Genomic DNA, 230686 nt, shown 5'->3' with positions numbered 1-230686 from the left:
GCCTTCAACTGGTAGCTGTAAAAGCTTTTCAAAGCTGACGTCAAATTCAGCAAATAATGCAGTAATCGCTGAAAATGTCCCCGTCTGATCCAATACCCTTAATCGGATAAAGTACTGGGAAGAGATCTCCTGCGCTTCTTTTAATGTCTTTTCATTCATTGGAGCGAGAACACTCTTTCCGTTCACGCCAAGTCTCATGTTTTTCATTACGGTCACAAGATCGGAGACAACGGCTGTTGCAGTTGGCAAGGAGCCGGCACCTGGTCCATAAAACATCGTTTCTCCTACCGCTTCACCATGAATATAAACGGCGTTGTACTCATTGTGTACAGATGAAAGCGGATGTTCATTTGGTAAAAGCGTTGGACGGACGCTGACATCAATTTTCCCGTCCGTGCGGTCAGCAATCCCAATCAATTTCATTGTATAGCCAAGGCGTTCTGCATAGTGAAGGTCAGCATCAGAGATACTGCTAATTCCCTCAACGGACACATCCGTTAAACTGATTGGGGCAGAAAAACCAAGCGTAGCGAGGATGGCCATTTTACGAGCTGCATCTAGACCTTCAACATCTGATGTTGGATCACTCTCTGCAAATCCTAGATCCTGCGCTTGTTTTAGAACTTCTTCATAAGAACTACCTTCTGTACTCATTTTCGTTAATATATAGTTTGTTGTTCCATTTACGATTCCCATTATTTTTTTAATTCGGTCAGCAGACAATCCATCTGATAAACTACGTAAAATTGGAATTCCACCAGCTACACTGGCTTCATAATATAAGTCACACTGATTTTCAACCGCTGACTTTAGTAGCTGCGCACCATGAATAGCCATTAAATCCTTATTAGCAGTGACTACATGTTTTTTTTGATTAAGAGCAGCCAATAACCAATCCTTTGTTTGCTCGACTCCTCCAATCACTTCAACGATAATATCAATCTCTTGATCTTGGATCACTTCGTAAGGATCTTCTGTTAACAGCGCGTCTTGAATTAAACTCTCACGTAATTTTTGTTTGTCTCGTACTAGAACCTTTTTTATCTCTACAGGACAGCCTACTTGATGCTGTAATTCCTTTTGGTGGCGAGTAATAATGGACGCCACCCCTGTTCCTACTGTTCCTAGACCAAGAAGTCCTACTTTTACTGACTCTGCCACATCTCCCACTCCCAACTGTCTCCTTAAAAATACAAATGTTTATCTATAAAGGACATTATAGACCTGATTGTCGCTTAAAACAAGAACCTTCTGAAAGTTTACAAGAGATTAAAATCCTTCAAAAAAAAATAAAAACCGTTCCTAACGTAATGGAAGCGGTTTTGAATCTTTACAACCAGTCAACTCTCGGAAAACCAGTTGGCGTATTGGGCATCGGACGTACATCTGCAAATCGATGCAGAAAAATCTCATTCTCTTTTTCCTGTTCAACTAGCTGTAAAAAGGTTTGACCAAGCTTTTGTTGATCGATTGGTATTTGACAACGGTAATAGTCCTCTACAAGTTCAAAATAATGAACAGGATATAACAACCGGGCAAACATAAGTCGCCAGCTTGTAGAAGAAAGTGGCTGGTACCTTTGATATCCCTCTAAAAAGTCTGTTGCTTGTGACCACTGAGTCGAGCGCGACAGCTGACTTCGTCGGCCCCTTAGCCATTCAGCTAGATCTCTTGCAGGATGATCAAATACAAACGCTGTTGGAGGTTTAATCATGGATCCGTTTCCTGATAGTTGAATCCACGCACGCTCAGAAAATCTCCGGTGGCAAAGGGTTCCTTCTATCGATTCACTTCCAGCACCGTCCAATGTGGTATCCGTCACGTATTGAATAGCATTTTCTGATAGACCCATGAAGTATGGATAGGTTGTTAAAAATGTTTCATCTACAGCGGTTCTTGGTCCTTGCATGTACAGTTCTTCATACCAGTTCTCAAGTTGTTCAAGTCTTGTTGTCCATATTGGCCCCCACTGTCCAAACAATTCCTGCTGTCTCACTCTGGGCTGAATCTGTCTTCCAAAATGGTGCCATGATGCCAAGAGTTCCCCTATACCTCTTTCGTCAATTGGCATAGGTTGGGCACGTGTTTGATTTGGCAATGGTAATTGACAAAGATACATTTCTGACCCTTCAATCAAGCTCGTATTTGTTCCTTGAGCAGTTTGAATCAATTCCGGTACGGAAACATCTCCTGCCTCTCTAAGAAAAGAGATAAATGTAAGCATATCTGCTTCATTTGAAGCACTCTCATCCTTTGGGAACAATATATATGGAACGCCTCCAGCTTCAAAACATTCATACCCGTCTAGCTTAAACCGCTTTTCACTATATAACCGATAACTATCATAAATGTTCCGTTCAAACATTGTTTCCCTCCTCCTGAGATTTTTCATTATAGATAGTCTATGACCCAGTTGTATAAAATGTGTGCAGGAATCAAACACTATGGCATCCAATGATCCATTCATAAGGAGAGGCATTTATGAGAAACGTTTGCTCACAAAAAGAGCTATCAGATAAAGCAAGAGAATGGCTTATATTTAGAGGCGTTACTATTGATGATATGGCTGAGCTAGTTCACTTTTTACAAAAAGCATATCATCCGAACCTCTCAATGGAGTTGTGCAAGGAAAATGTGGAACGAGTCCTCTCTAAGCGAGAGGTACAAAATGCAATCATTACAGGCATTCAGTTGGACATTTTAACAGAGAAAAACATGCTCGAGGCTCCTTTGCAAGGCATTCTAGAGCGTGATGAAGGTCTATACGGAATTGATGAAGTCATCGCACTTTCCATTGTTAATGTGTACGGCTCCATTGGCTTTACAAACTACGGATATGTTGACAAACTAAAGCCCGGCATTTTAAAGAAGTTAAACGAGAAAAAAGAAGGTGTTTGTCACACCTTCCTGGATGATATTGTAGGAGCCATTGCAGCAGCTGCATCCAGCCGTTTGGCACATCGAATGGAAGCCGATCTTACTGATCAAACGTCCACTGTGAAAGAGCTTGAAGTGTAACTGTTGGTTTTACTGGCAATTGAGGCAAATCAGCTTCTGTTGTGACACCTGAGAGTACAAGCATTGTATCTATTCCAGCGTTTAGTCCGGCCATTATGTCTGTTCGATAGTTATCGCCAACCATAATCGTTTCACTCGCGCCTAACCCTAATTTGCGAAGAGCCTGGGTCATGATCAGTGCTTCTGGCTTTCCAACAAACATGGGCTTTATCCCTGAAGCTGATGCAATGGCAGCAACGATTGATCCGTTTCCGGGGACAAGCCCTTCTTCGGTGGGCAACGCATGATCTTGATTTGTTGCAATAAATGTAGCACCTTGCTGGATAAGAAGAGAAGCTTGTTTGATTTTCTGATAGGTTAATTTTCTGTCTAACCCAACGACCACAAAATCAACATTCTCTGTTGCTTCAACAAGCCCGGCATGACGGCATGCTTCTCTTATCCCCGCTTCCCCAATTACATAAATACGAGCCTCTGATTTTTGGTTTCGGATGTACGAAGCCGTTGCCATAGCAGAGGTATAAACATGTTCCGGTGTAGCGGGAATAGATAATTTACGCAAGTGAGCAGCTGCTATTTCCGGGGTCTTTGTTGAATTATTTGTAACAAATAAGTAAGGAAGCTCTCTGCGTTTCAGTTCGTTCACAAACTCTATCGCTTCAGGTATTACCTCTCCGCCTCGATACATCGTCCCATCTAAATCAATCAAGTATCCTTTGTATGTCATGGTTACATTCCTTTCATGAGAAAAACCGTCCAGTGGACGGCTTACTTTAGTGTTGATTGCTTATTAATTTTATAAACACAGTGTGCATCTCCGTTTTCAGCCATACACGCTGTACGTTCTACATTTTCAGTGTAGAGTAATTCCTTGAACAACTTCTTTTCACATGTACAGGCAATAGGATACGCTTTAGCCACATGTGCAATCGGACAATTATATTCAATAAATTCGTAAGAACCATCCTCGTTCTCCGTCCACTGAACCATATATCCCTGTTCATTTTGAATATCAGCTAATGCTCGAATTCGTTCTTTTAACGTCCCTGTTACACTTGGTTCATATGATTCATGTAAACGATTGTGTCGCTTCTCAAATAACTGATTCACAGCATTTGCACCATATAAATCCCGCAGATCATCTAAGAAACCGAGTGACAGCTGGCTATAATTTCGTGGGAAATTCTCGTTTCCTTTTTCAGTTAAATAGTATTTATGAACGGGCCGTCCCATGGTTTGACGAACCAATCGGGAGGTAATTAATTGCTCAACTTCTAACCCTCGCAAATGACGTCTTACGGCCATCTCCGTTATTTTAAGCATTTCAGAGAGCTCAGCTGTTGTCAGCTCATGCTTTCGTTTTAATAGGGTTAACACAACTGAACGAGTTGACATTGATTGGTCTCTCATTCTGTCCACCACCTTACGTTTATTGTAAGCGATGGGCATTCTTTTTGTAAACGAACAGGACTTGCCTACTCTTTAGGTAAAAAAGCAGACACTGGTCCTAACTCATTTTCCAAATAGCTGCGAACATTCTCCGGAAATGCTTTTAGCGAACCACTTTGCGCATGGAGAAGTTGATAAAGACCGTTATGATTAATCGTTCCCGAAGTTTGAATGATCTCTTTTCTGACTTGAAGGATCTCCTTTAAGGATTCTCCTTGCGTATGCTCAATGACTCGTTCATCGACTAAGATATCTACAATATCTGCATAGCTTCCTGGGTCGCGCATAATAAACCCATCAATCATACTATTTCCTACGTCAATAATTGCTTCAATCATGAGGTAGCAAACACGCTCTAAAGCTAAATCCTCTATAATTGAATCACGTTCCTTTAGCGAATCGAATGTTGGAAAAAGTGACTCCATATAGGTTAAAGTCGTTTCAATCTTTGTACGGTCTACAAAATACATCCTATATCCCAATCCTTTCTTGTAAGCGCAGTCAACCAATCATAAAATAAAGCATTTTGGATACCCTATGGCTTAAGGGAGGGCTTCCATTGAAAAAGCAAACAGATACAGAATATCATGACTTTAAAAACGTTGAAGCCATGCATAATTACGTGACTGCCGAGGCCACTCCTGAAGGTCCTTACGGGTCTCCGATAGGAAAAGATACACCTGTGGAAGGTAAAAGTACGCCTTGGAGAGAAGACCAACGTACCTATAGCGCATTTAATTATGTAAATAAAGATGCCCACCAGCATACGCCAAGGAAGTATCCTGGACATCATCCACCACATGATTCATAAAGAGGGTTATTTACCCTCTTTTTGTTTATGTTTATTCCCTTTATCTGAACGTTTTTTAATACGCTTCACAACAAAATACGCGCATCCAAAATTACAATACTCGTAAAGATAATCAGGCAACGTACTGATTTTGGAATCGTACGTTGATTTCTTATGCTTGTCTTCGAAAAACCCTCTCAGGCGTAACTGATTGTAGCCCCAATCTCCTACAATATAGTCGTATTTATTTAATATATCGCTATATCGCGACTTAAAGGCTTCTTCATCCCAGCCATCTTTAATATCTTCAACGACTTCAAATTGAAGTTCCTGAATCGTAACCAACGCGTATACACCTCACGTTTCATTTTTTCCATTGTATCATAAGCATTAGGAAGCAGGAAATGTCGGGTTTTGTAAAAGTAGAACAACGTTTTAACCATTAAAAAGACGGACACATTGTATAAATGAATGTCCGCCTTCTATTAATTATGAATTCACGGTTGTTCCATCTTGAACTTTTCTAGCTTCTTCGTTTACTTGTGCCTGATTCACTTGTTCGTCAGCGTGATAAGATGAACGAACGAGTGGTCCTGCTTCACAATGACTAAATCCTTTACTCATTGCGATCTCACGAAGCTCTGCAAATTCATCTGGGTGATAATATTTTTGTACTTTAAGATGCTTTTTAGTCGGTTGTAAGTATTGGCCAATGGTCATAATATTTACATTGTTTGCTCTAAGATCATCCATTGTCTCAATAATTTCTTCTTTCGTTTCCCCCAGCCCAATCATTAAACTCGATTTTGTTGGAATATCATCATGCATTTCTTTTGCACGACGCAGGAATTCCAATGTACGATCATATGTCGCACGAGCTCGAACTCTTGGAGATAATCGGCGAACCGTTTCAATGTTGTGGTTCATAATATTTGGTCTGGCATCCATCAGCGTCTTCAGACTGTTTTCATTTCCAAGCATGTCTGAAGGAAGCACTTCTATGGTACAGAACGGATTTTTGCGACGAATAGCTCGTACCGTTTCTGCAAAAACCTCGGCTCCCCCGTCTTTCAAGTCATCTCTAGCTACTGCGGTGATTACGACATGCTTAAGACCCATATCACTAACCGAGTCTGCCACACGTTCTGGCTCTTGTAGATCTAATTCTGTAGGGAGGCCTGTCTTCACGGCACAAAATCGACAGGCACGCGTACAGATGTCACCTAAAATCATAAATGTAGCTGTTTTTCGAACTGCCCAACATTCATGAATATTAGGACATCTTGCTTCCTCACATACCGTATGTAATTTTTTCTCTCTCATCATTTTCTTTAAGTTTGTATAAGATTCATTGGTATTAAGCTTAATTTTAAGCCATTCTGGTTTTCGGACATGCTCTTCTTTCTTTGCCACTCTATCCACCATCCTTACTAATCATATCAACTTTAAGTCTATTCCCTTCTTACTTTATCATGAGTAAACCATTTAGCCAAACCCCTCTTATTAAAAATTCCCAATCATTCACTAATATATTTTTTACGTTGAAGCTTACACTACCCGTATAACGCTTGATTGAAAGGAGCAGCCAAACGTGTCTCCAAAACGATTTTTTTTATTATGTCTTCTTCTTTTTATATGTGTACAAGCGCTGCTTCCTCACTCAGGACTTGCAGCAGAACAATCCGATACTACGTATGAAGATCGGATGAATTTGTACAAAAAAACAGAAACGTTAACAAACGTCCCTTGGTACTATCTTGCAGCTGTAGATACGTATGAAAGAGGATTACGTAAAGCCTTGAGAGATCGGGATGAGGAAAAGGGATTAATCTCTATTTTTTATTCGCCCTCACAGTGGGCTGGTGCAACAAACCCTGACTTGGATGATTCAAACCCACTTTCCATTAGTATATTTGGTGGAGTGGGAATGGATGGGGATGGAGACGGGATTGCAGATCGTTTTAACGATGCAGACCTCCTCTTTACCTTCGCTCATTTCTTAGAGAAGTACGGCTTTAAGGAAGAAGATATGCGTATTGCATTATGGGAATATTACAAACGTGAACAATCTGTTAATATAGTCCAATCTCATGCAAAAACGTATAAAGCGTTTGGTACACTTGATCTTCATGAACACAGCTTTGTAATGCCACTCCACGCCAATTATAGCTACCGCAGTACATGGGGGGCGAAGCGAGGCTGGGGCGGGCGAAGAATTCATGAGGGAACCGATTTGTTTGCCGGATACGGAGTACCTATCCAGTCTACCTCTTATGGTACAGTTGAATTAATTGGCTGGAATAATTACGGTGGCTGGCGTGTAGGTATACGTGATTTAGATAACATCTATCATTATTACGCTCATCTCAGTGGGTTTGAAAAAGGAATTAAAAAAGGAGATGTAGTGAAGCCTGGTCAAGTTGTAGGCTATTGTGGTAGCTCCGGCTATGGAAAACCAGGAACTCAAGGAAAGTTCCCTCCTCACCTCCATTATGGAATGTATCGGGACAATGGGGTTACAGAGTGGTCATTTGACCCTTATCCATTACTTAAAAGCTGGGAAAGACAGGCTTATAAGAACAAAAAGAAATCTTGAAAAAAGCCTCTAGGAATCGCTTTTCCTAGAGGCTTTTTGTTATTTATTTTGAGCTTCTTTCCGTTTGGTTGCTTTTTTAGCATTCACAATACTGAATACTAAACCGCCCCAAATAATGGTTGTACTTAGTATAAGCATGACAATTGCACTGGTACTCATTCGTCATCCTTCCCTTCTTGAATCTCTTTTACAGTTAGTTGGTTCTTTCCTGTTTGCCATTTTAATGCTGAGATGACAAATCCAAAGACGATCGCAAGTACCGCAACACTCCAGCCAAATGTAAGTAAGAAGCTTGTTTCAAGTTCACCATAATTACTTGTAAGGTTTGTATATAGGTTCTGAACAAACATAATTCCCAAGATAATTGGTGTAACAACCATTAAGCAGAATGTCCACCAGCTACCGATTTTAAAGTCTGATACACGGTTTGTATGATCTTTAATTTCAGGAAGCTTGCGGAATACCCAACCCATAGCAACAACAGTAACTAAACCTGATACCGCAATACCAAAGTTATTAATAAAGTAATCAACCGCATCAAGAATATTCACACCATTTTGAGTAGCAAATACTAGTGAAATTAATGCAGATAATCCACCACCAACGATAACCGCTTTTGTACGAGTCACGTTGAATTTATCTTGAATCCCTGCTACATAGGTTTCTACGATCGAGATAAGTGATGTAATCCCAGCCAGTACTAAACATCCAAAAAATAAGAAACCAAAGAATTCATTAAATCCTGGGAATGTATTAATAATCTGTGGAAATACAACAAAGGCAAGTCCAACTCCGCCTGCTGCCACTTCATCAATTCCTACCCCACTTGATACCGCCATGAATCCAAGTACCGCAAAAACCCCAATACCCGCGAGAATCTCAAAACCGGAGTTACTAAATGCCGTAATAAATGCATTATTATTAATATCCGCTTTCTTCGGTAAATAACTTGAGTACGTGATCATAATCGCAAAAGCAACAGATAAACTAAAGAAGATGTGTCCGTAAGCCGCTACCCAGACACTCGGGTTTTTTAACCCTTCCCAATCAGGTCTGAAAAATGCATCTAATCCAACACTAGCTCCTTCAAGCGTTAATGCACGAATAACGATACATAAAAACATAAGAATCAAGGTAGGAATTAGAATGCGGTTTGCTAGTTCAATTCCTTTTTTAACACCTTTAAACAAAATGGCTAATGTAGTAGCCCAAACGATAATCAAGGGAATCAATACTCCAGGAACAAGCGAACCGAAATAACCGACTCCTTCTTCAACCTTTAGAAAATCGTTAAATAAAAATCCTTCTGGGTTGTCTCCCCAGCTTAAGCTGAACGAAAAATACGTATAAGAAATGGCCCAGGCAATGATGACGGAATAATAAGTAGATATAACAAATGCGATAGCAATCTGCCACCAGCCCATCCATTCAGCTTTCCTATTAATACGAGCATATGTTAATGGAGATGATCCACGGAACCTTTGACCCATTGTGAATTCCATAATTAAAATTGGAATACCCGCAGTTAATAATGCAAAGAGATACGGAATTAAAAAAGCGCCTCCTCCATTCTCATATGCAACATACGGGAATCTCCAAATATTCCCTAATCCTACTGCAGAACCAATTGCAGCTAATACGAATCCGGCTCTGGACCCCCATTGTTCTCTTTCTGCCATACTGTTTGAACTCCCTTCAACTTGTTCACAGATCAGGTCACTTTAGTCAAAATGATCTGACAATTCAAATTAGACATATTGTAGGAAAAATCGTCATTTTCTTAACACAATGTCAATTATTCATTATAGGCATGCGTCTTACAGTTGTCAAAGTAAGTTATACCCAAATAAAAGATTTGTCGAGTTATGTTTAAAAATAATTAAGTTAGGGAAAAGGGTCTATTTCTCATAATCTTTTGTATACTTCGCTAGATTAGTGTGAGAGAATGAACTAACAGCTTCACGATGGGCTGAATCGGTATCGAGGAGTGTGCCCCATGTACAAAGTTATTCGTACTGTAAAAGGGGTAACAGAGACTCTGAAGGATTCAAACAGCCATTTGGATAAAACCTTTACGGATTCTGTTGCCGCAGAATTGTTGGCAAAGAAACTGAACGCAAATTCGTTGTTGAGGGCTGATCAATGGAGAGTACAACAGGTTAGATAATCTAGTAAATGAGTGGCTGCTTATTTATTCGATCATTTAACTAGACTATCATAAAAAGCGCGCATGCTACTTGCATGCGCGCTTTATTTGTTTGTCAGTCAACTATTTTTTGCTTGTACCTTTTTGATCACAACCGCAACTAGAATTAGAACTACAATTGTTATAACTAAAGTGATAACCGTTCCAAGTAGTGGCAAGAGGAAAAATCCAAACGCTGCAACAACTGCAGCTATAATCGCATATGGAAGCTGAGTCATTACGTGGTCGATGTGATGACTTCCAGAACCCGCAGCAGATAAAATGGTGGTATCTGAGATTGGAGATACATGATCTCCAAAAATGGATCCAGCCATAACAGCAGCTAGCATTGGTAGAAGCAATGAACTGTCCACAGTTGCTCCCATATCTCCAGCGATCGGGAGAAGAATGGCAAAGGTTCCCCATGATGTTCCAGTTGAAACTGCAGAGATACCTGCAATAGCAAATAACATAAGCGGAAGTAAAAATGGTGGAATTCCGTTGCTTACAAGAGATGCAAGATAAGCACCTGTTCCGAGATCACCAATGATTGAACTAATCGTCCATGCTAAAAGCAAGATACAAACAGCAGGGAGCATCGATTTAAATCCAGCTTTTGCCACAACAAATACGTCTTTTGAAGCAGGTTTTGTAAAAATTGTACAAATTAATGTAGTCAAAAATCCAACAATGGCTCCATATAATAAGGAACGGGAGATGTCTGTGAACTCAAAAATACTCATCATGTTCACAGCAACGCCTTCATCTCTGGCTCCTGATATACCAGTCGTAATCATGAACCCTACAGTTACGATGACAAGAGTAACAATCGGGAGAATAAGGTAGCTAATCTTCCCTTGTTGTTCACCAGCTCCTGTCTCTGCAGATCCCTCTGGCTCCCCTTTAGATAAATCATAGAGGACGCCTTCACGAATGGCTAAATCTTCGTGCTTTTTCATAAGACCAATATCAAACTTGTACAAGGCAACGACAAATACCATGGCTAACGCAGTCATTGCATATAGGTTCATAGGAATCATTGAAAGAAAGGCTTGAAATGCACTATAATCGGTTACTTCGTTTTTCTCCAACACTCCAGCGATGATCGTGATAATATATGCACCCCAGCTAGATAATGGTGCAATCACACAAATCGGCGCTGCTGTGGAATCCACATAGTAAGCAAGCTTTGCACGTGAGATACGATGACGGTCCGTAACCGGGCGACTGACATTTCCAACGGTTAAACTATTAAAATAATCATCAATAAAAATGATAAACCCTAACACGATTGGAAGAAGCTGAGCTCCCTTACGTGTCTTAATCCGTTTTACAGCCCACTCTCCAAAAGCAGTACTTCCTCCTGAAAAAGAAATAAAGGAAGCGACCATGCCAAGTAAAATAAGAAAGAGTAATATGAAAAACTCCCAGTCGTTAATCGCAAAACCGCTTTCTACGATTCCATTTGCGATTCCTCCAAAAGTAACGGGTTCTGCGATCTCATAACTAAAAAATAATGAACTAACAATGTGAACAATCTCTGTCGCTGCTTTAGGGATTGAGAAATCATAAAGCATGAGCGCTCCAAGTATAATGCTCACTCCTAGTGATAATAGAACCTTTCTCGTTAGGATAACGAGTATAAGTGCAAGAAGTGGGGGTATAATCGAGTAAACATCCATATAACCAATTTTCCTCTCTATCGTTTAAATAAAAATAAGAGCCATCATGGATATCCCATGATGGCTCTCTATATGCACAAACGCCCATTCCATGTTGATAGTCCTCCACAGTTTATATACTGTGACAGTCCAGTAGTTGTTCACCACTGACCCAACAAAAAGAATTTGCCACCCTTCCTGTTTCGGCGAAGCTTCCTTTCCATTTGCATCATCGTTGCCACTCCACAAATGTACTTTTAAGATTCGCGCCTCTACCTCACTCGACATGAGGTTTATACTATTTAGTTTAGTCAACTTGTATACCTTAACACACACAAATCATTCTATCAACAGGCTTTAGAATTGATCTAATCTACTGATTCTTCCGTTTCTTCAATTTCTTCAGGAGTAACAACTGGTGCTGGCATAATTGCGCCTCCCCCACCTTGCATGTAGTAATTAGGAACTGGTCCATTAATGACTGAAAAGCCAACAGGTAAAGTAACGCTAATGGCTTCTGTGGTCACAGCAAATGGAATCACTACTTCAACTTCGATGTCTACATCTATATTTAAGGAGATTCTTGTACTATTTATATTCACTGGTTCTACTTTATCACTCATATTCACCTTTACATGGCTAATCGTTTGCAGTCTAACAGGGATAGATGGACCAAGCTCAGCGAGTAGCGAGTTATTTAAGGCTCGACCTAGTGGAATTTCATAGAGAATGACGCGATCCTCGCCAATGACTTCGCCTTCTGGTCCTGTTTTTAACTCGTTAAGCTGATGGTGGACCTCCGTTAGCGTTTCTCCTAAGATTCGATTATATTCCCCTGCATCAAAGCTAAGCATCGTTACATAGCCACTATCATCTTTATCTATAATTAATAGCTCATCCATGTTTATGGTCTGCCCTAACTTTTGATTTAGCGCACCTTCGAGTGAATGAGTCGCAATGTTTTTCAACTCCATTTCGGCAATCTGCACAATGACTGGTCGAATCTTTTTATCAATTAACCAGATTCCCTGATAAGTCATTAAACTAAAGATGAGTATGGATAATAGAAGTACATATCGAAAAGGCAGCGGCCCTTTTTGTCTCGTTCGTCGTATGGGTCGTCGATTGAACATGCCAAAAACCCCCTCCTACTAAACTGTATGCAAGAAGATGGGGGTTTTGACCTTTTACTTTATACAACCTTAGACTCGTTCGTATACTTCATACTGATGCTTGTGCTTATTCTTTTCATCCACAACGCCCTCACGACTCGAAACAAGCTTCCACTCTTCCTCTGGTACTTCAGGGAAAAAGGTATCTCCATTAAACACACCTTCAATTCGAGTAATATACATTCGATCAGCATCGTCCATAAAAAGTTTAAAAAGCTCTGTCCCTCCAATAACAAACGTTTCTTCATCTGGATGAAATAACGCTTTTGCCTCATCAATGGTATGTACCACTTCACAGCCATCTGCAACGTAGTCTTTATTACGGGTCACTATAATATTGCGTCGATGAGGCAAAGGCCTCTTATCAAGAGAATCAAAGGTTTTACGTCCCATTACGATGGTGTGATGTTTTGTTGTATCTTTAAAGAATTGAAAATCAGCAGGCAAGTGCCATGGCAAATCGTTATTTTTTCCAATTGCTCGTTCTTCATCCATTGCAAAAATATAAGAAATCATCTTTGGTTCCCCCTGTCATATGGCTTGTCCATTACCTGATGAGTAAGGAAAAATCCTTACTCATCAGGTGTTATTCCATGTAGCAAAAGCATGGCATCTTTACCGATCGTTCCTTTTTTTACCCCTTTTTCTTCAGCTGCTAAGGTTACAGATTCAAGAGGTGCCGCAAGCAACTGATCAATCGTACGGACACCTACTGCACGCCCAGCTAAGATACCTCGATCTTTTAACTTTTCATTTAATAAAGCAACATCTAATGCTCCACACATAATGTAGCCATCCTCACCGGTTACGGCCATAAAGTTTGTTTTAGGTAACTTAACAGTAATAGCTGTAAACCCTATACCCTCAATGGTTATTGGTTGAACCTCTATCATCCAGAACACCCCTTTCTCCACATTCTATGGAGAGAGGGCGCCGACGGTTCCTTAATTATTGTTGGTTTAACTTCCAGGCGAGGATATCTCTTAAGAATTCAGGCATCAGATAATTTTTGTCTTCTGAATCTGTTAATTCAGGATATAAGAATCCAAATGTATACATATCAAGTGTAGCTAGGCTGTACGTTGCTTTAGGATCAATTGGTTTACCTAGCACTGATATACTTACGACCTTCTCCTCATCGTCTGGATCTAATATGACAGAAATACCGGTATAAATCATTTTCCCTAACACCTGACCACGAAAGCCAAATCCTTTTAACTCTAAATTTATTAATTTTAAGCTCGAGGCTCGTTCAATTGTTGTCCAAAGTTCACTTCCTGAAAGCTGAATGACACAAGGGTTGATTGGGTGAGGACATATTCGATGAATAGCTCCACGGGTCAGTTGTCCCTTAGGTAAATCACTCAATAACACACCAGCATTCATCATCCCAATGGACTCACCACACCATTCCGTGACCCCATCACATAAGAGTCTCGTAGCCGTCGTCTCTCTATACCAGTCAACTGGCAGTGGCTCAGGTAACGTTGCCAATGGTTGCTTTAGAATGTCTTCAGATCGCTTACGAGCATGTTCTAAGTATTGAATGGTATCAGGATCTGCAACCATTTCCTTCGTTTCATGTAAGATCGCTTGTGATGATGTTAGTCGATGATCTAGATTAAAGGTTAACGTCACTTCACCAAGATAATGACCGTGCTTACCCGCTTGAACGATAAGCGTGTTACCGACACGCTTGCCCTGATCTATCACATGATGAGTATGAGCGCCAATGATTACATCAATTCCATCAATCTCTTCAGCAATTTGTTCATCTTTAAACAATCCAAGATGAGAAAGTAAAATGATCGCATCTACCTGAGGTTGGAGCTTTTCAATTTCTTTTTTAATACAAGTTGTTAGGTCAACAACGGTCCAGCCAAGCTTCTCGTAAAAGTGTGAAAGCGGCGCAGTGACACCGAATAGGCCAATTCGTAATCCACCTTCCATTACCTTTATGGACGATGGTATCGACCATGAAGGCTGAGTGCCATCCTCATTTAATAAGTTTGCAAGTAGGATTGGAAACGACGCTTTTTCGTAAAGTGTATCTAATTGATGTTTAGAAAATGTAACGCCCTCGTTGTTACCAATTGTCGCAAAGTCAACACCAGCTATGTTTAGTAGCTCCATGTTGGCCATTCCTTCTGTAGCCTCAGTAATCGGATTACTTCGATCTGCATGATCTCCTAAATCCAAAAATAAAGAATCCTTCGTACGATGTTCCTTTACATAGCGAACAATTCCTGGCCACTGATTAAAATCACTGTGTATATCATTCGTATGAAAAAGAGTGAGAACCTTTTCTCTCATGTTGATCCCCCTCCTACTCTAACCATTCAGCCCTTGAATAATAAGACGAATAGCAATGATCACCATAAAAATTCGTAAAATAAAGATCAAGCGATCACTTGAGATTCGACGATTAATGGCTGCACCTAGCTGTCCACCAAACCATGCTCCCGGCACTAGTGCAAGAGCATAGAGCCAGTTCACATGACCCGCAGCCATGTGTGAAATGGAACCGATAAATGCAGATACTAAAATGACAAACATCGATGTCGCAACAGCAAAATGCGCTGGAAAGCCAAATAAAATAATCATGATAGGCACCATCAGCGCGCCTCCACCTACACCAAATAAGCTTGAGATAATGCCTACAAAAAAACTAAGGACGATTGCGAAAACAGGCTGATAGCCGTATGTAAATTCGTTTCCGCTTGGATCCAGGACTGTTCGCTTAAATCCTTTTGGACGTAGCTTCATTGGTTTTAAATACTTGCGCACAAAAAAAGTAAAAGCAACTACTAGCATAAAAATGCCGAAGTATAAAAGAAAATCATCCGTGTTGACGGTTCGGTTAATAATAACCCCACAGATGGCTCCAGGAATAATGCCAATAGAGAAGATGGCTCCACTTTTAAAATCAATCGTTTTTTGTTTCGCGTAAGCAACCGTTGATGAAATTCCAGTGAAGATCATGATTAATAAAGAGGTACCGGCAGCAACTTGAGGTGTCACATCATTTAAAATGGATAACACACCATTTAGAGACAAGAGTGCTGGTACAACAATAATTCCACCACCAAGACCCATTAAGCTACCGACCGTACCTGCTGCCAATCCAATGACAACTAACAAAAACCAGCTCATGTAACAACCCTTCTTACTTTTTCATATCGTTTTACACTCAAAATAAATCCAATTGTCGTGGGGCTAACCCTTCGTACGTAATCCCAAGCATATCAATCAATTGCCTAGCATTATCCGCTGCGTCCCCACCAGAATTGTTGTTAAAAATGACGTAAATATCCTTACTTTGCGTGTGTAATGTTAACACATGCTTGCGCCATTCTTCTAACTCTTCTTTATTATAACGATATAAGTACCGAACTTCACGCCATTTTCCGTCTTTTGTATCATTCCAACCATATGTATTTCTTCCGTGGAGACGTACTAATGTTTTGAGTTCATTTGTTGGATGGAGCACAGTTGGAATCGAACCTACTCCAGCCTGCGGTTCATCACAAATTGAATGAATGAAATCCTCCTGCTCCATGAATTCAAGAGTACGCTCCCTCATAGTCCCACTAAACCAGCTTTGGTGTCTAAACTCAAGTGCGACAGGATAACCTGCGAGCTTTTCCTTTACATAGCGTACCCACTGAACGTTCTCTTTACGACAATCAAACCAAGGTGGAAATTGACATAGCACCATAGCAAGCTTTGAACCAATCGGCTGCAAAGACTCGATATATGCCGCAAACATTGATTCCTTATCATCAAAAGGAGCAAAGCCTGTCTGATGCCCAGTCATCCCTTGATAGGCTTTCACAATAAATGAAAACGAATCAGGTGTCTCATGCGCCCACTTCTCCATCGACCGTTTCGGCTGAACCGCATAAAAAGAAGAATCCAACTCTACAATTGGAAAGTAGCCTGCATAGGTGGAAAGCTTATCAGCTGCCCTCGTTCCTTCATATAAAGAATCGTGATCTCCCCAGCCTGTTAATCCGATGTAGATCATGTTGGTAGCTCCTTAACTCTTTTTTAGATTGAACTAGAAGAAGCGAATCCTTAAGGACTCGCTCATTTTTCACTTATGGTATGTATTATATTTTATGATAATACTCTTTTTTAAGTGAAGCAAGCTTGAAGCAATTAAGAAGTTTAATCCCCTTCTATGCATCTCATGTTAAATGTAATTCAACTTGTTTAGTAACAGCAGTGAAGGGTAACATGGTTACTAGTCAGGGTTAATGTTAGGAGGTACATATGAAGGACTATAGTTTAATGATCCTTGGAACCTTTTTCTTTGCGTTTTCTGTTTCTATTTTTGCCATGCCCAATTCCCTTGCTGAGGGAGGCGTAGCAGGGCTAGCGCTTTTATTTTATTTTGGGTTAGGTTGGTCGCCCGCATTAGTGACTCTACTTACAAACGGAATTATTTTACTTATAGGTTATCGTTACCTTCCACGGTCAATGATTGTGAAATCAATCGTAACTGTACCCTTGTTTTCTTTATTTCTGTTCCTTCTTGAGGATTTAGCAAATCCAATTAATGATCCTCTATTAGCCGCTCTTTATTCAGGCGTCTTTACCGGCATTGGGTTTGGGTTTATCTTTCGTTCAGGAAGCACAATGAGTGGGTCGTCAACCATTGCTAAGATGCTAAATTATAAGTTTGGTTGGGACTTAACCGGCACGAACTTTGTTCTTGATACGCTAGTTGTTTTAGCTGGAATCTTTGTGATTGGACCCCTCTTAACCATGTACACGGTCGTCGCACTGTTTATTGGAAAGCGAGTAACAGACTATGTATTAGAAGGCTTTGAATCAAAGAAGATCGTACATATTTTCTCAAAAAATCATGAATCCATCGCCCGCTCAATCCAAAAGAATTTAGGGGCACATGCAACAATCCTACAAGGCAAAAATTACGATGTGAATGAAGAAGAAAACTTAATTTATGTTGTCGTTAAAAAGCAACAGCTGTTTTTCTTAAAAAAGCTGATTCGTGAATTGGATCTTGATGCTTTCACAGTTGTACATACGGTTAAAGATGTCAGTGGCGGTTCCTTTAATAAAGCCCACCACCCAACTCAAGTGACATTTAGTTCAGATAAAAAGGAAAAAGAGTTTTATAAGGAACAGGCAGAAGAATAAGCAATGACAAGAGGACCGTGAGAAATGAATTCTCACGGTCCTCTTTTTCACAAAATAAATTTAATGAAACTCCCCAAATCAACCAATAATTTGGATATAATGGAAGCGGAAAACTTGTTTTAAAGGAGCATTTGTATGAAAAAGATTGCTATTGGATTATCCATTATCATGATTTCTAGTTTAACTGCAGGATTGTTTATGCAGCAGAAAGTTATGACTTCATTACCTGAGCAAACTCAAACTGAAAAACTAGAAGAGCAGGTTCAACTGACAGAGGACCAAGAACCCACTCTCTCAGTTACAAATCAAAAAGTAGATTATTCAATTAACCAAGATGAATTATCAGTAACATTTGATCAAGGTGAAAATTGGATAGTCGTTCCTATTGAACCACAATCCCTTTTTGTTGGAGAGTATAGTGGGAGTCAAGAGGAATTAATACACAAAAGTTACATGTTAACAAATCAAAGATCCATTTTTATGTACGCTGTTCATGAGGACAATGGTCTATCTGTTCGAACCGTATCAACAACTGATCAAGGTCAATCGTGGCAGGATTCACTCGTTACTGACTCAATACCGTATCTTCGGTATCGAAAAATGGAGTTAGTAAATGATACATTTGGATATCTCATCTTTACCGGGGACAAAACGATGTCGAGTGAAATGACATATATCTATCTAACTTATGATGGAGGCGTTAGCTGGACATCAGTTGATATTCCAGACACGCTCCGTCTTGTAGCTGATGGTGGCTTTGTGGACGAGTCTACAGGATTCGTATCTTACGGAATCATTAATCCTGATGCTCCAGACTTTTATGTAACCAACGATGCCGGAAGCAGTTGGATCGAGGCAGATATTCGTGTTCCAGAAGAGTATGAAGCGATTTTTGTTCAAGCAGAAATGCCCTTTTTAAAAAACGATCAATTGCTTCTCCATTTAAATCAAGGACCAAACGGTGATTATTTAGGCGGCCTTGTAAAGGGAGAGTTTTCTTCTAACGATAACGGATTGACGTGGGAATTTAATAGGGAGGTCGATCCTGATGAAAACGAATAAACCATGGCGTACCATTTTAGCCCTATGTTTCTTACTCTTCTCTCTCGGACTATTTTTCCTGCAGATTGGCTATCTATTTGTGCCTCGCTTATTAAGCAGAGAAGTAGAATATATTCACACTCTCCTTTTTTATTGGATAAATTGTGTATGCATAATCAGTTTAGCCGTCTCTTTTCTATTTTATTTTAATCGATCAAAAAAATGGCTGCTTACTGGTGGAACAGCTGTGACTCTGTTCCTCGCTTTAAATGGCTATTTCATTTATTCTACCAGTCAAAACGTTCATAGCACTTTAAGCTTCTCACCAGATGGTTCGAACACCCTTGTACTGAAGCAGGATATTCAAAAGGGAGAAATGATCTATTACCGAGATTACTATTATATCTTAGCAAGACCACTTCAACGACTTTCTACAAATAACGAAAAGATAAATGTTAAGTGGCTTGCAAACGATATCGCTGCAGTCACATACCAGGACTCAGATCAAAACACACAGCAGCATATCGCTACATATGGAGATCGAGGGGACGGAATCTCTTATTATGATGTCGGAGCTCAAATTCACGGGGAATGGCAAAGTGGAGATACGAGGGTGACTAGTGGTCCTGAAGGCATTTATCTTGAAGAAGATGGTCAGACACACCATTTTGATTGGGAACACACCCAACAGTATGGTACTTTAGCACTTGTTTTAAAAGATAATGAACAGGCAGCATGGGTCATTGCCTTAGCTGATGATTTTGTCGCTCAATTAGAAGCACCAGCTTCTCAGCCTGGTCATATCGTACTTTATCCAAGTTCACTGAATGAACGTGAGGCTAAAAGCCTTGAAAAGACAAGTGATTAAAGAATTAAAAAAGCGAGCCCAAGAAGGACTCGCTTTTTCTATTTCCTAATTATCCGATTGAACCTTCCATTTCAAAGCTGATCAGACGGTTCATCTCAACTGCATATTCCATTGGAAGTTCTTTAGTGAATGGCTCGATGAAGCCCATAACGATCATCTCTGTTGCTTCTTGCTCAGAGATACCACGGCTCATTAGGTAGAAGAGTTGATCTTCTGATACTTTTGATACCGTTGCTTCGTGCTCAAGCGTAATGTTGTTATTTAGGATTTCATTGTAAGGAATCGTATCGGATGTGGATTGGTTATCCATGATTAGTGTATCACACTCAATCTTGGATTTTGATCCTTCCGAGCGACGCCCAAAGTGGCAAATTCCACGATATGTTACTTTACCACCATGCTTAGAAATCGACTTAGATACGATCGTAGAAGAACAGTTTGGTGCAAGGTGAGTGACTTTCGCTCCTGCATCCTGGTGCTGTCCTTTACCAGCGATAGCGATAGAAAGGATTGTTCCTTTTGCTCCTTCTCCACGCATAATAACAGCTGGATACTTCATTGTTAATTTAGATCCGATGTTTCCATCAACCCATTCCATAGTTGCTCCAGCATCTGCAACCGCACGTTTTGTAACGAGGTTAAAGATGTTTGGTGCCCAGTTCTGGATGGTTGTGTAACGACAATATGCATTGTCCTTAACAATGATCTCAACAACGGCACTGTGAAGTGAGTTTGTTGTATAAACAGGCGCTGTACAGCCCTCAACGTAGTGAACAGAGCTATCTTCATCAGCGATGATTAACGTACGCTCGAACTGACCCATGTTCTCAGAGTTAATACGGAAGTAAGCTTGTAGAGGCGTTTCCGTTTTAACACCTTTAGGTACATAGATGAATGATCCACCAGACCATACAGCTGAGTTTAGTGCAGCAAACTTGTTATCCGCTGGAGGAATAATCGTTCCAAAATGCTTTTTGAAGATGTCTTCATTTTCACGAAGAGCCGAATCTGTATCCTTGAAAATGATTCCAAGATCCGTAAGCTCTTGCTTCATGTTGTGATAAACAACCTCAGATTCATACTGTGCAGATACACCAGCAAGATACTTTTGCTCTGCTTCAGGAATTCCAAGCTTATCAAACGTGTTTTTAATTTCCTCTGGTACTTCATCCCAAGAACGCTCTGTCTGCTCAGACGCTTTTACGTAATACGTAATGTCATCAAAGTCTAGCTCTGAAAGATCGCCACCCCACTGAGGCATAGGCATTTTGTAGAAAAGCTCAAGAGATTTCAGACGGAAGTCTAGCATCCACTGCGGCTCTTCCTTCATACGTGAAATTTCTTCAACGATTTCTTTTGTTAGGCCACGTCCAGAGCGGAAGATCGATACATCACGGTCTGAAAATCCATATTTATATTCACCAATATCAGGCATTTTCTTTGCCATTGTGAATCCCTCCTAATGAGAATCAACTTGCTTATTTGTCTTTCTCGTTCAGCCCTTGTTCCATTGCCTTCCAGGCAAGAGTAGCACACTTAATGCGAGCAGGGAATTTAGTAACCCCCTGTAATGCTTCAATGTCACCCAAATCAAACAAGTCTTCATCATAGTCCTTACCAAGCATCATGTTAGAGAAGATCTCAGACATCTTTAATGCATCTTCGACTTTCATGCCTTTAATGGCTTGAGTCATCATCGATGCAGATGCCATACTGATTGAACAGCCTTCTCCTTCAAATTTAGCGGCTTCAACCTGTCCATCTTCCACTTTCATTTGAATTTGAACACGATCTCCACAAGTAGGATTATTTAAGTTCACGGTTAATGTATCATCAGAGAACACACCCTGGTTACGAGGGTTCTTATAGTGATCCATAATCACCTGACGATAGAGCGTGTCGAGATTATTAGAAGCCATCACCGAAATACTCCTTTGTTTGAACTAATCCATCTTTTAAAGCGTCAATGTCTTCCTTTGTATTGTACACGTAGTAGCTGGCACGTGCAGTTGCAGAAACCTTAAGCCACTTCATTAAAAGCTGTGCACAATGATGTCCGGCCCGAACCGCAATGCCTTCAGCATCAAGTACTGTTGCAATATCATGCGGGTGGATATCATCTAATTGGAAAGTCACTACACCGGCCCGTTCTTTTGGACCAAAGATCGTTAATCCGTCAATTTCTGATAAGCGCTCAAATGAATAAGAGACAAGCTCTTGCTCGTGAGCCTTAATCGTATCAAGCCCTAAATCCCCTATAAAATCAATGGCTGCACCAAGTCCAATTGCTCCAGCGATAATTGGTGTACCACCTTCGAACTTCCACGGAAGCTCTTTCCATGTGGATTCATATAACCCAACAAAGTCAATCATTTCGCCACCGAACTCATACGGTTCCATGTTCTGAAGCAATTGCTTCTTCCCATATAATACACCGATTCCGGTAGGTCCACCAAGCTTATGTCCTGAAAAAGCATAGAAATCGCAATCCAATTCCTGGACATTTACTTTCATGTGCGGCGCACCTTGTGCCCCGTCCACTACCATGACAGCTCCGTGTTTATGAGCTAACTGCGTTAATTCTTTAATTGGGTTAATCGTTCCAAGTACGTTCGACACCTGCATGACAGATACAATCTTTGTATTTGACGTAATCGTCGTCTGTGCCTCGTTCATATCAATTGTGCCATCCTCAAGTAGTGTTAAATACTTTAGGGTTGCACCTGTCGCTTTAGCTACTTGCTGCCAAGGAATGATATTACTATGATGCTCCATCGGAGTGATTACAATCTCATCACCTTCCGTTAGATTCGCTGTTCCGTAACATCTAGCAACAAGGTTAAGCGCCGTTGTGGTCCCACGAGTAAAGATGATTTCTTCAGTAGAAGCCGCACCAAGAAAAGCGCGAACCTTTTCTCTTGCTCCCTCATACTCATCCGTTGCGATGGTACCAAGTGTATGAACGCCTCTGTGTACATTTGAATTATAGCGACGATAATAATCATCCAGCTTCTCAATCACGGTATAAGGCTTTTGAGAAGTGGCTGCACTGTCAAGGTAAACGAGTGGCTTACCATTGACATGTTGATCAAGAAGCGGGAAAAGCTTCTTGATTTCAGCCGCATGCATTACTTCACTTTCCTTTCAATCGCTTCACGTAGACGTTCTTTTACGGAATCGATTGGCAGTTCGTTTACAACAGGGGCAAGGAACCCGTGAATAACCAAGCGCTCTGCTTCTTTACGAGGAATTCCACGACTCATCAAGTAGAACATTTGAAGTGGATCAATACGTCCAACCGATGCAGCGTGACCTGCCGTTACATCATCTTCGTCAATTAGAAGGATTGGATTAGCGTCCCCTCTTGCCTTCTCACTAAGCATTAGAATACGTTCTGTTTGCTCACCGTTTGATTTAGATGCGCCATGCTCGATTTTAGAAATACCATTAAAAATAGTAGAAGCAGATTCTTTCATTACACCATGCTTTAAAATTTGTCCGTCAGAGTTTTTACCGTGATGGAAAATCGTTGTTGTGATGTTCTGTTTTTGAGAACCTGTTCCGACTGTTACAGATTTCGTATCAGCTGTAGAACCATCACCAATCAGGTGAGTTGTATTCTCAGCCACCGTATTTCCGTTGTTCATTAGACCAAGAGCCCATTCTAGACGGCCATCTCGAGCTACATGTCCGCGACGTACAATATACGAAGTGACTTGATCATCCAAGTTATCTACTGCACCAAAGGATACACGTGCGTTCGCACCAACGTGTACTTCAGCAATAATGTTTGCAAGAGAAGCTTTATCCCCTGTAGATGAATAGTTCTCAACGTAAGTCACAGAGCTGTTATCTTCAGCCACAATCACCACGTGGTTAAACAACCCACCATCTGCTTGGTTTTGCGCATAAACAGCTTGTAATGGAAGCTCTACTTCTACGTTTCTTGGAACGTAGACAAATACTCCACCAGCCATAAGGGCTGCATTAATAGCTGTTAAGCGGTTTTCCGTAGAATCAACCACTTCAGTAAAGAGGTATTTCTTTAATAGATCTGAGTGTTCTTGTACTGCTGTGCGTAGATCTGTGAAGATAACACCCTGCTTAGCAAGTTCATCCGATACTTTACTGAATGTTGTATCTCCATTTTCTTGTACGATGACGTTTTGTACATCTTTCTCAATGAGAGCCTGGATGCTCTCAGGAAGAGCGTCAAGAGATGTCACTACTTTATTCTCAACTAGTTCATGTGTAAAAGAAGTGAAGTTCCACTTTTCGATCTTTGTTTTATCTGGTTTAGGCAATTCAAGCGATTCCACTTGAGAAACGGCGTTTATACGCAGTTCATTCAGCCATTTTGGTTCGTTCAGTTCATTAGATAATGTTTGGACAGCATCCTGCCAAACTTGTACGTTTGTCTCAACTGGCATATATACCCACCCTTTATTGTTGATCTACTTTTATTATGCTTCCTGATTTACGCGCTCGTCTTCAATACCAAGCTCTGCTTTGATCCAGTCATAACCTTCTGCTTCAAGACGCTCTGCAAGCTCTGGACCACCAGATTTAACAATACGTCCTTGCATCATAACGTGGACTTTATCAGGAGTAATGTAGTCCAACAGACGTTGGTAGTGAGTAATAATTAAGCAACCGAAATCTTCTCCGCGCATTTCGTTTACACCTTTAGATACAACTTTAAGTGCATCAATATCAAGACCAGAGTCAATTTCATCTAAAATCGCAATTTTAGGCTCAAGCATAAGAAGTTGAAGAATTTCGTTACGTTTTTTCTCTCCACCTGAGAATCCTTCGTTAAGGTAACGTTGAGAGAAAGACTGATCCATATCTAGTACGTCCATTTTTGAATCCATTTTACGGATGAATTTCATAAGAGAAATTTCTTCGCCTTCTTCTTTTCCAGCATTAATTGCTGAACGAAGGAAGTCTGCATTTGTAATCCCACTGATTTCACTTGGGTACTGCATTGCAAGGAAAAGACCAGCTTGTGCACGCTCGTCCACTTCCATTTCACGCACATCTTCACCATCTAAGTGGATGGATCCACTTGTGATTTCATACTTAGGATGACCCATGATTGCAGAAGCTAACGTTGATTTACCTGTACCGTTTGGCCCCATGATTGCATGGATTTCTCCACCTTTTACGTCTAAGCTAAAGTCTCTTAGAATGTGCTTTCCTTCTATTGAAACGTTCAAATTCTCAATTTTTAAATGTGATGCTGCCATTTTCACTACCTCCAATGTATGTGCTGTACAAACAAAATTCACACAGCCGTTCAATTTACTTATTATCATTCTATTCTCATTCTAATCTTATAACAAATCCAACTTGAGTTCAAGGCGTCAAGCCTACTTGCGAAACTTCATTATAACAAAAAAAGTAGCAACACCAAAGGGTGCTGCTAGATCTAACTCTTATTATTGAAACGCTTGTTTCGATGAATTGTTTCCAAGCTTCTGAATGGCCTCTTGCACAAGGGTTACGCCTTGACTCATTGCAGCTCCGCCACCAAATGCTGCAGCTACTCCGACTGATTCAAGAATTTCATCTTCACTGCATCCTTGATCCAGGCATCCTTTTGTGTGATAGATAATGCAATACTCATCCTGAGAATAGACACTAATTCCAAGGGCTATTAATTGCTTACCCTTTTTCGTTAACGTACCTTCTTCAAAACAAGACTCTGTAAACTTATTATAGCTTTTTGCGATGTGAGGGAGCTTCTGTGTAAATGAATGGAGCCCTTCTTTATAAGTGTGAAGTGCCTCTTGAATCGTATTATTCTGGTTAGATTGTTGCTGTTCCATGAGCCTCAAACTCCTTCTACTTTTAAATTCGTATGTCAGTAGTATGAGCGGGAGGATGAGAAGTTATGCGATGAAAAAAGAGAGTTGGACATAGCAGTAAAGCGGATGGCAAAACACGAACAAAGCAATGCATCCGCTTCAGGAGAATCCCTCGCACCCACAAGAACGGCCTCAGCTCCTTTCGCGGAAAAAGCACCGCTACAGTGTCTTCGCCTCGCACTATTTCCGCAGGAGTCTACGTTTACACTTTCGCTAAATAACAGTAAAAAGACTAATGATCCCTAAAGAATCATTAGTCTAGTCATTTCAAAATAACTTACTGAACCGGCAATACAGCACCTTCGTACTTTTCTTCAATGAAGTCTTGAATTTCTTGTGAGTGAAGCACTTCTACTAATTTTTGAATGTCTTCACGTTCTTCATCACCAGCACGAACAACAATTAAGTTACCAAATGGATTGTCTGTGCCGCTTGACTCCGTGATCAATCCGTCCTCTGAAGGGTTAAGATCAATCTCAAGTGCATAGTTCGCATTGATGATTAGCGCATCACCTTCATTGTTTTGATATAACTGTGGTAATAGCGATGCATCTACATCATTTCTAAATTCAAGGTTTTTAGGGTTCTCTTCAATATCGTCCAATGTTGCATCATAGCCAACACCTTCAGTTAATGTAATTAATCCTTCTTGTGCAAGTAATTGAAGAGAACGCCCTTCTTCTGCAGGGTTATTACTAAAAATAATAAGTCCACCTTCTGGAATATCATCCACACTATCATATTCCGAAGAATATAATGCGTAAGGCTCAATATGAATCGCATCTCCAGCTACTGCAAAATCATATCCAAACTCTTCCGTTTGCTTATCTAGGTAAGGCTGATGCTGAAAATAGTTTGCATCAATATCTCCATCTTCAAGTGCGATGTTAGGAATGTTATAATCTTCCGCAACAATAATATCTAAAGCAATTCCATCGTCCTCAAGGATCGTTGCAGCTTCTTCAAGAATTTCAGTGTGTGGAATGTTTGAAGCTGTAATACGAATTGTGTCTTCATCACCTGAACCACAAGCTGCAAGTGCAAGAATAATACTAGATGTTCCAACCGTACCTAAGATTTTTTTCATTTCCTATTCCCCCGTCCATTCGTTTAGCGTTTATCTGTTTTATATGTGAGAAAGTCGCCGATCCACTGTACAACAAACACTACCAGTAGAATGACAACCGTAGCCACCAATGTTACATCACCATTATTACGTTGGAACCCTTCTTGATAAGCGAGTGTTCCAAGTCCTCCACCACCAACAATTCCGGCCATTGCCGTATAACCAATCATTGCGATCGTTGTTACTGTAATACCTGAAATAAGTGCGGGTGTTGACTCTGGTAGTAGTACCTTGAAAATAATGGTTGAAGAGGTCGCTCCCATAGATTGGGCTGCTTCAATTACACCTCGATCGATTTCTCTTAGAGCAATCTCAACCATACGAGCATAGAACGGAGCCGCTCCAATAATAAGTGCAGGTAGTGCAGCGGTTGGGCCAAGAATGGTTCCAACGATTAACTTTGTAAATGGGATAATTAAAATTAACAAGATAACAAATGGTATGGATCGAGTAATGTTCACGTAGGCACCAATCACCGTGTTTATCGGTTTATTGGCCCATAAATTACCCTTACCAGTTAAATATAACAGTAATCCGAGCAGAATACCAAGAATAAATGTAGCGATTAAAGAAATTCCTGTCATATAGATGGTTTCAAGGGTTGCATCCCAGATGCGATCCCAACGAACATTTGGAAATAATGCCTCAGTCACGGCGTAACACCTCCGCTTCAACCTCTTTGGTCATGATATAGTCTAATGCTTTTTTCTTTTCTACTTCATCACCGGTAATTTGAATAAAAAGAGTTCCATAAGATCCACCTTGAACCTTTGTAATTTTACCGTGAAGAATGGATACATCAATTTTAAATGTACGAATCAGTTCTGAGATTAATGGTCGCTCTGCGCTTGTTCCTGAGAAGGTAAGCTGAACAATATCTCCAGATCCTGCATCACTTAACAGCTCTTGAATTGTTTCTTCTGTATCATCCTGTTCCGTAATTTGTTTTAGGAACTCTTTTGTCATTTCTTCCTTAGGGTGACGGAACACATCAAGTACAGGTCCCTTTTCAACAATTTGTCCATTTTCCATTACAGCTACTTCTGAACAAATCTTACGAATAACATGCATTTCGTGGGTAATCAATACAATCGTCAGCTTAAGCTTTTGATTAATATCAACTAACAAATCTAAGATCGATTCAGTTGTCTTTGGATCAAGTGCTGAAGTGGCTTCATCACATAAGAGCACTTTCGGGTTATTTGCGAGTGCTCTTGCGATCCCCACACGTTGCTTTTGCCCTCCACTCAGCTGTGAGGGATAACTTGTATCTCTTCCTTCTAGCCCAACAAGCTTAATTAATTCCTTGACTCGTTGATCTTTTTCAGTCCCTTTTACTCCTGCAATCTCAAGAGGAAATGCGATGTTATCATATACCGTGCGAGACCATAGTAGGTTAAAATGTTGAAAAATCATTCCCATTTCTTGTCGCGATTTACGAAGCTCTTTTTTTGATAGCTTCGAAATGTCTTCCCCATCTATGTTTACTTCACCACTTGTAGGACGCTCTAACATGTTCAACATACGAATGAGTGTACTCTTTCCTGCACCACTATAACCAATGATGCCAAAGATACCGCCTTTTTCAATCGTTAAGTCGACACCATCTACAGCGGTGACGGCTCCACTTTTTAATTCAAAGACTTTCTTTAATCCTTTAAGTGTTATCACAAGCGAAATCCTCACTTTCTAATCGTATAAACAAAAAAACCTCATGCAGATAAGCAGAAGGTTTTCATTTATCCCTCTCTCATCTATCAAAGTAACACTTGTTACTTTGCTGGAATTAGCACCTGCAGAATCTTTGAGATTCCGTGGTTGCCGGGCATCATAGGGCCAGTCCCTCCGCCACTCTTGATAAGAGTTTATTTAATTTGTACTAAGTTGGGAAAATCATAGCATGCAATCATAAACTGGTCAACTTTTTTCAACAACTAAAGGGGCTGGAATATCTTTCTGCTTTCGTCCGAAGACAAAATAGAAGTAAACAGAGCCAATTAAATAGAGACACGCCGTAATCGTAAAGACAATCGCGTAGCCTGTATACGAACCATACATAAGCACAATACCCATCGATACCGGCCCCATGATGGCCCATCCTAATTGAAAGACCATTTGGCCTAATGAATTGGCAAGACCACGCATAGAGGGGTCAACCAATCGCATCATGAGTGCTGAGTGAATCGGGTTTCCTGCATTCATTAAGGCCTGCCTGAACAGAAATCCAATTACAGCAAGCCAGAGAATTTCCGTATAGGCACTTAACAAAAGAAAAGGGAGTGAGCCAATTTGGAGTAAGACAACCGCTTTAACCTCTCCAAACCGCTTTACAACACTCGGTCCAATCATCATGGCGACAGCTGTCATCCCTTGTCCGAGCGCCAATATTATGCCAACAAGTGAATAGCTTACATCAAAGCGATCCGTAAAATAAAGATTTAAATAAGGGATGACGAGTCCTGAACCAAAGCCAATTAACAGACTCGCTAGCGCAAACAAGACAATTAACTTTAATGAGTCTTTTTTTTCGGCTAACTGCTTAAATCCAGACAAGCGTCCGGCTGAAAATGTAGTAACTTTTCGTTTTTCTTTTATTTTAAAGAGTGGAATTAACCCAAAACAAACGATTGTCACTCCAATTAAAAGTGTAATTCTTACGCTCTCAAGCATCGATATCCCGAACCACGTATGTAATGAATCTGTTAAGACTCCACCAAGCAAGTTCCCAATAACGTTTGCCGCCATCATCATTGCTGCATTTAAACTGAACAAATGAACCCGTTCCGACTCCTTTGAGTTTTCTGCAAGAAGCGGAATAGACGTTACTTGGACAAATGCCATAAAAAATCCTGTAATAAAGGCTCCAAGAATTAATAAATCCTCTGCCACACCGATACTGCGCAGAACCAAACTTGCTGCAACCACCACAGAACCAATTAAAATTAAACGCTTTCGTCCAAGCCGATCGCTAAGTAACCCCACCGGTAACAAAGCAATTGCTGTAGCCGTTGCCTGCATGGCAATCACTCGACCGTTTACATCATCAGCGTATCCAAGCTCTCGTATATAATAATTATAAATAACCATAAAAATGCCCATTCCTACATTTAGCATAAAAGACGCCAAGAGAAATAGACGAATGTTCAGATTGTATCCTTTCATTTTTGTTGACCAATCCTTTGTAAATTGAGCCATTTGCTCTCTCCTATACCTTCTATTTCGTTTCCCTAAGTAATCATATACGAACTTCCATAGAAAGAGAAGGGATAACGAACAAAAAAACCCTTCAACATTGAAGGGTTTTTCGTTACCTATTAGTCTTCGCTAATCATAGTATTGTACTCGTCAGCAGACATTAGCTTGTCTACTTCGCCTGCATCCTTAGGTTCAACAACAATCATCCATGCTTTTTCGTAAGGTGACTCATTTACAAACTCTGGAGAGTCATCTAAGTTCTCATTGATCTCAACAACTTTACCGCTTATCGGAGCGTATAATTCAGATACAGTTTTCACTGACTCAACACTACCAAATGGCTCGTCCGCTTCGATTTCGTCGCCAACCTCTGGAAGTTCAACGAATACGATATCTCCAAGCTCTGATTGAGCAAAGTCTGTGATTCCAATACGGACTTTGTCTCCTTCTGTTTTAACCCACTCATGTTCCTCTGAATACTTAAGTTCTGCTGGTAAATTGTTCGTCATGTCATAACCCCTCCATCAACTTGTTCCAATCTGCATTTATTATAACTGAACTTCCTTATAAAAAAAATGAGTTAGTTCCAGATTTGTTCAAATTGTTCTTCTTTAAATCCAAGTGTCACTTTCTCACCATCTGTTGTAATCGGTCGTTTAATCAGCATTCCATCAGAAGAAAGCACATCTAACATTTCGTCTTCATTCATTGATGCAAGCTTATCTTTTAGTCCTAATTCCCTATACTTTTGACCACTCGTATTAAAAAATTTCTTTAGCTCAAGTCCACTCTTGCTATGCAAATCCTTTAATGTTTCTTTTGAAGGCGGATTTTCAACAATATGTATTGAATTCACATCAACCTTATGATCCTCTAACCATTTTTTTGCTTTGCGACAGGTTCCACATTTCGGATACTGATAAAATGTCACACTCATGTTTGTTCCCTCCCAAAATGATTCTTACTGCTATTATGTCCGATTTACGATACCTCTACAATCGATACGCATTTTGATGGATAAAAACCGTCAACATTTTTCAAACTAAAGACGTATGGCCAGTTTGATAAAAGAAGGAGGCTACATCATGCAACAGCAACAACAAGGAACTCAATCGAATCAGCAGCAAGGGTTTATGCAGGAACCACCACAGGTTATCTCTGTGAAGGATCATCTTTACCTTAATGACATGCTCTCATGGAACCTGCTTGCGATGAAGAAAGCGAATTTCTATGCTTCTTATTGTCAGGACACAGAAATTAAAGAAGCGATCACGCAAGCGGGACAGATGCATCAGCGCCATTATGAGCGTTTGTTAAATCACTTGAAACCAACAACTGAACAACCAACTGTACAATAATTTGAAGGGAGAATTCAGATGAAAATCCAAAATCAAGAAACATCATTTCCTAAGGATACACAAATGACGGATCGTGAATTTATAACGGATATGCTGACAACTGAGAAGTACATCACACATTCGTATGATGTTGCTGAAAATGAAGTCAGTCATTCAGAGCTTTATCAGGACGTGAACTCAATTTATCAAGAGTCTCAGGATTGTCAACGCAAGCTGTATGATGTCATGTTTAGAAAAGGGTTGTATGCGATTGATAGTGAATCGCCACAGAAATTACAACAAAGCTACCAGCAATTTTCTGGGTACTCCAACCAGTTCCCTTACTCTGGCACACATTAAGTAAACAAAGGACAAGTCGGGGCATAACTCAAAGGTGAACGATAATATGGCGAATGATTCCACGAGCGAATCATTCGCCATTCGTATTTTCGCCAAAAGAGCGTAAGGAGAACCCGACACTCCTACGGGATAGTACGTGGTGAAGACACTGTAGCGGCGCCTTTCCGCGAAAGGGGCTGAGGCCGTACCCGTGGAAAGGGAGAGATTCTCGTGGAGCGGAATTGTTGCTATGGTCGTGACTTTATGAGTGGTTCACTGTTATGTCCACTCTAATTCGTTTAATTCCTAAATAATCTAATTATTTTTATTGACACCATTTAACATACGTCCTATAGTTAGTTACATGAGTAATGAACCAAGGAGGTTACGATGTCTCATTCGATCGATGACAGTCAGCCGATCTTCCAACAAATTGCAAGACGGATCTCAGACGATATTATTAACGGCACTACTAAAGAGGGCGAACAAGTCCCTTCAACGAACCAATTCGCCAAACATTATCAGATTAACCCAGCCACTGCAGCTAAAGGAATTAACCTTCTTGTAGAGCAGGAGATTTTATTTAAAAAAAGAGGTGTCGGAATGTTTGTTGCAGAGGGAGCCAAAGAGATTTTACTGAAAGAGCGTAAAGTAGAGTTTTACAAGCGATATATTGTTCCATTGCTACAGGAAGCTGAGTATCTTCAGCTTAGCAAAGCCCAGATTAAGCAGTTAATTGATGAAGGGGGAAATGAGAAATGACGAATCAAGTGAACGTCAATCAAGTCTCAAAAAAAATCGAGAAAAACCAGATTCTTTCAGACATTCATTGTTCGTTTAAAGAGGATGTCATCTACGGATTGTTAGGAAGAAATGGAGCAGGTAAAACCACCTTGTTGAACATTATTTCAGGAAAAACCCTTCCGGATTCTGGAGAGGTCACCGTTAATGGTCATCAGCCTTTTAACCACTTTGATACGCTAAATCAGATTTGTTTTATTCGTGAAAGTAAGAACTTTAAACCAAGCCTTTCAATCAAAACCATTCTAAAGACAATGCCTGCCTTTTACCCAAACTGGAATGCTGAAAAAGCTCTTGAGCTACTTGAGATCTTTCATCTGCCTCATCATAAAAAAGTGTCCCAGCTTTCAAAAGGAATGGAGTCAGCTCTTGGCATTACTGTTGGTATTGCTAGCAGATCACCATTAACCATTTTTGATGAACCATACATCGGCATGGATGCTCATGCACGCCAGCAATTTTATGAGGTATTACTTGAGGATTATTCGGAATATCCTCGAACGATCATCCTATCCACTCACCTTATTGATGAAGTTAGTGATTTGTTCCAAGAAATCTATTTCATGAAAAAAGGACAGATTTCTATGCATCAAACAGTCGATCAGCTTCAAGAACGGTCGTTCCTCATTAATGGGCCAAAGGAAGCAATTGAAGCTCTTGCGACAAAAGGGAAAGTCCTGGATCGTTCAAGTTTCATGGGAGATTACAGCATCACTCTATATATCGAAGACGCGGAAGAGTTAGCAAATCTTCATATCCCTGCTAGTTGCTCCAGACAAAAGCTATCTTTACAGCAATTAATGGTTTATTTAACAAATCATAAGGAGGAATCATTCACATGAACCAATTGATTGCACAACTACGTATATTTACCTCCGAGCTAGTAAAAGGAGCAATGATCTTCTGGACCATTTTACTTGCTATCATCATTGGTGCATACCTCATCGCTTTTTTGGGAGGAGTTCCCAACATGCTTGTTGTAACGAATGTACCGATCGTAGTCTTTGTCGCCATTACAGCTTTTCGTCTCATAAAGGATGATCTAGATTACTCAATACATCTTGGAATAACACGAAACCTATTTTCATTTGCAAGCATCCTTTACATTGTTGCTGTATCCATTCTCTTTAATCTTTTCCACCAATTCATTATCTTAATATCTTCCTTACTTCAAGGATCTATTTTGAAAGATACCTTAACCTTTTTCTCTTGGTCTAACATTTTAAGTAACGACTCTGGATATGTATTTAATTTTGGTCTAGATCTTTTATTAACAGTACTAGTAGGTTTTCTACTCTTTTTTATGGCTAGCTTATTAACTAGATTTGGGCAATTAGCTGTTTATATCTTTTTACTCGCTATCATCCTTGCACTGTTTAGCCCTTCTGTCCATCAAACCTTATTTGATGTAATTCTTGCTTTTTATCAAGGCTCAGACCCTTTTCTAATATGGGGAATGATAAGTGCTATCATATTGTTGCCACTACTCAGCTTCTTTACTTTACAGAAGGCTTCTGCATGAAAAAAAGAAACTGGTTTTCTCCTATAGGAGGAGCCAGTTTCTTTTTTCATTATAAATTGCCTTCCACTACACCACAAGCTACTCGGTCACCCGCATCTCCTGTTGACAATGATTCTTCGTCTGGCCCGCTCTCGTCTTGCTCACTAGACTGATATCGATCAGGGATATGGCCGAAGTTATCAGGACCTTCATGAATCATCACTGATGTTTCACCTGCTATATCTTCTACATTTAATCGGTCGTAGCTAAAGGTCACTTGTGCAGTTCCGTCCTCATTCACATAAAGTGGAGGGAAGTCTCCCGCGTGCTCACCATGATCTAACCCTTCAGGATTATAGTGTCCTTCAGCCGATGTAAAGGCCCCCTCACTGTGATCATGCTCACAGCTTGGTGCTTCGTGTAAATGAAATCCGTGATACCCAGGCTCCATTCCATTCACCGTAGCCTCTACAAATAATTTTCCATCTGGTGAAAGGATGAAGTCAACTATACCAACTGAATCCCCTTCATCACTCATCAATTCGGCCGAGGCTTCCGGTTCATTTCCTTCCGACACCTCAATATCTGATTCAGGTTCAAATGCATCCGATGCCGGCTCTTCTTCCCCGCAAGCGACTAAACCAAGACTGACTGTCACTCCAACTAAGATCGTTGCTATTCGTTTCATTAAACCCTCTCCCCCATTTATGTATAGTTTTCTATAACCGTTATGAGGGGATCGTAAAACATTTACTTCTTGGGAAAATCTAAAAAAGGACTCGGTCCGATGCACCGAGTCCTTAGTTGGCTTGTTATTGAAGAATTTCTGATAATGGCGGAACCACTTGTTTTTTTCTAGAAACAACACCAGGAAGGCTTGCAACATGATTCTCTAATGTTACATTAAATGCCTTTTCAACCGCATCTGTAGAGGTTCCAAGGGCAAGAATCACTGAATCATTTGCAAGGATGTCTGTAATGACTAGAACAAACAAGTCTAATCCTTTTTCAGAAATCACTTGATCAAGCGTTGCTTCAATCTCAGATTGACGAGCCAAAACATCTTTCACATCAACCGTATTAACTTGGGCAATCTCAACCTTTTTCTCTCCCATTGCAAATTCCTTTGCATCTAAAGAAATTAGTTCTTTCACTGTTTTTTGGCTTAAGTCTGCTCCTGCTTTAAGCATGTCCAAGCCGTACACTTGGCTATCTACTTCTGCAATGGCTTCAAGTTCTTTTGCCGCAGCCACATCTTGATCCGTGCATGTTGGCGATTTGAATAGAAGAGAATCAGAAATAATCGCTGAAAGCATCAATCCAGCAAGTTCCTTTGTTACTTCTACTTTGTTTTCTTTAAACAATTTCAATAGAATGGTTGCTGTACATCCAACTGGCTCTGCACGATAATAGAGCGCTTCATTTGTTTCAAAGTTTGCAATTCGGTGGTGGTCAATGACTTCAACCACACGTACATCTTCAATGTCATTCGCACTTTGTTGCTTTTCATTATGATCAACAAGAATCACGTCTGATACTTCATTTGCTACCGTATCAACTAGGCGTGGGGCTTCTGTGTTAAAGTAATCTAGCGCAAACGCTGTTTCTCCGTTCACTTCACCTAAACGAACCGCTTCTACATCTACTCCTAACTTCTTTTTAAGCTCTGCATATACAATGGCAGAAGTAATTGTGTCTGTATCTGGATTTTTATGACCAAAAACCAATTGTTTACTCATAACTCTCTCCCTTTTTATCCAACTTGATAAATGTTAATGTCCATATGATCATACCAAATCTTTTCCTTTAGGGAAACCAGTTGAGAAAGGGAAAATGAAAAAATCTGTCGGAATACTTTGATTTTAATTAGTTAAAAGAAATTCTTCGCGTAGAATGGCATAATAATATTCGTCCCACCAATCATTCTGATGAGGAATACACTTTTTAAAGTGCCCTTCTCTTCTCATCCCTATCTTCTCCATGACATTATAAGATGCTGGGTTTTCAGGCTGACATGTAGCAATGATTCGATGTACATTCATATGTTTGAAGGCATGTGTGACTAAGGCAAGGGCCGCTTCCGTTGCAAACCCTTGATTGTAATAGGTAGGGTTAAAGATCCATCCGATCTCATACGTGAAATCACCAAAACACGGAGCAAAGGTAAGATGTCCGATTAACGTATCCGTGCGATTTAAAACAACAGCAACATGACTAGCACCTTTCGAAGAATGCTTATTGACAAACTCCTTTGCCTGATCCTCAGATAGAGGATCCTCCGGTATAAAATGCATGACATTTGCATCCTTTGTATATGCAAAGAGATCCTTCCAATCACTCTCCTGGAATGTTCGAATTATTAACCTTTTCGATTTTATATTCATATCATTTTCTCTCTTTCCTAGAAAATATAACAAAAAAAGAAATAGTCGAATCTTGACGAATGTGATATGATAGCTTGTATTATTTAGAACTATTTATTTAATCGCACAATTTAAATAGTCTGAATTTACACATTAGTAAATGTACACATTTTATTTAGAATGTTGGGGGAAATCATTATGAATCCAGTTGTTGTCACCATGATCTTGCTTCTAGTCCTTGCTTTAGGAGAGCTTATTTCCATTTTAACTAAAGCTCGCGTTCCTATGCTGCTGGCTTCGCTAATGATTTATTTAGTTCTTTTATGGACAGGTATTGTTCCAGCCGGTTTAATGTCAGATTCTTTGTTAAAAACATTTGGCTCTCTTGCTATCGCACCATTAATTGTACATCTAGGGACACTCATTCCTTTTTCACAAATTAAAGGTCAAGTGAAACCAATCGTCATTGCAGTGACTAGTTCCCTATTTGCAGTTGGGCTTGTTCTATTAATTGTTACAGCACTCTTCGATTATACAACGGCCGTATCTGGAGCTGGACCAGTTGTTGGTGGGATTGTAGCATTTTTATTAACAAGTGAAAAACTAACTCAAATTGGTCTAGGTGCTCTTGCCGTCCTACCTGCACTTATTTTAGCCATTCATAAATTAGCTGGCATTCCATTTGCCTCGTATTTTTTGAAAAAACATGCATTATCTATTAAGGCTTCAATTAGGAACGGATCGTATAAAGGGTCAGCATCCGAGTCAGCGAATCCACATGCAGAAGAAACGAGAAAATCACTACTACCTGCTAAGTTCCAAACACCGGTTGTTCTACTTGCACAATTATTTATCGCAGGTTCCATTGCCATTGGACTTGATGCATTAACAGGGATTAACTACTCTATTTTCTGTTTAATTATTGGTATTGTGGGAACCTATTTCGGCGTGTTGCAACCACAGATGCTGAACAAGGCCAATTCAACAGGTATTTTTATGGCAAGCTTAATGCTTGTTGTGATCGCGTCAATGGACCAAGTCACACCTGATGTATTCTTTAGTTACCTTCCACAAGTCTTTACCATTTGTCTAATTGGTACAGTAGGTGTCATTATTGGCGGGTTCATCATGTCAAAGCTATTCAAATATGAAAAGAACCTTGGGATCCCTGTTGCACTCACTGCATTGTTTGGTTTTCCTGCAGACTACATCCTTTGCGAGGAAGTCGCAAGAGAAGTCGGCGAAAACGAAGAAGAGCGTGCAGCCATTATGAACGGAATGGTAACCCCTATGTTAATGGGTGGTTTCGCAACCGTTACAACCGGTTCCATAGTGATTGCGAGTATTTTGGTAGAGACGTTATAAAAGATTGAAGTTGCCGGATGAATCAATGATTCATCCGGTTTTTATATTGGTGAAGCTAAGTATTCGTTGGAACTGCGCGAGCTTTAGGCTTATGTGCGCGGGACCCTTTAGGTTTGCGCGTCTTCCCTCCTCTTGTGTGCAACCTTCCTCTGTTCCGCGCGACTCTACTTGACTTCTGATTAATTTCATAGTTGGGAAAATTACTTAAAAACCCTTTTTCTAGCATTTTGACGATATAATAGAGACTATTACAAATAGTTGGAGGGAATTCTTTGAAACGATCAAATCTACTTATTAAAACGACAGTAGCCGCTACCATTCTATTAACTAGTACATCCTTTTTGACAGAAGCAATGCTTGCACATGGAAATCACGTAAGTTCCTCTTCTTTAATTCATTCACCCTATGATCGTTTGACTGCGAACGCGTCCCATGATTGGTCATATTCTGGTCCAACAGGTCCTGAGTTTTGGGGAGAGCTTGACTCTGAATTTAAAGCCTGCTCTAATGGCACGCAGCAATCCCCAATTGCACTAGACCCAACCGATGTTGGCGATGAAAAATGGAGCTTGGACCTAGATTATGCCAAAACAGAGTTTTCCATTGAAAACAATGGTCATACCATTCAAGCCAATGTGGTTGAAAAAAAAGGACAGCCTTCCAATCAATTAACACTTGGCGACTCCACATATGAACTGGTTCAATTTCATTTTCACTCACCGAGTGAGCATACGCTAGCAGGAGAGTCTTATGAAATGGAAGTACACCTTGTTCATAAAGATGAGCAAGACAATCTTGCTGTGTTAGGCGTATTAATGGAAGAAGGAGAAAAAAACAAAGCTTTAAAAGATATGTGGAAGAAGATGCCGACTAGTGTCGGAACTTCAACTAAAACCATTAAGTTAAATCCTAGTGAGCTGGTTCCTACTGATCTATCAACTTTTCAATATGACGGTTCGCTTACTACCCCGCCTTGCTCTGAAGGTGTGAAGTGGAGTGTGAGTGACTCTTCAATTACACTCTCTTCGGAACAGCTTCAAGCTTTTCAAGATTTGTACCCGAATAACTATCGCCCAATTCAAGATTTAGGGGATCGTGAAGTTGGTTTTCATTATTAAAATTAAATAGCTCATCGCTTTGTGCTGCGATGAGCTTTTTTGTATGTTCATACCCAATGAGAAGGTTGTTGAAGATGTTTTGGTAATATAGTTGCCTCATTACCGATAGCAGCATTCATTTGAGCCTGAGTTAAAAAAAGAGCACCTGTAAAATCTGCTCCGCACACGTCTGCATCTCGGAAGTCAGCTCCTAACAACTCTGCACTGGTGAAATTAGCTCCACGTAGATCAGCAGCAATAAAAAAGACACCTCTTAATTTAGCACCTTTAAAGTTATGCCTTTTTAACTGAGCTCCCATAAATTCAAATGCCGCTCTCTGAATTCTTGGTTCATTTGCTTTTGCATATGCAACAAGCTCTCCAGCTTCTGAGAGATAATCACTGATCTCCGAGCGAATAACAGTAAGATCAAGTGTAAGAATTGTCTCTGGATCTTTGTAAGTATAGGCATCTATTTTATTGAATGCCTTCATAAGCTGCGTATGGATCGGCTTTGTTTCCTCTCTTTTGAGAGCTTCATCTAAATAGGCAAGCATCTCTTGGAGTTGTTGAATAATCGGGAACACTTCAAACATTTCTTCCGATGATTTTTCGTGCCAGCTAACATTCTTATAAATCGTTTGTGACACCTTCTGACCCGCTCCAAAACATTCATATACGGTGCAGCCCTTGTACCCTTCTTCTCTGAGATTAGAATGAATGGTACACATATAATGTTCATTCAAGTTGTGGCAGGGAACTCCTCCCGCTTTGTCTTTAGCAAAATCAGTCGATTTTAAGTAAGGAAGTGCCACACAACATAAGCCAAAGCACTGTGAACAATCTGATTTTAGTTCGGTTATTGTCATCATTTGGATCACCATCTTTCTAACTCTCACTCTTGAATAGTATACCAAATTCATCCAATAATCTATAAGAAACACAGTTTGATCTAGGGAAGATTATTAATGGTCTTCCTTATTTATTGACAATTGGATGAATCCATACTATATTTCTTGATACATCAACTATTGATGGGTCAATTATTAAAACACAGCTGTTCATTTATCCACCTTCAATTGTTAAAAACAAAAATGAGAATTCGCTAAAACCTAAGGAGAGTTAAAATGCAAAATTTAAATAGATATTTCGATCTTTTTGACGAATCAAGAACGAGTGAAAAATCGTTTGATGAGTTAAATCTTTTGTTTACGGATGATCTTACATTTGTTCTAAATGGCTTTGAAAAACATGGAATTGATCAATGGAAACAGTTTGTAATAATGATCTTCCAAGAAAACGTTGACTTAAAGCATATGTTTGAAGGATGGGTTTTCGATGAAAAGGAAGGCATGTATGTTACACAATGGGCAGTATGCGGTAAACGAAAAACAGGTGAAGTGTACACTCAAACAGGTAAAGATTTTGCGAAATTAGACAGCAAAGGTCGAATTTGTTACCTCGCTAACGTTCCTGACAACGTAGATATGTTTTCTAATTTTGAAAAATAAGACAAACTCTCTTAGCTTGAAAAAACCCCTAACATCTCAAATGAGATCTTAGGGGTTTTCCAGGTGATTCAAATGGAGACGGTGGGAATCGAACCCACGTCCAGAAACAACGACACTTACGCTTCTACGAGCGTAGTTACTGTATTAGCATTTCGCCGTCATCTCAGCCCAGCAACAGGCTTTGATACGGCTAGTCCGATTATTCTCTTCCTCCCCCTTCAGACTGCAGGGGAAAAGGCGTAGCCCACTTAGAGTGAGTCCCAGGTCCTACCACATGGGCGATGGAGGGTGGAACCGCAAAAGAGCTGTTACGCTGCTACTGCGAAGTTGTTGTTTTCTTTGCCAGTTAATTGGCTTTGGCGTTTTAACGTGGCCGACCCCCACGACTCGCAACGCAAGCACGACCTGTTCCTGTCGAATCCAAAACGTCCCCGTGTCAGAAAAAGTTCCGAGTTCTAGTGCCTCGGAACTCTAATAGTAACATAATTAACGTACAAAATCCACAAGTGTACTATCCGTTAAATCTTTCCTTCAGTGCTCGATCAACTTCGCGTTTAGCGTCCTGACGACGAAGGGTATCGCGCTTATCGTAGTTCTTTTTCCCTTTTGCTACTCCTAGTAATACTTTTGCAAAGCCATTTTTGATGTAGACTTTAAGAGGTACTAGTGAATAGCCTTGCTGCTGTGTTTGACCAATCAGCTGACTGATCTCTTTTTTCTTCAGCAACAGCTTACGAGCGCGTGTTGGCTCGTGATTAAATCGGTTTCCCTGCTCATATTCAGCAATGTGTGCATTATGGAGGTATACCTCTCCATTACGGATGCGGGCAAATGAATCTTTAAGGTTCATTCGTCCTGCACGCATGGATTTGATTTCTGTTCCTTGAAGAACCATTCCAGCTTCAAATGTTTCTTCAATAAAATAATCATGTCTAGCTTTTTTATTTTGAGCGATTACATTGTCATCTGTTTTTGGTTTTGCCATTGTCCGCACCTCAAATTCTCTTCGTTCATCTATCTTAGCAAAGGCTTTAAGTGAACGTCAATTGGGGCTACTAGCTATGAACGCTTTTTCCGTTTCCCTTTTTTGCGCTTTGCTCCTGGAGCATTTTCATAAAATGGCTTTTTCTTTTTACGATTGCCTGTTGAAGACGAACCCTCACCAGGTTTTCTGTCTCTCGATCCAGCTGTTTTAAGAGGTTTACGTGCATTCTTTCCAGGACGTTGCTTCCGTTTTCCACCGTCAATCACTTTCGGACGACTTTTTGGAGCACGTGGCGCTCGTGCTTTCATACCTGTCAGTTCAAAGTCTATGGATGCTTCCTCCACATTCACTTGGACCACACGAATTTCTACCTCATCACCAATACGGAACATCTTGCCTGTCCGTTCTCCGATCATAGCAAATTGCTTTTCATCGTAATGGTAGTAGTCATCTGTTAAATAGCTAACGTGAACAAGTCCTTCAATTGTGTTTTCAAGCTCTACAAATAGTCCGAAGTTCGTGACACCACTAACAATTCCCTCAAACACTTCACCGATCTTATCTTCCATGTACTGAGCCTTTTTCGCGCTGTCCGTATCACGCTCGGCTTCTACAGCACGGCGCTCCATTTCAGAAGAGTGCTTTGTAATTTCAGGTAGCTTTTCTCTCCAGTATTCTTGAGTAGCCGTATCAATTTTTCCTTTAATTAAATACGTACGAATCAAGCGGTGTACGATTAAGTCAGGATAACGACGAATTGGCGAGGTGAAGTGAGTATAGAATTCTGTTGATAAACCAAAGTGACCAACACTGTTCGGATCATATTTCGCCTGCTGCATAGAACGAAGCATTAACGTATTGATGACTGCTTCCTCCGGCTCACCTTTTACTTCAGCTAAAAGCTTTTGCAATGCGCGTGGGTGTACAGTATTAGCTGTTCCGCGTACGACATATCCGAAAGTCGTGATAAACTCCATGAACTTTTCAAGCTTCTCTGTTTTAGGATCCTCGTGAATACGGTACACGAATGGTAGGTCCAGACGGTGGAAATGCTCAGCTATCGTTTCGTTTGCTGCAAGCATAAATTCTTCTATTAGCTTTTCAGCCACAGAACGCTCACGGATGGCTACATCAACTGGCTTACTTTCTTCATCCACAATCACCTTTGCTTCTTTAAAATCGAAGTCAATGGCACCACGCTCTGTACGCTTGTTACGCAAGATAGCCGCAAGCTTTTCCATGCGTTCAAAAAATGGAATCAGTTCTTTATACTTTTCACGAACCTCATCATCAGTGTTTAACAGAATTGAATTAACATCTTTATAGGTCATACGCTCAGTTGTGCGAATCACACTTTCAAATATATCATGATTTACGACTTTCCCTTGAGAATCAAATTCCATTTCACAAGATAGAGTTAACCGGTCCACCTGAGGATTTAACGAGCAAATCCCATTTGAAAGACGGTGCGGAATCATTGGAATGACTCGGTCAACTAAATACACACTTGTTCCACGCTCAGCTGCTTCCACATCAATTGGAGAGCCTTCTGTTACATAATGAGTGACATCCGCAATGTGAACGCCTAGAACATAGTTCCCATTATCGAGCTGCTTTACTTGAACGGCATCATCTAAGTCTTTCGCATCTGCGCCATCGATGGTTACAATTGTCTCTCCGCGCAAATCACGTCGACCCTCAATTGCAGCAGGATCAATGGTCTCGCCAACATCTTCTGCTTGCTTTAATGCTTCATCCGGGAAGGCTAAAGGAATGCCATGCTTATAAATGATACTTAGAATATCCATTCCAGGATCATTTTTGTGACCGAGTACTTGCTTTACTTCCCCTTCAGCACCGGCGCGGCCTTTTGGATACTTTGTGATCTCGATGACTACTTTGTGACCAGCGACTGCTCCTTTTTCTTTTCCTTTAGGAATCAAAATGTCATCTGGAATTCGCTTGTCATCAGCTTTCACCATGCCATAGGCTTCGTAATCAATATATTCACCGACAATATCGGTAGACCCGCGCTCAACGATCCGGATGATTTTTCCTTCTTGCCTTGAACCAGAGGATTTCGAGTGCAAACGAACAAGAACGGTATCACCATTCATTGCACCTTCCATGTCTTCTGCGCTGACGTAGATATCGGTTTCCCCTTGTTCCTCAGGAATAACAAATCCAAAACCTTTTGCATGCGCTTGAAGTCTACCGCGAGTCAGGTTCATTTTCTCAGGAACACCATATCGATTTGTCCTTGTCTGCACAAGAATCCCTCTGCGTTCCATTTCGTTTAATACTTTAACAAGCTCTTTAAATTCATCACTATCTCTAGTGGGAAACGCCACTTCTAATTCTGAGACAGATAGCGGCTTTTCTGCTACATCTTTAAAATAGTGAGTGAGTTTAACGATTAATTCTTCATTCATTTTTTCTTGCTCCTTTCGTTTCTTCCATTTGCCATTTCTATCTGTCCCTGTCCCAAGCTATTGATTCCAATCACATGATTCAAGAAAGTCCAGAACATCCTGATGGAGTTGCTCCTTCTCTTCACCAAGTGTAATGACGTGACCTGAATGCTCATACCACTTCAATTGTTTTTTAACTGACTCAGCTTCATCATGAATAATGTTTGCGCTATTTGTGTCAATCATGCCATCGTTTCTTGCTTGTACAACAAATAATGGCGAATATATAAAGTCTAACTGACTTCTTACATCGTCCATTAACTCTTTTAATTTAAATAGTGTATTCATTGGAAGCTGTTTGAAGGCGTTCATTTCCTCTTGGATTTCAGTTTCGGATTTTTGTTCGCGTTTTTTGTACGCTTCTGCGTACTCAAGCATACCATTATAAATGGCATCCTCTGTTTTGGCTCTTACCGGTGCACACATTGATACGATACCCTTTACAGGTAAAGTGTAACCGATTTTTAAGGAGAATACCCCTCCGAGTGATAAACCGCAAACAGCAATCTCGTCATAGCCTTTATCTTTTAAAAATTGATATCCAGCTTCAACGTCACTCCACCAGTTTTCAGGGCCTGTTTGAACCAGCTCTTCGGGTGGAACTCCGTGCCCCTTATAAAGCGGAGCATACGAGGTGTAACCTTCCTTTTGTAGATAACGGCCAATCATACGTACATCTGCTGTTGTACCAGTAAAGCCATGCAGGAGTAAGACTGCTCGCTTACCCCCTTCAAAGAAAAATGGCTTAGGTGCTACTAATTTCATGTTGTTCATCCTTTCGATCGATCTGACCCAATAAGAAATCATGGATAAGAATCATCAATTGATCCTTTTCAAATCCATGACAAATCATATGACGTCCATCTTTTAAATAATGAATGTGTTTCTCCTCGGATGCAATGGTTCGAAATAAAAATTCTGAGCTTTTTCTGGGAACTAAAGCATCCCTTTCACCCTGAATGATGAGAACGGGCGTATGCACATGACGAATATATGGTCGAATCTTTTTTACGGCTGTCATAAACTGACGAACGGCATTCATTGGTGTATGCGTCATCTTGTGTGTGTACAGGTCAACAAGCTGATCCGGTTCTGCCTGCCCTGTTAACCTGGTATGAACAGCCGCTCTCACACTTTCAAACAGCATAGGAGGATTCAAATAATAGGCTGCCGCACTTAAAAGAACCAGTTTCTTTATCTCATATTTGGCCGCAAGATAACAAGCCAAAAGACCGCCCATTGAAAATCCTATGACATATACTTCTTCACACCGTTTGATGAGTTCAAGCGCTGCAACCTCCACCATATAAAGCCACTCTTGATAGGTTACCTCCCGTAAGTCCTCGTCTGGACCATGCCCCGGTAACGTAGGAGCGTATACAAGCCAACCTTTTTGTTTTCTTAAGGATTCAGCAATCGGTTCGATTTCCCACGGTTCCCCCGTAAAGCCATGAATACAAAGACAACCGATCATGATTTCTCCACTCCTTTTTCATAAAATCACTATTTTATGTTTAGAGCCTCTGATACGAGTTGATATGAACGGAGGCGATCCGAAAATGAATGGATATTACATAGAATCAAAAATTCATCCATTCCATAACGGTCAGCAAGTGTACGTAACTGATTACTTACCGTTTCTGGTGAACCAATGATCGTTCGCGTCCGGTTATGTATCATACGCTTATGGTCTTCATCTGTATACTGATACTCGCTTGCTTCTTTAATAGAAGGTATACGGCTATCCAGCCCTTTTTCTACACGAAGCAGCCAAAGATCCTGACTGCTCGCTAAGCGCTCGGCCTCTTCATCAGTATCGGCACAAACCACAAATACAGCAGCAAGCATTTGTGGAGTTTTGGACCACTCATTTGGTGTGAAATGGTCTCGATACGTTTGCATCGCCTGCTCTCCACGTGCTGACTTAATAAAATGTCCAAATACATAGCCAAGCCCACGTTTAGCCGCTTGCTTCGCACTATTTTCGCCTAACCCTAATATCCAAAGTGGTGGTGTACTTTCTATAATCGGAGCTGCTTTAACCCCTGCATTCGGATGGGTACGTGGTAGGGTGTCTCTGACATAATGAATGAGGTCATCCATCTGTCTCCAAAATTCATCTAAGCTTCGAGGTGTGCCATCCACCAGTGCACGGCGCAACGCCGGGGTCCCACCTGGGGATCGCCCAAGGCCAACATCAACCCGGCCTGGAAAAATCGATTCAAGCTGTTTTGTTACTTCAGCTACTTTAAAAGGGCTATATTGAGGAAGCAATATGCCCCCAGATCCGACTCGAATATTCTCTGTATGAGCAGCAATGGCAGCGATTAAAATTTCAGGCGCCGTACTTTGCATGCCTTTTGTTCCGTGATGTTCAGCAAACCAATATCTAGTATACCCCAGCTCCTCAGCCAGCGTAGCCATCTTTATTGTTTCCTGCATTTTTTCCGTTACAGTCTGACCTTTAGACAGAGGGACTTGATCTAACACACCAAGTTTAATCATTCTACATTCGCCTCCCTCCATCTATTGTATCCTTTTAAATTTATTTTCCCTATTTTTCTGCTTTCCACACCTCGCGCGCAGGAGTTATTGTTTCACTTCACGCTCTAACGTTTCACTTTTGCCCTCTATCGTTTCACCTCATGCCCCAACGTTTCGCTTATCTCCCCATCTACAAAAAAAGCAGTGAGCATCCACCGACGCTCACTGCTCTTACCACTTATACAGTTAACCCTTCCAACTGCACAGATACTTCCTTAGGTCGATAGGTCGCAACCACTTCACCCTTCGCGTCTGTAAAGAACATGACGGAACGCTCTTGTTCTATCGTGACAGAATACGTACGACCGAGAACTGGACTCGTTACTTCAACGTCTACATCCCCGGCACACTCGGATACAAAGATATATAAGTCACCATGTTCAAATGACAGCCTGCGTCCATAGATACCTGGATGATCGCCACCTTTTTCCCATATCAGCTCTTCTCCTATAGATGCTTGTTGAAGTGCATATCTGTATAAAGCTTTCACCGTTTCAACTCGGTCATTCAGCTCTACAGGTAAAGGACTCCAAATGAATGTTCCTTGCCCGATTGTTAGTGTTTTTACAGAAGCAGATTTTGTATCATTAAGCTGCTCCTTAGACAATTCAGCAATCTTTCGTTCACCAAAGCTGACTGGAAGTGTCTTTTCCCCTAGAATTAACGACTCTTCACGCAACACGTTTAAGAGAGTTGACTTACCTAGCTCGTCTTTCAGTCTTTCAGTCGTTTTCCAGCCTTCATTTAATCGAAGTGGTCCTGTGTATAGAACCGTACCTCCTTGATCCACGTACTCGAGGAGCTGATTAAATGCTTCCTCGCTAAAATTATGCGCGCTTGGAACAATAACAAGCTTCGGCTTATCCTTATTCAAGTCGTGTAAATGATACTCACTAAATCCTCGCGCATGAACATTACATTCATACGATAGCGTACGCACTGCTTTTGTTGTTGCTTCAAACGCAAGCTTACGAGTTGAGAAATCATTTGAATAAGGATATACGACAGCCACTTCTTCAAGTTTGCGATTAATGAAGAGCTCTTTTGCCTCATTTATAAAAGCGCCAAAATCATAGGATACATCAGCTTCAGGCTTCTCAGTTCCATCCGCGCGAAGTGCTCCAATATTAGACTCATTCACATTATCCATATAGAAGTTTGTATTCCAAAGCCACTGTACTGCACCGGCTCCGCCTGTTGAAAATGCATACGCATATTTACGCTCTAAAATATTTCTCAGCTCTTCCTCAGAGCGTTTTGCACGGCCATCCGGTTGCTCTAGATACATAATGCCTGTTTCCTGTACTAGGTTCGGTTTGGAAGGTGTTTTTGTAAACACCCCATCCCACACAAGATGATCCATTTGCCACCACGTGTGATTCGTCGTGTAATCAACAACGGACTCATAGAAGAAAGGAGTTGGACGTTGAGAACGTAATGCCTCGTCTTGACCAACCGTGATTAAGCGATCGCTATTAATTGCTTGAATCGTTTTTGATAAATCCTGTGCCCATTGGTTATGCATAGCCATTGTAAATAAAGTGTAGTCTCGCCAAATTAAATTCTTAGCCGGCGTTCTCATATCTTGTACATCAAAGTTCATGTCTTCAGGTTCGGGAGGAGTGATCTCTTCAAAGCTTGGCAACTCAACAGATGAGTAGTTCCATGCTTCTTGAACCTTACGAATTGTACCGTACTTCTCTTTGGTCCACTGCTGAAATGCTTTTATTTCGAACGAATCTCTAGCTGAACGTGGTCCAGAGAAAATTCGTTTAGGATCAAACATTGACGGCTCGTTAATTAAGTCCCAATGTAAGTGCGTAGCCTTTTTGTATCTAGAAACAATCGCTGCAATAAATCGTTTTTGTGCGTCCAAACTTCTAGGATCGAGATAAGGATTTTTCCCTTCCCACATCTCTGGTGTAAACGCAAAGAATGTGAAGCACAGGTCGAGGTCGTTCTTTTTAGCAGTTAACACAAACGCATCGATTGCACGAAGCACTTCTTCATACGGATGACCATCAACATACATAATTTGTCTCCACGCAGTCCAAATACCTGATCGGATATGATTAATGCCCGCCTGCCTCATCTGGTCCATGTCTTGGTCCCACACAAGTGCATTCGGCATAAAGAGGAATTTCCTCGCCACATCCGATGTCATGTAGGTCATACCAACAATCGGAAATGGTTTGCCATCCTTCTCAAAATAATCTCGACCCGCAACTAGCGGAGCACCTTCTTGCAGTAAGGTTTCCGAGAATCCCCAAAATCCTTGGTTAAAATGGATAACCTCTCCCGTTGATGAAATGGCTTTAACATGGATGGTGTAGAAGCCCTCCTCCACCTGAAACGGCATCGTTCTTCTGAGACTTGACCATTCTCTCGACTCATCAAACGTAACTACCTCCTGAAAACGAATTTCATCTGATCCATCTTTTAAGACATGCAGCTGCATTGTCCATTGCTTCCCTTTCAAATGAGCCAGGCTTTGTAATTGTATCGTTAGTGTTGGCGTTTCCCCTGGATAATAACTGGCATACCCAGGCTTCACCCAAATTTCTGTTACACCTTCAGACGTATAGCTAGCAACCTCATTAAGCAGCTCTACTCCGTGCTCCCAAAACAGATCATCCGTCCGTTGATTGATGAAGATCCAACGGCTACCAGCAAATAAACCCTTTGTATTTTCAATTAACACAACGGGTGCAGAGATCTCTCTACCTTCCTCTGAGATCCCTTTAAGCATCGGGTAGATGTGAGCATCCATCGGTCCACTTGAACCATTTTCATGTGGCTGGTCATCCTGTTTTGTTGGATGTAAGACAAACCCATATGTCGGTTGAATAGAGAATGCTTTCTCATAGCCATCAAGTAGAGGTCGATCAGATGAACTAACCAATTCCCGTACCTTAGTGCTATTAACCTGCAGAGCTTCATGAATATTGAGATGCTGGTGGTAGGATGTTTGCTCTACTTCAATCTTCCACTCATCATTTTCTTTATAGACAGGGAAGCGAAAAGGAATCTCTCCTAGATGGACGAGCCCTCCTCCTCCTTTAAGAAAACGCAGGATTGTATGCCAATGCTCTTTCGGAAAATAGGAACCGTGTAAATGCACAAGGGTCTGATAGTTGCCACTCGCAAGCGCCTTCTCCAACTGATCTGTGTTTGCAATGTCTTGTAGGCTAGCAAGTTGGCTGTCAGATGGGCGCACGCCATCAAATGGAAACGTAGAATCATAGAAAAACAAAGTACTCATGATAGAACCCCTTTACGACTAGTTTTTCACAGCACCTTCAGTAAGACCTGCGATAAAGTAACGACTGAATAAAATAAATACGATTAAGATAGGAAGTGTTGCCATAAATGTTCCTGCTAGAATCATTGAGTAGTCGGTATAAAATACGTCGTTTAACGTACGTAAGGCAATTTGAATGGTGTGTACACTGCGATCTTTTAATACAACCAACGGCCAGAGGAAATCGTTCCACGTATTCATAAATGTCACGATTCCAAGTGTGGCAAGTCCAGGTTTTACAGTAGGAAGCACAATATTCCAGTACGTTCTGAATGTACTGCAACCATCCATTCTTGCCGCTTCTAGTAGCTCATCAGGAATAGCAGATGAAATGTACTGCCGCATCCAAAAGACTCCAAAGGCACTAACCATCGCTGGCACAATGACCGCTTGTAGCGTATCAATCCATCCAAGACTACTAATGATCATAAAGGATGGAATCAACCCTAGTTGAGGTGGAATCATCATCGTTGCTAGTAGGAAAACAAACAAGAGATTCTTACCTTCAAACTGAAGCTTTGAAAAAGCAAATCCAGCAAGGGAACAAAAGAATAAAACAGATAGTGTGACGGCTGATGAAATAAAAAACGAATTAAACATTGCTCCAAAAAAATCGATACGGTCAAACACATTCATTGCGTTCTCGATAAAATGAGTTCCCGGTAACATTGCCGGTGGGAACTGATTAACAGAAGAGGTCGTGTTTGAACCGATTACAAACATCCAGTAAAAAGGGAACAGCGATAATAAGGAACTGATGACCAAAAAGGTATACAACAACACTTTAGGCCCTTTTCTTTGTCCAACTTCTTTCATAGTCATGCCACTCCTTTTATGCAGACTTTATCCGTTTGGTTAAGAACATATTTAAAAGCGAAACAAGGATGATGATGAGGAACAGAACCCATGCTATAGCGGCTGCATATCCAAATGAAAATCGCTCAAATGCTTCTTGATATAAGTAAAGTGTCATCGTTAGACCTTGAGACTCTGAGCCAGCACCAAAGATTAATGGCTCTGTGAATACTTGCATTCCACCGATGGATGATAATAGAACGGTAAAGATGATAATTGGTCGTACCATTGGAATGGTGATATAAAAGAACTGCTGTACTTTTGTAGCCCCATCAATAGTCGCTGCTTCATATAAGTCTTTTGGAATACTTTGTAGACCTGCTAGATAAATAATCGTGTTATAACCGACCCATCTCCACATGACCATTAGAGAGATCGCAACATGCGTTCCAAAATAGGAACCTTTCCAGTTAACCGGATCGATCCCAATCAGACTAAACACATAGTTAATAATTCCATATTGAGTACCAAAAATAGCTGAGAATACGATCGTTACCGCAACAATTGACGTAACGTTTGGCATAAACACAGCCAATCTGAACAAACTTTTTCCTTTTAAGAAGGCTTGGTTTAAAATAAACGCCAAAATCAATGCGACAAACAGCTGCGGAATCGTTGAAAGTGCCCATATACTAAACGTGTTTCCGACCGATTTCCAAAAGAGCGGATCGTTTGTAAATAATCCTACATAGTTTGCAAATCCAATAAATTCTCGTTCGCCGAGAATGTTCCATTTATGAAAAGATAGATATGCTGTGAAAATAAGAGGAAACATCCCAAATACACCAAACAGTATAAAGAACGGAGAAATATATAGATAACCCGAGATTCGGTCACGAACACGCTGGTTGTATTTTCTCTTTGGTGCGCGGGGTGCAGGTGGCGTTGCTTGTTGCACGTTTGTTGGTGTGCCCATCATCTTCATCCTTTCTAATTTTCATAAGAAACAGCGTAAGATCTCTCCTACGCTGTTATCCATCCTGTTAACGAGAAACCTGTCTATCTACCTCTTCTAAGGCTTTATCCCAGGCTGCTTCAGGAGTAGAAACCCCATCTGCAATGGAACCAAGTGCATCCTGCATAATAGTATTAATAGGTGCTGTCATTGGAGCACGGTACACATCTTGAACTAAAGTGGCTGCTTCAGCATAGATCGCACCAATATCTTTACGGATAAAGAACTCATCATCTAGCTCCTGAATGGCAGGATCATCATAAATACCCGGTGTAGATGGGAAATTTCCATTTTCTTTGAAAATATCAAGCTGGTTCTCTGGTGACATTAACCACGTAATAAATGCGTACGCTTCCTCTGGATGATCACTCTGCTTTGGTACAGTAAGGAATGAACCTCCCCAGTTCCCCGAACCCTCAGGCATTAAAGCGATATCCCAAAGACCTGATGTGTCTGGAGCATCATTTTTAATATTTTGAAGCATCCAAGGTGGTAAGAAAACTGACGCGAAATCTCCATTTGCAAGAGCCGCTCCCCACTCTGGTGTACCTCGTTCAATATTTGCTTGAATATCCATGGCTTCAACAGATTTGTCCCAAGCCTTTTGAATTTGAGGACTGTCTTCAAGGATTAGTGTTCCATCTGTCTCAAAGTATTGCTTATCTCCTTGTTCTCTAATTGCAGAGTACATATCTGCTACATCACTGAACATAAAGGAACCTGTTTCTTCTTTTAATTGTTTGCCTGCCTCAATATATTGATCCCACGTTCCAAGTACTTGATTCACTTCTTCAGGGTCAGTTGGCAAGCCTGCTTCTTCAAACAAATCAACTCGGTAAGCCATTGCCATCGGTCCAATGTCCGTTGGAATTCCAATAACCGATCCATCATCAGAGGAAGCTCGCTTCCACTTCCAGTCAAGGTAATCTCCCTCTAAATCACTCGCACCATATTCTGATAAGTCATAAAATAAATCGCTACTTTCTTTAATTCTTTCTAAGTATCCTTCATCCACCCCTGAGATGTCAGGAGCTCCCGAACCTGCTGCAAGTGCTGTAATTAAGTTTTGGTGAGCATCTGCATATTCTGCTTCTTGAATATCAATCTTAATTCCTGGGTTTTCTTCTTCATATTGTTTAGCTTTTTCTGCAAAGCCCATTCCTGGCCATAGCCACATGGTTAAAGTGACATCTCCACCACTGTCACTTCCACCTCCACCAGAACTTGATCCTGATGAACACGCTGCCAAACTAACTGCGAGTCCTGCACTGCCTAAGACTAATAACGATTTTTGAGTAAGCTTTTTCATAATGACTCCCCCTATTTGTTATTTTTGTTATCTTAAGTTGTTATTTATAACTAAAACATATCACTACTAACGATTAATGTAAACGCTTAATTTTATGAGAATAAAAAATCGATGAGCGTATGCTCATCGATTCCTTGGTACATCAACGGATTCTCTTAACAACATGTCACCCGCAATCAATATTTTCTCAGAAGGATATTCAGAGTGCTGTAATCTCCAAACCAACCGTTCCACCGCACGCTGTCCAATCATCTGTTTTAAAACCCGAACAGTAGTGAGTAAAGGCTTTCTACTTTCTTCTTCATCCAATAGATCAAACCCAGTAACCGATACGTCTTTTGGACACGCATAGCCGTTTTTATTGAGTAAATTGATTACACGCCGAGCGATGTGATCATTTGCACACACAAATGCAGTGGGAAATTCCACTCTGTGTCGCTTCCATGAATCTATTTCACCTTGAATCGCTATCTCCATATCATCATCATACTTAACATCCAGTAATGTCGAAGACCGATCTAGTCCAGCTTGTTCAACAGATGTTCGATATCCTAACCATCGATCAAAAAAACTAGTTGAATACTTTACTTCCCCGACAAAAGCCAAGCGCTTATGCCCTAAACCAATCAAATGATCAGTGACCCGTTCAACGCCATTTCGATTGTTCATAAACAAACTGTCCGCGCGCATCAACTTATCCTCGTGATCGATCATAACTATCGGTAATCCGTAATCAGATAAAGACACAAGTGTTTGTTCATCAAGTGTCCCTAACGTAATAATCCCAATTAAATTCGTTAGATCGACTTTTTTTGTTAAGTCCATTTCGTTAGAGATAACGATCATCCCGGCTTTTTTAGACTGAATACTAGCAGACACACCTTGAAACACCGCTCCCCAATACGTATAGGTGATGTTTTGGTAATGCTGGTTCGGCAAGAACACAAGGATATAGCCGTTTTCAACTTCTACTTTTTCATTATTTAAACCCTGGTTAGAATTCGCTCCTTCTTTTAAATAACCTAATTGCTTCGCTGCAAATAATATTTTCTTTCTTGTTGCTTCACTTACACCCGGTTTACTGTTTAACGTTTTTGAAACCACATACTTTGATACTCCTACCGTATCAGCAATAACTTGCATGGTTATCTTTCTATGGCCCATTCTTCCACCCCGTCGACATTCACTTTTGTTATCTTTGTTAGCATTATAACAGAAAAATTAGCACAAACGTTTAAATTAATGGAATAACGATATAAAGCAATGGAATAAATACAACCAAAAGGCCTGTACTCACCAACCAGTTTGAATTTGCCAAATCAACATCAAGTTGATAAAGCTGAGGAGGTACTAAAGCAGAAACAGCTGTAGGCATCATACATAAGATAAGGATAACGTGAATGATGTATCCGTCCTTTAAACTTCCTAGTCCAAATAATAGCGCCGTGCTCACTACAAGAAAAGGAACAATTAATCCTTTAACAAGTGATAGTGTGAGACTTAATTTAAGATGCTCCCGTACCGATTGAATTCTCATTGAAAAACCTACGGGAATGAGTAGGAGAATTGCGGTAATCGGAACTAGAACCTGAATGAATAGACCATAACCATCGATTCGTTCCAGTCCAGAGACATTTAACATACCTCCTATAACAATGGAGAAGAATGTAACCATAATAAATGGATCACGAATAATGGAGCGCCATCCTTTATGTACACCTTCATCTTGAGAAACTCCGTATCTTTTAGCTATTGGGTAACAAACCGTATAATAAAATAATTCCTCAAAAAGTCTAAACAGCGCAACATAAGCCAAGCTTTCTTCACCCAGAAGCAGCACACAAAATAGCGAGCCAAATGTCCCTAAATTTATAAAGGATCCTGTCACAAACATCGCGCCTGTTTGTGATCGACTAAGTGAAAAAACTCTTGATAATAAAACGCCTAAAAGGCCGCCCAGCGCAATTGTCAGCACACCAAGAAGTGGTAGAAAAAGAAGAAGTCCATCTGTTAGTTCAGCATACCAAAAAGCACCTATTAGAATGATGGGGTTCATCCCTAATAAAACCACTCGTATACAGTAAAATAAGACACGCGATAAAGGAAACCAGCTTGGCGTATATTGATGATCAGCCATCATGCGGAGCAATCTACCAATCACCAAACCTAAAACAATCACACTTATCGCAAATAATAGTTGATTGATTCCTATCCCCTCCTAATTATATAATAGTTGGAAGAAAAGATCTAAAAAAGAGAAAATTGGGGGTGGGATGTTGAAATCAGCATTACTTATGCTTGATATTCAAAACGGTTTTGCAAAAGCAGGAGAATTCAGTGATGTTATAACCCGTAATCAACTACTTGCTAATCACTTTCAAGAGCAACAACAAATTGTCGTTATGACAAGGCATGTAGATCAGCATATAAAGAGTCTAATAAAGGACCAAACACCTAATGGCGAATTAGATGCTTCGCTTCATCCATTCGCTCATAAAGTGATTGAGAAACAGCAGCCTAGCGCTTTTTTACAAACAGAACTTGATGAATATTTAAAAACAAATCAAATTACACATCTTGTTGTTACTGGTTTTAATGTAGAATTCTGTTGTTTGTTTAATAGTATCATTGCCCATGAAAAGGGGTATCATGTGACTTTTATTGAAGATGCCTCTGCTACGGTTAACACCGATCACACCTATGACATGCCTGGATTGGATATCCGTGACTTCATTGCAACGATACTCGATTGGTCTGGGACCATTCAAGTGATGGATACAGATGAATACATAGGTTAAATACAAAGAACCACTCCCATTATCGCAATTGAAATGGAGTGGTTCAGTTTAGATCTATTACAAGAAGTAACCAAGAGCAACAGCCAAAATAAAGAATAGAACGGCTAGAACGATCGTTGCTCTATGAAGAACTAAGTCTACTCCTCTGGCTTTTTGTTTACCTAGTAGCTGCTCAGCTCCACCGGAGATTGCTCCAGACAAACCAGCACTCTTACCTGATTGAAGTACAACAACGGTAATTAAAGCGATTGAAACAATCACTAATAAAACCATAAGTGTTAATTGCAAAAAATCCACCTCCAAGCACATTTTACGCTAATTTTAATCTACCATAACCACGTAATCAATTCAATCTACTTTAGTAAAAATTGTTTATAAGTCATATAGTAGCTAATTTCCACGACATTCTACAGCAAATCATCTATTTCCCGAGCAATAGTTACATTTCCCCTATCATTCATTAGAAAAAAGCTTGAGCTATAACTATAAAATACGAAAATGGCAAATAGTTCGATTACATAATCATTCGCCATTTGTGATTTTATTTGCACAAGCGGAGGGAGAACCCGAGACTCCTACGGAACAGAACGCGGTGAAGACACTGTAGCGGCGTTTTTCCCGCGAAAGAGGCTGAGGCCGTTCCCGTGGAAAGCGAGGGATTCTCCTGTAGCGGATTTATTGCTATGTACGTGTTTTGCTAACTATATTAACGTTATGTCCCTGCTTCATTAGAAAAACCCACTCACCGCTGTGAGTGGGTTTCACTTGAAATTACTTAGAAAGATTGTAGAAAGACTTACGTCCGCCGTATACAGATACGTCAGCAAGCTCGTCTTCGATACGAATCAATTGGTTGTATTTCGCTACGCGGTCTGTACGAGACGGTGCACCCGTTTTAATTTGACCAGCGTTTGTAGCAACTGCGATATCAGCAATTGTTGCATCTTCTGTTTCACCAGAACGGTGAGAGATAACCGCTGTGTAACCAGCACGTTTAGCCATTTCGATCGCTTCAAATGTTTCAGTAAGCGTACCAATTTGGTTAACTTTGATAAGGATTGAGTTAGAGATTCCTTTTTCAATCCCTTCAGCAAGCTTTTCAGTGTTCGTAACAAACAAGTCATCACCAACAAGCTGTACTTTGTCTCCAAGCTTTTCAGTTAGAAGCTTGTGACCTTCCCAGTCGTTTTCGTCTAGGCCATCTTCAATTGAGATGATTGGGTATTTAGAAACAAGATCTTCGTAGAAAGTAACAAGCTCTTCAGAAGATAATACTTTACCTTCACCAGAAAGATGGTATTTACCGTCTTCTTTGTTGAATAGCTCAGAAGAAGCAACGTCCATTGCAAGTTGCACTTCTTCGCCTGGCTTATAACCAGCTTTTTCGATTGCTTCAATAATCGTCTGAAGCGCTTCTTCGTTTGAAGATAGGTTAGGAGCGAATCCACCCTCATCTCCTACTGCAGTGTTGTAGCCTTTAGATTTAAGAACTGATTTAAGGTTGTGGAAGATTTCCGCACCAATTTGAACAGCGTGCTTGAAGCTATCAGCTCCAACAGGCATGATCATGAATTCTTGAATATCTACGTTGTTATCAGCGTGCTCTCCACCATTGATGATGTTCATCATTGGTACTGGAAGAGTTTTCGCGCTGAATCCACCAAGGTATACGTATAAAGGAATACCAAGTGCTTTAGCAGCTGCATGAGCAACAGCCATAGATACACCAAGGATTGCGTTAGCACCTAATTTAGCTTTGTTTTTTGTACCGTCAAGCTCAAGAAGAAGCTTATCGATTCCTAGTTGGTCCATTGCGTCAACACCAATTAATTTTGGTGCAATTACATCGTTTACGTTAGCAACAGCTGTTAAAACACCTTTACCCATGAAGCGGTCTCCGCCATCACGAAGTTCTACTGCTTCGTATTCTCCTGTTGATGCGCCACTTGGTACAAGGGCACGTCCCATTGCTCCAGATTCTACATATACTTCTACTTCTACTGTTGGGTTACCACGTGAATCAAGAACTTCACGAGCATGAATATCAGTAATCATAGTCAAGCTAATCATCTCCCTTAATGGTTTGTTTATTTTATTAACGTCTTTCCAGTCATTTCTTCTGGTTGTTTTGCATCGAGTAGTTGAAGAACAGTTGGTGCAAGGTCAGCTAAAATACCGTCCTCACGTAGTGTAACGCCCTTTTCAGTTACAATGACTGGCACACGGTTTGTTGTGTGAGCTGTCATTGGATTCCCTTCAAGTGTAACGACTTCGTCAGCATTCCCGTGATCAGCGGTAATGATGGCCGCGCCACCTTTTTCAAGGATTGCGTCTACTACTTTTCCAAGACATTCATCTACTGCCTCAATGGCTTTAATCGTCGGTTCAAGCTTTCCTGAATGGCCGACCATGTCAGGATTTGCGAAGTTTAAGATAATCGCGTCATGCTTGTCCGCTTCGATTTCAGAAACCAATGCATCGGTTACTTCATATGCACTCATTTCAGGTTGTAAATCATAGGTTGCTACTTTTGGTGAGTCGATTAAAATACGAGATTCACCAGGGAATTCCTGCTCACGGCCACCGCTAAAGAAAAACGTAACGTGAGGGTATTTTTCTGTTTCAGCAATCCGAAGCTGACGAAGATTTTGTTGAGAAAGAACTTCTCCAAGAGTGTTATCAAGATTTGTTGGTTTGAAGGCTACAAATCCATCAACGGACTCACTAAACTTTGTTAAGCACACAAAGTGTAGGTTCTTTGGAAATTTCTCTCCACGGTCAAATCCTCTAAAGTCTTCGTTTGTGAATACTTGAGATAATTGAATGGCACGGTCTGGTCGGAAGTTAAAGAAAATGACAGCATCGTTATCCTGAACAGTAGCTACTGGTTTACCTTCTTTGTCCGTCAACACAGAAGGAATCACAAACTCATCATGGATTTCGTTTTTGTAATTATCTTCAAGTACGTCTAGAGCATTCTCATATGAAGGTCCTTCACCATATACCATGGCGCGGTATGATTTCTCTAAACGGTCCCAACGCTTGTCGCGGTCCATTGCATAATAACGGCCATGAACTGTAGCAAGCTCGCCAATGCCTACCTCATTAAGCTTTTCTTGGAGCGAACGCAGATAGGTTTCCGCACTTGTCGGTGCTACATCGCGTCCATCGAGAAAGCCGTGAATGTACACTTTTTTCACATTCTTACGCTTCGCTAATTCCAGTAGTGCGAATAAGTGCTCAATGTGACTGTGAATGCCTCCGTCAGACAACAAGCCATATAAATGAAGAGCGGTTCCCTTTTCATTTACATGATCAATAGCATCAAGGAAAGTTTGATTTTCAAAAAACTCACCTTCACGGATAGCAAGATTCACTCTTGTTAAACTTTGATAAACGATACGGCCAGCACCAATATTTAAGTGTCCAACCTCAGAGTTACCCATTTGACCATCAGGTAAGCCAACCGCTTCCCCATCTGCTTTAAGAGTGGCATGAGGGAATTCGTTGTAATACCGGTCAAAATTAGGTTTTTTCGCCTGCTCTACCGCGTTGCCTTTGGTTTCGTCCCTTAAACCAAAGCCATCTAGGATAATCAGAGCAACGGGTTTCTTACTCATTTTACCGCCTCCAGAAGCTCAAGGAATGAAGCTGGCTCAAGGCTCGCTCCTCCAACTAAAGCTCCATCAATATCAGTTTGTGCCATGTATTCAGCAATGTTAGCAGGTTTTACGCTACCTCCATACTGGATACGAACAGCGTCAGATACTTCATGTGTGAACGCTTCTGCAACAACGGTACGGATGTATCCGCAGCCTTCGTTTGCATCTTCAGAAGATGAAGATTTCCCAGTTCCAATTGCCCAAACTGGCTCATAAGCGATAACCGTGTTTTTCACTTGCTCTTCAGAAAGTCCCTCAAGACCTTTTGTGATTTGCTCGTGAAGAACATCATTTGTACGGTTTGCTTCTTTCTCTTCTAATGTTTCACCGCAGCAAAGAATTGGAGTGACTCCTTGCTCGTGTGCAGCATGAACTTTTTTGTTGATAAGTTCATCTGTTTCTCCAAACAATTCTCTACGTTCAGAGTGGCCTAAAACCACATAGTGAACACCTAGATCAGCAAGTGCTGATGGGCTAATTTCACCAGTGAATGCTCCACTTGTTTCAAAGTAAGCATTTTGAGCTCCTACTTTTAATTCTGTACCTTCTGCTGCTTCTACTAAGCTTTGTAGGAATAGAGCAGGTGCACAAACAACTGAATCAACTGACTCAGAGCTAGGTAGCTTTGCTTTTACTTCTTCGGCAAAAGATTTTGCTTCAGAAAGTGTTTTGTTCATTTTCCAGTTACCTGCAATAATTGGTTTACGCATGGTTCATCACCTCTCGTAATTAATTACTCTTTATCTGAAAGAGCGACAACGCCTGGAAGGTCTTTCCCTTCCATAAACTCTAATGACGCGCCTCCACCAGTAGAGATATGGCTCATCTTATCTGCCAGTCCAAACATTTCAACAGCAGCAGCTGAATCTCCTCCACCAATGACGGAATACGTTTCAGAGCTATCTGCAAGAGCTGTAGCTACAGCCTTTGTCCCTTTAGCGAATGCTTCAATTTCAAACACACCCATAGGTCCATTCCAGATTACAAGCGCAGATTCAGAAACCACACTCTTGTATGTATCTTGAGTTTTTGGACCAATATCTAATGCTTCCCAATCAGATGGAATTTCACTAATTGGCACAATTTTTGTATTAGCATCATTTGAGAAATCATCAGCTACTAGTACATCTTGTGGCATATAGAAGTTCACGCCATTTTTCTTCGCTTTTTCCATGAAGGTTTTAGCAAGATCGATTTTGTCTTCTTCAAGTAGAGATAATCCAACTTCATGACCTAATGCTTTTACGAATGTATAAGCAAGTCCGCCACCAATAATTAAATTGTCTACTTTATCAAGAAGATGGTCAATAACACCAATCTTGTCTTTTACTTTAGCTCCACCGATAATGGCTGTGAATGGGCGCTTAGGCTCAGTTAAAGCTTGTCCAAGCACTTCAAGTTCTTTTTCCATTAAGAAACCAGCTGCGGAAGGAAGGTGTTTTGCAATTCCTTCAGTAGAAGCATGAGCACGGTGAGCTGCACCAAATGCATCATTTACATAAAAATCAGCTAGAGAAGCAAATTCTTTTGCAAGCTCAGCATCATTTTTCTCTTCACCAGCATAGAAACGTACGTTTTCAAGCAATAGAATGTCACCATTCTCAAGCTTATTAACAGCTGCTTCAGCTACTTCGCCACGAGCTTCAGTACTCGCTGCTACTGGCTTACCTAAAAGCTCAGATAAACGATCTGCAACTGGCTTAAGACGAAGTTCTTCAACTACTTCACCTTTAGGACGTCCTAAGTGACTAGCAAGAATCACTTTTGCCCCTTGGTCTACTAAGTGCTTAATTGTTGGAAGAGCCGCTTTAATACGAGTTTCATCCGTGATCGCCCCGTCTTTCATTGGAACATTAAAATCTACACGCACAAATACGCGCTTCCCAGTTAGTGTTACGTCTTGAAGGGTTTGTTTATTCATAACGAACCTCCTCCTATTCATATATTGTGACAAGCGGAAAGGGGAGTCAGATTCTGGACCCTCCTCCCCTTCTATTCCGCTCGCTTAATTATAGCCCTTTGCTAGCGATGTATTCAACTAAGTCAACGACACGGTTTGAGAAACCAGTTTCGTTATCATACCAAGAGATAACTTTAACCATGTTACCTTCCATAACCATTGTAGAAAGTGCGTCGATTGTAGAAGAATGAGTGTTACCATTGTAATCTTGAGATACTAATGGATCTTCAGAGTATCCAAGGATTCCTTTTAGGTTACCTTCAGCAGCTTCTTTAAGAGCAGCGTTTACTTCTTCAGCTGTTACTTCTTTATCAAGTTCAACCACAAGGTCTACTAGAGATACGTTTGGTGTAGGAACACGCATTGCAGCTCCGTTAAGTTTACCTTTAAGTTCAGGAAGAACTAATGCTACTGCTTTAGCAGCTCCAGTTGAAGTTGGGATGATGTTTTCAGCTGCAGCACGCGCACGACGGTAGTCTTTGTGCGGAAGATCAAGGATTTGTTGGTCATTCGTGTAAGAGTGAACAGTGTTCATAAGTCCACGACGGATACCAAATTGATCATTTAATACTTTCGCGAATGGTGCTAAGCAGTTTGTTGTGCAAGATGCGTTAGAGATAACGTCATGGCTTGCTGGATCGTATTTGTCTTCGTTAACACCTACAACAACTGTGATATCCTCATCAGATGCTGGTGCAGAGATGATTACTTTTTTAGCTCCTGCTTCGATGTGCTTCGCAGCGTCAGCACGCTTCGTGAAGAAACCAGTAGACTCGATTACAACTTCTACTCCGTGCTTATCCCATCCGATTTCAGCTGGGTTACGCTCAGCCGAAACTTTGATTTCTTGACCATTAACAACTAAAGAGTTGTCTTTTACTTGAATGTCAGCATCAAGGATACCGTGAACCGTGTCATGCTTAAGTAAATGTGCAAGCATGTTTGCATCCGTTAAATCGTTGATTGCTACTACCTCTACGTTAGGGTTGTTAAGAGCCGTGCGGAATACGTTACGTCCAATACGACCAAAACCGTTAATACCAATTTTTGTTGCCATGTTAAATTCCTCCTGACTTCTATTAAAAAGCTTAATCTATCAAAAAGGGCAAAACCCTTTTCTTCCTATTCATCGTGAAGCAACCCTCTAGCGGCAGCTTCATCTGTAATGAGAACATCACTTGGTCGATGCTTCATGTAAGCTGCAATGGCGTTTGCCTTAGAAGCGCCTCCTGCAACAGAAATCACATGCTTTCCTGCATCTAGCTCATCCAATTGAAGACCAATCGTTCGCTGTTTGTGAATGATCTCTCCTGTTTGGTTAAAATAATAACCAAAGGCCTCTGCTACTGCGTGTTCCCGTTTTAGTTTGTTCATAAACGGTTCTTCTGAGCTTCGCCTCGCCGCCATTCTAGTAGCATCACCAATTCCGTGAAGCAAAATTCGAGATGTTTTAATTAAATCCAGAATTTCCTTAACAGAAGGCTCAAGTACTAATGAAGAATATGCTTCCTCACTTAACTGATCTGGAACATGCATGAGCCTGTATTCAGCTCCCGCTCGATCAGCAAATTCCGCGCTAATGGTGTTGGCTTGATTTTCAACTCGTTCTCCGAGTCCACCTCTAGCTGGAACAAAAATCGATTGACTCACCTTTGGATCAGGTGTCATCATTTGTGCCACAGCAGCAAGCGTCGTTCCACCCATTACTGCAACAACTGAGCTTGGAATAATGATTGATTTAAGTTCACGGACACAAGCCTGCCCCATTTCTTGCTTAACCCAATCTTCTTCGTCACTATTTCCTGGCACAATAACAACCTTTGTCACGCCAAGCTTTTGTTCAAGCTCCGTTTCAAGGGCACGTAACCCGAGAATTTCTTTCATCATTTCCTCAAGCTGAACAAGAACAGTTTCTCCTTCTCTTGTTAAACTCATTCCCGCCGTATTAAATGAAATAAGGCGTTGGTCCTTCAGAAAGGTGACTTCACCTCGAACCACTCGTTCGGAAAGCTGAAGGTTTACTGCTAGCGACCTTCGTCCAATCGGTTGTTTAAGATGAACAAACTGTAGCATTCTGTATCGCTTCTGCATGGTTTCTACTAAATCAGGTACTAACTGTTTTTGGATATTGACCAGCTTTCTCAACATTTAGCAACACCTCTTCCTCGGATAGGGACCGATAACGTCCCGCGATGACATTTTATGTCCCGACTTAAGCATACGAAACGTTTGCTACAAGGTCATCATACCAATCGTTCACGAATATGACAAGTTTTTTACCCTAGTTTTTTTCATTTGATAAATTGTGAGCTCGATTAGTAGACTGGATTGCATCGTTTAACTTATCGTATGAAAGGATTCCTTCATCGGCAACTTGTCCATTAATCGTCACCACAGGAATTCGAAACATATACGTTTCTAGTAATTCATCGTCCTGATAAATATCGAGGGTACGATAGGTAAGACCTAATTGATCTAACACCTTCTTTCCTTTCTCACATAATGAACAATGATCTTTTGAGTAGTAAATAATCTCCATGACCATGCCTCCCATCTGTTTGCTCCTATTTACAGTATACCAAACAAAGTTTTCATATTTAAGCGGTTTAACTTCTTTTAGAAACGGAAATGATGAATAGAGGATTTACGCAATGAATAGGGAATGTATATGTGTAGAGTGGTTTTTATTTGACCTTCTCTGACCTAATAGGTATGATGTACATAACAGCAATGCAAGAGCTGACAAACAGTAAAATGAATCTAAATTACATTTCACAGGAGGAATGATCCATGAATCTCATCCCTACAGTTATTGAACAAACAAACCGCGGCGAGCGCGCGTATGATATCTACTCTCGTCTTTTAAAAGATCGTATCATCATGCTAGGAAGTGCAATTGACGACAACGTAGCAAACTCAATCGTTGCACAGCTTTTATTCCTACAAGCGGAGGATCCAGATAAAGATATCTCCCTTTACATTAACAGCCCAGGTGGTTCCATCACAGCTGGAATGGCAATCTACGACACAATGAACTTTATCAAACCAGATGTATCAACAATCTGCATCGGTATGGCTGCATCAATGGGTTCATTCCTACTCGCAGCCGGAGCAAAAGGAAAACGACTTGCTCTTCCTAACAGTGAAGTTATGATTCACCAGCCGTTAGGTGGAACACAAGGTCAAGCATCTGATATTGAAATCCACGCTCGTCGTATCATCGAAATGCGTGAGAAGCTAAACGAAATTCTATCAGAGCGCACTGGTCAATCCATTGACATCATCTCTCGTGATACTGATCGTGATAACTTCATGACTGCTGAACGTGCGAAAGAATACGGTCTAATTGACCAAGTCATCTCTTCTCCAGCTGATCAGAAATAAGAATGATGAAAAAGCAGCCTTTGAGGCTGCTTTTTTGTGTGGGCAGGTCGTATGTTGGTGCTGGGATTAGTTATGTGATCTTGTGTTTACTCCCTACAACCCGCTACCAGGATGGCTGACACGCTTTCCTGGGGGACAAGGTCAGCCATCCTGTCCGCTAGATGAAAGGACCTAGAGTTTTAGGTGAGCTAACATCGTATCAGATGGTTCTATCGTTGCGCATTCCACAGCTTTTTGAGCACGCACCCTGCTTTTTTGCGCATTTTACCGTTTTTTGAGCACGTACACCGTTTTTTTGCGCATTCTATCGTTTTTTGAGCACGTATACCGATTTTCTGCACATCCAGTTATCTCAGAACCTCCATACCAAGCGGACGGGATGGCCGACCGACTCCTTAGGGATAAAAAGGCAGGGTTGAAATGATTCTGGCGCTAGCCGGAATTAGTTCGACGCCTTCCCTAGGAAAGCGTGTCGGCCAGCTCGGGAGCGAATTCATTGCACAGCATCAAAATCCCCAGCTCTATCACTCATTAACAGCAGCACAAAAAAAGCAGCCCACACGGCTGCTTTTCCCTTAAGCGTTCTGAATATAATCAACTAGCGTATCTAATGCTTCTTGTTCGTCGTGTCCATCTGTACTAATCACAACTGTTGCGTTGTGCCTAATGGCTAAGCTCATAATACCCATGATGCTTTTTGCATTTGCTACCTTTCCATCCTTCTCAATATTGACAACGGATGTAAAACGATTCGCTTCCTGTACAAACATGGCTGCTGGTCTTGCTTGCAAGCCTCCTTTAATGGCAACCTTCACTTCCGACTTAAGCATAACGAGTCCCCCTTTGATTAAAGTATATTCAGCTATTTATCATGTCTCCTGATCGTATCTTCTCGGCAATCTCATCAATCTTCTTTAATCTGTGATTAATACCAGATTTGCTTACTTTTCCGCCCTCAAGCATGTCCCCAAGTTCTTTGAGCGTCACATCCTGATGAGTCAATCGCAATGTAGCAATGTCCCTTAATTTCGGTGGCAATTGGTCCAAGCCAATCGTCCGCTGAATCAAACGGATATTCTCTACTTGCCTAAGAGCTGCACCAACCGTTTTATTAAGGTTAGCTGTTTCACAATTGACAAGTCGATTCACAGAGTTTCTCATATCCTTAAGTATTCGGACGTCTTCAAAGTAAAGTAACGCCTGATGCGCACCGATAATACTTAAAAACTCTGTAATCTTTTCACTTTCTTTAATGTAAACAATAAATCCTTTTTTCCGCTCAAGTGGCTTAGCTCGTAATCCATATTCGTTCATTAATTCACATAACGATTGATTATGTTCTTCTGATGAAGAGAAAATTTCTAAATGGTAAGACGAGGTTTCCGGATGATTCACCGAACCACCCGCTAAAAAAGCTCCCCTCATATATGCTCGCTTTCGCTGCTCCGTATGAAGAAATTCAGGCGCGACTGAACGAATCAGTGTGAACCCCTCGCCAATAATACCTAACTTTTCCATTAAAGGCTTTGCCCCTCGTGATACTCTTACCAAATAGACATTGTTCTTTTTCAACCTCATTTTTTTCCGAACGAGTAATTCAATAAAAATTTCCGGAAACAATTGTTTTAAAAGCGTATAAATTCGCCTAGCAATTGCAGCATTCTCGGTGGTAATATCCAATCCAACCTGCTGCCTTGCAAACGAGAGTGAACCATTCATACGAACGAGTGCAGCCAGCTCAGCTGAAGCTTGTGGAGTAGCGGGATCAAGCTGAGTTAATTCTTTTTTTACTTTAGCTGCAAAAGACATTTTGTCCCCCCCTTTCAGATGAATCTTAGTTAAGTCAGGGGCACATCCAAGCTCCCTGATCGAAGAATGGCCTCTGATACCATTTGCGCATTATGTCTTAATTGGCCATCCTGCTCTAATACAAAATCATCACAGATAATATTGACACCCATGTCTTGAAGGCGTTCATGATCTACCGTAACCGGAAATGCAATCTCCTCTTCATATCGTGCTCGCACGTTTTGAGAAATGATTGAACCATTTATCAAAATGTCATCAACTAAATGTGGACCACAATGAGAGATCAACCCGTTTAAGTGGTCAGAAGCGGAATATCCATCTGTTTCACCCAATTGAGTCATCGCATTGCAGATGTACATTTTCCGTGCCTGAGATGCTCGAATCGCTTCAACAATGCCAGGTACGAGTAGATTCGGTAGAACACTTGTATATAAGCTGCCAGGACCTAGCACAATAAGGTCTGCATTCTTAATTGCTTCAAGACTTTCAGGTAAAGGCTCAATGACTTCAGGTGTTAAAAAGACTCGCTTTATCGGCTTACGGGCCTTAGGAATTTTTGATTCGCCCGTTACAATTGAACCATCTTCCATCTCTGCATGAAGGACGATACTTTGATTCGCAGCTGGAAGAACCGTTCCGCGTACATTTAGTACTCGACTCACAGCAACAATGCCTTGATGAAAATCTCCAGTAATGGATGTCATTCCAGCAAGAAGCAAGTTTCCTAATGAATGTCCTGATAACCCACTTCCGTTTTCAAACCGATGCTGAAACAGCTCTTCAACCAATGGTTCCACTTCAGCTAAAGCAGTTAATACGTTTCGCACGTCTCCTGGTGGTGGAATATCTAGTTCTTTGCGTAAAATCCCTGAACTCCCTCCATCATCAGCTACGGTTACAATGGCTGTGATATTAACTGGGAATGTTTTGAGACCACGTAATAGAACCGATAAACCAGTACCTCCCCCTATGACAACCACATTCTTACTCACAGGTTAAGGACCTTTCGCTTAGCGATATCACGGTGGCTTGCATGAACCTCATAATCCGCCTCAAATTGTTTAGCGAAATGCTCTACTAGTGTGACGGAACGGTGCTGACCACCTGTACAGCCGATGCCAATCACAACTTGGCTTTTGCCCTCTCTTTTGTATTGAGGAAGCATAAAATCAAGCAGATCAGTTAATTTATCCACAAACTGTTGGGTTTCAGACCACTTGAGTACATAGGATGAAACTTCTTCATCTAAACCTGTTTGCGGACGCATATGCTCAATATAGTGTGGGTTTGGCAGGAATCGAACATCAAATACGAGGTCTGCGTCAATCGGGATCCCATACTTAAAACCAAACGATAAAAGCTGAATGGAAAATGATTGCCTAGCATTAGAAGAGAAACGCTGAATAAGGCGATCACGTAATTCTACTGGCTTTAAATCTGTCGTATCAATAATCAATTGAGCACGACCTTTTAACTCTTCAAGCATCTCTCTTTCAAGACGGATGCCTTCAAGAGGCAAGCCATTTTTAGCTAAAGGATGGGTTCTTCTCGATTCCTTATATCGCTGTACCAGCTTGTTATCTTTTGATTCAAGAAACAAAATTTGAACGGCTGGTTTCATATGGCTGTTACTTAACTGATCAACCGCTTCAAATAAATGATCAAAGAAACGCTGCCCACGTAAGTCCATGACAAGCGCTACTTTGTTCATCTTTCCACTAGCTCCTTCTACTAGATCCATGAACTTCGGGAGCAATGCAGGAGGAAGATTATCTACACAGAAATAACCTAAATCCTCAAAGCTCTGAACAGCAACGGTTTTCCCCGCTCCTGACATTCCCGTAATTATGACAATCTCAATGGTTTGTTCTGTCTCTCCCATTCATTAACACCCTTTTCTATTCTGGCTTCGGTTGTGCAGAAGGGTCTAGGCGCGACCGTAATAGCTTATAATCCGGTGTATAGTAAAACGTGCCATATTGAACGCCTTGACCGTTTAAGGCATGTTCAATGATGAACTTGTCTCCCTCTGCCATTGGCAAATGAGCCACCTCTTCGCAAGGCCACCATTTTAATTCCCCTTCAGGAGATTGCTCGAGCAAGGTTCCTGAATAGGCTTCTGCTTTAAATGTAAACAACATCCACTCTGAGAGTGTTTCATTGTTTTCTTCTATTACAATGGTGTATACACCATTTAATTCTGGATGACTGACGGATAAGCCTGTTTCTTCCCTAATTTCTCTTGTGGACGATTCTTTAATGGATTCTCCAGATTCCATTTTCCCTCCTGGAGCGACCCACCAGCCTCGACTTGGCTTTTGGAGAAGAAGTACTTGATCATTTGTTACAAGTACGCAATTTGTAACCCTTTGCAATTCGATCACCTCATTGTCTATACATCATAAGTATACATTTATTTTAGGACTGCTACAATTATTCAAGGGACGAATTAAAGGATTTGACAAAAAAAAGGGCACGAGCTTTGAAAGCTCGTGCTAAAGATATATAAAAAGGGGGTCAATTACTTAAACATATTGTAACAGTAATATATTTCATGACTGTTACAGAATGATTAAGAAGGAATTACGAAACCCTTGGCGCGCAAGGGTTTCAGGGTTAGTCCTTTTTTAAAAATTGACTAATCCATACCGTCTTTTTGACTACTTTTTATACAACAGTTTGGCAATTCGTCACGGATTGACTTTTTCAGCAAGACTTTCGATGTAATGTTGCACATTTTGCGCTGCAACACTTCCATCACCAGTTGCCGTTACAATTTGACGAAGAGATTTCTCACGTACATCTCCAGCTGCAAAAATACCAGGGATTTTTGTTTCCATCTCTTCATTAGTTACAATGTATCCTTCTTCATTCAAGATACCTAAGTTCTTCACACTTTCATTAAGTGGAAGCAAGCCAATGTAAATGAATACGCCATCTGTTTTGAACTCAGAGACTTCATCTGTTTTTGTATTTTTCAGTTTGACACTTCCAACTTTGCCGCCTTCTTCATCGATCTCAGTGACTACATGGTTCCAGATGAATTCGACTTTATCATTATCAAATGCACGTTGTTGTAAGATCTTTTGAGCGCGTAACTCATCACGACGGTGAATCACGGTTACCTTTGAAGCGAATCGCGTTAAATAAACCGCTTCTTCCACAGCAGAGTCTCCACCACCTACTACAACAAGTTCGCGATTTTTGAAGAATGCTCCATCACAAACTGCACAGTAGGATACACCGCGTCCTCCAAGCTCTTTTTCACCAGGCACGCCAATTTTCTTGTATTCCGCACCTGTGGTAACGATCACAGCACGAGCGTGGTATTCTTTTGATCCCGCAATCACTCGTTTAGTGTCGCCTTCATCTATAATTTCCTTAATATCTCCATATGCATATTCAGCACCGAATTTCTTTGCATGCTCGAACATTTTTGTTGAAAGATCTGGTCCTAAAATATGATCAAAACCAGGATAGTTTTCAACTTCTTCTGTATTAGCCATTTGCCCACCTGGAACACCTCGTTCAAGCATTAATGTGCTTAATTGTGCACGAGATGTATATACAGCTGCAGTCATTCCTGCAGGACCTGCTCCGGCAATAATGACATCATAAATGGTTTCTTCACTCATGGTCCGTACCCTCCTAAAATACACGTTAGAACGTATGTGTGTCTATCGTATCCAAATCACTGTAAACTGTCTATTGATCTGCTCATATACTCTGTGGCCATAGACGGAAGCTTACTTCGCTTGTATCTGAACGAGCGAGATCTGCTAATCTTTCCTCTGTTTCAGTATGTCCCTTTTTGATTGCCTTTTTCCATAAAGTAATCGCTCGTTCCTGTTTTCCGAGTTGGAATTGGGCAACACCAAGGCAATCGTACAGCTCTGGATCAAGATCGAAGGTTAATGTATCCACTTCTGCTAATCGTCTCTCTGCTTCCTGATACTCACCCAACGCACACAGAACTCGCGCTAATTTTAAGTAATGATCTGTATCCATCGGGTAAACCTGAGAAAGAACTTTCGCGTAGGATTTAGCTTCATTTATTTCACCGAGCTCCTGATTAAATAGAGCAAGATTACATAAGGCAAATAAGTTGCCTTTGTCCTCAGTAAGCACATGCTTAGAGATCGAAAAAGCTTTACCAATTTGACCTGATCTGAAGTACGCTTCGGCTAAATGATTAAAGGCTGCCCAACAGCTTGGATAATCCTCTACCATTTCTTTTAATACAGGAATGGCCTGTTCGGGCTTGTTTTGCTTTAGAAAAGATCCAGCAGTAGTATGGCCAGAAATCAGACTTTCAATCTCTTCTGACTCATCCTCCATTGCGAGTTCCTCTTCCTTAAGCATTTCCAGTAACTCCTCAGCACCTTCAAGGCGAGATTCAGCTGTAGTCTCCTTTAGATAGGTTTTCACCGATTGCTCCGCTAACAAAAATTGACCTAAATAAGCATAGTTATTGGCCATAAAAAAGTAGCATTCAGGATAATCCTTCGTCACAGCTAACACATCACGAAGAATATCATTTGAACGCTCATATTCACTAAGCTCTGATAATACAGCAGCTAATTGAATTTGAAAAACAGGTTCTTTATCTGTCAGCTTAACCGCGCGTTCAAACAATGTCACGGCACGCTTTAGATTCTTTTTTTTATAGGCATCGATGCCTCTATGAAAGAAGTAATCTCCATTTTGTAGGAATGGGATTACATTGGTATGTTTTTTTCGATAAACCGATACATCCATATAGACTGCTTTCCCTCCAGATGTCTTCTATGTGCTTTCCCAGTATACATCATCTGTATGAAAAATGGGAGAGAAGCGCACGGATTGCATGACAATTAAACGAAGATTCTTTCCAGAGTCTATAATTGTTTGAAGCTTGCCCTTTATTCCCACAATAATTTCCATGTTTCGGTTTTTTAAAGTGGTGGAATATAAAGGTCAGAGATGGTGCACCCTCTCAAGATTCGACACAAATAAATAAAGCTATCCTGCTATCCTTGAGATGTGATTTGCTTTATACAGAAAGGATGCGAACGTGTGAATCTGTTCATTCGATTTGTTTTAGGCATTTATGCTTTTCTCACACTTCTTTTAACAGCAAGTGTCTTGTTAACTGTAACAGACACGTACAATCCTATTGATGCTTGGCTAACTGCTCAACAAGCGAATGAAGGGTTTTGGATTATTATTGGGATTTTGAGCTTCATCGGATTGTTATCCCTAATCTTTTTAATTCAAGCATTTTCAATGAAACGTTCATCGCATTCTAAGTATGTTGCACCTACAGATATCGGAGTCATCGGCATATCTAAAGCATCGATTGAATCTACAGTGCTAACAATTATTAGAAGATTTGATGGGCTACGATCTGTTAAAGTTGATGCGAATATTTTATCAAAGTCTCAACAGGTTTTGGTCAATGTCCGTTATACTCCGTTTGGGACAAGTCCAGTACAAGAAAATGCAAAAAAACTTCAAGAAACAATAAAAACAGAACTTGAGAAGTGGCTAGAGATTCCTGTAAAAGAAGTAAAAATTGCGATTGAAAATGAACCCTATACTTCAAAAAAACAGGAACGCGTCATATAAGGAGGAAGCGTAATGAATCCGGAAACTTTCATGCGCTATCGTGGGCGCATTCTAGGATTACTTATCGCCATCGTCTTTAGTATATTATATTTGACGATTGGCTTTGGCTATACAGTAGCCGTTGCTATTTTTGTTTTGATTGGTTACTTAATAGGTAAGTGGATTGATGGGGACTTAGATGTAAGTACCTACATCCAAGCATTATTCAGTCGAAGAGATTAATAAAAAGGGAGATGCGAGATATGGAAACGAACGTAAAATCAACTGAAAAAACAGCAGCACAATTACAGAAAGAACAAGAACAACAATCATCAGAACAAACAAATCGTGAAAAATTAACGTATGATGATGAAGTCATCAAAAAAATCACTGCACTTGCTACAAATGAAGTATCGGGGATTCTAGGAATGAGCGGGAACCTTTTCCAAGGAGTGAGAGAAACATTTGGAGGGGATGAAAAGATTACAAAAGGAATTCATGCTGATGTTGGCGAAAAACAAGTTGCAATCGACATTGAAGTCTATGTGGAATACGGTAAAAATATCCCTAGTATCTACCGCGAAGTAAAAGAAAGTGTAAGCAAAAACATTCATAACATGACAGGACTTGAGCTTGTTGAGTTTAATATGAATGTAGACGATGTCTACACTCGTGAAGAATTTGAAAGCAAAAAATCAAATTCAAGCTCTTCTAACTCTGGAAGAGTTGAATAATAACTAGAGAGCGTACACTCCTTATGGGGCGTACGCTCTCTTATCTTATTTATGATCGAGCCTTTAAGATATCGGTGACTTCACTAAACGACACCTTCTGTTCTCTGAGTAACACAAAAAGGTGATACAAAAGATCGGCGGCTTCGTTTGTAAGCTCTTCGCGGTCACGATTCTTTGCTGCAATAATCACTTCCGCTGATTCCTCGCCTACTTTTTTAAGGATCTTGTCGACGCCCTTTTCAAATAAATACGTGGTATAGGCACCCTCTGGTCGTTCTACTTCTCTTTGGGCAATGATTCGTTCAAGTTCGGAAAGAATGGCAACTGAATCCGTTTCATTAACAGCTACTTCTTGATTCTCTAAAGAAGACGAGAAGCAAGTATACGTACCTTTATGACATGCAGGGCCCTCAGGTGTCACGAGCACTAGTAATGCATCTTGATCACAATCGTACCGAATATCTTGGATTTTTTGCGTGTTTCCAGAGGTTTCTCCTTTATGCCATAGTTCTTGTCTAGAACGGCTGAAAAACCAGGTTTCTTTTGTTTCAAGTGACTTTGTTAGTGATTCTTGATTCATGTAAGCAAGAGTTAATACTTCTTTGCTTGCTGCATCTTGAACAATGGCTGGCACAAGACCTTTTTCATCAAATTGAATCGTTTCTATGTTCATCGAATGGACAGCCCTTCCTCTTTAAGATAGCTTTTCACTTCTGCTACAGATGTTTCCTTATAATGAAAAATTGACGCTGCAAGAGCGGCATCAGCCTGTCCTTCCTTAAAAGCATCTAAAAAGTGTTCCTTCCCCCCTGCCCCGCCTGATGCAATGACAGGTACAGTTACCGCTTCATTCACTTTCTGAAGAAGTGGAAGGTCAAACCCTGTTTTCGCTCCGTCTTGATCCATACTCGTGAGTAATATCTCACCTGCACCAAGTGTGACCGCATGCTTAGCCCACTTAGATACTTCCCACTCGGTTGCTTTTCGACCTCCATGTGTGTATACACGCCAGGATTTGAGTTCTGGATCGTATTTTGCATCAATCGCAACGACAATACATTGAGCACCAAAGAAGTCAGCACCTTCTTTAATTAACTCCGGTCTTAAAACAGCTGCTGTATTAAGGGAAACCTTATCCGCTCCCGCACGGAGCACTCGCTTCATATCAGCAAGTGTACGAATCCCTCCTCCAACTGTGAAAGGAATGGCTAGTTTCCCGGCTACTTCTTCAACCACTTCAATCATCGTCTCGTGACCTTCATGAGAAGCAGAAATATCAAGGAAAACAAGCTCGTCTGCCCCTTGCTCGTCGTAAAAAGCAGCAAGCTCAACCGGATCTCCAGCATCTCTCAAGCCAACAAATTGTATGCCTTTTACAACTCGTCCTTCCTTCACGTCTAAGCATGGAATAATTCGTTTTGTCAGCATCTCATTACCCCTTTCTTTCCAGGGCTTCTTCAAGCGTAAAACGGTTCGTATATAAGGCTTTTCCGACAATTGCTCCGTCAATGCCTGATGATTGTTTCACTGCCAGCTTATCCAGATCTTCTAGTGTACTGACTCCACCAGATGCAATGACAGCTGCACCACTTGCTATGGCTAAAGCTTCAATGGCTTCTGTATTTGGTCCTGACAACATCCCATCACGAGCAATGTCAGTAAAAATAAAAGTCTGTGCACCAAAGCGAACCATTTCACGAGCCAAGTCCTCTGCTTTTACTTCCGATGTTTCAAGCCATCCTTCTGTTGCTACGTACCCATCTCTTGCATCAATTCCAATGACAATTCGATCCCCACCATATGTAGCAAGCATCTCTTTCGTAAAATCAGGATTTTGAACAGCAACACTTCCAAGAATGACTCGATCTACACCGCGCTCCAAATAATAAGCAACATCCTCTGCCGAGCGAATCCCACCACCAATTTGCACACGCGCATCTAATTCTTTTGCCACACGCACAACATATTCATGATTGACTCGTTGTTTGGCCTTTGCACCATCAAGATCGACCATATGGATCCATTTGGCCCCAGCTTCGGCAAAAGATTTCGCCATCTCAAATGGAGAATCCCCGTACACTGTCTCTTGGTCGTAATCTCCTTGGACCAAGCGAACACATTTCCCATCCCTCATATCAATCGCAGGATAAATAATGAATTCAGTCAAATTGTTTCACCCCTTTTTCAACCAAGAGTCCAAAATTCTTTAATAATTCCATTCCGACCTGGCTACTTTTCTCTGGATGGAATTGCGTACCGACAACAGAACCTCGACCAACGATGGCAGGAACGTCCTGATGGTAGTCAGAGGTCGCAAGCAGGATGTCCTGATCTTCTGTTTGAACCGCGTACGAATGAACAAAGTAAACATAACCCGGTTCGACTTCATGAAGAATCGCATGATCCTGATGAAATTGGAGCTGATTCCATCCCATATGTGGAATCTTATAAGGCTCACCCTCACTCGTCACACCTGAGAATTTCATAACCTTACCAGGTAATAAACCCAAGCCTAGTGTTTGTCGATGTTCTTCGCTTTCGTCAAACAACAGCTGCATGCCAAGACAGATGCCCATTAAAGGTTTTTCGTCTGCTGCCCATTGTTTAAGGAATTCGCTCTTACCTGTTTCATTTAAAATCTCCATTGCATCGGGAAACGCACCGACACCAGGTAAAAGTAATCCATCCGTTTTGCTAAGCTCTTCTATATCCTCTGAGATGAGGTAAGGCAGGCCAATTCGCTCCAATGCCTTACTGACACTATGCAAATTACCCATGCCATAATCAACAATTCCTATCATCTACAACATTCCTTTCGACGAAGGGACTCCTTTTACACGCGGATCAATCATTGTTGCATCATCTAACGCACGTGCTAATGCTTTAAACACAGCCTCAATCATGTGGTGTGTGTTATGACCATAGTGCACAATCACATGTAGATTCATTCGTGCCTCTAACGCAAATTTCCACAGAAACTCATGAACAAGCTCTGTATCAAATGTTCCTACTTTTTGAGAAGGAAACTCTGCTCTAAACTCTAAATGCGGACGATTACTTAAATCGACAACAACTTGTGCCAACGTTTCATCCATAGGAATAAATGCATTTCCGTAACGCTTAATTCCTTTTTTCGTTCCGAGTGCTTCCTTTACAACCTGCCCGAGACAGATCCCAATATCCTCTGTTGTATGATGGTCATCCACATCTGTATCACCATTTGCTTGCACAGACAAATTAAATTGACCATGCTTCGCAAAAAGATCCAGCATATGGTTCATAAAAGGAACACCTGTATCTAGTGTAGTTGTTCCTTCTCCGTCGATATCAAGAGCTAATTTAATTTGAGTTTCTCCCGTGTTACGCTCAATTGAAGCGTTGCGTTTTTCTTCAGTCATTCTGCTCATCTCCTAAACGAATCTCTACTGCGCGTGCGTGTGCTTCTAAACCTTCTAATCTGGCAAGTGTTGTGATGGCATCTGCCTGAGCTAATAATGCTTCTTTTGAATAGGAGAGCACGCTAGACTTTTTCACAAAATCATCTACACTTAATGGGCTTGAAAAACGCGCAGTGCCTTCTGTTGGTAATACGTGGTTTGGTCCAGCAAAATAATCACCAATTGGTTCTGTTGTATATGGGCCTAAGAAAATGGCTCCAGCATGGCGAATCTTGCCTAGCTGTTCCATTGGATTCTGAACAATGATTTCTAGGTGCTCAGGAGCAATTCGATTGACGGTATCAATTGATTCTTCTAAGTCTTTCGTGACATAGATCTTACCTTGCCCCTCAATTGATGCACGTGCGATCGCTTCTTTCGGTAATGAGCTGAGCTGTAGCTCAACTTGATTTGACACTTCTTCAGCCAGCTCTTCTGAATCTGTCACTAATATAGCCGTGGCTAACTCATCATGTTCTGCTTGTGAAAGAAGATCAGCTGCCACATGAGACGGAATCGCTGTTTCATCCGCTAGTACAGTAATATCACTTGGTCCAGCGATCATATCAATGTCCACAACGCCGTACACTGCACGCTTGGCAAGCGCAACATAGATATTACCTGGGCCCGTAATTTTATCAACAGGTGCAATCGTTTCTGTTCCGTAGGCAAGCGCTGCAACCGCTTGGGCGCCACCAATTTTATAGATTTCTTTTACACCTAATTCATTCGCTGTAACTAGTACCCCAGCTGGGAGCTTACCGTCTTTTTGTACGGGAGAGACCATTGCGATCTCCCCTACTCCTGCCACCTGAGCCGGAATGATATTCATCATAATGCTTGAAGGATAAGCGGCCTTTCCACCCGGTACATACACTCCTACTCGATCAAGCGGTGTGACTTTTTGTCCAAGCATGACGCCATCTGCTTTCGTTGTCATCCAAGACTGCGTCACTTGTCTTTGATGGAAATCACGAATTCGATGAATCGCTTCACGAATCGCTTCGATTACGTTTGGCTCAATGTGTTGATAGGCTTCCTCAAGTTCAGTGGGCTCAACCTTTAACTGCGTGAGTTCAGCTCCGTCAAGCTCTCGGGTATAGCGAAACAATGCATCATCACCATTATCTCGGACTTCCTTAATAATGGAGTCAACAATTTTTTGTTCCTTTTCTCTCCCGACCTCTACCGTTCGCTTAAACGTTGTAGATTGATCAACTCTTTGAATCTTCATCCGTTGTCCCCCTCCACCACATCAAACAATCGCTCTACCATTCGATCAATTTGCTCCGCTTTCATCCGATAGCTTACAGGGTTCACAATAAATCTCGACGTAATTGGTTCAATGGTTTCAAGCTCGACCAGTCCGTTATCACGTAACGTTTGACCCGATGAAACGATATCTACAATTCGATCAGCTAATCCGATTAGAGGTGCCAGTTCAATTGATCCATTTAGCTTAATGATCTCAACCTGTTCACCTTGTTTCTTAAAATAATGAGCAGCTAGATTCGGATATTTTGAAGCAACCTTTGGATTGATCTCCTGCTTTTGATAACCCGGCAAGCCCGCCACGGCCATATAACACTCGCTAATTTTTAAATCAAGTACCTCATACACATCACGTTCTTCTTCAATCATGACATCTTTCCCTGCCACACCTACATCCGCCACGCCATGCTCTACATAGGTTGGCACATCCATTGGCTTCGCTAAGATGAATCTTAGATTCTCTTCTGGAACTTCAATAATTAATTTTCTTGAATCATCAAATTCTTCGGGAAGCTGATATCCTGCTTTGCGCAGAAGGTCTAAGGCTTCTTCAAAAATACGGCCCTTTGGCATCGCAATGGTTAATGAATCACTCATCAGCTTGACCTCCCTGCTTTGATTTTCCAATGACATAGAGAATGTCATCGTAATCCTCACTCATTTGATCCACATTTGCAATCCCATTTAAATCTTGAAGAACAACAATCTGTCCCTCTTCTCTTAATTGACGCGCTTGGCCAATCGCTTCCGCTCGTCTTTCTCGACTAAAGATGACACATGTCCGATTTTCAGTTGGGGCGATTTGTCCAACTGCTTCTGCTAACAGATCCAAGCGAATCCCAAACCCTATTGCTTGAGCAGGACGATTGAATTGCTGTAGCAACTCATCATAGCGCCCTCCACTCCCAAGTGGAACACCGAGCTCCTGACTATAGACTTCAAATACCGTACCAGTATAGTAGCTCATATGAAGGACAAGATTTAAATCCATCGTTATAAACGAGTCGAGTCCATATTCCTTTAACACAGTCCAAAGTTCCTGTAATTCCTCAAGTGCTGCTTTGCCTTGTTCGGATTCAACAAGCTTCCAGGCTTGTTCAAATAACTCATTTCCACCACGCAGCTTAAGTAAACCGAACAGCCTCTTCTTATCAATAGAAGAAAGCTGAAGTCCTTTAACATGCGACCTGAATCCAACGTAATTTTTTTCATATAGGAAACGACGAAGTACCTCTGCACGTTCCGTATTCCCTACAATCTCAAGAAGAAGTGCGTCAACAAAGCCAACATGTCCTATGGCCAGTTTAAACTGCTGTAATCCAGTTCTTTTTAATGATTCAATTAAGAGAGCAATCGTTTCAGCATCCGCACTCACTGAGCCATCACCGATTAACTCCGCACCTACTTGCTCAAACTCAGCCGGACGACCGCCATCATATTGCTGTGCTCTAAATAAGTTGGAGTGATAGCCTAAACGAATGGGATAAGCCGTTTGTTTTAAGCTTGAAGAAACAAGTCGTGCAATCGGTGCTGTCATATCTGGACGAAGCACCAATGAATAACCTTGTTTATCCATCAGCTTAAACAGTTGTTGATCCAAAATAGCCGATTTTGCTCCAATTGTATCGTAATATTCAACGGTTGGCGTCTCAACCATTTGATAGCCCCAACCCTTCATCTCATTCACAATCTCAGTTCGTAAATACGTTTTTGTTTCGTACAGCTCTGGCAACGTGTCTCTCATGCCAAGAGGTTTCTCAAACATGAATAACTTTGACAATATTCGCACCCCACTATGTATCAATTCATCTAATTTTCAGTATATCATACGGTTTTGCTTTAGTTCGCTAAATCAATAGCGAAGTAAAGGATTTATTGATAGTTTACATCGCTCTTCCTTGTGCGTCAACCAATTCGTGTCATTGCGAGTGCGCAAATGTAGAAATAATAGTCAATTCACTCACAATAAAAAAGGAAGGGACTGGGACATAACAGTAAATCGCTCACGAAAACACGAAAATAGCAAGATATCCGCTACAGGAGAATCCTTCGCTTTCCACGGGAACAACCTCAGCCCCTTTCGCGGAAAAGCGCCGCTACAGTGTCTTCACCGCGTTCTGTTCCGTAGGAGTCTCAGGTTCTCCTTCCGCTTGTTTCGCAAAAACACGAATGGCGAATGATTCGCTCATTGAATCATTCGCCATTTTCTCGTTTATTTTGAGTTATGTCTCAGGCTCATCCTCTTATAATCTATGTTCATTCAGTTCGTTGAAATCGTAGCATCAACAGATTCTAACGCTTGTTTAAAATCAGCCAAGATATCTTCCGGATCTTCAATTCCACATGAAACGCGGATTAGTCCTTCTGAGATTCCCATAGCCGCACGTTCTTCTGGAGTACATTCCACATGACTAGTTGTTCGTGCTGGACCGACGGTTGTTTCGACTGATCCTAGATTTGCCGCTCGATTGGCAAATTCAAGCCTCGGCAATAACTCTCGCACTGTGTCGATTCCACCTTTAACAGCAAAACTCAGCATGCCTCCATATCCCTTCATCTGACTTTTCGCAATCTCATGATTGGGGTGAGTCTCGAGCCCTGGATAAAAGACAGACTCAACCAAATCACTTTGTTCAAGGAATGTTGCTAGTTTCATCGCATTTTCCGCTTGGCGTTTTACACGCAAATCCAAAGTTTTCATTCCTCTGAGTAATAAGTAGGCAGCCCATGGATCCATGGTGGCGCCATTAATCTCACGGTAATGATAGATTGCCTCTACCAATTCTTCATCATTACCAACCACTACTCCCCCAAGTGCATCTGCATGTCCTCCAAGAAACTTAGTGGCGCTATGAATGACTATATCTGCTCCGAGCGTCAGTGGGTTTTGATTAATAGGTGTCGCAAACGTATTATCCACAACGACAAGTGCCCCTGAGGCTTTTGCACATTGAGCTGTACGCTTGATATCTGTAATCTTTACGGTTGGATTTGTAGGGGTTTCAAGGTATAGAAGAGTACACCCTTTTGCAATTTCCTTTTCAATTTGTTCATGATTTCCCGTTTCACAAAAGGCAACCTCAATTTGCAGCCTTGGAAGAAACTCAGTGAATAGCTTGTTTGTTCCACCATACGTATCTTTAATGGTTACTACACGATCTCCTGGTACTAAAAAGGTATAAAGCGTATTACTAACAGCCGCCATTCCAGTGGAGAAGCTAGTTCCAGCCTTTGCCCCTTCAAGCAGCTTCACCTTATCTTCAAATGCTTGTACGGTAGGATTTGTATTTCGTCCGTAGATATGCCCTTTTTTCTTTCCAATGGCTACGTCATACCACTCGTCCATATCGTCATACCCAAAAGCCACACTTGGAATCACTGGAACTTGAGTTGCTCCATGTACTAAGTAGTCCTTCTCTCCACCCCAAACAGCTTTTGTACCAATTCGTGCCTCATCAAAACGACTCATTTAACCTCTCCCTTCTTTATCATTCCATATGATTGAGGGTGGGACATAACATTAAATCAATCACTTAAATACGAACATCGCAACAAATCCGCTACAGGAGAATCCCTCGCTTTCCACGGGTACGGCCTCAGCCCCTTCCGCGGAAAAATCGCCGCTACAGGGTCTTCACCACGTACTATTCCGTAGGAGTCTCAGGTTCTCCCTACGCTCGTATTGCAAAAACACCAATCGCGAATAATTTGCTCGTTAAATCATTCGCCATTTTCTAATTGATTTTGAGTTATGTCCCAAGCTCTTTATTTTACGATGCGGTGTGGATATCTGGTTGCTTACAAACAAGTTCTCTTGGGAACTCCGCAAAGGTTTCACATCCACTTTTCGTCAGTCGAATCGATTCACTAATCTCAACTCCAAAATGATCAAACCACATGCCTGGAATGACATGAAAGGTCATGTTCTCTTGGAGTACCGTTGTATCTCCCCTTCGAAGGCTTGCTGTATGCTCGCCCCAATCAGGAGGATAGTTCAGCCCCATTGCGTAACCGAGTCTCGATTCTTTATCCAATCCATGCCGAGCTATACTTTTTCGCCAAACCGCTTCTACTTCTCCACAGGTCATACCTGGTTTTGTAGCCTCTAAGGTTTCATTTAGTCCTTCAATCACAATCTTTGAAAGCTCAGAAATGTGTGGATCTGGTTGACCAACAACAAGTGTGCGAGCAAGCGGAGAATGATACCGCTTATAACACCCTGCAATTTCTAAAATAACGGTTTCACCTTGCTTATATGTTCCATCTGTCCAGGTTAAATGAGGTGAGGATGTTTTAATTCCTGATGGAAGCAGTGGAACGATGGCAGGATAATCTCCCCCATACTCTTCTGTTCCTGATATTTGAGTTTGATAGATCGTTGCTGCGACATCACATTCACGTACACCGACTTGAATGGCGTCCATTCCTGCCTGCATAGAGCGCTCAACAATACGCGCTGCCCGCCTCATGTACTCAATTTCTTGATCAGACTTTATGAGTCGTACCCAGTTGACTAGGTTCGTTGCATCCTTTAAATGTCCAAGTGGCAGATGCTGCTTTAGATGCTGATAACAGGAGGCTGTGAAGTAGTACTGATCCATCTCTACTCCAACAACTCGGTTTCCTTGGCCAATCTCTGTTAAGAATTGTGCAACAAAGTCCATTGGATGCTTACTTAAAGACTGAACATATTCTTCTGGATACGAAATAATGTGGTCATGATGTAACCAAGCCGTTTGTTTAGCACCATTTGCATCCTGTGAACGTCCAATCCAAAGGGGCTGTGCTTCATCTATAATCACCACAACCAGCTGATGTACGTAAAAGGACCAGCCATCGTACCCAGTTAGATAATTCATATTGGCAGGATCGGTTAATAGGAGAACCTCAATTCCTGATGCCTCCATCCTTTGTTTTGTTTTTCTTAATCGATCCTGATATTCTTCCATCGTGAATGAAAGCATCCTCATTCCTCCTTTAAAGTAACAAGCGCATCAAATAATAGACTTAATCATCTGAATACTTAAATTATATGCAAGGAGTTCATCTATGAACAATCACCAAAATGTAAGAAGTTCTAAACCAACTTGTAGTCAAACGAACAAAAAAGCATGAATTCCATCTGTCTTTATGAAAGATAATCTTTCATCGAGCTTAGATCTTTTTTTGCATTCTCCAAATTCGAATACTAAGCTCGAGTAAAAAAACATCATCTGGGTTTGCTAGAGACAGCTGTGTTAGCGATTCAATTTTTCGTAACCGATACAACAAGGATTGTCTGTGCAAATGGAGAACTCGAGCTGTTTGACTAATTTTACTTTGATTACGGTGATAGGTTGTAAAGGTACCTATCAGATCCATATTTCGCTTAAGATCGTACTGATATAAAGGCTTAATGACTTCTAGTACAACGTCATATAGCTCCGCATCATCTCCCATTGCTTGTAATACTCGATCGACACGAGTATCTGAATAAAACACTCGACGTGATCGATCATTTCGTCGTTTGCCAATTTGTAGAGCTTGGAATGCTTGTTCATAGCTTTGCGAAAATGTGGATAACGTGCCTCCACCATCACCAATTCCCCAATCCATATTCACACTTGGAAAGAGATTGATGAATCGACGGTTCATTAAGTCTAAAAAACTGTGGACTGTCTCGCGTTCAGCATCTTCAGTTACTTCTAAAAAAATAATCAGTTGATTATTTTGGAAGGTAGACATGGCTTGATGATGAATTGATTTGGCTACATGATTCACTTCTTTTTCAACGTAATGCTCCAGACTAACAGACCACGCCTCCTGTGAGGTATTTCCGAAAAACGAATGAGTAACGTCAGGATAACCAACAATCGCCACGTATGGCAAATCCAAATGATACCCTAACGTTTTTGCTCGAGTCTGCATTTCTTCTTCTGAGCGAAAAAGATCCTTTGCAAGCTCCCATACAAAGTGGTTCTTTACCTTTGCTTGAGTCTCCAGCACTGCATTCTCACGTAAAAACCAAAAGGCTGCAGCTGTACCAATATGCTCTAGAACGATAAAAAATGTATCTGGAACAGATGTTGGATTGTGATCAAGGATCATATAGACATAACCTTGTGCCGTTTGTTTTGCTTGTGAGATGGGCAAGCGTAAAAATGCACCTAAAGAGGTTGACCCAGATTGAACTTTTGTTAAAAGAGGATGGTCATGACCTCCAGGGATAGGCTGTGCAAGTGTATCCGCTTGTTCTTTCATTAGAGTAATCCAACTCGATTGGTCTTTTATGATTAACGTACTTGCTCCCATTAGTTCCCCGTTAGCATCTGTAATGTAAGTAGGCAAGTGTAACTCATCGCTTATATATTGAGTTAATTGTGAGAGCGTGCCGCCCCCTAGAACAATTGATAATAGCTCTTGTCCAATCGTTTGTAATTCTTCGATATATCCTTTTTTTACATCCATAATTTTTGTTGTGATCGATTGGGTCACATCAGCAAATCGCACTTCCCATGGCAAACATACAATCGGGAAACCGTGCTTTTCAGCCAAGTCCATACAAGGCTGATCAATGTCCATTATATATCTACCTGTTGCGACTCCAAGCCCTGATGCACCTGATTGAATGACATCTTCTACAAACTCATGAAACCGCTCTGGTTCCTGCGCGTATCCAATTCCCGTCGTTAACACCATTTCATTTTTACGCACAAAGTTTTCAACAGGTGCCTCCGTTATCGATACCCATTCAACGACACGCTCTTGTAGACTTGGATATGCTGTTTTTACAGCAGATGTTTTTAAAATGTCTAATTCAATGATTTCTTTCATTGTAAGCAACGATTTCACCCCCCTGAAACAAAACTAAGGTTCATCACTAGTTCTTGATTTTGTAGGGGAATTCCTTTATTACAAACTACTTTTTGACAAAATTGATACAAAAAAAGGCATAGCCATTGACTGCTATGCCTTTTCAGGACGAGGAAGCTGTTTAATCACTTGCATAGGGTTTCCACCTACAAATGTATAGGGCTCAACATCGCGATGAACGAGAGTACACGCTGAAACAATGGCACCGTCGCCAATAGTCACTCCAGGTAAAATGGTACTGTTTGCACCAATCATTACTTCATCGCCAATCTTAACCTCACCTAAGCGATATTCCTTAATTAAATATTCATGAGCAAGCAATGTTGTATTGTAACCAATCACCGAATTACGTCCGATCGAGATCTTTTCAGGGAACATAACGTCCATCATCACCATTAAAGCAACAGCCGTTTCCTCCCCCACCTTCATCCGTAAGCCATGGCGGTAAAGCCAATTTTTCATACCAAGCCACGGCGTGTATCGAGCGAGCTGAATCACAACAAAATTCTTCATGACCTTTAAAAAAGGAACTGTTTTATAGATATGCCACAAAGAATTAGCCGACGGAACTGGATAGCGTTCCGTTTTTCGACTCACGACTGTGTCACTCCAACGATATCAAGCAAGTCATCCATTGTGTGCAGAATGTAATCGGGGTTAAAGGATTTAAGATATTCTTCTCCTTTAATGGCCCAACCTACTGCAGCCGTTGTCACACCTGCATTTTTGCCACCAAGTATGTCGTGGGAATTGTCCCCCACCATAATTGCTTCCTCAGGTGTGGACCCAAGTGCTTCTAGAGCTTTCATTAGTGGTTCTGGATCTGGTTTAGCTTTTGTCACATCATCTAATCCAATGACTACATCAAAAAAGGCATCAAGTCCTTTAAGCTTTAGTCCCATATGAGCCGTTTTGTTTTTCTTTGTTGTAACAATCGCCATCTTAAAGCCTAAGTCATATAGCTTTCGGAGTCCTTCATACACTCCCGGATAATCTTCTACAAGCTCATCATGATGCTTATGATTGTGAGCACGATACGTTTCAACCATTTCTTCCCAGCGTTCAGCATCAATCGATCTGAACGTATCTTGGAGGGTAGGTCCAATAAAAGGCAGGACGGTTTCGCGTGTATACTCATTCGGTCGATAATGACCCAGCGTATGCAAAAATGAAGCGATAATTAATTCATTTGTATTAATAAGAGTTCCGTCTAAATCAAACAACAGTGTCGTTTTCTTCATCTAACCTTCCTTTCTACTTCTTCTTATTCTTTTTTACTGGCTTGTCTTCGTCAAGATATCCAGGCGGACGAACGACAAAGCGACGGTATACAATGAGAGCAACTGCACCCACTACGAGCACAACCGAAATCAATTGCGCTACTCTTAGAACATCCCCAATTAACAAGTAGTCTAAGCGGATGCCTTCGATAAAGAATCGTGCGATCGAATACCAGATTACATAAATTAAGAATAGCTCACCTAAACGTAGGTTTACGCGGCGAAGCCATAACAGAAGAGCCACTCCGATAAAGCTTAAGATGGATTCATATAAAAAGGTCGGGTGATAGTAGGTACCATTAATGTACATTTGATCAATAATGAACGTTGGCAGATGTAGATTTTCTAAAAAGGCTCTACTAACTTCTCCGCCGTATACTTCTTGGTTCATAAAGTTACCCCAACGCCCAATCGCCTGTCCGAGTAAAATACTTGGTGCTGCCACATCCGCAAGCTTCCAGAAGGAAATGCCTCGCTTACGAGCAAATACAATGGCGGTAATGACAGAACCGATTAATGCTCCATGAATCGCAATGCCACCTTCCCAAATATAGAAAACGCGAATAGGATCGTCAGCGAATTGATCCCATCTGAAAATAACATAGTAAATACGTGCAGAGATAATCGCAATAGGCAAGGCAAACAATAAGAGATCTGCAAAGATATCTTTAGGAAGACCCCTTCTTACACTTTCCCTAGATGCTAGAATGTATCCAAATAACACGCCTAGCCCAATAATGACGCCGTACCAATAAATTGTAATTGGCCCCAATTCAAAAAATACTCGATTTAATGCTTGTATGTTTTCATCCATGTCTACACCTCATTTAGCCGCTTTAATTGATTAGTACTCATCGCGGTCTCCATCTTGAATCACTTCTGTTAAACGCTCTGAGAATTCCTGCGCCGCATTAAATCCTAGACGTTTCAGTCTAAAGTTCATAGCTGCTACTTCTATAATGACGGCCAGGTTTCGCCCTGGTCGAACCGGAACAGTCAGTTTAGGTATTTCCGCATCAAAGATCTTCAACGTTTCCTCATCCAATCCCAAACGATCATACGCTTTTCCTTGGTCCCAGTTTTCAAGGTTGATACACAAGCTGATTCGTTTAAATGGACGTACAGCCCCTGCCCCAAACAATGTCATGACGTTAATGATACCGAGACCACGAATTTCAAGCAGATGTCGAATTAATTCTGGCGGATGTCCTATTAACGTATCCTCATTCTGTTGTCTAATCTCTACTGAGTCATCAGCGACAAGACGGTGACCTCTTCTTACTAAATCGAGGGCTGTTTCACTTTTCCCGACTCCACTACTTCCTGTGATCAACACACCAATGCCATAAATATCAACCAATACTCCGTGCATCGCCGTTAAGGGAGCAAGTCTACCTTCAAGGAAGTTGGTCAGTCGACTACTTAGCTGAGTCGTTGTATGTGTCGAGCGAAGAACAGGAACACCTACCTCTTCGGCAGCTTCAACTAGTTCTTTAGGTGCTTCCAATCCTCTTGAAAGGATGACACCCGGCGTGTCGTAGGTGCATAGCTTTAGCATCCGTTCTTTTTTCTCTTGATCACTCAATTGTTTAAAAAAGGACAATTCCGTTCGTCCAATTAACTGGAGCCTTCGCGCTGGATAATATGTAAAAAAACCGGCCATCTCAATACCAGGACGAGAGATATCACTCGTTGTTATCGGGCGATAGATTCCTTCTTCACCGGCTACTAGCTCAAATTGAAACTTTTCTAACAAGTCATTTGCAGTCACTTTTGCCATTCCTGTCCAACCCCTTCAGAAGCTTCATTCTTCACACTTATGTACTAACCCATTTTAGCACGTTTTGAGTATAAACATTCAAGTAACCGCTAAAAGAAAAACGACGAATCATCCAAATGATTGGACGATCCGTCGACATACTACGAATTCGCAGATTTGATTGGGTTGATGAGAAGTGTTTGAAAGATTGTTAAGATCAAAGCAGCGAGTAAAGCTAACCCAAATCCGTTGATCACAAAAGCATCACCCATAAACCATGATGCCAAGTACAGTGTAATGCCATTGATAACGAGTAAAAACAATCCTAACGTCAGGATCGTCGCTGGTAATGTAAACAAAATAAGAATTGGGCGAACTGTTACGTTTAAGATGGCAAGTACTAAACTAGCTACAAAGGCGGCCCCATAACCAGTTAGAGTGACACCTTCAAATAAAAAATCAATTAAGAGTAAAACAAATGCATTTAATATCAAGCTTACAAGAAATTTAATCATCAAACATTTCCTCTTCATTCGGCACCACAAGGGCCATAATAATGTAGATCAAAAGCGCTGTTCCAGACGTGAAAAATACAAGCAATGCCCAAATAATTCGCAGTAGGGAGACATCAAAGTTGTATTGCTCAGCAATACCTCCACAAACCCCAGCTAGTTTTCGGTCATTTTGCGACCGGTATAATTTCTTCATCCTTCATCCCTCCTATTTAAAAGCGGTCTGCCAGCTAACCTGGCAGACCCCAATCATTATTCTTAGTCTAGATCTTTTGCTTTAATAGAGCCAGTATTAGATACAGCACTTACCTTTACGCGCGGAGAAGCACTTGGGTTTCCAACAAAATGCAAGGAGCGGTTAGCAAAGTCCTTCTTCTCCTCTAACACTTCAGAATCAGCCATTGCGTTTGAAACGCCGCCGACATTCGTTTTAAATTTGCCTTCAAGACGAATGGATGATGGAACGTTGATATGAATGGTTCCAGTTGTTGTTTTTAACTCAGCAAATCCTGCCTCATCCAGCGATTCAAGCTCATATGTTAGCGTTCCATTAATTGCTTCAATATCAGCATCTTGAATCTTCCCGCCTACAAACACAGTCCCATTTAAAGTTTTTGCATCAACAAGATGAATGGTTGAATCCTTTAATTGAATGCTCCCATTTACCGTTTCTACGTTTGCTTTCTTCGCCTTCACATCTTCAAAGGTTAACGCACCATTTAAGGTATTGACATCAAGCGTGTCAACTTCTAGATGTGAAGCTGTAATTTCTCCGTTAAAGCTGTACAACTTCACACGATCATAGCTTGATTTAGGGACATAGATCGTTGTTTTAACTTTAAGTGACTTCACTTTTGAATGGAAAGTAAGTTTCTTATCTTCTACAGCAAAAGCTGTTTCTTGAAGGAAGATACGTCGTGCCTCTTCTGAATCCTTTACACGGTAAACGTGAGCTTGGCATTCAACTCGGATATCAGACTCTTCCCATGGAACCAATGTAATTGCCCCATTTTCAAGTGAGACATCAATCACTTCTGGTGTTTCATCTCGGTGATGGAAGGTATGATCCACTACCACATGAGAACCAAAGTTGAAATCAAAATCAGCTTCTTTAATTTTCTTAAAGGCTGTTTCAACGAAGTCGGTAAACTTTGTTGCATAAGAGCTAGCTTCAGACTTCGTTTTGTTTTCTCTTGATTCATTCCCTTTTTCCCAGTTCACTTCTGTTGAAAGCTGAGTGGAGCTTGATGTTGAGTCGTCCTTTTCAATCGCTTGAAGTAACTTAATTCCCTCTTCAGCAGTTACCTTACCATCTTCGATCATCTTCAGGATCATTTTTTTCTCTTCCATACTTTCACTCCTCCAGGTACATTTAGTTATTCTTACTAGTCTATACGAGGCTTCAGGCAGAAATGTTTCAAGGAATTAAGATTGTTGTTGTAATTCTTTTTGCTCGAGTCTAACACGCATTCTCTCTTTGTCCCGTTTTAAGATTGGATCCAAGTATTGACCGGTGTAAGATGCCGACACAGCTGCAACCTCTTCAGGTGTTCCTTCTGCGACAATCGTTCCGCCTTTATCTCCACCTTCAGGGCCAAGATCAATAATATGATCAACGGTTTTAATGACATCAAGATTATGCTCTATAACAAGAACTGTATCACCATTATCAACCAATCGCTGTAATACATGCAAGAGATGTCCGATGTCCTCTGTATGCAAACCAGTAGTCGGTTCATCTAAAATATAAAGGGTACGACCCGTCGCCCTTTTATGAAGTTGAGAAGCTAACTTCACCCGTTGCGCTTCTCCACCGGAAATGGTCGTTGCCGGCTGACCAAGACGGATATAGCCAAGCCCTACATCAACCAAGGTCTGAATCTTACGTTTGATTTTAGGAATGTTTGTAAAGAATTCAAGGCCTTCTTCTACTGTCATTTCTAGAACATCCGCAATTGTTTTCCCTTTGTACGTAATTTCAAGCGTTTCCCGGTTATAACGTTTTCCATCACAAACCTCACAAGGAACATAGACGTCAGGAAGAAAATGCATCTCGATACGAATGATTCCGTCTCCACGACATGCTTCGCAACGTCCACCTTTTACGTTAAAACTAAAACGACCTTTTTTGTACCCTCGCACTTTTGCTTCATTCGTCATGGCAAACACATCACGAATATCATCAAACACACCCGTATATGTGGCTGGGTTTGAACGCGGTGTTCGACCAATGGCTGATTGATCAATATCAATGACTTTATCAATTTCATTGATGCCTGTAATCTCTTTATGTGCGCCCGGCTTTTCTTTAGCACGGTGGATCGAGTGAGCCAGTGACTTATGGACAATCTCATTAACCAATGTACTTTTCCCTGAACCGGATACACCTGTAACGGCAGCGAATACACCAAGTGGAAAGCTGACTGTCACATTTTTTAAATTGTTTTCCGTTGCATTTTTAACAGTGAAATTACGTCCCGTTAACTCTCTTCTCTTCTCTGGAACAGGGATAAACCTTTTCCCAGATAGATATTGTCCTGTTAACGATTGATCATCGTTCATAATCTCATTAGGTGTTCCAGCAGCAGTGATCGTTCCACCATGAACCCCAGCTCCTGGTCCAACATCTATGATGTAGTCAGCTGCAATCATTGTGTCTTCATCATGTTCAACAACAATGAGTGTGTTACCTAGATCACGCATATGCTCAAGGGCCCGAATCAAACGATCATTATCTCGTTGATGTAGACCAATAGAAGGTTCATCAAGAATATACAGAACACCCATCAATGAAGATCCAATTTGAGTAGCTAGGCGAATACGCTGTGCTTCTCCACCAGAGAGTGTTCCGGCAGCACGTGAGAAGGTCAGGTAATCAAGCCCAACATTAATAAGAAACTCAGCTCGATCATGAATTTCCTTTAAGATTAACGCACCGATTGATTTTTCCTTGGGCGTAAGGTCTAAATGCGTAATGAAGTGTTGAGCATCCTTAATGGACATTTTTGTTACTTCACCAATATGTTTTTCATTTACTTTAACAGCTAATGCTTCTTTCTTTAATCGATATCCTTTACACGTTGGACAAGGCTTTTGGCGCATATAGCCTTCCATTTGCTCACGAATGTAATCAGAGCTTGTCTCATGATAACGGCGAGAAATGTTTTTCAAGACTCCCTCAAACTCAATTGTTCCTTCACGAACGCGTCCGAAGTCATTCTCATAATGAAAAAAGATTTTTTCCTTTCCACTGCCTTTAAGGATTTTATCCATTTGGGCAGCCGGTAGCTTTTCAACCGGCGTGTCCATATCAATACCAAAGTGGTCACACACTGCTTCAAGTAACTGCGGATAGTATTGAGAGCTTATTGGTTCCCAAGGGGCGATCGCATGCTCTCTTAACGTTCTTGAAGGATCTGGAATCACTAAATCAACATCTACTTCAAGCTTTGTACCAAGACCATCGCAGCTTCCACAAGCACCGTATGGACTGTTAAATGAAAATAAACGAGGCTCAAGCTCTGGAATCGAAAATCCACAGATTGGACACGCATAATGTTGACTAAACAGAATCTCTTCTCCGTCGATAACATCTACAAGCACACGTCCATCAGCGAGCTGAAGCGCCGTTTCCAAAGAGTCAGCAAGACGGCTGTTAATTCCTTCTTTGATTACAACACGGTCAATGACCACTTCAATTGTATGTTTTTTATTTTTCTCCAGTTCAATCTCTTCTGCAACCTCATGCATTTCTCCATCGATTCGAACACGCACATAGCCTTGCTTTTTTAAATCCTCAAGAACTTTAACATGTGTCCCTTTTCGTCCAGATACAAGCGGAGCAAGGATTTGCATTTTTGTCCGTTCAGGAAAGCCTATTAACCGGTCCACCATTTCTTGAATCGTTTGTGATGATATTTCAATTCCATGGTCTGGGCAATAAGGGCGCCCAATACGAGCAAATAACAAACGCAGATAATCATAGATTTCAGTCACTGTACCGACTGTAGATCTTGGGTTACGACTAGTGGTTTTTTGATCGATCGAAATCGCTGGAGACAAGCCATCAATCGAATCAACATCCGGCTTGTCCATCTGTCCTAAAAATTGTCTGGCATACGCAGACAGAGATTCAACGTACCGTCTCTGTCCCTCTGCGTAAATTGTATCAAAAGCGAGTGATGATTTTCCCGAACCGGACAAGCCTGTTAAAACAACAAGCTTATCGCGTGGGATCGTCACATCGATATCCTTTAAATTGTTGGAACGAGCTCCTTTTACAATGATATTTTCCTGTGCCATGTGCTCACCCTTCCGCTTTCATTTGAATCACAACATCTCGTAATTCTGCCGCTCGTTCGAAGTTAAGATCTTTAGCTGCTTGCTTCATTTCAGCTTCAAGACGCTCGATCATAGCCGCCTTCTCTTGTTTGCTTAGCTTTGTTTTAGGTGCAGCTGATGCAGCATAATCCTCTGTATCCTCCGCAGCATACGTTGCTTGAATGACCTCAGGTACTTTCTTTTTAATCGTTTGAGGCGTGATCCCGTGCTCTTCATTAAATGCCTTTTGAATCGTTCGTCTACGCTGGGTCTCATCTAAGGCGACTCTCATAGAATTGGTAATCTTGTTTGCGTACATAATCACGTGTCCATTCGCATTACGTGCAGCACGTCCGATTGTTTGGATCAGCGATCGTTCCGCTCTTAAGAAGCCTTCCTTATCGGCATCAAGAATGGTTACAAGAGACACTTCAGGGATATCAAGACCCTCTCGGAGTAAGTTAATCCCAACTAGTACATCAAATGTACCTAAACGAAGCTGCCTTAAGATTTCAATTCGCTCAAGGGTCTTTATTTCAGAATGAAGATATCTTACCTTAATGCCAAGCTCCTTTAAGTAATCCGTTAAGTCTTCAGACATTTTTTTCGTTAAGGTTGTTACTAATACACGCTCATCCCGAGCCATACGATCATGAATTTCACCAACAAGGTCATCAATTTGACCTTCAATCGGCCGAACATCAATCGTTGGATCAAGTAATCCAGTTGGTCGGATAATTTGCTGAACCATATCCGGCGTTTTTTCAAGCTCATAAGGTCCTGGAGTAGCCGATACATAGACCACTTGATTAACCTTTTCTTCAAATTCCTCAAACCGTAATGGTCGGTTATCTAGTGCAGATGGCAAACGAAAACCATGATTCACTAAAATTTCTTTACGCGCTTTATCTCCATTAAACATTCCACGAACCTGTGGAAGCGTGACATGCGACTCATCCATAATTAATAAGTAGTCATCTGGAAGGAAATCCATCAATGTATATGGAGTTGCACCAGCTTCTCGTAATGTCAGATGACGTGAATAGTTCTCAATTCCTGAACAGAACCCCATCTCAGCCATCATCTCTAAGTCATATCTCGTGCGTTGCTCCAAGCGTTGAGCTTCAAGCAATTTCCCTTCTTCTTGCATTTTTTTAAGCTGTTCCTCAAGCTCAGCCTCAATGTTTGCCATCGCGCGCTTTAATTTTTCTTCACGCGTAACGAAGTGGGATGCAGGAAAGATCGCTACATGCTTCCGCTCGCCTCTTACTTCTCCTGTAAGGGCGTCTACTTCAGTAATTCGATCAATCTCATCTCCAAAAAGCTCAACTCGAATACACTGCTCGTCACGAGAAGCCGGGAAAATTTCCACTACGTCTCCACGTACGCGGAATGTACCACGAGTAAAATTAATGTCATTGCGGTCATATTGAATGTCAACCAGCTTACGTAGGAGCTCATTTCGGTCAAGCTCCATCCCTACCCGGAGTGATAATACAAGGTCTCTATACTCCGTCGGAGAACCTAGACCATAAATGCATGAAACACTCGCAACAATGATGACATCGTTACGTTCGAACAATGAGCTTGTTGCAGAGTGTCTAAGCTTATCAATTTCATCATTAATACTTGCATCTTTCTCTATAAATGTATCTGAGCTCGGCACATATGCTTCCGGCTGATAATAATCGTAATAACTAACAAAGTACTCCACGGCGTTATTCGGAAAAAATTCCTTAAACTCACTATATAACTGACCAGCAAGTGTTTTATTATGAGCCATAATTAGTGTTGGCTTATTCACCTGCTTAATCACGTTTGACATGGTGAACGTCTTACCGGTACCCGTTGCTCCAAGTAACGTTTGAAACTTTTCACCACTATTTAGCTTCTCAACAATCGTCTTAATTGCTTCTGGCTGATCACCCTGAGGTTCATAATCAGAAACAAGTTCAAATTCTTTCTGTTCCACAAGCCAGCCTCCTAATCGAACATATGATCACATATTCAAGTATATCATAACTAGATGAAATAAACATAAAAAAGCGAACGTTCGTACCCCCATTATTGTAGCCAATGTCTGACACTCACATACTCTATAAACCATCAATACCCGTTTCTTCAAAGAATAAAAATGGCAAAACTTTTTACTGGACGAATTCTGATAGGTGAGCTATGATATGGATTATTGAAATGAAAAAAGAATATGGATCTTCGGGGCAGGTGTAATTCCTGACCGGCGGTGACGTTTTAATAAACGAAGCCCGCGACTCCAGCTGCTTGCAGCTTGGACTGATCTGGTGTAAATCCAGAGCCGACGGTTAAAGTCCGGATGGGAGAAGATAATAGATAGGCACATGTTTTTAGTGTACCTATTTAAAGATGCATGCTTATTTGTGCTTTTTCTGACTTCAATTCCCGATTGTCTACTAAGTTGATCGGGTTAATCAGAACAAGCGAGATCCATGCATCTTTTTTATTTCTTACGAACGATCCCATATTCAAACTAAAAGGGGTTTGAATAATGGAACAAACAGGACTGAAATCAAAAAACACGTTTTGGCTTATCGTCATAGGCGCTGCCTTCTGGGGAGTGAATCCGCTCTTTCGAGTGTTACTTCTCGATACATTAACATCCGCACAGATTGTGTTTATTGAACACATCTTACTTGCTTTTATTACAATTCCAATTCTTTGGTTTAATCGTCGTGAATTAAAAGGCCTGAAGAAGAGTCACATTGGTGCGTTGCTTTTTATTTCGTGGGGAGGCTCAGCCTTAGCTACTTTGTTATTTACGGCTGGTTTAACGTACGGAAATATTAATGCTGTCTTATTACTTCAAAAAATGCAGCCGCTATTTGCGATTATACTCGCACGTATTCTATTAAAAGAGTTGTTTCCAAAACACTTTACACCACTCGTTATTGTTGCATTAATTGGAACCTACTTTTTAACATTTGGCTTCTCGCTACCAATTGGTCACATGGATGAAGTCATCCAGATGGGAAGCATTCTTTCATTAGCTGCTGCAGCTCTTTGGGGCGGGTCAACTGTAATGGGTCGGTTATTGTTAAAGCAAATGAAGTTTGAAACAGTCACTTCCTTACGATTTGTATTAGCTATTCCATTTATTACAGTCATTATGCTCATTCAAAATGCTGCTTGGACACTACCTAGTGATTCTGTTAGTATGACGTTAATTGGCGTGAACCTATTAGTATCAGCATTACTACCAGGATTGTTCAGTATGCTTCTTTATTACAAAGGATTGACGAATACAAAAGCAAGTGTCGCAACTTTAGCCGAGTTAAGCTTTCCAATGACAGGGATGATTGTGAACTGGCTTGTCTTTCAAGAGAGTGTCACTGCTGCTCAATTTACAGGATTCATCTTAATATGGGTTGTGCTCTTTACAATCTCTAAGCAACGCGAGATTATTGCTCCAGTTGCAAAGGATCCTGCACCCTTATTATCAAAAACATCTTAGCAAAAAAGCCAGAATGGACCGGGTCCAATCTGGCTTTATGTTTGTTCTTCTGCATAATAACGAATGGCCGCTTCAAGTGCCCTTCCTTTATTTATTGGAACACCGTAATAGACAAGTACGCCCTCTAGTGCACCTAAAACAGCAAGGATGTTCTCTCTTCGACAGCTGTATCCCATTGTTCCAATTCGCCAAATCTTTCCGTGGAGAGGCCCAAACGAACTGGCAATTTCTATGCCAAACATCTCAAGTAAGGTGTGTCTCACTTCATCGGCTTCGACACCTTCAGGCACTCTAATACATGTAACGGTCGGCAGTTTAACTGCATCGTCTCCAAATCGCTCTAATCCCATTTCGTCAAGGCCAATCATTAAGGCTTTTTCATGGTAAGCATGACGTTTAAAACGTTCCTCTAACCCTTCTTCTAACACAAGACGTAATCCTTCACGTAATGCATAAAGCATGGAAGTCGCTTCGGTGTGATGATTTAATCGACGTGGTCCCCAATAGTCCTGAAGCATGGATAAGTCAAAGTAATTACTCCGTATAAACTGTTGATTGGTCGCTTTAAGCTCTTCCTCTGTCGCAATTCCTCGTTCTACTTTCTTGCGTTTAGCAATTCGTTCTTCTACTCGTTTGTTGTAGGTTAAAGGAGCCAGACCAGAAGGAACGGATAAGCATTTTTGAGTTCCCGCAATTAAACCATCGATGCACCATTCATCCACTTTAACATCTGCTCCACCAATAGAAGCTACGGCGTCGACGATAAATAAGATCTCTTGCTTGCGACATGCCTCGCCTACTTCTTTTAATGGTTGCATACGCCCAGTTGATGTTTCAGCATGAACAAGTGCGACAATATCAGGGTTAACCTCATTCATCGCTTCAATAATTTCCGCTGGTTCAAATACACGTCCCCACTCTTTTTCAATGACTTTAACCGTCGCCCCATATCGTTCGCAGATTTCAATTAATAGATTTCCAAAGCGACCATAGACGGGGACAAGAACAACATCTCCAGGGTGAATCACACTACAAAGCATGGCCTCAATGCCTGATCGTGATGTCCCATCCACCGGAAAAGCCCATTGATTCTTTGTTTGAAATAATTGTCGCAGCATCTCCATCACTTCATTCATAACCTTCGTAAATGCTGGATCAAATTGACCAACGATTGGAGTCGACATCACACGCAATACTCTCGGATCAACCTCGACAGGTCCCGGTGTTAAAATCGTTCGCAAGGGAGTTGATAAATCTTGATACATGAATTGATACCCTCCTATTCGTAAGCTAATGAATAAAGTTGTGCTTTTAAAAGCTTAAGTCCTTTTTCAAGTGCTTCTGGGTCTGTCCATTCAAGAGGAGAATGACTAATTCCTTTTTCACTTGGTACAAATAAAAGCAATGTTGGACAGGTTAATCCAAAAACTTGTGCGTCGTGTCCTGCTCCGCTCACCATTCGTTCAGACGTGAACCCAAGCGTATCTGCATGAGATAACACTTGTTCAACAAACAGATCGCTCAAGTGGACTGGCTCGATCTGTAACCAACAATCTCGTTTCATCTCCATCTGATTTTGTTTTGCTACTTCTTCAAATTGCTCAACGATCGTTTCAAATTGATCTAAGATACCTGTTTGTGCGTGCCTGACATCTAAGCTACACTCGACACTACCAGCAATAACATTCGGTACATTCGGAGAGGCGACTAGACGACCAACCGTCGCCACGAGTGTGGGATCAAGTTGTTCGGCCGCATTCGTGATATAAGTGATAAATTCAGCTGTTAATCGCATCGCATCTTTTCGCATCGTCATGGGTGTTGTTCCTGCATGATTACTCTCACCGCTAAACTGAATCATATAGCGCCTTTGCCCCACAATGTCGCTCACAACCCCAACGTCTTTTTTCTTATGTTCAAGAAGAATGCCTTGTTCAATATGAAGCTCAATAAATGCCTGAATTGTTTCAGCTGTGGACTGTGTTTCAACGCTTTCTCCGAATCCAGCATCCTTCATCGCTTGCTGAAGAGAGACCCCCTCGGAATCAATGAACGAGTGTGCCGTTTCCAGATCACTCTGACCAGTCACCCATTTTGATCCCCAGAATGTAAAGGGAAATCGACTTCCTTCCTCTTCTGCTAAAGAGACGACTTCAATCGTTCGTTTCGGAGGACCATGCTCTGCGTATAGCTCACTGGCAGCCAAGAAACTAGCTAGCACTCCATACGCACCATCAAACTGCCCCCCATCTTGAACCGTATCAATATGGGAGCCTGTCAAAATAATGGAGTCTGGTTCATCTGTACCGATATAACGTCCAAATAAATTACCAACCTCATCAAAACGAACCGTAAATCCGCGTTGGATCATTTGTTTTTGTAAGGCAAGCTGAGCTTCTAGCCAAGACTCTGAATACAGAAGTCTTGTTACACCCCCGTTATCCGTTTTTCCATAGGATGCTAACCACTTTATCCAATCACTTATTGATTGCTCTGGATGAACCGACTGTAGTTGTGCGATCGTTATCGTCCTCCTTCACTCCACTTAATCTATTAGATTTATCATACCGATTTCTAATCAGCAGTACATTGGTGATAACACCAAATAATGCATCATTCTTTAGACAGAATAACCAAATATAAAAGCTGAAAAAAAGGCCTCACTCTGGCCTCTGTTTTTTCTTTAAGATTCATGAACATTTCTAATTGTTGATTCTTTATCGTCCCCCGCTCCCCTCTATTAATTGTTGAATCGACCTGATAATCCCACCGTAACCTGTACACCGACAAAGGTTGCCTGACAACGCGTCTTTAATCTGTTCCTCAGTGGGATGTGGATGAGTGGTAAGAAGTGCATCAATAGCCATGACCATACCTGGTGTACAGTACCCACATTGAAATCCACCGTGCTTAAGCATCGCTTCTTGAACCGGATGAAGCTCTTCACCCGTTGCCACATTCTCAATCGTTGTGACTGATCTTCCCTCTACTTGATAGGCCATCGTCAGACAAGAAGCAGAAAGTTTCCCGTCAATGTGCACTGCACAAGCACCACATCGGCCAATCCCACATGATCGCTTTGTGCCTGTTATTCCACAGTCTTCTCGTAAAACGTCTAATAACAATTTCGTTGGTTGGATCTCTTTTTGAATGTATTTTTCATTTACCTGAAAGTGAACGGTCATCTCACCTGCATCTTGTTTGTTAATGGAGTGACTCATGTATGCACCTCCCTTTGCTGTAGAGAGTGTAAAATGAACTCAGGAGAGATTGGCAATTTGTGAATTCTTACGCCAATGGCCTCGTATACGGCACTTGCAATAGCTGGTGCAACACCAACTGTGCCTATTTCTCCTACACCCCTCGGTCCATAAAGGTCATCCTCTGGCAAATCTTCAATCGGAATGGTTTTCATCTTAAAAGGAAGATCAGAAAGTCCGGGCATTAAATACGTATCAAGATTTGTTGTCTCATACTGGCCGTCTTGCATTAGAGCTTCTTCCATTAAGGTGTAACCCACAGCCATACTTCCTCCGCCTTCGATTTGACCAATGTATCCGTTCCGGTTTACGATCGGTCCTGCGGCCACTGCTTGTTCAAGCTGTATTAGTTTTACTTTTCCGGTAAGTACATTTACTTCTACGCCTGCTAGTACACCGCTGTACGAATACAAAAAATGACCAGAATCAATCGGGTCCGGTGTGGTTGGAAAGTCAAAGCGTGTATCAATCACAAGATCTTCCTTTAATTCAGCAGCAAGCTCGGAATAGGAGAGGGTAAGGCGTCGACCGTCCTTCCCTTTCACCCACATACCTTGTTTACCTACTGTTAGCATTGTTTTATCGATTCCTGTTTTTATTGCAGCACATGAGATGAGCTTCTCTTTAAATGGCTGCTTTAGCTTTTGGAGTGCGTGCCACACCATGCTTGTTCCTCTTGATGCTGTTGTTGATCCTGAAGTAGGAACATGAGCCGTATCACCGATCACTATCGATAAATCATCTACATGACAGCCTATCTCCTCTAATGCCAATGTTTCAATGACTGCTAGAATGCCTTGCCCAGCTTCTTCAAATCCGAAGGCAAGCTCAATCTTTCCATTTCTTTTTAATGAGATTCTCCCTCCAGCCGGGTCAAGTCTTCCATAGCCTAATCCTCCTCCGTGCATTGTAATAGCTGTTCCAAAGCCTCGGACAAGATACGAAGTAGGGGATTTGGTTGTGATTTGTTGATTCTGATGCAACTGGTGAATCGCTTTAAGAACTTGTGCTGCACCATCCGTTTCAGCAATACGTTGTCCAAGTGGTCCCAAGTCGTGCGCTTTGCGAAGGTTTCGTTGTCTGAAAACGAACGGATCCATTTTCAGCTTTTGGGCTAAACGATCCATTTGACCTTCTAAGGCAAACGTAACCTGATTCCCACCGAACCCTCGAAATTCACCTGCTACACCATTGTTTGTAAAGATTGAATAGCCTTTTGTTTTAACAGCTGGGATCACATAAGGACCGGTCGCATGCTCTACTGAAAAGTCAAGAACGGCTGGGCCAAGCGTAGCGTACGCGCCTGTATCTGCTTTTATCGTCGTTTCTTGTGCGAGAATCTTTCCATCTTTATCAACAGCCGTTTTCATTGTAATAATCATCGGATGGCGCTTGATGCTACTCCGAATGGATTCCTGTCTAGTTTGGTGAATATGAATGGGTCGCTTTGTTGCTAATGCGAGTAATGCGCCATAGGGTTGAATATTCAACTCATCTTTACCTCCAAATGATCCGCCCATTGGTGATGAGACAATTCGAATCGCTGATTGAGGCATATTTAAAATTCGCGATAATTGGAACTGATCTTTAAAGCCATGCTGCGTCCCAACATATACCGTAAGCTCCCCATTTTCTTCAGGAACAATGACGCCTCCCTCTGTCTCCATATATCCGTGGAGCTGTCTCGGAAGCTCATACGTTTGTTCGACCATATGAACTGCCTTTGAAAAAGCCTCTTCTACATTTCCTCTTGTGTGACCAGCTTCATGAAGGATATTGCCACTTGGATGGAGGGCTGGATAGGATGAATCAAGAGCCTTTTCTAACGTATCGATTACCGGAAGAGGTTCATAGTCTACTTCGATACACGTTAACGCGTAGGCTGCAATTTCTTTAGTTTCAGCTGCGACACATGCAATGGCGTCTCCCACATACCGTACTCGGTCCCAGCAGAGAACTGGCTGATCAGGCACGATGATTCCAAACCCATTCAAGCCAGGTACATCTTTATATGTTAAGACGGCATGCACACCTGGAATCTGACTAGCCTTTTCTGTATGGATAGCACGAATCTTGGCATGTGCATGAGCGCTTCGCAGGATCTTGCCATATAACATTCCTGGCATCTTTAGATCAGTCAGATAGGTTAAACGACCAGTCACCTTTGCCTTCCCATCCGGACGAATTCGATTTCTCATATCTGTCTTTTCCATCTTCATATGCCCTCCTATCGTTACGATGACTGAATAAGCTCTTTAAACTGATGGTAGAACAAATTCGTTGCCACCATTTGAAGATAAGAAACTGATGAAAATGCGTTCCCACTAAAAGTAATATCTGACTGCAAGCCTGTTTTTACTTGTTCCAAATCTAGAGTACCCATTGCCGAAGCCTCGATGACCGATTGAGAGGCTTGTAATCGTTGAGGTGGATGATCACTACCGGATACAATAAGCCGGGCAAATTGAAAGGTCTTTGTATCATCCCATGTTAAACACATAGCGACTGTAACAATGGAAGGAAAAAACGCCTCCCTTCTTCCGACTTTTTCATAAAACCAGTATTGATTTTTAGATTCTAAAACAATAGGGATATGAACAGCGACTAACAATGCAGAGTCTACATCGTGTAAATACTCCTCTAGAGGCATGGTCGAATACCCGCTTGCATTGTACGTGGTAACTGTTGCTTCTAAAGCAAGTAACGCAGGCAACGTATCACCAATTCCGTAGACAACATTACCTCCAAGAGTACCCTGATTACGAATAGCCGGGGCACCAATGGTTGAGATTGCTTTCGCAACGAGTGGTGCGCCCTCTATAAAAAGGGGATGATGGAGACATTGGCTTAACGTGACATTTGCTCCTACGCTGATGGTACCTTCTATCGTTTCTTCAATTCCTTGTAAGGCTGAGATTAGATGCAAGCTAATGAGGTGAGGAGCAAGAATACCTAGCTTTTCTCTTTTCATTTGAATGAACGTCCCACCCGCAACAAACTCAGCATCTACTCCATACGTTTCTTTGTATTGCCAAGCCTCCTCTACCGTTTGAGGTAGCCAAACACTTGGTGGTCGAGGGATCATCTCCTCCATTTGCATTCGCTCAGCTCCCTTTTTTTGCAACAAACTGCCTATAATCTGATGGGGTATCAATATCTATTAAATCTTCTACTTCAATGAAAGTACCTTTTGCTAAAAGTGACGGAGTACGAATGAATTGACCCGCTCCCCGATCACCCTTTAAATCATTAAACTGCGAAAATAGTTGCTTTGAGAATAGAATAGGTGGTTGTGGGATTCCATTTAAACGGCTAGCTACAAATAAATGATGCTCAGATTGTTTATAGCTACTAATGATGTGGTTTAGATCGTCTTTAGTTAGTTGAGGCTGGTCGGCAAGTAAGATCATGACTGCATCGGCAGCAAGCTGTTCACACGCTTCAATTCCACTTCTTACCGAATACGATTGCCCCCTCCAAGCTTCGGGACAAACGATGATTGACCATTTGTGCGACCATTCTGATTGGCTATACTCTTTTGGGGCCCATAGACAATGATTGGTCGGATTTGTGACGACAATGGTGTGATTGACGTCCGATTGGAGAGACGATGACAATACACTTCCTGCAATGGTCCCGCCATCAATAGGCAAAGTAAGCTTATCTCGCCCCATACGCTTACTTTGTCCTGCGGCAAGAATGATGCTAATAATCTTCATCCGACAAGCTCTTTATTTACAGCTGATGGATTTGAACGAACGATTTGAATAAGCTCGGCAACAATACTTACAGCAATTTCTGTAGCACCTTGTGCACCAATTGAAAGTCCAACAGGTGAGCGGACATCCGTTGGCACCTCTTGTTGTTCTAGTAAACGTGCGGTTCGTTTAGCTGATCCCAGTACCCCTAAAAAGGCAAGTCTCCTGCCCCTAAGTAGCTTAAGCAGTGTTTGATCATGCTCAAAGTGATGAGTCATGAGGATAATGAAATCATTTGAACACACATCTAATGTCTGAACGACTTCATGAGGAAATCCGTGCAACATCTTTATCGCCTTTGGAAACCGTTCAACCGTACACAAGCTTTGGCGCCAATCAGATACAATGACGTTAAACCCAGTGTCCGCGGCCAGGCTAACAAGTGGGAGCGCATCCTCGCCCGCTCCAAACAGGAGTAACCGTGGCTTCGCACTGATTTGTTGTGTGAAGATGGGATTGCCTTCATGTGTGGACACTCTATTACTTATTTTTCCTGAGGAGCTAGCTTGATAGATTAAATTTTCAATCTCAAGAAAAGACAAATGTGATGCTTTTCCAAACGGTTCTTCTCCTTCTGGAATACATAGATAACTGTTTAATAAAAGGTCTTTAACCAAAAGAACTTCTTTTCCACTTTGAACTAGACTTTTAACTCGTTGTAAATGCGTGAGGTAAAGAGAATCGATTCTCTCAAGTAGAACATGAATAATGCCGTTGCATCCTGCACTAGCGCCAAACGATAAGTCATCTTCAGTACTCATATCATAAACGACTATCTGTGAACCCTCTCCTCGTTTAACACGTTCAATCAGGTCCTGTTCAAGGCAGCCGGCGCTTATGAAACCTAATGACTCCCCGTCCCCTTGAATCAACATACATGACGATTCTTTTTTATAGGCCGAACCTTCTACTTGAACAATTGTTGCAAGAAACGCTGGCAACTTTAGTTGATCTAGGTGATCTAACATGACATGTATATCATCCATACCAAATCCTCCTATCAATTTCCCTAACTTCCGCGATATACTTGATAGCCCCAGGGCGAAACAAGAAGTGGAATATGGTAGTGCGCTTGATCGGTTGCCAGAAATACTCGAGTTACGATCCATTCTGAAAAATGTGGGTCCTCTTCAATTAAGCGATGGTGCCTAAAGTAAGCTCCTGTGGCGTAATGAATTTCGTATTCACCTTCAATAAATTGTTCAGATGATAGAAGTGGTTGATCCAGTCGACCATCTACATTTGTTTGATGAGTTGAGATCAGCCGTTTCTTCGTTTTTGATTCAAGAATGTACACCTCTACATGCATCCCTTCGGCTGGGCATCCTCTTGTTAAATCAAGAACATGAGTCGTTACTGTTGTCATTTACTTACACCCTCTTGAGACTGTTGTATTTGCCTGTTATAAGCATCTTCTCTCGTTACGGTAAACAACTGAAATCCATAAGGTGGCCTTGGCTCTGTATAGACTTTTCCATCTGATCCTGGAATGTCTTCTACAATGAGGTCCCACGTGTGGTTCTGTGATTCAAAGGACACATGTTTGAGCTGAGGGAACGTTGATATAATCGTGCACCCTATTTCATAAATTAAATGCTGTATCGATTTTGTTTCCGTTTGGTCAAAAATAGATGCTGCAAGATCTCGAATTTGCTCGGCTGCTACATATGTGCCCGGTTGATCCCCAAGCGCATCATGCTCATGTTCATATACCCAATGAATATCTAAGTAGATAAACAAAGGACGATTCGAATCTTCGGGTAACGTAGTGTACTCATCTCTTATAAAGCCAGAAAAGGAATTCCCTTGTACTTTGATGAGTTGGAGATTTTTTAGGCTACTTTGTTGTTTTGTTATTTCGTACGATTGGTCTGTGCGCTCGATGAGGAGAGAAGCCTGAGATTGCTCGTTGTTTGACTGTTTAAAAACGAGCTCACTGGCAAGACGTTCTTCATCATTTAAGACATCCATCTTTTCAAATGAAAGAAGATCTCCTGTAAGTTCTACTGATGAGATTTGATGGTATTTATTTAAAAAGGCTTTAGCAACATAATCTAGGAACCCCTCCATAGTTGAGCCGTTAAAGGACCCCAGGTGACGCTGAATGAAGTTTTTCATTGAATCAGTTGCCACAACTAACGAATTATCCCCTTCTGAAAAGGACGGACGAAAGGCTTCGCCTGCTACCTTGACTTGTATATTTGTCGCGAATAAAATATTGGACCTTCCTTTAAAAGACGATTCAGGAATCTCTTTTATTCCTACAAGAGGAGGAAGATACGTTCGATAAGCGAGTACGCTCCCTTTTCCATAAGCAACTTCATGTTGAGACTGTGTCATACCTAACACCCTTTCTGAATCGTACTAATATTCCGTCAAATGTAGTAGAAAATAAACAGCTTAAATTCATTTAAGCTGTTAACCACTTGCCTGTTCTTGATTGAATGGGTCCACTCTCTCGTGAGAAAACATTGACCCCTGATGCAAGAACCGCTTCAATTCGCGCATCAAATCGTTCATTCGTGTAGAGCGAAAGAGGATGTTTCGCATACATGTTTTCAAGGGTCACTTCATGTGGCTGTAGAGAGACAAAAACAAGATCCGCATCTTTCCCTTCCTCAATTGAACCTTTCTGATGACTAAGTCCAAACCGTTCTGCCGGATGTTTTGCCGTCCAGTTCACGACATGAGAAAAGTCTATATTCTCCTCAAGAGCAAACTGAAGGGCACCAAGTAATGTGACTCCTCCGCCATTAATGCCTCCCCATGCATCAAAGATTGAATAGGTCGATGCATCTTTTAGCTCGGCCGCGCATGGTGAATGATCCGATGTTAAAAAGTCAATCCTGCCTTCTTTCATTGCCTGACGAAGATGTAGATGATCCTCCTTCTTTCTAAGTGGTGGTGCACACTTTGCAAGATTCTTCTTATCAACTAATGCTTCATGCGAAAACAGTAAATAATGAGGACATGTTTCAAGAGATATGTTCATCCCTTGTGCTTTTGCCTGTTCGATTTTTGAAACGGCAGCCACACTGCTTATGTGTACAAAATGAAGAGGACAGCCTGTGATTTTTGCAAAGTGTATCGCTCGTTCTACTGCTTCAACTTCTGCTTCAATCGGACGTGATGCTAAGTAATCATCGTAAGAATATCTATGTTCATTCTTCATTTTTTCAGTTAAAAAGGTTGTCATTGGCCCGCTTTCCGCATGAAGGGCAAGCACCTTACCAAGCTCCGCAATCCGGTCCATTCCTTCAATTAAGTCTTTATCCCCGACCGATTCAAATTCCTTGTTTCCAGTTGGAGAAAGAAAGGCTTTAAAACCCAAGCAGCCTGCTTTGGACAGTCCAGCAAGTTCTTGTAAATTCCCCGGAACCAGTCCTCCCCAGAGACCAAAATCTACAATTGATTTTTCTTCGCCTAGTTTCGCTTTATTAAACAAATCTTTTTCTGTAATGGTAGAGGGAATGCCGTTTAAGGGCATATCAACAAACGTTGTGGTTCCGCCTGCTGCAAACATACTCGATCCTGTTTCAAATCCTTCCCAGAACGCACGGCCCGGTTCATTTAAATGAACGTGTACATCAACTGCTCCTGGAAACACGTACTGACCCTTTGCATCAAATTCCTTTACACCTTGTTCTGAGATGTGCTCGGAAAGCTCAGCAATGACTCCATCTTTAATGCCGATTTCACTTTCTATGATCCCTGTTTCCAAAACAACTTTTGCATTCCGTATGACGACATCGTACATGTTACTCCTCCTAGTTCCACACCCACGATAAAGTACATTGATCGTAGCACTGATCTCTATTTTTCGGGTGTCCTTATCAGATTATCTTCCAACCTTTTTTATTTACTCTTGGATAATCTCCTTCAGACGAAATAAAGCAATTTTGTCTACCTCAGCTAAAGCTGTCGCAAACTCTGTTTCAGCTGAGTGATGGATCCGGCTTTCCATTTCATTATAGATTTCCTGCTTATGTTTTCCTTTTACAGCTAGGATAAATGGGAATGGAAATGTCTCCATATATCGTTTATTTAGCTGGTTAAAACGTTTATATTCTTCTTCTGTTAATTCAGTAAGACCAGCTTGACTTTGCTCTGCCTTTGACGAATCAGTCATCTGAATCTTTTCTCCAAGATTCGGGTGTGCACACAGTAGCTTTATTTTGGTATCTTGATCTCTTTGACGGACTTCTAGCTGCATCGTTTCATACAGAGATTGAAACGATTGAAAAGGTCGATTGCTTACTACTTGTTCAGCTACCCAAGGGGAATGCTCATAGATCCCTTTAAGAGTTTCAACAAATTCTTCAGGTGAACAGTGATTAAGCTGATCAAGTGTTTGTTTGCTCACTGACATCGTACCTTTCTGCTTTGATTTCCATTAGTCTACGAAACCAAGTCCCTTCTGTCATTGGTGATTCTAACTAAATATTTAAAACAAACAGTCATTTCTTCCAGAACGAATCTGACTATGCTACGATGATGAAAAATATGTTCATTGGGAGAGAGAGATGAAGCTACAAACCATCCTTACACGCGAACCATTTACTCAGCTTTCCGTTCTTGCAGGCGAATCCGGACTCAACCACGACATAAACCATGTCACAATGATGGATGCGCCAGATATTTTACCATACTTAAAAGCAAACGATCTTCTTGTCACAACGGGCTATCATTTTAAAGACAAGCCTGAGGAAATGGTTCATTTAATTGAAGAAATGAGTAAAAGACATTGTGCAGGGCTTTTTGTTAAAACGGAGCGCTTTATCCAGACACTCCCACAACGAGTCATCGATCATGCAAATACACTTGAGTTTCCAATTCTTAAACTTCCAACAGACTGGTCTCTTGGTGATACAGTCAATCAATTGCTATCTATTATTTTAGATAAACGAACAAATGAGCTTCGTCACGCCATTGATACTCATCGTCAATTTACGTTGCAAATCATGAACGGAAAAGGACTGAATACATTACTTGCTCGATTAAGCGGGCTCATCCAACATCCGGTTACGTTAACAAACTCTTATTTAACACCAATTGCCGGACAAGAATATTTACTTAAGTCAATGCCTTATTTAACAGATCTCGCTCAGTACGGATATCTACTGCTTCCAAAATCAACGGAAGTTTCTTTTTGTGATGTAGCGACTAAACAAGAACTAACCGTTTATCCCGTACATAAGCATACAAATCAACCAGATCTGTTATTTATCCGAGACTCCATTGCACCCTCAGATCACGTTAGTCGACTCACCATTGAACAAGCTGTAAATGTATTATCCTTTGAACGGATACGGGAAGAAGCGATTAAACAAACCACTCGTCGAATCCGTAACGAATTCTTTTCAAGCTTTCTTGATCAGACCTATTCGAGTACAAAGGAAATGGAAAATAGAGCAAGTGAGTTTGGTTTGCCTGTCGAACAAGAATACATCTGCGCAGTAGGAGAGTTGGATCCCTTGCATGACATGTGGAGCGATCAAAGTCACCACAAAGAAATGGATCAGCTCTATGACTTTCTTGAAAATGAGCTACAATCATTAGCTGTCCCTTGTTACCTCTTTACAAAAGGTGAGCAGCTTATTCTGCTTCTTTCTGTGAATGACTTAATTGATGATACACAGGCATTTTGTGAGTCTTTCTTAGAGCTTCTTCAATTACGATTATCCCGTTTTTACGAAATGACGGTCTCTTTTGGGGTCAGTCACGTTTGTTCATCCTTTTTTGCTGTACATCAAGGCTTTGAAGAAGCACAAAAAGCATTGTTTCAACATAGTGGCTGGCGACAACCTTCGTCCATCCACTTCTTTCAATCAACTGATATCAGTGGCTTACTTAGGATGATTCCCGAAAAAGAATTGATTGCCTATTACCATCAGACATATAAGCAATTAAGGCTGGATCACTTAGATGAGGATCAAACGTTGCTTCAAACATTATTTATGTATATGGAGTGCCAGTGTCAGATCTCAGAAACCGCGAAACAGCTTTTTGTTCATCGAAACACAGTGGTTTATCGCTTGGAAAAGTGTGAGGAATTATTACAAACTTCATTAAAGGATCCAGAGTTCACGTTGCAAGTACGCACTGCTATGAGAATTAAGCAATTAATTGAATCATAAATGTCATAAAAAAACGAACCAGCCTACGTGAGGCGGTTCGTTTTTTTATGAATCTTATTCTTTTACAACTCGTTTTTTCATCTTCATCAGTAACTCATAGACTAATGGAACAATTAACAATGTGAGTAAGGTTGAACTTGTTAATCCTCCAATAACAGTCACTCCAAGTCCTTTAGAGATTAAACCTCCGCCTTCAAATCCAAAGGCTAATGGGAGAAGTGCACCAATTGTGGCGATGGCAGTCATCAGAATTGGACGTAGTCGCGTAGATCCTGCTTCAAGAAGTGCTTCTCTTGTTGACAAGCCTTCGTTTTCTTGGTGAATGACTCGGTCAATTAACACGATTGCATTTGTAACAACAATCCCAATTAACATGAGCGCACCAATCATAGATGATACACTAATTGTCTCACCCGCAATGAGTAAGGCGACAAGTGCGCCAATTACGGTAAATGGCAGTGAAAATAGGATTGCAAATGGAGCCAACCCTCCACCAAATGTTAAGACAAGGACAAAGTAGACAATCGCAATGGCCGCAAGCATGGCTAGACCAAGCTGAGTAAATGATTCCTCAATATCAGCAGACACCCCGCCCATTGATACGTCTACACCAGTTGGTAGTTCAAGCTCATCTAGTTCAGATTGCACGGATGTCGCAACTGACCCAATATCATTACTTGTGATTTTACCTGATGCGTCTGCATAAATATCGCCATTTCGTTTTGAGATCGTATCTGGAGTTGTTCCTTCCTCCACATTAACCACATCACGAATCGCTATTTCTTCTCCTAGTGCAGTAAGAATGGTTTTGTCCAGTAATTCATCAATATTTTCAAATGACTCTTCCTCTGATTCAACAAACACATCAAGCTCTGCTCCATCTTCGTTGATGGTTGTGAGTACTTCACGTTGTCCCTGATTTGAAAGAGCAAGACCCACTTGTGCAGCTGTTAACCCATTTTTACTTAGCTCATCTGCATCAGCAATTAAATTAAACTGCTCATATTGTTCAGATAGACTTGTATCCACATCCGAAAGATCCTCTTGCTCGGTTAACAGTTGTTCTACTTCTTTAACAACCGGTTCAATGACTTCAATTGATGGGCCACTTACCTGCACAGCAAGCTCACTTGAGCCTCCTGACATCCCAGTAAAGTCTTGATTTGCCCAAGTACCTTTCTCCGTTATTGTCGCTAATTCATCCATAACCTTTTCTTGCTCATCTACAAATCCTTCGAAATCATCCGCATACTCCACAAAGAAAATAGAGGAGTTAGATGGACCAAAGCTCATAGGATTGTCTCCACCTATAGATAATTGAATCAGCTCCACACCCTCACGTTCGGTAAGAAATGTCTCTGCTTCTCCAGCAATCTCTTCTACTTCAGCTAGAGTCTGGCCTGGCTCTGGATTGTAGGTAATGTATAACGCTTTTTCCTCATCCGCTGGTAGGAAGCTAACTCCAACTGCAGGGACTAAGAACAAACTTCCAATTAATAGAGCAATAGCCACAATGGAAGTAATCCATTTATGATTCAGTGACCAATTCAACACATGCTTATATCCATTGGAAAGTCGACTTGGCTTTTCTTCATGTGACATGTTACTTTTACTCAAGCCTTTTTTAAACATTGAATGAGCCATCATAGGCACAATCGTAATAGCTACTAATAGTGAAGCAAGTAGCGCAAAGACAACGGTTAATGCGAATGGAAGAAAGAGTTCACCAACCATTCCTTCTACTAACCCTAGTGGCAAGAAAACAGAGATTGTAACGATAGTTGACGAAAGAATTGGCATAAACATTTCTTTTGTCGCATCAACAATTAACGCCTTACCTTTAAGCGGTTCGTCTGCCATGCCCATTCGCCTAAATATATTTTCGATTACAACGATCGAATCATCTATCACACGTCCAATAGCCACGGTCATAGCTCCAAGCGTCATGACATTTAACGTAATATCCATTTGATTTAAAAGGAGTATCGCAATCAACAGTGATAATGGAATCGAGATGACTGAGATGATTGTTGTTTTCACATTTCGTAAAAACAGCAAAATGATGATCATCGCGAATAATGCACCGAACAATGCTTTACTAATCATTGTTTCAACCGATTCTTTGATTGGTTCTCCTAAATCTAGCGTTGAAACAATCTCAAGTCCATCATACTTTTCCTCTAAATCAGCGGCTGCTTCAAGTGCTTGATCAACGACATCAACTGTATTCGCATCCGCCGTACTGACAATTTGAATACCTATTGCATCTTTTCCATTTGTTCTAGAAATAGAGCTTGATTCATTTACAACCTCTATATCTGCAAGATCCCCAAGTGCAATTGTTGGGATTTCTAGATCAACTGGTAGACCTTGTTCTCCAGCTGCAGGCATCCCTGCCCCCTCACCTAATTCCATATCCATAGATGGCTGTTGCTCTCCTGCTCCACCTGGACTGATTGGAATGGCGATTGATTCTAAATCTTCAATCGTGTTTACATCACCATCAATAACAACAGATTGTTCTTGATCTCCGAATGTATACAAACCAAGTGGGAAGGTTACATCTGAGCCTTGAATGATTTGTAGGACTGTTTCTTCATCTAACCCGTTTGCTGCAAGTTCGTCCTCGTCGAATCGAAGTTGAACTTCTTTTACGGACTGTCCACTTAAACTAACAGATGCTACACCATCTAATCCTTCTAAAGTTGGTGCTACTTCATTTTCAATTAAATCAGTCAGTTCAGTAAGAGAATCCTCTCCAGACGCACTTAGTGTCAGTACTGGAAAAGCCGTTAAGCTTAACCTAGAAATGGATGGGTCTGTAACGCCATCAGGAAATTCCTCACCGTCTAACGCGTCTTTCACTTCTGTTAGTGCTTCATCCATATCCTTACTAAATCGATACTCAATTTGGATCGAGGAAGCATTTTGAAACGAACTAGAGGTGACATTAGAAACACCATTTAACCCTTCCACTTTTTGTTCTATCGGTTGCGTCACCTTATCTACAACCTCCTCAGGTGTAGCACCTGGATACGTTGTTGAGATCGTAATGATCGGTGTATTAATGTTTGGGATGGTTTCCATTTTCATATTCAAACCAGAATAAAGACCGGCTACTACAACCATGATAGTCAGTAACCACAAAGCAAACTTATTCCTTAACGAAAACTCAATAATCTTCTTCATTGTTTTCTGTTTCCCCCTCTTTCTCTTCTTGACTTCCAATTACTTAAGCGTATATAATTTGACCACCTAGTCATTACTCACCTTATGTTAGTTGACCGGATAGTCATAAGTCAAGAATAAATCATAAAAGGAGTTGAAAACATGGCTGAGAAAAATAAGCTAATCATTGAAAATGCAATTAAACTATTTTCAACAAATAGTATTTCATCCACATCGATTCAAGATATTGCGACTGAAAGTGGAATCTCTAAAGGGGCTTTTTACTTACACTTCAAATCGAAAGACGCCTTAGTTGTTGCTATTATTGACTATTATTCCGATTTAATAACCAGTTGTATTCAAAAGAGTGACTATGATGATCTTGCCCCTAGAAAACAATACAACCAAAAACTTACTGACCTATTTGAATTCATTATTCAACACAAGGATTTTATTCTCGTTCAAATGAAAGATCCTTCTATTCCACTTACAGATGAGATGAAGTCGAGTCTCAAACGTGTGACTTATAAAATGACTCAGTTCCATCAAACGTATTTAACTGAGATGTACGGTCATCAAATTAAGCCTTTCCTATGGGACTTAACACTGATTATTGATGGGTTATTTCATTCATACACTAAATTTTTAATTCATGCACCTGTTGTCGAAATTCGCATACTTGTACCCTATATTTTGGAGAGAGTTGATTCAATTGTTGAAGGCTTAAAGCCAGATGATGCCCTTTTGAAAGAGGAGCAAATAGCTGCAGCATTATCCGACTTTTTTGAAGTGGATGATTCGATCTCCGTTTCAGCTACTCTTCATGAAATTCGAAACGTAATTAGAGATTCCGAAAAAAAAGATGAACTTTTTATATCCATAGACATGCTTGAAGAAGAATCACAAAAAACTCAACCACGTTTACCAATTATTCAAGGGATGTTATTAAACTTGCGCAATGAACCTGGAATACAGAAGCTAATTCAAAGGCTTGTCACCCACTATCAGCTTAATGACTCTTTATTCAATGACTAATCAGTCATCATTTTAAAAGTCTCGATGAATTGCTCATAATGTTTTTCAACTTCTTTTAAGTTAGGTATGGCTTGTAACAACTCTTGAATGGTATATACTTTCCCTCCCTTTACTAGGAATGATATTTGCTGTGTTGCTTTTATATCTAGTAGAGGGTTTTCTTTTAATACAACGATATCTGCCACAGTACCCACTTTAATCGCCCCTATATCCTTGCGTTTTAGAGCGCTAGCCGCATGAATGGTTGCTGCTCGAATGGCCTCAATTGGAGAAAACCCAGCTTCAACAAATAACTCAAGTTCGCGATGAAGAGCCATACCAGGAAATGTCCAAACCCCCGCCGGTGTGTCCGTTCCAGCAACCACACGTCCTCCCATACTTGAATAGGCCTTTGCAATTGCCTGAATATGAGTTGTTTGGATTCCCATTCTTTTTAAGCTTTCTGTGTATTGAGCGATATGTTGCCACTGGTTTATTAATGACTGGCCCTTGTCGTATATTCCTTTGATCACCTCATGTCTAGGTTCCCACTTATGTCTAGACTGCTTCTGTTGATCGTATAAGACAAGTGTCGGACAAAGAATCGCCTCATGTGTTAAAAGCATATCACAAACGTTTTGAATGTTTTCATCATTTGGCTGATTCCAATCAATGTTTTCCCATTGTTCCTCTGAGGACTGTATAGTCCAATTGGGATATACAGCTTGAAGAACCCCTGCAGCATGTTCAAACCATTTTACGCCAAGTGCAGCCGCATCTAATGCCGTCACGGATGGCGAATGCAACAGATCAGCGCTTACTTCCTTTCCATACATCCCTGCTTCTTCTACAACGGCTTGAATTAGTTCCTTTTTTAAAAGTCCATACACTTTAATAAAATCAGCACCGGCTTGAATTTGACGTTTAACTTCTTTCTTTGCTAACTCTACTGTATCTACATTAATACTCCATGGACTAGTCTCCCCCCATAAGCCAGGTGGCCCATCGATGATGCGATCAGCAGAAATAACTCTTGGAGTGGGATCAGAGCTATCTGCTTGAATTAGAGGCTGAAGCTCTAATATATTCCCTCCAGTGTTTCGAACAGTTGTCACACCAGATGCTGTAAAGAATGGTGCAAAGGCTTCTTTAATATGTACATGCATGTCAATGAGACCAGGTATAACATATTGGCCATTCAGGTCAATTCGTTTAAACTGAGAATTCTCCTGGATGGTCGTAGCGATCTCATGTACGAATCCACCTTTGATTGAAATATTAGTTCTTTGAATGACTCCTGCTTCTACATCTACTAATTGAGCATTTTCTAGAATGATAGACAACGCTTCAACTCCTTTCTATTAACCTTTCATACGTGTATGAGGCCATTATGTTTCAGAGCATAAAAAAAGACTTTGAGCGTAACACTCAAAGCCTCTTGCTTATGTAACTGAGTTGGATAAGGATACATCTTTCTTTACTAATAATACGCCAAGCTGATGATGCTCGCTGTCATACAGGGCGCCTTGTTCAAAGCGGATCTCTTGATCGTAATCAAGTACGTCCAATTTACAAAAAGCAGAATTGGCTTGAAGCGCTTCATAGAAGCTTGTCTCATCAACCACTTTACGACCATTTACTTTCACGATCGTTTCTCCAACTTTTAAATCCAATTTTTCAGCTAGACTTCCAGGCAATACACCAAGTATTGTGCATCCTTCCTTTTGTTCAACATACATTGGTAATCCTTGTTTGTCACGATTCCTTGCTAGATGCCATAGATATTCTCTACCAATGATTGCTGCACCGGCGACAATGTATGCAATCCACCCAATGAATAAGGACGAAATGGATAGGAGAAGTAATGCAATTCCTAAAATGAATACCTGTCTTCCTGCAGAACGAATGGCATTCGCCGGAAGTGAAGACGTAACCTTTTGTTTAAATCCAATGAAGAACGGAATGAGCAATGGCTGTAGTTCTAAACCTGCAACCGGAAGAACTGGCCAGTACTCAAACATTGGAATGATGCCATCTGGAATAAACACAATAAGTGGTAGAAACCAGATTCGTTCAGATAGATGAAAACCAATCCACTTTCCCCTTGATGCTCTCTCTAATCTAGGCGAAGTGTAAACCGTTCCATTTTTTTGAATCAGGATTCCCTCAGCAATAACTAGCAAACCGAGTAATAGTGATAAAAACGGTATAAGCTTGTCCACTTGCATGATATCTATGTATTCAGCTATAAACGCATGATCTCCCGTAAGTGGGGTTACAGCTAGAGCGATCATTGTCAGTCCAACAATATAGGATGGGGATAACCACCTAATCTGAAATGTAAGCATCAGTAGAAGCATAATGATCATCATGATCGCTAGTGCCTGCCACTCCAACACAAACCCAACACCTATTAAAAGAACAGACAAACATAAACCTATAAGTAAAGCTGGCCAAAAGGGCACAATAAAATCCGCCAATCGACGATAAACCCTTGTATGAAAAGAAGACCGTTCTTTTTTTACACGTTTTGAAGCGATAATGTATACGAGTAGCAATCCAAAATAAGTGATCGGATTTGCAAAGAAACTAGCTAATGCGATTAAGATCGTTTGAACGATTTCCATTGACGCCCTCCCCCAGCTTATATGTTCTACACATTTTATAAAAAGACTGCCACCTTGGAAGCTTGAATCTGCACCCTCTTTCAGGAGCATACAGAAAACATGATCCCAGCTTTCCAATAGGGACAGTCTTTCACCTGTGCTTATCTGTTACTCACGATGGAAGCTACTTAGTTCGTTTGTTCAATTGCCACATCAATCGCTTTTTGTAACTGTGAATCATTCTCTGCTTTACGAATTTCCTCTACAATGCGTTCTTGTAGAGCAGTAGCCGTTTCTTGATTAATTTCTCCATTTGCTTCAATGCCTTCATCTTCTTGGAAAGACTTAACTGCATCAACTGTTTGTTGATCAAAGTAGCCGTCTTCTCGACCTGGATCATAATCCAGTCCTTTAAGAATAAATTGAGCATTTTTAACTTGTTCTCCAAGTGAATCAAACACAATTGGAGCATCTTCTTCAACAGATACAGCCGTTGAGAAGAAGTATTCAGGCTGACTAACTTCAATGGTTGGTGTAACCCCTTCTTGGTTAATGCTGTTACCATCTGGCGTTAACCATCTCATCATCGTCAGTTTTAAATCACTGCCATCGCCTAAATCAACCGTTTGTTGAACTGTTCCTTTACCAAAGGTTGTATTCCCTACGAGGTCATATCCGCCTGATTCTTTTAATGCAGCTGCTAAAATTTCAGATGCAGAAGCACTTCGCTCATCAATTAAACCAATAATTGGGTAGTCTTTAGCTTCTTTTAACTTTGATGTATACCCTGTGCGAGCTCCATCCCGATCCTCCGTTTGAACAATGGCTTTTTCATCTGGAATAAGTTCATCCCCGATTTGCTCAACCGCGTTTAAGTAGCCACCTGGGTTTCCTCGGACATCAATAATTAGAGCATCCATACCATCCTGTTCTAATTGCTGAAGCTGATCTTTAAAGTTAATTGCTGTGTCTTCAGAGAAGGACGTGATTTCAAGCAGTCCAATGGTTTGACCATCTTGTTCGAATGTTTGCGTTCGAACCGTCTCAATTGGAATGGTATCACGTTCAACAGGTACATCTAAAAGTTCAGAGCTACCATCTCTTTCAATCGTTAGTCGAACCGTAGTCCCTTTTTCACCACGGATCTTAAGAACTGCTTCGTTTACGGATAACCCTTCAATATTTTCACCATCAATTTCAATGATGCGGTCGTTCGCTTGTAAGCCTGCTTGCTCTGCTGGTGAGTCACGGAAAGGGGATACGATTGTAACCTTCCCATTAATCATGCTTACCTCAGCACCAATTCCTTGAAATTCAGAGCCAAGCGACTCAACGAACTCATTGGCTGTTTCTTGATCCATATAATCTGAAAATGGATCTCCAAGTTCATCAATCATTCCGGAAATTGCCCCTTCAATCAGATCCTGACGATCAACTTCTTCCACATATCGATCCTCAATCGTATTCAAGGCTTTTTCAAACTTTTTCATTAACTCATCATCATTAAGTTCAACGATTTCGCTTTCTGGTGAGTCGTTGCGATCCGAATTGCTTTGGGAAGCATTTGTCATAAATAGTCCAGTTAGATAATAACTCCCCGCCCCTAATATCATTACAAGTATTACAACAATAAACAAGCGTTTACTGTTCACCTTCACCACTCCCATGTATTGAAACATCAACAAGCCTGCCATCATCATATGCATTGCCTGTACACATTATGTCGCTACTCGATTACTACCATTTTAGACAATCAATACTATGAAGTCAAAGCTGTTTTGAGAGCTTACATGTAATTTCATAATCAATCGTTAAGCACCGCAATCCTAAAAAATGCAGCTCGTGTACAGCAGTCAAACGTCCAGGATCTTCGGTTGCGCGCACATGAAAATATTCCTCAATCGGAACCCTAATCGTCCACTTCCCGATCGTCACATACACCCCTTCGTCGCCTAACGAACCAGGCTCACGAAAGCTTGTTAAGATCAGGCCATCTGATTCATCATGCTGAGGACGAAGAATACCTGTCATAACGGAATAAGGCAGGGGCAAAGCAATATCCATGTACGTTTTTTCTTTAGTAGCGTAATACGCATAAAAAGCGACAAATATTTCTTCCTTTGTCTCATAGTCTTTCCGTATCCATGCTCTAACTGGATGTCTCCCATCAATGGTCTCATCGATTGGATAGATAACAGCTTCCATCCTTTGTGGTTTTGGATGCTTCGTTGCTGCTCTTAAGTAAAGCTGTCCTATTTTACCTGTAACCCAATGATAGGGCCTTGATAGAGGATAATAGATTCCATGCCACCTTGTTGTAGCGGACATATCATAATGATTTGTTTGCTCATAAAACTTTCGAATAGATGGATCAACTTTTATTGGGGAGAAATTGGCTCGTTCAAAAGCAGTGAACGACTCAACCAATCCATCTACTGTTTCGTTTTTATTTAAAATGCGTGTGTCCTGTAAAAAATGATCTCCCACTTTCCTCTTTCCACGAAGGCGACTAAGTCTAAATTGACCAAACGAATATAGTGGGCGGGGTTTTATGAATGCCCAACCAATTAAGATCAGAAAGCTGTAGCCAAACGCTTGTGCATAACCATGATAGAGCACCATCTGATCAATTGTGATAAAGGTCGTCTCCACTGAAACACCTGCACTATAGAATCCAGATAAGACCATGGCAGCAACCGAAATAAGTGTAGCTGTAAGTATTAACGTACGAGCCAATCGATGTTCCTGCACCTTTATTAACACACGAAACGTCTCGAATGCGAGCCAGAACATCGCAAAAACATAGATACCTACAAACATGAAATCAGCCAATCCACCTATCGTAATTCCTATTCCAACAAGTAGGGGTCCTATCATGAGTAGGCCAGCTAATAAACCATACCCACGAATTTGAACGTTGTGACGGAAAGCAAATCGACCAACTAACCCCACCACAATCGGAACGATTAAACTAGAATAGTGAAAATGAACAGCAGTCAACAATACAATGACAGGTGAAAATGGCAAACCTTCTATACCAGCTTGACTTAGAAATAGCCAGAAACCACCTAAAATCATATAGATATAGGCTGCATCTATAGCGTTCTCTTCCATTCGCACAAATCCTCTAGACGAGGCACGAGCAATGCCAATACAGGCAACCCAACAAGTGAAGAGTAACCAACAGAAAGCGAGTGTTCCTGAGAGAGCTCCTGTTCCAATAAATAAACTTCCAGCTCCTACTATGGAGAAAAGTGGTTGCAACCTTATAAACCAATCCCGTTTATCCTTCTGCCGATACGTTAACTCAGTGACCAAAGGAAACAAAACCAGAATAGAGAAACTTAAAAGAAGTTTAATGGACTGATCATATCCAAACCAGATTGCAAACATTGCCCAAATGATGCATCCAAAAATCACTCGTTTACTCATCACATCAAACGCTCCTAATAAAAAATAAAAAAACAAGCATGGTTCACATTTCTAGTGTATCACCCATAAATGATGAAAAGGAAATGTAACCCACGCTTGTTTTACTTATTAACGATTATTTATTATCTAGATACATAGTTTAACGGATTAACAGAATTCGACTTTGCCCCGTTCCAGTTACCTTCATGAACCTCGAAGTGTAAATGAGCGCCATAGGATTGACCAGTATTACCCATCAAACCGATTTGTTGAGATTGTGATACTTTTTGACCAGCACTTACATCAATACGCTCCATGTGACCGTATAATGTTGTAACTGTACGACCATCAACCACGTGAGTAATAATGACTGTGTTACCATAGCCATTCATCCAGCCAGCTGAAGAAACCGTTCCTTCCTTCGCTGCGATAATTGGTACATCTCCTGTACGGCCATTCTTACCGAAATCAATACCATGGTGCATTTTTCCCCAGCGAGTACCATACGTAGAAGTTACCGAACCAGTTGTAGGTCTTACAAAACCAGACGTTGATTTTTGTGATGCTTCACTACTAGTAGTCTCATTTTTCACCTGTGGCTGCGAAGATTTTGAGCTAGATGATGATCCAGAACTCGTGTTACTATTTGCACTTGTGTTGCTATTTGAGCTTGCAGATGCATTTGAACTACTTTGTGTTGTTGATTCTTGTTTAGGGGCAGCTTGCTCAGCTTGTGCTTTTGCCGCTTCTTCTTGACGCTTCTTCTCTTCTTCTTCTTGACGTTTCTTCTCTTCAGCTAAACGTTTTTGTTCTTCTTCCCAAGCAGCTAATTCACTTTCAAACGCCGCTTCTTGTTGAGCAAGAATTTCATCTTCGTTTTCAATTTCACCTAGTTCAGCTTCAAGCGTTTCTTCTTTAGACTGAAGATCTCCACGCTTGCTATCTTTTTCAGCACGTTGTTTCTCTAGATCAGCTTTCAACGTTTCCAAGTCTGCTAGGTGTCCTTCAAGCTTACTAAGTTCGTCTTCTACTTCCGCTTTAGCAGCTTCTAGATCTTCATGATCCTGAATGTGCGCATCAAGAATAGATTTATCTTGATTAGCAATCGTGCTAAGCGCGTTCATGCGGTCAAGCAAATCACCAAAATCTTTTGCACCTAAGATGACTTCTAGGTAATTTACTTCGCCGCCTGATTGATACATGTTTTTCGCACGGTCTTTTAATAATTCATCCCGTTCAGCAATACGTTCTTCTAATTCTTTAATTTCTTCTTTAAGCTTTTCGATGTGAGCTTCTACTTCTGCAATCTCATCTTCCTTTGAAGAGATTTTATCAGCAGTATCTGCTTCTTCCTTTTCAAGCTTATTAATTTCGTTACTTAGTGCTTCCATTTCTTGCTTTAAATCAGCAACCTCTGCTTCTTTTTGTCTAGCAAGTTCTTGATTCTCTCCACGTTCGCTTTGAACATCAGCAATTTTGCTTCTTAAATCTTCATTTGCATAGGCTGTATTACCAAGCCCTCCAAAACCAATTGAACCGAGTGCCATAACCGCGGCAAGTGTCACGTAACCAAACTTCTTCATTAAATCGTTTCCTCCTTAAGTGATCTGCATCTACTAGTGCATCGATTTCGCTTATACTTTTAGGAATTTACGTACTGACATCACACTGCCCCATGCTCCGATAAACAATCCAACCGCAAGCAATAATAAGGCTATTTGTAACATATAAGGATATACAGGTAGTAAAGCAAAGAAATTACCTTCAATTTGTGTTCCATAATTATCGTATAAAAACTTATATCCATAAATGACAAGCAGTATTGGGATTAGTGAGCCAATTAAACCAAGTAGCAGTCCTTCTACTAAGAAAGGCCATCTGATAAAACCATTTGTTGCCCCTACTAGTTTCATAATCCGAATCTCATTTCGTCTCGCCACAATGGTTAATTTAATCGTGTTAGCTATTAAAAACATGGCTGTCAGCATTAATGCGATGACAAGTCCTAAACCTATATAACGACCGATGTCTGTAATTTGTAGCAATCGATCTACAAAATCTTGTCCATAAGCAACACTCTCTACATTGCTTAATCCTTCAATTTCTGCAGCAACTGTTTCAATTGATTGTGGGTTAGCAGCTTCTATAACAAACATGTCGTTTAGAGGATTTTCTTCTCGAACGGATTCAAATGCCTGTCCACCGTCTCCTAAACTATCTATCAAGTTACTTAATCCTTCATCTTTGCCGAGAAACGCTATTTCTTTCACATCGGTTATATCTTCAATGCTTGCTCTTAGTTCATCTTGTTGCTCTTCGCTTGCTGTTAACTCTATATAGGCTCTAATTTCAACGTCGTCTTCAACCTGTGTTGCCATATGATTCATATTAAGAATAAGTAAGAGAAAAATTCCTACTACTAGGAGCATAACAGTGACTGCACTAATTGAGGCAAAGGTCATCCAGCCGTTACGTCCTAAATTCTTTGTTCCTTCTTTCAAATGGCGACCGACGGTTCTAAATTTCATAACCGTAGTTCCCCCTTACTTCATCACGTACAACTCGACCATTTTCAATGGCAATAACTCTTCGTTTTAACGTGTTTACAATGCTTTTATTGTGGGTAGCCATAATAATAGTAGTCCCACGATGGCTAATATCATCTAAAATGTCCATGATGCCCCATGCAGTATCAGGGTCAAGATTTCCCGTAGGCTCATCGGCAATTAAAACTTCTGGTCGATTTACAATGGCTCTTGCAATGGCAACACGCTGTTGCTCGCCTCCAGAAAGTTCATCTGGTAAAAACTTTGCTTTGCCTTTTAACTTAACTATATCGAGCACTTCCATCACTCGACGTTTAATTGAGGCGCGTGGTTCTTCTATCACTTCGAGTGCAAAAGCGACATTTTCATAGACAGTTAGCGTTGGAAGGAGTTTAAAGTCCTGAAAGATTACTCCAATCTTACGTCTAAGCTTTGGTACATGTCTTTCTTTAATACTATTAAGCTTGGTTTGATCAATCATTACTTCGCCTTTTGTAGCTTTCTCTTCTCTATATAACAAGCGGATAAACGTTGATTTACCTGCTCCACTTGGTCCTACTATGTAAACAAATTCACCTTTATCTATTTTTAAAGTCATTCCATTAATTGCTTTAACGTTATTAGAATAGACTTTCCATACATCTTTTAATTCGATCATGAATCAATCACTTCCTTGCTGTATTACATAAAGATCTTGTAGAAAAAACACTATTTCTATAAGCTTCTGTCGTATTGCTTGTTCATTATACCATTCATCAATCGTTCATATCATTACAGTTTTATTTCAGTTTGTGACAAATAGGTAGGCTACGCCTAGGATTGATAGTCTAAAGACCTATTTATTCTAACTGCAATTGGAAGCTTATCCATAAACTATATTTAGAGACTCTCGAAGTCGAATGGTGCATTACATTTGTTTTTTAAACCCCTCACCCAGTACCTCCGTTGCATTTGAAACAATAACAAAAGCGTTAGGATCTGCTAACCGGACCACTTCTTTCAATTTTGTCACTTCATGTTGGTTAACAACACACATTAGTACCGGTCTCTCTTCGCTTGTATATCCTCCTTGTGCACTAAGTTTTGTTACCCCACGATCAATATCACGAAGGATCGATTGAGTCACCTTCTCTTCATGCTGAGAGATAATATAAGCGATCTTCGCATACCCAAGTCCCATTTGCACCAAATCGATCGTTTTACCTGTTACAAAAAGCGAAATTAACGCGTAGAGAGCGAGTTCCAGCCCAAACACAATGGCTGAAGAAATAACGACCAGTCCATCTATTAAGGCCACAGCGAAACCAGATGTTAATCCCGTATACTTTTGTAAAATTTGGGCTGCTAGATCGGTCCCACCCGTGCTTGCTCTAGCTCTAAATGCTAATCCCAGTCCTGCTCCAACACCTATTCCACCAAAAATGGCACCGAGTAGAGGATCGGTAAATCCAACGTCCCAATTTCGAGTTAGAAACACAACAAATGGAAGAAACAATGTTCCAACTAATGTTTTCATTCCATAAGATAATCCGCCGAGTAGCAATAATCCTGCAATAAAAAGTGGTATATTTAATGACCATTGTATGTAAGCTGGCTCAATTCCAGTTAAATTGGTGACAATTGTACTGATTCCACTTACCCCTCCTGGAGCAATCTGATTTGGCAGTAAAAACAGGTTAAATGCAAGAGCTACAATCGCTGAGCCAGATAAAATATAGACATAATCAATAACGATACGACGCCAATCATTCATACACAAAACCCCTTTTAACAATGAGTAATAGGAAAAGTCCCGATGTAGTATAGCACTGCAGTAACCCTATGTAAACGCGGCTTTAGTGACGCGTTAGCAGAGTAACGCAAAAAAAAACAGGACTGGGACATAACAGTAAAAATCACCCACGAAAACACGAACACAGCAAAATAACCGCTACAGGAGAATCCTTCGCACCCACAAGAACGGCCTCAGCCCCTTCCGCGGAAAAAACGCCGCTACAGTGTCTTTACCACGTTCTGTTCCGTAGGAGTCTCAGGTTCTCCCACCGCTCGTTTAGAAAAAAACGAATGGCGAATGATTCGCTAATTGAATCATTCGCCATTTTCTTGTTTATTTTTGAGTTATGTCCCAGCCTGTTTTGCTTTATAGTGCTAGGGATGAACGAAGATATGCATCAATAAATGGATCAAGATCTCCATCCATTACTGAGCTCGTATTCCCAATCTCATGATTCGTACGGTGATCTTTCACCATGCTGTACGGATGGAAAACATACGACCTGATCTGACTTCCCCACCCAATGTCTTTTTGCTCTCCACGAATTTCAGCTAATTCTTGCTGCTGTTCTTCAATCTTTAACTGATAAAGCTTTGCTTTCATCATTTTCATGGCTTGTTCACGGTTTTTGATCTGTGAACGTTCGTTTTGACACGTTACTACTGTGTTTGTAGGAATGTGCGTGATCCGTACGGCTGAATCGGTTGTATTAATATGCTGACCACCAGCCCCGCTCGCACGATACGTATCAACTTTAAGATCTTCCGTCGCCACTTCAATTTCTACATTTTCATCAAGCTCAGGCATCACTTCACATGAAACAAATGATGTATGTCTGCGACCTGATGAATCAAATGGAGAAATGCGGACAAGGCGGTGTACACCCTTTTCAGCTTTTAAATACCCATACGCGTTGTGGCCTTTAATAAGCAGTGTCACACTTTTTACACCCGCCTCGTCGCCAGGCAGATAGTTCATTGTTTCAACTTTAAAGCCCTTTTGATCTGCCCATCTTGTGTACATGCGAAGCAGCATGGAAGCCCAATCCTGAGACTCTGTCCCACCTGCACCTGGATGTAACTCCAAAATGGCGTTGTTTTTGTCATAAGGCTCACTTAGTAATAATTGCAACTCAAATTGATCAATGGTTTGAGAGAGTTCCCTTACTCCGTTTGCGAGCTCTGCCTCAAGCTCCTTATCAGACTCTTCCTTCACAAGTTCGTAAGAGACCTCAAGATCCTCATACGTTGACTCCATTGAAAGGAATGTATCTACTTGTTCTTTTAACCCGTTAGACTCGTTAATAACTCCTTGAGCAGTATCCTGGTCGTTCCAGAAATCCGGGTCAGTCATCTTTTCCTCTAATTCGGCAATACGTTCTTGCTTCTCATCAAGGTCAAAGAGACCCCCTGAAGTTTGTAATTCGCTTCTCAATTGAAGCAAGCTCTTGCTTAATTTCTACCATATCCATTGCGTATGACCCCCACAATTACCGTACCTGAATCTTATTGATTTTGGCCGCAGCAATTTTTATATTTTTTCCCGCTCCCGCAAATACACGGGTCATTCCTTCCAATCACTTCACCTTTTTGAATCGGACGTTTCTTTGGTTTCTTATCGCCTTCATCGGCGCTCTGTTGTACGGCTTTTCCTTCAGCCACTTTTTGACGCTCAAGGTTTTGTTGCACCTGTGCCTTCATAATATACATCGACACTTCTTCTTCAATAGCCGAAATCATCGCTTCAAACATCTCAAAGCCTTCAAAACGATATTCTCGTAAAGGATCATTTTGACCATATGCACGTAAGTGAATTCCTTGACGTAATTGGTCCATTTGGTCAATATGGTTCATCCATTTACGATCGACTGTGCGAAGCAAAATAACCTTCTCAAATTCTCGCATATTTTCAGGTGTGAACTGTTCTTCCTTCGCTTTATACGCTTGAAGTACTTTAGCTTGTACAATTTCAATGATCTCTGGCGTATCTTTTCCTTTTAGTTCTTGCTCTGTGAGTTCATCTTCACTTAGAAGTTGAGTGTTCATATAAGTGACAATCGCAGACAGATCCCAGTCTTCTTGAACTTCTGCTTCTGGTGTATGAAGCGTGACAACACGTTCGACCACAGATTTCATCATGTCTTCAACGATCTTGCTTAGGTTATCTGATTCAAGTAGCTCAAGTCTCTGTTTGTAAATAATTTCACGCTGTTCACGCATGACATCATCATACTGAAGAATTTGTTTACGTGCGTCAAAGTTATTTCCTTCTACACGTTTTTGAGCGGTTTCTACAGCCTTAGAAACAATTTTACTTTCAATCGGCTGATCCTCTTCCATTCCGAGTCGTTCCATCATCGATCTCATGTTATCTGATCCAAAGCGACGCATGAGTTCATCTTCCATGGAAAGATAAAATTGAGAAGAACCTGCATCCCCTTGACGTCCAGCACGACCACGAAGCTGGTTATCAATTCGTCTACTTTCATGACGCTCTGTTCCGAGTACATGGAGACCACCAAGATCAAGAACACCCTCACCTAGCTTGATGTCTGTTCCACGTCCAGCCATATTGGTAGCGATTGTAACGGCACCCTTCTGACCAGCATTTTCAATAATTTCCGCTTCACGCTCATGGTTTTTTGCGTTTAAGACATGGTGCGGGATCCGACGTTGCTTTAAATGTTTTGAAACGAGCTCAGAGGTCTCAACACTAACCGTACCTACAAGTACAGGCTGACCTGTTTGATGAAGCTCTTCAATTTTTAACACAACCGCACGGAATTTTGCTTCCATCGTTTTATAAATTAAATCTGCTTTATCATCCCTTGAAATCGGGCGGTTTGTTGGAACAACCATAACATCCATTCCGTAAATATTGCGGAATTCCTCTTCCTCTGTTTTGGCAGTACCCGTCATTCCCGCGAGCTTTTGATACATTCTAAAATAGTTTTGGAATGTAATTGAAGCAAGGGTCATGCTTTCTTTCTGAATCTGCATACCTTCTTTTGCTTCAATCGCTTGGTGAAGACCATCACTGTAGCGACGCCCCTTCATAAGACGACCTGTGAATTGGTCAACAATAACCACTTCGCCATCTTCTATGACATAGTCCTGATCGCGTTGCATCACGACGTGTGCTTTCAACGATTGATTTAAATGGTGGTTTAATTGAACATGCTTTTGGTCGTAGAGGTTTTCAATACGGAATGCACGCTCAGCTTTGTTGACGCCATCCTCTGTTAATTGAACCGTTTTTGCTTTTTCATCGAGTGTATAATCTGTATCAGCTTTTAACATACGGATAAAAGAGTTAGCTTGTACATAAAGCTGAGTTGATTTTTCAACCGAACCTGAAATGATAAGCGGTGTTCTCGCTTCATCAACTAAAATGGAATCGACCTCATCCACTAAAGCAAAAAACAATGGTCTTTGTACCATTTGTTCTTTAAACAGAACCATGTTATCTCTTAAGTAATCAAATCCTAATTCATTATTTGTACTATACGTAACATCCGCAGCATAGGCTTCTTGTTTTTCTTCCTTAGATAGTCCTGTTTCATTCAAGCCAACTTCAAGTCCTAAGAAGTTGAAGATTTGGCCGTACTTTTCCATATCACGGCGAGCAAGATAGTTATTCACCGTTACAAGATGAACACCTTTTCCAGCTAATGCATTTAAATAAACCGCCATGGTTCCAACGAGCGTTTTCCCTTCACCCGTTTTCATTTCAGAGATGTTTCCTTGATGAAGACCAATGGCACCTAGAACTTGAACTCGATACGGAAATTCATTAATAACGCGGCCTGCCGCTTCCCTTGCCACCGCAAATGCCTCAACTAATAACTCGTCGAGCGTTTCACCGTCTTCAATTCGTTTCTTAAATGTAACAGTCTTTTGTTTAAGTTCATCATCAGACAATTTTTTCATATCGTCTGCTAGAGCTTCTATTTTATCAACAATTCGTTCGTTTTTTTTCAATTGCTTCTGACTTGGATCACCAATGACCTTTTTTAATAGACCTATCATGGAACTCGTCCTCTCTTCCTTTTGCCTACTTCTTCATCTAAGGCAAATCACACTACAGTTAAAGCCTATTTTATCAGTTTAAATGAAGCCTTACAAGATGGTAGGCTGCCAACCTCAAAAAGGACACGAGTTTCCTCGCGTCCTCTACATTCTATGTTTAGGCTTCTGGCTCAATCAATCCGTACTTTCCATCCTTGCGACGGTAAACAACACTAGTGTCTCCACCCTCAGCATTTGAAAAGACAAAGAAGTTATGGCCTAGCATGTCCATTTGTAAAATAGCCTCTTCAGCATCCATTGGCTTAAGATTAAAGCGTTTTGTACGAACCACTTCAAGCTCATCATCGGATTCTACTTCTTGTGGTTCACCCTCTAACGGCTCAAGTTCATTCTTAAACATATATTTCAGACTGCCTTCCTGTCTGAACTTACGGTTAACCTTTGTTTTATGTTTGCGAATTTGTCGTTCGAGCTTTTCAATGACCTTGTCAATTGCTGCATACATGTCGGAATGACTTTCTTCACCACGTAATAAAAGCTGTGGCATCGGAATGGTTACTTCAATTGCTTGTTGGCTGTTAATCACTGATAGCTTGACATTGACATCCGCAACCGGAGTTGTGTCAAAATAACGCTCAAGCTTACCTACCTTTTTTTCTACGTAGTCGCGAAGAGCTGGAGTTACTTCGATGTTCTCGCCACGAATATTATAATTCATTAAGAACGCCTCCTTTATATCTATACATTAACATATACCCTTAACAAATGCTCACATAAACATTATGAAAAATTTAGAAAACTCACAAAACAAAAAAACCTGCCCGAAGACAGGTTTTGTAGTTATTTAGCAATGATTCATTTCCTAAACCCAGGAATGTGAATTAAAGCTTTTCGACATTAGAAGCTTGAGGTCCACGAGCACCTTCAACGATTTCGAACTCAACTTCTTGACCTTCGTCAAGAGATTTGAATCCTTCTGCATTGATAGCTGAGAAGTGTACGAATACGTCATCCCCATCTTCACGTTCGATGAAACCAAATCCTTTTTCTGCATTAAACCATTTTACTTTTCCTTGCATGCTTCACATTCCCTTCGTAACTTAATTCATGTGGTCTTTCCACGCTTTTAATATATCAGTGCACTATGTTAATGTCAAACGCTATAGCAAGGCTAAAATCGTCTAAGTTTGAGGATTCCTGACGATTTTCAAAATAACTTCTGGTAACGCTTTCTTTTATATCAAGGGTTTCACACGTTTTTTCATCTTATTTACATGTTCTAAGACACTAGCAAAAAATGTCGAAAAGTTTTCGTAGATTTATAGAAAAATAGAATTTTGAAATATGAGACCTTTTACCTGTTGGTTTATATTGGGTATGTTTGGTACCATGTTACATGTTGAAAGTTGGTTTGATTTTCATATTATAGGGTAATTGAAAAAGGTATTTATGTCTGAGATTAATTAACAACATGGGGGAATTAACATGAAAAAGATCAAATGGCTAGTAACAGGATTAGCGTGCACTGTAGCTTTGGTTGCATGCGGCAGCAATGATGCAACAACAGAGGAGAACGATGACGCTAACAGTGAGACAGAAGTAGCAGCTAGTGACGAAGGTACTCAAGAAGATGCAACTGAAGAGACTGAAGAAGAAAACAGCACGGAAGATGCTAAGTCAATTCTTGAGCAATCCATTAATGTAATGAATGATGTTGAAAGCTTCAGCATGGACTTTACAATGGATCAGGACATTGAAATGGAAGGCGAGGAACCACTTAAAACGTCAACCAATTTAAAAATGGACGCCATTCAGAAACCACTTTCTTTCTATCAAGTTGTTCAAACACCAGATCCAATGACTGGTGAAGTATTAGATATGGAGCAATATTTTGTAGATGGTGAAATCTATACGTATGAGCCTACTCAAGACATGTGGATTAAAATGTCTGGAGATTTAATTGGTATGAATGACATCGAAGATTTAGAAATGTCACCAGATGAGCAGCTTGAAACACTACTCAACTTTGCTGATGATATTACTGTTGAAGAAGATGGCGATCGTTATGCATTAACAATTAACGGATCAGGAAACGATTTGAAGGACCTAGCTCAAGAATTAGCAAATGCTGAAACGGATGCCACAATGCAAGCTGAAACGGATCAGCTTTTCGAAGGGATGAACATTTCTAAACTCGATTATGTCCTTTATATCAATAAGGAAACTTACTATCAAGAAGAGATGAAAATGAACCTTGATATGGAAATGGATTCTGAAGGCGATTCAATTAAGATTTCTCAAGTTTCAAACGGTATTTTTGATAAATTTAATGAGATTGATGAAATAACTGTGCCAAGTGAAGCGCTTGATAACGCAGTTGAAATGACTGAAGAAGATCTTGGCAGCATGGGCGGAGAATGGGAATCAACAGAAGAAGAAAGCGATAACGAGTAATTCAAAAAGCGTGGAGACCAGATAACTGATTTCCACGCTTTTGTTATACGCCTCTTTTATCAAAGAAAGCTCCGTCTGTCATGCCTTCATATGGTTGCTCGTACTTTCGACCTGTCTCTTTCTTAAGGTGAAGCTGATGCAAATCATTTCGAATGAGTTGTTGAAGTATAAGGAGATTCGCTTGAAAGGTTTTATTTTGCTTGATAACCTCATCTCTCAACTCATCCATTGCTGGGTCCTTCGAGTCATCCGCTAACTGCTCAATCAGTCTTCCTCGTTCGATTAAGCCCTCATCTAATGTCTGTATAAAAGCCATTCGCTCATCATCACCTGACGGAAGACCTGAATCAACATGTTTTTGGAGCTCAGCCGTCTGTTTAAAGAGCTGAGTTAAAATTGACATTAGGCCTGTCCGCCAGACCCATGTCGCTTTTGACGGTCAATTTGAATAACCTGCTTCCAGGTATCTCGAAATTCTATAACAAATCCTTCTGCATCCTTTAATGCCTGCTGGTCGTTTTTCACATTAGCATCAATGAGTTTTGAAAGAATAAATTCATACATTCTGTTCATATTCTTTCCTACTTCATCCTCTGCTTTTAACGTTACCATTAACTCGCGAATAATATTTTGTGCTTTAGTTAAGTACATATTTCTTCGTTCAACATCGTTCTCAACCATCGCTTTGTCGGCTTGATGAATGAATTTTAAGCAGCCATTATAAAGCATTAGTGTAAGCTCTCCTGGACTTGCTGTATTTAATGCATTTTGTTTATATGCTGATTGCATTGTTGATACGGCCATCTCATTCCAACTCCTCTTCTAATTAAAATCAACCATTACCCATCAGCTGCGACATAAGCATGTCCCCTTGGTTGTTTGCTCGTTGGACTGCCGCCTCCATGGCATTAAACTGTGCCCAATACCGTTTTTCTTTTTGTTCTAATCTCATCTCAAACGTTTTAATTCGTTTATCGATATCATTTAACTCGCGACCAATCGCAAATTGATGATTCTGTGCGTACCCAGCACCACCTGCTGTTTTGGAAATCGAATCAACAGTTGTAGAAATCGAGTTTCGGAGCCTTCTGGCAATTCCTTGCTCCCCTGGCGTTGCACCATCAGCATTAAAAAGATCAAACACCCCATCAGGGTCCTTCTCAATCGCCGCCCTTAGCTTGTCCTCATTAATCTCCAATTTGCCTCTCGACATATAGTCGCTCGACGTCGTAATCCCAATTGCAGATAAATGGGTAAACTCAGTATCTGTTCCTGTATTCACTGGCTGATACAGTACTTGGCGCATTTGATCAAAGCTTCCTCTAAGCAATGGATCATTACGCAGATGACCTGCTCGTGCTTTTTCTTCCCAGCGCTCCGCTTCCTTATCAGATAGTCCGTCACGCTCTTCCTCCGTTAACGGATCAAAGTCACGATTACGTGTTTCTGTTAACTTTCCATTTACATGCTCAAGAAGTTCATTGTATTTTTTAACAAACTCTTTGACTGTGTCGACTACAGAATCTACGTCTGTTGAAGCATTTAAAGTAACAGCTTTTCCTTCAGTAAATGTATCTTTAAGTGTAACCGTCATACCGCTGATGGTGAAGGTATTTGTGCGGCGTTCGGTTTCGAGACCGTTGACAGTGAAGGAGGCGTTGGAGCCTGATTTTTCGTTTTCATTCTTCAGTTTAAGAGTCTCTGTCATAAACGAACCTGAAAAGACCATTTCTTTCCCTGCATTATAAACCCCAGTCTCCTTACGCGTAACTGAGATCTGCCCCGTATGATCGTCAAAAAACATATTGACTCCAGCGTTTGAATCATTAAAACTCTTCATCACAGAATCAAGTGATTGGGAGTCCGTGAAAAGAAATCTTGCATGAACGGTTTCATTCTTATCGTTCACAGTGTCTACGCCAGCCGTTGTATATTCTTGAGTATATTCTATTGTTATATTATCTTTAGGTTCCAATCCTTCTTTAAAAGTAATTTGTCCGGTCTTTTCATTTACTTCGTAGTCAGCATCACTAATTGTTGCATCTTTGGTTTTTATTACTACATCACTAATATTTTTAACCCCAACATTAAAGACAGCCTTAGGCTTTGCTCCCTCAGCAGGCGCTGTGTAAGTGAAAGCTTTTTCGGCTTTTTCTGCGGCATAGGTAACATCCACTGTAGCATTGCTATTAAATCCTTCATGAAATGAAAGTTTATCACCACTGATTCTTACTTGACCTTCACCAAGCTCAGTAACCTCATCACCGACCACTTCCATTGTTTTTCCGTTAATTTTTACTACTATACTCTCTTTGTCTAAAGGTGAAGCTTTTAACTGGGCTTCTTTTTCACCAGCTTTAAGTGAGAACTTTTCGTTACGGATTCCACCTGTTTTCCATTCGAAACCTTCAGCAAATGAACCATTAAGGTCTTTTAATGAAGATGTAGACGTTTTAAGTTCTGCATCACTTTTAAAAACTGAACCTACACTTTTATTAGATGCCGATGTAGCCAACCGCTCCACTTTCGATATCGAAAACGATGTATTCCCAATATTCGAACTTGCTGTCGCTGTTATTAAGTCTGAATTTGAACTCTGTACCGTTCTTTTTTTCATGACAGAGCTTCTCATCATTGTATCAAAAATCGAGTCACTGAATGTGCGTAGTTTAAGGTTGATTTCACGATAATCTTCCATCTTCCATTCAAGTGTCGATTGTTTTTTCACTATTTTATTTAGAGGCATCCGTTCTGCTCTCATTAAGTCTTTTACGATTTGATCAATATCCATTCCTGTAGCCATACCGCTCAAACGCATCAATTGTATTCACCTCGTAAGTTTTATTCGCTATCTTTAATATCGGCTTTCTAAATGAGAGCTTAAGTGAAAACAAAAAAAGAGCGTCACTTTTTATGCGCTCTCTTATACTCGTTCATCTACAATTAGTCCAGCGTTTTTTAACATAGATGCAACCATATCGAGAAATTCCTCTGGTGGAATCTCTTTTACGACTTCTTTTGTTTGCTGGTCTACTACTTGAACATAAATCCGGTCTAAATCTTTGTGCATGTTAAATTTAATTGAAGTTGGAGTGGTGCTAAGTAAATCATTCATACTATCAATTTGATTGTCTATCGTTGATTCCGTGATCGCTTGTTGACTAAATGGTGCGCTTACCCTGTTTTGTTCTGGTGGTTTTTGCTTTAGGTCCGACTTCACAACAGGTTGAGATCGAACGACATCTGGAATAGCTGAATTTGAATGAATGTCCATGTTCACATACTCCTCATTAGTAGACTGTAATTGCATCTACTAGCTTTATCGGACACCCATATCATTCGCTTAAGACTTACCTATCAATATGCAACTTTGGTAGGACTTCTTTCAATTGGTCTAGAGACAGTTGATTGACCGCTTCGGTATTTTCTTGTTGAATCGCTAAATAAATTTCTTTTCTATGTATATCAATGTGTCTTGGGGCATTGATTCCTAGCTTTACTTGCTCTCCTTCAATTGCCAAGATTGATATAGAAATGTCTTCACCAATTTGAATATGTTCGTTCTTCTTTCGTGTGAGTACTAGCATATTACTCACTCCCCTTTTTAACAGGTTCAAACAGTGCATGCTTTGTATGATAAATTGAATCATTTGTAAACACTTGTTTTCCAATCTTTGAAACCGTATTAATGATTACTGGAGCTTGAAGATTTGCAGTTGTTTGATCGAACGGATTTTGAACAGTTAATAGAACGTAAACAGCAACGTCTGCTTCTTGCTTGATTTCAAGCTGAGTGATGGTTGATTCGGATAATTCAACTTGATAATCAGGCATATATTGAAAAGGGGAAACCGTAATAAAGGCTACTTCTGGGGTTTGGACAGATTGCAACACATAGAAAGGTGTGCCTTTGTCAAATGGAAGTAATACAAAGGTTTTTAGGTTCTCAAAAGCAGGTAACCCAGTAGGCATGTTAATCAATTCATCTTCAGAAATCGTTACCTCACCGAAATATTTTGATTGTATATTCAAATCACTCATCCTTTTTTTCTTGTCATCCTCTAAAGTATAGGGAAACAAACCGATAACAATCAAGAGAAGATTCATTCATAAGTAAATTCCAAAAAAGTTCATTATTTTGAAAAAAGTTGAAGGGTTTTGGCGTCTTATGTTGAATCTACTACTATAGCCCTGTAATTTACGCATTACAAAAGGAGTACACCTCGTGACTATTACCTCACTTTCAAACCAATACCAGCACTCTGCGCACTTGTTCTGTTATGATTCCTGGCGTATTCCAAGCTCATTCTATTCATATGAGGATAATTGTTTATTCACGGGCGAAATGCAAGAAACGTTTAGAGTAGGATCGAACCACTCTGCAAGCCTATTTGTTCAGTGCGAGCAGAAATCCCATTCGTTACTCGTTATTGCGCATGTTAGAAAAGAATTTTACCAAAGCCCACAATTTATTCAGTCCCTGTCAGACGCGTTTTCGGCACTCGACAGAGTCAGCTCACAACCATTGAATGTTTGTGGAATCATCATCTACGATCCAACACATCGCATAATTGTTAAGACCTTCAACTATCTTGATTCTACTGACGTCCGTGAATTTATGGTGTATCCATTCTTCCCTCTTGAAACCATTCCTGTTAAGTCCCCGCCACCAGATTTAACACTATCTTTCGAGAGAGTGATTGGAAACACGCGACAACCTTATTTGTTTGATGACTTACAGGTAACAGCAGAATCAGCATTGAACATGGCATCACACTTTTATCGTTCTATCCTCGGGCTGTAGGTGATGGTCCGATAATTATTGTTTGAGTATTCTTTATTATCGGATATTGGTTTGGATCGATAAGAAACAGCAGCCTACTCTCCTATGGCTGCTGTTTCTTTTTTTATGCTTGGTCTATTTTGAATGAAATCGATGGTTGCTGAACCATCTGTTGGGTGATCGTCCACTTAGGTATATCCAACTTAACCGGGGTAGGAGTTACTTGGATGGAAAGCTCTGAATTTGGTGCGTCTATTTGGAGTTTTCCTGGTTGCACTTGTATCTTCACACGATCAATTGAATGCGGCATATATGCAATCGTGCTTGAGGGAGGTGCTGCTTGATTCTGCTGCTCTGCTAGTCTTGCAAATGTAACGCCTCGTTCGATTCTCGTCAATTGCTTTCCTTCTTGAGCCTTTGCCGCTACATATTCACTCGCTGACGCTTGACCTTTTGCTGCCCATTCAGCAGCTAACTGAGTCGTTGGCTTTAAATTTGCTTCCGCAAAAGCCTTTGTCTGATCGATAAATAATGTCGCTGCTTCTTGGCTGATCTTAAGCGTGTCTGAACCGCTTTTATGAATCTTTAAATCAGCTGGCCCTTGTTCCATTTTCATAGATGGTCGAGAGGTTCTCATCTGTAGCTTAGCATCAGTGGTTTGAATCTGAATTTGACTCGTGATCATACCAACCTACCTTAAGAAGTCCATAAGGGAAGGTTGAATGATACGAGCGCCTGAAGACATAGCAATACGATGAACATTTTCAGCCATAATTAAATTCATGATCGTTTCTTCAATATCCACATCTTCATTGTTTGTCATCATCTTTTTTAAATTTGCATCTTGATCTTCTAGTCGATTGGTCATCATTTCAATACGATTTAATCGTACACCTACTTCCGACCTCTCTGATACGAAATTAGAGTGATGCTGATCGATACTTGTAATAAAAGACGTCAGATCTTCCCCTGTTGTGTTAGGGTCCTTTAAGATCGCTTCTAAACGAGTGATCTCTCCAAATAATTCTGCGGAAAAAAGGTCACTTCCCTGAACATTAACTGGAATGTGAATGCCTTTATTTACTTCAATTGTTACATCCTGTGTGTTCATGGAGATCGCTCGGTTCTCAATAGTGGCTAGCTGGTTTACCTCTACTTCTTCTATGGTTCCACCATTTGCTGGACTGCTGAAAGTGATAGAGGGATTCTCCTCGTCTTCGAAGTTGATTGTAAGTAACACACGATCGTCTTCATCCAACTCCTGACCGATCTGACGTATATCTTGAAAAACATACGTCCCATCTTCACCTTCTACAAAACGAAAGCTTTGATTGTTGTACACAACCGTGTACTCTTCAGCATTTGCCCCCTCTAAAAGAGGGCCGATTCCCATTGCAATGACGGCATCCTTCTGAATAGGTGCTGTGTCTGTATTCGCTCCATTAAATAAATAGCGATTATCTACTTTAGAATTCCCGAGATCCTGCATATATTGTTTAAGCTGACCGATCTCTTTTGCTATATTATCGCGTTGTCCTTCATCGTACGTATCATTCGATGCTTGAATGGTTAGATCTGAGATTCGCTTTAAAATCTGCGCTCCCTGATCTAATACGCCTTCTGAATGGTCTAGCCAGTTTTGGGCTTCTGATATGTTTCGTTTAAACTGACTAATCTCGGCTGAAGCTTGTCTGTGCTGTAAACCCTTCATCGCAATAACCGGGTCTTGAGATACACGCGTAATCCGCTTTCCAGTTGTTAATTGATCCTGTAGCTTTCCTAACTGCGAATATCCTTGGTTAATATGCCTCATTGTATTAGCTGAAAGCATTTGTTGAGTAACTCTCATTTTAAATCCTCCCTTCTATCGTCCGACGACGCCCATTCCATTAATGATGCGATCTAGCATTTCATCCGTCACAGTGATCATTTTCGCTGCGGCATTATATGCGTGTTGGAATTGAATCATATTTGTTAGTTCTTCATCCATTGACACATTACTAACCTCTTGCCGACGACTATCAATGGAAAAGAGAAGCAAATCTGAATTGACATAGTTTTGTGCTGCTTGTTTCCCTTTTGTACCTAGCTGTCCAATAAAATCACGATAAAACGTACCAATTTGTTTAGATTCTTCGCCAAATGTTACTTTTACATCTCGTATAGAAGAGATAAGCTGTGCATTTGTATGGTTGCCTGTAATCGCCTTTGGCACGCCCTCTTTAAAGTTTGTCGCATCATTTAGAAACGCTTGAATGGCTGCATAATCCACTGGCGAACCGTTAAGTAGGCTCTGATAAGCAGAAGGATCTTCAAGTGACTCTACATTTACCCCAAGAGATGCAATGTTGTTAGCATTCGCTAGAATCTCTTGATTGACTGAGAATGAAAAAGGCATTCCATCATCGGAAAAATCAAAGAAATTTCCACCAAGCTCCATTTGACCATTGGCGCTAGGAGATTTGTATCCAATAGAATGGACCGCATTTACCTCACGAGCAAAGGCTTGAGCTACTTCAGTTAGTTGATTTAGAGCCCATACATAGTCTCCCTCTATGGATTCTGCGCCACCTTCTTCACTTACATATCCAAATGCCTTAATCAGGCCGGACCATTCACCTTTAGCTAGATTTTCAGCTGTCATTTCAACTGTTTCTGAGCTCTTTGTAATTGTGATGCCGGCAACAGCACCAAAATCGGAATTGTCTTCATACTGAATCGAAACCTCAGCCAGATCACTAGGATTGTTATATGTAACAAGATTCACTTTGTTTCCGTTCGCACCTAGCATTGTGATGGTCGCAGCCCCTTCAGCAACCGGACTAGCTTGACCACCACTTGGTGAACGGGTTACAGAAATCTCCATCAGGTTTGATAGCTCATCAATTAAGGCATCTTGTTTATCGTATAGATCATTGGGAATATAACCATGAGGTTCTACACTTCGAATCTGAACATTAATTTGATTAATGGCATCTAAGAGAGCATTCACTTCTCTACTAGTCGCATCAATTTCTTCTTTAATTTGACCTCGTGTTTCTACAAGATCACGAGCCACCCCGTTAAAGCTCTCCACAATCGTATTCGCTTCCTCTTTTAAAACGCTTTGGTTTTCTTTACCTGAGGCAAGATCACTCCAAGCATTCCAAAATTGATTAAGCTGCTTTGAAATATTACTTGATTGCGCTTCAAGTTCTGGTGACTTGAAGGTTTCATTAAAAATGTCTTCCATCCGTTCAAAACTTTTGTACGATGCGTGCCAAAATCCAGAATCACTAGCTCTGCTTCTAAATTGGACATCTAAAAATTGATCACGAACTCTCTGAACGGATCCACCTTCGACCCCTGTCCCAATCTGACCAGGAATAGATGGCTGATTCATTCCTGCTGTAGGAAATGCACTGGTTGGACTTAAGTTTACACGTTGTCTTGAAAAGCCCGGTGTATTCGAATTTGCAATATTATGAGCGGTTGTTTGCAGACCATATCGTTGTGCATTCATTCCACGTTTTGCTGTTTCTAATCCAAAGAATGTAGATGACATACATGCCTCCTTCTTTCATTATGCTTTTGAATCAAATGTTGAATAGCTAGAACTTTTTTCGAGTTCTTGATGCTTTGCATTATATTGAAAATCCTCTGCTGACGGTGTCAATAAATCTAATGATAAATGAACGTATTGAAGAGCATCTTGGATAAGCTGTTGGTTTTGGTCGTTAACCATTTTTATAGTAGAGAGTATCTCGGCTAGTTCCTGAGTTAATTCTGTTAACACAGCTTTTTCTTCCCCATCCACATGCTCAAGAATATATGAAAGTGTATCCTCAACTGGTGATACCTGTAATGAATGGAGAAGAGCTTTGACCGCTTTTACACGATTATCTTCACTGAGCTGGATCCTACGCACAGTTTTTGATTCATCTTGTACAGCCGCTTGCAAGGTTTTAATGTCTTGTTTTATCAAGCTTTCTTTTTTCTTTTCGGCAATGAAAAGTAGCTGCTGATGAAGGTCAATTAAATCTTGAAGACGACGTGTCAATTCTTGAATCAACATCCTTTAGACACCCCTATTGCTTCCAGTAGTCATAAAAACGCTCTGCTACTTTTTTTGCATCTACCTTGTATTCGCCAGATTCAATCTGTTTTTTTAGAGCCTCTACTCGTTCCGCACGTTTCGCTTCTTCTTTTTTACTTACTTGAAGATCGAGCGCTTCAGATGATATTTGAATTTGGTCTTTCTTTTGAGAATTAGCAGACGAGGAATCGTCTTGTCCATTAACCTTCGATTGACGTGAAGCGGATGTTGCCTGGATTGATGAATATGGATTAATTTTCATCATCAAACCTCCCTTTCGTTGAACTACTATTCTATAGAAACTGATTTAATCTACTTTGTTGTGCTTGTTGTTCAGAAGTCTTTTCCTCGTGGTTTTTCTGACTTAGCGAGGCTATTTCTCCTTCTAATTCTTGTTTGCAGGGCTTGCATAATCGATTCATTTGAATCAACGTCCCACATGATTCACAAGGGTATCCTAAGTTAGGAAAAGACGTAACAATTAGACGTCCTTCTCTTATAAACTGGCGGATTTTTTTCTCTGCTACTCCAGTATGTTCACAGACCTCCACTAACGTTGCCATGCGATTTTGCTTCTTTCTCATATATAAAGATACACTTTTATAATCCTCTTCCTGTTTGCGATAACAGGGGGTACAAATTGGTCTTAGATTTTGAACAAATAACGATCCACATTCTGTACAATTCGCTAAGTTATTCACGAAAACACTCCCTACTTACATGTTACCTTGCTACGGTTAAAGAAGCGACCGTTTCGGCACCGGCTTCTTTTAATGATTTGGCAGCCTGTCGCACTGTTGTGCCTGTAGTATAAATATCGTCTATTAGCACAACTTTTTTTAATAGGTCTTTTTCAGCGATTTCTTTTACATAAAAAGGACTATGCCCTACTAGCGCAATTCGTTCCTCTCTCGACTTCTTACTCTGCTTGTCACGTTCCGATCGTCCTAATATAAGCGTTCGACAACGCCAATTTTGAATCATGAGATCAACCTGGTTAAAGGTCCGATTTTCTAAGCTCTTTTGGCTTAAAGGAATAGGAACGACGGTGTACTCAGCATAATTACTTTTATAGTGCTTGTATAGTAGATTTCCGAAGTAAGAAGCGGCAACTGCATCACCTTTGAATTTAAATTGAGTAAACCATTCTTTTAAAAATGAGTTATATTCTAGGATGGAGTGGTTTCCTTCTAGTAGATCTTTAGTCTCGGTTCCTTTGGTCCACCTTATACAATCATAGCAAGTTCCATTCTTTTGTAATCGTATGCTGATCTTCTCCAATGAGCGTGAGCATAGCTGACATCGCTCTCCAGCAATCCGTTCTACTCCTTTGGAACATTCATCACATAATGGATTCGGGTGTTTCTTCATTAATAATAATGACCAACTCGGCTTATCGTAATAAGTAGTTAAACACTTCAAACATCGATTCAATGATCCATCTCCTCTGCATTCATCTTCTTAATATGATCGACTGCATTCCTCATAGCCCTAGTCTTTCCGTAGTGAAAAAAAACGACATCCCCTGTCGGAAAATCCTTATGCCTCCCAACTCTACCAGCCATTTGTACAAGAGCAGATTCCGTAAATAAGTCTGCTTCTGCACCAATCACCGCAATATCAACTTTTGGAATCGTAATCCCTCGCTCTAAAATGGTTGTAGTAAGTACAATCGGAATTTTTGATTGTCGGAAGGCCTCTACATGCTGATGCCGATCTGTTGATGCCGAGTGAACAGCGGCATGTGAAATGTTCTTTTTTTGTAAAATGGAGGATATTTGATGGAGGACTCGAATAGACGGAACAAATACGAGTGCAGGGGCATTGTGCTGGTGATGGTCAGCGATCCAATTAAATATTGTAGAAGGTAAGCGCTCTTTCAGCACTTTCTTGTGCCAAGGTCCACACCATTCCAATCTAGGTACAGGAAGATCGAAACCGTGATAACGTCTAGCAATACGCGTCACTTGCAAATGCGGGGTCTCTCGTAATGCTTTTGATGGGGTCGCACTCAATAAGATCATAGATGCATTTTCTTTTTGTGCTTGTTTCACTCCATATTGTAAGCTTTCATCATAGGTATACGGGAACGCATCCACTTCGTCTACGATGACCACGTCAAATGCCTGATAGAACCTAAGAACCTGATGAGTGGTAGCGATGATTAGAGGGGCCGTTGGATTCACCTTGGTTTGTCCACCGTATAATGCTGATAGTGTGACCTCTGGGAATACGTGTTCAAAACGTGGAGCTAACTCTTTTACAACATCTGTACGTGGCGTAGCAATTAGGACTCTTTTCCCCTCTAACAAAGCGGTTTCCACCCCTTTAAAGAGCACTTCCGTTTTACCAGATCCACATACTGCCCAGACCAGAAGGGAGGTACGATTTTGTATGGCTTGAATGACTCGGTCAGATGCATGTTGTTGTCCTTTTGACAAGGTTCCTTGCCAGGTAAGAGGAGCTGCCGGAATGGTGTAGCTTGGAGGAGAAGCGTTCCAACTATATAAAGAGGTAGTTGAGGAGATTTTCCCTAATGCAAGACAGTGTCTGCAATAGCAGATGTCTGAAGAGAATAAAGGAGATTGATAGTAACCAAACAATGAGGAAGTTTGATTGCCACAGCGTTGACATTGAGTGTATGATCCATTCACAATAATGCCCGGTGATTGTTTAAGGTAACCAGCTTGTTCGTGTGCTTCGAGAATGTCTTTAGAGAAGGGGATCTCTTTTTCAGTTAGCCTTCGCCCGGCTAAATGCCGGCGCAAAGGCTCCCAAGGTACGACGACCTCCTGATTTTTAGGGCAAAGGCTTCACACTCCTAGTTTTCGTTTCGCCAACCGATTCCAAGACTACCTTCCCCAAGATGCGTTCCAATAACAGGTCCAAAAAAGCTAATTGTTACCTCAGCCTCTGGGTGTGTTTCACTTAACATTTTGCGAATTTCTTCCGCTTTATCTGGACGATTTGCATGAATCACCGTAATTTCTGCGATACCCTTTTGCTGTGCTGATTCCTTTAGCAGCTCAACGATACGAGAGAGGGCCTTCTTTTCTGTTCGTACCTTTTCATATGGCACAATTTCTGCTTCCTCAAAATGAAGGATCGGTTTAATCTTTAACATATTCCCGACAATTCGTTGGGCTCCACTTAATCGACCACCTCGGTGAAGGTGATTTAAATCATCCACCATAAAATAAGCAGATACTTGTTGTTTTAGTTGATCTAGACGAGTGATAATCTCGTTAGCAGACTTCCCCTCATCAGCAAGCTTTGCAGCTTCTATCACAAAGTACCCTTGAGGTGAACAGCTAATCTCAGTGTCGAACCCAGCAACCTGAATTCCGTCTACCATATCTGCCGCACTTAATGCAGTTTGATAGGTTCCACTTATTTTTGAAGACAAGTGGATCGTGACAATGTCTTCATATCCTTCTGCTTTTAGTTGTTCAAATAACTCAACAAATCGACCAATTGCCGGCTGTGACGTTGTTGGTAGAACATCTGTTGCCGCCATTTCCTCATAAAATTGATCCGTACCCAAATCAACAAGCTCCTGATAGGCTTCATTTCCAATCACTACATTTAACGGAATGATGTGAATATCATACTCGTCCACATGTTCTTTTGTCATATACGCTGTACTATCTGTAACGATCGCTGTTTTTTTCATATCGTTCCTCGCTTTTAGTATGAAAATCCTAATCTTATCCTAATGTACCTTGATTTATCACTTGTTTCAAGACAATCGACAAGAAAAGAGAGAATTCAATGACGCTTGAATTCTCTCTCTACTCCCCTTATCGAACAACCACGTACCCTTTTTTAATCGCTTCTACTACAGCTTGTGTACGGTCATTCACGTTCATCTTTTGTAAGATGTTACTTACATGGTTTTTAACTGTTTTCTCACTGATGTACAATGTTTCACCAATCGCACGGTTACTTTGACCATCTGTCATTAACTGAAGCACTTCACACTCGCGACGAGTTAAAATGTGTAATGGCTTGCGGTACTCAACTTCTCTAAAACCGATTGATTCTTCATGCTCTTCGTCTTCTTTGGCAAGTCTACGATATTCTTTAATGAGGTTATGAGTAACCTTAGGATGAATATAAGCCCCACCAGAAGCAACAACCTTCACTGCCTCAATTAATGCTTCTGCATCCATTTCCTTAAGAAGATATCCGGAAGCTCCTGTTTTCAAAACATGAGTTACATAGGTTTCGTCATCATGTATAGATAAGATTAATACCTTTACATGAGGAAAGGCTTTTACCAAATCTCTTGTTGCCTCTACACCATTCAATTTTGGCATATTAATATCCATTAGAATGACATCTGGGCTATGCTGTCTTACTAAAGATACAGCTTCCTCTCCATCTTCTCCATCTGCTACAACTTCAAAATTATTTTCTAGTGCAAGAATTCGTTTCACACCTTCTCTGAAAAGCTGGTGATCGTCGATAATAACGATTCTTATGTTTTTTTGTTCTGCTTCATTCATTGGTATCACCTCTCTGGAAACCCTCTTTGTAATCGAATCATTTGTTATTTGAGCAATAATTGTTATTTAATTGATTGGAATATGAATAAAAACAGTTGTACCCATCTTTAATTTTGAATTAATTTTAAGTTCACCCTTCAACATATTCACTCGTTCCTTCATTCCAAGTAACCCAAACGAACCTTCCTTTTGCTGCTCGGGATCGAATCCAGTGCCATCATCACGAACAATGATAATGACCATTGTTGGTTTAATTTCAATCTTCACTTGAATTTCTTTTGGATTCGCGTGCTTGTAGGCATTTTGGACAGCCTCTTGAACGAGACGGAACATGGCGACTTCAAAGTGCTGAGATAACCGGTGTTCCTTACCAAAATGACGGAAGGCAACGGGAATGTTGTGTCGCTCTTCAAACGTTGTTAAATATTTTGATAACGTTGGAACTAACCCTAAATCGTCTAATGCCATAGGACGCAAATCATAGATAATTCGCCTAACCTCCGCAAGTGATGCCTTCACCATTTTTCTAAGATCACGTATCTCAAATAATGCGGCATCCATGCCATCTTCTAGAAATACGCGCTCTACAAGCTCTGATCGCAGTAAAACATTTGCCATCGTCTGAGCCGGTCCATCATGAATCTCACGAGAAAGTCTTCGTCTCTCTTCCTCTTGTGCTTCAATAATCTGTAAACCAAAAGCTTGTTTTTCTCTTGCATCTTTAAGCGCTTCCCCAACCTGTTGCAGGTCACTTGTTAAGAAGTTATATACAACCGTCATTTGCACAGCTAGCTGCTCAGCATGCTCAATGGTTTCATTGAGATTAATTAATCTTCGCTCGATATCATCCCTTTTCTCCCTTAGCTGTGTTTCTTCTTGATGAAGAACGGCTAATTTCACTTGATATTCATTCGCTTGTTCATAAACAGCTTGAACTTCCTCACTACTATATCGGTTAAATGCTCGACTAACTTCAGCTAATCGATTTCTGGCAAACTTCGAATGCATTTCTGTTTTATCATGCTTCTCTATAATGTCAGCTACTTTTATCCGTACATCTTTTAATTGACTTTGTAAGGTCTCATACTCTTGTCTGGACGTTTCGCCGATGTTAAATATCTTTTCGCGGCTTGTCCCTACAGAGTCCAACGTATGAGTAATAATGTCATCTAGCATATTCTTATTTGCAATCAGTAGTCTCACTCACCTTTAGCGCTTTAAAGGAAAATCTAGGACCTAGTACCTGACCCATTCCCTTGCGCCCTTCTACTTTATTAGCTATCCTAATCATACAACACTAAAGTATAAGTTGTTCTCTTAATTTTTACCAAAAATCGATTATATTAGTCTTTATCTAGTCGATTTAACAGTGTTATCGTAACAGACCATTATTACATGCTGATTTCGGCTATTTGTAAAACTATGAAAAAAATATAGAGGAGAAGATCAATGCACCCTACTTATCTGACCACACATGATAATAGGTCACATGAACTCATCATCCAGAAGTCCCGCTTCATCTCACACTTTAAGCATACGCCATCTGAAGCAGAGGCCCAAGATTTCATATTAGAGATTAAAAAAAGACATGCTAATGCAAATCACAATTGTTCTGCATATGTGATAGGAGAAAATAACGATCTTCAAAAAGCGAATGATGATGGAGAACCTTCAGGTACAGCTGGCGTTCCTATGCTAGAAGTCTTAAAAAAAAGAAACGTCCGAAATACAACCGTTGTAGTGACTCGCTATTTTGGCGGGATCAAGCTTGGTGCTGGTGGATTGATTCGAGCGTATGGCCGATCTGTAAGTGACGGATTAGATTCCGTGGGGATGATTCAACGTCTACTTGTCCACGAAATGACGATTTCTTTTGATTATGGTTGGCAAGGTAAAATGGAGAATGAGCTTAGACATTCTTCCTACCAAATTAAAACATTTGATTACGCTGAGAATGTTCAAGTAACTCTTTATGTTGAGCCATCTGATCTGCCTGCATTTAAAGTATGGATTATTAACTTAACAAATGCTCAGGCACAAATAAAAGAAGGAACAATGACATACTTGGACCTGGACTATTCTACGTAAGTTGCTGAATCATTATTCTCACAGCTGTCTCCATCTCTCTCATTGAAAGACTCGGACTTTTTGTCTTAAGTCGCATATCATGGGAATAAGGAATATGAACAAAACCAGCTGGATGATCTAAGCCGCGTTCTTTTAACGAATGCAACATGCTATACATGACCTTGTTGCAAAGATATGTACCAGCAGTGTTGGAAATACTTGCTGGAATGTCTTGTTCGTGTAGAGCCTGCACAAAAGCATGAATGGGTAGAGTGGAGAAGTAGCCGGCTGGACCCTCAGGAACAATTGCTTCATCTTCTAATTTTACTCCTTTGTTATCAACAGCTCCGCCTTGAACATTGATTGCAATACGCTCGGGTGTAATGCTTGAGCGACCTGCTGCAAGTCCTAGCATCATAACTGCGTCTGGTGATAACTCGCCCTCCGTTTCAAGCAATACTTTTGCCGATTCATCAAATGCAACCGGAAGAATCTTGCTCTTAACAATGTAGTTTCCAATCTGTTCGCCATCTAATGCACGAGCAATATGATCAGTAGGATTAGATGGATGATCTAAAAACGGTTCGAAACCAGTTAATAATAAAGTTTTCATCGCATAAATGGTCCTTTCTATCTCTGTGTATCTTTATGTAAGATTGTGAGTATCACTATTCTACGACTCTTTTTAGTTAAAAAGCAAGATATTTTCGGAAACGAAGGAACATGCAAAAACCGCGAGGCAATAGCGCTCGCGGTTTTTAACGTCTTTAAGATTTACTGTCAAATGCATCTCTTAATCCATCACCGATAAAGTTGATGGCTAGGACAACTAATAGAATACTTAGTCCTGGTGGAAGCCATGTTTCCGGATTACTCCGCAACACCCTAATACTTTGAGCCTCTGATAGCATATTTCCCCAAGTTGGAGTTGGTTGCGGGATCCCTGCCCCGATAAAACTCAATCCGGATTCAATAATAATCATAATGGCCATCATAATCGTGGCATTAACGATAATCGGACCCACAGCATTTGGAATAAAATGCTTGCGAATGATTCGAAAATCGGAACAGCCAATACTTCTAGCACTCATAATGAAATCTTTCTCTCTTATTGAAAGGAAGGTTCCTCTGAGAACCCTAGCGATATTCGGCCAGTTTGTTAATGCCATAACGAGAATAAATATCGTAATACTCATACGTTCTAGAATAGAAACGACAGTTAACACCATTAATAGAAATGGGAAGATTAGAATCAGATCCGTTAGGCGCATAATGATTCCATCAATCCACTTACCGTAATATCCGGCAATGGCTCCTAGTGTTCCCCCTACAATGACCGTAGATAGCATCGAGAAAAACCCGATTAATAAGGAAATTCTTGCTCCATATACGAGTCTCGAGAAATTATCTCTGCCCGATCCATCTGTACCTAGAATATGTTCAGCACTCGCTCGCTGTTCTATATTTAGTAAGTCTGCTCGAGTTGGATCATGGGTGGCAATAAGGTCTGCGAAAATAGCTACAATAACCATTAAGACCATAATAATAACTCCGGCAATGGCAAGCTTGTTTTTCAAAAAGCGCTTTAAGGCTAATTGAAAAGGACTTAAACTTTTTCCTTCGTCAGGTAATTTTTGTTCTACAATTATATCCGGTTGTCTAGATAGTTCAGGCTCCATGAAAATTCACCTCAATCATAACGAATTCGTGGATCAGCCACTGCATATAACACGTCAGCAAGCAGGTTCCCAATCAAAGTAGTCATAGCAAGAATTAGATTAATTCCCATAATGACCGGATAATCACGGTTCTGGATGGAGCCAACAAACAGTGTACCTAACCCCGGATAGTTAAATACCGTTTCAACTAGTACGGCCCCACTTAATAACGTCCCGAATTCTAATCCGAGTAAAGTAATGATTGGGATAAGGGCATTTCGTAATGTATGTTTATACAAAACGGAACGATTTCCTAGTCCTTTTGCTCTTGCTGTACGAATAAAGTCACTTCCACGAAGCTCTAGCATTTCCGTTCTCATGTATCTCATGTAAATAGCAGTACTCGCTAGTCCCAATGTAAAGCCTGGTAGAATCATATGTTTTAACTTGCTCGCAATGTAATCTAACCCTTCTAGATTCGGAGCTGAAATGGAACCTTGAGAGGGTAGCCAACCTAAGCCAAATGAAAAAATATAGATTCCAAGTAAGGCTGCAAAGAAATTGGGAATCGCTAGACCAATAAAAGCAAACGTTGTAGCAGAATAGTCTGCGATTGAATATGGCTTCCTACTGGAGTAAATCCCAATTGGAATGGAAATGATTAAGGTTATGAATAAAGAGAAGATAGATAGATTTAGTGTATTCTCAAGTCTACCTCCGATTAGATCAGAAACTGATCTTCCGGTATGATGCATTGACATTCCTAAGTCACCTGTTACTGCACGTTTTGCCCAATTAAAATATTGAATATGTAAGGGGTCATTTAAGCCAAGCGCTTCTCTCCGCTCCTCAAGAACTTCACGAGGAATATTCGGATCTAAATTTTCACCACTTAATGCATCACCTGGTGCCAAATACGCCATAAAAAATACAACGATACTTGCCAAGATGACCATTGGAATAAATTGAAGCACTCTGCGAATGATATACTTCGTCAATGCTGTTCACCTCTTTTATAATGAGAAGACGTATGGTATTCTCCATACGTCTCTCTGTTGGTGTACTACTCAGTCCACTGCCATAAGTGAGTGTCATCTTTAAACGTAAACGGTTTGATGGTTACTCCAGTCAGCTTGCTGTTCCAAGCATGAATTTCATTTTCCGAATAAACTGGTAAAACCGGTAGCTCATCTACAAAGTTTTGAGCCCACTCAACATACTTCTCTTGGCGATATTCTTGCTCAAAGGCAAACTCTGGGTTAACTGCATCATCTAGCAATTGATCAGATGCTTCGTTTTCCCATCTAGGATAGTTATATGGTGCTGTTGATTTATAAAGTGATGCCGGATCCGGGTCACCTGAAGATAACGACCAACCAGCTAAGTACAAGTCAACATCGTTATTATTTTTTTCAACAAGTTCAAAGTGAGCTGGTGCTTCACGTGGTGTTTTAAGATCCACTTTTAGGCCAACTTCTTCAAGATCCTGTTGAATGATTGGTGCCATTTTCTCACGTGTTTCATTTCCAACTGGGTAATCAAGGTTTAGGACAAGCTCATTTCCATCTGGATCTTCACGGAAGCCATCTCCATTTGTATCTTCGTAACCCGCTGCATCTAGAACCTCTTTAGCTTTCTCAGGATCGTATTCGTATCCTTCGATCGCATCTGGATTATACGCCCATGAAGCTTCTGGGAACGGAGCATCAAGAACGCTTCCACGTCCTCCAAGAAGACCATTTCCTTTTTCTGCATCACCTACAATTCCTTGACGGTTAAAGGCGTAAGCAATCGCTTGTCTTAACTCTTTACTATCAAGCTTTTCGTTTACTTCCCATGTAGATTTATCTGTTAACGATTCATCCGGCCCATGGTGAAGCTTGAAGCCCATATATTGATAGCCTAGTTGTGGCTGCTCAAATAATTCAACACCATCAATATCTTCAATTGTCGCTGCATCTTGTGGAGCAAGATCACGTGGGATGTAATCTAATTCACCATTTTCAAGCATTCCAGCTGCAACCGATTGACCAACAATCTTCCATGTAATCGTATCTAGATGAGGTGCACCAGCATAGTAATCTTCATTCGCTTCAAGAATATATTGTTCACCTTCCATATATTCTTTTAACTTAAAGGCACCTGTTCCAATAACAGCTCCGCCATCACGAGATTCTGCTACTTCAGGAATCTCAGAAACAGGGATATCGGCAAACACATGCTCAGGGATAATCGCAAGCGCTGTATCAGCTAAGGCTTTAACACTAGCTTCCTTGAATTTGAACGTGACTGTATAGTCGTCGACCTTTTCAATACCTTCAAACTCATCAGCCTCACCTGAGCTATACTCCTCGTAACCTACTAAGCTATCTACATACTCAACACGTACTCCACCAGCCGTGACGTAGTCCGGGTCTGCTAGACTCGTAAAAGTGAAAACAACGTCATCAGCAGTAAAGTCTTCGCCATCATGCCACTTAACATCCTGACGTAGGTTGTAAGTTAGCTCGGTATTATCATCACTAAACTCCCAATCTTCAGCAAGCTTAGGTATAAACCCGAACTCTTTGTCCTGGCTCACAAGTCCTTCATGTGTAATGTCTAAAATATGTGCATCGTATAAAGCCGTATAAAAAATAGGATTAAATAAATTCTCAGGAGGTGAGAACATAGCTAGATTCACGTTACCGCCTTCTACGGGACCACCTTGTTCTTCGCTATCTCCACCACCATCAGACGTGCCGCCGCCTGTATCAGAAGGACTATCTACTGTATCACCAGAGCAGGCTCCAAGAATAAGCCCTAAAGAAAGTGCACCACTTATGACGTACCAAGAATGTTTGTTTTTCATCAAATCCCCCTCACTTTTTCGTTACCATATTTTGCGCATACATCGTACCTGAAACCTTTAAACCCTCACCTCCTTAAAGCATAAAAGTGATTTAATTGGCCTTTGCTTCATGAGTATCCGTTGAATACAGATGACAGGCTGTCATCTGTCCATTGCCTTGGTCAACTAATACCGGTCTTTCTTCCCGACACCGATCATGAACATGTGGACACCGAGTATGAAAGGCACATCCTTTAGGAGGATTAGCCGGGCTAGGAAGTTCACCTGTTAATGCTACTTTTTCACGTTTTACAGTAACATCAGTAGATGGGACAGCTGCTATTAGCGCTTGTGTATACGGATGAAGCGGCTGTTTGTAAAGGGTATGCTTATCCGCAATTTCAACAATCCGCCCTAAATACATAACTGCCACTCTATCGCTGATATGCTTCACAACGCTTAAATCGTGCGCGATGAACATGTACGTTAAGTTGAATTCTTTTTGTAAGTCTTGCATTAAGTTCAACACCTGTGACTGAACAGATACATCTAAGGCTGATACAGGCTCATCCCCGATAATAAATTCAGGATTTGTACTTAGTGCTCTTGCAATTCCAATCCGTTGACGCTGTCCACCAGAGAACTCATGAGGATATTTCGAATAGGCTTCACGAGGTAGCCCGACTTTCTCCAACAGCTCTAGTGCCTTATCCTTTCGACCTTGTTTACTAGAGATGGTCTTATGTACAAGTAAAGGTTCTTCTAGTAGCTCCCCAATACTCATTCGTGGATTTAAGGATGCGTAGGGATCTTGGAACACCATCTGCATATCTCTACGTAATTTTCTCGCTTCATAATTCTTAATAGTACCAAAATTCTGTTCATTGAAGATGATCTCGCCCTCAGTAGGATCAATGAGCTTTAATACCATTCGACCAAGTGTGGACTTGCCGGAACCAGACTCGCCAACAATCCCTAATGTTTCTCCCTTGTAAATGGTAAAACTTACATCATCAACGGCTTTTACATCGCCAACCTTACGTTGTAAAATTCCTTTATTAATAGGGAAGTATTTCTTTAACCCCTTTACCTCAACTAAAGGTTGTTTTTTGATTGTCATACTCCCACCGCCTCTTCTTTATAAAGAACACAACGAACTGAACGATGTTGCTCCAGGTCTATTAGTGGAGGCATACTTGCTGTGCATTCATCTGTTGCATGCGGGCATCTTGGAGCAAAACGACAACCTTCTGGAAACCTATGGGCCGCTGGTACCGTTCCAGGTATAGCATCCAACCGTTCTTTTTGTTCATCATCAATCTTTGGCATACTATTCAAAAGGCCAACAGTGTATGGATGTTTCGGATTTGTAAAGAGCTCATAGGCGGTTGCTTGTTCAACAACCTGTCCCGCATACATGACCAACACGCGATCAGCCATCTCCGCTACCACACCCAAATCATGAGTGATTAAAAGAATCGACGATTGAAACTCTTCTTTTACCTTAATCATAAGGTCAAGTATTTGCTGTTGAATCGTCACATCTAATGCGGTTGTTGGTTCATCAGCAATAAGAAGTTTCGGGTTACATGCCATAGCTATTGCGATCATGACCCTTTGTCTCATTCCACCTGACAATTGATGTGGAAACTCTTTGAGCATTTCCTCAGCTCGACCAAACCCAACTAGTTTTAACAGACGAATCGTTTCTTCCTTAGCAGCTTTTTTAGAAATCTTTTTGTGCTTAATTAAGGTCTCAGCAATTTGATTGCCTATTGTAAACACAGGATTAAGAGATGTCATCGGCTCTTGAAAGATCATCGACATATCGTTTCCTCTTATTTGATCTAGCTTACGATCAGATAACCCGATTAACTCTTCACCTTCTAATTTCACAGATCCCTCAATTTTAGCTGGAGGTGAAAATAATAAGCCCATGATGGTTAAGGATGTAACACTTTTCCCACTCCCTGACTCTCCAACAACCGCTAATGTCTCACCTTTGTTCACCTGAAAGCTAATATCATCAACAGCCTTCACTAACCTTGTTTTATTTGGCTCAAAATAGGTTTTTAAATGACTAACCTGAAGAAGTGGCTTTGACATCCTGTCCCCCCTTACATCTCACATATATTCTATTAATCTGTAATATATGAAAATGAATCCTTATATTGTTTTAATTCAATACTTAAATCGGATGTAATAATTCCGTTAATTGATGCTAACTTTTTATTAACAAACTGAATGAGGTCTTCTTTATTTCTAAAATAAGCCTGAACGATGAGATCGTACTGTCCTGAAAAAGCTGCCGTAAAACGTACCTCTGGTAGATGACTTAATTCTTCAGCTACTTTGTCCTGTTGACCAAGCTGTGTTTTAACCCAGATAATCACTTGAACCTCTAGCCCTACACTTGCTGGATCCATATGAATCATAAATTGAAAGTACTTTTTTTCAAGCATCTTTTTCACACGCATACGAACCGTTCCTTCACTCACTTGTAAACTAGACGCGATTCGAGTAAAAGCAGATTTACCATTTGTTTGTAAATGCATTAATATCGCACGATCCATTGCATCAATCTTTTCCATATACCCTCCTTCCAGTTAAACCTTTACTCTTTTTAACAAAATCTTGAATTGTTTTTTAAATTATAATAGATTTTCACACAGTACGCAATATTCTTTTTATTTAAATAGTATTTCTTTAGTAAATTTTCTGACAACATAACTTTAACTCCCTATTTTTCGTATGAAAGCACTTACCTTAATACGATATATGCCCTAGATTTAGTTAGAGATACGAATCTTTTAAGTTACAAACAAACTAGAAATCCGAAATACTTTTCTAAAATAAAAAAAAGAGCTTGGATTAAATCCAAACTCTTCTTTCTAGTATTAGTTAGCTTTTTCGGCTGTATCAGCTGTTAAACCTAACTCATTCAAGTATACGCCAGTACCTGACGCATCAGCTGGTGCAAAGTTAACAACGCGGTTGTTGACCGCTGTTAATTGAGAACGGTAAAGAGTAGGGAATGCCGGAACTTGTTCAACCATATATTCCTGCCATTCACTATAAATTTCTTGTCTCTTTTCAGTATCAAGTGCTTCTTTTGAAGTACCTTGAGCTAGTAATTCATTGTTCTTTTCGTCAGTCCAACGAGTATAGTTATAAGCTGCTTCTTCTCCCCAAAGACCTGTTGGGTCAACATCAGAACCTACACCCCAAGCTCCTTGATACACATCAATGGCTTGATCCGAAGCTTTAAGACGATCATAGAACGTGTTAAATTCTTGTAAACGACCATCCAGTAATTCTACGTTGATTCCAACTGCTTTCCAAGCTTGAACATAATAGTTTGCCAGTGGTTCAGCTGTATCACCGCCACTCATAGAAGCAAAGTTCAGTGTTAATTTTTCTCCATTTGGATCTTCACGAAGGCCATCACCATCAACATCTTCATATCCAGCGTCGTCTAAAATTTGTTCTGCCTTTTCAGGATCATACGTATATCCTTCAATGGTTTCATCATGATATGCAGGGTGGGATGGTGGAATTAAAGTTGTACCAGCCCATCTTAAGCCATCATAAAATTGATTCGCTACAGTAGAATTATCTACGGCATAAGCCATCGCTTTACGTAGGTTAATATCAGACACTGCCTTATCAGGATCTGTTACGTTTTTATTATCTTCCATTGTACCCATTTGGAATCCAATGTACGTGTATGCAGGCTCAATAATACCTAGCATTTCTACGTTTGTTAGCTTCTCATAGTTGTCAGCATATTGATCACCAGGATAAATAGCAATATCTACATCTCCGTTTTCAAGTGATTGTGTGATAACTTGAGGATTTACTACTGAAAGCACTACTTCATCTAGATTTGGTTCTCCACGCCAGTAGTCAGGATTCTTCTTAAATACAACAGCTTCCCCAGGTGTGATAGAATCAATAACAAATGGACCAAAACCAATTGGATTTTGTCTTACTTCTGGTGATGAATCCATGTCTGCAACTGGAATATCTTCAAAAATATGCTTAGGCATTGCATACGTCCAAATCCCGCTTGCAAGTAGGGATGGATTTGCTTCAGTAAACGTAATTTCTAATGTTTTATCATCAATAATATTTAATCCAGAAATATCTTCTGCTTCACCTTCACGATATTCGTTAAAGCCTTGAACATTTGAAGCTTCTGTAAAACGAACACCTTCGTATCCTTCATCACCTAATACTTCGAATGAGAACGCCCAATCCTCAGCTGTTACTGGTTCTCCATCAGACCAGTTAACATTGTCTCCGATCGTGAATGTAAAGACATCTCCTTCATCATTCACTTCAAAAGTTGCTGCACCATCTTGAGTGTACATATAGTTTTCATCTACGCTAACTAAACTCTCCTCAAACCAGTCTAAGATTTGTGCATCGTATGTGCCTTGGTAGAAGTTAGGATGTAATGTTCCTTCAAATGGTGTATCTGTAACTAAAGCTACATTCAAAGTTCCACCATCGATCATCTCTTCTCCGTTCTCTCCCTTAACTGTTTCAAAATCATCGATAGAGAATAATGCATCTTCTGATTCTTCCGTGTCACCTGCGTCAGATGTTCCACCATTATCGGAGTTGTTATCTCCACCTGAATCTGATTCACCACTGCACGCTGCTAAAGCTAAGATAACTGCAGTTGTTGAAGCTAGCATAACTGTTTTTTTCTTCGTACGATCAAACCTTTTCATACCTTGACTCCTCCTTTTTTATCCTCTTCTTTGTTTTGCGTCAGTCGCACGCTTAAGCGCTTGTCCGACATTATTTATACACAGCATCAATATGAAAATTAATAATGATGCAGGTAACCATATCCAAGGTCTTAACTCTAATACTTGCGGGTTTCTAGCATATCCCACTAATGTACCTAAACTAGGGGTTGATTCAGGAAAACCAAAACCTAAGAATGACAAACTAACTTCAATACCTATATTTGCTGCTAGATTAAGTGTCATAGTTACTATAATAATAGACATAACGTTTGGCAAAATATGTCCAAAAAGTATTTTTAGATGTGAAGAGCCCAAAGTTCTTGCAGCATGAACATACTCAAGAGAAGTCTCTTGCATGGCTTTCGCTCTTATAATCCTCGCGATCCCCATCCAAAGAAAAATAGACATAATTAAAGAAAATGTAGGAACATCATATTTAGGCACAATTGTTACAAATACAATAATGATCATAAGTGTAGGCAACGATTGGAAGAAATCAAGTATTCTCATTAACGTGTTATCTACCCAACCACCAAAGTACCCAGCGGACAAGCCGACAAGTATACCAGTGATTCCACTAATAAGAGTAACTAGGATTCCCACAGAAAGGGAATTACGCGTACCAATAATTAACTGTCCAAAAATGTCTCGGCCTCCATAATCAGTCCCTAACCAGAACTGAGCTGAAGGTGGTTCATACATCGCAAACAAATCTACTGTAACAATTTGATCTTTATCTAAGATTATAGATACTCCATAGACAGCCAGCGCGAGCAAAGCAACAATTAGAAACGAAACTAAAGCTATTTTATCGCGGATAATTTCCCGCCAAATGATACGGAAACCAGAGGGTGTTTTTTCCTCTGTTGCCGTGGTAACACTCTTAGCCAAAACAATTCACCCCAGCTCAATATTATTTAATTCTTATTCTTGGATCTACAATACTCATAATGATATCTGACAATAATCCACCAATAATAAAGGCAAATCCAAACAATAGAACAATCGCCGTAACCACGCTAAAATCCCGCGTAAGAATTGACTGTACAAAAAGTTGCCCCATCCCAGGATACGTAAAAATTGATTCTACAAATATCGATCCAGATATCAGTAAGGTAATTTCGTAGCCAAAAAGAGCTGCGATTGGCATTAAAGAATTTCTTAAAATATGGTTATTATATAGTCGCTTCTCTGTTACACCCTTTGATCTAGCCAATTTAACGAAATCTTTCTGCTTAGTGTCAATAATTTCACTACGCAAATATTGGACGGTACCAGTTAAACCAATTAAAGCGATTGAGAATGATGGTAGAATCAAATGATAGATTTTACTTAGAATGTAATCCCATGTGCCTGGTACAAGACCCGGTGCAACACTTCCTCCCGTAGGAAACCATCTAAGCATAAACCCGAATACTAAGAGCATGAGTAATGCAAAAATGAATAAAGGAGTCGCAAAACCGATATACGTATAGCCAGTAATAATACGATCTCTTACAGTGTCATGATATTTACCGCTCCATATACCTAAAGGAATACCCATTAAATAGATTAGAATTGTAGAAAATAAAGAAAGCCAAACTGTATTCCATATTCTTGACCCAATTAAATCAGTTACAGCTACTTTTTGAGTGAACGAATTACCAAAATCCCCTTGAAGTGCTCCTATGATCCAATCTTTATATTGAATATACCAAGGGTTATCAATACCCATTCTTTCTCTTAATTCCTGAACCGCTTCTGCAGATAAGTCTGGATCATTAATTAGTCCAGTTAACGCATCTCCTGGCATCGCTTTAGCCATTAAAAAAACAAGTATAGATAAGAGAAAAACTTGTGGGATCGCAACAAGTAATCGTCTAACAATAAATTTCCACATATTAATTACCCTTTCCAGGCAAAGCAGCTAGATGAGTATCTGAAATTCGCTGCAAGTCGAAAACCTGTCCTTCTTCATCAAAATAATCGTTAAATGATTCTTCATATTGTCGTGACACTTCTTTTCGCATGGCATCACGTTCATCACGACTATCTGGATTGATATCCGGAATAGCCGAAAGTAATCGTTTAGTATAAATATGTTGAGGATTGTTAAAGATATCGTCGCTTGTCCCTTCTTCAACAAAACGACCTTTATACATAATGCCAATTCGGTCACAGATATGACGAATGATTCCTAAATCATGACTGATAAATAGATATGTTAGGTTTAACTCTTGTTGAATTTCTTGCATGAAATTTAACACTTGCGCCTGTACAGATACATCTAATGCAGATACAGGTTCATCCGCAATAATTAGCTTCGGTTTAAGGGCAATCGCACGAGCAATACCTATACGCTGCCTTTGACCACCAGAGAACTCATGCGGATATTTATAAATGCTTTCAGGGTTTAAGCCCACCTTTTCGAGCAATTCTTTCACACGTTCTTTTTCTTGAACCTTCGTCAGTTTTTCAAAATTACGCAAAGGTTCAGCAATGATATCAATGACTCGTTTTTTGGGATTTAAAGAAGAGTAAGGATCTTGAAAGATCATTTGAATATCTTTTCGGTAATCAAACCCACTTTTTAATCCCTTAGTGATATCTTGACCGTCAAATAGTACTTTTCCACCAGTAATTTCATTTAGTCCGATAACGGCTCTTCCTGAAGTTGTTTTTCCTGATCCAGATTCGCCTACCAGCCCATAAGTTTGGCCAGGTTCTAGATTAAACGACACTCCATTTACTGCCTTAACATGTCCAACTGTCCGCTTAAGAATTCCAGCCTTAATCGGAAAATGTACTTTTAAATCATTAACTTCCAGTAACGCCATGACCAGCTGCCTCCTCAACCTTATCAGGAAATTCAAAATGCTTATAACATGTACATCTCACAAAGTGTCCAGGTGAGATTTCATGTAACTCCGGATTCTCTTCATGTGCTGAATCAGCAACCCATGGAATCCTCGGTGCAAAACGACAACCTGTTCGAGGAAGCTTCTGTAATGAAGGTACAATCCCTTGAATGACGTGTAATTTTGTTTTTGCTTCATGTCCGTGTGGAACAGAGTTTAATAACGAACGAGTATATGGATGCTTTGGATTCTTAAACAACTCACTTACGGGAGCAATTTCAACGATTTGTCCAGCATACATAACGGCCACTCGGTCTGCCATTTCAGCGACAACACCTAAATCGTGTGTAATTAAGATAACTCCACTATTTGTTTCATTTTTCAGTCTCTTAATTAAAGAAAGAATTTGAGCTTGAATTGTTACATCCAACGCTGTAGTAGGCTCGTCCGCGATCAGAAACTCTGGATCACATGCGATCGCAATTGCAATGACAATACGTTGCCTCATCCCACCAGACAGTTCATGCGGGAACTGATCGTACACATATTCCGGTCTAGGTATACCCACTTGATTAATCAAGTCAAGTACTTTTGCTTTTCTTTCTTTTTTCCCAAGTTTGGTATGCAAATAGAGCATCTCACCAATTTGCTCACCAACTACCTTTAACGGGTTTAGAGCTGTTAACGGATCCTGGAAGATCATGCCGATCTCTTCTCCGCGTAACTTATTCATCTTTTTCTCAGAAAGCGAAGCAATATTCTGACCTTTATAATTAATCTCTCCGTCGATCTTTGAATTTAACTTGTCGTGTAGTCCCATAATTGAGAAAGCTAATGCACTCTTACCCGAACCAGACTCCCCAACAATTCCTAAGATCTCATTCTTGTTTACACTAAGCGATACATCATCCACCGCCGCATAATATTCGTCATTAATCCGGAAAGAGGTTGATAGATTCTTAATGTTTAATAATCCGTTATCCAAGTAATCCACCCCGATATTTGTAAATGTGGTTATTTTCAAATAATTTAGCTTCTATTAAGCCATATAAGAGAACGTATCTTTATATTTCTTTAATTCAATACTTACATCTGCTGAAACAATTCCGTCTAATTTTGCAAGTTCCTTATTCACAAAATGAACGAGATCTTCGTTACTTTTAAAGTACGCTTGTAAAATTAAGTCATGCCTTCCCGAGAATGCAGCGACAAAGCGAACTTCTGGGTACTGATTCAAATGCTTAGCTACCGCTTCCTGCTGACCCAGCTTTGTTGTAATACCAATGATCGCTTGTACTTGCAAGCCAATCGCATCAGGTTCGATATGAATGATAAACTCAAACACTTTCTCTTGTAGCATTCGACTAATCCTAGTACGGATCGTCCCTTCACTTACTTCAATTTGCTTAGCGATTTCTGTATACGGCCTTTTACCGTTTTCTTGCAGTAACTTAAGGATGGCAAAGTCCACGTCATCCAATTTCACCATACGACCACTCACTTTGCACTAATATATTTAGTAGCTTAATACTTTAAAAACTACGTTTAATAGATTTATACGAGAATTTTTTGCAAATTTCGTAATTAGTATTTTTTTATTATAAAAGGTTCGTACAAGGAATGCAATATTCAATCTTTTTAAAATAGTATTTTTTATTGGAAGATTTTCTGACTAGTTATATAAATTTCTAGAAAATCGTACTCCTTTCAATCATTTTTTGATTATCCTTTCGAATCTGGAGGATTAATTTACTTTATGCTACGAATTCACAACTCAGAATCTCAATGTAGCTAAACAAGATATTATATAAGAATAACAATTGAAATTTAAGCAAATGTTAACCCTTTGTAACAACGTTTGTTTTCGTAATTTTACGTGTTTCTTCATTATAATGTGAAAAATAAATTTTCAATTATGAAGGATTGATTTTAATGCAGTTAATTAAAACTAGTTAAAAAGAACTAATTCGTGAGATTTGACGAAATTTGGAGGGATATCTCTTAACTTTTTGGTTAAATAAAACGATAATAGTCATAGGTGACTAGTTATATAGGTTCCCTAATTACTATAATTTATGAAGAGGTGAGATTCATTAACATTCGTCATGTTGTCACAGGCACTTCACCCATTGTTTTAGCTTTTATGATGTCTTCAGTCCCATTTCAATCTGCCTTAGCTAATTCAACGTATAAAGTCACTCAATATGATCTTGACTTTAACAATGTCGTCGAAAAACAAGTGAAGGCAAACGCCCAAACGGATAAGAACTATGATGTGTATATCCATTCGGATGGCGTAAACCTCGATGCTGGTGGTAAGTCTGGAACATCTAAGGGAGCTTGGAATGTACGCGGTGGAGCGAATTCACAGTCATGGAAAGTTGGTCAAACAAGTAATGGCCAAAAGCTAACGATTCTGGGCAGCAAGAAAGCAAATGATGGATCGACTTGGTATCAAATCAAGTACGATCGTACATGGAAGAATGCGAGTCCCCAAGATGTAGCTCATTATCTTAATCCAAACAATGTTAAACCCGAAACGAGTAGTTTTTACCAATTTTTAAACCTTAGTGAAACGGCAAATTTAAGTGCACAGTCCATCAATAACCAGCTTTTAAATGGAAAAGGATCCTTATCTGGTCAAGGACAAGCCTTTATCGATGCTGCGAGAACAAATGGAGTCAATGAGATTTATCTTGTGTCTCACGCACTACTTGAAACTGGTAATGGAACCTCATCGCTCGCTAAAGGGATTAGTTATAACGGTAAAACAGTTTATAATATGTATGGAATTGGTGCGTATGATGGAAATGCTGAACAAGCTGGTGCAGCTTATGCCTATAATCAAGGCTGGTTTACAAAAGAATCTGCGATCATTGGTGGAGCTAAATTTGTTGGTAACAACTACATATCTAAGGGACAAAATACGCTCTATAAAATGCGTTGGAATCCTGATGCACCGGCCACCCATCAATACGCCACAGATATCGGATGGGCCGAAAAGCAAACGTCCAGAATGGCTAGCATGTACAACTTGGTTGATGATTACACCCTTCATTACGACATCCCTCAATACAAAAATCAACCAGGTACAGCCCCTGATTACACGAAGATTGATGACGACCAAAAGAAAGATGGAACTCCAGGCACAACAACGGCAAACTTAAATGTTCGCTCTGAGCCAAGCACAAGTGGTAACCGATTAACGTTATTACCAAGTGGCACAAAGTTGACGATTATTAGTAAAAAAGATGGATGGTATCAAATCCATGCAAATGGCATCGATGGATGGGTTTCTGCTGAGTTTGTAAAAGTGAATGCAGAATCACAACCAAGTACACCAAAACCAGGAAACGATCAAGCTGATCCGAGTAAACAAACAGTCATAGGATCTGGTACAACAACCGCTCGTTTAAACCTTCGCTCATCTAACAAGATTGAAGCGACTAATATCATCACAACACTTAATCAAAATCAAAAGGTTGATGTGCTCGAGAAGAATGGTAGCTGGCTAAAGGTTTCCGCATCTGGCAAAACTGGCTGGGTTTCTGCTCAATATGTAAGAACAACAGATACCGGTACAGCGAAACCTTCTACACCTAACCAGGATGTGAAGCCAGGCGATAAAGTCATTTCGACCGGAACGACTACTGCTCGCTTAAATCTTCGTTCTTCTAACAAGATCGACTCTAAGAACATTGTTACAACACTTAACAATAATCAAAAAGTCGATATTTTAGAGAAAAGTGGTAGCTGGTTAAAAGTGAATGCGGCTGGCAAAACGGGGTGGGTTTCCGCTCAATACGTAAAAACAACAGACACTGGTACAGCCAAACCTTCTACACCTATCCAAGATACAAAACCTGGAGATAAAGTCATTTCAACCGGAACGACTACTGCTCGTCTAAATCTCCGTTCATCTAACAAAATTGACTCAAAGAATATTGTTACAACACTTAATAACAATCAAAAAGTCGATATTTTAGAGAAAAGTGGTAGCTGGTTAAAAGTGAATGCCGCTGGTAAAACAGGGTGGGTTTCCGCTCAGTATGTGAAGACTAATTCTTCTTCATCTACACCAAGTAAGCCTGCTTCTCCTTCTGTTGAGAAGGCGACTGGTACTGGCACGACCACTGCTCGCTTAAACCTTCGCTCTTCTGCCAAGGTTGCACCGAACAATCTGGTTACGACGCTTAACAATAATCAGAAGGTCGACATTTTAGAAAAGAGTGGTAGCTGGTTAAAAGTGAATGCGGCTGGCAAAACGGGCTGGGTCTCTGCTCAGTATGTGAAGACTGGTTCTACTTCATCTACACCAAGTAAACCTGCTTCTCCTTCTGTTGAGAAGGCGACTGGTACTGGGACAACGACTGTCCGCTTAAACCTTCGCTCTTCTGCCAAGGTTGCACCGGATAATCTGGTTACGACGCTTAACAATAATCAAAAAGTCGATATCCTAGAGAAAAGTGGTAGCTGGTTAAAAGTAAATGCGGCTGGCAAGACCGGCTGGGTTTCTGCTCAGTATGTGAAGACTGGTTCTACTTCATCTACACCAAGTAAACCTGCTTCTCCTTCGGTTGAGAAGGCGACTGGTACTGGGACCACCACTGCTCGCTTAAACCTTCGCTCTTCTGCCAAGGTTGCACCGAACAATCTGGTCACAACGCTTAACAATAATCAGAAGGTCGATATTTTAGAGAAGAGTGGTAGCTGGTTAAAAGTGAATGCGGCTGGCAAAACGGGCTGGGTCTCTGCTCAGTATGTGAAGACTGGTTCTACTTCTTCAGCACCATCTGCACCTAAACAAGAAGCAAAACAAGAAACAAAAGCAACGACTAGTAAATCAGGTACAACAACAGATCGCTTAAACCTTCGTTCTTCTGCTAAGGTCGCTTCAGACAATTTCATTATTACGTTGGCTAAAGATACGAAAGTAGAGATTCTTGAAAAGAAAGGCGATTGGTACCAAGTAAAGGCTGATGGTAAAACAGGTTGGGTTTCAGCTGAATTTATTAAAGAAAATTAATTTGACATCAAAAACACGCATCCGATGAGATGCGTGTTTTTTGGTTATGCTCTTTGTTGAATTCGTTCTCTCTTTGTTGATTTCGTTCTCTCTTTGTTGATTTCGTTCTCTCTTTGTTGATTTCGTTCTCTCTTTGTTGATTTCCACCTCTCTTCGTCGATTCTACTCTCTCTTCGTTGATTTCCAATTCTCTTCGTCGATTCCACTCTCTCTTCGTCGATTCCCACCATCAAAAAAAGGCAGGATGCACAGCACCCTAACCTTTCTCCTCACTCATATCTCTTCACAAGCTGCATTTTTCCCAATGCCTTTCGTAATGGTTTTCGTTGCTTTCCAATGAGACCAATTCCTTCAGCGAATATTAAAATGCCAAACAGAATGACGACAAGGAATACAAGGGAAACCCAGTTTGCTGTTTGAGAAAACAGCACCGCAACTCCCCCAAATAAGAACGAAATTCCATAAATAATTAAAACGGTTTTTCTATGTCCAAATCCCATCGCAAGCAAACAATGATGTAGGTGTCCTTTGTCCGCTGTCCCAATGCTTTGGTGATTGAGTGTGCGTCTAATGACCGCAAAGGTTGTATCAATTAAAGGTACAGCTAAGATTAATAAAGGTACGATTAAGCTAAACATTGTGACACTCTTAAATAATCCCATCATGGAGATAACTGCCATTGCATATCCTAAGAACATTGATCCTGTATCTCCCATAAAAATCTTCGCAGGATAGAAATTATAGAGTAAAAATCCTGTTGTACTTCCGAGTAAAGATAATGAAAGCACAATGACACTCGCATACGCGATTGGATGCCCAAGAGCCATCACTAGCATCGTTAAAACGGCAATGGTCGTCACACCTGCAGCTAATCCATCTAACCCATCAATCAAGTTTACAGAATTGATAATGGCTACGATCCATAAAACAGTGACAAGAAAACTCAAGATACCAAACTCAAGATTGCCGACAAATGGAATCTGAATATATTCAATTCGAATTCCAGAAGAAGCTGCACAAATCGCAGCAAGTGTTTGTCCACCAAACTTTGTTTTAGCGCCTAATGCAAACTTATCATCGACTAGGCCTACAGTGGCAAGAATCAAAGCCCCACCGACTAAGAATAACATGTCATCTTTTGCTTCTCCAAGCTGAGGCCATAGGACTGAAACTCCAGCAGCTACACCAATCATAATGGCAATACCGCCAATTCTCGGCATATTTCCCTTATGTACTTTCCTGTGATCTGGTTTATCAACAAATCCCCACTTCTTTGCGAGAATGATGACGATCGGAACGGTTGCGATTGTTACGATAAACGCTGCTAGTAACCCAAGTATATACGTTTGCATTCTGATTCACCTCAACCCAATTTTCATTCTTCGTTTATTGTTCAATTTCTTCGTGATGGCACTCTATACCCAAACAATAGCAAAGCAATTGGGTACTGTGCGCAGATTTACAAACGTTTAACCAAGGGTTTAGAATAGCGTATATTTCGTTTACAATTTCTTAAAACCGTGCCAAGCATAGCTCGCAAAAACATAACATGCCCTCCAAAGAGGAAGACCCTCATTATCCCTATATATACGCCAATTCCGCTTAGCCGTTTTAAGCTTGTTACTTGAAATAGAGGTTGATACCTTCCTGTAGCGAGCAAGCTCCTCATCAAGTCCATAAGCCTGATAACCACTTTTTAATATGGTTAACCACAAAACAAAGTCCTGCCTTGTTTTTATTGTTGGCATTTGTACCTTTCCTAACACGTCAATATTTAACATAACCGTTAAACAACCGATAATCGTGTTTTTTAATAGTTGATCATACGTAATGACTTCAGGAGCAGGTACGACCTTATCTCGTAATTCTCCATTCTCCTTCATGATTCGGTAACTGGTGAAGCTAAACACATGGTTATTGGCCTCCATAAATGCCACTTGCTTCTCGAGTTTTTCAGGTAGCCAAAGATCATCACTATCTAAAAAAGCCACATATTTTCCATTCGCACGATTAATTCCTTCATTCCTAGCTCCTGCTGCACCTTGGTTACGCTCTAATTGAATGACATGAATTCTGGAGTCTTGCTTTGCATACACCCCCGCAACCTCCATACTTTTATCCGTAGATCCATCATCAACAAGGAAAAGCTCCCAGTGAGGGTATGTTTGCTTTTGAATGGAGAGAATCGTCTCCTCCAAGAATTTCTCCGAATTATATACAGGTGTGACAACTGATACTAGTGGCTCCATCATCCCTTTGCTCCTCCCGCAATTTCCTCAAGTACCCAATGATCACCGGGCTTAGAGTAGGTAAAAGCAACTGAACCTGCATCTGTCGAATTCCAGATTACAGATACCCCCTCTGATTGAAATTCATCAGCAATCATCGGATTCACAGGATCTATCGTTAGAAGTGAATCAAGCTCAGGCACGTCTTCACCATTAATCCATTGCTTTGTTTTCCTAACCATTTCAGAGCTCATATAAAGCTTTAATTCCTGTTCCAATTGCCTCGTTGAACGATCCGTTTGTTTTAATTGTTTTGCTTTAAAACGCGTTGCCTCATGATTTAATCGGATTGCCATGATGTCTTCCTCATTCACCGTTACAGTAGGTAATTCTCCAGAGATGGATGGTCCAATGTCCTTACCATCATCTAAAAAAAAGAATCCACTAATAAATAAAAGAACAAACGGAAGCCAAAGTAACGTGTACCATTTTTTCATCTCTGTTGTTCCCTCCTCAGTCAGGTCGTAAAAAAAAGGGGATAGAGTACACGTATGATACGTGTACTCTATCCCCTCACTCGCTTATTGATAAAAAGAGTAGGTCTCCCCCAAGCCCTTCTTAATATCCATATGCGGTGTCCAGCCCATTTGAGCTTTTGCTTTATGATTGGTTAAATAACTATGTTTAATATCTCCCTTACGTTCCTCTTTTATTTGTTTCTCTAGTTGAAATCCAGCTACCTGTTCCATCAGATCAATCGTTTCAAGTAAGGAAGTTGCTTTTCCTGTACTAATATTAAAAACATCATTATACGATTCATCACTTGCTAATAGATTGGCCTCGACAATATCTGAGACATGAACAAAGTCTCTTGTCTGCTCGCCATCCCCAAAGATCGTGAATAACTGCTTTTTCAGTGCACTGTTCATTAATACACAGATCACGCCGCCTTCACCTTTAGGATCCTGGTACCTTCCATACACATTGGCATAACGGAAAATTGTATATGGAATTCCGTATAATGCAGCATAAATTCGGATGTATTCCTCCGGATTATATTTTGAGATCCCATACATGGATAATGGACGAATCGGATGTTCTTCATCCACCCCCAAATACTCCGGTGTCCCATAGATAGCTGCAGACGATGGATAGATTAAGCGACATCCAGGGACCGTAAGACATGCTTCAAGTACATTAATCGTACCAAGAATATTGATGGATGCATCATTTAACGGGTCTTTAATGGCCGATTGTACGTCGATCTGTGCGGCATGGTGATTAATTAAATCTGGTTTTTCCTTTTTTACAATCTCTATAAAAGCTTCTGTGCGGATATCCTCACCGTATACTGTACATTCACTTAACCATTCGAACTCTGTGTCTGCGGCTTTGCGATCTACCACAACTACTTGATCACCGCGTTTGAGATAGGCCTCAACTAAGTTTCTGCCGATGAAGCCTGCTCCCCCTGTTAGAAGTACCTTCATAACTCTCTCCCTCTAATTCAATTTTCATACGCCCGATAGAATCATAATAAAAGCCAAGATCCTTCATTACTTGCGGCTCAAACAGATTTCTCCCATCTATCACAATAGGCGATGCTAATTCTTGTTTCAATTCTTCTAAATTTAGTTCTTTAAATTCTTTCCAGTCTGTTATAAACATCACAGCATCTGCGCCACGAACGGCTTCGCGCCATGACTCTGAAAATGTTACATGAGGCAAGTAACTAGCTGCCTCTTTCATTGCAATCGGATCATAAGCCACTACATTGGCTCCTGCTGACATCAGCATTGGAATAATATCTCGAGCGGGTGCTGCACGCATGTCGTCTGTATTTGGTTTAAATGCCAATCCTAGTACGGCAATTTGCTTCCCTTTTAATCCAGCACCACCAAAGGCACGCTCCACTTTCTGAACCAGTCGTTCCCGTTGTTCAAAGTTGACTTTCTCAACTGCAGGAACAATTTTAAGTGAATACCCTGCGCGCTCGCCCATTTGTATAAACGCCTGGGTGTCTTTAGGAAAACACGATCCCCCGTACCCTATACCTGCGCCAAGAAAGGCAGTGCCAATCCTAGGGTCTAGTCCCATGACTTCAGCTACCTTTGTCACATCAGCATCTAATTGTTCACAGACATTCGCCACTTCATTTATAAAACTAATCTTGGTTGCTAAAAAAGCGTTTGATGCATATTTGCTCATCTCTGATGTAGCAAGATCTGTAATCACTATTTTTGTATCAAAGGGACGATGAAGCTCAACTAATAAATCTTCAGCTCGTTTTGATTCAACCCCAAGCACTGCACGTTCCATATTCATCGTATCATAAATGGCTGATCCCTCACGTAAAAACTCGGGATTTGACGCAACATCAAATGCCATTTTACCACAATAATCCTGGATCCAGCTCTTAATCTTTTGTCCTGTTCCAACTGGTACCGTGCTTTTTGTGACGATTACTTTATACGATGTAAGATGAGTCCCAATTTCCTTTGCTACTGCTTCTATAAATGAGAGGTTTGCTGATCCATCTTTATTAGCTGGTGTTCCAACAGCAATCACAATTAATTCCGCTTCACGCATCGCTTCAGCAAGATTGTCAGTAAAGTGTAAACGCCCCTTTTGTTGATTGGATACAAGTAATTCTTCAATTCCTGGTTCGTAAATCGGAGAACGACCTTGCTTAAGCTGATCAACCTTTTTCATATCCTTATCTACACACGTAACATAATGTCCAACTTCACTATAGCAGACTCCTGAAACAAGCCCTACGTATCCAGTTCCAACGATACATATCTTCATTGTTTCACCCCAACCTTTCTTGGTCTCAATGATTCATGTGTCAGTTTGTCTTTTCCAAGTATTCTGCGCTTTCCAAGCTCAGCACAGAGAATCGTTATCATAACAATCACCCAAAACCGGGGTGAAACGAAGTCAGAACGATAAAGCGACGTAATGCCTAAGTGAAACCATAGAACCACTGCGTACTGATAGTACACATCTTGATTTCGCCTTTTATATAAGTGAACAAAAAAGAGGATAAACGCAAGGAGAAACGCACCGCCTCCGATTAATCCGTGTTCAAACAATAAGTCTACAAACACATTATTGGATGTGGCACTCAATTTAGAACCGTAGGCTAGAAATTTCGTCTCAGCTAAAAACTCGTAGCTGCCTGGACCAAAACCAAATAGTGCATTCACCCATGAATAGTCAAACATCCATACAAAAGGATAAACTAGCATGTACAGACGGCTATGATTCGTTACGTCGAATAGGACATCAAAGCGTCCAATGATCGGCATCAACAGCTCTAATACAAGAACCCACTTCCACCAGATGAGAAGTCCAATAGGAATAAGTGATGCACCTGTAATAGCCATAACTTTTTTCCACGGAATTTTTCTTGATGTGATAACAATCCATAAAGCGAAGAGTCCAACAATTAACAAGTTCGCATAGCCACTAATGGAAAATGAAAAAAATAATACAAACATAACAGGTAGCAACCATTGCCACACATATGAACGTTTCCGCTTATAAAGCATAAATCCAATAATCAATCCATCCATTAGAAAAGGAACAAGAAAGCTTGGCTCCTCAGTTAAAGACGTTAATCTGAAGTTAACGAGAACTTCGGATTGTACGCTATGTACTGCCGATCTTGTTTGAAGATCAGGCATCGGATACCCAATCGATAAATGAAGAAACTGCCAAATCCCAAAGAAAACCAAAATCCCAATTCCCGATAAATACGCTTTTCCAATTAAATTAAGATCACTCTTGGTCATCCTACTCACAAGTAAAAGAAACATCACCATCAATCCAATATAAATGCCGCCATTTATCATCCTCCTGGGCATCGATTGCTGGTAGTATTGGACAAACTCTTGTGACAGGATGTAGTTCAGATTATACGTGGCTGCACCTACAGCCATGACAGCGGGTACTAGGAGGGCCCAAATCATCCAGCTTTTTGGTTCCTTTAATTCGTTAGGCACGTTTTTGGATGGCTTCCACTGCGAAAACCAAACAAGAATGAGTAAACATAAAACAATAAAACTCGTTAAAACGGATGTAGCAATCGGCAACGCTTTTTGATACTGACTAACAACTGCAAACGGAGCAAAGAAAGCCAGAATTAGCAAGGCGACCGTTTGTAACTTAAATTGATACGGTTGTATGGTGTTTTTTAGTTGTGTCATCATAGTCTGGGTTTCCTTGTCTTTTTAGGCTGTCATCATCATAGCACGCCACAATTACCACTTTTGTTAAGTGACCGTAAAGATTACTTAAAGATCTCATCTCAATAGGTATAAAAAGTCGGTTTCCATGAAACCTCATACACATGAACTATCTATAGCTTTGCCGAAACAAAAGGATTTAACCGCTACCTCGTGCTCCTTTACCTTCTTTACAAACGAAATGAGACCAGCTTGCATGCTTTAAAAAAGTGGGTATACTTAAATTCGAACCTATATGAAGGGAGCAAGACCGTTGACATATACAATAGGTATCACGATCCTATCTTCTCTACTTTTCTTAAGCGCATGTGGACAAGAGCCTTTAGTCATCCGAAGCACACTTGAGGGTGATCAATATGTTCGCAATAACATTGACTCATTTACAACAGATACCTTTAATCAACTCATGTCATCTGAACAACCAGTTGATGAAACAGATATTAATCAGTTACGAGAGATCATTAGCGAGAACGAACAGACTCGTTATACACGATACAATGACGAGCTTTACCGCTATGATCCTGCTGGAGACTTGCTTTATTACACAAAGTGGACAGAAGAAAACGGAGAATACAAGCTAGCTGCTCTTGAGTTTCCTGAGTGACATATATACAAATAAGGAAGGTCCGAACATAGCAATTCATCCGCTACAGGAGGCTCGGGTTCACACCCGCTCGTTTTGTTAAAAATAAGAATGGCGAATGATTCAATCGTAGAATCATTCGCCATTTTTTCATTGATTTTTTGTTTGCTTCTATTTCGCTGCTTTTTCAGAAAAGCTTAGTGACACTGCTTTTGCATACGTTCGAATAGGACGCTTAACATGCCTAATCTTTTTTGCAAATAATGCGGTTAGTAGAATAAGATCAACTGGCTTACGATATAAAGCAGCAAACAATGCCCCTTTACTGATCATTGTCCGTTCATCTAAACGTGAGGCTTGAGTCGGTTTTAAGTGATAGACAATCACTTCAGGCAAGTAGCTAATGGTGTAGCCCGCTCTGTATAATGCAAAAAGAAAGATGTTCTCTTCCCCGCTAGGATGCTTCGCTCCAGCACCAAAGCTTTCGTTAAAAGCTAAATATTCCTGATCGATTGTTTGTGTATCCACAAAGATTTCAATTGATGACTTTCGAAATAAGTCCCTTGAACGTACCCGGACTGCTTCCTCTGTAGGATAAGACTTATACGTTTGATTTGTAGTTGGGTCGAAGATTTGAAAACAAACAACCTGTGCCTGATGTTGAGAGAAAAAGCACTCCACTTTTTCAACGGCATGAGGAGGGTACCAGCAATCATCATCTGAAAAGGTCACATAGCGCCCTTTTATCACTTGTAACCCCTCATTCCGAGCATAGGACAAGCCTCGTTTAGATAACTTTACTTGCTGATGTAAAAACGATCGACTAGAAAGCAAGTCTGCCACGTCCTCGTGATGATCCTGTGATACAACAATAACTTCAAACTCAAGACTTGTTTGGTTTTCTAGGCTATCAAATAACCGATTTAATTCAGGTACCCTTGTGCCAAGTGTCGGAACAATAATGCTTAACATATCGTATCCCCCATCCATCTTTTAAAATAAGCGTTCATAGGCCCTTACACAATTTTCTATGGAAAATGTTGAGGCTCTTTCTTTTAGTACAGCTTCGGGCTGCGGATGATCAAGTGCATATGTAATGGCATCTGCCATTTTTTCTACCTCTCCCACAGGCACAAGCGTCCCCAGTTTTCCATCCTCAAGAATCTCAGCAGGTCCACTTGGACAATCCGTTGCAACAACCGTTGTACCCATCGCAAATGCTTCAATTAACACATTGCCAAACCCTTCCCACGCAGAAGATAGGACAAACAGATCCGCTTGCTTCATATACGGATACGGATTGGTTTTAAACCCTACAAAGTCAACTAAATCATCCAGTTTAAGCTTTGAAGCAAGCTCCTGAAGCGAATCCATTTCCGGACCGTCCCCTACAAGAAGAAGCCTAACCTCCTTTTCCTCACAAACGCTTTTAAAGGCATGAAGAAGGGTTGGGTAATCCTTTTGAACATGAAGCCTGCCGACTGAAACAAGAACCTTCTTTCCCTCATCAAACCACGGGTGATGCACCAGCTTTGCCCCGTTCTCAAGTAGTTCAGGTGTCACTATGGGGTTATAGATTACATGTACCTTTTCACTTGATACTCGTGAGACCTCTCGAATATCCTCAGCTACCCCTTTTGACACACAAACAATATCATCAGCAAAACGGTACATGAGTGATATACCACGCTTAACATGTTTAAATTGTGGGAGCTGCCGCGCCTGCTCCGATATATTCACGTGACTGCTGACGATTATTTTTGTTTTAACTCGTGTTAATTTTTTAGCAGCTAACACAATTAAGTTAATATAATCCTTCGCAGAAATCAGGATGTCAGGTTGGTGTACCTTTAAATAACTGCGAATGGCCAGCAAGCTTGAACGTAGATTCGCCTTATTTAAATGAATGAGGTTTACACCGTCTGGAACTTCATCTACGTACTCACCCTTTAGCTGTACAACAAGCAAATCGACTTTATAGCCTTTATCAAGTAATCCATTGATCAAGTGGAGAGTCAAACGCTCAACGCCTCCCCCTTCAAGAGAATATAAAATAAACGCAATCTTCTTCATGTCTCTAGCCTCTTTTCCGGATGCCCATACGTTTTTTTACTAAAGCTCTTACACCTAATACATCAAATGCTAATATAAATACCGCATAAAAGAGTAATCCTGTTGAGACTTGTACAACCAACCAAATAATCCCCGTCTGCTCTCGCATAAACCAAAGCGCCGCTCCCATCACTAGGGATGCACACAAAATCTTAACAAAATCTTTACCCGGGAATGGAAATTCGCGAATAGAAAGATTCATAAAAACCAGGCTTAATCCAATGGCTACTACGTACGCAATCACCGTTGCAACGGCTGCACCTCGTAAACCGAAGTCTGGAATAAGCAAAATGGTGAACACCACATTTAGCACAGCTGCAAGAAGCACAGGAATGACTTGAATGGACGTACGTTTATGTAAATGAAAGATAATATCTACGGCATATAGTTTCATTCCTTTTAAGAAAGCCCCTATAGCAATGATTGGCATAATGAGCAACGCTTCTTCTCGAAAACCCTCACCAAGCATCAAGCCAACAACATTGGGAGTGAGGACCAACAGTCCAACCATTGCGGGCAAGGCAATGAGTAAAAGCAGTCCTGTATTCTCTCTTACTTGGACTAACGCTTCTTTTTCGCCCTTCTGTTCCATCGTTCGCACAGCCAGTGGAAAAGCCGCTAAGTTAATGACAAGCATTAACGTAAAAATCGTCTGCTCCGTTAAATCATATGTGGCTGAATAGGTTCCATTGGGTCCAACCCCAAGCATCGCACTAATAATAAATCGATCCGAATTATGAATGATCACTCCAAGCAGTAGTGTTAAAGCAAGTGGCACACCATACCCTGCAAAACCTTTAACAATGGAAGGATCATAGGAGGAAGGCCGTATGCCTGCTCCCCATTTTTTATAGGTCGGCCAAGCGAGCGTCACAACAAATGCGATAATTAATCCCCACAGTAGACCTAGTTCATCAAAGCCTGCCACTATCAGAACCACACCAAATACGAGAGCCAGGACTGAACGCAGGAACGAGAGATATCCGTAGAGCTTAGGATTAAACTCCGAGCGAAGCAGATTCAAGTTCATCTGGTACCAGGACTGACACCAAGAAAGAACAAGAGCGAGCACAATGTGAATCCATCCGAGCCCTTCAAATAAAAAATAGAGAGGTAACACGGCCACTGCACTAAAAAAAGCTAATGCTAGAAAACAAAGCTTCACTGTATCTAAAAATGGTCGCTCTCCCTGATACTGCGGGTAATAGCGAAGCAAGCTCACCTTAAGCCATTCAAAGACAACAGCATTGATCATGGCGGCAATGGCAAAAACCAACGCATACCTGCCGTACTCAACGTCTGATAACAACCTCGTATATACAGCAATCGCTGCAAACCCGACCAACGCCGGTATTCCGTGGGAAAGCAAATAAGCAAACGCATGTCTAGCTAACAACCGACTTCCTCCTCTAACAAACAACCTGTATCACCCAGTATGGTCACAAACTGATTGTAGCAGAATCCCCCAACGAAAAAAAAGCGCCTCCCAGTTAAGGGAAGCGCAGGATCTTTACAGCATTTACAGAGGGTTTACAATCCTCATATTCACTTTATATTACGGCTTTAAAATATCCTCGAGCTGAAGATATTCCTTCATCTTCTTAATAAGCTCAGGCTTTAACTCATCACGTTGCATTGCAAATTCAAGAGTCGTCATCACGAATCCAAGCTTCTCGCCCACATCGTAACGTTTCCCTTCAAAGTCATATGCAAACACTGGTTGAGCTTCATTTAAGCGTTGAATCGCATCCGTTAATTGAATCTCACCACCAGCACCTGTTTGTTGATCTTCAAGGTATGTAAAGATCTCAGGCGTAAGCAAATAACGACCTAAAATAGCAAGATTTGATGGAGCCGTTCCAAGCTCTGGCTTCTCCACAAACTGGTTCACTTTATACAAGCGGCCATCCTGGCTAATGGGATCAATAATCCCATAACGATCCGTCACATTCTCAGGAACCTGCTGAACTCCAATGATGGAAGAACCAGTCTCATCATATTGCTCGATCAGCTGCTGTAAGCAAGGCTTCTGGTTCTGAACAATATCATCACCTAAAAGCACAGCAAACGGCTCATCCCCGATGAACTTACGCGCACACCAAACCGCGTGTCCAAGACCCTTTGCTTCCTTCTGACGAATGTAATGAATATCAACCTTAGAGGCTTCCTGAACCTTCTCCAAGAGCTCAAACTTTTCCTTCTCAATCAAGTTCTGCTCTAATTCAAACGCATGATCAAAATGATCCTCAATCGCACGCTTTCCTTTACCTGTTACGATGATGATGTCTTCGATGCCGGATTGAATTGCTTCTTCAATAATATATTGAATTGTCGGCTTATCGACAATTGGTAGCATTTCTTTTGGCATAGCTTTTGTTGCAGGAAGAAAACGAGTACCAAGTCCCGCAGCAGGGATAATAGCTTTTCTTACTTTTTTCATGGTTTGCCTCCTAGGTTACAATTCCAATATTGTCTATCATATCACACTTCATGAAATGACAAAATCTTTAAGTTAAGCCTTTTCTAAAGACTTTCATTTTTAAATAGTTCACTCTTAATTTTTGAAGTGGAGATTCCAGATGTACGTGGTAAATAAACAACTTCACAACTTTCTTTTAAGAAGTCGAATTCACCCTCCCAGTCATCTCCCATAACAAAAATATCTACATTATATTTACTTACGTCAGCTAGTTTTTGTTCCCAATCTTTCTCAGGAATAACTTTATCGACATATCGAATTGCTTCGACAATCAATTTTCGACTTTCATAATCATGATAAGCTTCTTTATTTTTTAATGCATTAAACTGATCTGTAGAGATGGCTACAATTAAATAATCACCTAAGTCCTTAGCTCTCTTTAAAAGATTAATATGACCTTTATGCAACAAATCAAAGGTTCCATATGTTATTACCTTCTTCATGCTACACCTCCTCCACTCATCCTTTGGCTCGTACACGGTTTAATTTATTGATTAACCATTTAACAATTGTATTATGCTTGTACCTTCTCCACGAAGTCTTAAGGAAATCTGAATTTCGAATAGGTGCCAATACATTCAACTTTCTTTTAGAAAGCTTTTTATCTAACAATATAATTTCATTATAAATGCGTTGACTATTTTGATGATCAACGTACTTAAAATAGTTCTTTTTCTTTTTGAAATCAGATTCATTTTCCTTAAATCCAAGATTTGAGGAATGTTTAAGTTTACTAATTAATTCAGCATTCGTATATGCCACGTCTCCAAACAGTTCCTTCTTAAAATCCATATAACTTCCCTGATATTGATTATACTTCTCTAAATCAAAGTGATAAAAAATAACTGGTTTTGATTGATAGTACATTTCCCAAGCAACACTAGAGTAATCTGTAATTAATACACTCGCGCGCATAATTAGCTCGTTGACACTCTCATCACCAAATTCCATAACGCGTATGTGACCACTCGATTGAACAAACGTGGAAACATAAGGCATGAATTTAGGATGAACATAGAAATTTAATAATAGGTTCTCCTCTTTCAAAAATTCATGAAGGCTGGCTGATTGTAGTAGTTGATTATACTCTTGATAATAATCCGAACGTATGAATTGATCTTCTTCAACTTCTTCTAACCAATTACGCCATGTAGGCATAAGTAATATTTCTTTTTTTTCACTTTCGCCCTTTAGTTGTGATTTATCTTCTAGAACGTCCCATCTTGCAAGACCGGTCACCATGATCTGATCTGTGTTATAACCAAAGTTAGATCTAATAATTTCTTTTTCATAATCTGAAGATGCCACAAACAATTCTGCTGAGTTTTGAGTATCGTAATTAAATGTTGAGTCGACTTTTTTTAATCCAAGAACACCATGTTGTAAAAAAACGAACTTTTTAGCTGTGATTACTTTCTTGAATACTCCGCGCGAAACTCTCCATGCATATCCGTGGCCTTTTGCTTCAGATGAAATAATGAGCTTAGATGACATTAAAAGCAAAAGATGTTTGAATGACATAAAATATATAACCTTGTCTTTGTACGCTGCCAGTTGTTTTTCATCCTTAGCGCCTTTTTTTATGACATAGTATACCTTTTTCTTAGGATACTTCTCATAGCAGTACCTAAAAAAGTAAAAACTATTATCTTGCGCTGTCTCGGAGAACTTCTCATGAATTAACCATACAGAAGATTTCGGAATGAATTTATAAATAATACCGTAGAAGAAATAAGCAGTGTATTCCATTATCTTATGCTTTGGTTCTTCAAATTCACCCTTTTTTCGATAGGTAATGCTTAGCCCACCGTTAACAGTAACATAAGGATAGACCATATAATTCTGATCAGTTATCAATGTGAATTTTTTCATGAGATGTCTTAACTTCTTAAGGACTAGATAGTGATCACATATCACACGTATGTCTTCAACGTTGGCAGCTGACGTTTGAATGCTCACGTAAAAGTCCCAGTAAAAAGAATCTAGTGACAACTCAGATAACTGTATACGACTACACAATCGACTCTTTTGTTGATCTGAAGACTTTATAGTAACAGGAAGTGTAATTATTGTTTCTTCGTTATCTCTTTTAATTAAACTCAGACTAATAAATGTGAGATCTTGATCTTTATTTAAAGAACGAACAGAAAAATCCAAATACAGAATTCCTTTTGACATGTTCAGTTTATGGATTGAGACCTTTGCAGATTTTGTAATTAATTCATTTGAATCAATGGTATTCATAGAGGCTTCACCTATTTAGAGAAAGTTTTAACTGTGATTACAAATCTTAAAAGTACTTTTAAGATGAGTACAGCAATAAAAAAAAGTAAATAATATTCTACAAATAAATAGCCTGTTAGATAACTAAGTAAAAGCGCAAGTAGAATAGTTACAAAAAATCCAGGTAACCCCAATATAAAACCTGTGAATTCAAAAAGTATAGATTTATTTCTAATTTTTTGTACTGGATCTTCTTGTTCCATCTTTGTGTGAGTGAGATCATAAGATAATGGCAAAAGCAGTGACATCACAATGCTGATAACCGTAAAATATAATAGAAGTAGGCCCCAGTTCGGTATAGGTAAATAATCTGTTAGAACCAAATACGCAACAACAAATGAAATAAATACAGGTAATGTAGCCGCTCTAATTAACATATCGATAAAATAGCCCAATTTTGAAGTTCTATTTGTCATTCTTGCTAGTTCCCCATCCACACAATCAAGAAGGTATCCAATGTTATATGAAAGAAAAGCTAACATAAAACTTACTGGAGTCGCTAAAACCATACATAAACCTGATAACAAAACAAAAAACAAACTTAACCAACTAACCGTATTTGGAGAGAATTTCAACCTATTTAAAAGTAAAGTAATGTAAATTGATATTCGTCTTAAGACATACCATGACCACAAGTCCTCTTTAGGGCTATATGGTTGTACTTGACGTCTTAATTCAATGATCTCTTTAGAATCAAAGAAAAAAGTAGATAATTTTTCAGAAGACAAGGGTGACAACTCCTTCTTAACATTTGCTTCGTTTAATTGCTAAAATATACGTTCAACTGTTTCTTTAGCAGAACATCCTTTGTCTAAATAACAAAACCGTTCTGTAAATGGTTGAAGATTGGGGTGGGGTACATAATCACCTTTTTTTATTTCAAGAATAACTTGTTGCGTATTCATTGCTATTGGCCCCGGAGCTTCTTTTTCCAAGTTGAAATAAAATCCTCTTATTTTCCCTCGATATAGTTCGATATCATACGTATAGAATATTATCGGTCTCTTTAAGAGTGCGAAATCAAAGAAAACAGAAGAATAGTCGGTAATCAAGACGTCACTCATTAAATATAAATCAGTAATATCTACTCCTGACGAAAAATCAAAAACAAAGTCGCTATGAGCTTTTAAATCAAAACTCTCAGATACAAATGAATGCATTCTTAAAATGATGACATACTCATCACCTAACTCCTGCTTCATTACGTTTAAGTCAAGCTGAAGCTTGAATTTGTACTTGCCGGGTTTATAATACTCATGATCTCTCCATGTGGGAGCATATAAAATTACTTTTTTATCTTTTGGAAGATTGTACTTTTGTTTTAAATCATTAATATCCTTGTTGTTATTCCTTTTGATAAGGTCATCATTCCGAGGATAGCCCACTTCAACCACTTCGCCTTGATATTGGAATGCTCGCTTAAAAATATCTGTGGAGTATTTATTAGGAGATAGAAGGAAATCCCAGTTTTTTGCCTCTTCATGAAATCCTTTAATGTAAGATTCACGATCTGTACCTGGCATATGCACTTCTTCCATATCTGCTACTAGACGCTTTAAAGGAGTTCCATGCCATGTTTGGATGTAAGTGGTATGTGCAGGTTTGAGTATCCATGAGGGCATACGACTATTTGTCACCCAAAAACCTGCTCGAGACATTTTAACAAACCACTTTAAAGAAAATCGTTCGACATAAGGAATACCTGCTTCGTCAAATAAAGCTTTGTTTTGTTTATTTACACTCCAGAGTAAATCATAGTTCTTATTATGCTCAACCATATACTCATATATTGCTTTTGGATTACAGCTGTATTGCTTCCCTGAAAAGCTCTCAAACATAACGACTTTTTTTTGCGCTGGAAGAAAGGATAAGAATAACATTACACACGTAGATATCCTTCTAGCCAATGGAAACTGTTTTAATCGTTCAATTATTGCTCTCATGATGTTCTCCTTTACTCTCCTATTCAAAAAGAAACCCCTGTCACTGAAAGTAACAAGAGGTTTATGGCTCTTTAAAAATCTTCTTGCTTCTTAGCAAAGATACCCACTTTTTTCGGTTTTTTAACTTCTCCTTCAGACTTTGCCTTATTAATAACAACAAGTACAGTTCTAAGAAGAATAATAAAATCGAGCCAAATGGAGTAATTTCGAATATAATGCAAATCAAATTTAAGCTTTTTGTCTACATTTGTTGTATATTTCCCCATAACTTGCGCATAGCCAGTAATTCCTGGCTTAACCGTGTTTCGATAGTTAAACCATTTATTATCCTTTTGGAATTGGTCTGCGAAGAAATCTCTCTCTGGTCTTGGTCCTACTAAAGACATATCTCCAACAAGCACATTAATTAATTGTGGAAGTTCATCAATACGTGTTTTTCGCATAAAACGTCCAATTTTCGTAATGCGATTATCTCCAGATTGAGCTAGCGTTGGGCCAGTTTGTTCTTCGGCATTTTCTACCATTGATCGGAATTTTAGAATGTGAAATTGTTTATGGTCCTTGCCAATTCGCTCTTGTTTAAAGAAAATAGATCCACCATCTTCAATTTTTATGGTAATTGCAGCGATTAAAGAGACAGGTAATGTAGCAACCAAAATCGCTAATGATAGCACAATATCCATGAGACGTTTCATGGCTAACTGAGCTACAGGAAGAGTAAACGGCTTGACTTGCATTACCATTGTGTCGTCAAGTGTTGTGACTGATGTATTCATAACAAGCAATTCATTGACTGTTGGTACAATATAAACAAGCTTATTATTTTTCATCGCATGGAAAATAATTCGGTTCTTTTTCTCATCTTCAAGAGAGGAACTTAAGAAGATAAAATCATAATTTAGAAGTTGTGTTTTAAGTTGTTGAACATTTGACTTCATATCATAATACTTAGCTCTTCCATTGTTCGAGAGAAACTGAGAAAGGTTATCTTCCATTTCATGGAACTCGGATTCTGCTCCAATAAACATTAGCTTACCTTTTTTTGAGAGTTGATTATACTTCGTATATAATACCTTCCATGTAAGCATTAATCCAAATGCAAACACATGTGCCAAAATAATAACAAGTCGCGGTAATGCAAACTCTCGAAACAAGAAAGAAGCAGTCATCGTTAACAACATAATAAATGTCAAAGACACAGCCAGTTTACGTATAATGTCCCAAACATCATATTGCACGAGTCGGTCTACCTCATATATACAGATAAAAACAACACTAATTAGCAAGATCCATGGAATAACGGACATAAAAGCTTCAATATTTCGTGGTGCTGTACTTTTGTATCTTACAGTAAAAGCCAAAACGTATGCCATTATTATAATAAAGAGATCTATACAAATCGTGAACCCTCGAGCAAACTTATTGGGAAAGATATTTAGCATATAAATAACCCCTAGATTCATAGTCTAAGGGTTATTTTAACACAGTATTTACAGAAAGCCTCTTCTTTTTTACAATTTCCATTAAAACTTCACAGTTGACTATAAAACGGGTATAAACAAATAAAATCAATACGAGCAAAGCTATCTTAATAAATCTATAATTTATAATTTAGAAACAATGTGGTAATGGCTCTCAATGATTAACCTATTCATTTTAATATGGTAAAATTATAAAAACCACTAATGCAAAATGATGGTTGAAAACTCTGCATCTTGAAAGGAAAATTCAATGAATACTAATTTCCCAGAATGTACGAACATTTTTGTAGTGAACAGAATTGTTGAGAATATAACAGGTTTAAATCAAGCGATGTTGCAAAGAGCAAGATTATTTTACGAGCATAAAGGACAAGAAACTAAAATACTCACATTAAGATTTGATCCATCTCATTACATTAACCTTGAAGAGGAACTATATTCGAAAAAGAAAATAAATGAAGGGATACAAATCTTAAATCTATATGAATTTTTTAAAGGCCAAACTAACAAAGAACTTCCTAGAGTAGTGCACCCTTTAGATGAGACTACTTACAACATCGAAAAAAATAAAAATGCATATAGACTCTATAAAAACGGGCTTTACATTAAGTATATGAAGTATTCTGATAGCAATGAGTTAGTTAAAGTTGATTACTTCAATGAAAATAGATATTGTTACAAAACTGAAGAATTTGATAATAAAGGCTACCTATCCAGAGTTGTTTATAACGATTACTCTAATCGGAAACCTCGTCAAGAACTTTACTATCGACCGGATGGAACATGTTATCTCTCTAAATGGTTTGAGTGGAATGATGAGCAAAAAAAGAATAAATTATTAAGAATTATACGTTTTAATAAAAACGGCGAAACTTTAAAAATTTTACATTCAGAAGATGAGTTAAAACACCATTTCTTTGATTGTGTGCTTGAAAAAAGCAGGAGTCCTATCTTCATGATAGCTGAAGCCCGTTCCATAGATAAATTGGTACTGAATTACACACAAGAAAATCTCTACAAAATTTTTGTTCTACACACAATGCATTTAGAAGATCCTAACAATGTCGACTCTCTATTCAACAGTAATCATAAAGTGATGCTGAACTCTGTCGACAGAATGGATGGATTGGTTATTCTTACTCATAAACAACGTCAAGATATAGAAAATAGAGTAGGACAAAAAGATCAAATAACTGTCATCCCACATGCGTTTCAAAGTAATAGTCCAGAAATCCCTAAAGCACAATCATACGATCCGAAAAAGATTGTTATGGTAGCAAGGCTTAATGCGCAAAAATCTCATGATCATGCAATTAAAGCTTTAGCTAAAGCTAAACATGAGGTTCCAGACATTAAACTTGTTTTAGTAGGGGATGGAGAAAACAAAGAAAATATTAAGCATCTTATAGAGGAATTAGGAGTAGAAGATAATGTTGAAATGGTTGGTTTCTCCCATAATCCTTCTATCTACTATCAAGAGGCTGCTTTTTCAATCTTAACTAGTGATTACGAAGGTTTTGGTTTAGTCCTATTAGAAAGCCTTGTTAATGGATGCCCTGTTGTAAGTTACGACTTAAAGTATGGTCCAAGTGATATTATTAAAGATGGAATGAATGGCCTTCTAGTTGAAAATAAAAACATTGAGCAATTAGCTGACAAAATGATTGAATTACTCCGTGACAATAATTTGTTGACAAAGCTACGTCGAAACGCGAATGTGTCGATGCTTACTGAATTCAATGAAGATACTTTTGTTAACAATTGGTCTAACTTGTACAACTCTATTCTATTAAAGAAATAAAAAAAGAAGTGGACAGCTCTCTGTCTACTTCTTTTTTCGTACAAGTCTATTTTTCTCGACTTACTATTTCACTGAAGATTCTCTCACTATTTAAGTTATCTACATATTTAAAGTATTCTTCACGTTTTTCAACATAAGTAGGATTCTCTTTAAAACCATTTCTCACATATGAATTAATGAGATGTATTAATTCATTAGGTGTTTTAGCCATATCTCCAAATCGTTCATTTTCAATATCCATGTAGGCTCCTTGATACTTCATGTACTTCGGAAGATCAAAGTAGTAAAAAAGAACGGGTTTTTTTAGATAGTACATTTCCCAAGCTACACTTGAGTAATCAGTGATCAGCATGTGTGAACGCATGATTAATTCATTGATACGATCCTGTCCGAATTGTAGTACTTTTATTTTAGAGTCCTCCGAGGAGAAATTTTTCACATAAGGCATGAACTTTGGATGTACATAGAAATTTAAAGTTAAATTATTGGATGTTAGCGTTTCTACCAGTTCTTTTGAGTTTAGCAGATCATTGTAAGAACGATAGTATTGCGAATTTAGAAACTGACCCTCATCAACTTCTTCTAACCAGTTTCTCCATGTCGGCATAAAGATAATTTCTTTATGCTCATTTACTTTATTTTCTAATACATCCCATCTTGCTAAACCAGTGACAATAAGTCTTTTTTCAGGATATCCGAAATGCTCTTTAACTATTTTTTTTTCAAATTCTGAAGAGACTACAAAAAGTTCAGCAGAGTTTGCTCCTCTATAGTTAAAAGTAGAATCTACTTTTTTCAAACCTAATACTCCATGTTGAAGGAATACATATTTCTTTTTATCTACATAGTTTCTAATTGGCCCCTGCGATACTCGCCAAGCGTAGCCGTGTCCTTTAGCTTCAGATGATATTATTAATTTAGACTCAAGAATCAATTTAATGTGTTTATAAGACATAAAATACACAACTCTATCCATGTATGGCGCTAGGTTATTTACGTCCTCTGATCCCTCTTTAATAACATAGTATACATCTTTTTCGGGTCTGTTCTCATAACAATACTTAAAGAAGTAAAAACTATTGTCTTGTGCAGTTTCTGATAACTTTTCATGGATTAACCAAGCTTGATTCTTTTTATTTTTTGATTTCTTTAACTTAAATGATAAAAAAGCCAAGTATTCAATAATCTTGTGCTTATTTGATTCAAATTCTCCTTTTAACCTGTACGTTAAACTCACTGATTGGTCCCTTGTAATATACGGATAAACCAAGTAGCCTTCTTTTGTTTTGTACGTATTAGTGAATGCACCATGTTTTAATTTTTTGGCGATGATTTTATTTGTATTCTTTAATCGTTTTGAGAACAATGCTGATTCTTCAACTTTATACTCCACATAAAAATCCCAATAGAACTGCTCTAGATTTAATTCATCAATTGAGGTTGTTAAAGAAACAATCTTTTTGTTTCCTTCCTGCTTTACAAGTTGTACTGGAATTTCACGTATTTCATCACTTTTTCTTAATTTTACTATTAATTTTGTAACCTCATAAGTAAAAGATTCATTTGATCTTACTTCAACAGATAATTTTAATTTTCCCTTTTTAGAAAGCTTCACATTTTTTAAAGACGAGAAGATTCTATACTTCTCCTTATAGTAATTTACTTGTTCAGCAAAAACAAATGAGTATTCATTATCTGTGGTTAGATATGGCGCTACGATAAACTCTTCTGCTAGGTGAATTTTATTAAACATACTCTCAAAATGACTTAATCCATTTATATTATAGGCCCCTACTCTCATTCTTTCATTGAATAATTCTGAATGCTGAATGTCTGCAAACAAATCCCATCTGCCCTTTAAACTTAAAGGATCTTGAAATTGGTCTATTTTTAAAGATATCCTGACATGATTATCATCGAGGCAAGTAGAATCTGTCTTAAGTTCCACTTTATCTGGTGACCTTCTTTTCTTTAAATAAAATGAGTAGTCTTGAGAAAAATGAATGGCCTCTTTTTTAAAAATGAAGCTAATCTCTTGTCCTTCAGTTTTAAAGTCTTCAACTGATAACTCTCCACGTAACGTTTGATTTTTATAGGCTTCTTCTTTTAACTTAACTTTAAAAGAGAAATCACTTGGATTAAACAAATCAAGTTTGTACTTATGATTAAGATCAATTTCTCTTTCCAAACTTATAGCATTAAAATTAATAATCTTAATTAATGAACCCATTTTTATAATTAAATAACCCTTAAAGATTTGCTCTGATTTTAGTTTACTAAAATCCTTTTTTTTGACCAGAAAGCCTTTTTGAGTTTCATCAAATTCAACTTTAACATACTTAACAGTTTCTTCTCCCTCAAAGACTAAAAGTGCTTCATCATAGTAGTCACATAAAGTTTCAAGTGTATAAAAGCAGATCTTATTATCAATGTATTCTATTTCTGATATTGAATAAGAAAAGTGTACCTTTTGGGAACTAGTAGAAAGAACCGTTAAATAATCTGCAATACGAATTTCTAATTGGTGATTATTGTTAATATAAAGAACGGCACTTATATTCTTTTTATTAATAATAGGCTTTAGATGTCTTGTAGTTTGTGAAGCTAAAGGCGCATTTGAATAGGCTAATGGTTGAATTTGTGATTTAAATCTCTTTCTATAGCTTACATATAGCTTCCACTCACCGATTTTTAATTTCTTTAGTTCAGTATGAGACACCAAAATTTCAAAAAAGTTATTTGTTTTTTTTATATCACAGTTAAGATTAACACTATTAATATCTTTTGCGATTAGATTAATATTTTTTATATGAGATGAATTTTGTAATAGTACTCGTAAGTATTCCCCATCCCACTTTATTTCATGGACGCTTAACATACTACCTTCTCTCCTTTGAACGTTACATTAATATGTATGCTATCATACCTACTCTGTATCAACTATGGTAATATTAGTAATTTACTTTATGTTATCCCTAACTATAGTCCTTTAACATTAGTAATTAAAATACAAAAGATAGTTTTTGAAGGTAAATAACCTTTAGATTATTTATCTAAAGGTTATTTATCATATCTATTTTGCTTCGTATAACTTAATCATATCAATGATATCTCCTTCTGCCTCAACCTTCCCTTTTTTTAATACGATAGCACGATCACATATTTTTTTTAATGGTCCCATACTGTGTGAAACAATAACAATTGTCTTTCCACTTTTTTTCATTTCGATCATCTTTTTATTACACTTTTCTCGAAAATCTTTATCACCCACAGCTAACACTTCATCAATTAATACAATATCAGTGTCAATATGGACAGCAATTGAAAAACCTAACCTTGCTTTCATACCGGAAGAATAGAATTTAACGGGTGTGTTTATGAATTCGTCCAGTTCTGCAAATTCCACAATTTGGGGAAGAATTTCTTGTATTTTTTCTTTTTTTAAACCATATATCGCACAATTCAATCTAATATTTTCTAAACCCGATAGGTCTCCGCTGAGCCCTGCACTTAGTTCAATTAAAGGCATTAAAGTCCCATTTAACTCAATTGTACCTTGGTCAGGAACAATTACACCGGAAATCACTTTAAACAAAGTACTCTTTCCAGCGCCATTTTTTCCTATTATAGCGTATCCTTCACCTTTTTTTACTTCGAACGATACGTCTTCTAATGCTTGAAATTTATCGACTGATTTTTCTTTTTTAAATATGGAGATTAATTGTCCTTTTAACGTTTTTTCAGTTGGTTTTCTGAAAGCTTTTTTAACATTCTTAACCACTAATGCACTTGTCATTAAATAACTTCTCCAATCTTTTTACTCATTATCTTAAAGAATTTCCAGCCTACAAAGAAAATGAATAATGAAAAAATGACTGTATAAGTAATCATTCCCCATGATGGTGTAAGTTCTCCGCCATGAAAAATCCAACGATATATGGTTAATATGGTCACCATAGGGTTAAGTTGGAACAGAATAAAGTAACCACCTAATTGCTCTTTAACTTGAATTAGTGGATACATCACAGCAGATAAATACATCCACCCTCTCATTAATAATCCAACTATAAACTCGACATCTCTGAAGTAAACATTTACACATGAGAATATAAATACAATACCTAACAAGAGTATGGTTTGTAGGACAATAACTAATGGTAAAACAGCTATTCCAACTAATGGTATTGACCCATTAATATAAAGTGAATATGCGGCAACTAAAACTAAAGATATTAACAGATTTACTAAGCTAGAAAATGTTATCGTTAACGGAAACAGTTCTCTAGGAAAATAAATTTTCTTAATTAATGAGCCATTCGCTGTAAGACTCTTTGTTCCTCTTGATACTGAATGTTGTGTGTACATAAAAGGAATTAAACCCGAAACTAAAAAAAGAGTATAATTTTCAATTGAAACTCTTGCAATAACCATAAAAACTAAAGTAAAAATCAACATTAGGCCTAATGGTTCTAGTAGTGTCCAGAAATACCCGAAAAATGTATTACGATACCTTACACGCAGTTCCTTATGCACAAGAAAATATAAAAGTTCTTTATATCGAAAAATTTCTCTCATTAAATCTCAACCTAACTTAGTTTGGAGTTTTTACATACAATGTTATATCATCAATTAAACCTTTTGTCACTTTCCTGCTGGCTTTTCTGATTGATTAACCAATATTCCTTTTTAAAATGGGCTGAAAAACTCCCAAAACCTCTAAAAAAGTGAAGACAAAAAAATGTGAAGATACCCGGCACAAAATACTTTATTCCATTTTTTTTTGCTAACTCAATTGTAGATAAAGCTGCTGCAAGTAGATAAAGAAAAATCATACTCATAAAACACCATCTAGCTACAGGGTGAAGTATAGCCGCAATCGTGACTAAAACTCCGAATGAGAATGCATACAAAGGTGCTTTATGACGCCGTCTTAAACTGCCCGGACTCACACGGTTAGCCATAATATTCCACACGCCATCACCTAACGATTTTTTTATCAAACCACTAAGAGATGGTCTTACATAATAGGTTGATTGAATAGACGTAGAGAGATAAAATTGTCCGCCTTTGTCTTTCATACGTTTATGAAATTCAATATCTTCATTTCGTTTCAGATGCTCATTAAAGTAACCTACTGTCTCAAATACCTCTTTTTTATAGGCACCATAAGGCACAGTATCAACAAATCCTTCCCATACGTCTTTTGTCGTACGGAATTTGGAATTGCCAACTCCAAAGCGATGGGAATAAACGTATTGATTGATCTCCCCTTGGAATCCTTCCCCTTTTGATACGATGATTCCACCTACACAATCTACTTCTGGTTTTCTATTAATTAAGTGTATATAATTCTCGAGAAAATCGTCAGGTACTAATGTATGACCATCTACTCTAAGGATGTAATTTCCTCTAGAGGCTTTAATTCCTAGATTCCAGCCAGGTGGTAATGTTTTCTGCGGGTTCGATATGACCCTTATAAAGTCTTTATTCTTTTTTAGTATTGGTTCTATTACTTCTAGCGTTTTATCCTCTGATTGCCCATCTACAATAATAATCTCATATTGATTCCTGTTTAAGGTTTGATTAATTAGCTTTTCAAGCAACTCCGCAATATAACTTTCTTCATTTCTAGTAACAACTAATACAGAAATCGTAACATTAGACAAAATCCTACACCTTCTTTTCTAAAACAAGCGCTTTTTAAAAACCTTTCTTTAATGGAACGTTAGTTATATAATAAATTAGATCTTTATACTCAGAAAGGAATGTTCATCCTGAAAAATTTAGCATTTGTTTTAACAATTATTTTGTCAATTGGAATCATCGCTTTCGGATACATATCTTATCAAAACAAACTTAATGATTTAGCAACTAATGCCGAAACAGACGTTACTAATAATACCACAAATTCATCAAATGAAATAATAGAGACGGAAGAAAGTCACTCGTTCGGTGGGATACTTGGTGATACGTATGAGAATCTTGAATCAAATGAGCTTAACATTGTTTTCTTTGGTTCCAGTGCGCTTGAGTCTGTTCAAGACGAATCGACTGAAGTAGATATCTGGCCTGATCTACTCGTACAAGCAATCGAAAGTGATAGCCATCCGGTCCGTCATGAAATTATCAACGTAGAGTCGCAGTCAACTTTAGATATCCTGAATTCTTCTGACATTGATTTACTTATGAGATCAAATCCTGATATTGTTTTCTTAGAGTCATTAACTTTAAATGATAATGGTTTACTTCTTATTGAAGAATCTGAGGATAATTTGAATTTACTCTTAACTCAATTAAATGAAGAATTACCTAATAGTAAAATTATTTTATACCCATCTAATCCACTCTTGAACCCGGTACAATATTTAACACAAATCCAATCTTTAAATCAGTTTGCTGAAGAAAATTCTATTTTATACGCTAATCACTGGGGAACTTTTCCAGAAGTCACAGACCCTCAAATAGAAGAATACTCTAAGAGTGGTATCCTTAGCGAAAAAGGTCATCAGGAGTTAGCCGAATTTATGGAAGAGTTCCTAACTAAGTAATAATCAATCGTATAGATGTCGTTAAATTCAGCTATGAATTTTAGATTCATGGCTTTTTTTGTTGTATACTGTCTAAATTTTTCAAGCTACAAAATGTCCTATAATCCCCCTCCCAAAAGTTTATATTTTTCGACAAAAAGACTTGTCCACATGACAACAACCGACTGGGACGGCTTTTTCGTTCATTTATACACAGGTTGTGTATAATATCTATATATTGTTTTTTTGATGTTTATCTTATACTATATGTGGTATAGTTCTTTAAAGATTGATTGGAAAAGGAACGTGATATGAGATGCAAATCATATACGATTCAAAGACTGGTAATGTGAAACGGTTTGCGGATAAGCTTCCTTTTGGGGACAAGCAACCAATACATCAAGATACACACATAGATCAGCCCTTCATCCTCATTACGTATACGACTGGCTTTGGTAATGTGCCAGAGAGTACAGAGGCGTTTCTAGCAAAGAATGCAGACTTCTTGGTAGGTGTTGCAGCAAGCGGGAATCGGATATGGGGGGCAAATTTTGCGAAGAGTGCAGATACGATTTCTGCACGGTACAACATTCCTGTGTTCAGGAAATTTGAGTTAAGCGGCACGTCATCAGACGTAGAAGGATTTACACAGGAGGTCAATCATGCTACTACAAAAACAAAACAGCATTCCACGTTGGGTTGAGTTAAACAACCAAATTATGATTCGCAAGGAAGGTCAATTTCAGTTTGATAAGGATTTAGAGGCTGTACATAGCTATTTTGTTGATTACATCAATCAAAATACAGTCTTTTTCCATGATCTTGAGGAAAAGATTAAGTATCTTGTTGAGAACGACTACTACGAGGCACACATCATTGAGATGTACACAATGGAAGAGATTAAGGAAGTCTATCAGCTTGCTTATGATAAGAAATTCCGCTTCCCTTCTTTTATGAGTGCATTTAAGTTCTACAATGATTATGCGCTAAAAACAAATGATAAGAAGAAGATTCTTGAGCGCTACGAAGACCGTATTTCGATCGTAGCTTTGTTTTTTGCTAAGGGCGATGTGGCCAAAGCGAAGCAATATGTTGAGACAATGATTAATCAAGAGTACCAGCCAAGTACCCCATCATTCTTGAATGCGGGTCGTAAGCGTCGTGGAGAGCTTGTTAGTTGTTTCCTTCTGGAAGTAAATGATTCGTTAAATGATATTTCAAAAGCGATTGATATTTCAATGCAGCTATCTAAGCTAGGTGGCGGTGTGTCTCTGAACCTTTCTAAGCTTCGTGCGAAGGGTGAGGCGATTAAAGATGTTGAGAATGCGACAAAAGGTGTCGTTGGTGTGATGAAGCTTCTTGATAACGCGTTTCGTTATGCTGATCAAATGGGACAGCGTCAAGGATCTGGAGCTGCTTATTTAAATGTTTTCCATAGTGATATTAATGATTTCCTTGATACACGTAAGATCTCAGCGGATGAGGACGTTCGCGTAAAGACTTTATCAATTGGTGTGGTTATTCCTGATAAGTTCGTAGAGCTTGCTCGTGAGGATAAGGATGCATATGTATTCTATCCACACACCATTTACAAGGAATATGGCATTCACATGGATGAGATGGACATGAATGAGATGTACGATAAGCTTGTAGACAACCCGCGCGTTCGTAAGGATAAGATGAACCCACGTCGTTTGCTACAAAAGCTAGCAATCCTACGTTCAGAGTCCGGCTATCCTTATATTATGTTTGCTGATAATGTGAATAACGCACACGCAAACAATCATATTAGTAAAGTGAAATTCTCTAATCTTTGCTCTGAGGTTCTTCAAGCCTCTCAAGTATCAACATATGGTGATTACAATGAAGAGGATGAGATTGGTTTAGATATCTCATGTAACCTTGGATCGATTAACATCATGAATGTCATGAAAAACAAATCTCTTGAGCAAACTGTTGCCATTGCCACAGATTCTCTGACTCATGTGTCTGAAACGACAAACATTCCAAATGCTCCGGCTGTCCTGCGGGCAAATCACGCGATGCGTTCAATTGGACTTGGTGCAATGAACCTTCACGGTTATCTTGCTCAGAATCAGATTGCTTATGAAAGTGAAGAAGCGCGCGATTTTGCGAACACATTCTTTATGATGATGAACTTCTACTCCATCAAACGTTCAAACGAGATTGCCAAAGCAACAGGACAAACGTATCATCAGTTTGAGGGATCTACGTATGCTGACGGAAGCTACTTTACTAAATATCTTGAGAATGACTATTCTCCACAATTTGAGAAGATTGCTACGTTATTTGAAGGTATGCATGTTCCAACAAAAGAAGACTGGGCACAGCTTGCGGAGAGCGTAAAGACAGATGGCTTGTATCACAGCTATCGTTTATGTATCGCTCCAACTGGTTCGATTTCTTACGTACAATCTAGTACAGCATCTGTTATGCCAATTATGGAGCGTATGGAGGAGCGTACGTACGGTAACAGTAAAACGTACTATCCAATGCCAGGACTTGCACCTTCAAACTGGTTCTTCTATAAAGAAGCCTATGATATGGACATGTTCAAGGTAGTTGATATGATTTCAACCATCCAAGAGCACGTTGACCAAGGAATTAGCTTTACGTTATTCCTAAAAGATACGATGACGACTCGTGATTTGAATCGCATCGATTTATATGCTCACCACAAGGGCATCAAAACAATCTACTATGCAAGAACAAAAGACACTGGCCAAGAAGGCTGCCTATCTTGCGTCGTATAAAATAGAAGCAAATATCCATCAAAGAGGTGGCCCTGTCACCTCTTTTGTTATGTAAATCGAACTAAAGGAGATACACAATCATGAGCAGAGTATTTGATGCAGCAAACTGGTCAAAGCACGAGGACGACTTTACACAAATGTTCTATAACCAAAATGTGAAGCAGTTCTGGCTTCCTGAGGAAGTCGCTTTAAACGGAGACCTTCTAACTTGGAAGTATCTAGAGGAAACTGAGAAAGATGCTTATATGAAGGTTCTAGCAGGATTAACCTTACTTGATACGGAGCAAGGAAACACAGGGATGCCAATTATTGCCGATCACGTAGAAGGTCACCAGCGTAAAGCCGTGCTTAACTTTATGGCAATGATGGAGAATGCGGTGCACGCGAAGTCATACAGTAATATCTTCATGACACTGGCTCCAACTGAGACAATTAATGAAGTATTTGATTGGGTTAAAGAAAATCGTTTCCTTCAGAAAAAAGCAAACATGATTGTTGGAATCTATGAAAACATTCAAGCAAATGATGAAATCTCTCTATATAAAGGGATGGTTGCATCTGTTTATCTAGAGAGTTTCCTTTTCTATAGTGGATTCTATTATCCTCTTTACTTTTACGGACAAGGGAAATTGATGCAGAGTGGCGAGATTATCAACCTGATCTTACGTGATGAAGCAATTCACGGCGTGTACATTGGCTTACTTGCACAAGAAATCTACAATAAACAGACGCCTGAAGTACAGCTTGAATTACAAGGATACGCACACGAGCTCCTTAAATCACTATACGACAACGAGCTAGCTTACACAGAAGATGTCTACGATCAAGTTGGCCTTTCGTATGATGTAAAGAAATTCATTCGCTACAATGCAAACAAAGCGTTAATGAACCTTGGCTTTGATGCTTACTTCGAGGAAGAAGAAATTAATCCAATTATCTTAAATGGACTAGATACAAAAACGAAGTCTCATGACTTCTTCTCGATGAAGGGGAATGGCTACAAGAAAGCAACGGTTGAACCTGTTCGAGACGACGATTTTATTTTTGATACGCAAAAGTAGGCACTATGCCTCTTTTGCGTCTTACTTTTGTGGATTCAGGAAGGAAGAGTACAAATGGGAAAAATGGATGAGCAAATCCTAGTTGCCCCCCGAGAGTCCGTCTTTCAATCTGAGACGTTAACATTTCAAGGGTTAACTGGTGAAAAAACAACAACAGATGCCATTATGAAGCAAATTAAAGAAACGTATAAAGAAATGCGCCGCGGTGACGCAGAGGAAGATCCTAGCTTTAAACAGCCAATTCCTTATGTAGTCATTCGTCGCGGAGACGAGTTCTTTGCATATGAACGCTTAGCTGGAGGCGGAGAATCTCGTCTACATAATAAGCTATCTCTAGGCTTTGGTGGGCACATGAATCATATCGAAGCAGATAACTTTGATGAAGTGCTCCGAATCAACACAGATCGCGAATTAGATGAAGAGCTTGAGCTAGCAGAGGAGGATAAGGTATCAATCGAAACCATTGGATTAATTAACGATGATGAATCCGAGGTTGGTCGTGTGCATATCGGAATCCTTTCTGTACTAGATTTGAAGGACACAGCTCAAGTCAGTGTAAAAGAAACGGATCAAATTGCGGGACATTGGATGAAGCTAGAACAATTAGCGGATCAAGAGCAATATGATCGCATGGAGACATGGTCTCAGTTTGTGGTTGATTTGTTGAAGAAATAAATAGACAAAAAGAACAGATCCTGAGCACAGGATCTGTTCTTTTTTCAAACAAATAGTTATCTTTTAGGCGCTCTATATCCTGCATTCTCAGCTTCCGATTCCGAACAAAAATATTTTACGACATTTGTTGTTCGATCATAATAAGTGCTTCCAGGTACATGATAAATACCACTTTCACTTCCCTTGATATCACAACTTGCAGATTCATCTGAAGTGTCTTGACTGGTTTCACTTTTGTCGTTGTTACTCTCTTCTTGAACATTTGCCTTTACTTCTTCAATTTCTGATTCTTTCGATTTAATCTCCTTGCTAAGTGTTTCATTTTCTTTTTCAAGTGTCGAAACTTGAGAACCTAGCTTTTCTTTCTCTTCTACTAGTTTCTCTTTCTCACTTTCTAAGTCCTCGTTTTTGAGTACTAAGGTATCAATTTCAGCTTCGTACTCCTGGATCTTGTCTTCTAATTCTTCAATTGATGTTTGACTGGCAATCTCTTCTTCAAGCTCTTTATTTCTCTCTTCTGCTTCAACTAATTTTTCTTTTAGTTCATCATTCTCTTCATTTAATTCAGATATCTGTTCATTTTGCTCATCTGTTATGGTTTGTAATTCCTCTAAATCTGGGCCAGCAGATACACTTTGAACCTCGCCACACCCACTTAGCACCATAACTAATATGATTGCCGCAAATACAGATTTCCACGTGAATCTTGTCGTGTTCATTTCACTCTTTTCCTCGTCTCTATGTAATATTATCTAACACCTATCTATCATAGAGCGAGTGTATGAGATTGCATATAGTTTCGACAAAAGCTCTCATATATCCCTATGCTTAACATTGATAGAGATGACAAAAAAAGCAAACTACCAGTATTGATAGTTCGCTTCATACATTTAGAATTTATTAAACTATGTTCACTTCGCCAATCTCTTCACTACCGCAGCCAAAAGCTCAGCCCTCTCGACCAACGTCTCGATCTCCAGGTATTCTCCTTCATTGTGTTGATTCCCGCCTTTTGGTCCGAGTCCATCAATGGTTGCGATGCCCATCGCTGATGTGAAGGAGGCATCTGATCCGCCGCCGGTTGAGATATCCGTGATCGGTAGACCAATCTCTTCGCCTACCTCTTTAATCGTATCAAGTAACTCGATGGTCTGAGTGTTTTTCTCCATTGGTGGACGTGTGATTCCGCCCTCTAACTTAATGGAGGTGCCATCAACATCTGGAGTGGCGCAGATTTCTTCGATTTTCTTTGCAAGCGGTTCTGCTTGCTCCATTTTTGTGATGCGAATATCGATCTCTCCTGTAGCTTTAGGCGCAACCGTGTTAACGGAGGAGCCCCCGTTAATAAGTCCCACATTTACGCTAATGCCATTTTCATGATCAGAAAGAGCGTGAAGCTTAATGACTTTATGAGAAAGTTCTTCTATCGCACTACGGCCTTTTTCAGGCTCAATTCCAGAATGGGCTGCTCGACCACTGACTTCCATTTTATAAAGTCCGCCCCCACGTCGTGATGATACTAGCGATCCGTCTGTTCTCGCAGGTTCCATTACGAGAGCGTATTTCATTCCACTGGCATGTTTTTCTATCACAGCTCTTCCTGCCGGTGCGCCAATTTCTTCATCACTTGTAAATAGAATCTTAACTGATTTTAAAGCGTCCGCGTGCTCTTGTAGCAACGCTTTTACTGCAAATAATGTTGTGACGTGACTTCCTTTCATATCAATCACACCTGGTCCGTAGGCAATACCCTCTTTTATTGTGAAAGGTCTTTCTTTAGCTGTGCCTTTGCCAAACACGGTATCCATATGTAAAACAAGTAGCGTTGTCGGGTCTGTTGCTTCTTTATGAGACACGATTAGTTGGTTTCCAAATTCTTTTTCTTCATTAACGTGAGTGTCAAAGTCTAGTTCATTAAACTCCTGTTGTAAGATTCGGACGATTTCATCGACACCTTGTTTATTATAGGAGCCGCTGTCAACATTAACTAGCTTCTCTAACAGCTCCAGCATGGCTGTTTCTTTAGATTGTAGATACTCTTTCACACTAACCACTCCTATCTATTCTTCTTCTATTCTATCATATTGAGAAGAATAGAAAAAAGCTGCCTTACGATCGACCAGTCTACCTAGACTCATCATTCGTAAGACAGCTTCACACCCTAGAAAAAGCTAAGCGTAATCTTAATCCAACCAACAATCGCAACCCATAACGGCAAACTGAGTAAAGTCCCCCAGAAGACACCTTCAAAGAAATTCCCTTCATGCTCCATCATGACTCCCCCTTTTATAAGGAGTTTAGACAATTATATGCAGCTCTATTCATATTAGTATTGAAGTTTACGTCGGTTTGTATAATTTCTCTGGCCTTCCTACCACACCGTATGTGACGTCACTTTTTGCGTCACCACGTTCAACTAATGAGGCCAAATAGCGTCGTGCGGTTGACCGACTTACGCCAAACGCTTCGACTACTAATTCGGTCGTCGCTTCCCCACGCGCTTGAATGAATGCCAGTATTTTATGATAGGTTATGTGGTCAATTCCTTTTGCGAAAGGAGCTTGAGAAGGTTCTCCTTGTTCATTACCTAGAAAGAGCTGATCAATATTTTTCTGGTCTAATTTTTTTTGCTCATTTGTCCAATAAGTAATAGTGGACCTGAACTGCTTGTACCGAGTAAGCATTTCTTTAAATCGCTTAAACATCACTGGCTTTGTCAAATAATCAAACACACCGTACCTTAATGTCTCTACAATCATTTGAACATCTTGTTCCGCGCTAATCATAATGACATCTACTTCTGGGTACTCTACTTTCAGTGTAGGCAAAAACTCTACCCCGTTTACATCAGGAAGGTAAATATCTAAAATAACAAGCTGTGGTTTATAGACATCTAGTAGCGTGTCAATTTCTTCTTTGGATGTAGCAACACCCACAACTTTAAAGTCTCCCACCTTTTCAACAAATCGCTTATTAATTTCTGCTACCTTCATATCATCTTCAATGATGAGTACATCTATCTCATGAGACTGTTCCATAGTCTGACTCCTTTCATCCTGTATTCTCTTCTAGTGGAATGGTTACTTCAATGGATGTTACTGCGTCTTCCTTTGAATCAACTGTTAAAGTCCCATTTAACTCGCGCACCATTGATTGAATCATCCGCATCCCGTATCCATGGTTGCCTTCTGTCTTTGAAGAGTAACCAGATTGGATGATGGATTCAAGCGAGCGCTCTCCAAATCCTGTCCCCCAGTCACTCACTGATACAATCAATGCACCTTCCTTAAACGTAAACGTAACATTGATTTTTTTTCGAACAGCTTCTGGCTTAAGCACCGTCTCTATTGCATTATCTATGGCATTCCCGAGTAATATCAGTAATGGACGTCGCTGATTTTGGCTCAGTTGAATTGAATCTGAGGGCAGATGAATGGTCCACTCAATCCCCTTCTCTTCAGCCTGATGCTGTTTTCCGATGAGCAAAGATTGAAGCCACGCATCACTTTTATTCGCTTTTAAGCCATTCATTTTTATTTCGTGTGAATGTGCTTCCTCGTTTATATAGTCTATGGCCTCTTGATAGGATTCAAGCTGCAGGAGTCCGGATAGCACATGAAGTTTATTTGAAAATTCATGTGTTTGCGCCCGTAATACATCGGCATATGCTTCGGTTTGACTTAGTTGTTCGGTTAATTCTAGAAACTCTGATGTATCTCGTAAGCCAAACACTGTCCCTACCCATTCATTTGTAGCATTCTTAATTGGCACTTTCTGCACAACAATCCCTTTCGCAATGGTAATGGCTTCATAATCTCTCATCGTATCATCACTTTGTGCAAGCAGCTCCGCTAAGACATGCGAATGAATGAGCTCTGATAACGATCGATCGATATAGGTTTGTGTTGGATCAAGGCCTAACAGCTTTTTTGCGCGACCATTCATTAAGGTGATTGTATTTTTCTCGTTAATGGCCACTAATCCCTCACCAAATGATTCAACAATCGCTTGTTTTTCTTCATACAGACGACCGATTTCCTTTGGTTCCATGCCGAGTGTAGCACGCTTTAATCCTTTTGTGATTGCAAATGTTCCTAATGCACCAAGTCCCAATGTACCGAGTCCTACAAATAGAATGACTCTTTCGTAGGCAAGTGCTGTTGCGTTAATGCTATCAGCTAAAAAACCAACAGATACAAAACCGACTACTTCTCCTTCAATGAAAACTGGTGCCTTTCCACGAATGGATAGACCTAAAGAGCCTTCTGCCTTCGAAATAATCGAACGTCCTTCTTGTAAGACTGGTTCATTGTCTCCGCCAACAGCTGGCTTACCAATTCTAGAGGAGTCAGGGTGGTAATACCGTAAACCCTCTTCATTAGCAATTGTTATGAATTCGGCTTCACTCACTTCAAAAACATCATTTACGGTTTGATACATTTCTTCTGCTGGGTGATCAGATTGAAACGCATCCAAAACGGTTTGATTAATAGCTACGGTTTCAGCCAAATCTAGCGCTCGCTGTCCTATTTCTTTTTCTAGTGCCTCTTCAATCATCTTTTGAGAGGAAAACCCTAATATACATATAATTAAAAGGATAAATGTAAAGATTAATAGCATTAATTTTGTTTGAAAGCGCATAAATAAAACCTCTCTATAAATAACCGAGTCTTTAATGAATAGTATACCACTCATTCTCTTCAGTCTGGACAGAACAAAAAAGAAGAGCCCCTTATAGGGACTCTCCACTGAACCTGCTGACGTTACTCCGTCAGACCGCACATGTGCAGGTGGTTCTGAGTGTCACGACGTCTCGTAACACGGGTAAACCTCGTACAATCAACGTTCACTGAACCACCTCCTTTCGATTGGTTTAAGTATACTAGCGCTTGTCCTATTTGTAAAGTTTTATTTTTCTGAATATTTACATTGTATTCATTAAAAAAATTTGGTTTAAATCAATCGTAACTTGGGAACTATATTAATAAGATCAATCGAGGGAACTAATCTCCGACTTGATTAAAGCAAATAAAAAAAGACAAGGTATGTCCCTGTCTTTGTAACGTATGAGTTTAACGTACTAAATGTTAACGAATGCGTTGTAACGAATCATTTACCTGTACCCCTATAATATGAAAATATAGGGCCGAAGTCAACTATTTATTCGCGTTGTTCTATCATTTTCTGACAGAAACAGATTCCACGAAGGGCGTAACCATGTTACGGCCTTTTTCTGTTAGAGCTAAGCTAGGCTTGACTTCTCCGGTTGTTAAGTCCTTATTAATGGTTCCAATTAACTTACGAACTTTTAATAGATCGATTAGCTCGCTGGCGGAATTTGCCGGAATCGAGAACTTAAGTGAATATTGATTACGAAGCCACGGTGCACCAAGGTATAAATCGCTATCCCCATATTTCTTTTCCCACTCATCGATAAACTGAAGGGATTGTTCTACATATGCATCTAACTCATACTCTTGTTCCTCTAATTTAAGGAATGTTCCTAAATCCTCACTATGATGAGAGTAATTTGTAATATCCGTATGTTTAGGCGCTGCCTCAGATAAATAAAATAGTTCTACTCGTTTACCTTTATACATAAGTCTACTCATAATGGGTACCATGTCACTGTCTGCGGTGACAAATACATAACAAGAAATGCTTTCATCCTTAAATGTACTTTCAATGGCATCAATACAAAGTTCAATGTCAGAGGAGTTTTTTCTAGAATCTCCGTCTTTATCATTGGAATAAACGTGTTTAATTTGAATACGTTGTTTTTGTAGATCCGTTAAACTTGAACGAATGCGTTGAAAGTCGGCATAGGCTCGGAATGTACGGACTCGGTCCTGGCCATAGCGTTCCCATAGGCATTGGAACAAGTTTTTACTTTTTTCTTCATGGTTTGGATTATGATTATAGCGATTCATTAACGTCCAGTAGACATTGTCATAATCGACAAAGATGGCTACATTATCATCTGGTAAGTGTGTATCGTAAGTAGAGTGTAGTAATGCATCTAGTTTTTTGATGAATTGTTCATTGGATTGATCTTTCATTGTTGGTGTTGCTCCCTTCTTGTTCTAGTAACAAGGTATTCTGATTTTTATAAAGTCATTTTTGTAAAATGGTTCCCATTAATTACGTAATTGTGTATGATGAAAAGGCTCAAATATCAATGAAAAGGAGAATGATACCTATGTCTACTTCTCGCATTCTCAAATGGATTACAGGTGGCGGTGAAGCAATCCTTGCGATACCTTTTATAGGTGGGCTTTTAGTGATTTCCAGCTATTATACTGTATTACCTTTAATGCTAGCCCTGCACATCACAACATTAATTCTATCCAATAAAGATGGTGGCGATACGTACCCAAGTATTTTAGGGATTGTGACCTCTTGTATTGCCTGGATTCCAATCGTCGGGTTTATTATGCATATGATTACCGCCATCCTGCTCTTAATTAATGCAGGCAAACGTGATTCAGCAAGCGTAAAAGAGATGAACGGTCCTCTGTAAGGTACATATGGCTGATGTGGAGACGAATATCCTTCTAGATATTCGTCTCGTTTTGTATTACCCGTGGAATCCTCTATCTTCATTGATTGCGGAGATTTTCTCCATCTCTTCATCAGTTAAATCAAAGTCAAAAATATCTGCGTTCGATTCAATTCGTTCTTCTTTACTTGATTTAGGAATTGGGATGATGCCTCGTTGGACATTCCAACGAAGAATAACCTGAGCCGTTTCCTTGTTGTATTTCTCTGCTATATCTGTAAGCAATGGATGCTCGAGTAATCTCCCTCTCATAAGCGGGGACCATGACTCCAAGACAATCTCATGCTCCTGACAAAATGACTGTAGACCTTCTTGTGACAGTAAGGGATGAAGCTCCACTTGGTTTAAAACAGGCTTGATTTTCGCTGTTTTGAACAATTGTTTAAGATCTTCTTCAGAGAAGTTACTCACTCCAATTGATGTGATCTTTCCTTCGTTTACAAGCTCTTCAAGCGCCCTCCAGCTTTCTGCATTTTCTTCTTCCGTTCCCGGCCAATGAATTAATACTAGATCAATCGTATGTAATCCTAATTTTTCATAGCTTGCAAGAACGGCTTGCCTTGTTTTCTCATAGCCTAGTTCTGTTTTCCATACCTTTGTTGTAATAAAAATCTCATCCTCTGGAATTCCTTGAACAACCGCTTCTCGAATCGCTTCTCCAACTGCCTGTTCGTTCTCATACATCGCAGCCGTATCAATTAAGCGATAACCATACCTTAATGCTTTATGCACTGCTAATGATGCTTCCTCGTCGGTCATTTTATATACGCCAAGGCCAAAGATTGGGATTGCATGACCATCAGATAATGAAATGGTTGTTTGCAGGGATGTCATCGTGTGAGCCACCTCGATTTTTTAATAGTTGATCTAATTATGTATGAATACTTCCTTATATACCCGTTATCTAAAAACAGTAACTTAAATACTACTAATTCCATAAAGAAAGGATAATCCCTGCAAAAAAATAACGTTAGGCTCATTTGCCCAACGTCATTTCACTAGCTTATCCAGTCCATCCTGTCATTTGCGCATAAATCAGAAACATTGCTCCCACAGCCATATAAATGATGAATAATGGAAGGAAAAAGCGAACCCACTTTGCCCAACTGATCCCTGCAATCACGAGTGCTGCCATAAAGTACCCCGAAGTAGGAAAAAGAATGTGTGCAAACCCATCTCCAAACTGAAAGGCTAGAATGGCTGTTTGTCTCGTTACACCTAACATATCAGATAAAGGAGCCATAATTGGCATGGTAACAAGCGCTTGCCCGCTACCTGATGGGATAAAGAAATTAATCACTAGTTGTACACCCATCATGCCAATGGCACTTAACGTACTAGGAAAATGTCCAACCACCGACCCAAGCGCATAAACGAGTGTATCCATGATTTGGCCATCTTCAAGCACGATCGCCACCGAGCGAGCAATACCAATGATGATGGCCCCCATTAATACTTCTCGAAATCCTTCCGTATAAGCCTCACAGATTTTCGTCAAGGAAAGCCCGGCGATCAATCCAACAATAATCCCCATAAAGATAAAGAGTCCCGACATTTCAAGCATAAACCATCCTAGCTGTGTTACTCCGTAAAAGACTACAGCAGCAAAGATTGGTAAGGATAGAATAGCGAACAACTGACGTTTGTTCATATCCTTTAACGGTTGATTCAGTGCATCCTTATAAGTGCGGCGATTGGTTTTGTCTTCATCGTATGTAAAACTTTGAACAGTATCCTTCTTTACTTTCCGCGCATATCGCATGACATACACGCTTCCAATGATGACAATGACTACTAAGACGATTAGCCTTAATTGAAAACCAGAATAAATTTCTAATCCGGCAATTTGCTGTGAGATTCCAACTGTTCCAGGATTCATAACCGCTGCTGTAAAGCCAAGTGCTGTTGATATTAACGCAATCGCTGCTGTAGTCATTGAATCGTAGCCTAAGGAAATGCATAGTGGAATTAATACAGGTATGTATACTAATGATAGTTCAGGTGTGCCTATTGTTGTAGAAATTACAGCAAACAACGAGATGAGCACAGGAATAATGAGAATACTCTGATTTTTGAATGTGCGAGCGAGTCGATCTACCCCAATCTCAATGATCTCTGTTCGACGAAGCACCATAAATGTCCCACCAATAATAAAAGTAAAAAAAATAATCTCACTTGCATCCTGCATGCCTCGTGGGATAGCTAACATAAAATCCATGAATGATAAGGGTGATGCTTCGATCTCGGTAAACGAATCAGGATCAATCGATTCTCTTCCATTTGGACCAGCAACACGCTCAAATGAACCTGCTGGAACAATATACGTTAATATCGCTGCGACTCCGCTAATTAAAAATAATAAAACGTAGATATGTGGCATACTCCAACTGTTTTTCTTTTTTATCTTTAATGGCGTAACCTTTTGCGGCTCCATCCTCCCACTCCTTTAATACAAATTATCACTCATTTTAGCGTAGAGGGTTTTATGGTGCATTGGATGGTTCGCACAAAGGATACTGTCTTCTTTAGTACATTTATCTAAAAGGTTTGGTAGGGCACCGAACTCCGCTTACCTCAGCCTTATTCTACCCGTTAGAAGATCTAACAATAAAAAAGAGTGGGTCATAATGTTAATATGGATAGCCACACACGAACATAGCACCAAATCCGCTTCAGGAGAATCCCTCGCTTGTTTTGTGAAAAAACGAATGGCGAATGATTCGATTGTAGAATCATTCGCCATTTTCGTATTGATCGTTAATTATCTTCCAGCCTCTTAGCTTATTATACTTTCTCAACAATCAATGGAACAACCTTCCCTGCGTTCACATCAATTAGTCCATGATCCGTGATCTTTAATGCTGGGCTAACTGGTAATGAAAGTGTGCTCATCGACATGATCGGGTTATAGTGCTTGTAGCCAAGCTCTCGTAATGCAACACAGAGCTGTCTCACTTGTGCGGCTAGTTGTTCAAGAGGCTCTTCCGTCAGAATTCCCCCAACAGGAAGGGGCACTCTAGCTTGAACCTTCCCTTCCCACACTACACAAATTCCGCCTTGCATTGAAATGACTTCATTGGCTGCCTGCTTCATATCTTCAATGTTTTCACCCACAACAAGTAGGTTGTGATTATCATGGGAGTAGGTCGTAGCAACAGCACCGTGTTTAATGATATCGCCTGTGATTAAACCATGTGCTCTGGTTCCACCTTTTCCATACCGTTCAAATGTAGCAATTAATAAGTGCTCGGTGTCCTGCCATTGTAGAAGGCCATCCTGAACGTCAATCGACTCGTGTACTTCAGCTGTAAATGTGGATCCATCTTGTACCTTCATGATTCGGGCCGTGCAAGTACCATCCTCTTTGTTTACATGTACATCGAAGTCTTCTGACGTTAATGGTTCAAGCTGAACACTTTTGTAAAAGTCTTCAGGAAACTGCCTTTCACCGACTTTGTTATCTCCGTTTTGATTAGCTAAGACACCTGTTTTGTAAACAGCTGCAAGTTCAAATGCCTCTAGGTTGGAAAGCAAACAAAAATCAGCTATTTTTCCTGGTGCAATGACCCCTCGATCCTGCAATTTCATTCGTTTAGCAGGTGTGTACGTACTGGCATAAATCACATCTTCTGCTTTCATACCCATACTCATTGCTTTTTTGACAATATGATTTAAGTGGCCCTTCTCTTCAAGAGCATCAGCCATCACATCATCTGTGATAAAACAGAAATGCTCACTTACATCGTGCTCGCATAAGTACTCAATGACCTCAGGTGTCATTGATTTCTCTTGAATCTCAATAAACATTCCTGCTTCTATTCGAGCTTTCATACCTTCTATCGTCTGATGTGTATGATCAGAATCTACACCAGCAAAAATCATTCTGTGCAAGTCTGTATCTAAAAGCTTCGGTACATGACCTTCTATAATGGTCTCAGGGTAATGAGTTCTCATGTGTTTGAGAAGCTGTTTGGTTTTATTGTCTCCCTTAGAGATAACATCAACATAGTTCATGATCTCGCCTAGGCAAATGATCTGATCTAATGTCATTAAATGATCAATATCTTCAATTTCAATCGAACCACCTGTTGTTTCCATTGAGGTTGCAGGTACGGAGCTTGGAATCGAGTAAAACATATCGACTTCACATTGCTTACTCGCTTCAATCATTTCCGTTACACCTTTTACCCCAAAAACGTTTGCCATCTCGTGCGGCTCAGGCACAATAGTCGTCACTCCATTTTTCATTAGTGCATCTGAAAATGTAGCGGGTGTGACCATCGTACTTTCAATGTGAAGGTGGATATCAATAAGACCAGGCACCATGTAATAACCGTGACCAGAAACATGATGCTCCGCTTGAAAATAACTCGTATCCTTCTCACCAATGTACATGAATCGTCCGTCTTTAATCGCAACATTGGCTGTTTTAAAGCTCTTTTCATAACTGTTAAAAACTTTTACATGTTCAATGAGTGTATCAATTTGCATGGTATGATCCCTCCGCTCCATTAATCAACTAAGACAAGCTTTTCTTTTGGAAAGTGAACCGTTATCTGTTCGCCAGAAGTAAAGGCCTGTGCGCTTTCTTGATTAATCGTGAAGTCGCCAAGATCTGTTTGAACAACATACTGGTGGCTACGGCCAAGGAACGTACTCACTGTTATACGACCATTCACTTGGTTTGGAGCGAGCGACTCTCCTTTATAAGGAAGAATACTAAGATAATCTGGACGAATGGCCCCAATCATACTTTGTGGACTAGCTGCCTGCTTCGCTTCTGCCACATGAAATTCCATGCCTTGTGCTTTCATAACAAATCCACCTTCAGCTTCCTTCTTATCTGAAAATGAAATAAAGTTCTTAAACCCAATGAAATCTGCGATGAACTTTGTTTTTGGATACGAATAAATAGTAGACGGTTGATCCAATTGTTCAATAATCCCTTTGTTCATAATGGCTACTTGATCAGAAATGGAGAAGCACTCTTCCTGGTCATGGGAAACATAAACGGTTGTAATGCCAAGCTCTTGTTGGATCCGACGAATCTCTACACGCATGCTTTCACGCAGGTTCGCATCAAGGTTACTTAATGGCTCATCAAATAATAGAAGGTCTGGCTTTATGACAAGCGCTCTTGCAATGGCCACACGCTGTTTTTGCCCACCTGATAGCTCTTGTGGAAAACGTTGCTCAAAGCCTGAAAGGTTAACAACTTCAAGCATTTCCTGCACAAGTTTTTTTGTTTCTGCACTTGTTTTTTTACGAAGTCTTAATCCGAATGCAACATTATCAAACACGGTCATGTGCGGAAATAACGCATAGTTTTGAAACACGAAGCCAAAGTTTCGTTTACTCACTGGAACACGAGTGAAGTCTTTATTTTTAAAGGTAAAGCGTCCTTCTTTTGCTTCTAAGAAACCAGCAATTAAACGAAGGGTCGTTGTTTTTCCACATCCACTTGGTCCTAGTAGAGACACTAATTTTCCTTCTTCTATATCTAAATGAAAGTCCTTCAAAATGTCTTGTTTTTGATAGGCAACTGAAATTTGATCTAATGTAAGTAAAGCCATTTGATGATTCCTCCATTATCGTTTTGTAAAGTATGCGACACCCATTAATCGTTCAATGAAGAACATTAAACCAGCCGTCAAAATCATTAATAGAACAGATACAGCGGCAATCGTTGGATCAAAGTAATTCTCAACGTACGTCAGCATCTGAATCGGTAGCGTACTGAAGCCCGGTCCTGTCATAAATACAGAGATGTCTACGTTGTTAAACGATTCAAGAAATGCAATCAACACTGCTGCAATAATCCCAGAACGAATATTTGGGAGAACAATCTTAAAGAATGTTTCCACATGACCAGCGCCCAAACTTAAAGCTGCTTCTTCAATAGAGAAGTCGAAGTTAGATAAGCTGGATGAAATCACGCGGATAATAAACGGCAACATAATAATCGTATGACCGATGAAAAGCCCAGCATAGACTGGCAGTCCATAAGATACGATGATGTATCGTAAAAAGGTAAAACCAAGAACAATCCCTGGTATTAATACTGGCGAGATAAAAATAGCATTTAACAGCTGTTTTCCTTTAAAGTCATATCGACTTAATGCATAAGCTGCTGGTATTCCTAAAAGCAATGCCATCAAGTTTCCAGCGAGTGAAACAAGAATAGATATTTTAAAGGTTTCTAAAAACATCGAGACTTTAAAGATGTTTTCATACCAATTAAGTGAGAAGCCCTCTGGTGGAAACTTCAAAACACTGCCTGGTTCAAAGGAAGTGATAGAGATGATCACCAGTGGTCCAATTAGGAAGGCAAAAACCAACCATGTGACAAGGGCTAAGACCCAGTTTTTCTTCATCAACCTCTACCCCCTCGGATTTAATTTCAGTGCAATTTTGTTAATGATTAAGATGAATAGCACCGTAACAGCGATCATAATGACACTTACAATTGATGCAACATGCCAGTCATTTAAGGTCACAGCATTTTGATATAGAAATGTTGAGATTACACGCTGATTTCCACCGAGTAAAGCAGGTGTCGTGTAAGCCGTAAAGCTTCCTACAAAAACAAGTGTGCAGCCAATCATTAGTCCTGGTACACATAGTGGCAGAAGAATCTTTCGGAAAATCGTTACCTTCGAAGCCCCTAAGCTTTCTGCGGCCTCAAGTAAATTACGATCGACATTCTCTAAGATCCCAACCAGTGTCACGATCATTAGTGGAAGAAACAAGTGAACCAACCCAATATTCACAGCGATTGGTGTATACATAATCTCAAGTGGCTCTGAACGAATGCCTACTCCTAGTAAAAATTGATTCAGTAGTCCATTTCGACCAAGAATGATCATCCAGCTGAACGAGCGAACCACCGGACTAACCAGTAATGGAAACACAGCAAGTAAAAGCATCAGTGCTTTTGTACGTGCGCGCAGTCCTGAAATATAGTAAGCTGCTGGGAATCCAAGAACAATACAGAAAACAGTTGTTAATAGACTGACTCGAATGGTTGTCCAAAGAATCTCCATAAAGTATGCATTTTGAAAGAAGTTTAGATATCCTTGAAAGGAAAAGCTTCCTGCATCAGAAAACGTTCCTGCAAACGTTAATGCTAATGGAACGATCATAAACAGAGTTAAGAACAACACACCTGGTAGCAATAATAAGTAAATATATTTTTTCTTCACGTTGTTCCCTCCTCCATCGGTATGCGGATTGTTTGAACAAACAGGTCAAGAAAAGCATCTGCATCGACTTCAAGGCTGACCTCGACATTAGGTGGTTGTCCAAGGCGATTTTGAAAATCACAGACCGTTTGGCCATCACAGATTCGACTTGTTGTTTCTACATCTACATACAGGTGTTTCTTTTTCACTACATTCGGTTGAATGGCTACAGCTACAGCAAGTGGATCGTGCATCGCACACGCTTTTACCCCATTGCGTTCAATATAGCGTTTCATATAATCTGACGTACTTTGTCTGATGTACGCTCCGTACTTTGTTCCATCAAGCTGCTTTAAGTGTTCTTCCGTCAATAGTGCTTTTCGAGTCACATCAAGTCCCACTTGAGTGAGCTTTTTAAAGCCCGCGTCCAAGACAATCTTAGCCGCCTCTGGATCGACAAACATGTTGTATTCGGCGACTGGTGTGATGTTTCCCATCTCACTCACAACACCACCCATAAAAACAACCTCTTCCACATAGTCTGGAAGCTCGGGACATCGTTGAACGGCTTCTGCCAAATTCGTTAGTGGTCCAGTCATGATAAAAGTCAAAGGCTTCTCAGATGACTTAGCAAGTTCAATCATATAGTTCGGGGCATAGGCATCCTCTGGCGTTTTTGATGGGACCATGTCTGACAATGCTCCACCAATTCCGTCAGTCCCGTGAATTCGGTGTTCAAAATGCGTTGCTCTCTTTAAAGGCTGATTGGCACCGGGTACAACTGGTATGTTGATCTCGCCAGTTAATTCTACAATTTTGCATGTGTTTAACGTTGCTGTTTCAAGAGAGACATTTCCGTTAACCGTTGTGATTGCAGTGACGTCAACCTCTTTTGAATGAATGGCCAGTAGTAAGCCAAGCGCATCATCTACACCTGTATCCACATCAATAAGTACATTCCGAGTCATTTTATTCACCTCTACAAACAAGAAGGCGCCCGACAATTCGTATCCGGCGCCCTATGTCTTTTTAATTACTTCGCAATCTCTTGATTCCAGCGTTCAATCCAGCCTGCGGAGTTTTCATTTACTTCAGCCATGTCCAATTGATTTAATCCATCAATTACATCTTGACCATACGTAATGCCTTCAGCTTCTTCATCTGTTAACTCAACTGTTGTATTAACTGGAGAATCAATTTTTGCTTTAGCTGTTGTTTCTTGAATGTCCTTACTTAATTGGAAATTGATGAATTCTTCAGCTAACTCTTTGTTTTTACTATCCTTGACAATGTTCACTGTGTTCATGACAGCATAGCCACCTTCACTAGGTGCTACAAATTTCGCCGCTGGAATCGCTTCTTTTAGATCGTTAAAGTACATCTCCATAAAAGGTCCTGCTGCAATTTCACCTTGAGTGAACATGTTAACGAAATCAGATGTTTTATCGTACTCTTTTACAATGTTTGGAGATAGCTCTTCAAGCTTTGCGAATGCTGCATCTTCATTAAACGATTCTTCACCAGCTACTTTTGAAGCAGCATCTAAGAACATTGGACCAGTTGTTGTTGTAATTCCAGGGATGGTTAGGTTGTTCGCAAGGTTTGAGTTCCAAAGATCTGCCCAAGAACTGATCTCTCCATCGATTTCATCAGCGTTATATGCAATACCAAATTGGCCGATTGTATATGCTGGACCATAGTCTTCACCAAGTGGAGCTTTTGCAATATCATAGATTTCTTCTAAGTTTGGAATGTTGCTGCGATCAATCTTTTCAAACAAGTCATCATTAATGGCTTGTTGTGCATAAAAGTCAGACAGATAAACGACATCAATATCAGCTGTACCTTGACGGATCTTATTTAAACGCTCTGCGTTGTTTCCTATATCTAAAACAATTTCAACGTTATGTTCTTTTTCAAAGGGTGCGTATACTTCTTCTCTAAAAAAGTCTTCAGAGAATCCCCAAGTTGAAACAACTAATTTAGTTGGGGAGCCGGTTGAACCTTGCGAATCATCAGAACCTCCACAAGCAGTAAGAGCGATAGTCGATAAAGCAACGATTGTTGATGCACCAAGCAATTTTTTCATTTTTATACCCTCCGAATGATACGATTTTGGTTTATGAAGAATAGGATTCCCAGCTCAAGCTAAAAGTTCCCATAAAAAAAAAGAAAAAGACACTCTCGCAGAATAATCGTGCATTCTACAAGAGTCCCTTTTCCTTGTGTACAAAGATTCGGTTACGCTTGTCTATCGTATGACGGTTCCTTCTTCAGATAGATCCGAACAAGAAATCCTTATTTTAGAATGATGTTCGTAAATGCCCACTGTGTTCTTGCATCAAAATCACGCAGTACAACATCGACAGGTACATCAGTCTGTTCATTTAATTTTTGTAAGAGCTTCTTCTTATATAGAAGGGATAATTGAAAATCCACTTCTTGTTTTAAACTCGGTACCTCTCCTTCAAGAGCAGTAGAACGCGGTGAACGTCGATGCTTTGCTTGAAAGGTAATAATATCGTTCTCGATGGTTACTTTGAGTAAAGTAGTTCCCACTCCGAACATTTCCTTCGATACCTCATTATAAAGATGCGCTAGTAACTTCTTTGTTTCATTTGATTGCAATATCACACCATCACCTACTATGAGGATAATGAAAATCACTTACAAGTCATATTATACATAAGATTTGATAGTTGGGCAAGATAATGTTCGGATTTATTCTTAATTTAAAGTCAAAACAAGAGTTTTTACGACTTTTTATGCGCAAAAGACGGAAATTGAATGACATATACAACCATTCGTATTCATATGCTATACAGGAAAAAGAAACTTGTACAAATTTTGCAAATAATATATACAAGTTCCTATGATTTCGCTAGAGTGAAAGAGAATAAAAGAATGAAAGAGAGGTGAGCAAACGACAACGTAAGAAAGAGTATGATACTTATGAAAGATTAGTTTATTGGAGGTATACATATGGGTTATATCATCGCGTACTTAATTGTGTTCTTACTAGCTGCTACTCCTTTCTTTGAAGCCCCTGCAATTATTCCAGTTGGTTATGTTGCCGGATTAAATCCTTACCTAACTTCGATCATCGCGTTTATTGGAAACGTATTAACCGTGTTACTTGTTATCGTTTTTGTGGAAGCCATTCAAGCTTGGCGAGAAAAAAGACGAATTAAAAAAGGCAAACCTGAAAAAACGAAAAAGAGCGAGCGTGCTCAACGCGTCTTTAATAAGTATGGGTTACCGGGATTATGTTTGATTGGCCCAACCGTTGGAAGTCACCTTACTGCTATCATTGCGATGTCGTTAAGTGGAAGCAAGATCAAAACTGCTATATGGATGACTATCTCACTTGTCGTTTGGTGTGTAGGGATGGCTCTATTTACGCACTATGGTTTCTCAAGATTATTTGAAAATAATGATGTAACCAATACGTTACGTGACTTTATTGAAAACTATTAATCGCTCAGTGGGTAAGGTGTTCTATGAACATTTTATCCACTGTTTTTAGGTTGGTGGATGTATTTGATGCTTATCTCGATGTATTTGATGCTTGAACCGATGTATTCGCCTTTTTCTCGATGTATTCTACATCTAACGTGATGCAACAAAGCTATCTTTCTTACTATCCTCTCTCTTCTTCTTGCTAACATTCGCTCAGAGAAAAGAGCGTGGGACATAACAGTAAATGACTCACGAAAACACGAACTTAGCAATATATCCGCTACAGGAGAATCCTTCGCTTTCCACGGGAACGGCCTCAGCCCCTTTCGCGGAAAGGGCGCCGCTACAGTGTCTTCACCGCGTTCTGTTCCGTAGGAGTCTCAGGTTCTCCCTCCGCTTGTTTCACAAAAACACGAAAGGCGAATGATTCGCTCATTGAATCATTCGCCATTTTTCTATTTTTGAATTATGTCCCAAGCTCGCGCTTACATTCATTCCTACTTAACGATCTATTTTAAAATAGACCCATGTATTTTTTCTTCTTAACGCGCAATGGTTCTTCCGCATAGATGCTGTAATCATTAATGAGTCGTTCCGCGTTCTGCTCAAAGTACGTAGCGTTTGAGCCATCCCCTTGTCTAAACAAGGTATCAAATGCTTTGGTAAAGTCACTACTCCTTGATTTTGATTGTAGTGAGGACGACATAAGAAAGTGAACAAGACGATTTTCAATTAACTGTTCTGAGAACTTTCGAGTATAACCACTAACTCTTCCAGTGAAGCTTGAGGCATTCAACTGTGCAAGAGCTCCACCTTTGATTAACTTATATAGTAAATCTGGTTGCTCAATGATCTCCTTGTGACGTTCGGGGTGTGCCAGGATTGGCTTAACCCCTTTTAACTGCAAATTATATAGAATCTCTGAGATACGAGGGTGAAGTCTTTCTCCCCCTAATGTAATAAGCATATATTGAGTATCATTTAATGTAAGGAGCTCGCCTCTCTCATAGGCACCAGATAGATCATCATCAAGCTGTATACTTTGACCAGGAACCACACGTATGGCTAATTTCTCATCTTTTGCTACATCATTTAAATGACTAACTCGCTCTCTTATATCTGTCGGTAGGATTGTATCTTGATGCAAACGAAATATAGGTGCAGCGATTAATGTTTTCACTCCACTCTCTTCGGACTTCTGAAGGAGCTTAATCGCTTCTGTTTCACTTGGTGATTGCTCGGTAAGGTCAGGCAAAATATTCACTAAGTAATCAATCATAAATCTCTTTATCCTCCTTCTCTACTACACTCCCTAGTAGCGTTGACGATCGATCATAAAAGTATGTATAGAATATTATAACGAACAATTCGTTCTTCATCAAGAACAAGAGGTCACATAATATAACTCATTATGAAAAAAAATGCACACCAAAAATTTACTTTACATGATAAAATATGATAAATCACAGAAAAGGAGTTTCCATATGAAGAAAATCAATCTAATTGCACGTCTTCTTTTCATTTTAGGTATTGTTTCATTATGTATAGGTGGCGTAATTGGTCTAATCTTTACATACCACTGGATGAACATTGGAGCGATCGTCCAATTTTTCGGTTCATATTTATTTGTATTACTCTCAATTGCATTCATCTTTCTTCTTATAGGTTTTATTCTATTCGGAATTAGTGAAATGATTGAACAGCAGACCTTAACAAATCAACTTCTAGCGAAACATGAAAAAATCAATCTCACACATTTCCATGAGAAATTGATTAGCGAGCATCAACCAACACCACAACCTAAAGAATCAACTGTAGGCTTTCATTTTCCAGATTCAGACGCACCACCGCTGCATCATTCCATTCGAACAAAACGGTTAATGAACGTTGACTGGTATACAGCGGATTCAGATCCTCATTGGATTAGTCATATGGTTGATAAACTGGGCGAAAAGGTACATACCATTACAGCTCTCCCTCAGAGCGATTGGTATGCTGCGACAACATCGTCAAACACACATCTTGTTAAAATTGACCGAGACCGAACAAATGAAGCAGTCCGCTTTGAGTGGACGGATTATCCTGACCTATCCGAGTGGTGGAACACGTACCAAGCAAAGCAATCTGATAACAAATAGATTAAAAAACACCCCATTTTATTGGATCTCTCCATAAAATGGGGTGTTTCTTTTAAATTAAACCTGTGAAGCTGGTTCCATGTCTGACTGATCTTGATCTTCTTCTCTTTCTTTTGAAGCAACCTTCTGATCACGGAAGTCTTCTCCAGGCTTGCTACGTTTCATAAAGAATGAAAGCACAAGAGCAATGAGTGCTACAAACACCGTTAATAGGAAAGCATCATTAATTCCTTCAACAGTGGCTTGATTCACAAGGTCTTGACCAGCTAAGCCTGAACCTGCTAATTCACCGATATGAGTTGTCGTGCGTGTTGACATAATCGTAACCAATAATGCCGATCCAATGGCACCGGATACTTGCTGCAAGGTATTGTTCATAGCTGTACCGTGCGGATTGTATCTTGCTGGTAGTTGGTTAAGTCCGTTTGTCATAACCGGCATCATCACCATAGACATCCCAAACATTCTCGCTGTATAAAGTAGCATTAACGTTGTATACGTTGTATCCATTGTTAAACGGCTAAACATATAGGACGTTAAGATCGTGATTGTAAGTCCTGTTACTGCAAGTACTCTCGCTCCATACTTATCAAACAGCTTCCCAGTAATCGGAGACATAATCCCCATCAATAAGGCCCCTGGTAATAAAAGTAGCCCAGAATCTAGTGGAGAGATTCCACGAATCGTTTGCACATATAAAGGTAATAACAGCATGGCTCCAAACATCGCCATCGTTAGTGTAATTGAAATGATGGACGATAAGGCAAACATTGGGTAACGATAAATTCGGAACTCAAGCATCGGTACATCTAGCTTTAATTGACGAAGGATAAACACTAGTAATGCAATTCCTCCTACAATCAACGTAAGATATACTTCAGTCGCACTCCAGCCTTTGTCCCCTGCCGTACCAAATCCGTAAAGAATACCACCGAAACCAATACTTGAAAGAACAACAGATAATCCATCCAGCTTAATTGGCATTGATTCCTTCTTATCATGTAAGAGGAAGATTGCGACCAATAAAATAATCAATGCAATCGGGAACGTTACATAAAAAAGCATTTTCCATGAATAATGTTCAATTAAGAATCCAGATAACGTCGGACCAATCGCTGGAGCAAAGATCATAACAAGACCAAAGATCCCCATGGCCGCTCCACGTTTTTCAATCGGGAAGCCGTTCAAAAGAACATTCATAAGTAACGGCATCATAATGGCTGAACCTGAAGCTTGAACAACACGCGCAGATAATAGCACTGGGAAATTCCATGAAAGAACGGCCATCAAACTCCCAAGTGTAAACAAGCTAATAGCTGTAAGGAACAATCCACGTACCGAGAACTTTTGAATCAAAAATGCGGTAATCGGAATCAAAATGCCGTTTACAAGCATATACCCTGTAGCCAACCATTGAACGGTTGAAGCCGTTACGTCAAAGTCTTTCATAATAGATGGTAACGCTACATTAAGTAATGTTTCATTTAAAAGTGAAATAAAAGCTCCTAATAGCAAAATTGCAATAATGCCATAAGGAGGACGTTTCGTTTTTTCTAATGTTGTTGTCATTTATACCCCTCCATAACGACTGTTCATTTTTTTATACCAGTGTTATACTGAACATATATTACTCCTGTCTTTTCTAAAAAGCAACAATAGATTCTTGCTTTTTTTATCTAATTATTGGACTCTTATAAATGAAGAGAAGAGGACAAAGAGGTGACAAATGAACAACCGCAGACAAGACGTAATTGAAAGCGCTCATCAAGTATTTGCCGAGAAAGGATTCCGTGCCGCTTCCATTCAACACATCTTGGATCGAAGCTCCATTTCTAAAGGGACCTTATATAAATATTTCTCATCTAAAAGTGATATTATTCTAGCTGTATTTCAATGGCTTAATCATAAAATTGAAGAAGCAAGAAATGAAGTATTGCTCTATCGTGATCCTAAGGATCTTGAAACGTTGAAAGAGCAAGTTATTCTTCAGATTAAGCTATTAGAAGACTATAAGATGTTCGCACTGTTTCAGGAAATCTTCTTTTCTGATGACTTAGAACTCAAGCAATACATCCGTCAGCATCAACTTTATGAATTAAAATGGATGCACCACCGGCTAAAGGATATTTTTGAGGAGGAATCTGCTCCATACTTACTGGATTGTGCAGTGATGGTAACGGGTATGCTGTATATGCATTTTAGATATCATAGTCATGCACCGGGTCAACCGGGGCGAGATCGGGAAGCAGTCGTTCATTATTGCATAAATCGATTAGTGGAGTTAGTCACTCAAGTAACAAAAAGCAAGGAGCAGCTCTTAGATCCTGTGTTACTTGATCATTGGGCACCTGAAGCGACAAAGAAGATGGATACATTAAAGGAATCAGTAGAAAATGACTTATTCCAACTAAAGCAAGCCATTATGAAGTGGTCAAATGAAGACGAACAAAAAAAGCACAAGGAACGATTGGACTTTCTCAGTGATGAGCTTGTCCAACAAACCGAACCCCGTACTTTTTTAATAGAGAGTATTATTGAATCGCTTAACTTAGGTGCAAATCCTAAGTGGCAACAGCAGCTTGATCAGTTTAAGGTATCTGTTTCTGCATACCTTACAGAATGTTTATAAGTCCCAGAAGGTATCAAAGTCTACTTTATAATTCATGTCTTGAAGCGTAATGATGATCCGTCTTGCGCTTCTTACACTTGGCTCCCTGTCTTCCTTACAAAGTCTGCGCACCGTTTCACGACTCACTCCGCACATATTGGCCATCCGTTGTTGTGTAATTTCATGTTGAGACAAGAATTCAGCAAAAGGAGTCTCAGGTTGAGTTGTCTGATACATTCATAGCACCTCCACGTTTTTAGTCTGTCAATGAATCTTTATACATTGATTATAACGCGGTTTTATTGATTATGGACGAGCGACCTATGACTTTGTAGTTGGGAAAATGAGCATTCAAGAAGAACATCATAGCCGAAAAGTCTTAGGAAAGTAACAAAAAAAAAGACCGATATTCATTTGAATTCGGTCTCTTTACCTTACGTATTCATCACTTCTTGAACTTCAGCAAAAGTAGGCATACCTGTTTGAGCACCAAACCTCATAATGGATAAGCCTGCAGCTACGTTGGCAAACTCGATTGCATCCGCTACATTTGCTCCGCCTGCTAGCTTATATGCGAGTGCCCCATTAAACGTATCTCCCGCTCCCGTTGTATCAACAACCTCTACTAGACGGCCTTTTACTGCTCTTGAGATCGCATCTTCTTTTTCGATATATTGAACACCTTTACTACCAAGAGTCACAATGACACCTTGTACTCCTTCTTTTAAAAGTGAGTCCATTCCTTCTTTGACACTTGTTTGCTTTGTTAAATACATAAGCTCTGTTTCATTTGGTGTAAGATAATCCACATTTGAAAGCAATGTATCACTTAGTGGCTGAGCTGGCGCGGGGTTTAGAATGACTTTTACTCCAAAACCAGCTGCAACCTCAGCTGTATATTCAACGATCTCAAGCGGAATCTCAAGCTGAAGAATGATTAAATCGGCAGCTTGTATCACAGCTTTAGCCGCATCGATTTGTGATTTTGTTATAGCAAAATTTGCACCAGGAACAATAATGATCTGATTGTCCTCTTCGGCTACCGTAATTTGAGCCATACCTGTTGTTTCATTATCAATCACTTGAATCCACTCTGTATTAACCTTCTCGTCTTGAAGCTGCTTGAGAAGTACTTTACCTGTTGGGTCATGACCAATTGCTCCAACCATGCTAACAGCCGCTCCAAGCCTCGCACAAGCAACTGCCTGATTGGCACCCTTTCCTCCTGGAAGCTGATCAAAACTCACTCCAGAAATGGTTTCTCCCTTCTTGGGAAAACGAGTGGCTCGCGTGACCATATCCATATTTATACTACCAATTACAACAACCTTAGGCTGATTTGTCTCCACTTTATAAGTCACCTGCTCTTTCATTTTTCACCCATAAAGAATACCATACTCTTTCCCGCCCGCCTATCCAACGCTTGCGTCATGGGACTGTCACATAGACTGACAAATATCCTAAGTAAGATCTGCTACACTAGAAGGATGTAGATGTATGAGGTGAATGATGAAACGTAAAATCGCAGTTCTTTGTTTTTTTGTTTTAATTGGCGTATTTGTGTACATGTATCGGTTGAACTTACTTGACTGGTTGCAGGATTATGGTCAGCGCTCGGTCCTCCTAACGACAATGGCCGCAACATTATTTGCCCTATTTCCCGTCATTCCTTACCCTATTATTGGGGGCATTCTTGGAGTCATATTCGGACCAGCACTCGGAAGCTTTGTGACATGGGTGGGTTCTTCCCTTGCGTCTATCATTATGTTCATCGCCATCCGTTTTGGGTTTAAGGACTGGGGGCGACGGATGCTCTCGCGTTATAAATCCGTGGAGAAGCTCACTGAGATTTTTGAACGTAACGCATTTATGACTATATTTATAAGCAGATTAATTCCCGTCATTCCATCGATCGTTGCAAATGCTTATTTTGCTTTAAGCAATGTGTCACTTAGGGTCTATGCATTGGCTTCCACCCTTGGAAAGATACCATCAATGATTCTTTTCGCCACAGTCGGAAATGCGCTGCTGACCAATCCTGGTGACTTATTGTTCGTTGGGTTGTACTACGGTGGATTTTTGCTTGTTGTTTATAGCTTTTATCGCATTTGGAGAAGAAGAGGGAAAGAAATCTAGCGAAAAAGGGCGTAACCTGTGTGGTATCGCCCTTTTTACATTAAAGTTGTTTCTTCTTATCGAGCATAAGTAATGTTCGATACAAGACAGATGTTGCTGTTTGCACGTCTTCCTTACTTGTCCATTCCTTAGGATTATGGCTAATTCCATCTTTAGAGCGGGCAAAAATCATACCCATTGGCCATTTTCCCGTAAACTGCATGCCATCATGACCCGCACCACTCGGTAATGTTACCGGATCTATGCCTTCCTCAATCAAACTTTCTTTGATCGTCTGCTGGATCGCCTCTGCACAAGGAGCAGGAGAGATTCGTTGCAGTTCTTCAATTTCCAACGTAAGCTGTCGTTCCTTTGCAATGGTCTCAGCAGCCTCTCTGATTTTCGCTTCTGCCTGATTTCGTATGTCCTCGTGCACATGTCTTAGATCAAGAGTCCATTCACTATATCCTGGGATCACGTTTGTTCCGCCTGGCTTCACTTGAATTTGACCGACAGTTGCAACTAGATCTGGAGTGGAACGAGCAATTCGTTCAATTTCCGCAATGATTAAACTGGCACCCACTAGCGCATCCCGGCGTTGCTTCATTGGCGTTGATCCTGCATGTCCAGCTTCACCTGTACATTTAAGCCGGAGCCAACAAGGTCCTGCTATGCCACTTACAACTCCCGCTGCAACACCTGCTTGCTCGAGTATCTTCCCTTGCTCAATATGTAATTCAATATAAGCACGCACGTTATTTAATGCCGCCTCTGCAATGGAATCAGGATGATATCCTTGTTGTTCCATTGCTTCTTTAATGCTTACTCCATCTGCATCGTTCATTTCAAGCTCGTCCAGCGTTAGAATGCCAGCAACCGCCCGACTTCCAATCATCCCTAAGCCGAACCTGGAGCCTTCTTCATCTTTAAAAGCCATAACCTTTACTGTATGAGATAGTTCAATGCCCTGTTCATTCAAGGATTCAAGAACTTCAATACCCGCCAATACACCGAGTGGACCATCAAAATTCCCTCCATTTGGCACACTATCAACATGAGAACCAACTAAGATGGTCTCATCCGTTTTCCCTTTTTTCACGCCAAACAGATTTCCTACAGCGTCGTACCCTGTCTCAAGACCGGCTTCCTTCATAAAAGACCTTACGCGTTCGTTCGCTTTTGCTTCAAGTTCCGTATAGGAATACCTTGTTACTCCCCCATCACTTGTTGCTCCGATTTCTGCCAGTGACATAAGTCGGCTCCAAATACGTTCTGCTTTTACATTGCTCATGTGCTTAATCCCTCATTTCTACAAACAAAACAAATAATATGAATGTTCAATTTTTTATTAGTGTAGCATGTTTTTATTCAAATAGATAAGAAGACGGTTCTACTTTAAATAAGCGCAAATAAAATGTAACAGGTATTTTTCAGGAGAGGTGATCATTATGAATTCCTTGTGTCAGCAATGCGCGTGGATTTTAAAAGGCAAGGGAAGCGAGGAGAATGGGTATTGTTCAATTTCGATCCCAAGATCAATCAAAGCAACGATTCAAGGTCGCCCGGCTCAAGCACCCATTCGTGCTGGTGTTACATTTGAATCTTTTGATCAACAAGGCAACGCGTTAAATCTTGGAGAAATTGTTCTTAAACAAGAAGAAATTCAACCATTTATACATGTACTTATTACGCACCGTATTCAACTAAGTGCACTGCACAACCATTGGATTTATGATGACCCTACATTGTTCTACGTTCACTTCCAATCCGTTGAACCCCCACTTACCTTCTGTACAAAAGTGGCTGAAGCACTCAAGCAAATTGTTGTGTAACAATTAAACGAGCTGTGTCATAACACTAATGCGGATAGCAAAACACAAACATAGCACAAAATCCGCTACAGGAGAATCCCTCCCTTTCCGTGGGTACGGCCTCAGCCACTTCCGTGGAAAACCGCCACTACAGTGTCTTCACCACGTACTGTATCCACAGGAGTGTCGGGTTCTCCTTCCGCTCGTCTTACTAAAACATAAAAACACGAATGGCGAATGATTCGCTCGTTGAATCATTCGCCATTTTTTCGTTGATTTTTTGTTTTATCCCGCACTCTTCTACTTTTATTACTTTAAACGCTCATCCTCACGAAGATGCCCGGAGCGGTTCACTTTTGTATCCAAGTACTTTTTATTAAACTCCGATACATCACCCCATAGAGGCATTCTTCCTTTAAGAGGTAGTCCAGCATTCTGAAGAGCTTCTACCTTCTTCGGATTATTTGTCAGTAACGTTACCGGTTTTGAACGCAGTGTGTGTAGAACTTTGATGACATCATCATAGTTTCTAGAATCATCCACAAACCCAAGAGCATGGTTAGCTTCAACCGTATCTAGACCTTCTTCCTGTAAGATGTATGCCATGGCTTTACTGAACAACCCGATGCCACGTCCTTCATGATTAGCTAGGTAAAATAAGGCGCCTGTGCCATGTTCAGCAATCATCTTCATTGATTGCTTTAACTGGAACCCACAATCACACCTCTTGCTTCCAAAGATATCGCCCGTGTGACAGATGGAATGCATCCGAATAATGGCATCCTCATCAAAGGCAAAGTCTCCATAGGTTAGCACACTTGATTGCTGAAACTCGGCAAGATTATCACCAGAAAGCTTTTCAAGCATCCGGTCGAAATCCTCCGTAACCTCCTGGCAATGCAACCAGCAGTACCACTGGAAGGTCACTGTTTCTCCATATAAGTTAACCGGAAGCTGGATGGGACCCACTAGATAAATCGCCCCTTCTTCCAATGGGATCATTTGAACCTTTTCTTCTATACTTGATAATCCTCGACTGTCTATTTTTGTGTCACTCATGAGGGTGTTGCTCCTTCTTGTTGATTTTATTAGGTTGTAGTTGTCTATATTAGTATGGTTATCAGAATGTACGTTTATCATACTGTATGTCCTGATTACTGGCTAGTAGACACTTTTATGAAACCTAGTTTCAACAAAGAGGCGACACAACCAAGTTAAACTAATTTATGAAGGTTAATCATATCCTTTAATGCTGCACTTGCTGCTCCCGTTGGGCTTGATGCCCCACCCAATACAAATAAATCTCCCATTTCCTTTGTAGAAAAGATAATTCCTTTATTTGTTCCATGAACACTAGCTAATGGATGATTCTTCGGTAACCACTCAGGCTTCACGGATAAAACAAGTTGCCGGGCTTCGTAGGCTGCCCTCGCCACTAATCGAATGGTATATCCCGTTGTTGTGGCATCATCCACTTCCTTTTGTGTCACATCGGTTATTCCTTGAATGGAAACGTCATTTAAATGAAATGCCCCTTCGAACAAGCTATTCGCAAGGATGACTAATTTACTCGCACTGTCGATTCCTTTTATATCGTTGTCAGGGTTGGATTCTGCAATTCGGAGCTTCTGAGCTTTTTGAAGCGACTCCGAAAACGCTTGGCCCGAATCCATCATATGTGAGAGAACAAAGTTACTTGTGCCATTTAATACAGCTGCAAGCTCTGTCAGCGTTGTCCCTGCTAAACAATAATCAGCCATATCATACGTAGGTAAGGCCGCTGCCACGGCTCCACTAAATTTGATTATTTTATTCTTAGAAGTAGCTAAGTCCATGAGTTCTTGGAAATGATGAAGCAGTGCTCCCTTTGAGACAGTCACAATATGCAGTCCATCGTGTAAAGCTTGTTTCATATATGTATAACCAGGCTCCCCGTGAGCATGATGAGAAGGAGTGCATTCAACCAGGAGATCGCCTTCAAACGTATACTCTGTTTGAAGAGGAATGTCTTTCGCTTGAGCATACGCTACTATTCCTCTTGAACCAAGTTCATTTTCAAGCATCCATTCCAGGTCCAAGCCGTTCTGGTCTTCAAGCAACCCTTCTCTTCCAATGATTCCCACAACCTGTAGATCTAACTGATATTTTGCCTTATACTCAACTTTTTTACTTATTATAAGTTCGATTAGTGCACGACTGACTGAACCAAAACCACTAAGATAGATCTTCAATTGCGCTCCCCTTTTCCGAATAGACTAAGAAATTATGATTCGATGTATCATTTTACTTGTGATATTTTGCTTCATCATGGATGATAGACTAAAGAGAGTTCACTATTCAAAAGGAGTTCTACACATGAGTACAACAGTTCCCTCGAATTCGCTTCAGATCCTTCTGCGAGCATCTAAAGAAACAATACCAAAAGCAAGGCAGCATCTAAAGGACTGGAAAGAGGTCGGAAACCAGATTCCTGATAAAGAAATACGCGAACAAGCAACGTGGACTATTAGCGATAAGACCTTTCACTGTGAAGGTGGCAGCATACTCGGCTTTTTAGCTGGTGAGAATCAGGATGCGTATATCAAATTTATGGTTGCTTATCAAAGTATCTGTGATTATTTAGACACACTTTGTGATAAAAACGATCGGCACAACCAGGACGATTTCCGCTCTATTCATCATGCCTTATTAGACAGTTTGAGTCCAGGAGAGCCCTTCTATGACTACTATGAACACCGTCAGCCGTTTGACGACGGAGGATACTTAAAGAAACTTGTCACGACATGTCGTGACACCATTGAAACCTTCCCCGGGTTCGCTACTATGCAAGAAGATATGAAAGAAGTATCTCAGTTCTATATTGATTTCCAGGTATATAAGCACGTTGAAAAGAGCTTAAGAGAACCACTTCTTATGCACTTTTATGAAACAAACAAACATCTCGCTCCTTCCATGCGTTGGTATGAATTTGCATGTGGGACAGCCTCGACCCTAGGCTTGTACTGTCTAGCTGCATATGCAGCAAAAGGCATCCGAACAAAAGAGGAATCCAAACAAATCAAGGAAGCTTATTTCCCATGGTTGCAAGGACTTCATATTATGTTGGATTATTTTATCGACCAAGAAGAGGACCGGGCTGAGGATGAAATGAATTTCACTAACTACTATGAGAATCGGGACGATCTTGTGAAAAGAGTTCAATTACTTGATCAAGAAGCGACCACCAGGTTAAAAAAATTGCCAGATGCCTCCTTCCACCTTTTAATCAAACGTGGACTGTACGCCATTTACCTCGCTGATTCTAAAGTGAAGGCAAATCCTCGCATGCAAAAGGATGCAAAAGTCTTACTAAAACTCGGCGGAATGCCCGCGAAATTTTTCTATTATAATAAGTGGATGTTCAAACGCAAAACATAAAAAAGACGAATCCTCATATAAGGGGATTCGTCTTTCACGTTTTTAATTACTCTTTCGGTCCTTCGTAAGCATAACGTCCACGATAAGGTTTAGTAATATATTCATTCTCTTCTACGATTTTATTTAACATCACATAAAGAGAGCTTTCATTATATACAATATTATTACGCTCTAATTCAGCACCAATTTCTTTTGCATTTAAAGAAAGATTAGAATTTTTTAAAGTTTTTACAATAAATGGTTCAATAATATCGCGTTTTGCGCGTACTGGTCTTTGTTGATCTCTAGGTAAAACATCCGGTTTAATCTCAGAATAAGAAGACGATTCTGACGTTCCATCTCGTAAGTCAAGCTCGCGTAAACGTGTATAAATCACGTTAAACTCCTCTGCGCTTGCTTTTCGTTCTTCATAAATTTGTTCCATTCGTTGTTTTAAGGCATCTCTCTCGGTGTACAAAATGATTCTATTCTCCCTTCGCTATCCACTTCTTTTTATTTTACCTAAAAATGATCATAAGATAAATATAAAAGTAACGAATATTAAATAGAAAAATTATCCAATTACTAAAGAATTGTACAACTAAGAAGATTTCTTTAAATTCAATCGTTTAACAACAAGGCTCGTTCCTTTTTTAGAAACAACCCAATCTGTCGGGATCGTTGGAATATAAGAGATCGTTTCTTGTAGGATCGTTTCCACAACGGGTATTACTAAAGGGGATTCAGCCTTATCAACAGATTCGTATACCTTCCGCAATGCAAATAAAACAGCGTTTATCTCAACAACTAAAAGGATTTTCTCTTCTTCATTTACAAAGAAATACTCTTTAACACCTTCGCGCAACTGTTCAATACTTACACAAAGATTTGAAAGATACTCTTGATACTCCCTAACTACTTCATAAAGAAACGCATTGGCATTTTCAAAAGAGTCCTCATCTCTAGAATAACGTCTCATGAAACTCGCAAACGTCTTTAGAAAATGAGTGTGGCCCTTCGCTTCAGCTAATGCCTTTGCAATACAGGAAGCAAATGAAAGAGCTTCTTCCCTGATCATTATTAATTACTCCTTTTTCATGCCCAGTTCGTACAACAAATAGACCACGAATGACATTCAAGGTCTATGAACATGGCCAAGTGCTCATCCAGGATTTATAAAGTACATTCACTCAAACACTAATCCCTTCTACCTTTTTTATCGGCTTGTTAAAGGGGATTGTTGAGTTTTGATTCTTGGATGAAAGGAACGAAGCGTTTGTTTGTTATTGATGCTAGTAGAATCTCACTGATAGACGGGAATAGTTTGATCGTTTGCAAAGAGTGAAGCGGAGCCCAAACAACATCTGTTTGATGCGGATCTGGTGCATTCGGTAAAGAAGGAGTTTGTTCTGAATCCATTTCACAAAGAAAGAACAGCTGAAGTGATGCAACATCGCCATAACGGAACGAAGCTAGATTCGGAAGATACTCATACACAGTGATAAGCTCTCCAACACTCACATCGATACATGCTTCTTCTTTTACCTCTCGCTTTACTGCATCCTTTATCGATTCACCAGGCTCTACGCCACCTCCGGGAAGATTATAGTGAATCCCGTGTTCATCTTGATATTCAATTAATAAGAGTGCTTGATCCTTTAGAATGATGGCACCGGCACGAGTGCGAAATGGAGTTGGCATGGCGGGGCTCCTTTTGTCAAAGTAAAAAATATAAGCTTATGTTCAAATCGAACATAAGCAATTTAGTAGTATTTCAATTTATAGAAGCTCATTTCCTTTATCTAACAGATTAAAAGTAGGTTCTAGGTCAGCGCTGAAAAATACTAATGCACAAACAAAAACGACCAAAGAAAGTTTTTTCATCTTAATCCTCCAAGAGATTTAGATTTTTTGGTGAACTATATGCTTTTTTTAGATATTCTAAAGCACTTTGAAATTGATTGTTTCTTTCAAAATATATAGAAATTTCTTCTGACATTTCATTGTATTCAAAAAACATCTCTTGTTCTTTTAACAGCTCTAGTCCTTCATTAACCATATTTAAATCATTTTTTTCATATAAACCCCTAGTTATCATGCATTTTGCAATATGTTCTTCTATTCCTAGCTCGAGTGATTTTTCTTCTGCTTGGTCTAATAACTGTTTTGCTTCTTTTGTCTCCCCAAGTCTATATAAAGTATTTGCTAAGTTGTAAATAGCTTGTGCTTCAGAAATGGCGTTTAAATAGCTTCTCTGGTTAAGACATAATCGCAAAAAGTATTTAGCTTCCTCTAACTTATGTTGTCTAATCCTATTTAAACCCAAACCCCTTAATATAATAACATGTGTTTCCGGAAAAAATTTGGATCGTTCATAAATAGAATCGTAATATGAATCAGCTTTTACATATTGGTTCAATTCAGTAGCAACATATGCCAATAACATATTACAATTTAAGAAACGTTCTTCATACTTTTCATCAGTACTAAATATATCCAATGCTCTATTTATGTATTCAACAGCTCTAGCATAATCGTCCATTCTGTAGTAACAGAACCCAAGTCGGGAATAAAATTCTCCCTTCTCATATCTACTTTTTAAACAAGGTATGTACTTTTCAGCTATATGATATAATCTAATGGCCGAATGATATCTTCTACTATAACTCTCAAATTGCGCTGTCATGAAGTAATAAAGATATGTTAAATGTTCATCAGTAGCATTAGCTTCAGCCAAAAGTTTATCTAATTCCTCGCTAGATAGACGCTTATCTACGTTTCCTCTAATCATAAAATCATGTCGCAGTGTAACTAATTTATGATGCATTAAAACCTTATCATTTTTAGCCATATTTTTAATAAGTCTATCTGTTACTTCTTTCAACTCATTTGCTTGTTCAATGTCTCTCGCTACGATACAGCTGTACCACTCAACTAATTTTGCCCCGACTATTTCATGAGGAGTTAGCGTTTTTTGCATTTTCTCACCCTCTTTCACTTCATGTATTATATGCATTCCTACCTTACATTTATATACTTTTCAAGCATTTCCCAACTCAACTTTTGATAGTTTTCAGGTATAAGGGCTCTTTTTTGCAATTCGTAAAACCGCCTCAATAACGAAGCTTCTCTACCGCTTTCACAACTTCATCTAAATGTACGCAATTCGTATCAATATCAGGGTTTACTTGATGTGAACCCATTAAGATCGTTCGCATCCCTAAGCTTTTTGCCGGTACGATATCCTTAGTGAGATCATCACCAACAAAGATTGCTTGTTCAGGCTGTACCTCTAATTTTCCCAACCCGTGCAAGAATATGGCCGGGTCTGGCTTTTTGATCCCTAGCTCACCTGAGGTGACGATGATATCCATGTAGGAAGTGATGCCAAGTGAGTCTATTTTGCTTCGCTGGTAAAAGTCACGGCCGTTTGTGATAATGCCTATTTTAAAATGTTTCTGCTTTAATTCGTTTAACATCCGTGTTAAGCCTGGAAAGGCGACACTCTCCTTTGGAAACTGATGATTTAAATTCTCTAGCATATCCTCCATTAAAGAATGCTGTAATGAAAACTGAAGACGAAGCTTTTGATAGACTTCTTTCTTTGGCATAACGATCTCATGTAATCGAGTGAACTCAGTGATAAATAATTCCCTATCCTCTACATAAGTTGAAAGCTTAAAAAGCTTATATTGTCTGGCAGCAAAGTGAAGCAAGGTTTGGTGTTTGTCCAGCAAGGTCTGATCTAAATCGAATAAAATCGTGTTTCTCATCATGACATCCCTCCAACTTCTTTTACCATATCATGGGTGAACTATAACAAAAACATTTCTCTTGCTTTTTATTTAGTATAGGGGGTAAACTATCTGTATAGATATTAGTTTAGGGGGTGAACTAGTTTGAACAAGCCTAAGCTTTCTGAGGCCATAACACTTTTTTCTGAGATCTTATCCTACGGACAGCAGACGCTTTTTAAGGAAATCTCATCAAAGAACCTTAAAGTACTCTCTGTTGAGCAAATTGACTTACTGAGCCTTCTTGCTTCCAGAGGTCCTTTGAACTCCACTCAAATTGCATCATTCTTAGGGCTGCATAAAAGTGCAATTTCTTCACGCTTGAAGAAATTAGAGGAACTCGGGTTGATTACTCTTAGAAAGTCGGATGAAGATTTTAGAGTGAAATTCGCGGAGCTAACGAGTGAGGGCGAAGTGGAAATCCAAACCTGCCAAGAAGTGATGCTTGAATACTTTGGGAACCTTTTTAGTGATTTTAAAGAGGAAGATTTAACGTACTTTATCAAGATGCTGGGACTGGTAAAGGATCGATTATTAACAGAGAATCCAGATCAAAAATAACGATTTAGGTGAGGAGAACGAATGAAAACCATCTTACGCTTTAAATGGGGAGTAGCTTCCGCACTACTTGTGCTAGCTGTTTTATTATTTATCACTGCACCTCCACTTGCAGATTTAGTTGAGGAAAAAGGTTCTGTTCAGCTGGACGAAAACTATAGCTCCAGTCAGGCTTCGGCTATTCTTGATGCAGCAGGAGAAAATGAACAAACCATCAGTGTCGTCGTTGAGTTCGACGATGCGTTAACAGGAAATGAAGAGGCCGTTCAATCTTTAATTGATAACATCGAGGCACGATCATTTGATGCGCCAGTTGAAGTGTTATCTCTCTTCGAATCAGATGAGATTCGCGATCAAGTGGTATCTGAGGATGAAAGTGTCGCCTTAATTCTGATTACCATTGACGGTACAAATGATGATGTGATTGCGATTGGAGATGAACTAACCGATCTATCAATCGAAAATGGAAATGTGTATGTAACTGGAGAAGCGCTTTTGAACCATGATGTGGATGTCACCTCACAAGAGGGCCTAGCTAAAACAGAGCTTATTACTGTCATTCTTATCTTTGTTCTATTGCTTGTTGTCTTTAGAGCCGTTGTCACGCCGCTTGTCCCTTTGCTTTCAGTCGGAATTACATATGTGATTAGTCAATCCATTGTTTCGTTTTTAGCAGATTGGTTTGATTTTCCGATTTCAAATTATACGCAAATCTTTTTAGTGGCTGTTCTGTTTGGGATTGGGACTGATTATTGTATTTTACTCCTCAGTCGATACAAAGAAGAGCTTGCAGCTGGTCATGATACACAAACAGCAATCTTAAACACGTATCGCACAGCGGGTAAAACGTTGTTCTTTAGTGGGCTAGCTGTGTTCATTGGATTCGCAGCCATTGGTTTTGCTGACTTTACCATTTATCAATCAGCTGTTGGTGTAGCTGTTGGTATTGCCGTGTTGCTGCTTGTATTGTATACGTTCGTTCCATTCTTAATGGCAGTCTTAAAGCAAAAGCTATTTTGGCCATCTAAAAAAGTAGGATCACATGCGGATAACAAGCTATGGGGATGGTTAGGCAAACTGTCAATCTTCAGACCTGTTGTCTCACTTATTATTGTAGCCGTCATTACGATTCCTTTTATCTTCATTTACAATGATGAGATATCCTTTAACAACGTAGATGAAATTAGTGCAGATGCGGACTCTGTAAAAGGTCTGAGAGTGATTGAAACTGGATTCGGAATCGGAAATGCGCTTCCAGTTCAGGTTGTATTAAATAGCGATGAAGACATTGTGACGCCAGAAATACTTGCTAATATTGAAGCCTTATCACGATTCATTGCAGGAATGGATGAGGTAGATAAAGTAATTGGAATTACCCGCCCAGCAGGAGAAGAGCTTGAGGATCTGTATGTGGATCATCAGCTAGCTCAGCTCGGAGACGGACTTGAGGAAGCTGTAGATGGAACAGAGGAGCTTGAAGATGGTTTAACTCAAGTATCTGATCAATTACGTCAAATAAGTGAACAGGTATCAGGCAGCACAGGAGGCCAGTCTAACGGCTCTTTATCGGAAGCTGCAGCTGGGCTTGATCAAATAAACGAACAAATCGGTGGAATTTCCGAGCAGCTTCAACAAACACAGGACGTGCAAACGGCCGCTGCTCAATTAGCTGGTATTCAAGAAGGTCTTACACAAGTAAGCACAGGCTTATCAAATGGTGCAGCAGAGCTTGAAGGAGCGAGCGCACAGGTAGGTGAGCTCTCTGGAGGATTAGTTCAATTAGCTGATGCGGTTGATGATATCTCAGATGGAGTGTCAGAGCTTCGAAATGGCTTAGAAGATTCTGTGAGCTTTGCAAATGAGGTAGCCGCTGCAGATTATGTCCGCGGCACAGGGGTCTACATTCCAGATGAGTTGCTTTCAAACGAAGAGTTTGAAGACGTGATTGATATGTATACCTTCTCAGATCGCCAAGGGCTGACACTTGATGTCAATCTAAAAGCGGATCCTTATTCTATCGAAGGAATTGAGGCAACAAGAGAAGTGAAAGAGGCGGTTTCCCAATTCGTACAGGGTACACCTCTTGAAGAGATGCAAATTGAATTTGCTGGTGTATCGAGTATTAATAGTGACTTAGAAGAGATCTCTTCTGCTGACTTCACTCGAACGGTAACGATCATTATGGTTGGTCTATTCATTACATTGATGATCCTGCTTCGTTCATGGACACAGCCTATAGTCATCATCGCTGGTCTGCTGCTTGCTTACTATACCTCTCTTGGTATTGCCGAGCTTGTCTTTGTGCACATCATGGGTTATGCCGGATTAAGCTGGGCCGTTCCATTCTTCGGCTTTGTCATGCTTGTTGCACTTGGGGTAGATTACTCGATCTTCTTATTCGATCGGTACCAAGAGGAAAAGAAATTAGGTGTACGTGAAGGATTGATGAAGTCGATGGTTAAAATGGGTTCTGTTATCATCACTGCAGCGATCATTCTCTCTGGAACGTTCGGAGCCATGATGCCATCCGGTGTACTATCCCTTATGCAAATCGGAACGGTTGTTGTGAGTGGATTAATGCTGTTTGGCTTAGTCATTCTTCCGCTATTCATCCCAGCTGTTATTAGCTTAGGAGAAGCGAAAGAGAAAAAGTAGAGTAAAAATGAAGAACCAGTGAGCGAATGGCTCACTGGTTCTTTTTTAGTATGTGCTGGTAAGTAAACTTACGGCTATTATGGAAAGAACGATATATCCAACAAAAAATAAAATCATTAAACCCTGCAGAATAATACTAATAATAGCTAATACTTTTGTGACTCCTTTAATACGTGCATAGCCAGGATGATCTACATCCTTAATCCATTTTAACGCAATAATTGATAGAATAAATCCCAGGATCGCTATTGGTAAGGTGCCTACAACCATGACCAGAGCGCCAAGCACCGTTGTACTTTGTTGTTGCTCGGATAAGGCAGAGTCTGGACCATCATACCTTGTAACTTCTTGTGTTTCTACTTCATCATATTGGGACATGTTCACTAACTTCCTTTTCGATTAATTTAGAGTTTGAATATAAAAGTATGCAACCACAACCAAAGCAGCAATAACGGCTAATATCACTAACGTGCATCCACATCCCATGCCTCCGCCTCTGCGTCTGTAGCCACCACCGTATCGATCGTTTCCGTAGCCACCATAGCCACGGTTTCCTCCAAACATACCTCCCCTTGAGCTTTTACTACTACCTCCTGTTGTAATTCGCTTTGTTCCCCTGGAGGATGGACGTGAAGATGGACGCCGACTGGATGATCCTCTGCTTGACGAGCCTCGACTCGATGAACCCCTACTTGAACCTCTACTTGATGAACCTCTGCCTGATGACCTTCTCGACATGCCTTCTCACCTCAATAAACTCATTTTTTTGCGTGCTTCCTCACTTTGTTTTATTGACCAAAATTTTCTTTTCAAACCTCTTTTTTAGTTCTCTTACTAAGTAGTACGGATAATTGTGTTGATTGGTTTCATAAAATGGCGCATAGAGATGAGAGATTAAAGTTTGAGGAGGACAGTGACTAGAGGGGTTTCTTGGTTTTGTTGACCTTATGCGCGGGTCACTCTTTTTCTGCGCGACTTTGATCTCCTCATGCGCGACCCGCTCTCGTTTGGCGCGACTTCCACACTCTCATGCGCGTCCCTCTCCCTTTTGGCGCGACTTCCACACTCTCATGCGCGTCCCTCTCCCTTTTGGCGCGACTTCCTTCCTCTTAAGCGCGACTCTACCCACCCTAAGTGCGCTCAACCAAAAAAGCCCGCATTAGCGGACTTCTTTAGTAGATTGGCGTTTAATCAATTTTGGTTCATAGATAATGGACTCAATTGGTTCTGGCTGTGGCAGCCTTTGATTTTCAATTAATTGAATAATCATTTCTGCTGCACGCTCTCCCATTTCAAGTTTGGGATGTTGTATCGTTGTAAGTTTAACTTCTGTTGCCGTTGCTAGGTTCGAGTCATCAAACCCAACAATGGATAGATCATCAGGCACACTTAACTCGTGCGAGCGAAGGACGTCTAATAGATCCACAACAAGCTGGTCGTTGTAAGCAACCAGTCCCGTTGGCTTACGTGTACCATCCTTTAGAATACGTTCTAATTCTGCCTTTGGTTTATCTTTCTTCTCTTCTGAATCATAATCAATGATGTTATCAGGTGAAATGGGAAGCTGATGCGCTCTATGTGCTTTAATATAGCCTTTTTTCCGCTTAGCTCCTTGGCGGTCATCCGTTTTGAAAAAGCCTAAAATATCCGTATGACCTTGTTTAATTAAATGCTCTGTTTGAAGATAGCCACCTTTTTCATCATCCAAAATAAGACAAAGTGGATCAAGCTCATCATAAAAAGCATTAATCATCACATATGGAATGTTAGCGCGTTCAAGACTGAAGTAATA

At 40.1% G+C, this 230686-nt stretch carries 223 protein-coding genes, 1 other RNA gene, 1 pseudogene and 3 riboswitches (2 of these 228 running past the window's edge); of the genes and pseudogenes, 43 read left to right on the top strand and 182 right to left on the bottom strand.

What is annotated here, in order from left to right:
• Together JNO66_RS11250 and yutH are read right to left on the bottom strand one after the other, a co-directional pair.
• A protein-coding gene (locus JNO66_RS11250) for a homoserine dehydrogenase (RefSeq protein ID WP_203088331.1) crosses the window boundary here: on the bottom strand, positions 1-1161 show its 5' portion. It extends 135 nt beyond the left edge of the window; the window shows 1161 of its 1296 coding nt (coding positions 1-1161); it begins with the start codon at positions 1159-1161; its stop codon lies beyond the left edge, outside the window.
• Between the two features lie 169 nt (positions 1162-1330).
• Complete coding sequence (gene yutH, locus JNO66_RS11245) at positions 1331-2365, bottom strand: spore coat putative kinase YutH (protein WP_203088330.1); 1035 nt, start codon at positions 2363-2365, stop codon at positions 1331-1333.
• Between the two features lie 116 nt (positions 2366-2481).
• Here yutH and JNO66_RS11240 point away from each other — a divergent pair, with 116 nt between their 5' ends.
• Positions 2482-3018, top strand: a complete 537-nt coding sequence (locus tag JNO66_RS11240) for a phosphatidylglycerophosphatase A family protein (protein WP_203088329.1) — start codon at positions 2482-2484, stop codon at positions 3016-3018.
• Here the strand turns inward: JNO66_RS11240 and JNO66_RS11235 are convergent.
• The 3 genes from JNO66_RS11235 to JNO66_RS11225 form a co-directional block, all read right to left on the bottom strand.
• Positions 2978-3745 (bottom strand): TIGR01457 family HAD-type hydrolase, encoded by a 768-nt coding sequence (locus tag JNO66_RS11235; protein WP_203088328.1) that lies wholly within the window; start codon positions 3743-3745, stop codon positions 2978-2980. The two genes, JNO66_RS11240 and JNO66_RS11235, sit on opposite strands and share 41 nt — an antisense overlap.
• Before the next feature lie 41 nt (positions 3746-3786).
• Complete coding sequence (locus JNO66_RS11230; protein WP_203088327.1) at positions 3787-4428, bottom strand: helix-turn-helix transcriptional regulator; 642 nt, start codon at positions 4426-4428, stop codon at positions 3787-3789.
• 65 nt (positions 4429-4493) lie between these two features.
• Positions 4494-4937 (bottom strand): DUF86 domain-containing protein, encoded by a 444-nt coding sequence (locus tag JNO66_RS11225; protein WP_203088326.1) that lies wholly within the window; start codon positions 4935-4937, stop codon positions 4494-4496.
• A gap of 89 nt (positions 4938-5026) precedes the next feature.
• Between JNO66_RS11225 and JNO66_RS11220 the strand changes: the two genes are divergently transcribed.
• Entirely contained in the window at positions 5027-5278 is a 252-nt protein-coding gene (locus JNO66_RS11220) for a hypothetical protein (RefSeq protein ID WP_373367169.1), read from the top strand.
• A gap of 6 nt (positions 5279-5284) precedes the next feature.
• On the opposite strand, the gene JNO66_RS11215 is transcribed toward JNO66_RS11220, so the two are convergent.
• Both JNO66_RS11215 and lipA read right to left on the bottom strand, forming a co-directional pair.
• Complete coding sequence (locus JNO66_RS11215) at positions 5285-5602, bottom strand: YutD family protein (RefSeq protein WP_203088325.1); 318 nt, start codon at positions 5600-5602, stop codon at positions 5285-5287.
• A gap of 144 nt (positions 5603-5746) precedes the next feature.
• Positions 5747-6670, bottom strand: a complete 924-nt coding sequence (gene lipA / locus JNO66_RS11210; RefSeq protein WP_203088324.1) for a lipoyl synthase — start codon at positions 6668-6670, stop codon at positions 5747-5749.
• A 178-nt stretch (positions 6671-6848) separates the two neighbouring features.
• Here lipA and JNO66_RS11205 point away from each other — a divergent pair, with 178 nt between their 5' ends.
• Positions 6849-7853 (top strand): M23 family metallopeptidase, encoded by a 1005-nt coding sequence (locus JNO66_RS11205; protein ID WP_373367168.1) that lies wholly within the window; start codon positions 6849-6851, stop codon positions 7851-7853.
• A gap of 39 nt (positions 7854-7892) precedes the next feature.
• On the opposite strand, the gene JNO66_RS11200 is transcribed toward JNO66_RS11205, so the two are convergent.
• The gene (locus JNO66_RS11200; protein ID WP_203088323.1) at positions 7893-8012 is read right to left on the bottom strand and encodes a methionine/alanine import family NSS transporter small subunit; all 120 of its coding nucleotides are present in this window, start codon (positions 8010-8012) and stop codon (positions 7893-7895) included.
• Positions 8009-9532, bottom strand: a complete 1524-nt coding sequence (locus JNO66_RS11195) for a sodium-dependent transporter (RefSeq protein WP_203088322.1) — start codon at positions 9530-9532, stop codon at positions 8009-8011. The genes JNO66_RS11200 and JNO66_RS11195 overlap by 4 nt, the downstream gene beginning before the upstream one ends.
• A 317-nt stretch (positions 9533-9849) precedes the next feature.
• On the opposite strand from JNO66_RS11195, the gene JNO66_RS11190 reads away from it, so the two are divergent.
• Positions 9850-10020: a hypothetical protein gene (locus JNO66_RS11190; protein ID WP_203088321.1), complete on the top strand. Its 171-nt coding sequence runs from the start codon at positions 9850-9852 to the stop codon at positions 10018-10020.
• A gap of 98 nt (positions 10021-10118) precedes the next feature.
• Here JNO66_RS11190 and JNO66_RS11185 read toward each other — a convergent pair whose 3' ends face one another.
• The 7 genes from JNO66_RS11185 to JNO66_RS11155 form a co-directional block, all read right to left on the bottom strand.
• The gene (locus tag JNO66_RS11185; RefSeq protein WP_203088320.1) at positions 10119-11720 is read right to left on the bottom strand and encodes a Na+/H+ antiporter NhaC family protein; all 1602 of its coding nucleotides are present in this window, start codon (positions 11718-11720) and stop codon (positions 10119-10121) included.
• Positions 11721-11810: 90 nt separating this feature from the next.
• Positions 11811-11982: riboswitch (Lysine riboswitch) on the bottom strand.
• An 85-nt stretch (positions 11983-12067) separates the two neighbouring features.
• Entirely contained in the window at positions 12068-12832 is a 765-nt protein-coding gene (yunB, locus tag JNO66_RS11180) for a sporulation protein YunB (RefSeq protein ID WP_203088319.1), read from the bottom strand.
• Positions 12833-12901: 69 nt separating this feature from the next.
• Complete coding sequence (locus JNO66_RS11175) at positions 12902-13387, bottom strand: dihydrofolate reductase (RefSeq protein ID WP_203088318.1); 486 nt, start codon at positions 13385-13387, stop codon at positions 12902-12904.
• A gap of 56 nt (positions 13388-13443) precedes the next feature.
• Positions 13444-13764, bottom strand: coding sequence for a YunC family protein (locus JNO66_RS11170; RefSeq protein WP_203088317.1), 321 nt, complete (start codon positions 13762-13764; stop codon positions 13444-13446).
• Positions 13765-13819: 55 nt separating this feature from the next.
• Complete coding sequence (locus JNO66_RS11165; protein ID WP_203088316.1) at positions 13820-15184, bottom strand: bifunctional metallophosphatase/5'-nucleotidase; 1365 nt, start codon at positions 15182-15184, stop codon at positions 13820-13822.
• A gap of 18 nt (positions 15185-15202) precedes the next feature.
• Entirely contained in the window at positions 15203-16024 is an 822-nt protein-coding gene (locus JNO66_RS11160) for a sulfite exporter TauE/SafE family protein (protein ID WP_203088315.1), read from the bottom strand.
• A gap of 37 nt (positions 16025-16061) precedes the next feature.
• Positions 16062-16898 (bottom strand): DUF72 domain-containing protein, encoded by an 837-nt coding sequence (locus JNO66_RS11155; RefSeq protein ID WP_203088314.1) that lies wholly within the window; start codon positions 16896-16898, stop codon positions 16062-16064.
• 248 nt (positions 16899-17146) lie between these two features.
• Here JNO66_RS11155 and JNO66_RS11150 point away from each other — a divergent pair, with 248 nt between their 5' ends.
• From JNO66_RS11150 to JNO66_RS11140, 3 genes are all read left to right on the top strand, one after another.
• Positions 17147-18037: a YitT family protein gene (locus JNO66_RS11150; RefSeq protein WP_203088313.1), complete on the top strand. Its 891-nt coding sequence runs from the start codon at positions 17147-17149 to the stop codon at positions 18035-18037.
• Between the two features lie 135 nt (positions 18038-18172).
• Positions 18173-19099, top strand: a complete 927-nt coding sequence (locus JNO66_RS11145) for a WD40/YVTN/BNR-like repeat-containing protein (protein ID WP_203088312.1) — start codon at positions 18173-18175, stop codon at positions 19097-19099.
• Positions 19086-19946: a hypothetical protein gene (locus JNO66_RS11140; RefSeq protein WP_203088311.1), complete on the top strand. Its 861-nt coding sequence runs from the start codon at positions 19086-19088 to the stop codon at positions 19944-19946. The genes JNO66_RS11145 and JNO66_RS11140 overlap by 14 nt, the downstream gene beginning before the upstream one ends.
• Positions 19947-19995: 49 nt before the next feature.
• Here JNO66_RS11140 and sufB read toward each other — a convergent pair whose 3' ends face one another.
• From sufB to JNO66_RS11080, 12 genes are all read right to left on the bottom strand, one after another.
• Positions 19996-21393, bottom strand: coding sequence for a Fe-S cluster assembly protein SufB (gene sufB / locus JNO66_RS11135; RefSeq protein WP_203088310.1), 1398 nt, complete (start codon positions 21391-21393; stop codon positions 19996-19998).
• Positions 21394-21424: 31 nt separating this feature from the next.
• Complete coding sequence (gene sufU, locus JNO66_RS11130; RefSeq protein ID WP_203088309.1) at positions 21425-21865, bottom strand: Fe-S cluster assembly sulfur transfer protein SufU; 441 nt, start codon at positions 21863-21865, stop codon at positions 21425-21427.
• Positions 21855-23075: a cysteine desulfurase gene (locus tag JNO66_RS11125; protein ID WP_203088308.1), complete on the bottom strand. Its 1221-nt coding sequence runs from the start codon at positions 23073-23075 to the stop codon at positions 21855-21857. Before JNO66_RS11125 ends, sufU begins: the two co-directional genes overlap by 11 nt.
• Positions 23075-24376 carry a Fe-S cluster assembly protein SufD gene (gene sufD / locus JNO66_RS11120; protein WP_203088307.1) on the bottom strand — a complete coding sequence of 434 codons (1302 nt, stop codon included), beginning with the start codon at positions 24374-24376 and terminating at the stop codon, positions 23075-23077. The genes JNO66_RS11125 and sufD overlap by 1 nt, the downstream gene beginning before the upstream one ends.
• 33 nt (positions 24377-24409) lie before the next feature.
• The gene (sufC, locus tag JNO66_RS11115) at positions 24410-25195 is read right to left on the bottom strand and encodes a Fe-S cluster assembly ATPase SufC (protein WP_203088306.1); all 786 of its coding nucleotides are present in this window, start codon (positions 25193-25195) and stop codon (positions 24410-24412) included.
• Between the two features lie 192 nt (positions 25196-25387).
• Positions 25388-25777 (bottom strand): carboxymuconolactone decarboxylase family protein, encoded by a 390-nt coding sequence (locus JNO66_RS11110; protein WP_203088305.1) that lies wholly within the window; start codon positions 25775-25777, stop codon positions 25388-25390.
• Positions 25778-26093: 316 nt separating this feature from the next.
• Entirely contained in the window at positions 26094-26903 is an 810-nt protein-coding gene (locus JNO66_RS11105; protein ID WP_203088304.1) for a MetQ/NlpA family ABC transporter substrate-binding protein, read from the bottom strand.
• A gap of 23 nt (positions 26904-26926) precedes the next feature.
• Positions 26927-27595, bottom strand: coding sequence for a methionine ABC transporter permease (locus JNO66_RS11100; protein WP_203088303.1), 669 nt, complete (start codon positions 27593-27595; stop codon positions 26927-26929).
• Positions 27588-28613: a methionine ABC transporter ATP-binding protein gene (locus tag JNO66_RS11095; protein ID WP_203088302.1), complete on the bottom strand. Its 1026-nt coding sequence runs from the start codon at positions 28611-28613 to the stop codon at positions 27588-27590. Before JNO66_RS11095 ends, JNO66_RS11100 begins: the two co-directional genes overlap by 8 nt.
• A gap of 76 nt (positions 28614-28689) precedes the next feature.
• Positions 28690-28806, bottom strand: a riboswitch (SAM riboswitch).
• A gap of 53 nt (positions 28807-28859) precedes the next feature.
• Positions 28860-30137: an MFS transporter gene (locus tag JNO66_RS11090; RefSeq protein ID WP_373367167.1), complete on the bottom strand. Its 1278-nt coding sequence runs from the start codon at positions 30135-30137 to the stop codon at positions 28860-28862.
• 119 nt (positions 30138-30256) lie between these two features.
• Entirely contained in the window at positions 30257-30646 is a 390-nt protein-coding gene (gene gcvH, locus JNO66_RS11085; RefSeq protein ID WP_203088301.1) for a glycine cleavage system protein GcvH, read from the bottom strand.
• A 71-nt stretch (positions 30647-30717) separates the two neighbouring features.
• The gene (locus tag JNO66_RS11080) at positions 30718-31074 is read right to left on the bottom strand and encodes an arsenate reductase family protein (RefSeq protein WP_203088300.1); all 357 of its coding nucleotides are present in this window, start codon (positions 31072-31074) and stop codon (positions 30718-30720) included.
• Between the two features lie 148 nt (positions 31075-31222).
• Between JNO66_RS11080 and JNO66_RS11075 the strand changes: the two genes are divergently transcribed.
• The 5 genes from JNO66_RS11075 (at position 31223) to JNO66_RS11055 (ending at position 34136) form a co-directional block, all read left to right on the top strand.
• Entirely contained in the window at positions 31223-31495 is a 273-nt protein-coding gene (locus JNO66_RS11075) for a hypothetical protein (RefSeq protein WP_203088299.1), read from the top strand.
• 18 nt (positions 31496-31513) lie between these two features.
• A complete protein-coding gene (locus tag JNO66_RS11070) occupies positions 31514-31834 on the top strand; it encodes a spore coat protein (protein WP_203088298.1) in 321 nt (106 codons plus the stop codon).
• Positions 31835-32203: 369 nt separating this feature from the next.
• Positions 32204-32575, top strand: coding sequence for a GntR family transcriptional regulator (locus JNO66_RS11065; protein ID WP_203088297.1), 372 nt, complete (start codon positions 32204-32206; stop codon positions 32573-32575).
• Entirely contained in the window at positions 32572-33456 is an 885-nt protein-coding gene (locus tag JNO66_RS11060; protein WP_203088296.1) for an ABC transporter ATP-binding protein, read from the top strand. The genes JNO66_RS11065 and JNO66_RS11060 overlap by 4 nt, the downstream gene beginning before the upstream one ends.
• Positions 33453-34136 carry a hypothetical protein gene (locus JNO66_RS11055; RefSeq protein WP_203088295.1) on the top strand — a complete coding sequence of 228 codons (684 nt, stop codon included), beginning with the start codon at positions 33453-33455 and terminating at the stop codon, positions 34134-34136. The genes JNO66_RS11060 and JNO66_RS11055 overlap by 4 nt, the downstream gene beginning before the upstream one ends.
• A gap of 49 nt (positions 34137-34185) precedes the next feature.
• On the opposite strand, the gene JNO66_RS11050 is transcribed toward JNO66_RS11055, so the two are convergent.
• The 3 genes from JNO66_RS11050 to JNO66_RS11040 all read right to left on the bottom strand — a co-directional run bounded on the left by JNO66_RS11050 (position 34186) and on the right by JNO66_RS11040 (position 36499).
• A complete protein-coding gene (locus tag JNO66_RS11050; RefSeq protein ID WP_203088294.1) occupies positions 34186-34803 on the bottom strand; it encodes a superoxide dismutase family protein in 618 nt (205 codons plus the stop codon).
• A gap of 124 nt (positions 34804-34927) precedes the next feature.
• On the bottom strand, positions 34928-35854 hold the full coding sequence (locus tag JNO66_RS11045) for a manganese-dependent inorganic pyrophosphatase (RefSeq protein ID WP_203088293.1): 927 nt from the start codon (positions 35852-35854) through the stop codon (positions 34928-34930).
• Between the two features lie 123 nt (positions 35855-35977).
• Positions 35978-36499, bottom strand: a complete 522-nt coding sequence (locus JNO66_RS11040; protein ID WP_203088292.1) for a GNAT family N-acetyltransferase — start codon at positions 36497-36499, stop codon at positions 35978-35980.
• A gap of 177 nt (positions 36500-36676) precedes the next feature.
• On the opposite strand from JNO66_RS11040, the gene JNO66_RS11035 reads away from it, so the two are divergent.
• On the top strand, positions 36677-37843 hold the full coding sequence (locus tag JNO66_RS11035) for a hypothetical protein (RefSeq protein WP_203088291.1): 1167 nt from the start codon (positions 36677-36679) through the stop codon (positions 37841-37843).
• Positions 37844-38115: 272 nt separating this feature from the next.
• Entirely contained in the window at positions 38116-38961 is an 846-nt protein-coding gene (locus tag JNO66_RS11030) for a carbonic anhydrase (RefSeq protein WP_203088290.1), read from the top strand.
• 47 nt (positions 38962-39008) lie between these two features.
• Here the strand turns inward: JNO66_RS11030 and JNO66_RS11025 are convergent, their stop codons facing one another.
• The gene (locus tag JNO66_RS11025; RefSeq protein ID WP_246483231.1) at positions 39009-39824 is read right to left on the bottom strand and encodes a pentapeptide repeat-containing protein; all 816 of its coding nucleotides are present in this window, start codon (positions 39822-39824) and stop codon (positions 39009-39011) included.
• Between the two features lie 243 nt (positions 39825-40067).
• Here JNO66_RS11025 and JNO66_RS11020 point away from each other — a divergent pair, with 243 nt between their 5' ends.
• Positions 40068-40451, top strand: coding sequence for a nuclear transport factor 2 family protein (locus JNO66_RS11020; protein WP_203088288.1), 384 nt, complete (start codon positions 40068-40070; stop codon positions 40449-40451).
• A gap of 70 nt (positions 40452-40521) precedes the next feature.
• On the opposite strand, the gene ssrA is transcribed toward JNO66_RS11020, so the two are convergent.
• From ssrA to JNO66_RS10960, 12 genes are all read right to left on the bottom strand, one after another.
• Positions 40522-40884, bottom strand: a transfer-messenger RNA (tmRNA) gene (ssrA, locus tag JNO66_RS11015).
• 78 nt (positions 40885-40962) lie between these two features.
• Positions 40963-41436 carry an SsrA-binding protein SmpB gene (gene smpB / locus JNO66_RS11010; protein ID WP_203088287.1) on the bottom strand — a complete coding sequence of 158 codons (474 nt, stop codon included), beginning with the start codon at positions 41434-41436 and terminating at the stop codon, positions 40963-40965.
• A 74-nt stretch (positions 41437-41510) separates the two neighbouring features.
• Entirely contained in the window at positions 41511-43868 is a 2358-nt protein-coding gene (gene rnr / locus JNO66_RS11005) for a ribonuclease R (protein WP_203088286.1), read from the bottom strand.
• Between the two features lie 57 nt (positions 43869-43925).
• Positions 43926-44672 (bottom strand): alpha/beta hydrolase, encoded by a 747-nt coding sequence (locus tag JNO66_RS11000; protein ID WP_203088285.1) that lies wholly within the window; start codon positions 44670-44672, stop codon positions 43926-43928.
• Positions 44653-45381, bottom strand: coding sequence for an alpha/beta hydrolase (locus JNO66_RS10995; protein ID WP_203088284.1), 729 nt, complete (start codon positions 45379-45381; stop codon positions 44653-44655). The genes JNO66_RS11000 and JNO66_RS10995 overlap by 20 nt, the downstream gene beginning before the upstream one ends.
• A gap of 29 nt (positions 45382-45410) precedes the next feature.
• Complete coding sequence (locus tag JNO66_RS10990; RefSeq protein WP_203088283.1) at positions 45411-46412, bottom strand: LLM class flavin-dependent oxidoreductase; 1002 nt, start codon at positions 46410-46412, stop codon at positions 45411-45413.
• A 217-nt stretch (positions 46413-46629) separates the two neighbouring features.
• Positions 46630-49713 carry a beta-galactosidase gene (locus tag JNO66_RS10985; RefSeq protein WP_203088282.1) on the bottom strand — a complete coding sequence of 1028 codons (3084 nt, stop codon included), beginning with the start codon at positions 49711-49713 and terminating at the stop codon, positions 46630-46632.
• 18 nt (positions 49714-49731) lie between these two features.
• Complete coding sequence (locus JNO66_RS10980) at positions 49732-50568, bottom strand: carbohydrate ABC transporter permease (protein WP_203088281.1); 837 nt, start codon at positions 50566-50568, stop codon at positions 49732-49734.
• Positions 50569-50584: 16 nt separating this feature from the next.
• Positions 50585-51532, bottom strand: a complete 948-nt coding sequence (locus JNO66_RS10975) for a carbohydrate ABC transporter permease (protein ID WP_307730724.1) — start codon at positions 51530-51532, stop codon at positions 50585-50587.
• 58 nt (positions 51533-51590) lie between these two features.
• On the bottom strand, positions 51591-52871 hold the full coding sequence (locus tag JNO66_RS10970; protein WP_203088279.1) for an extracellular solute-binding protein: 1281 nt from the start codon (positions 52869-52871) through the stop codon (positions 51591-51593).
• A gap of 123 nt (positions 52872-52994) precedes the next feature.
• Entirely contained in the window at positions 52995-54014 is a 1020-nt protein-coding gene (locus tag JNO66_RS10965; RefSeq protein ID WP_210340837.1) for a LacI family DNA-binding transcriptional regulator, read from the bottom strand.
• A gap of 91 nt (positions 54015-54105) precedes the next feature.
• Positions 54106-55050, bottom strand: coding sequence for an AEC family transporter (locus JNO66_RS10960; protein WP_210340836.1), 945 nt, complete (start codon positions 55048-55050; stop codon positions 54106-54108).
• A 97-nt stretch (positions 55051-55147) separates the two neighbouring features.
• On the opposite strand from JNO66_RS10960, the gene JNO66_RS10955 reads away from it, so the two are divergent.
• Positions 55148-55669 (top strand): cysteine hydrolase family protein, encoded by a 522-nt coding sequence (locus JNO66_RS10955; RefSeq protein WP_203088276.1) that lies wholly within the window; start codon positions 55148-55150, stop codon positions 55667-55669.
• A 57-nt stretch (positions 55670-55726) separates the two neighbouring features.
• Here JNO66_RS10955 and secG read toward each other — a convergent pair whose 3' ends face one another.
• The 8 genes from secG to JNO66_RS10915 all read right to left on the bottom strand — a co-directional run bounded on the left by secG (position 55727) and on the right by JNO66_RS10915 (position 63830).
• A complete protein-coding gene (gene secG, locus JNO66_RS10950; protein ID WP_369876236.1) occupies positions 55727-55978 on the bottom strand; it encodes a preprotein translocase subunit SecG in 252 nt (83 codons plus the stop codon).
• Positions 55979-56440: 462 nt separating this feature from the next.
• On the bottom strand, positions 56441-57739 hold the full coding sequence (gene eno / locus JNO66_RS10945; RefSeq protein WP_373367166.1) for a phosphopyruvate hydratase: 1299 nt from the start codon (positions 57737-57739) through the stop codon (positions 56441-56443).
• 17 nt (positions 57740-57756) lie between these two features.
• On the bottom strand, positions 57757-59289 hold the full coding sequence (gpmI, locus tag JNO66_RS10940) for a 2,3-bisphosphoglycerate-independent phosphoglycerate mutase (RefSeq protein ID WP_203088273.1): 1533 nt from the start codon (positions 59287-59289) through the stop codon (positions 57757-57759).
• A complete protein-coding gene (gene tpiA / locus JNO66_RS10935) occupies positions 59286-60041 on the bottom strand; it encodes a triose-phosphate isomerase (protein WP_203088272.1) in 756 nt (251 codons plus the stop codon). Before tpiA ends, gpmI begins: the two co-directional genes overlap by 4 nt.
• A gap of 23 nt (positions 60042-60064) precedes the next feature.
• On the bottom strand, positions 60065-61252 hold the full coding sequence (locus JNO66_RS10930; RefSeq protein ID WP_203088271.1) for a phosphoglycerate kinase: 1188 nt from the start codon (positions 61250-61252) through the stop codon (positions 60065-60067).
• 88 nt (positions 61253-61340) lie between these two features.
• Positions 61341-62348, bottom strand: coding sequence for a type I glyceraldehyde-3-phosphate dehydrogenase (gap, locus tag JNO66_RS10925; protein WP_203088270.1), 1008 nt, complete (start codon positions 62346-62348; stop codon positions 61341-61343).
• Between the two features lie 65 nt (positions 62349-62413).
• Positions 62414-63436, bottom strand: coding sequence for a sugar-binding transcriptional regulator (locus tag JNO66_RS10920; RefSeq protein WP_203088442.1), 1023 nt, complete (start codon positions 63434-63436; stop codon positions 62414-62416).
• 136 nt (positions 63437-63572) lie between these two features.
• Positions 63573-63830: a glutaredoxin family protein gene (locus JNO66_RS10915; RefSeq protein WP_246483230.1), complete on the bottom strand. Its 258-nt coding sequence runs from the start codon at positions 63828-63830 to the stop codon at positions 63573-63575.
• Positions 63831-64081: 251 nt separating this feature from the next.
• Here JNO66_RS10915 and clpP point away from each other — a divergent pair, with 251 nt between their 5' ends.
• Positions 64082-64675 (top strand): ATP-dependent Clp endopeptidase proteolytic subunit ClpP, encoded by a 594-nt coding sequence (gene clpP, locus JNO66_RS10910; RefSeq protein ID WP_203088269.1) that lies wholly within the window; start codon positions 64082-64084, stop codon positions 64673-64675.
• Positions 64676-65250: 575 nt separating this feature from the next.
• On the opposite strand, the gene JNO66_RS10905 is transcribed toward clpP, so the two are convergent.
• From JNO66_RS10905 to JNO66_RS10875, 7 genes are all read right to left on the bottom strand, one after another.
• A complete protein-coding gene (locus JNO66_RS10905) occupies positions 65251-65505 on the bottom strand; it encodes an HPr family phosphocarrier protein (RefSeq protein WP_203088268.1) in 255 nt (84 codons plus the stop codon).
• A gap of 28 nt (positions 65506-65533) precedes the next feature.
• Entirely contained in the window at positions 65534-66484 is a 951-nt protein-coding gene (gene whiA / locus JNO66_RS10900) for a DNA-binding protein WhiA (RefSeq protein ID WP_203088267.1), read from the bottom strand.
• Positions 66485-66513: 29 nt separating this feature from the next.
• Positions 66514-67476 (bottom strand): gluconeogenesis factor YvcK family protein, encoded by a 963-nt coding sequence (locus JNO66_RS10895; protein WP_203088266.1) that lies wholly within the window; start codon positions 67474-67476, stop codon positions 66514-66516.
• Positions 67473-68366: an RNase adapter RapZ gene (gene rapZ, locus JNO66_RS10890; protein ID WP_203088265.1), complete on the bottom strand. Its 894-nt coding sequence runs from the start codon at positions 68364-68366 to the stop codon at positions 67473-67475. Before rapZ ends, JNO66_RS10895 begins: the two co-directional genes overlap by 4 nt.
• A gap of 16 nt (positions 68367-68382) precedes the next feature.
• Positions 68383-68859 (bottom strand): 8-oxo-dGTP diphosphatase, encoded by a 477-nt coding sequence (locus tag JNO66_RS10885; RefSeq protein ID WP_203088264.1) that lies wholly within the window; start codon positions 68857-68859, stop codon positions 68383-68385.
• Positions 68860-69174: 315 nt separating this feature from the next.
• Positions 69175-70119: a thioredoxin-disulfide reductase gene (gene trxB / locus JNO66_RS10880; RefSeq protein ID WP_203088263.1), complete on the bottom strand. Its 945-nt coding sequence runs from the start codon at positions 70117-70119 to the stop codon at positions 69175-69177.
• Between the two features lie 82 nt (positions 70120-70201).
• The gene (locus JNO66_RS10875; protein ID WP_203088262.1) at positions 70202-71242 is read right to left on the bottom strand and encodes a tetratricopeptide repeat protein; all 1041 of its coding nucleotides are present in this window, start codon (positions 71240-71242) and stop codon (positions 70202-70204) included.
• Positions 71243-71539: 297 nt separating this feature from the next.
• On the opposite strand from JNO66_RS10875, the gene amaP reads away from it, so the two are divergent.
• From amaP to JNO66_RS10860, 3 genes are read left to right on the top strand one after another with little or no spacing between them, the layout of a single operon-like run.
• Complete coding sequence (amaP, locus tag JNO66_RS10870) at positions 71540-72091, top strand: alkaline shock response membrane anchor protein AmaP (RefSeq protein WP_203088261.1); 552 nt, start codon at positions 71540-71542, stop codon at positions 72089-72091.
• A 12-nt stretch (positions 72092-72103) separates the two neighbouring features.
• Positions 72104-72313 (top strand): DUF2273 domain-containing protein, encoded by a 210-nt coding sequence (locus tag JNO66_RS10865; protein ID WP_203088260.1) that lies wholly within the window; start codon positions 72104-72106, stop codon positions 72311-72313.
• Between the two features lie 20 nt (positions 72314-72333).
• Complete coding sequence (locus JNO66_RS10860; protein WP_203088259.1) at positions 72334-72804, top strand: Asp23/Gls24 family envelope stress response protein; 471 nt, start codon at positions 72334-72336, stop codon at positions 72802-72804.
• Between the two features lie 49 nt (positions 72805-72853).
• Here JNO66_RS10860 and hisIE read toward each other — a convergent pair whose 3' ends face one another.
• The 20 genes from hisIE to uvrB form a co-directional block, all read right to left on the bottom strand.
• The gene (gene hisIE / locus JNO66_RS10855) at positions 72854-73477 is read right to left on the bottom strand and encodes a bifunctional phosphoribosyl-AMP cyclohydrolase/phosphoribosyl-ATP diphosphatase HisIE (RefSeq protein ID WP_203088258.1); all 624 of its coding nucleotides are present in this window, start codon (positions 73475-73477) and stop codon (positions 72854-72856) included.
• Positions 73474-74232: an imidazole glycerol phosphate synthase subunit HisF gene (gene hisF, locus JNO66_RS10850; RefSeq protein ID WP_203088257.1), complete on the bottom strand. Its 759-nt coding sequence runs from the start codon at positions 74230-74232 to the stop codon at positions 73474-73476. Before hisF ends, hisIE begins: the two co-directional genes overlap by 4 nt.
• 4 nt (positions 74233-74236) lie before the next feature.
• Entirely contained in the window at positions 74237-74971 is a 735-nt protein-coding gene (hisA, locus tag JNO66_RS10845; RefSeq protein WP_203088256.1) for a 1-(5-phosphoribosyl)-5-[(5-phosphoribosylamino)methylideneamino]imidazole-4-carboxamide isomerase, read from the bottom strand.
• Positions 74964-75605: an imidazole glycerol phosphate synthase subunit HisH gene (hisH, locus tag JNO66_RS10840; RefSeq protein WP_203088255.1), complete on the bottom strand. Its 642-nt coding sequence runs from the start codon at positions 75603-75605 to the stop codon at positions 74964-74966. The genes hisA and hisH overlap by 8 nt, the downstream gene beginning before the upstream one ends.
• Positions 75606-76202 carry an imidazoleglycerol-phosphate dehydratase HisB gene (gene hisB, locus JNO66_RS10835; protein WP_203088254.1) on the bottom strand — a complete coding sequence of 199 codons (597 nt, stop codon included), beginning with the start codon at positions 76200-76202 and terminating at the stop codon, positions 75606-75608.
• Complete coding sequence (gene hisD, locus JNO66_RS10830) at positions 76195-77475, bottom strand: histidinol dehydrogenase (RefSeq protein ID WP_203088253.1); 1281 nt, start codon at positions 77473-77475, stop codon at positions 76195-76197. The genes hisB and hisD overlap by 8 nt, the downstream gene beginning before the upstream one ends.
• Positions 77472-78110 (bottom strand): ATP phosphoribosyltransferase, encoded by a 639-nt coding sequence (gene hisG, locus JNO66_RS10825; protein WP_203088252.1) that lies wholly within the window; start codon positions 78108-78110, stop codon positions 77472-77474. Before hisG ends, hisD begins: the two co-directional genes overlap by 4 nt.
• Positions 78103-79278: an ATP phosphoribosyltransferase regulatory subunit gene (locus tag JNO66_RS10820; protein ID WP_203088440.1), complete on the bottom strand. Its 1176-nt coding sequence runs from the start codon at positions 79276-79278 to the stop codon at positions 78103-78105. Before JNO66_RS10820 ends, hisG begins: the two co-directional genes overlap by 8 nt.
• 495 nt (positions 79279-79773) lie before the next feature.
• Positions 79774-80982 carry a cystathionine gamma-synthase family protein gene (locus JNO66_RS10815; RefSeq protein WP_203088251.1) on the bottom strand — a complete coding sequence of 403 codons (1209 nt, stop codon included), beginning with the start codon at positions 80980-80982 and terminating at the stop codon, positions 79774-79776.
• Between the two features lie 301 nt (positions 80983-81283).
• A complete protein-coding gene (locus JNO66_RS10810) occupies positions 81284-82477 on the bottom strand; it encodes a M24 family metallopeptidase (protein ID WP_203088250.1) in 1194 nt (397 codons plus the stop codon).
• Between the two features lie 190 nt (positions 82478-82667).
• Complete coding sequence (locus JNO66_RS10805; protein ID WP_246483261.1) at positions 82668-84326, bottom strand: PucR family transcriptional regulator; 1659 nt, start codon at positions 84324-84326, stop codon at positions 82668-82670.
• Positions 84327-84458: 132 nt separating this feature from the next.
• A complete protein-coding gene (locus JNO66_RS10800) occupies positions 84459-84962 on the bottom strand; it encodes an acyltransferase (protein ID WP_203088248.1) in 504 nt (167 codons plus the stop codon).
• A complete protein-coding gene (gene ppaX / locus JNO66_RS10795) occupies positions 84959-85606 on the bottom strand; it encodes a pyrophosphatase PpaX (protein ID WP_203088247.1) in 648 nt (215 codons plus the stop codon). Before ppaX ends, JNO66_RS10800 begins: the two co-directional genes overlap by 4 nt.
• Before the next feature lie 13 nt (positions 85607-85619).
• Complete coding sequence (lgt, locus tag JNO66_RS10790; RefSeq protein WP_203088246.1) at positions 85620-86459, bottom strand: prolipoprotein diacylglyceryl transferase; 840 nt, start codon at positions 86457-86459, stop codon at positions 85620-85622.
• Positions 86460-86489: 30 nt separating this feature from the next.
• A complete protein-coding gene (gene hprK, locus JNO66_RS10785) occupies positions 86490-87425 on the bottom strand; it encodes an HPr(Ser) kinase/phosphatase (RefSeq protein ID WP_203088245.1) in 936 nt (311 codons plus the stop codon).
• A gap of 140 nt (positions 87426-87565) precedes the next feature.
• The gene (locus JNO66_RS10780; RefSeq protein ID WP_203088244.1) at positions 87566-87919 is read right to left on the bottom strand and encodes a phage holin family protein; all 354 of its coding nucleotides are present in this window, start codon (positions 87917-87919) and stop codon (positions 87566-87568) included.
• Entirely contained in the window at positions 87912-88112 is a 201-nt protein-coding gene (locus JNO66_RS10775) for a PspC domain-containing protein (protein ID WP_203088243.1), read from the bottom strand. The genes JNO66_RS10780 and JNO66_RS10775 overlap by 8 nt, the downstream gene beginning before the upstream one ends.
• Before the next feature lie 62 nt (positions 88113-88174).
• Positions 88175-89266: a DUF4097 family beta strand repeat-containing protein gene (locus tag JNO66_RS10770; protein WP_203088242.1), complete on the bottom strand. Its 1092-nt coding sequence runs from the start codon at positions 89264-89266 to the stop codon at positions 88175-88177.
• A 75-nt stretch (positions 89267-89341) separates the two neighbouring features.
• Complete coding sequence (gene uvrA / locus JNO66_RS10765; RefSeq protein WP_203088241.1) at positions 89342-92218, bottom strand: excinuclease ABC subunit UvrA; 2877 nt, start codon at positions 92216-92218, stop codon at positions 89342-89344.
• Positions 92219-92222: 4 nt separating this feature from the next.
• Positions 92223-94208, bottom strand: coding sequence for an excinuclease ABC subunit UvrB (uvrB, locus tag JNO66_RS10760; RefSeq protein ID WP_203088240.1), 1986 nt, complete (start codon positions 94206-94208; stop codon positions 92223-92225).
• Positions 94209-94442: 234 nt separating this feature from the next.
• A riboswitch (FMN riboswitch) is annotated at positions 94443-94584 on the top strand.
• 176 nt (positions 94585-94760) lie between these two features.
• Between uvrB and JNO66_RS10755 the strand changes: the two genes are divergently transcribed.
• On the top strand, positions 94761-95723 hold the full coding sequence (locus JNO66_RS10755; RefSeq protein WP_203088239.1) for a DMT family transporter: 963 nt from the start codon (positions 94761-94763) through the stop codon (positions 95721-95723).
• A 35-nt stretch (positions 95724-95758) separates the two neighbouring features.
• Here the strand turns inward: JNO66_RS10755 and JNO66_RS10750 are convergent, their stop codons facing one another.
• The 11 genes from JNO66_RS10750 to uraD all read right to left on the bottom strand — a co-directional run bounded on the left by JNO66_RS10750 (position 95759) and on the right by uraD (position 107104).
• On the bottom strand, positions 95759-96988 hold the full coding sequence (locus JNO66_RS10750; protein ID WP_203088238.1) for a pyridoxal-phosphate-dependent aminotransferase family protein: 1230 nt from the start codon (positions 96986-96988) through the stop codon (positions 95759-95761).
• Positions 96989-97002: 14 nt separating this feature from the next.
• On the bottom strand, positions 97003-98208 hold the full coding sequence (locus JNO66_RS10745; protein WP_308807440.1) for a Zn-dependent hydrolase: 1206 nt from the start codon (positions 98206-98208) through the stop codon (positions 97003-97005).
• Between the two features lie 232 nt (positions 98209-98440).
• Positions 98441-98944: a (2Fe-2S)-binding protein gene (locus JNO66_RS10740; protein WP_203088237.1), complete on the bottom strand. Its 504-nt coding sequence runs from the start codon at positions 98942-98944 to the stop codon at positions 98441-98443.
• A complete protein-coding gene (gene pucD, locus JNO66_RS10735; protein ID WP_373367165.1) occupies positions 98941-101196 on the bottom strand; it encodes a xanthine dehydrogenase subunit D in 2256 nt (751 codons plus the stop codon). The genes JNO66_RS10740 and pucD overlap by 4 nt, the downstream gene beginning before the upstream one ends.
• Positions 101197-101216: 20 nt before the next feature.
• The gene (locus JNO66_RS10730) at positions 101217-102083 is read right to left on the bottom strand and encodes an FAD binding domain-containing protein (RefSeq protein ID WP_203088235.1); all 867 of its coding nucleotides are present in this window, start codon (positions 102081-102083) and stop codon (positions 101217-101219) included.
• A gap of 4 nt (positions 102084-102087) precedes the next feature.
• Positions 102088-102702 (bottom strand): nucleotidyltransferase family protein, encoded by a 615-nt coding sequence (locus JNO66_RS10725; protein WP_203088234.1) that lies wholly within the window; start codon positions 102700-102702, stop codon positions 102088-102090.
• The gene (locus JNO66_RS10720) at positions 102699-103727 is read right to left on the bottom strand and encodes an XdhC family protein (protein WP_203088233.1); all 1029 of its coding nucleotides are present in this window, start codon (positions 103725-103727) and stop codon (positions 102699-102701) included. Before JNO66_RS10720 ends, JNO66_RS10725 begins: the two co-directional genes overlap by 4 nt.
• A 23-nt stretch (positions 103728-103750) precedes the next feature.
• A complete protein-coding gene (gene uraH, locus JNO66_RS10715) occupies positions 103751-104107 on the bottom strand; it encodes a hydroxyisourate hydrolase (RefSeq protein ID WP_203088232.1) in 357 nt (118 codons plus the stop codon).
• Complete coding sequence (pucL, locus tag JNO66_RS10710) at positions 104104-105081, bottom strand: factor-independent urate hydroxylase (RefSeq protein ID WP_203088231.1); 978 nt, start codon at positions 105079-105081, stop codon at positions 104104-104106. Before pucL ends, uraH begins: the two co-directional genes overlap by 4 nt.
• Positions 105082-105151: 70 nt before the next feature.
• Positions 105152-106540, bottom strand: coding sequence for an allantoinase AllB (allB, locus tag JNO66_RS10705; RefSeq protein ID WP_273753255.1), 1389 nt, complete (start codon positions 106538-106540; stop codon positions 105152-105154).
• A gap of 60 nt (positions 106541-106600) precedes the next feature.
• Positions 106601-107104 (bottom strand): 2-oxo-4-hydroxy-4-carboxy-5-ureidoimidazoline decarboxylase, encoded by a 504-nt coding sequence (gene uraD, locus JNO66_RS10700; protein WP_273753246.1) that lies wholly within the window; start codon positions 107102-107104, stop codon positions 106601-106603.
• A gap of 160 nt (positions 107105-107264) precedes the next feature.
• Here uraD and JNO66_RS10695 point away from each other — a divergent pair, with 160 nt between their 5' ends.
• Entirely contained in the window at positions 107265-108878 is a 1614-nt protein-coding gene (locus JNO66_RS10695) for a PucR family transcriptional regulator (protein WP_203088228.1), read from the top strand.
• 54 nt (positions 108879-108932) lie between these two features.
• Here the strand turns inward: JNO66_RS10695 and JNO66_RS10690 are convergent, their stop codons facing one another.
• The gene (locus JNO66_RS10690) at positions 108933-112067 is read right to left on the bottom strand and encodes an efflux RND transporter permease subunit (protein WP_203088227.1); all 3135 of its coding nucleotides are present in this window, start codon (positions 112065-112067) and stop codon (positions 108933-108935) included.
• Positions 112068-112208: 141 nt separating this feature from the next.
• Between JNO66_RS10690 and JNO66_RS10685 the strand changes: the two genes are divergently transcribed.
• Positions 112209-113081 carry a TetR/AcrR family transcriptional regulator gene (locus JNO66_RS10685; RefSeq protein WP_203088226.1) on the top strand — a complete coding sequence of 291 codons (873 nt, stop codon included), beginning with the start codon at positions 112209-112211 and terminating at the stop codon, positions 113079-113081.
• On the opposite strand, the gene JNO66_RS10680 is transcribed toward JNO66_RS10685, so the two are convergent.
• From JNO66_RS10680 to cspD, 12 genes are all read right to left on the bottom strand, one after another.
• Positions 113078-114403: an amidohydrolase family protein gene (locus JNO66_RS10680; protein WP_203088225.1), complete on the bottom strand. Its 1326-nt coding sequence runs from the start codon at positions 114401-114403 to the stop codon at positions 113078-113080. The genes JNO66_RS10685 and JNO66_RS10680 overlap by 4 nt on opposite strands.
• Positions 114404-114502: 99 nt before the next feature.
• Entirely contained in the window at positions 114503-115687 is a 1185-nt protein-coding gene (locus JNO66_RS10675) for a PDZ domain-containing protein (RefSeq protein WP_203088224.1), read from the bottom strand.
• A 167-nt stretch (positions 115688-115854) separates the two neighbouring features.
• The gene (locus JNO66_RS10670) at positions 115855-117372 is read right to left on the bottom strand and encodes a S41 family peptidase (RefSeq protein ID WP_246483229.1); all 1518 of its coding nucleotides are present in this window, start codon (positions 117370-117372) and stop codon (positions 115855-115857) included.
• 61 nt (positions 117373-117433) lie between these two features.
• Entirely contained in the window at positions 117434-119098 is a 1665-nt protein-coding gene (locus JNO66_RS10665) for a YndJ family protein (protein ID WP_203088223.1), read from the bottom strand.
• Positions 119099-119220: 122 nt separating this feature from the next.
• Positions 119221-120660 carry a murein hydrolase activator EnvC family protein gene (locus tag JNO66_RS10660; RefSeq protein WP_203088222.1) on the bottom strand — a complete coding sequence of 480 codons (1440 nt, stop codon included), beginning with the start codon at positions 120658-120660 and terminating at the stop codon, positions 119221-119223.
• A 51-nt stretch (positions 120661-120711) separates the two neighbouring features.
• Complete coding sequence (ftsX, locus tag JNO66_RS10655; protein WP_203088221.1) at positions 120712-121605, bottom strand: permease-like cell division protein FtsX; 894 nt, start codon at positions 121603-121605, stop codon at positions 120712-120714.
• Positions 121595-122281 carry a cell division ATP-binding protein FtsE gene (ftsE, locus tag JNO66_RS10650; RefSeq protein WP_203088220.1) on the bottom strand — a complete coding sequence of 229 codons (687 nt, stop codon included), beginning with the start codon at positions 122279-122281 and terminating at the stop codon, positions 121595-121597. The genes ftsX and ftsE overlap by 11 nt, the downstream gene beginning before the upstream one ends.
• A gap of 249 nt (positions 122282-122530) precedes the next feature.
• Entirely contained in the window at positions 122531-123376 is an 846-nt protein-coding gene (locus JNO66_RS10645) for a YitT family protein (protein ID WP_203088219.1), read from the bottom strand.
• A gap of 387 nt (positions 123377-123763) precedes the next feature.
• Positions 123764-124868, bottom strand: a protein-coding gene (prfB, locus tag JNO66_RS10640) for a peptide chain release factor 2 (RefSeq protein WP_203088218.1) whose coding sequence is annotated in 2 segments (ribosomal slippage) — positions 123764-124795 and positions 124797-124868 — 1104 coding nt in all. Because the reading frame shifts where the segments join, the coding sequence is not laid out codon by codon here.
• Positions 124869-124902: 34 nt separating this feature from the next.
• Positions 124903-127425 (bottom strand): preprotein translocase subunit SecA, encoded by a 2523-nt coding sequence (secA, locus tag JNO66_RS10635; RefSeq protein ID WP_203088217.1) that lies wholly within the window; start codon positions 127423-127425, stop codon positions 124903-124905.
• A gap of 157 nt (positions 127426-127582) precedes the next feature.
• Complete coding sequence (hpf, locus tag JNO66_RS10630; protein WP_203088216.1) at positions 127583-128143, bottom strand: ribosome hibernation-promoting factor, HPF/YfiA family; 561 nt, start codon at positions 128141-128143, stop codon at positions 127583-127585.
• A gap of 163 nt (positions 128144-128306) precedes the next feature.
• Positions 128307-128504: a cold shock domain-containing protein gene (cspD, locus tag JNO66_RS10625; protein ID WP_203088215.1), complete on the bottom strand. Its 198-nt coding sequence runs from the start codon at positions 128502-128504 to the stop codon at positions 128307-128309.
• 406 nt (positions 128505-128910) lie between these two features.
• Here cspD and JNO66_RS10620 point away from each other — a divergent pair, with 406 nt between their 5' ends.
• The gene (locus tag JNO66_RS10620) at positions 128911-129879 is read left to right on the top strand and encodes a DUF6612 family protein (protein ID WP_203088214.1); all 969 of its coding nucleotides are present in this window, start codon (positions 128911-128913) and stop codon (positions 129877-129879) included.
• Positions 129880-129922: 43 nt separating this feature from the next.
• On the opposite strand, the gene JNO66_RS10615 is transcribed toward JNO66_RS10620, so the two are convergent.
• The 6 genes from JNO66_RS10615 to fliW form a co-directional block, all read right to left on the bottom strand.
• The gene (locus tag JNO66_RS10615; RefSeq protein ID WP_203088213.1) at positions 129923-130282 is read right to left on the bottom strand and encodes a flagellar protein; all 360 of its coding nucleotides are present in this window, start codon (positions 130280-130282) and stop codon (positions 129923-129925) included.
• A complete protein-coding gene (gene fliS / locus JNO66_RS10610) occupies positions 130282-130683 on the bottom strand; it encodes a flagellar export chaperone FliS (RefSeq protein ID WP_203088212.1) in 402 nt (133 codons plus the stop codon). Before fliS ends, JNO66_RS10615 begins: the two co-directional genes overlap by 1 nt.
• A gap of 28 nt (positions 130684-130711) precedes the next feature.
• Complete coding sequence (gene fliD / locus JNO66_RS10605) at positions 130712-132697, bottom strand: flagellar filament capping protein FliD (RefSeq protein WP_203088211.1); 1986 nt, start codon at positions 132695-132697, stop codon at positions 130712-130714.
• Between the two features lie 105 nt (positions 132698-132802).
• On the bottom strand, positions 132803-133153 hold the full coding sequence (locus JNO66_RS10600; protein WP_203088210.1) for a flagellar protein FlaG: 351 nt from the start codon (positions 133151-133153) through the stop codon (positions 132803-132805).
• A gap of 76 nt (positions 133154-133229) precedes the next feature.
• Positions 133230-133466 carry a carbon storage regulator CsrA gene (csrA, locus tag JNO66_RS10595; RefSeq protein ID WP_203088209.1) on the bottom strand — a complete coding sequence of 79 codons (237 nt, stop codon included), beginning with the start codon at positions 133464-133466 and terminating at the stop codon, positions 133230-133232.
• 1 nt (position 133467) lies between these two features.
• A complete protein-coding gene (gene fliW / locus JNO66_RS10590) occupies positions 133468-133911 on the bottom strand; it encodes a flagellar assembly protein FliW (RefSeq protein WP_203088208.1) in 444 nt (147 codons plus the stop codon).
• A gap of 193 nt (positions 133912-134104) precedes the next feature.
• Between fliW and JNO66_RS10585 the strand changes: the two genes are divergently transcribed.
• A complete protein-coding gene (locus tag JNO66_RS10585; protein WP_203088207.1) occupies positions 134105-134683 on the top strand; it encodes a hypothetical protein in 579 nt (192 codons plus the stop codon).
• 103 nt (positions 134684-134786) lie between these two features.
• Here the strand turns inward: JNO66_RS10585 and JNO66_RS10580 are convergent, their stop codons facing one another.
• The 11 genes from JNO66_RS10580 to JNO66_RS10530 all read right to left on the bottom strand — a co-directional run bounded on the left by JNO66_RS10580 (position 134787) and on the right by JNO66_RS10530 (position 144421).
• Positions 134787-135347: a DUF6470 family protein gene (locus JNO66_RS10580; RefSeq protein ID WP_203088206.1), complete on the bottom strand. Its 561-nt coding sequence runs from the start codon at positions 135345-135347 to the stop codon at positions 134787-134789.
• Positions 135348-135353: 6 nt separating this feature from the next.
• A complete protein-coding gene (gene flgL, locus JNO66_RS10575; RefSeq protein ID WP_203088205.1) occupies positions 135354-136511 on the bottom strand; it encodes a flagellar hook-associated protein FlgL in 1158 nt (385 codons plus the stop codon).
• Positions 136512-136526: 15 nt separating this feature from the next.
• The gene (flgK, locus tag JNO66_RS10570) at positions 136527-138206 is read right to left on the bottom strand and encodes a flagellar hook-associated protein FlgK (RefSeq protein WP_203088204.1); all 1680 of its coding nucleotides are present in this window, start codon (positions 138204-138206) and stop codon (positions 136527-136529) included.
• 18 nt (positions 138207-138224) lie between these two features.
• On the bottom strand, positions 138225-138716 hold the full coding sequence (locus JNO66_RS10565; RefSeq protein WP_203088203.1) for a flagellar protein FlgN: 492 nt from the start codon (positions 138714-138716) through the stop codon (positions 138225-138227).
• A 13-nt stretch (positions 138717-138729) separates the two neighbouring features.
• Positions 138730-138999, bottom strand: coding sequence for a flagellar biosynthesis anti-sigma factor FlgM (gene flgM, locus JNO66_RS10560; RefSeq protein ID WP_203088202.1), 270 nt, complete (start codon positions 138997-138999; stop codon positions 138730-138732).
• Between the two features lie 31 nt (positions 139000-139030).
• A complete protein-coding gene (locus tag JNO66_RS10555) occupies positions 139031-139438 on the bottom strand; it encodes a TIGR03826 family flagellar region protein (protein WP_203088201.1) in 408 nt (135 codons plus the stop codon).
• Positions 139439-139460: 22 nt separating this feature from the next.
• Entirely contained in the window at positions 139461-140171 is a 711-nt protein-coding gene (locus JNO66_RS10550) for a ComF family protein (RefSeq protein WP_203088200.1), read from the bottom strand.
• Complete coding sequence (locus tag JNO66_RS10545) at positions 140168-141505, bottom strand: DEAD/DEAH box helicase (protein ID WP_203088199.1); 1338 nt, start codon at positions 141503-141505, stop codon at positions 140168-140170. The genes JNO66_RS10550 and JNO66_RS10545 overlap by 4 nt, the downstream gene beginning before the upstream one ends.
• 53 nt (positions 141506-141558) lie before the next feature.
• On the bottom strand, positions 141559-142410 hold the full coding sequence (locus JNO66_RS10540; protein WP_203088198.1) for a DegV family protein: 852 nt from the start codon (positions 142408-142410) through the stop codon (positions 141559-141561).
• Between the two features lie 127 nt (positions 142411-142537).
• Positions 142538-143245 carry a response regulator transcription factor gene (locus JNO66_RS10535; protein WP_203088197.1) on the bottom strand — a complete coding sequence of 236 codons (708 nt, stop codon included), beginning with the start codon at positions 143243-143245 and terminating at the stop codon, positions 142538-142540.
• A gap of 66 nt (positions 143246-143311) precedes the next feature.
• A complete protein-coding gene (locus tag JNO66_RS10530) occupies positions 143312-144421 on the bottom strand; it encodes a sensor histidine kinase (protein ID WP_203088437.1) in 1110 nt (369 codons plus the stop codon).
• A gap of 273 nt (positions 144422-144694) precedes the next feature.
• On the opposite strand from JNO66_RS10530, the gene JNO66_RS10525 reads away from it, so the two are divergent.
• Positions 144695-145333, top strand: coding sequence for a YigZ family protein (locus JNO66_RS10525; RefSeq protein ID WP_203088196.1), 639 nt, complete (start codon positions 144695-144697; stop codon positions 145331-145333).
• Here the strand turns inward: JNO66_RS10525 and pcp are convergent.
• From pcp to JNO66_RS10460, 13 genes are all read right to left on the bottom strand, one after another.
• Complete coding sequence (pcp, locus tag JNO66_RS10520) at positions 145326-145925, bottom strand: pyroglutamyl-peptidase I (RefSeq protein ID WP_203088195.1); 600 nt, start codon at positions 145923-145925, stop codon at positions 145326-145328. The two genes, JNO66_RS10525 and pcp, sit on opposite strands and share 8 nt — an antisense overlap.
• Before the next feature lie 154 nt (positions 145926-146079).
• Positions 146080-146991, bottom strand: coding sequence for an oligopeptide ABC transporter permease (gene opp4C / locus JNO66_RS10515; RefSeq protein WP_203088194.1), 912 nt, complete (start codon positions 146989-146991; stop codon positions 146080-146082).
• A gap of 11 nt (positions 146992-147002) precedes the next feature.
• Positions 147003-147968 (bottom strand): ABC transporter permease, encoded by a 966-nt coding sequence (locus tag JNO66_RS10510; protein WP_203088193.1) that lies wholly within the window; start codon positions 147966-147968, stop codon positions 147003-147005.
• A 65-nt stretch (positions 147969-148033) separates the two neighbouring features.
• Entirely contained in the window at positions 148034-149821 is a 1788-nt protein-coding gene (locus tag JNO66_RS10505) for a peptide-binding protein (protein ID WP_203088192.1), read from the bottom strand.
• Positions 149822-149912: 91 nt separating this feature from the next.
• Positions 149913-150920: an ABC transporter ATP-binding protein gene (locus JNO66_RS10500; RefSeq protein ID WP_203088191.1), complete on the bottom strand. Its 1008-nt coding sequence runs from the start codon at positions 150918-150920 to the stop codon at positions 149913-149915.
• Entirely contained in the window at positions 150917-151906 is a 990-nt protein-coding gene (locus JNO66_RS10495) for an ABC transporter ATP-binding protein (RefSeq protein WP_203088190.1), read from the bottom strand. The genes JNO66_RS10500 and JNO66_RS10495 overlap by 4 nt, the downstream gene beginning before the upstream one ends.
• Before the next feature lie 32 nt (positions 151907-151938).
• Positions 151939-152391, bottom strand: coding sequence for an Lrp/AsnC family transcriptional regulator (locus JNO66_RS10490; protein WP_203088189.1), 453 nt, complete (start codon positions 152389-152391; stop codon positions 151939-151941).
• 306 nt (positions 152392-152697) lie between these two features.
• Positions 152698-154539 carry an oligopeptide ABC transporter substrate-binding protein gene (gene opp4A / locus JNO66_RS10485; RefSeq protein WP_203088188.1) on the bottom strand — a complete coding sequence of 614 codons (1842 nt, stop codon included), beginning with the start codon at positions 154537-154539 and terminating at the stop codon, positions 152698-152700.
• Between the two features lie 18 nt (positions 154540-154557).
• A complete protein-coding gene (locus JNO66_RS10480) occupies positions 154558-155451 on the bottom strand; it encodes an ABC transporter permease (RefSeq protein WP_203088187.1) in 894 nt (297 codons plus the stop codon).
• 22 nt (positions 155452-155473) lie between these two features.
• Positions 155474-156439 (bottom strand): oligopeptide ABC transporter permease, encoded by a 966-nt coding sequence (gene opp4B, locus JNO66_RS10475; protein ID WP_203088186.1) that lies wholly within the window; start codon positions 156437-156439, stop codon positions 155474-155476.
• Between the two features lies 1 nt (position 156440).
• A complete protein-coding gene (locus JNO66_RS10470) occupies positions 156441-157376 on the bottom strand; it encodes an ABC transporter ATP-binding protein (RefSeq protein ID WP_203088185.1) in 936 nt (311 codons plus the stop codon).
• On the bottom strand, positions 157357-158382 hold the full coding sequence (locus tag JNO66_RS10465) for an ABC transporter ATP-binding protein (RefSeq protein WP_203088184.1): 1026 nt from the start codon (positions 158380-158382) through the stop codon (positions 157357-157359). Before JNO66_RS10465 ends, JNO66_RS10470 begins: the two co-directional genes overlap by 20 nt.
• A 54-nt stretch (positions 158383-158436) precedes the next feature.
• Positions 158437-158886, bottom strand: coding sequence for an Lrp/AsnC family transcriptional regulator (locus tag JNO66_RS10460; RefSeq protein WP_203088183.1), 450 nt, complete (start codon positions 158884-158886; stop codon positions 158437-158439).
• Between the two features lie 594 nt (positions 158887-159480).
• Between JNO66_RS10460 and JNO66_RS10455 the strand changes: the two genes are divergently transcribed.
• Positions 159481-162423 carry an SH3 domain-containing protein gene (locus JNO66_RS10455; protein ID WP_203088182.1) on the top strand — a complete coding sequence of 981 codons (2943 nt, stop codon included), beginning with the start codon at positions 159481-159483 and terminating at the stop codon, positions 162421-162423.
• A 44-nt stretch (positions 162424-162467) separates the two neighbouring features.
• Here JNO66_RS10455 and JNO66_RS20440 read toward each other — a convergent pair whose 3' ends face one another.
• The 7 genes from JNO66_RS20440 to JNO66_RS10425 all read right to left on the bottom strand — a co-directional run bounded on the left by JNO66_RS20440 (position 162468) and on the right by JNO66_RS10425 (position 168865).
• The gene (locus tag JNO66_RS20440; protein WP_210340835.1) at positions 162468-162653 is read right to left on the bottom strand and encodes a hypothetical protein; all 186 of its coding nucleotides are present in this window, start codon (positions 162651-162653) and stop codon (positions 162468-162470) included.
• Positions 162654-162692: 39 nt separating this feature from the next.
• Positions 162693-163775 (bottom strand): glycosyltransferase family 4 protein, encoded by a 1083-nt coding sequence (locus JNO66_RS10450; RefSeq protein ID WP_203088181.1) that lies wholly within the window; start codon positions 163773-163775, stop codon positions 162693-162695.
• Positions 163776-163925: 150 nt separating this feature from the next.
• Positions 163926-164675, bottom strand: coding sequence for a glycosyltransferase family 2 protein (locus tag JNO66_RS10445; protein ID WP_373367163.1), 750 nt, complete (start codon positions 164673-164675; stop codon positions 163926-163928).
• The gene (locus JNO66_RS10440) at positions 164672-165148 is read right to left on the bottom strand and encodes a hypothetical protein (protein WP_203088180.1); all 477 of its coding nucleotides are present in this window, start codon (positions 165146-165148) and stop codon (positions 164672-164674) included. The genes JNO66_RS10445 and JNO66_RS10440 overlap by 4 nt, the downstream gene beginning before the upstream one ends.
• An 84-nt stretch (positions 165149-165232) precedes the next feature.
• Entirely contained in the window at positions 165233-166141 is a 909-nt protein-coding gene (locus JNO66_RS10435; RefSeq protein ID WP_203088179.1) for an NAD-dependent epimerase/dehydratase family protein, read from the bottom strand.
• Complete coding sequence (locus JNO66_RS10430; RefSeq protein WP_203088178.1) at positions 166089-167459, bottom strand: UDP-glucose dehydrogenase family protein; 1371 nt, start codon at positions 167457-167459, stop codon at positions 166089-166091. Before JNO66_RS10430 ends, JNO66_RS10435 begins: the two co-directional genes overlap by 53 nt.
• Entirely contained in the window at positions 167456-168865 is a 1410-nt protein-coding gene (locus JNO66_RS10425) for an O-antigen ligase family protein (RefSeq protein WP_203088177.1), read from the bottom strand. The genes JNO66_RS10430 and JNO66_RS10425 overlap by 4 nt, the downstream gene beginning before the upstream one ends.
• 289 nt (positions 168866-169154) lie before the next feature.
• Between JNO66_RS10425 and JNO66_RS10420 the strand changes: the two genes are divergently transcribed.
• Complete coding sequence (locus JNO66_RS10420) at positions 169155-169505, top strand: hypothetical protein (protein ID WP_203088176.1); 351 nt, start codon at positions 169155-169157, stop codon at positions 169503-169505.
• Between the two features lie 150 nt (positions 169506-169655).
• Here the strand turns inward: JNO66_RS10420 and JNO66_RS10415 are convergent, their stop codons facing one another.
• The 9 genes from JNO66_RS10415 to JNO66_RS10375 form a co-directional block, all read right to left on the bottom strand.
• A complete protein-coding gene (locus JNO66_RS10415) occupies positions 169656-170456 on the bottom strand; it encodes a glycosyltransferase family 2 protein (protein ID WP_203088175.1) in 801 nt (266 codons plus the stop codon).
• A 21-nt stretch (positions 170457-170477) separates the two neighbouring features.
• Entirely contained in the window at positions 170478-171557 is a 1080-nt protein-coding gene (locus JNO66_RS10410) for a glycosyltransferase (RefSeq protein ID WP_203088174.1), read from the bottom strand.
• Positions 171558-171561: 4 nt separating this feature from the next.
• Positions 171562-172992 (bottom strand): lipopolysaccharide biosynthesis protein, encoded by a 1431-nt coding sequence (locus JNO66_RS10405; protein ID WP_203088173.1) that lies wholly within the window; start codon positions 172990-172992, stop codon positions 171562-171564.
• Positions 172993-173151: 159 nt separating this feature from the next.
• The gene (galU, locus tag JNO66_RS10400; protein WP_203088172.1) at positions 173152-174036 is read right to left on the bottom strand and encodes a UTP--glucose-1-phosphate uridylyltransferase GalU; all 885 of its coding nucleotides are present in this window, start codon (positions 174034-174036) and stop codon (positions 173152-173154) included.
• An 83-nt stretch (positions 174037-174119) separates the two neighbouring features.
• On the bottom strand, positions 174120-174518 hold the full coding sequence (gene tagD / locus JNO66_RS10395) for a glycerol-3-phosphate cytidylyltransferase (protein WP_203088171.1): 399 nt from the start codon (positions 174516-174518) through the stop codon (positions 174120-174122).
• A gap of 16 nt (positions 174519-174534) precedes the next feature.
• Positions 174535-176319, bottom strand: a complete 1785-nt coding sequence (locus JNO66_RS10390; RefSeq protein WP_203088170.1) for a CDP-glycerol glycerophosphotransferase family protein — start codon at positions 176317-176319, stop codon at positions 174535-174537.
• An 11-nt stretch (positions 176320-176330) separates the two neighbouring features.
• Positions 176331-177086, bottom strand: coding sequence for a CDP-alcohol phosphatidyltransferase family protein (locus JNO66_RS10385; protein ID WP_203088169.1), 756 nt, complete (start codon positions 177084-177086; stop codon positions 176331-176333).
• Positions 177087-177125: 39 nt separating this feature from the next.
• On the bottom strand, positions 177126-178301 hold the full coding sequence (locus JNO66_RS10380; RefSeq protein ID WP_203088168.1) for a CDP-glycerol glycerophosphotransferase family protein: 1176 nt from the start codon (positions 178299-178301) through the stop codon (positions 177126-177128).
• Between the two features lie 71 nt (positions 178302-178372).
• A complete protein-coding gene (locus JNO66_RS10375; RefSeq protein WP_203088167.1) occupies positions 178373-179743 on the bottom strand; it encodes a sugar transferase in 1371 nt (456 codons plus the stop codon).
• A 289-nt stretch (positions 179744-180032) separates the two neighbouring features.
• Here JNO66_RS10375 and JNO66_RS10370 point away from each other — a divergent pair, with 289 nt between their 5' ends.
• Entirely contained in the window at positions 180033-181583 is a 1551-nt protein-coding gene (locus JNO66_RS10370) for a glycosyltransferase (RefSeq protein WP_203088166.1), read from the top strand.
• A gap of 46 nt (positions 181584-181629) precedes the next feature.
• Here JNO66_RS10370 and JNO66_RS10365 read toward each other — a convergent pair whose 3' ends face one another.
• From JNO66_RS10365 to JNO66_RS10350, 4 genes are all read right to left on the bottom strand, one after another.
• A complete protein-coding gene (locus JNO66_RS10365) occupies positions 181630-184461 on the bottom strand; it encodes a CDP-glycerol glycerophosphotransferase family protein (protein ID WP_203088165.1) in 2832 nt (943 codons plus the stop codon).
• A gap of 195 nt (positions 184462-184656) precedes the next feature.
• Positions 184657-185379: an ABC transporter ATP-binding protein gene (locus JNO66_RS10360; protein ID WP_203088164.1), complete on the bottom strand. Its 723-nt coding sequence runs from the start codon at positions 185377-185379 to the stop codon at positions 184657-184659.
• Complete coding sequence (locus JNO66_RS10355; RefSeq protein ID WP_203088163.1) at positions 185379-186158, bottom strand: ABC transporter permease; 780 nt, start codon at positions 186156-186158, stop codon at positions 185379-185381. The genes JNO66_RS10360 and JNO66_RS10355 overlap by 1 nt, the downstream gene beginning before the upstream one ends.
• Positions 186159-186208: 50 nt before the next feature.
• Complete coding sequence (locus JNO66_RS10350; protein ID WP_210340834.1) at positions 186209-187249, bottom strand: glycosyltransferase family 2 protein; 1041 nt, start codon at positions 187247-187249, stop codon at positions 186209-186211.
• Positions 187250-187348: 99 nt separating this feature from the next.
• Between JNO66_RS10350 and JNO66_RS10345 the strand changes: the two genes are divergently transcribed.
• The 5 genes from JNO66_RS10345 to JNO66_RS10325 all read left to right on the top strand — a co-directional run bounded on the left by JNO66_RS10345 (position 187349) and on the right by JNO66_RS10325 (position 192620).
• Positions 187349-188131 carry an SGNH/GDSL hydrolase family protein gene (locus JNO66_RS10345; RefSeq protein ID WP_203088162.1) on the top strand — a complete coding sequence of 261 codons (783 nt, stop codon included), beginning with the start codon at positions 187349-187351 and terminating at the stop codon, positions 188129-188131.
• A 295-nt stretch (positions 188132-188426) separates the two neighbouring features.
• Positions 188427-188813 (top strand): class Ib ribonucleoside-diphosphate reductase assembly flavoprotein NrdI, encoded by a 387-nt coding sequence (nrdI, locus tag JNO66_RS10340; protein WP_203088161.1) that lies wholly within the window; start codon positions 188427-188429, stop codon positions 188811-188813.
• The gene (nrdE, locus tag JNO66_RS10335) at positions 188773-190884 is read left to right on the top strand and encodes a class 1b ribonucleoside-diphosphate reductase subunit alpha (protein WP_203088160.1); all 2112 of its coding nucleotides are present in this window, start codon (positions 188773-188775) and stop codon (positions 190882-190884) included. The genes nrdI and nrdE overlap by 41 nt, the downstream gene beginning before the upstream one ends.
• An 80-nt stretch (positions 190885-190964) precedes the next feature.
• The gene (gene nrdF / locus JNO66_RS10330; protein WP_203088159.1) at positions 190965-191945 is read left to right on the top strand and encodes a class 1b ribonucleoside-diphosphate reductase subunit beta; all 981 of its coding nucleotides are present in this window, start codon (positions 190965-190967) and stop codon (positions 191943-191945) included.
• Between the two features lie 54 nt (positions 191946-191999).
• Positions 192000-192620 (top strand): hypothetical protein, encoded by a 621-nt coding sequence (locus JNO66_RS10325; protein WP_203088158.1) that lies wholly within the window; start codon positions 192000-192002, stop codon positions 192618-192620.
• A gap of 56 nt (positions 192621-192676) precedes the next feature.
• Here JNO66_RS10325 and JNO66_RS21025 read toward each other — a convergent pair.
• The 5 genes and pseudogenes from JNO66_RS21025 to JNO66_RS10300 all read right to left on the bottom strand — a co-directional run.
• Positions 192677-192814 (bottom strand): annotated as a pseudogene (locus tag JNO66_RS21025) (sunset domain-containing protein); the annotation flags it as partial.
• Positions 192815-193531: 717 nt separating this feature from the next.
• Complete coding sequence (locus tag JNO66_RS10315; RefSeq protein WP_203088156.1) at positions 193532-194665, bottom strand: M20 family metallopeptidase; 1134 nt, start codon at positions 194663-194665, stop codon at positions 193532-193534.
• A 294-nt stretch (positions 194666-194959) separates the two neighbouring features.
• The gene (locus JNO66_RS10310) at positions 194960-195658 is read right to left on the bottom strand and encodes a DUF977 family protein (RefSeq protein ID WP_203088155.1); all 699 of its coding nucleotides are present in this window, start codon (positions 195656-195658) and stop codon (positions 194960-194962) included.
• A 13-nt stretch (positions 195659-195671) separates the two neighbouring features.
• Positions 195672-197315 carry an ATP-binding protein gene (locus JNO66_RS10305; RefSeq protein ID WP_210340833.1) on the bottom strand — a complete coding sequence of 548 codons (1644 nt, stop codon included), beginning with the start codon at positions 197313-197315 and terminating at the stop codon, positions 195672-195674.
• 482 nt (positions 197316-197797) lie between these two features.
• Positions 197798-198679 carry an NYN domain-containing protein gene (locus JNO66_RS10300; protein ID WP_203088153.1) on the bottom strand — a complete coding sequence of 294 codons (882 nt, stop codon included), beginning with the start codon at positions 198677-198679 and terminating at the stop codon, positions 197798-197800.
• Positions 198680-198819: 140 nt separating this feature from the next.
• Here JNO66_RS10300 and JNO66_RS10295 point away from each other — a divergent pair, with 140 nt between their 5' ends.
• The gene (locus JNO66_RS10295; RefSeq protein WP_203088152.1) at positions 198820-199140 is read left to right on the top strand and encodes a hypothetical protein; all 321 of its coding nucleotides are present in this window, start codon (positions 198820-198822) and stop codon (positions 199138-199140) included.
• Between the two features lie 57 nt (positions 199141-199197).
• Here the strand turns inward: JNO66_RS10295 and JNO66_RS10290 are convergent, their stop codons facing one another.
• The 9 genes from JNO66_RS10290 to JNO66_RS10250 all read right to left on the bottom strand — a co-directional run bounded on the left by JNO66_RS10290 (position 199198) and on the right by JNO66_RS10250 (position 208994).
• A complete protein-coding gene (locus JNO66_RS10290; RefSeq protein WP_203088151.1) occupies positions 199198-200013 on the bottom strand; it encodes an aldo/keto reductase in 816 nt (271 codons plus the stop codon).
• Between the two features lie 169 nt (positions 200014-200182).
• On the bottom strand, positions 200183-201613 hold the full coding sequence (locus JNO66_RS10285; RefSeq protein ID WP_203088150.1) for a YfcC family protein: 1431 nt from the start codon (positions 201611-201613) through the stop codon (positions 200183-200185).
• 350 nt (positions 201614-201963) lie between these two features.
• A complete protein-coding gene (locus JNO66_RS10280; protein WP_203088149.1) occupies positions 201964-203670 on the bottom strand; it encodes an adenine deaminase C-terminal domain-containing protein in 1707 nt (568 codons plus the stop codon).
• 20 nt (positions 203671-203690) lie between these two features.
• The gene (locus tag JNO66_RS10275) at positions 203691-204752 is read right to left on the bottom strand and encodes an ABC transporter ATP-binding protein (protein ID WP_203088148.1); all 1062 of its coding nucleotides are present in this window, start codon (positions 204750-204752) and stop codon (positions 203691-203693) included.
• A gap of 15 nt (positions 204753-204767) precedes the next feature.
• Positions 204768-205553, bottom strand: coding sequence for an ABC transporter permease (locus tag JNO66_RS10270; protein WP_369876347.1), 786 nt, complete (start codon positions 205551-205553; stop codon positions 204768-204770).
• Positions 205554-205559: 6 nt separating this feature from the next.
• Positions 205560-206381, bottom strand: a complete 822-nt coding sequence (locus JNO66_RS10265; protein ID WP_203088146.1) for an ABC transporter permease — start codon at positions 206379-206381, stop codon at positions 205560-205562.
• A complete protein-coding gene (locus JNO66_RS10260) occupies positions 206378-207328 on the bottom strand; it encodes a nucleoside hydrolase (protein ID WP_203088145.1) in 951 nt (316 codons plus the stop codon). The genes JNO66_RS10265 and JNO66_RS10260 overlap by 4 nt, the downstream gene beginning before the upstream one ends.
• Positions 207329-207393: 65 nt before the next feature.
• Positions 207394-208449, bottom strand: a complete 1056-nt coding sequence (locus JNO66_RS10255) for an ABC transporter substrate-binding protein (RefSeq protein WP_203088144.1) — start codon at positions 208447-208449, stop codon at positions 207394-207396.
• A gap of 209 nt (positions 208450-208658) precedes the next feature.
• A complete protein-coding gene (locus JNO66_RS10250) occupies positions 208659-208994 on the bottom strand; it encodes a DUF2294 domain-containing protein (RefSeq protein WP_369876350.1) in 336 nt (111 codons plus the stop codon).
• A gap of 348 nt (positions 208995-209342) precedes the next feature.
• Between JNO66_RS10250 and JNO66_RS10245 the strand changes: the two genes are divergently transcribed.
• The gene (locus tag JNO66_RS10245; RefSeq protein WP_203088143.1) at positions 209343-209837 is read left to right on the top strand and encodes a small multi-drug export protein; all 495 of its coding nucleotides are present in this window, start codon (positions 209343-209345) and stop codon (positions 209835-209837) included.
• Positions 209838-210333: 496 nt separating this feature from the next.
• Here the strand turns inward: JNO66_RS10245 and JNO66_RS10240 are convergent, their stop codons facing one another.
• Positions 210334-211098, bottom strand: a complete 765-nt coding sequence (locus JNO66_RS10240; protein ID WP_203088142.1) for a CpsB/CapC family capsule biosynthesis tyrosine phosphatase — start codon at positions 211096-211098, stop codon at positions 210334-210336.
• Between the two features lie 205 nt (positions 211099-211303).
• On the opposite strand from JNO66_RS10240, the gene JNO66_RS10235 reads away from it, so the two are divergent.
• Entirely contained in the window at positions 211304-211957 is a 654-nt protein-coding gene (locus JNO66_RS10235) for a hypothetical protein (RefSeq protein ID WP_203088141.1), read from the top strand.
• Positions 211958-212014: 57 nt separating this feature from the next.
• Here JNO66_RS10235 and JNO66_RS10230 read toward each other — a convergent pair whose 3' ends face one another.
• The gene (locus JNO66_RS10230) at positions 212015-213526 is read right to left on the bottom strand and encodes an MDR family MFS transporter (protein ID WP_203088140.1); all 1512 of its coding nucleotides are present in this window, start codon (positions 213524-213526) and stop codon (positions 212015-212017) included.
• Positions 213527-213683: 157 nt separating this feature from the next.
• On the opposite strand from JNO66_RS10230, the gene JNO66_RS10225 reads away from it, so the two are divergent.
• A complete protein-coding gene (locus JNO66_RS10225; protein ID WP_203088139.1) occupies positions 213684-214586 on the top strand; it encodes a TetR/AcrR family transcriptional regulator in 903 nt (300 codons plus the stop codon).
• On the opposite strand, the gene JNO66_RS10220 is transcribed toward JNO66_RS10225, so the two are convergent.
• Both JNO66_RS10220 and rbsK read right to left on the bottom strand, forming a co-directional pair.
• Positions 214581-214802 (bottom strand): helix-turn-helix transcriptional regulator, encoded by a 222-nt coding sequence (locus tag JNO66_RS10220; RefSeq protein ID WP_203088138.1) that lies wholly within the window; start codon positions 214800-214802, stop codon positions 214581-214583. The two genes, JNO66_RS10225 and JNO66_RS10220, sit on opposite strands and share 6 nt — an antisense overlap.
• Before the next feature lie 197 nt (positions 214803-214999).
• Complete coding sequence (gene rbsK / locus JNO66_RS10215) at positions 215000-215938, bottom strand: ribokinase (RefSeq protein ID WP_203088137.1); 939 nt, start codon at positions 215936-215938, stop codon at positions 215000-215002.
• A gap of 136 nt (positions 215939-216074) precedes the next feature.
• On the opposite strand from rbsK, the gene JNO66_RS10210 reads away from it, so the two are divergent.
• Entirely contained in the window at positions 216075-216701 is a 627-nt protein-coding gene (locus tag JNO66_RS10210) for a TVP38/TMEM64 family protein (RefSeq protein WP_203088136.1), read from the top strand.
• A 40-nt stretch (positions 216702-216741) separates the two neighbouring features.
• Here JNO66_RS10210 and JNO66_RS10205 read toward each other — a convergent pair whose 3' ends face one another.
• Entirely contained in the window at positions 216742-217971 is a 1230-nt protein-coding gene (locus JNO66_RS10205; RefSeq protein ID WP_203088135.1) for a Zn-dependent hydrolase, read from the bottom strand.
• A 157-nt stretch (positions 217972-218128) separates the two neighbouring features.
• On the opposite strand from JNO66_RS10205, the gene JNO66_RS10200 reads away from it, so the two are divergent.
• Positions 218129-218512, top strand: a complete 384-nt coding sequence (locus tag JNO66_RS10200; RefSeq protein WP_210340832.1) for a DUF1259 domain-containing protein — start codon at positions 218129-218131, stop codon at positions 218510-218512.
• Between the two features lie 288 nt (positions 218513-218800).
• On the opposite strand, the gene JNO66_RS10195 is transcribed toward JNO66_RS10200, so the two are convergent.
• On the bottom strand, positions 218801-219550 hold the full coding sequence (locus JNO66_RS10195; RefSeq protein WP_203088133.1) for a GTP cyclohydrolase II: 750 nt from the start codon (positions 219548-219550) through the stop codon (positions 218801-218803).
• Positions 219551-219705: 155 nt separating this feature from the next.
• The gene (locus JNO66_RS10190; RefSeq protein ID WP_203088132.1) at positions 219706-220722 is read right to left on the bottom strand and encodes a homoserine dehydrogenase; all 1017 of its coding nucleotides are present in this window, start codon (positions 220720-220722) and stop codon (positions 219706-219708) included.
• 124 nt (positions 220723-220846) lie between these two features.
• Between JNO66_RS10190 and JNO66_RS10185 the strand changes: the two genes are divergently transcribed.
• Positions 220847-221908, top strand: coding sequence for a tetraprenyl-beta-curcumene synthase family protein (locus JNO66_RS10185; protein ID WP_203088131.1), 1062 nt, complete (start codon positions 220847-220849; stop codon positions 221906-221908).
• Positions 221909-221954: 46 nt separating this feature from the next.
• On the opposite strand, the gene JNO66_RS10180 is transcribed toward JNO66_RS10185, so the two are convergent.
• The 5 genes from JNO66_RS10180 to JNO66_RS10160 form a co-directional block, all read right to left on the bottom strand.
• Positions 221955-222332: a Rok-like winged helix domain-containing protein gene (locus JNO66_RS10180; protein ID WP_210340831.1), complete on the bottom strand. Its 378-nt coding sequence runs from the start codon at positions 222330-222332 to the stop codon at positions 221955-221957.
• A gap of 156 nt (positions 222333-222488) precedes the next feature.
• Positions 222489-222965, bottom strand: a complete 477-nt coding sequence (locus tag JNO66_RS10175; RefSeq protein WP_203088129.1) for a hypothetical protein — start codon at positions 222963-222965, stop codon at positions 222489-222491.
• Between the two features lie 149 nt (positions 222966-223114).
• Positions 223115-223588: an NUDIX domain-containing protein gene (locus JNO66_RS10170; RefSeq protein WP_203088128.1), complete on the bottom strand. Its 474-nt coding sequence runs from the start codon at positions 223586-223588 to the stop codon at positions 223115-223117.
• Between the two features lie 184 nt (positions 223589-223772).
• Positions 223773-224867 (bottom strand): response regulator aspartate phosphatase, encoded by a 1095-nt coding sequence (locus tag JNO66_RS10165; RefSeq protein WP_203088127.1) that lies wholly within the window; start codon positions 224865-224867, stop codon positions 223773-223775.
• 133 nt (positions 224868-225000) lie between these two features.
• A complete protein-coding gene (locus JNO66_RS10160; protein ID WP_203088126.1) occupies positions 225001-225660 on the bottom strand; it encodes an HAD family hydrolase in 660 nt (219 codons plus the stop codon).
• A gap of 126 nt (positions 225661-225786) precedes the next feature.
• On the opposite strand from JNO66_RS10160, the gene JNO66_RS10155 reads away from it, so the two are divergent.
• Both JNO66_RS10155 and JNO66_RS10150 read left to right on the top strand, forming a co-directional pair.
• A complete protein-coding gene (locus JNO66_RS10155; RefSeq protein WP_203088125.1) occupies positions 225787-226242 on the top strand; it encodes a MarR family winged helix-turn-helix transcriptional regulator in 456 nt (151 codons plus the stop codon).
• Between the two features lie 21 nt (positions 226243-226263).
• Entirely contained in the window at positions 226264-228894 is a 2631-nt protein-coding gene (locus tag JNO66_RS10150) for an MMPL family transporter (protein ID WP_203088124.1), read from the top strand.
• 45 nt (positions 228895-228939) lie between these two features.
• Here the strand turns inward: JNO66_RS10150 and JNO66_RS10145 are convergent, their stop codons facing one another.
• The 3 genes from JNO66_RS10145 to JNO66_RS10135 form a co-directional block, all read right to left on the bottom strand.
• Positions 228940-229272 carry a hypothetical protein gene (locus tag JNO66_RS10145; protein ID WP_203088123.1) on the bottom strand — a complete coding sequence of 111 codons (333 nt, stop codon included), beginning with the start codon at positions 229270-229272 and terminating at the stop codon, positions 228940-228942.
• Positions 229273-229293: 21 nt separating this feature from the next.
• Positions 229294-229458 carry a sporulation protein YjcZ gene (locus JNO66_RS10140; protein ID WP_203088122.1) on the bottom strand — a complete coding sequence of 55 codons (165 nt, stop codon included), beginning with the start codon at positions 229456-229458 and terminating at the stop codon, positions 229294-229296.
• Between the two features lie 595 nt (positions 229459-230053).
• Positions 230054-230686 carry the 3' portion of a GntR family transcriptional regulator gene (locus JNO66_RS10135; RefSeq protein WP_203088121.1) on the bottom strand. It continues 465 nt past the right edge of the window, so the window shows 633 of its 1098 coding nt (coding positions 466-1098); its start codon lies beyond the right edge, outside the window; the stop codon is at positions 230054-230056.

It is taken from the genome of Alkalicoccobacillus gibsonii (assembly GCF_016798245.1).
In the GTDB taxonomy this organism is placed as follows: domain Bacteria; phylum Bacillota; class Bacilli; order Bacillales; family Bacillaceae_D; genus Alkalicoccobacillus; species Alkalicoccobacillus gibsonii.
Note: the sequence above shows the minus strand (reverse complement) of the source record. Positions and strands in the feature narration are given on the sequence as shown.

Coding starts and splice junctions, on each gene's coding strand:
- JNO66_RS10820 (WP_203088440.1), bottom strand. CDS start 79,278: ATGTTTGAGAAACCTCTTGGCATGAGAGACACGTTGCCAGAGCTGTAC.
- JNO66_RS10750 (WP_203088238.1), bottom strand. CDS start 96,988: ATGTATCAAGATTTATCAACTCCCTTGCGAACGATTTTAACACCGGGA.
- JNO66_RS11230 (WP_203088327.1), bottom strand. CDS start 4,428: ATGAGAGACCAATCAATGTCAACTCGTTCAGTTGTGTTAACCCTATTA.
- uraH (WP_203088232.1), bottom strand. CDS start 104,107: ATGACAACAGTAACGACTCATGTTCTTGATTTAACAAGAGGATGCCCA.
- JNO66_RS10495 (WP_203088190.1), bottom strand. CDS start 151,906: ATGTCAAAGCCACTTCTTCAGGTTAGTCATTTAAAAACCTATTTTGAG.
- JNO66_RS10205 (WP_203088135.1), bottom strand. CDS start 217,971: ATGAGCAATGTAAAAGCAGAACGTATTTGGAGCCGACTTATGTCACTG.
- hisG (WP_203088252.1), bottom strand. CDS start 78,110: ATGAGTGATTCATTAACCATTGCGATGCCAAAGGGCCGTATTTTTGAA.
- tpiA (WP_203088272.1), bottom strand. CDS start 60,041: ATGCGTAAACCAATTATTGCAGGTAACTGGAAAATGAACAAAACACTT.
- JNO66_RS10805 (WP_246483261.1), bottom strand. CDS start 84,326: ATGAAAGAAATCATTGAATTAGACATTTTAAAAACATCTGCTGTAAAA.
- flgK (WP_203088204.1), bottom strand. CDS start 138,206: ATGTCATCTACATTCTTTGGATTAGAAACAGCAAAACGTGGAATGAAT.
- JNO66_RS10220 (WP_203088138.1), bottom strand. CDS start 214,802: ATGTATCAGACAACTCAACCTGAGACTCCTTTTGCTGAATTCTTGTCT.
- sufB (WP_203088310.1), bottom strand. CDS start 21,393: ATGGCAAAGAAAATGCCTGATATTGGTGAATATAAATATGGATTTTCA.
- pucL (WP_203088231.1), bottom strand. CDS start 105,081: ATGACACAGTCTCAACATGAAGTTGCTTATGGAAAAGGGAGCGTACTC.
- JNO66_RS10780 (WP_203088244.1), bottom strand. CDS start 87,919: ATGATTAAATTTCTTGTAAGCTTGATATTAAATGCATTTGTTTTACTC.
- JNO66_RS10255 (WP_203088144.1), bottom strand. CDS start 208,449: ATGAAAAAATTGCTTGGTGCATCAACAATCGTTGCTTTATCGACTATC.
- JNO66_RS11125 (WP_203088308.1), bottom strand. CDS start 23,075: ATGCATGCGGCTGAAATCAAGAAGCTTTTCCCGCTTCTTGATCAACAT.
- JNO66_RS11080 (WP_203088300.1), bottom strand. CDS start 31,074: ATGAGTGTGACATTTTATCAGTATCCGAAATGTGGAACCTGTCGCAAA.
- JNO66_RS10380 (WP_203088168.1), bottom strand. CDS start 178,301: ATGAGAGCAATAATTGAACGATTAAAACAGTTTCCATTGGCTAGAAGG.
- JNO66_RS10450 (WP_203088181.1), bottom strand. CDS start 163,775: ATGCAAACGTATATACTTGGGTTACTAGCAGCGTTTATCGTAACAATC.
- JNO66_RS10145 (WP_203088123.1), bottom strand. CDS start 229,272: ATGTCCCAATATGATGAAGTAGAAACACAAGAAGTTACAAGGTATGAT.
- JNO66_RS10290 (WP_203088151.1), bottom strand. CDS start 200,013: ATGACATCCCTGCAAACAACCATTTCATTATCTGATGGTCATGCAATC.
- JNO66_RS10530 (WP_203088437.1), bottom strand. CDS start 144,421: ATGCTAGATGACATTATTACTCATACGTTGGACTCTGTAGGGACAAGC.
- gap (WP_203088270.1), bottom strand. CDS start 62,348: ATGGCAACAAAAATTGGTATTAACGGTTTTGGTCGTATTGGACGTAAC.
- csrA (WP_203088209.1), bottom strand. CDS start 133,466: ATGCTAGTACTCACACGAAAGAAGAACGAACATATTCAAATTGGTGAA.
- JNO66_RS20440 (WP_210340835.1), bottom strand. CDS start 162,653: ATGGTGGGAATCGACGAAGAGAGAGTGGAATCGACGAAGAGAATTGGA.
- JNO66_RS10440 (WP_203088180.1), bottom strand. CDS start 165,148: ATGAAAAAATGGTACACGTTACTTTGGCTTCCGTTTGTTCTTTTATTT.
- JNO66_RS10720 (WP_203088233.1), bottom strand. CDS start 103,727: ATGGATGATATACATGTCATGTTAGATCACCTAGATCAACTAAAGTTG.
- JNO66_RS10965 (WP_210340837.1), bottom strand. CDS start 54,014: ATGCAAGTTATTGCTGATACGGTAGGAGTATCAAAGTATGTGGTTTCA.
- JNO66_RS10470 (WP_203088185.1), bottom strand. CDS start 157,376: ATGGCGTTACTGGAAGTTAATGATTTAAAAGTACATTTTCCGATTAAG.
- JNO66_RS10240 (WP_203088142.1), bottom strand. CDS start 211,098: ATGATTGATTACTTAGTGAATATTTTGCCTGACCTTACCGAGCAATCA.
- secG (WP_369876236.1), bottom strand. CDS start 55,978: ATGTGCTTGGAGGTGGATTTTTTGCAATTAACACTTATGGTTTTATTA.
- JNO66_RS10460 (WP_203088183.1), bottom strand. CDS start 158,886: ATGGTGAAATTGGATGACGTGGACTTTGCCATCCTTAAGTTACTGCAA.
- JNO66_RS10165 (WP_203088127.1), bottom strand. CDS start 224,867: ATGCAAAAAACGCTAACTCCTCATGAAATAGTCGGGGCAAAATTAGTT.
- JNO66_RS11150 (WP_203088313.1), top strand. CDS start 17,147: ATGAAGGACTATAGTTTAATGATCCTTGGAACCTTTTTCTTTGCGTTT.
- JNO66_RS10615 (WP_203088213.1), bottom strand. CDS start 130,282: ATGTCAATTTTAACTCAGCTCTTTAAACAGACGGCTGAGCTCCAAAAA.
- JNO66_RS10370 (WP_203088166.1), top strand. CDS start 180,033: ATGAATACTAATTTCCCAGAATGTACGAACATTTTTGTAGTGAACAGA.
- JNO66_RS11155 (WP_203088314.1), bottom strand. CDS start 16,898: ATGATCTACATCGGATTAACAGGCTGGGGAGATCACGATTCTTTATAT.
- hpf (WP_203088216.1), bottom strand. CDS start 128,143: ATGAATTATAATATTCGTGGCGAGAACATCGAAGTAACTCCAGCTCTT.
- JNO66_RS10180 (WP_210340831.1), bottom strand. CDS start 222,332: ATGGAACAAATTTATGAAGAACGAAAAGCAAGCGCAGAGGAGTTTAAC.
- JNO66_RS10310 (WP_203088155.1), bottom strand. CDS start 195,658: ATGGAACAGTCTCATGAGATAGATGTACTCATCATTGAAGATGATATG.
- JNO66_RS10200 (WP_210340832.1), top strand. CDS start 218,129: ATGAATTCCTTGTGTCAGCAATGCGCGTGGATTTTAAAAGGCAAGGGA.
- JNO66_RS11185 (WP_203088320.1), bottom strand. CDS start 11,720: ATGGATGTTTACTCGATTATACCCCCACTTCTTGCACTTATACTCGTT.
- JNO66_RS10685 (WP_203088226.1), top strand. CDS start 112,209: ATGGCTGAGAAAAATAAGCTAATCATTGAAAATGCAATTAAACTATTT.
- pucD (WP_373367165.1), bottom strand. CDS start 101,196: ATGGAAAAGACAGATATGAGAAATCGAATTCGTCCGGATGGGAAGGCA.
- JNO66_RS10675 (WP_203088224.1), bottom strand. CDS start 115,687: ATGGAAATCGTTCAAACGATCTTAATCGCATTAGCTAGTTTCTTTGCA.
- JNO66_RS10210 (WP_203088136.1), top strand. CDS start 216,075: ATGAAACGTAAAATCGCAGTTCTTTGTTTTTTTGTTTTAATTGGCGTA.
- JNO66_RS10270 (WP_369876347.1), bottom strand. CDS start 205,553: ATGAAGAAAAACTGGGTCTTAGCCCTTGTCACATGGTTGGTTTTTGCC.
- JNO66_RS10975 (WP_307730724.1), bottom strand. CDS start 51,532: ATGAAGATGATGGGCACACCAACAAACGTGCAACAAGCAACGCCACCT.
- JNO66_RS10375 (WP_203088167.1), bottom strand. CDS start 179,743: ATGCTAAATATCTTTCCCAATAAGTTTGCTCGAGGGTTCACGATTTGT.
- JNO66_RS10140 (WP_203088122.1), bottom strand. CDS start 229,458: ATGTTTGGAGGAAACCGTGGCTATGGTGGCTACGGAAACGATCGATAC.
- JNO66_RS11090 (WP_373367167.1), bottom strand. CDS start 30,137: ATGGCTCAATTTACAAAGGATTGGTCAACAAAAATGAAAGGATACAAT.
- opp4B (WP_203088186.1), bottom strand. CDS start 156,439: ATGTGGAAATTTATTGTTAGACGATTACTTGTTGCGATCCCACAAGTT.
- flgL (WP_203088205.1), bottom strand. CDS start 136,511: ATGAGAGTTACTCAACAAATGCTTTCAGCTAATACAATGAGGCATATT.
- JNO66_RS10365 (WP_203088165.1), bottom strand. CDS start 184,461: ATGTTAAGCGTCCATGAAATAAAGTGGGATGGGGAATACTTACGAGTA.
- JNO66_RS10150 (WP_203088124.1), top strand. CDS start 226,264: ATGAAAACCATCTTACGCTTTAAATGGGGAGTAGCTTCCGCACTACTT.
- nrdE (WP_203088160.1), top strand. CDS start 188,773: ATGCTACTACAAAAACAAAACAGCATTCCACGTTGGGTTGAGTTAAAC.
- JNO66_RS10185 (WP_203088131.1), top strand. CDS start 220,847: ATGAGTACAACAGTTCCCTCGAATTCGCTTCAGATCCTTCTGCGAGCA.
- JNO66_RS11075 (WP_203088299.1), top strand. CDS start 31,223: ATGCAACAGCAACAACAAGGAACTCAATCGAATCAGCAGCAAGGGTTT.
- JNO66_RS10490 (WP_203088189.1), bottom strand. CDS start 152,391: ATGGAAAAGATTGATGCAATGGATCGTGCGATATTAATGCATTTACAA.
- JNO66_RS10230 (WP_203088140.1), bottom strand. CDS start 213,526: ATGACAACAACATTAGAAAAAACGAAACGTCCTCCTTATGGCATTATT.
- JNO66_RS11070 (WP_203088298.1), top strand. CDS start 31,514: ATGAAAATCCAAAATCAAGAAACATCATTTCCTAAGGATACACAAATG.
- JNO66_RS10160 (WP_203088126.1), bottom strand. CDS start 225,660: ATGAGAAACACGATTTTATTCGATTTAGATCAGACCTTGCTGGACAAA.
- JNO66_RS10295 (WP_203088152.1), top strand. CDS start 198,820: ATGTCTACTTCTCGCATTCTCAAATGGATTACAGGTGGCGGTGAAGCA.
- JNO66_RS11110 (WP_203088305.1), bottom strand. CDS start 25,777: ATGGAACAGCAACAATCTAACCAGAATAATACGATTCAAGAGGCACTT.
- JNO66_RS11235 (WP_203088328.1), bottom strand. CDS start 3,745: ATGACATACAAAGGATACTTGATTGATTTAGATGGGACGATGTATCGA.
- JNO66_RS10645 (WP_203088219.1), bottom strand. CDS start 123,376: ATGAATGATTGGCGTCGTATCGTTATTGATTATGTCTATATTTTATCT.
- JNO66_RS10600 (WP_203088210.1), bottom strand. CDS start 133,153: ATGGACATTCATTCAAATTCAGCTATTCCAGATGTCGTTCGATCTCAA.
- fliD (WP_203088211.1), bottom strand. CDS start 132,697: ATGCGTTTGAGCGGTATGGCTACAGGAATGGATATTGATCAAATCGTA.
- JNO66_RS10985 (WP_203088282.1), bottom strand. CDS start 49,713: ATGAGTACTTTGTTTTTCTATGATTCTACGTTTCCATTTGATGGCGTG.
- ftsX (WP_203088221.1), bottom strand. CDS start 121,605: ATGAAATTTAGAACCGTCGGTCGCCATTTGAAAGAAGGAACAAAGAAT.
- JNO66_RS10430 (WP_203088178.1), bottom strand. CDS start 167,459: ATGAAGATATGTATCGTTGGAACTGGATACGTAGGGCTTGTTTCAGGA.
- JNO66_RS11060 (WP_203088296.1), top strand. CDS start 32,572: ATGACGAATCAAGTGAACGTCAATCAAGTCTCAAAAAAAATCGAGAAA.
- JNO66_RS10535 (WP_203088197.1), bottom strand. CDS start 143,245: ATGAATGAAGCAGAACAAAAAAACATAAGAATCGTTATTATCGACGAT.
- JNO66_RS10355 (WP_203088163.1), bottom strand. CDS start 186,158: ATGAGAGAAATTTTTCGATATAAAGAACTTTTATATTTTCTTGTGCAT.
- JNO66_RS10425 (WP_203088177.1), bottom strand. CDS start 168,865: ATGATGACACAACTAAAAAACACCATACAACCGTATCAATTTAAGTTA.
- hisB (WP_203088254.1), bottom strand. CDS start 76,202: ATGACTGAAGAAAAACGCAACGCTTCAATTGAGCGTAACACGGGAGAA.
- JNO66_RS10665 (WP_203088223.1), bottom strand. CDS start 119,098: ATGAGTAAACGAGTGATTTTTGGATGCATCATTTGGGCAATGTTTGCA.
- JNO66_RS11175 (WP_203088318.1), bottom strand. CDS start 13,387: ATGATTTCTTATATTTTTGCAATGGATGAAGAACGAGCAATTGGAAAA.
- JNO66_RS11195 (WP_203088322.1), bottom strand. CDS start 9,532: ATGGCAGAAAGAGAACAATGGGGGTCCAGAGCCGGATTCGTATTAGCT.
- eno (WP_373367166.1), bottom strand. CDS start 57,739: ATGATTAGCTTGACTATGATTACTGATATTCATGCTCGTGAAGTTCTT.
- JNO66_RS10810 (WP_203088250.1), bottom strand. CDS start 82,477: ATGCTTTCATTCACGATGGAAGAATATCAGGATCGATTAAGAAAAACA.
- JNO66_RS10245 (WP_203088143.1), top strand. CDS start 209,343: ATGGGTTATATCATCGCGTACTTAATTGTGTTCTTACTAGCTGCTACT.
- JNO66_RS10390 (WP_203088170.1), bottom strand. CDS start 176,319: ATGAATACCATTGATTCAAATGAATTAATTACAAAATCTGCAAAGGTC.
- whiA (WP_203088267.1), bottom strand. CDS start 66,484: ATGTCTTTTGCAGCTAAAGTAAAAAAAGAATTAACTCAGCTTGATCCC.
- JNO66_RS10260 (WP_203088145.1), bottom strand. CDS start 207,328: ATGACTCGGAATGTACTTATTGATGTGGATACAGGTGTAGATGATGCG.
- JNO66_RS11000 (WP_203088285.1), bottom strand. CDS start 44,672: ATGAAATTAGTAGCACCTAAGCCATTTTTCTTTGAAGGGGGTAAGCGA.
- sufC (WP_203088306.1), bottom strand. CDS start 25,195: ATGGCAGCATCACATTTAAAAATTGAGAATTTGAACGTTTCAATAGAA.
- JNO66_RS10755 (WP_203088239.1), top strand. CDS start 94,761: ATGGAACAAACAGGACTGAAATCAAAAAACACGTTTTGGCTTATCGTC.
- pcp (WP_203088195.1), bottom strand. CDS start 145,925: ATGAAAACTTTATTATTAACTGGTTTCGAACCGTTTTTAGATCATCCA.
- JNO66_RS11170 (WP_203088317.1), bottom strand. CDS start 13,764: ATGATAGAGGTTCAACCAATAACCATTGAGGGTATAGGGTTTACAGCT.
- hisH (WP_203088255.1), bottom strand. CDS start 75,605: ATGATAGGAATTGTTGATTATGGCATGGGTAATTTGCATAGTGTCAGT.
- JNO66_RS10725 (WP_203088234.1), bottom strand. CDS start 102,702: ATGAAGATTATTAGCATCATTCTTGCCGCAGGACAAAGTAAGCGTATG.
- JNO66_RS11050 (WP_203088294.1), bottom strand. CDS start 34,803: ATGAAACGAATAGCAACGATCTTAGTTGGAGTGACAGTCAGTCTTGGT.
- JNO66_RS11105 (WP_203088304.1), bottom strand. CDS start 26,903: ATGAAAAAAATCTTAGGTACGGTTGGAACATCTAGTATTATTCTTGCA.
- nrdF (WP_203088159.1), top strand. CDS start 190,965: ATGAGCAGAGTATTTGATGCAGCAAACTGGTCAAAGCACGAGGACGAC.
- JNO66_RS10565 (WP_203088203.1), bottom strand. CDS start 138,716: ATGTTGATTCAAGAATTGACACGTCGTCTTCAAGATTTAATTGACCTT.
- JNO66_RS11240 (WP_203088329.1), top strand. CDS start 2,482: ATGAGAAACGTTTGCTCACAAAAAGAGCTATCAGATAAAGCAAGAGAA.
- lgt (WP_203088246.1), bottom strand. CDS start 86,459: ATGGATGAAAACATACAAGCATTAAATCGAGTATTTTTTGAATTGGGG.
- hisF (WP_203088257.1), bottom strand. CDS start 74,232: ATGCTGACAAAACGAATTATTCCATGCTTAGACGTGAAGGAAGGACGA.
- JNO66_RS11035 (WP_203088291.1), top strand. CDS start 36,677: ATGAATCCAGTTGTTGTCACCATGATCTTGCTTCTAGTCCTTGCTTTA.
- sufU (WP_203088309.1), bottom strand. CDS start 21,865: ATGGCTTCTAATAATCTCGACACGCTCTATCGTCAGGTGATTATGGAT.
- hisIE (WP_203088258.1), bottom strand. CDS start 73,477: ATGAACATAGAAACGATTCAATTTGATGAAAAAGGTCTTGTGCCAGCC.
- JNO66_RS10815 (WP_203088251.1), bottom strand. CDS start 80,982: ATGAGTCGTTTTGATGAGGCACGAATTGGTACAAAAGCTGTTTGGGGT.
- JNO66_RS10415 (WP_203088175.1), bottom strand. CDS start 170,456: ATGTTAAGCATTATTGTTCCGACACTTGGCACAAGGGTACCTGAATTA.
- gcvH (WP_203088301.1), bottom strand. CDS start 30,646: ATGACGAACAATTTACCAGCAGAACTTAAGTATTCAGAGGAACATGAG.
- opp4A (WP_203088188.1), bottom strand. CDS start 154,539: ATGAAAAGGTTTGATCGTACGAAGAAAAAAACAGTTATGCTAGCTTCA.
- JNO66_RS11200 (WP_203088323.1), bottom strand. CDS start 8,012: ATGAGTACCAGTGCAATTGTCATGCTTATACTAAGTACAACCATTATT.
- JNO66_RS10175 (WP_203088129.1), bottom strand. CDS start 222,965: ATGATCAGGGAAGAAGCTCTTTCATTTGCTTCCTGTATTGCAAAGGCA.
- JNO66_RS10525 (WP_203088196.1), top strand. CDS start 144,695: ATGCACCCTACTTATCTGACCACACATGATAATAGGTCACATGAACTC.
- JNO66_RS10970 (WP_203088279.1), bottom strand. CDS start 52,871: ATGAAAAAGCTTACTCAAAAATCGTTATTAGTCTTAGGCAGTGCAGGA.
- JNO66_RS10670 (WP_246483229.1), bottom strand. CDS start 117,372: ATGCATATGATGATGGCAGGCTTGTTGATGTTTCAATACATGGGAGTG.
- JNO66_RS10905 (WP_203088268.1), bottom strand. CDS start 65,505: ATGCTTAAGTCGGAAGTGAAGGTTGCCATTAAAGGAGGCTTGCAAGCA.
- rnr (WP_203088286.1), bottom strand. CDS start 43,868: ATGAATGAAGAATTAATCGTTAAACTCACTCACTATTTTAAAGATGTA.
- ftsE (WP_203088220.1), bottom strand. CDS start 122,281: ATGATCGAATTAAAAGATGTATGGAAAGTCTATTCTAATAACGTTAAA.
- JNO66_RS10770 (WP_203088242.1), bottom strand. CDS start 89,266: ATGGAAGAGAAAAAAATGATCCTGAAGATGATCGAAGATGGTAAGGTA.
- JNO66_RS10435 (WP_203088179.1), bottom strand. CDS start 166,141: ATGAAGGTACTTCTAACAGGGGGAGCAGGCTTCATCGGCAGAAACTTA.
- nrdI (WP_203088161.1), top strand. CDS start 188,427: ATGCAAATCATATACGATTCAAAGACTGGTAATGTGAAACGGTTTGCG.
- ppaX (WP_203088247.1), bottom strand. CDS start 85,606: ATGAAGAAAACGACACTGTTGTTTGATTTAGACGGAACTCTTATTAAT.
- clpP (WP_203088269.1), top strand. CDS start 64,082: ATGAATCTCATCCCTACAGTTATTGAACAAACAAACCGCGGCGAGCGC.
- JNO66_RS10410 (WP_203088174.1), bottom strand. CDS start 171,557: ATGAAGAAGATTGCGTTTATTTTATATTCTCTTGAAGGGGGAGGCGTT.
- JNO66_RS10280 (WP_203088149.1), bottom strand. CDS start 203,670: ATGCAAATTGATACACTCATTGAACATGTAAAAGTTTTTAACAGTTAT.
- trxB (WP_203088263.1), bottom strand. CDS start 70,119: ATGAGTGAAGAAACCATTTATGATGTCATTATTGCCGGAGCAGGTCCT.
- JNO66_RS10775 (WP_203088243.1), bottom strand. CDS start 88,112: ATGAAGAAATTATACCGGTCGCAAAATGACCGAAAACTAGCTGGGGTT.
- JNO66_RS10235 (WP_203088141.1), top strand. CDS start 211,304: ATGAAGAAAATCAATCTAATTGCACGTCTTCTTTTCATTTTAGGTATT.
- JNO66_RS10730 (WP_203088235.1), bottom strand. CDS start 102,083: ATGCAAATGGAGGAGATGATCCCTCGACCACCAAGTGTTTGGCTACCT.
- JNO66_RS11190 (WP_203088321.1), top strand. CDS start 9,850: ATGTACAAAGTTATTCGTACTGTAAAAGGGGTAACAGAGACTCTGAAG.
- sufD (WP_203088307.1), bottom strand. CDS start 24,376: ATGCCAGTTGAGACAAACGTACAAGTTTGGCAGGATGCTGTCCAAACA.
- JNO66_RS11140 (WP_203088311.1), top strand. CDS start 19,086: ATGAAAACGAATAAACCATGGCGTACCATTTTAGCCCTATGTTTCTTA.
- JNO66_RS10275 (WP_203088148.1), bottom strand. CDS start 204,752: ATGGCTTTACTTACATTAGATCAAATTTCAGTTGCCTATCAAAAACAA.
- hprK (WP_203088245.1), bottom strand. CDS start 87,425: ATGGCAAAAGTGACTGCAAATGACTTGTTAGAAAAGTTTCAATTTGAG.
- JNO66_RS10875 (WP_203088262.1), bottom strand. CDS start 71,242: ATGGATGTATCGGTTTATCGAAAAAAACATACCAATGTAATCCCATTC.
- JNO66_RS11225 (WP_203088326.1), bottom strand. CDS start 4,937: ATGTATTTTGTAGACCGTACAAAGATTGAAACGACTTTAACCTATATG.
- JNO66_RS10445 (WP_373367163.1), bottom strand. CDS start 164,675: ATGATGGAGCCACTAGTATCAGTTGTCACACCTGTATATAATTCGGAG.
- JNO66_RS10740 (WP_203088237.1), bottom strand. CDS start 98,944: ATGAGTCACTCCATTAACAAACAAGATGCAGGTGAGATGACCGTTCAC.
- JNO66_RS11040 (WP_203088292.1), bottom strand. CDS start 36,499: ATGAATATAAAATCGAAAAGGTTAATAATTCGAACATTCCAGGAGAGT.
- JNO66_RS10695 (WP_203088228.1), top strand. CDS start 107,265: ATGAAGCTACAAACCATCCTTACACGCGAACCATTTACTCAGCTTTCC.
- gpmI (WP_203088273.1), bottom strand. CDS start 59,289: ATGAGTAAGAAACCCGTTGCTCTGATTATCCTAGATGGCTTTGGTTTA.
- JNO66_RS10860 (WP_203088259.1), top strand. CDS start 72,334: ATGGAAACGAACGTAAAATCAACTGAAAAAACAGCAGCACAATTACAG.
- JNO66_RS11165 (WP_203088316.1), bottom strand. CDS start 15,184: ATGAGAGAAAAGGTTCTCACTCTTTTTCATACGAATGATATACACAGT.
- JNO66_RS11065 (WP_203088297.1), top strand. CDS start 32,204: ATGTCTCATTCGATCGATGACAGTCAGCCGATCTTCCAACAAATTGCA.
- JNO66_RS10915 (WP_246483230.1), bottom strand. CDS start 63,830: ATGGAGATTATTTACTACTCAAAAGATCATTGTTCATTATGTGAGAAA.
- JNO66_RS10195 (WP_203088133.1), bottom strand. CDS start 219,550: ATGAGTGACACAAAAATAGACAGTCGAGGATTATCAAGTATAGAAGAA.
- yunB (WP_203088319.1), bottom strand. CDS start 12,832: ATGTTCAATCGACGACCCATACGACGAACGAGACAAAAAGGGCCGCTG.
- fliS (WP_203088212.1), bottom strand. CDS start 130,683: ATGGCCGTATCAACAATGCAATCAGCATATAAACAAAATGCATTAAAT.
- JNO66_RS10580 (WP_203088206.1), bottom strand. CDS start 135,347: ATGATCACGAGTCAAATTCAGATTCAAACCACTGATGCTAAGCTACAG.
- flgM (WP_203088202.1), bottom strand. CDS start 138,999: ATGAAAATTAATCCATATTCATCAATCCAGGCAACATCCGCTTCACGT.
- JNO66_RS10360 (WP_203088164.1), bottom strand. CDS start 185,379: ATGACAAGTGCATTAGTGGTTAAGAATGTTAAAAAAGCTTTCAGAAAA.
- JNO66_RS11145 (WP_203088312.1), top strand. CDS start 18,173: ATGAAAAAGATTGCTATTGGATTATCCATTATCATGATTTCTAGTTTA.
- JNO66_RS10325 (WP_203088158.1), top strand. CDS start 192,000: ATGGGAAAAATGGATGAGCAAATCCTAGTTGCCCCCCGAGAGTCCGTC.
- JNO66_RS10990 (WP_203088283.1), bottom strand. CDS start 46,412: ATGATTAAACTTGGTGTGTTAGATCAAGTCCCTCTGTCTAAAGGTCAG.
- opp4C (WP_203088194.1), bottom strand. CDS start 146,991: ATGGAGCCTGAACTATCTAGACAACCGGATATAATTGTAGAACAAAAA.
- cspD (WP_203088215.1), bottom strand. CDS start 128,504: ATGCAAGGAAAAGTAAAATGGTTTAATGCAGAAAAAGGATTTGGTTTC.
- yutH (WP_203088330.1), bottom strand. CDS start 2,365: ATGTTTGAACGGAACATTTATGATAGTTATCGGTTATATAGTGAAAAG.
- JNO66_RS11055 (WP_203088295.1), top strand. CDS start 33,453: ATGAACCAATTGATTGCACAACTACGTATATTTACCTCCGAGCTAGTA.
- JNO66_RS11045 (WP_203088293.1), bottom strand. CDS start 35,854: ATGAGTAAACAATTGGTTTTTGGTCATAAAAATCCAGATACAGACACA.
- JNO66_RS10345 (WP_203088162.1), top strand. CDS start 187,349: ATGTTCATCCTGAAAAATTTAGCATTTGTTTTAACAATTATTTTGTCA.
- JNO66_RS10995 (WP_203088284.1), bottom strand. CDS start 45,381: ATGATCGGTTGTCTTTGTATTCATGGCTTTACGGGGGAACCGTGGGAA.
- JNO66_RS10170 (WP_203088128.1), bottom strand. CDS start 223,588: ATGCCAACTCCATTTCGCACTCGTGCCGGTGCCATCATTCTAAAGGAT.
- JNO66_RS10660 (WP_203088222.1), bottom strand. CDS start 120,660: ATGAAGAAGTTTGGTTACGTGACACTTGCCGCGGTTATGGCACTCGGT.
- rapZ (WP_203088265.1), bottom strand. CDS start 68,366: ATGGGAGAGACAGAACAAACCATTGAGATTGTCATAATTACGGGAATG.
- tagD (WP_203088171.1), bottom strand. CDS start 174,518: ATGAAGAAGGTAATAACATATGGAACCTTTGATTTGTTGCATAAAGGT.
- JNO66_RS10620 (WP_203088214.1), top strand. CDS start 128,911: ATGAAAAAGATCAAATGGCTAGTAACAGGATTAGCGTGCACTGTAGCT.
- JNO66_RS10505 (WP_203088192.1), bottom strand. CDS start 149,821: ATGAAAAACAAACATTCTTGGTACGTCATAAGTGGTGCACTTTCTTTA.
- JNO66_RS10300 (WP_203088153.1), bottom strand. CDS start 198,679: ATGAAAGATCAATCCAATGAACAATTCATCAAAAAACTAGATGCATTA.
- JNO66_RS10500 (WP_203088191.1), bottom strand. CDS start 150,920: ATGACAATCAAAAAACAACCTTTAGTTGAGGTAAAGGGGTTAAAGAAA.
- smpB (WP_203088287.1), bottom strand. CDS start 41,436: ATGGCAAAACCAAAAACAGATGACAATGTAATCGCTCAAAATAAAAAA.
- galU (WP_203088172.1), bottom strand. CDS start 174,036: ATGAAAAAAGTAAGAAAAGCTATTATCCCTGCTGCGGGACTTGGTACT.
- JNO66_RS10540 (WP_203088198.1), bottom strand. CDS start 142,410: ATGAAAAAAACAGCGATCGTTACAGATAGTACAGCGTATATGACAAAA.
- JNO66_RS10980 (WP_203088281.1), bottom strand. CDS start 50,568: ATGAAAGAAGTTGGACAAAGAAAAGGGCCTAAAGTGTTGTTGTATACC.
- JNO66_RS11160 (WP_203088315.1), bottom strand. CDS start 16,024: ATGAGCTGGTTTTTGTTAGTTGTCATTGGATTGGCAGCAGGTACGGTC.
- JNO66_RS10930 (WP_203088271.1), bottom strand. CDS start 61,252: ATGAATAAACAAACCCTTCAAGACGTAACACTAACTGGGAAGCGCGTA.
- JNO66_RS10690 (WP_203088227.1), bottom strand. CDS start 112,067: ATGAAGAAGATTATTGAGTTTTCGTTAAGGAATAAGTTTGCTTTGTGG.
- JNO66_RS11020 (WP_203088288.1), top strand. CDS start 40,068: ATGCAAAATTTAAATAGATATTTCGATCTTTTTGACGAATCAAGAACG.
- JNO66_RS10305 (WP_210340833.1), bottom strand. CDS start 197,315: ATGAGTGGTATACTATTCATTAAAGACTCGGTTATTTATAGAGAGGTT.
- JNO66_RS11025 (WP_246483231.1), bottom strand. CDS start 39,824: ATGGTGATCCAAATGATGACAATAACCGAACTAAAATCAGATTGTTCA.
- rbsK (WP_203088137.1), bottom strand. CDS start 215,938: ATGAAAGAGCAGGTGACTTATAAAGTGGAGACAAATCAGCCTAAGGTT.
- JNO66_RS10225 (WP_203088139.1), top strand. CDS start 213,684: ATGAACAACCGCAGACAAGACGTAATTGAAAGCGCTCATCAAGTATTT.
- JNO66_RS10865 (WP_203088260.1), top strand. CDS start 72,104: ATGAATCCGGAAACTTTCATGCGCTATCGTGGGCGCATTCTAGGATTA.
- secA (WP_203088217.1), bottom strand. CDS start 127,425: ATGATAGGTCTATTAAAAAAGGTCATTGGTGATCCAAGTCAGAAGCAA.
- uvrA (WP_203088241.1), bottom strand. CDS start 92,218: ATGGCACAGGAAAATATCATTGTAAAAGGAGCTCGTTCCAACAATTTA.
- hisD (WP_203088253.1), bottom strand. CDS start 77,475: ATGAAGATTCAAAGAGTTGATCAATCTACAACGTTTAAGCGAACGGTA.
- JNO66_RS10285 (WP_203088150.1), bottom strand. CDS start 201,613: ATGGAGCCGCAAAAGGTTACGCCATTAAAGATAAAAAAGAAAAACAGT.